Genomic DNA, 228,412 nt, shown 5'->3' on the forward strand with positions numbered 1-228,412 from the left:
GCCCGCCCCTAGACAGCAGCCAGAACTTCCCGTTTAGCCCGTGGTTACGTCCCGGTCATCATACCGGTAGCGGCGGCTGCTCGATGTTGTAGCCGGACACAGGAATAACCGCGCTCGGATCACCACGGCGTGAACTCTTCTCACCCCTGCAATGAAGACTTGGCTCCGTAGCAACGCACCCGGCCGCTACCCTTCAAGCTGTGGCAACCTACTTATAGGGAGAACTCGCTGTCTTGCCGATCTCCAGAGCATCCGACGACGTCCGCCCCGATCCTCGCCGCGGACCTCCACAGCTTACCAATGCTTGAACTGCCCGACCATGAAAGGCGAATGACCGTTGCCGGGACAGGCTATCTGAGGCCGAGCGCATGTCCGATGGCCAATTCTTCGTCGATGCCGGACTTGGCGCTACTTGGATAAGATCGGGTCATGGTCGACATCGTCGTCCCAGTAGTTGAAGCGGTCCCCCAACACTGCCAGCAAAGCCCGAGGCTCAAAGCGGACGCGCAGCTCCAGTCCCCACCCTCGTATGGTCGCGACCGCAGCGTTCGCGAGGTGCACCCACATTACGTCTTCGGTAAAGACATCCGCCGGCGGCATCGGATCGTCTGGGCGCTCCTCCGCCCGCAGGAGGCCCTGTACCCGTTCCATGTCGTCTTTGGTGAGTGCGTTCATATTCACACCCAAGCGGCGTGCCCGGCCATTGACCACGATGTTGACGACAGCGAGGAGAAGGTGCCAATCCTTCCATCCTTGGGCACGCAGTGATGCCATAACTTCCGTGAACTGCTGGTCTTTGGCGAGGCGCTGAAGCGTCAGCCGCACTGGAGGCCGCATCGTCTCGTAGCGGCCCGCGATGGCATCAAGAACCATGGCATGGTCATAGGCCGCAGCGTGTTGCGGCAGCTTTCCGCGCAGCCTGGCATCAGGCTGCGGCGAGCGGGGTTTATCGGCTCCGATGAGGCCGTCGGACAATCCGCAGATTTCGTCATAGAACGCATCTTTGTGAAGGTCGACGAGTTCGTCATACGGCCGTACGCAAGTCAGCATGTTCGGCAGGTTGTGTTCGTAGGTCCGGTTCATCACATCGACGAATGCCCGCTGTCCCAGCAGGGACTGGGTGACGATGACCTGGAGCGCCGCTGAGGCAACCTCCAGTTGAACCGCCTCGGCCGTTCCGGTTCCGGAGCGGGTAAGGGTTACCAGATGTCGCAGTGTGCCTTCACTGCGCCCAGACGCTGGCGTAAAGACCGATCCGGGTTCGACGGGCTGGTCGGCGACGTCGACCTCTACACGGATCTCACCTGGCGTGAGAAGGAGGTCTTCCCCGGCAAGGTCAGCAAGGGTGATCTGTGCGGCAGCAACAAACCGTTCAGCTGCCAGAACGTGCGCGCGGTCATTTGGGGACGTGACAATCCACACGTTGCCGAGTGCGCCCCAGGTGTACTCGCGAACCGGACCGGCATCGGAGAATGGGCGTCCAAGGCCGTCCCGGTCCGCCGTATCGGCGATCTCGTCTTCTCGTGGGTGGTCAAGGTGCGCCACCGAAGCCAGCATGGGAGTCACGAGCTGGTCAAGCTGCGTGGACTTTACAACCGACTCGATGGCGGGCACCAGTGCCGGGCGAAGGGCGGCTGTGGCCCGGAGGATGAGGCACTGGTTGATCAGCATGGCCTGGAAGTACGGATAGCGTTCGAAGCTCCAGGGGTCTCCTGCCAGCTGGGCCTGGGCCCAGATTCCGATTCTGAACGTTTGGGTTGCTGTCAGCCACTGGCCGGCCTGGTGTTCATAGGTGGCAGCCAGGATGATTCCCCGGGCCATGAGGACGGCAAGATCGGGGCCACCGCTCGATTTGGCGATCATTGCCGCACTCATCGCATACTGTTTCGCCGCCAGCGGGAGTCCGAGGTCGCTGTAGACCGCCGACGCGAGCAGCATCATGATGGCCGCTCCCTCCGCGGTGTCCCCACTGAGCCAGTTCAGTTTTGCGGAGTGAATCTCCCGGAGTGCCTCCACGGGACGGCCTCCCTCGAGCAATGCCATGGCACGGCTCTGTGCCCGGTCGCCGGCCGCCGCCTGGCCGGAGCGCTGAACGGTCACGTTGTCCAGTGCCTGCCGCACCTTGAAAAAGTCCGGATGATCGATCAGGACGGGCGCGGTGAGGTCGAAGATCGACATAAGGTCATCCAGCGGTACCATTGGTGCTTCCGGCAGAGTCTCCACGAGATCCACCAAATACCGCATGCCGGCTTCCAGATCGCGCAGCTCCGCGTCTGACGGCATGGCGGGGAGCGTGCGTCCTTCCCGTTTGGCGGCGCTCAGCTTTTCGTGGATATCTGACAGCCGGGGGCCGGGGCCGGCGGCTTCCTCGAGTTCCTCCAGTGTCACATCGGGGGTCCCAAGGGCGAGTATGGCCGCGGCTGCCAGCAGGCCTGCTTTTGCGTTTGATCCTGCGGCGGCAGCCAGTCCGGCTTCGAGCAGACGCTCCAACTCAGCACTCCAGGCTTCTGCCTCATCAGCCGTAACAGTGGTTCCGCCACCTGGCAACGTCGCCTGTAGGAGCCGGAGCAGGGTGATGGCGTCGGTCAGAACGCCGGGATCGGATGGTTGGGATGCGAGCCGGTCGAAGTAGCCACGGAGGATTGCGTCAACCGGCTTCAGCGTGTTGAGACCGAATCCGGTTGCGATGACGATCTCGTAGTCGACGCGGTTCAGGACGCTGGGGTGCCCATCCGCGGCGTTCCGCAGTGCATGCGCGGCAGCCAGCCAGTCCGGGAGGTCGGCACGCGCCGCAGGATTCAGGCTGGAGAACCGGAGGCCCTCTCTCAGGTCGACGATCTCCCCCATGGAGCCCGACAGGTCTGACGGTGACCTCCAGCGGTCGCGTTCCTCGCGGTACCACTCGGGAAGCTCATCATCGGACTCTTCGCGTTCGGGGGCGAGCGAGGACGGCACATGGAGGAAGTCGACGGCGAGGTGGAACAGGTCAGGGCTGGCAAGCTCGTTTGCGATCGCCTGCGCGTCCCAGATATCCAGTGCCATCGAATACTCGCTGCGTGCATGTTCCTGGAGCTCATGCCTTTTCGCGGTGTCGACAGGCCTGATGGTAAAATAGATGACACGGTCGACCGGTTCCCCCTTGCCGCCGATCTTCGCCAGATCAGACTTGATCTTGGTTGGGATGTTCTCGCGCTGCGCGGTCACTGCCAGGACAACAGCGTACTCAGTAGCCAGGGAAGTAAAGAGCGACGTGTTCGGCAATTCTCTGGCCACTATGCTCCAGAAGCTTTCGGCGTCTCGGCCTCCATCGCCGCCGGCGGACACCGGGCCAGTCGCCGGGATGACGTTGCTCACGATGCGGCGGCGGGTCAGTCCGAGACAGAGCAGCTCGAACGCATGATGCGCGTTATTCTCGCCGATGCTCTCAAGGTGGAACCGGATCTGAGTGGCCAGCTGGGTAGGAGAGTTCAACGTCTGGGGCTCCTGGATAGGTACGAATCTGTTCCTTTGATCTCCCGGCCTGTGACGACCTCCACGCCGGGGCACCTCATGTGGCTGATCTCTTACTTGGCCGGCCGATCCATACCAAGTGCCTCTCAGCGATAGGCTGCCCGCGCAACATACGGCCCCGCAGCACGCCAACCCTTGTTCGGCCCTCGACCAACTGAAGACCTTGATCACCCGGATTGATCAGATCCCGGTCGAGCACGATGGGCCACCGCTTCCAGGTCCCGTGGGTCTCCCAGCAGAGCTTCACGCCCATGTGCACGCCGTGCTTCCGCACAGCTATCGAGTGGTCAGGATCAGCTTCGTAACATTCGATGGCATCACCATCGGAGGGCCCTGTCGGCATCGCCACAAAGTCTTCGACAGGCAAGGTTTCTACCTGCCAATCGATCCCGCTGAGGTCGATCTCACCGTAGTCATTCAGGAAGGGGTCATACCCTGCGTGGTCGAACACCCATTGTTCGAGCACGTCATCGGGCCAGCGAAGTTGCCTGGCCTTCGGCAGCTGCCGGAATTCGGCGAACCCGTATCCCTTCTCGCGGCACTGGAGCGCGTCCAGGGAGAAATCAGCCAGGTGTAGTCCAGTGTTGTTGGTCGGTGTCATCTGGCACTTCTCCCGGAACTCGTGGGCATGCTTCCTGCGGCTTGTCCTGAAGCTATCGTCCGGCATCGGCTACCTCGTCGCGTAGAACGCCACAGCAGAGGACGCCGCGACATTGAGCGAATCGACTCCGTTCATCATCGGGATTGTTACGCGCGCGTCGAGCGCCTGATCTGTCTCAGGTCTCAACCCCTCACCCTCGGTGCCGAAGACCAGCGCCAGGTTCTGGTGGTCCTGGGCGACAAGCTCATCGAGTGTGATGGCACCTTCGCCCAGCGACATGCCGGCCACGAAGTAGCCTGCTTCCTTGAGGACCTCAAGGTCCCCCGGCCACGACTCGATCCGGGTCCACGGGACCTGGAACACGGTGCCCATCGAAACCCTGATGGAGCGTCGGTAGAAGGGGTCGGCGCACTGGGGTGAGACCAGGACGGCGTCGACGCCGATGGCGGCGGCGCTGCGAAAAATCGCACCTACGTTTGTATGGTCGGTAAGGTTCTCCAGGACCGCGATCCTTGATCGTCCCGGCAGATGAGCTCGATCAGACTCTTGTGTTTTGCGACCACTGACGTTGGTGTGGTCCACGATATCTTCCAGGACCGCGACCCGGCGGGCGGTTGCCAGCAGCGCGTCCAGCTTCAGCGGCGCCGGCCGTTCCATGGCCGCCAAGGCGCCGCGGTGCAGATGGAATCCGGTGATCTCCTCCAAAACGTCCGCCGTGCCCACAAAGGCGGGGACGTCGGGGAAACGGTCCAGGATGTCCTGCAGGTCCGGCAGCCATTTCTCGGCCAGGAAAAAGGAACGCGGGCGGTGGCCGGCGTCGACTGCGCGGCGCAGGACCTTGGAGGACTCGGCAATGTACATGCCCTCCTCCGGTTCGCGGCGCCGCCGAAGCGAGGTATCCGTGAGGGAGGTGTAGTCGCTGACCCGCGGATCAGCGGCGGACTGCAGGTACTGAAGGCTCACCTGTGCACTGGCCTTAGCTGCGGCGCGCGGTGGCCGAGTAACGGCCGCCGTCGCGCTTCAGGTCCAGCGGAAGACCGAAAGCGGTGCTCAGGTGTTCTTCGGTGAAGACCTCTTCAATGGGCCCGGACGCTACCACCCCGCCGTCGCGCAGGAGCAGGGCATGGGTGAACCCGGTGGGGACCTCTTCCAAGTGGTGGGTCACCAGCACCATGGCGGGCGCTTCCTCGTCCCGGGCAAGTTCGCCCAGCCGGAAGAGCAAGTCCTCGCGGCCGGCGAGGTCCAGCCCGGCAGCCGGCTCGTCCAGCAGCAGCAGCTCCGGGTCGGTCATGAGGGCACGGGCGATCTGCACGCGCTTGCGCTCACCTTCGCTCAGCGAGGAGAAGCGGCGGTTGAGGAACGTGGACATTCCCCAGTCATGCAGGAGACGGAAGGCACGGCGCTCGTCGAGCTTCTCGTACTTTTCGCGCCACCGCCCGGTTACACCGTAGGAGGCGGTCACCACTACGTTCAGGACAGTTTCGTCTTCTGGAATCTGGCCGGCCAGGGCTGCGGATGCGAGGCCGATCCGGGGGCGCAGTTCAAAAACGTCCACCGCGCCCAGGACTTCTTCGAGGATTCCCGCAACACCGCGGGTGGGGTGCATGCGTCCGCCGGCTATCTGCAGCAGCGTAGTCTTTCCGGCGCCGTTGGGCCCCATGATAACCCAGCGCTCCCCCTCCTTGACCTGCCAGTTAATGCCGTCCAACAGGGTCTTACCGCCGCGAACCACGCTCACGCCGGCAAATTCAAGAACATCACTCATAGCACTAGACACTAGGCTAAAGAAAGGGACATTGGCGAAACGATACGCCGCAGCGCCGGTGCAATGCGGCCCGCATGCCCCGGTACCGTACAGGTACCCGATGCCGGACCAAGCAGAACGGATGCCATGCCGAACACCCCCGAGTACAGTGTCGTCAGCTATGGGCGCGACTTGTCAGATGCCTACCTGGGCTCGGTGCAGGCCGCAGTGGCGGGGATCGGGGCGCGGATCCTTGAGCTGGAGAACGCTGCAGGGGACGGCTATACGGTGTCCAAGCTTTTTGTCGGGTACGACGGCGGGACAGCCAGGCTGCGGCGCACCGTTGCGGCCGCTGCGGCAGCGGTGCCGCAGAAAAACGGTGGGGAGCAGACCGCGGTGGTGCCGCCGTCGCTCCTTGAGGAGGCCCGCAAGCTGCTGGTGCTGGATGTTGACTCCACCTTGATCCGCCAGGAAGTCATTGAGTTGCTGGCCGCCCATGCAGGGCGGGAAGCAGAGGTTGCAGCCGTCACCGAAGCCGCCATGCGCGGCGAACTGGACTTCGCCGCCAGCCTGCACGCGCGGGTGAAGACACTGGCCGGGCTCCCCGCTTCCGTAATAGACGAGGTGGGTACCCGGATTGAGCTCTCCGCAGGCGCCGAGGTGCTGGTGAAGGAATTCCTGGCCGCAGGACACGGCGTGGCAGTGGTGTCCGGCGGGTTCAGCCAGGTGCTCGATCCGCTGGCTGCCCGCCTGCAACTGACCTTCGCCCGCGCCAACATGCTGGACATCAAGGACGGTGTGCTGACCGGAGCGGTGGCCGGCGAAGTGGTGGATGGTGCGGTCAAGGCCCGGTCACTGGCCGATTGGGCCGGTGAACTGGGTGTATCACCGGAACACACCATTGCCGTGGGCGACGGCGCCAATGACCTGGACATGCTGGCGGCGGCCGCGCTGGGCGTGGCGTTCAACGCCAAGCCGGCAGTGCAGGCCGCCGCAGATGCCGTGCTGAACCTGCCCAACCTGGACGTGGTGCAGCACTTCGTGAAGCTCTAGGCGTTCTCGCCGGCCGCGAGGTAGTCGGCGCCGCCCACGTACTCGGTGTGGCCGGAGGGAACATCGGCGGTGGCCATGCGTGCCACTTCGGCACCGAACTCAGCGACCGAGTACAGCCGGCCTGCTTCCTCCCGGCGGGCTTCGATTGCGCCGGGGTTGGCCCGGTCCAGCAGGGTTGCGGTGACGGTTCCCTCGATCATGTCACCGGAGACCACCACGAGGGAGATCCCCTTTTCCTCAAGCTGCGGGAGCATCGCGCGCAGCGCGTCTTCCCCGGCACGCTTGCTCAAGGCAACAGCTTCGTATTCCGGCATGGTGGGAACCGAGGCGATGAAATGCGCCTGGTGGCTGGTCACGAACACTACGCGGGAGCCGGCGGGCATGGCCTCGAGGGCCTGGGTGAGCATGTTGACCTGCGCGTCGCGGTTGAGCTTCAGCGCGTAGTCCTCCTCCATGCCGGTCTCCATGCCGCCGGAGGCGTTGAGCACCAGGACGTCCAGTCCGCCGAAGTTCTCCTGCGCAGCGACCACGAGTGCAGCCGGTCCTTCTGGAACGGTGAGGTCGGCGCCCACTGCCACAGCCCGGCCGCCGTCGGCCTCAATGCCGGCCACCACCTTGTTGGCCCGCGGTGCCTTCTGGCGGTAGTTGACCACCACGCCGGCACCCTCGGCTGCCAGGAAGCGGGCTACCTCGGCGCCGATTCCGCGCGATGATCCGGTAACAACCGCGGCTTTGCCCTCAAGCAGGCCCATACAAACTCCTTTTGTAGAAAGTGTCTAAGCATCTCGCTCCGACTCCCATCCTGCCAGCCGTCCGGCCCGCAGGCAGTTGAGGAAACCTCCAACGAATGCGGGCCGGAGACTTACGGTACTTAGTGCCCCATGCCCAGGCCGCCGTCCACCGGAATGACAGCGCCGGAGATGTAGCCTGCTTCCTCGCCTGCAATCCAGCGGACGACGGCGGCCACTTCCTCGGGCTCCGCGAACCGGCCGGCCGGGATGGAGGACAGGTAGTTCTTCTGGGTGTCCTCGGGCAGGGACCGGGTCATGTCCGTGTTGATGAAGCCGGGAGCCACCACGTTGGCCGTGATGTTCCGGGAGCCCAGTTCGCGGGTCAGGGACCGGGCGATGCCGATCAGGCCGGCCTTGGACGCGGCGTAGTTGATCTGGCCGGGCGAACCGTAGAGGCCTACCACCGAGGAGATCAGCACCACGCGGCCCTTCTTCATCCGGAGCATGCCCTTGGAAGCACGCTTGACCACGCGGAAAGCGCCGGTGAGGTTGGTGTCGATGACGTCGGCGAAGTCCTCTTCACTCATCCGCAGCAGCAGGGTGTCGCGGGTAATACCCGCGTTGGCCACCAGCACCTCTACCGGCCCGTGTGCGGCTTCGACCTCGGTGAAGGCCGCGTCCACGGATGCCATATCTGTCACATCGGCCTTGACGCCCAGCATCCCCTCGGGAACGTCGCCGCTGCGGTACGTGATGGCCACCCGGTCTCCCGCGGCCAGGAATGCCTGGGCTATCGCCAGCCCAATACCGCGGTTTCCGCCGGTCACCAGGACGCTGCGGCCGGACTCGTTTTCTGGGGTGCTTTGCACGGATCTTCCTTCTTTCAGCCTGTGATGGGGGTTGCCTCGATCCTACGTGCGGCGGATTCAACTTCTGCAACGCCCCCGCTAGTGAGAGAATGGACGAACCTGTTTGGAGAGTGATGGCTGCTATAGATGGCTAAGGACACAAATCGCGGGGACAGTGTTCCCCGGATCACCGCCGCGCCTAACCCGCACACCGATGAGATGCATGCCCGCATGATCAAGTACGGCGTGTCGATGGGCATCCGCGTGGTGTGCCTTTTCCTGCTGTTCTTCGTTCACGGCTGGTTGTTGTGGGTGGTTATTGCCGGTGCAGTGGTATTGCCCTATTTCGCTGTCATCATGGCCAACGGAGGCGCCGACACCCGCAACATGCAGGCCTCCGACGCCATGATCAACCAGCCTCCGGCTGCAGCTATTGACGCTCCTGCTCCGCCGCCGGACACCGCACACACAGAAGAATCCCCCGAGACCTCCGTGGTGCCGGGCGAGATAGTAGAGAACACTGATGACGACGACGACGACAAGGCCTAAGCCCAGCGCATGAACCTCTTGGACTCACTATCCGGCGGCCTCTCCGGCTCGCACTCCGGTACCCGCTCCGAATCCGGGGCGCCGTCCGGCCCCGAAGGCACCCCAATTTGCTCCCGCAAGGCCTGCCGGCAGGAAGCGGCGTGGCAGCTGTTGTGGAACAACCCCCGCATCCACACCCCCGAGCGCCGCAAGACCTGGCTTTCCTGCAGCGAGCACCGCGACTGGCTGGAGGACTACCTGCGCACCCGGGGCCTGTGGAAAGAAACCCTCCCGCTGGCGTCCGGCACCCAAAGCGGAGCCCTGTAGATGTACCGCTTCCTTTTATCCGCGCGCTGGCTCGGTTGGTTTGTGATGGTTTGCGTCCTGGCTGCCGCGTGCGTCGGACTGGGTCTGTGGCAAATGGACCGCCGTACGGAGTCCCTGGCCGACAGTGCGCGCATCGAATCCAACTACGACGCCGCCCCGGTTGCGTACGCGGAGGCCGGAAAGTATTTCGACCGGTTCGACGAATCGGCCGAGTGGCTGCCCGTGACCCTGGAGGGCACCTACGATTCCTCGGAGCAGCGTATTGTGCGGAACCGGCCCCTGAAGGGACGGCCCGGCTACGAGGTGCTGGTTCCGCTGAAGCTCGACGACGGCACGGCGGTGGCGGTCAACCGCGGCTGGCTGCCGATCGGCGACGATGAAGCGGGGCACCCGGACAGCATTCCGGCTGCGCCGGAAGGACGGGTCAGCGTTGTTGCCCGGGTCAAGGCCGCCGAGCCGGAGCTGACTCGCAGGGCTCCCGAAGGCCAGCTGGCGTCGATTGACCTTTCCGCGTTTGCGGACGAACTGGAGTACCCGCTGCACGAGGGCTCCTACGGGCTGATGGCCAGCGAAGATCCGCGCACGGCCGTTGTCCCCGAAGCTGCGCCGCGGCCGGAAGTGGATGAAGGCCTGCACCTGTCCTACGGACTGCAGTGGTACGGGTTCGCGTTGATGATGTTCCTGGGCCTGGGATACGCCGCCCGTCAGGAAGCCCTGAACCGCTATTACGACGGGATCGAGGATGACGAGGACGACGACGAAATCATCGCCGCCAATCCGACTCCGTCCCGCCGTCGTCCGCCGCGGAAAAAGCGCGGACCAACCGGCGAAGAAGAGGAAGACGCAATCCTGGACGCGCAGGGGTTCTAACAGGCAGCCGGGTTCCAGGCAGCTGGGGGCATGGAGTTTCCGGTACGATCCGGAGCCATGACCACGCTCCCCTCGACCCGCCGGGAACTGCGCCGCCTGCGGCTGGCCGCCTCCGGGCTGGCGGCAGCCAAGGCTGCCTCCCCCGCTGATGCCGTGGGACGGCTGCTGGCGGTGCAGGCCCAAAACGCCGCCGGAGCCGCGTGGAGCATAGGCCAGCGGACCGTCGGCGGCACCGAATCCGGTGTCCGCGCAGCCATTGCCGGGCGCGGCTTGGTTCTCACCTGGACCATGCGCGGGACCCAACACCTGGTGCGCGCCGTCGATGCTGCATGGCTGGTACCCTTGCTCGGACCCCGGGCCAACGCCCAGCAGGCGGGCCTTCGCCGGGCCGCCGGAGTGAGCGAAGAAATCCTGGACCGGTGCACGCGCGCCGTGGCCGAAGCCCTCAGCGGCGGTCCTGCGGCCCGGTCCGTACTCGTGAAAGTGCTGGCTACTGCGGGCGGACTGACCGACAGTGCTGCGGCGTCGCACGTCTTGCGGTTCCTGGCCCAGTCACAGGTCATCGTGTTCGCTCCGCCGGCAGGCAAGACAGCCACGTTTGAGCTCTATGCGCGGGTCATTTCCCCGGCCGCTCCCCTGCCCCGCGATGATGCCCTGGCGACGCTGGCGGTCCGCTACGTGCAGGGTCACGGCCCGGTGCGGGCGCAGGACCTGGCCTGGTGGAGCGGGCTCACACTGCGCGACGCCAGGCGTGCCTTCGAAGTGGCCGGAGACCGGATCACGCCGCTGACGGCCGCGGAGCCTGCCCGCGGGGAGGACCGGTGGTGGGTGGCGCCGGAACTCCTCGAGGAGCAGGAAACGGGCCGGTCAGGCGGCGTACGCCTGCTGCCGGGTTTTGACGAATACCACATCGGTTACGCAGACCGGGATCTGATCATGGCCGCGGAGCACCGCGCAGTGGTGGGCCCGGCGAAAAACGGATTGTTCCGGAACGTGCTGCTTGTGGACGGGCGGATTGCCGGGATATGGGAAAGGAACGGCTCCACGGTGGACGTGGAGCCGTTCCTGATGCCCGGACGCCGGGACGTTGATTCGGATCCTGTTGGGCTCGACCCTGCCGAACTGGAGCGGGCGGTCCAGGAGTACGGGAGTTTTCGGGAATCTCCCGGGAACGGCTCCTAGGCCAGGGTCACCAGTTCCAGGTAGTTCTCGTTCCAGTGGTCCTCGTCGCCGTCCGGCAGCAGCACCACGCGCTCGGGGTTCAGTGCTGCCACGGCGCCCTCATCGTGGCTGACCATCACCACTGCACCCGTGTAATTGCTCAGGGCGCCCAGGATCTCGGCACGCGAAGCCGGGTCGAGGTTGTTGGTGGGTTCGTCCAGGAGCAGCACGTTGGCGGAGGAGGCCACGATGGTGGCCAGCGCCAAACGGGTCTTTTCACCGCCGGAGAGGACACCAGCCTTCTTCTCCACGTCGTCGCCGCTGAACATAAAGGAACCGAGAACGCTGCGCACCTCGGCGTCGTCCATGTCCGGGGCGGAAGAACGCATGTTCTCCAGGACCGTCCGGTCCGTGTCCAGGGTCTCGTGCTCCTGGGCGTAGTACCCGACCTTCAGGCCGTGGCCGGGGATGATTTTTCCGGTGTCCGGCTTATCCACGCCGGCCAGCATCCGCAGGAGGGTGGTCTTTCCGGCACCGTTCAGGCCCAGGATGACCACCTTGGAGCCGCGGTCAATGGCCAGGTCAACGTCGGTGAAGATTTCCAGCGAACCGTAGCTCTTGCTCAGGCCCTCGGCCATCATCGGGGTCTTGCCGCAGGGTGCGGGATCCGGGAAGCGCAGTGCTGCCACACGGTCGCTGGCGCGGACGGCGTCGAGCCCGCCCAGCAGCCGGTCCACGCGCTTGAGCATGCTCTGGGCAGCAGAAGCACCGGAGGCACGTGCCTTCATCTTGTTGGCCTGGGCAAGCAGGACCCCGGCCTTCTTTTCGGTATTGGCACGCTCCCGCTTACGGGCCCGCTCGTCTGTCTCGCGCTGGACCTTGTACCGCTTCCAGTCCATGTTGTAGATGTCGATGGTGGCGCGGTTGGCATCCAGGCTGAAGACCTTGTTGACGGTGGCTTCGAGCAGCTCGGTATCGTGGCTGATCACGATCAGACCACCGGTGTGGTTCTTCAGGAACTCGCGCAGCCAGGCGATGGAATCGGCGTCGAGGTGGTTGGTGGGCTCATCGAGGAGCATGGTGTCGGCGTCGGAATACAGGATCCGGGCCAGTTCCACACGACGGCGCTGACCGCCGGAAAGGGTCTTCAGCGGCTGGTTCAGCAGCCGGTCCGGCAGGGCCAGGTTGGCGCAGATGGTGGCAGCTTCGGATTCGGCGGCGTATCCCCCGGCGGACAGGAATTCGGATTCGAGCCGGTCGTAGCGGTTCATGGCCTTCTGCGAGATCTTCGGATCATCACTGGCCATCTCGTCCTGGCACTTTTTCAGCTGCGCGGAAACGACATCGAGGCCGCGGGCGGAGAGGATCCGGTCCCGGCCCAGCTGGTCCATGTCCGGTGTGCGCGGATCCTGGGGCAGGTAGCCGATCTCGCCGACGCGCTTGACGCTGCCGGACGCCGGGAGGGTCTCACCGGCCAGCACCTTGGTGAGAGTGGTCTTGCCGGCACCGTTGCGGCCCACCAGCCCGATCTTGTCTCCCTTGTCCACACGGAACGAAACCGCTTCCATGAGAAGGCGTGCGCCTGCGCGCAGCTCGAGACCAGATACGGAAATCACTCAGTGGACCTTTCGAAGGGTTTATAGGTGTTGCAGATATAACGCTGCGCGGTGCGCGGGCCTCGTACCGGGTGGGAATCCACCGAGGCGGGAATGGTCACAGTGACCGGTGGCAAGGCCTTGTTGGCCGGATCAGCCTTCCCAGTGTAGCCGCCATGGCCGGTTTGTAGAAAACCTCCAATGGAATCCCGTCATCCCGCCACTAGTGTTCAAAACGCAGGACCATACCGATTTCTTCCCCAGACGAGAGAGCTGCGATGGACAACACACCGCTTGATGCACCGGGTTCCACCAGCGCTGCTGCCGAGGGTTCACCCCCGCCGGCAGTCCGCCGCAGGCAGCGGGGATGGAAGCCCGGCGACCTGTCCCTGATTGCTGTTTTCGCCGCACTTACGGCTGCCTTCTCGGTTCTGCCCGGCATTCCGCTGGGTTCAGGGGTGCCGATCACGCTGCAGACCCTGGCGGTGATACTGACGGGAATCCTCCTCGGCCCCGGCCGCGGTGCGGCAGCCGTAGGACTGTTCCTGCTCGCGGGTCTGGCCGGATTGCCCGTCTTCAGCGGCTTCCGCGGCGGCCTTGGCGTGCTGGCCGGCCCCACTGCGGGTTACCTGCTGTCCTTCCCGCTGGCTGCCGCCGTTGCGGGCGTCCTTGCCGGTATTGTGCTGCGGCGGGCGAACCGGGCGCGGTTCCCGTTGCTGTTCGCTGCCGGGCTGGCCACCAGTTTCCTCGTGGTCCACCCTGCCGGCATTGCCGGGCTCATGGTTAATGCCCACCTGCCCTTTTCCGGCGCCCTGGTTACGGATATAGCGTTCTGGCCCGGCGACGTCCTCAAGAACATGCTCGCCGCGGCGGTGGCGGTCAGTGTGTTCAGGGCGTTCCCCCGCATGGCACCGGCCACCCGGCGGCGCCCCTGATGCCACGCATTGCCCTGGACAATGTTTCGGTGCTGCCGTCCGCCGACGGGACTGGCGCTGGGACTGGCGGCGGGAGTGGCGCCGAGCCGATCCTGCGTCCCTTCTCGTTGCAGTTCACCAACCCCCGTACGGCGGTGATCGGTGCCAACGGCTCGGGGAAATCCACCCTCCTGAAGTTGATCAACGGTCTGGTGCTGCCCGATACCGGAACCGTCACCGTGGACGGCCTGGATACTGTGCGCCAGGGTGCTGCGGTGCGGCGGCGGGTGGGGTTTGTCTTCACGGATCCGCTGGCCCAGCTGGTGATGCCCACCGGCAGGGACGACGTCGAGCTTTCCCTGCGCGCGTCCGTACGCAATCGGTCCGAGCGCCGTGCGGCGGCCGAGGAACGGCTGGATTCATTCGGCCTTCTCCCCCTGGCGGACCGCAGCATCTACGACCTGTCCGGGGGTGAACGCCAGCTGATGGCACTTGCTTCGGTCCTGGCCGTTGAGCCGGCGGTCCTCGTGGCGGATGAACCGAGCACCCTCCTGGACCTGCGCAACACGGCCCGGTTGCGCAGGACGCTTGCCGGGCTGCCGCAGCAAGTCATCTACACCACCCATGACCTCGAGTTTGCTGCCGACGCAGATCGGGTGCTGGTGATGGACTGCGGACGGGTGGTGTTCGACGGCGACCCCGGGGAGGCTGTCACCAGATACCGTGCGATGGCGCTGGACCTGAGGTGAAGAGGCGTTCAGCCGGGCTGGCTTCAGCCGCGCTCCTGACGGGCGGATACCGGGCCGGAACCTCCCTGCTGCACAGGGCACCGCTAGCCCTGAAGGCTGTAGTCCTGGTGCTGCTCTCCGCGGTGGTGCTCGCCTCGTCATCCTTTGTGGTGCAGGCCTCCGCTGCGGTGCTGGTGGCCGGGCTTTATGTCCTGGCACGGATGGTGCGGGAGTTGTGGGTGCCCTTGCGGCTGATGTGGCCGCTGCTGGTCCTGCTGGCTGCGGTCCAGGTGTGGATGGAAGGACCGGCTGCGGCAGTGCTGGTCACCGGCCGGATAGTGCTGTGCGTAGTAGCCGCCCGGCTGTTGACGCTGACCACGGCGCCCCAGGAACTGATGGACGGGCTGGCAGCGCTGGCCCGGCCGCTGACGTGCCTGGGGGCGGACCCGGAGCGGTTCGCCCTGACGCTTGCCCTGATGATGCGCAGCCTTCCGTTCCTTCTCGGTTCGGCAGGCGAAGTCCGCCAATCAGCAATGGCCCGGGGACTGGAACGCAACCCGAGGGCATTGGCGGTGCCCGTGGTCATCCGGGCGGTGGCGTATGCCCACCAGACCGGTGAAGCCCTGGCCGCCCGTGGGTTGGGTGAACCAACGCCGCAGCAGCCCTCCAAACGGAAGCATGCTGGCCGTCAGGGATAATCGATGGCATGAGTTTCAACGAAAACGCGCGCCTTGATTCCTCGCGAGTGAGCGACCGGCGCGGCAAAGGCAAAGGCATCGCTGTTGGCGGAGGGCTGGGCGGCGGACTGCTGCTGATCCTCTCCCTGTTCTTCGGCTCCGACGTTATCGATGGGCTGGGATTAAGCGACGGCGGCGCCTCCTCCGCTGGGCAGGGCCAATCCGAAAGCATCAGCACGTGCCTGAACGGCGAGGATGCCAACGAACGCCTGGACTGCCGCATCCTCGGTACTGCGGAGAGTTTGGACAGCTTCTGGGAACCGCAGCTCGCTGAGCGCGGTGTCACCTACACCGAGCCCGGCGTGGTGCTGTTCTCAGACCAGACCACCACGGGCTGCGGAGCTGCAACCAGTGCTGTGGGGCCCTTCTACTGCCCCGCCGATGAACAGACCTACTATGACACGGCGTTCTTCTCCGACCTGGTGAACAGCTATGGTTCCTCCGGCGGACCGCTGGCCCAGGAGTACGTGGTGGCGCACGAATTCGGCCACCACATCCAGCAGCTCACGGGATCCAGTACAGGCCGCAATGCCGACCCGCAGGGACCCGAGTCCGCCTCGGTCCGGACCGAGCTCCAGGCCGACTGCTATGCGGGCCTCTGGGCACGCCATGCGGCGTCTACTCCCGCACCGGGCAGCGACGTTCCCTTCCTCGCACCGTTTACCGAAACGGACATCAACGACGCCCTCTCGGCTGCCTCTGCCGTAGGTGATGACCGGATCCAGGCTTCCGCCACGGGGCAGGTCAATCCGGAGAGCTGGACGCACGGCTCGAGCGAGCAGCGCCAGGCGTGGTTCCTGGCGGGCTACAACGACGGCGGCTCCTTGGAAACGTGCGACACCTTCAGCGCCGCTGACCTGTCACGCCCGTAAGGGTTTCCATCCGGCTCAGCACCCGTGCCCGCGGAGCCACCGCCCGCGGTGCCCCGAGCGAACCGCTCACATCCGGCCCAGCAACTCCCGCAAATCCGTAGGATCGGCATCCCCCGGAGGACGAAAGTGCACGGTGCGAATGCCGAGCGCCCGTGCAGCGGAGATATTTGCCTCGTTGTCGTCGATAAAAACCACGTCGCCGGGCTCTGCGTGCAGGTCCTTCAGGACGAGCTCGAAGATCCGGCGGTCAGGTTTGGTCATTCCCAGCGGGCCGCTGAAATAGGTCTTGGCAAAGTGCCGGGCCCATGCTGAATCGCGAAGGTAGCGCCGGGACATTTCCGTCGGCATGTTCGAAAGCACAGCCAGCTTCGCGCCTTCGCCTTCAAGGGCCCGCAAGATGCCGGCTGTGTCCGGGTTGAGGTGGGACCACTGTGCTGCGTCCAAGTCCTCCAGCACCCGCACCCGCTCCTCGTCCGCCTCGGGCAGGGCAAGCACGGCGGCCCAGTACGCAGCCGGACTGAGCAGGCCCGCGTCATAGCTTTCCCGGTGCGTCCAATAGGGGCTCGCGGGATCCTGCAGATGCTGGCCGGTCTCCAGCTTCAGTGCGGCCCAGTCTGCCGGCTCCGGCGCGGTGGAGATCACCATGCCGTAATCGAACAGGTACCAGGTGCCGGGCTTGGAAATGTCCTCGGTGTTCCCCATGCGGCGAACCCTAGCAGCGGATGTCAACGGCCATAACCGGTTCTCCTCCGCTTGACCGGGTCCCGGCAACTGACATAAGTGTCCGTGCCTTCCGGCCAGCACACGGAGGCGGCAGTGACTGGCGTGTCAAGAGTGACCAGCTGCCGCTTCAATGCATACTGAATTCCGATTCCGGAAGCCCTAGAGGTAAGGAACCTCAGTGAAGAAGAGTTATGGACTGCCCGCACTGCCCGTCTTGGCCTTGTCACTGGCTTTGTCTACCGCACTGTCAGGCTGCGGCCAGGACAGCAGGGATGACCCGGCCGAAGTCCGTTCGGACGTACGAGCGGCCTTTGCGGAGTACCAGTCCGCGGCAGCAAAGGCGGCCAAGACCATGAACGAAAACTTTGACGCCTATGAAGCCAAGTTTCAGGATGCTTTGAGCCCTGAAGAAATGACGAAGTTCAAAACCGGTGACTATGACACGGTTGAAGAAAATTACGACGCCCTGAAACCCGAGAGCCAAAAGGCGTTGGCGGACTTTCACGCGGAGTTCAACCCGATGTCCGGTTCCTACCACTGGGAGGGGATGAGCGATTCAGACCGCGCCATCATCGGGTACAACTCCATGCTGATCACTGCGTTTACGGACGAGAACGATGCGAAGGCGGCGGCGGACATCGCGGATGAGGACATCATGGTCATCGATGCACGGCACGCGGTAATCATGTACGAAGATCCGGACCACGACGCGTCGACAACCAGCAGGGACGTTTTCATGGTGAAAGTCGGAAAAGACTGGAAGATTGACGGAGCCAAAGAGTTCGAGGACTACGTCAAGCCGAAGGAGGGGTAGCCGGCGCGACGCTGCTAGGCCGCAGGTTGGCCCACATTGACTTCGGTAAGGTCCCGGCAGAGCAGCCACTGTCCCTCTGTTAGCCGCCAGGATTCCATCAGCAGCGCACGCGCCGTGTTATCCCCGCCCACCCGGTAGGTCATCTCGTAGAACACCACCGCTTCGTCGCGGCCGCGCGGGGCTACAGTACGGAAATCGGCATGGACCGTGCAGCCCTTCAATGCAGAGACGGTAGCGCGGAAACCCTTCCGAGCCGTCGCACCGTCGAACGGCTCGGCAGACGCAGCCGCGGAGCCCAGCCATCCGTGGTACTCCGGCGCCAGGAACGCCTCGATGGGTGCACTGTCTCCGGACGCCATGGCCGCGTTCCAGGCAGTGAGGTACCGGTCGTGAAAATGGTCTGTGCTTGCAGTATTGCCCATGGCGCGAACGCTAGCAGCGCCGGCTGGGATGCTGATACCGACACGCAAAGAGCCGCCCCCGGAAAATCCGGAAGCGGCTCTTTGCCGTATCCACAGCTGCTAGATGTTGAACCCGAGGGCGCGCATCTGGTCGCGGCCGTCGTCGGTGATCTTTTCAGGTCCCCACGGCGGCATCCACACCCAGTTCAGGCGCCACTCATCAACGACGCCGTCCAGCGCCTGCGCGGTCTGCTCTTCGATGACGTCGGTCAGCGGGCAGGCCGCAGTGGTCAGCGTCATGTCGATCAGCAGTGCGCCGTCCTCGGCGTACTTCAGGCCGTACAGCAGGCCAAGGTCAACGACATTCACCCCCAGCTCGGGGTCAATGACGTCCTTGAGGGCCTCTTCGACGTCCTCAAGGGACGTGGAGGCCAGATCGGAGTCGCTCATTATTGCTCCTTCAGCTGTTCCGAATTACGCGCCGGCCGCGGCGTTGGCGCCGGTGAAGCGGTCGTAACCCTCTTCTTCGAGCCGGTCGGCCAGCTCCGGGCCGCCCTGCTCGGCAATGTGTCCGTCAACGAAAACGTGGACGTAATCGGGCTTGATGTACCGAAGGATACGCGTGTAGTGCGTGATCAGCAGCGTACCCATGCCGCCCTTGGAGTGCTCACGGTTCACGCCTTCGGACACAATCTTCAGGGCGTCGACGTCGAGGCCGGAGTCGGTCTCGTCGAGGATGGCGAACTTCGGGTGGAAGAGCTCGAGCTGCAGGATCTCGACGCGCTTCTTCTCGCCGCCGGAGAAGCCTTCGTTGACGTTGCGCTGGGCGAAGTCGGCGTCGATGCGCAGGTCACCCATGGCAGCCTTGACGTCCTTGGTCCAGTGGCGCAGCGAGGGGGCTTCGCCGTCGAGGGCGGTCTTGGCGGTGCGCAGGAAGTTGGTCATGGTGACGCCGGGAACCTCGACCGGGTACTGCATGGCCAGGAAGAGGCCGGCGCGAGCACGCTCGTCCACGCTCATGGCCAGGACGTCTTCGCCGTCAAGGGTGATGGAACCGCTGTCCACGGTGTAGCGCGGGTGGCCGGCGATGGTGGAGGCCAGGGTGGACTTGCCGGAGCCGTTGGGGCCCATGATGGCGTGCGTCTCACCGGTGTTGATGGTCAGGCTGACACCCTTCAGGATCGGCTTGCGGCCCTGTTCGGTCTCAATGCTGACGTGAAGATCCTTGATCTCAAGAGTAGACATGCGAGTTGGCTTTCTCCTTTGCACCCAGAGGTGCGTAACTAAGCGTTGGGGATGGAAGGCGGCTCAGGTTCGGGTGCCGGATCGCTCCGGCACCCGAACCCGTGTCCTAGTAGGCTCCGGAGGCTTCGAGCTCGCGCTCGACGGCGTCGGTGAGACGCTCTTCCAGGGCGGGAACCTTGATCTGCTGGATGATCTCGGTGAGGAAGCCCCGGACCACCAGGCGGCGGGCGGTGTCCTCGGGGATGCCGCGTGCCATCAGGTAGAACAGGTGCTCGTCGTCGAACCGGCCGGTGGCGCTGGCGTGGCCGGCACCCTCAATGAGCCCGGTCTCGATTTCCAGGTTCGGCACGGAGTCGGCACGGCCGCCGTCGGTCAGCAGCAGGTTGCGGTTGACCTCGTACGTGTCGGTGCCTTCTGCTTCCTTGCGGATCAGGACGTCGCCAACCCACACGGTGTGCGCGTCGCGGCCCTGCAGGGCGCCCTTGTACATCACGCGGGACTTGCAGTTGGCCACTGCATGGTCCACGAAGAGGCGCTGCTCCAGGTGCTGGCCGGCGTCGGCGTAGTACAGGCCGAACATTTCCACGTCGCCGCCGGTGGCGGTGAACTTGGAGGACGGGGTGACACGCACCAGGTCGCCGCCGAGGCTGACGACGACGTGCTTGAACTTCGCGTCGCGGCCAATCTTCGCGTACTGCGCGGAGGCGTGCACGGCGTCGTCGTCCCAGTCCTGGACCGAAACAACGGTGAGTTCTGCGCCGTCTTCGACAACAATTTCGACGTTCTGCGACAGCACGGCCGAGCCCTTGTGGTCCAGGACCACAACACCCTTGGAGAACTTCTCCGCAGTGATGACGATGTGCTGGGCGGCCGGGTCCTTGCTGACGCCGTTGATGGTCAGCGTGACGCTGCCGTCAATAACAGTCTCGGCGGGGATGGTCACGGACGTGGCCTCGCGGAAGTCTTCCCATGCGGCAGCGGCAACCCGGTCTTCGGGGATGCCGGCCGAACCGACGCGGGCGTCGGTGCGGGCAATGCTCTCCACCCGCACGCCGTCCGGCGCGACGACGGCCAGCTCGGGAGCCGTACCGTCCAGGTCCGCGGTGTGCAGTCCGCGCAGGCGCTTGAGCGGGGTGAACCGCCAGTCTTCTTCACGGCCGGTCAGTTTGCCGAAGTCAGCCCGGTGGAAGGACGTGGTGCGTCCGGCGCGCGAGCTGTCCGGGATGCCCTCTCCGCCGCCGTGGCTGTGGGACTTGCTGCTGTCGCCGCCCAGCGGTGAGGAGTCATCGTTCAGCGGGGAAAGGTTTTCGCCTTCCTCGGTGAAGCCGTCAATGCGCATCCGGTTGGTTTCCTTCGGGGAAACAACCTTCGCCTTGACCTCCTCCACTACATTGCTGACCTTTTCGGTCACGGTTTCGACGACGTCGTTAAGCTTCGACATTAACCGACGGCTCCTTCCATCTGGAGTTCGATGAGGCGGTTGAGTTCAAGGGCGTATTCCATCGGCAGTTCGCGTGCAATCGGCTCGATGAAGCCGCGCACGATCATTGCCATTGCCTCGTCCTCGGGAAGGCCGCGGGACATGAGGTAGAACAGCTGCTCCTCGCTGACGCGGGAAACAGTGGCTTCGTGGCCCATGGTGACGTCATCTTCGCGGATGTCCACGTACGGGTACGTGTCCGAGCGGGAGATGGTGTCCACCAGCAGGGCGTCGCAGCGCACGGTGTTGGCCGAGTGCGTGGCGCCTTCGCGGACCTGGACCAGGCCGCGGTAGGCGGCGCGGCCGCCGCCGCGGGCCACGGACTTGGAGATGATGGAGCTCTTGGTGTTGGGGGCAATGTGGACCATCTTGGATCCGGTGTCCTGGTGCTGGCCCTCGCCGGCGAAGGCGATGGACAGGGTCTCACCCTTGGCGTGCTCGCCGACCAGGTATACAGCCGGGTACTTCATGGTGACCTTGGAACCGATGTTGCCGTCGATCCACTCCATGGTGGCGCCCTCGTGTGCAATGGCACGCTTGGTGACCAGGTTGTACACGTTGTTGGACCAGTTCTGGATGGTCGTGTAACGGACGCGGGCGCCCTTCTTCACGATGATTTCCACGACGGCGGAGTGCAGTGAGTCCGAGGTGTAGATCGGTGCGGTGCAGCCTTCGATGTAGTGGACGTAGGAATCCTCGTCCGCAATGATCAGCGTGCGCTCGAACTGACCCATGTTTTCCGTGTTGATGCGGAAGTAGGCCTGTAGCGGGATTTCCACGTGGACGCCCTTGGGGACGTAGACGAAGGATCCGCCGGACCACACGGCAGTGTTCAGCGAGCCGAACTTGTTGTCGCCAACCGGGATGACCGTGCCGAAGTACTCCTGGAACATTTCCGGGTGTTCCTTCAGCGCGGTGTCCGTATCCAGGAAGATGACACCCTGGCGCTCCAGGTCCTCGCGGAGCTGGTGGTAGACCACCTCGGACTCGTACTGGGCGGCGACGCCGGACACCAGGCGGCCGCGCTCGGCCTCGGGGATGCCAAGCTTTTCGTAGGTGTTACGGATATCCTCGGGGAGGTCTTCCCAGGTGTTGGCCTGCTTCTCCGTGGAACGCACGAAGTACTTGATGTTGTCGAAGTCGATGCCGGAGAGGTCTGCGCCCCAGGTCGGCATGGGCTTCCGGTCGAAGTACTTCAGGCCCTTGAGGCGAAGGTCCAGCATCCACTGCGGCTCATTCTTCTTAGCCGAGATGTCGCGGACAACTTCCTCGCTCAGGCCGCGCCGGGCGGTGGCGCCGGCGACGTCGGAGTCTGCCCATCCGTACTCGTATGTACCGATGCCCTCGAGTTCAGGGTTCTTTTCCAGGATGTCTGAAATAACAGACTCCGGCACCATGGAAGGTGCCGTCGGCTTCTGGGTTACTTGATCCGTCATCACGGCCTTTCTTGCTGATGAATGGATGTGGACTGGGGGGTCTCGGCGTGCAGTGGAACCTGCGGCGCGGATCTGTTCCGACCCACGGGAATGTGGGTCGTACAAACGTGTCCGCCCCGGGACAAAGTGGACAGTCTGCGGACGTCCACGTCCAGAAGGCGGGCAAAAACTTCGGTCTCCTTGTCACAGAAGACGGGATAGGCCGTGGCTAATCCCTGTATGGGGCAGTGCGCCTGGCACAGCTGGATGCTAAGCAGCGTACTCTTCTTCGCCCCGGCGCCGATCATGGTGGTTGATGCCACGAAGCCGTCCTTGCTCAGTTCCGCGGACAGCGCCTGGGCGCGGTCGGCGACCTCGGGGCCTGCGGCGTCGACAACGGGACGGTACCGTTCCTCCATCTGGCCGAAGCGTTCGGCCGCGAAGGCCTCGATGGCCTGCGGGCCCAGTGCTGCACCCAGCTGGCGCAGCGCTTCGGTGGCGATGTCCAGGTAGTCATTGCCCAGATATGCCTGGCCCTGCGGACTAAGCACGTAGCGGCGGGCCGGGCGGCCGGCTCCGGATGAGGAGTTCCGCACCAGCTTGACCTGGATCAGGCCCTTGGTGGACAGGGCGTCGAGGTGGCGGCGCACGGCTGCCGGCGTGAAGCCGAGCCGTTCGCCCAGCTCAGCCGCACTGACCGGGCCGTGTTCCAGAACCGCACCCAGCACCTTGTCCCGGGTGCGCTCCTCCGCTTCGCGGGCAGCGCTCGGCGGGGCCGCCGCCTTCGTATCAGAGTTGCTCACAGAATACACAACACAAGCATGACCTAATCTGTTCCCTGATTCCACTAAGGCAAGGCTTGCCATCGGCCGTGCCGGACCCGGCAGTGCCTCGTGCGGGAGCTTGTACTACCTAACGTAGAATATGCAGGTGCCTAACGATGAACCCTGCCTGACCATTAAAGGTCTGATCAAGGACTGTGGCCCGGTTGCTGGTTTGGACGGCAAGATGGTCCGCGTGCTGGCCGGCGTCGACTTTACTGCCCGCCGCGGCGCCGTCACCGCCCTCCTTGGCGCCAACGGCGCCGGCAAGACCACCACCCTGGAGTGCGCTCAGGGCCTGCAGCCCATAGACGGCGGGGAAATCCGGCTGCTCGGGCAGGACCCTTACCGCGCCGACGCCCACCTGCGCAGCCGCGTAGGCGTGATGCTGCAGGAAGGCGGCCTGCCGCCGTCGGCCCGTCCCGTGGCCCTGCTGGAACACGTTGCCCGCATGTACGAGTCGCCCCGTCCGGTGGCCGAACTCGTGGAGCGGCTGGGTATTGGAAGCTTCGCCAACACCGGCATCCGGAGGCTCTCCGGCGGCCAGAAGCAGCGGCTGGCCATGGCGGCGGCCCTCATCGGCCGGCCCGAGGTGCTGTTTTTGGACGAGCCCAGTGCCGGGCTGGACCCGCAGTCCCGGCAGATTGTCTTCGACCTGATTTCCGAACTGCGCTCCGAGGGCCTGGGTATCATCCTCACCACCCACTTGATGGACGATGCGCAGAAGCTTGCGGACTACGTCTACATCATCGACGCCGGCAAGACCGTTGCCTCCGGTACCGTGGCCGAGCTGACCTCGGCCACCGGACATCAGGCCGAGCAGCGCCTGCTGACGTTCGACGCCGACCCGGGCCTCGACGTCGCGGCCCTCGCGTCAGGTGCCCTGCAGCACCTGGACATTGCCGAGGCAGCCCCCGGCCACTACGCCCTGCGCGGTGCCCTTACTCCTTCGGACCTGGCCGCCGTCGCCGCGTGGTGGGCGGAGCGGCAGATCCTGCCGTCGTCGGTCCATATGGCCTCGCGCACCTTGGAAGACGTGTTCCTCGACCTTTCCGGAAGGACCATCCGTTGAGCGCTCCCGCTTCGCTTCCGGCACGCATCCTGAACCAGGGCCGCTATGAGGCCGTGATGATGCTGCGCAACGGGGAGCAGCTGATCCTCGCCGTGGTGCTGCCGCTGATGGCCATGGTGGCCCTGGTGGTCACTCCCCTGCTGGACGGCTACGGCACCAGCCGGATCAATATGGCCACGCCGGGCATCTTCGCGCTGTGCGCCATGTCGACTGCCTTTACCGGGCAGGGCATCGCCACGGGCTTTGACCGCCGGTACGGGGTGCTGCGGTACCTCTCCACCACCCCGCTGGGCCGGGCCGGACTGATTGCGGGCAAGGTCATTGCCGTTCTCGCCGTGCTGTGCATCCAGGTGGTCCTGGTGTCCGTGGTTGCGCTGCTGCTCGGCTGGCGGCCGGAGCTGGCAGGCCTGGTGCCCGCAGCCTTGCAGCTGGCCCTGGGCGCCGTTGCCTTCACGGCTCTTGGCCTGCTGGTGGCAGGAACCGTGCGACCCGAGGCCACACTGGCCATAACCAACCTGCTGTGGATACTGCTGGCAGCCGCCGGCGGTATCATCATCCCGGTAGGCAACCTGCCCGACCTCCTGCAGCCGTTCATCGAAGTCCTGCCCTCGGCCGCCCTTGGGGACGCCCTGCGGTCCGCGCTGATCGACTCGCAGTTCAATATTTCCGCCACGCTGATCCTTCTGGCGTGGACAATACTGGGCGGCCTGGGTGCTGTCCGCTGGTTCAAATGGAGTTAGCTACCGTGTCATCAACCTCGGCCGGAGTTCCGGCCCGGCAATCCACCGGTCCCCTGCCTGCGGCAGGACGGTTGATCCGCTCCCTCGCCGTGGCCTCGCTGGTGGCCAACATCGTTATTGTGGTGACCGGCGGTGCGGTCCGCCTGACCGCCTCCGGCCTTGGCTGCCCCGAGTGGCCGCTGTGCACCGCCGACTCGCTGGTGACGACGCCGCAAATGGGCGTGCACGGCATCATCGAGTTCGGCAACCGGATGCTGACCTTCGTGCTGACCGCTGTTGCCTTTGCCACCGTGTTCTCCGTCTGGCGGATCCGGGCCCAGCGCCGCGACCTCTGGTGGCTGTCCATCGGACTGCTCGCCGGCATCCCGGCGCAGGCCGTGGTTGGCGGCATCACCGTGCTCACCGGCCTGAACCCCTGGATTGTGGGCCTGCACTTCATCATTTCCATGGTGCTGATTGTCGCCGCCGTGGTGTTTGTGAACCGTGCCTGGCTGTCCTCCGGAGACCTGGCCGTCCGTCACGCCCCGCTTGCCGGCAAGACCCTTCGCCCGCTGCTGGGCGCCATGGGCGTCCTTTCCGGCATCACCGTGCTGCTCGGCGTCATGGTCACCGGTTCCGGTCCGCACGCGGGAGACCACGGTGCGGCCCGCAACGGGCTCAACCCGGACCTCATTACCCGCGTCCACGTGGTGCCCGTCTATCTGCTGGTCTTCGCGCTGGCGGTTGCCCTTTACCTGGTCTTCCGCCGCACGGCCGACGCCCGGGTGCGCAATGCGGTGGTGCTGCTGGCCGTCGTCGTCCTGGCCCAGGCCGTGATCGGCTACACACAGCATTTCCTGCACCTGCCGATCGCCCTGGTGGCACTGCACATGCTCGGTGCATGCCTGCTCACTGCTGCGGCTGCGCAGGCGGTCTTTACGGGATATGCCAAGCAGGTCCCCGGCAGCGCCGGTGATGCTGCCGCTCCGGTGTCCGGTGCCCCTGCCGGGCGCTAGGCCGCACTGACTTAACGCTAACGGCCGGGTCCCCTTCGGGGCCCGGCCTTTTTGCTGCCGGGTACCTGCAGTGGAAGGGTTCCGGGCACAGTCCCGCGGACAGTGCCGTTCCCGGACCTTCCGTACAGCTGATGCGGCCTGAGAGCCCGCCAGGCCGCGTTACCTGTACAGGAGACGGCGTGAGCAGGGGCTTTGGGCGCTCTTTCGGACAGCTGATGCGGCTAGGCTGCCCGCCGGGCCGCATTACCTGTACAGAAGGGGGCAAGGGTACCGGCCCCAAACACAGCAGTGGCCGGACCCCCGAAAGGACCCGGCCACGCAGGAACCGTAAAAGCTAGACCAGCGAGCTGCCCACAAACGGGTCCACGGCCAGGGCCAGGAACAGGATGGTGAGGTAGCTGATGGACAGGTGGAAGACCTTCATGGCCGACTTGTCGTCAAGCTCCTCGCGCTGTGCACGGGAATGCAGCTTGTGGGACTCCGCCACGAACCATGCACCGGCCAGCACTGCGGCCACCGTGTAGACCCAGCCGGCTCCACCGGCGGGAACCAGCAGCAGCGAGCAGGCCACCGTGGCGTAGGCGTACAGGACCACCTGGACCGAGACGAGCTTGGCTCCGGCAACGGCGCCGAGCATGGGCACGCTGGCGTTGCGGTAGTCCTCGCCGTACTTCATGGACAGCGGCCAGTAGTGCGGCGGCGTCCACAGGAAGATGATCATAAAGAGGATGACTGCGGGCCATTCCACCTTGTTGGTGACGGCAGCCCAGGCAATCAGCACCGGCATGCAGCCGGCCATTCCGCCCCACACGATGTTCTGGGTGGTGCGCCGCTTGAGGATCAGCGTGTAGAAGACCACGTAGAGCAGGATTGCGCCGACGCCGAGCAGGCCGGTCAGCGGATTGGCGCCGAACCAGAGCAGGGCGATGGCCACGATGCCCAGCACCCAGGCGAAGACCAGCGCTTCCCGCGGGGAAACCTCGCCGGTGACCAGCGGACGGTTCTTTGTCCGCTTCATCAGCTTGTCCATGTCGCGGTCGATGTAGCAGTTGAACGCACCGGCGCTGCCGGCCGCCAACGCCCCGCCAACCATGGTGGCCAGGATAAGGCCAAGCGAGGGAAGGCCCCGCTCCGCGAAGATCATGGTGGGCAGGGTGGTTACGAGCAGAAGCTCGATGACGCGTGGTTTGGTGAGCGCCACGTAAGCCCGGGCCTTGCGGCCCGCCGTCATCTTCCCCGTGTAGATAGGGGATTCGGCATGCTGGGTAGTCACGAAGCGATCACTTTATCCAATCTGGAACGAAAAAGTCCGTCCCCATCATAACCTCTATCGGCTGTAGAAATCGAAGCATCAAACGCGCCCGGGCGTATCCGCACACAGGTGGACGGCGCAGCCCCGGCCCGCGGATCCGTGGAGCCCCGGTCCGGACCCTGCCGGAGGCCCGCCGGAGCGGCACGGGGCAGGCAGGAAGCAGCCGTAGAGGATAAGGTTGGAGCGGACCTTTCCCCCGGCAACGCTGCGGCGTGGCGGGAGTGGGCCAATACAAAGAAGCACCCGGTATTTTCGAAGCACCCGCTTTTCGAAGCGCCCGGTATTTTCAGTCTCCGCAACGCAGGTTGCGAAAGGCGGAATCAATTGCTGCCGCAGATGCGGTATCGATTTCCGCCCGCAGTTGGTTGTAGTGGTAAAGGCACCGGAGGCACCCTGTGGGTTCACGGGGACTTCCGGGCATGTCCGGCGCTGTGCGGCGCCGGTTATCTGCACAGAGAGGGGCCCGGTAAACGTGCCACATATGGAAGAGCAAGAACTGACCTGGACCGAAACGGACCGCAAGGCAGTGGACACTGTCCGCGTCCTGGCGGCCGACGCCGTGGAAAAGGTCGGCAACGGCCATCCCGGCACGGCCATGAGCCTGGCCCCTGCCGCGTACCTTCTGTTCCAGAAGGTCATGCGCCACGATCCGTCGGATCCGCACTGGATCGGCCGCGACCGGTTCGTCCTCTCCCCCGGGCACACTTCCCTGACCCTGTACATTGAGCTCTTCCTCGCCGGCTACGGCCTGGAACTCGAAGACCTGAAGTCGCTGCGCACCTGGGGCTCCAAGACCCCCGGCCACCCCGAGTACCGCCACACCGACGGCGTCGAGATCACCACGGGTCCGCTGGGCCAGGGCCTGGCTTCCTCGGTTGGTTTCGCTTTCGCCCAGCGCCGCCTGCGCGGCCTGCTGGACGCCGACGCCGCAGAAGGCACCAGCCCGTTCGACCACACTGTCTGGGTTATCGCGTCCGACGGCGACCTGCAGGAAGGCGTCACCGCCGAAGCCTCCTCGCTGGCCGGGCACCAGGAACTGGGCAACCTGGTCGTGATCTACGACGAGAACCACATCTCCATCGAAGACGACACCGATATTGCCTTCACCGAAGACGTGCTCAAGCGTTACGAAGCGTACGGCTGGCACACCCAGCGCGTGGACTGGACCAAGACCGGCGAATACGTCGAAGACGTCAACGAGCTCTACAATGCCCTGATGGCGGCCAAGGCCGAAACCGGCCGGCCGTCCATCATTTCGCTGCGCACCATCATCGGCTGGCCTGCTCCGAACAAGCAGAACACCGGCAAGATCCACGGCTCCGCCCTGGGCACCGACGAGGTAGCCGCGCTGAAGGAAACACTGGGCTTCGACCCGGCTAAGAGCTTCGACGTCGACCCCGAGGTCCTCGAGCACGCCCGTCAGGCAGTAGCCCGCGGTGCCGAGGAACACACCAAGTGGAACGAAGGCTTCAAGGCCTGGCAGGAAGCCAACACCGAAGGTTCGGCCCTGCTGGCCCGCCTGGAGAAGGGCGAACTGCCCCAGGGCTGGGAAGCGTCCCTGCCCGTCTTCGAAGCAGGCAAGGACATGTCCACCCGCGCCGCGTCCGGCAAGGTCCTCTCCGCCATCGGCCCGGCCCTGCCCGAACTGTGGGGCGGTTCCGCTGACCTCGCGGAGTCCAACAACACCACCATCGAAGGCTCCCCGTCCTTCATTCCCGCCGGGAAGCAGACCAACGCCTGGGCCGGCAACCCCTACGGCCGGGTGCTGCACTTCGGCATCCGCGAGCATGCAGCCGCGGCGATCGTCAACGGCATCACGATGGACAGCAACACCCGCGCGTTCTCCGGTACGTTCCTGATCTTCAGCGACTACCAGCGCCCGGCCATCCGCCTTGGTGCCCTGATGGGCGTTCCGGCCATCTACGTCTGGACCCACGACTCCATCGGGCTCGGCGAAGACGGACCGACCCACCAGCCGGTGGAACAGCTCGCGTCCCTGCGCGCCATTCCCGGGCTCGACGTCGTGCGTCCGGGCGACGCCAACGAGGTGGCCGTGGCCTGGCGGACCATCCTGGAGAACACCGAGAACCCGGCCGGCATTGTGCTGACCCGGCAGAACATTCCCACCTACGCCCGGGGTGAAGGTGCGGCTACCGCCAACACGTTCGCCTCGGCAGAGGGCGCCGCCCGAGGCGGCTACGTGCTGGCCGAAGCTGTACGCGACGGCTTGGTTGTCACCCCGGACGTCATCCTGGTGGGCACCGGTTCCGAGGTCCAGCTGGCCGTCGAGGCCCGCGAAGCCCTCGCCGCCGAAGGCGTGGCGGCCCGCGTCGTCTCGATGCCCAGCATCGAATGGTTCAACAAGCAGGACCAGGACTACCGCGAGGCCGTGCTGCCCAAGGACATCCGGGCCCGCGTCTCCGTGGAAGCCGGCATCGCCCTGGGCTGGCGCGAGGTTGTCGGCGACGCCGGCCGCAGCGTTTCCCTGGAGCACTTCGGCGCTTCCGCCGACTACAAGACGCTGTACCGCGAATTCGGCATTACGGCCGACGCCGTGGCGCAGGCAGCCCGCGATTCCCTCGCAGCTGTTTCCGGCAGCGGATCCGCCCCGGCCGGCACCACCGGTGCCTCCTCCGGAGCCAAGTCCACCGAGACCGGCGACCAGCAGTAGACCCTTACTAAGGAGTAACACCATGACTTCAACTCCCACCGCCGCGCTCTCCGAAGCCGGCGTCTCCATCTGGCTGGACGACCTTTCCCGCGAACGGATTGTCTCCGGCTCCCTCAAGAAGCTCATCGATGAGAAGAACGTGGTTGGCGTAACCACCAACCCGAGCATCTTCGCGGCCGCCCTGGCCAACGGCGAGTCCTACGCCGCCCAGGTGCAGCAGCTGTCCCGTTCCGGCGCCGACGTCGACAAGTCCGTCTTCGAGATCACCACCGACGACGTCATCCAGGCCTGCGATGTCTTCGCCCCCGTAGCCGAGGCCACGCACGGCGTTGACGGCCGGGTGTCCATTGAGGTTGATCCGCGCCTGTCACGCGACACGCAGGGCACCATCAATGAGGCGAAGGAACTCTTCGACAAGGTTGGCCGCTACAACGTGCTGATCAAGATCCCCGCCACCAAAGAGGGACTGCCCGCGATCACGGCGACCCTGGCTGCCGGCATCAGCGTCAACGTGACGCTGATCTTCTCGCTGGAACGCTACCGCGAGGTCATTAACGCGTACATGCTGGGCATTGAGCAGGCCAAGGAAAACGGCCACGACCTCTCCACCATCCACTCCGTGGCCTCCTTCTTTGTTTCCCGCGTGGACGCCGAGATCGACAAGCGGCTGGACGGCATTGGCACCGACGAAGCCAAGGCACTGAAGGGCAAGGCCGGCCTGGCCAACGCCCGCCTGGCCTACCAGGTGTTCGAGGAGCAGTTCGCTTCCGAACGCTGGCAGGTCCTGTCCGCTGCCGGCGCCAACGCGCAGCGCCCGCTGTGGGCCTCCACCGGTGTCAAGGACCCGGCCCTGCCGGACACCCTGTACGTCACGGGGCTCGTGGCACCGCACACGGTGAACACCATGCCTGAGAAGACGCTGGAAGCCACTGCCGACCACGGCGAAGTCACCGGCAACACGGTATCCGGCACCTACGAAGAGTCCAACGCCGTGCTTGATTCCCTGGACGGCTTGGGCATCTCCTACAACGAGGTTGTGGAGCAGCTGGAAACCGAAGGCCTCGACAAGTTCGTGGCCAGCTGGGGAGAACTGCTGCAGACCGTTCAGACCGCACTGGATACCGCGAAAGAGGCATAGAAGAGATGACCACACTGTCCTTTGAAGCAGCCGGCGCCGCAAGCGAGGCCGTCGACGCCAAGGTTCCCGGACTCGTAGGCGACGAAGTCGCCTCCCGCCTGGTGGCGCAGGATCCCACCCTGTGGGGCCCCGACGCCGAAGCCGAGGCTTCCATCCGCCTCGGCTGGCTCAACCCCGGTGAGAGTTCCCGGCCGCTCCTGGGACAGATTGCGGCGCTGAGGGAAGAGCTTGCCGCAGAGTCGGTGACCCGCGTGGTCCTGGCCGGCATGGGCGGCTCTTCCCTGGCGCCCGAGGTCATCACCCGCACCGCGGGCGTGGACCTGACCGTCCTGGACTCCACCGACCCCGACGTGGTTGCGGCCGCGTTGGGTGAACGGCTGGCCGAAACCGTGATTGTGGTGTCCTCCAAGTCCGGTTCCACCGTGGAGACCGATTCCCAGCGCCGAGTCTTTGAACAGGCCTTCACCGACGCCGGGATCGATGCGAAGTCCCGGATCGTAGTGGTCACCGACCCCGGATCGCCGCTGGACGCCGCGGCCCGCGAAGCCGGCTACCGTGCCGTCTTCAACGCCGACCCCAACGTGGGCGGACGCTACTCCGCCCTCACCGCCTTCGGGCTGGTCCCGTCGGGCCTGGCCGGCGCGGACATTGAGACCCTCCTCGACGACGCCGAAATGACCGCCGAAATCCTGCGGGACGATGCTCCGGACAACATCGGCCTGGAACTCGGTGCCGCCCTTGGCGGAACCGAGCCGTTGCGCAACAAGATCGTCATAGTGGACGAGGGTTCCGGCCTGGCCGGTTTCCCGGACTGGGCCGAGCAGCTGATCGCCGAATCAACAGGCAAGCTCGGTACAGGTGTGCTGCCGGTCGTCGTCGAAGCCGGTGCTCCGGAGATCACCTCCGGTGCCGCCGACGTGCTGACCGTCCGGATTGTGCCGGTGGATTCCGAGGAACTGCCCGAAGGAGACCAGGTGGTGGTGTCGGGCAGCCTGGGGGCACAAATGATGCTGTGGGAGTTCGCCACCGCCGTGGCCGGACGGCTCCTGAACATCAACCCCTTTGACCAGCCGGACGTGGAGGCTGCCAAGAAGGCAGCCCGGGGCCTGCTTGATGCCACCCCCGAGCCCACCGAACCGGCGTTCATTGACGGTTCCGTCGAGGTCCGCGGCCCCGCCGACCTGCTAGGCACTGCCTCCACCCTGCGCGGCGCCCTCACGGCATTGCTGGGGCAGCTGGGCCCGGACGGCTACCTGAGCATCCAGGCCTACCTGGACCGCGCCAAGCAGTCCGGCCTCGCGGGCATCCGCGCGGACCTGGCGGCGGCTACCGGCCGTCCCGTTACCTTCGGCTGGGGCCCGCGCTTCCTGCACTCCACCGGCCAGTTCCACAAGGGCGGACCGGCACAGGGTGTGTACCTGCAGATCACCGGCCGTCCCGCCGGCGACGTGGCCATCCCCGAGCGGCCCTTCAGCTTCGCTGAACTGATCAGCGCGCAGGCGGCCGGCGACGCGTCTGTCCTGGCGGACCAGGGCCGGCCCGTGCTGCGGCTGCACCTGCTGAACCGCGATGAAGGCATCCGTGAAATCGAGAACGTCGTGCGGTCCCTGGCTGCAGAAAGTGGTAGCAACTAAATGTCCGCAGAGGAAAAGTCCGGGACGGGCAACCCCCTCCGGGATCCGCGCGACCGGCGGCTGAGCCGCATCGCGGGGCCGTCCTCCCTGGTGATCTTCGGAGTCACCGGCGATCTCGCCCGGAAAAAGCTCATCCCGGCCGTTTACGACCTGGCCAACCGGGGGCTCCTGCCGCCCAGCTTCTCGCTGGTCGGCTTCGGCCGCCGGCCCTGGAGCAACGAGGAATTCGCTGCGCAGGTGAAGGAATCCGTGCAGGCGCACTCGCGCACGGATTTCAACGAGAATGTATGGAAGCAGCTCGCCGAGGGCATCAGGTTCGTTGAAGGCGGCTTCGACAGCGACGAGGCCTTCGGGAAACTGAAGGAAACCCTGGAGGACCTCGACGCCGAACGCGGCACCCGCGGCAACCATGCTTTCTACCTCTCCGTGCCGCCGAAGTCCTTTGAACAGGTCTGCCAGCAGCTCTCCCGGCACGGGCTGGCCAAAACTTCCCAGGGCAAGTGGCGGCGGGTGGTGATCGAGAAGCCGTTTGGCCACGACTTGGCTTCCGCCCGCGAACTGAACAACGTGGTGGAATCGGTGTTCCCGGCAGACTCGGTGTTCCGGATCGACCACTACCTGGGCAAGGAAACCGTCCAGAACATCCTGGCCCTGCGCTTCGCGAATCAGCTCTTCGAGCCCATCTGGAACGCGAACCATGTGGACCACGTGCAGATCACCATGGCCGAGGACATCGGCATTGGCGGGCGTGCGGGGTATTACGACGGCGTGGGCGCAGCCCGAGACGTCATCCAGAACCACCTCCTGCAGCTGCTGGCCCTCACCGCCATGGAGGAGCCCATCTCCTTTGATGCTGACCACCTGCGCACCGAGAAGGAAAAGGTCCTGGCCGCCGTCCGGCTGCCGAAGGACCTCTCGCACAGCTCCGCCCGCGGCCAGTACACCGGCGGCTGGCAGGGCGGCGAGAAGGTGACGGGCTTCCTGGAGGAAGAGGGCTTCAACCCGGATTCCACCACGGAAACGTTCGCTGCCATCCGGCTGGACATCAACACCCGCCGCTGGGCCGGAGTGCCGTTCTACCTGCGGGCCGGCAAACGGCTGGGCCGGCGCGTCACGGAGATCGCCGTGGTCTTCAAGCGCTCCCCCAACCTGCTCTTCCGTGAACACAGTGAAGACGATTTCGGCCAGAACGCCGTCGTCATCCGTGTCCAGCCGGACGAAGGGGCGACCATCCGGTTCGGTTCGAAGGTGCCGGGCACCCAAATGGAGGTCCGGGATGTGTCCATGGACTTCGGATACGGGCATTCCTTTACGGAATCCAGCCCCGAGGCGTACGAACGCCTGATCCTGGACGTGCTGCTGGGCGAGCCTCCGCTCTTCCCCCGGCACCAGGAAGTGGAGCTGTCCTGGAAGATCGTGGACCCCTTCGAAGAATACTGGGCTACCCTGGACGGCCAGCCGGAGCCATACGCTCCGGGCAGCTGGGGCCCGGAATCCGCTAACGAACTGCTCGCCCGAGACGGAAGGACCTGGAGAAGGCCGTGATTGTAGACCTGCCCAACACCACCACCTCCAAGGTGTCCAAGGAAATTGTCGCCATGCGGGAGCGGGGCGGCGTGGTCACCCTCGGCCGTGTCCTGACCCTGGTGGTGGACACGCAGCCGGACTTCGTGGAAGAGGCCATCGCGGCGGCCAACGAAGCCAGCCGCGAACACCCCTGCCGCATCATTGTGCTGGCTGAGGGCAGCGCCGGCGACGAGACCCGGCTGGATGCTCAGATCCGGGTGGGCGGCGACGCCGGTGCCTCCGAAGTGATTGTCCTGTCCGGGCACGGCGAGCTGGCCGGGGAGAGCGAATCCCTGGTGTCCGCGCTGCTGCTGCCCGACGCCCCCATTGTTGCCTGGTGGCCGCACGGTGTGCCCGAGGATCCGGCGCAGACCCCGCTGGGCTGCATTGCGCACCGGCGCATCACTGACGCAGCCACGGAGGACAACCCCAAAAAGGCCCTGCTGCGCCTGGCCGAAACCTATGCGGCCGGCGATACGGACCTGAGCTGGACCCGCCTGACCAACTGGCGGGTGCAGCTTGCTGCGGTGCTGGACAACGCCGGATCATCGCCCGTGCAGGGGGTGGTCGTGGAGGGCGCCTCGGATTCGGCCAGCACCTTCCTGCTGGCCGCCTGGTTGAAGAAGGCACTGAAAGTTCCCGTGCAGATCATCGAAGGCGAAGCCGGGACCGGGATCCACCGTGTGGTGTTCGAGCGTCCCGAGGGAGACGTGGAACTGGCACGCCCGGACCAGGTCACCGCGCACCTGACCCAGCCGGGCCAGCCGGAACAGCAGATTTCCCTGCCGCGCCGGACCCTGCGGGACTGCCTGGCCGAGGAACTGCGCCGGCTGGACCCGGATGAGGTTTTCGGAGAAGTACTTACTGAGGGCCTGGCCGCGTGCCTGGTCCAGGAAGGGGCGACGGCGTGAAGCACTCCCCCAACGGCGTCAGCATCCACCCGGATCCGTCCGCCCTTGTATCGGCGACGGCCGCCCGCCTGCTTACCAAACTGGTGGATGTGCAGAGCCGGCGCGGGGAAGCCACAGTGGTCCTCACCGGAGGCACCGTGGGCATTGCGACGCTGGAAGCCGTAGCTGCCAACCCTGCGCGCACGGCCGTGGACTGGACCCGGGTGAACTTCTGGTGGGGAGACGAACGCTTCCTGCCCGCGGATGACCCGGAGCTGAATTCCTTCCAGGCGCGGCACGCGGTGCTGGAGCCGATGGGTGTCCCGGCGGAGCGCATCCACGCCGTCGCCACCGCCGGCGAGGTTGACACCGTGGAGGACGCCGCCGCGGATTATGCCCGGCGGCTGGCCCTGGCAGCGGAGGAAGAAGACCTGGCGCCCGGCTTTGAGTCCGTTGATCCGCGCCTGCCGCGCTTCGACGTGCTGCTGCTGGGGGTGGGCCCGGACGCCCACATCGCCTCGCTTTTCCCGGAGACGCCGGGAGTGCGGACCGTTGGGCAGACCACGGTGGCGGTACGGGACGCGCCCAAGCCGCCGCCGGAGCGGATCTCGCTGACGTTGGAGGCCATCAACACGGCCTCCGAAGTGTGGCTGGGGGTTGCCGGTGATGACAAGGCCGGCGCCGTGGGCCTTGCCCTGGCCGGCGCCGGGGAGATCCAGGTTCCGGCCGCCGGTGCCCGGGGACGGAACAAAACGCGGTGGCTGATCGACCAGGCCGCCGCTGCCCAGCTTTCGCGGCGCCTGCTGGACTCCGATCAGGAGCACGCCGGCGAGGATGACGACGAAGACTAGCGGCCGGTAACGGCATGCAGCAAAGAAGGCCCCCGGATAATCCGGGGGCCTTCTTTATGTCTTCCCGTGTCCGGGGTGCGTGCCTAGGCTTCGCCCGAGAAGCGCTGGAGCAGTCCCAGAGCCACGATAACCAGGCCCCAGGACAGGGCCAGGGCCACGGTGAAACGGTTGAGGTTCTTTTCGGCAACACCGGAGGAGCCGAGGCTGCTGGTCATGCCGCCGCCGAACATGTCCGACATACCGCCGCCGCGGCCTTTGTGCAGCAGGATAAGCAGCGTCAGCAGCAGGCTCGTGATGGCAAGAAGCACCAGCAGGATGATCTTCAGAATTTCCACTTACGGCCTTTCGGGTGACTCATGGATTGGGGACGCCGCTGCGGCGTCCTTCAGCTGCAGTTCAGTCAGTCACCAGATGTTGTTCGAACCTGACAATATTAGCAAATTCGCCTACATCCAAACTGGCACCGCCCACCAGCACGCCGTCCACGTCGCGTTCGCCCAGAATGCTTGCTGCGTTTGCGGCCTTGACCGAGCCGCCGTAAAGCAGGCGGGTCTTGGCGGCTGTCGCGTCGTCGTACAGATCGGCGATTTCGGCGCGGATGGCGGCGCACATTTCCTGTGCATCATCCGGTCCGGCTACTTCGCCGGTGCCGATGGCCCAGATGGGTTCGTACGCGATGACCAGGGTGGAGACCTGCTCGGCGTCCAGTCCGGCGAGGTCGGCGCGGACCTGCTCCAGGGTGTGCATCACGTGGTCTCCGGCCTGGCGGACCTCAAGGCCCTCCCCCACGCAGAGGACGGGTACAAGGTTGTTGCGGTAGGCAGCCTTCAGCTTTTCATTCAGCAGCTCGTCGGTTTCGCCGTGCACTGCACGGCGTTCGCTGTGGCCCACCAGGACGTAGCTGCAGCCGAGCTTGGAGAGGAACTGTCCGGAGATGTCGCCCGTGTAGGCGCCCGAATCCTTCGGGGAAAGATCCTGGGCTCCGTATTCCACCTTCAGCTTGTCGCCGGCCACCAGGGTCTGCGTGCTGCGCAGGTCGGTGAACGGAGGGAACACGACCACCTCCACGCGGCCGTAGTCGTGGCGGGCGTCGCTGAGGGTCCAGGCCAGCTTCTGCAGCAGGGTGATGCCCTGGACGTGGTCCATGTTCATCTTCCAGTTGCCGGCGATCAGGGGTGTGCGGTCGAACTTGCCGTTCGTGGAGGTTGTCATGGTTGCTCCGGTTTCTTGCTTAATGGTTCTTGGGACAGGACATGCAGATGCGGGTCCGCAGCTGTTGAGGGCCGCGGACCCGCACCGGGAAACTACTGGTCCAGGACGGTGAGGCCCGGCAGGGCCTTGCCTTCCAGATATTCGAGGCTGGCGCCGCCGCCGGTGGAGATGTGCCCGAAGTCGGCTTCCGAGAACCCGAGCTTGCGCACTGCCGCCGCCGAATCGCCGCCACCGACCACGCTGAAGCCCGAGGAGTCCTTCAGTGCCTGTGCTACGGCGCGGGTGCCATTGGCGAAGGCCTCGAACTCGAACACGCCCATGGGGCCGTTCCAGAAGATGGTCCGGCCCTTGCCGATATGTTCGGCAAACGCGTCCGCGGAATCCGGACCGATGTCCAGGCCGATGCCGGCGGCACCGAAGCGGCTGCTCTCCATCGCGTCCGCAGGAACGGTCTGGACGTCGGCATCGGCAGCGAACTTGTCCGCCACCACAATGTCGGTGGGCAGGACGAACTCGCAGCCCACTTCCTTTGCCCGGCTGAGGTAGCCCTTCACATTTTCGATCTGGTCTGCCTCAAGCAGGGAGGCGCCCACGTTGTATCCCTGTGCGGCCAGGAACGTGAACACCATTCCACCTCCCACCAGCAGGTAGTCGGCGCGGTCCATCAGGTTTTCGATCACTGCCAGCTTGTCCGAAACCTTCGAACCGCCCAGCACCACCACGTAGGGTTTTTCCGGGTTTTCGGTGAGGCGCTTGAGCACCTGGACCTCGGTATGGACCAGGTCGCCCTCGTAGGCCGGCAGGACTTCGGCGATGTCGTAGACGCTGGCGTGCTTGCGGTGCACTGCACCGAAGGCATCATCCACGTACGCTCCGTTGCCGCCGGTCAGCGCCGCCAGGTCACGGGCAAGTGCCTGCCGCTCGGCGTCGTCCTTGGAGGTCTCACGCGGGTCGAACCGGATGTTCTGCAGCACCAGCACGGAACCTGAAGCCAGCGAACCGGCCAGCCCGCTCGCGCTGCCGCCGACCACGTCCTCGGCGAACTCCACCGAAAACGGTGCGAGCTCGTCGAGGCGGTCGACGGCGGGACGCAGCGAGTACTTCTCGTCCGGCTGCCCCTTGGGACGGCCGAGGTGAGCCATCACAATGACCTTGGCACCGTGCTCCACCAGAACCTGGAGAGTGGGGATGGAGGCACGGATGCGGCCGTCGTCGGTGACCCGGCCGTCGTCCAACGGAACATTCAGATCCGATCGGACGAGCACGTACCTGTCCTCGACGCCGTCGCTGATCAGGTCGGAGAGAGTTTTGACAGTCATGTCTACCTTTGCGTACTCGGTTGGTTAAAGCTTGGAGGCAACGAGCGTGGTGAGGTCCACCAGTCGGTTGGAGTAGCCCCACTCGTTGTCGTACCAGCCAACAACCTTTACTTCGTTGCCCATTACGCGGGTCAGGCCCGAGTCGAAGATGCAGGAGGCCGGGTCGGTGACGATGTCGGAGGACACAATCGGCTCGTCGGTGTAGCGCAGGATCCCGGCCAGCGGACCGCTGGCGGCCGTCTTGTAGACATCGTTGATTTCATCCACGGAGGCTTCCCGGCCCACGGTGACCGTGAGGTCGGTGACCGAACCTGTGGGGACCGGAACACGCAGGGCGAAGCCGTCCAGCTTGCCGTCCAGTTCCGGCAGGACCAGGCCGATAGCCTTGGCTGCTCCGGTGGAGGTGGGAACAATGTTCAGGGCTGCGGCACGTGCCCGGCGCAGGTCCCGGTGCGGGCCGTCCTGCAGGTTCTGGTCTGCAGTGTAGGCGTGCACGGTGGTCATCAGGCCGCGCTCGATGCCGAAGGCTTCGTGCAGGACCTTGGCCAGCGGGCCGAGGCAGTTCGTGGTGCAGGAGGCATTGGAAATGATGTTGTGGCTGGCGGGGTTGTAGTCGCCGTCGTTGACGCCCATCACGACGGTGATGTCCGAGCCTTTGCCCGGAGCGGAGATCAGGACCTTTTTCGCACCCGCATCAAGGTGCTTCTTGGCGTCTTCGGCCTTGGTGAAGAACCCGGTGGACTCGATGACGATGTCTACGCCGAGGTCTTTCCAGGGAAGGTTGGAGGGATCGCGTTCGGCAAGGACCTTGATGGTCTTGCCTCCCACCACAATGTTGCCTTCACGCACTTCGAGGTCGGCGCCCAGCCGGCCGGTCACGGAGTCGTACTTCAGGAGGTGGGCGAGGGTTTCGGGGCTGGTCAGGTCGTTGACGGCGACAATGTCGAGGTCTGCGTTCTGCTCCAGGGCGGCTCGGAAGTAGTTGCGGCCGATACGTCCGAATCCGTTGATTCCAACACGAGTAGTCACTTTTCTGTCTCCTTGATAGGGGGTCAATTGAGAACTGTGTGACCTCGGGTATGAAGCCACCGGACTGACTGCGGCCTGACACGTTCCGCTGGGGAAAGCTTTCCGGCAGTGCCGGCGGAACGGGGCCGTGGCCCCGTCCTGCCGGCGCTGCCGGCTGGACGGGGACCTACGGATTTATCTTACGCGTCACAGTCCCCGTAGGGACCGGGGCACCCGCACAATTGTGCGGCACAGGCGGCGACTAGGCGGGAACGATCAGCGACTTCGCACCGGTGCGGGCGGCGTCGAAACGTGCGGCGACGTCGGCCCAGTTGACGATGTTCCACCATGCCTTGACGTAGTCGCCCTTCACGTTGGCGTAGTCGAGGTAGTAGGAGTGCTCCCACATATCCAGCATCAGCAGCGGGATGGTTCCGACGGGAACGTTGCCCTGCTGATCGTAGAGCTGCTCGATAACGAGGTTCTTGCCCAGCGGTTCGTAGGCCAGGATGGACCAGCCGGAGCCCTGGATGGAGTTGGCCACGGCAGTGAACTGGCCGCGGAAGCCGTCGAAGGAGCCGAAGAACTCGTCAATGGCTGCCGCCAGCTCGCCTTCGGGCTTGTCGCCGCCGTCCGGGGACATGTTGTTCCAGAAAATGCTGTGGTTGGTGTGGCCGCCCAGGTGGAAGGCCAGGTCCTTGGAGAGCTTGCCGATGGTACCGAACTCGCCCTTGTCGCGTGCTTCGGCCATCTGGGCCAGGGCAGTGTTCGCGCCGGCTACGTACGTGGCATGGTGCTTGTCGTGGTGCAGCTCCATGATGCGTGCGGAAATGTGCGGTTCCAGGGCTGCGTAGTCGTACGGCAGTTCCGGCAGTGTGTATTCGTTCACGAAAATCCTCCGTTGAAGTGTCGGATCAAAGATCCGGACGGAATTCCCATCCGGAAATTCTTCGTGCCGCCCCAAAAGGCAGCAGACTTAGTCCATCCTATGCAATTACGCCATCCAGCCAACATTGGGCTGCCGGGCCGGGACGGCGCTATTCGTCCAACATTTCCGGAGTGACACTGGATTCGGTACCCGGAATGCCCAATTCCGCCGCACGTTTGTCCGCCATGGCCAGCAAACGGCGGATTCTCCCCGCAATGGCGTCCTTGGTCATGGGCGGGTCGGCCAGGTGCCCGAGCTCGTCCAGGCTGGCCTGCTTATGCGCAACGCGCAATTCACCCGCGTAGCGCAGGTGCTCGGGCACGTCCTCGCCGAGGATCTCCAGGGCTCGTTCCACCCGTGCGCCGGCAGCAACGGCGGCCTGCGCGGAACGGCGGAGATTCGCGTCGTCGAAATTCGCCAGGCGGTTGGCGGTCGCCCGCACTTCCTTGCGCATGCGGCGCTCTTCCCAGACCATCAGCGCGTCGTGGGCGCCCATCCGGGTCAGCAGGGCGGCAATGGTGTCGCCGTCGCGGATCACTACCCGGTCAACGCCGCGCACCTCGCGCGCCTTGGCGGCGATGCCGATCCGGCGTGCGGAGCCCACCAGGGCCAGGGCCGCCTCGGGCCCGGGGCAGGTGACCTCCAGGGAGGACGAGCGTCCGGGCTCGGTGAGCGAACCGTGGGCGAGGAACGCTCCGCGCCAGACAGCCTCGGCGTCGGCGGCAGAACCGTTGACCACCACGGAGGGCAGGCCGCGGACGGGTCTTCCCCGGGCATCCAGCAGGCCGGTCTGCCGCGCCAGGGACTCCCCGTCGCGGACCACACGCACCACATAGCGGTTCCCGCGGCGCAGTCCCCCGCCGGACACCACAATGATGTCGCTGGCGTGCCCATAGACCTCGGCAATGGCCGAGCGGAGCCGGCGGGCCGTGGACGCGAGGTCCACCTCGGCCTCAATGACGATGCGCCCGGAAATAATGTGCAGCCCGCCGGCAAAACGCAGCATTGCCGACACTTCGGCCTTTCGGACCGAGGACTTCTTCACGTCCAGCCGTGACAGTTCCTCTTTTACAGCTGCGGTCAACGCCACAAATACACTCCTAGTTCTCCCCAAAAATATCGTGGAAGGCGGTTGCGAGGCGGAGCGGATCATGGATCGGACGCCCCGTCGCTGCCCCCACCTTACCGAAGACGGCTCGGCCGCCCATTTGGGCGACAGCGTCCTCGAAGGCCGCGCGGTCACCCACCACCGACGGATCCGCCAGCACCGCGTCCACTTTGAACTCCGGTGCGTAGCGCCGGATTACGGCGAGGTGGTCCACCGCGCTCATGCCTGCAGTTTCAGTGGTTTCGTTGCTGAGGTTCATGGTCAGGCACCGCTTGGCTGCCGTGGCGCACAGTGCGTCGCGCATCTGCGGCAGCATCAGGTGAGGCAGGACCGAGGTGTACCAGGACCCCGGCCCCAGAATCACCCAGTCGGCGCCCTCAATGGCGTCCAGGGCAGCCGGACAGGCCGGCGCGTCGGTGGGCAGCAGCCGTACGTCCGTCACATTGGTGCGGGCCCCTGCAGCTGCCAGCCGGGCCTGGCCGCTGACGGTTTCCACCCGGTCCCCGTCCGGCGTGCGGCGGATCACGTCGCCCTCAATGGTCAGCGGCATAGTGGACATCGGCAGGACCTGTCCGCGGGCACCGAGCAGCGCTCCGGCCCACTGCAGTCCGGCCACCGGATCCCCCAGCAGCTCCCAGAGCGTGACGATCAGCAGGTTGCCCAGCGCATGGTCGTCCAGGGAGCCGTCCACCCCGGGCTGGGAGCGGAAACGGTGCTGCATCACGTCGCGCCAGGTCCGGCCCCAGTCAGTGTCATCGCAGAGCGCAGCCAGCGCCATGCGCAGGTCGCCGGGCGGGAGGACGCCGAGCTCGCGGCGCAGCCGGCCGGAGGAACCGCCGTCGTCGGCCACCGTCACGACGGCGGTGAGGTCGGTGGTCAGCAGGCGCAGGGCGGAAAGCGAAGCGGAAAGGCCGTGGCCGCCTCCCAGCGCGACTACCGATCCGGGACCGCCACCGCTCCCCCGGCCGGCCTTGCCCTCCGGAATCAGGGGCAGCGGGCCGGTGAGGAAGGACATTATTCGCGCCCCAGATCCCGGTGGTGCGAGCTGACCGTGACCCGGGGCAGCTGGGCAAGGCGCTTGGCCAGTTCCTCGGTGACCGCCACGGAACGGTGCTTACCGCCCGTGCAGCCCACGGCGATGGTTGCGTAGTGCTTGTTCTCTCGGCGGTAGCCGTCAATCACGGGCTCCAGCGCCTCGACGTAGCGGTCCAGGAATTCAGCGGTGCCCTTGGCCTGCAGCACGTAGTCCCGGACGTCCTCATCCAGCCCGGTGTGCGGACGCAGCTGCGGGACCCAGTGCGGGTTGGGAATGAAGCGGACATCGGCCACGTAGTTGGCGTCAACGGGGAGCCCGTATTTGAAGCCGAAGCTCATGATGTTCAGGCGCAGCACAATGGGGCCGGACTCGGTGAAAAGCTCGGTCACCGTGGTGGCCAGGGCATGGACGTTCAGCTTGGAGGTGTCCACCACGACGTCGGAGGAATCGCGCAGTTCCTGCACTACCTCGCGTTCGGCGGCGATGCCGTCTAGGATACTGCCGTCCCCCTGCAGCGGGTGCGGACGGCGGCCCTGCTCAAACCGGCGGACCAGGGTGGCGTCGTCGGCGTCCAGGAACAGCAGGCGGTAGGTTACCCCGGCGGTGCGCAGGTTGCGCAGCGCTTCGCGGATGTCCTGGAACAGTTCCTTGCTCCGGACGTCGATGACGACGGCGAGCTTGGGAATGGACTGCGGCATCCGGGAAACGAGTTCGGTGAGGGTACCCAGCATGAGCGGCGGCAGGTTCTCCACCACGTACCAGCCGTGGTCTTCCAACGCATTGGCGGCCGTGCTCCGTCCGGCACCGGACATGCCCGTGACCACGAGCAGTTCCGATTCCTCAGGCTTGACTATGGTCAACCCGTCCTCTTGCGTCATTGCTGTGATCCCATCCTGTTTACCCTGTTGCCCGGTTGCGCCGGCGCTGGTGCAGCGGAAACCGTATGCGGCATCCTCCGACACGCCGTAGTGACGACACGCCGGTTTTCCAAGACTAACTAAGTTTCCAGGATTTCGCCGGTGGTCATATTGACCGCCGGAGCCCCCGCCATATCTTTATCGGCCAACCGGCTGCGCAGGTTAGCGGCCATGGCGGGACCGATGCCGGGAACCTGGCGCAGTTCCTCCTCCGTGGCCGCACGCAGTTTCTTCACGGAACCGAACTGCTTAAGCAGTGCCTGGCGTTTGGCCGGGCCGAGTCCGGGTACTTCGTCCAGCAGCGAAGCGGTCATGGATTTGCCGCGCTTCTGCCGGTGGAAGGTGATGGCAAAGCGGTGCGCCTCGTCGCGGATGCGCTGCAGCAGGAACAGGGCTTCGGAAGCACGCGGCAGGATCACCGGGAAGTCGCTGTTCGGCACCCATACTTCCTCCAGGCGCTTGGCGAGCCCCACCACCTGCACGTCCGTGATGCCCAGATCGTCCAGGGCCTTGGAGGCCGCGGCAACCTGGGGCTGCCCGCCGTCCACCACCACCAGGTTCGGCGGGTAGGCGAACTTGGCCTTTGGCGCCGGGGTCAGCGTGTCGGTCAGGGGCCGGACGTCGGCGTCGGGGCCGCCGGCGCGCTCGTCGGGCAGGTCCGTCGGGGCGTCGGGATCGGCGGCAGGGTCCGCATTCTCGGCCAGGTAGTTGCGGAAGCGGCGCGAAATAACGTCATACATGGACGCCGTGTCGTCCCGGGCTGCGTCGCCGGTGATGGAGAACTTGCGGTAGTCCGATTTCTTCGGCAGGCCGTCTTCAGCCACCACCATGGAGGCCACCACGTTGGTGCCGGAAACGTGGGAGATGTCGTAGCACTCGATGCGCAGCGGCGGGGAGGCCAGATCCAGGGCCTCCTGCAGTTCCTGCAGGGCAGCCGAACGGGTGGTAATGTCCCCGGCCCTGCGGCTTTTGTGCAGGCGCAGTGCATCCGATGCGTTCCGGGCCACGGTTTCCATCAGCGCTTTTTTGTCGCCACGCATGGGCACCCGGATGTCCACGCGGGCTCCGCGCAGTCCGTACAGCCATTCGGCAAGTTCTTCGGCGTTGGGCGGCAGCACGGGAACCAGCACCTGGCGCGGGATCCGGTCCGTGGAGTTTGCCGAGCCGTAGACCTGCTGGATCAGGTGTTCCACCAGGTCCGCGGTGTCGTTGTCCTCCACCTTTTCCACAACCCAGCCGCGCTGGCCGCGGATGCGCCCGCCGCGGACGTGGAAAACCTGGGCCGAGGCTTCCAGCTCGTCTTCTTCCAGGGCGAAGATGTCCGCGTCGGTGTCTTCGCTCAGGACTACGTTGTTGCGCTCGAAGACCTTCCGCAGGGCGGAGATGTCATCGCGGAGCCGGGCGGCGGATTCATAGTCCAGTTCGGCGACGGCTGCCTGCATCTCCTTTTCCAGGCCGGAGATGAAGCGTTTGCCCTCCCCCGCCATGAAGTCGCACAGTTCAGCGGCCAGCTGGCGGTGGTCCTCGGGGCTGATCCGTCCCACGCAGGGTGCGGAGCACTTGTCGATGTAGCCCAGCAGGCACGGCCGGCCGGTGCGCTCGGCCCGCTTGAACACTCCGCTGCTGCAGGTGCGGACCGGGAAGACGCGCAACAGCGTGTCGAGGGTTTCGCGGATGGCCTTGGCCGGATAGAACGGGCCGAAGTAGCGGGTGTCCTTGCGCCGGTCCCCCCGCATGACCTGCGCCCGCGGGTACTTCTCTCCCATGGTGACGGCCAGGTAGGGGTAGGACTTGTCGTCCCGGAACATGATGTTGAACCGGGGATTGAATTCCTTGATCCAGGTGTACTCGAGCTGCAGCGCTTCGAGCTCGGTGCCCACCACCGTCCATTCCACGCTGGCCGCGGTATGCACCATGGCACGCGTTTTGGGCATCAGCCCGCGCGGATTCGCGAAATAGGAGTTCAGGCGGGAGCGGAGGTTCTTGGCCTTGCCCACGTAAATGACCCGGCCGTGTTCATCCCGGAAACGGTAGACGCCCGGGGCGGTGGGGATCTCCCCTGTTTTCGGCCGGTAAGTTGCTGGATCTGCCACTTTTCCATCCTACGTTCGCCCGCGGGTGCGGCCGGACGACGCCGTGCGGTTTCGCCCGGCGCTGAACCCCGGGCGCCCTGGTGCGTGACCGCGCCTTACCCCTCGGGGCGGTTCCGGTTATAACTCTCGGAGCGTTCCTGGCCGCTCAGCTCGGCGATGGCGTCCATAACGCGGTCCGTGGCCTGGCGCCGGGCGGGCAGGGCGTGGTCCGGCCCGGTCTTTTGGAAGTACAGGGGCGGTCCCACCTTGAGGGTGAAGTGCCCGGGCTTGACGGTTTTCTTGCCCGCTGGCTGCAGGTTTTCCGTGCCGATCAGGCCCACGGGCACCACCGGGGCGCCGGAGGTCAGTGCCAGCCAGCCCACGCCGGTGCGGCCGCGGTACAGCAGTCCGTCGCGGGAACGGGTGCCCTCGGGATAGATCCCCACACCCCCGCCCTCCTCGAGGATGTCCAGCAGCGTCTTCAGCGCCGCGACGCTGGCGGCCTGCTGGTCCCGCTGCACCGGGATGGAACCGACACCCTCGAAGAAGCTCTTCATGGCGTAGCCCTTCAGCCCGGTGCCGGTGAAGTATTCGGCCTTGGCGAAGAATCCGACACGCCGCGGCAGCAGCGCCTGCACCAGCACGCTGTCCAGGAAGGACAAGTGATTGCAGGCGACGATAAAGGGCCCAGTGGCGGGAACATTCTCCAGGCCGGTGATGGTTGGCCGGCACAGCCCGCCCACGAATGCGCGGATACCTGTCCTGGTGAGGTTATACAGCGCCATGGAGTGCCGATCCGTTCCGTGCGTACCGCAGCACCGTATCCACCAGGTCATCAGCGGTGGCAACGACGGCGGCTGCACCTGCTTCTTCCAGCTCTCCTGCCGCTGCGAATCCCCAGGAGACGCCAATGCAGTCCAAGCCGTTGGCGGAGGCGCCCTCGACGTCGTGCCTTCGGTCGCCGATCATCACGGCGCGGTCATAGGAACCCTTGTGCCGGTCCAGGGCGGCGCGGATGATGCTGCGCTTGCCGTCCAGGGCGGCGGCGGCCTGCTCATCGGCAGGTGAGCCGTGCACGGACGCAAACAGGTCCGCAAGCTGCTGGACGCCGAGGAGTTCCGCGGCCAGCGGCTCGGGCTTCTGGGTGGCTACGGCAACCGTGTGGTTCTCCCGGAGGCGTTCGACAGCTGCTCGGATGCCGGGGTACGGACGGCTCTGTGCCATTCCGGACTCCCGGTAGCCGGCGCGGTAGCGTCCGATGACCTCGTCCAGCAGGTCGGCGGGAACCCCGGCAATGTCCCGCAGCGAGGTCACCAGAGCCGGACCGACCATTCGCTGCAGGTCCGCCCCTGAAGGCACCGGCAGGCCGCAGGCGGCAAGTGCGGCACTGATGCCGCCGGTGATGGCGTCCGCCGGGTCAACCAGCGTTCCATCCAAATCAAAAAGAACCAAGAGCCGGGGAGAAGTCACGGCCCAAGTTTGGCATACCAAAGCGGGCTAACGCGAAAAGGTATACCGGCGCAGGAATATGTCGGACCGCGACATATTCCTGCGCCGGCGTGCAGCCGGTGTGCCTTACGGGTTGAGGATCTCCGCCAGGAACGTGGCGGTGTGGCTGCCTTCGACCTTGGCCACCTTCTCCGGGGTGCCCGAGGCGACCACCTTGCCGCCGCCGGTGCCGCCGTCGGGACCCATATCGATGATCCAGTCGGCACTCTTGATCACGTCGAGGTTGTGCTCGATGGTCACCACCGTGTTGCCCTTGTCCACCAAGCCCTGCAGCACTTCCAGGAGCTTCCGGACGTCTTCGAAGTGCAGGCCCGTAGTGGGCTCGTCCAGCACGTAGATGCTGCGGCCGTTGGAACGCTTCTGCAGCTCGCTGGCCAGCTTCACACGCTGCGCCTCGCCCCCGGACAGCGTGGTGGCCGGCTGGCCCAGCCGGACATAGCCCAGGCCCACGTCCACCAGGGTGTTCAGGTGCCGGGAAATGGGCCCGAAGGCGGCGAAGAACTCCGCGGCTTCCTCGATAGGCATGTCCAGGACCTCGGCAATGTTCTTGCCCTTGTAGTGGACCTCCATGGTCTCCCGGTTGAACCGGGCGCCGTGGCATACCTCGCAGGGTACGTAAACGTCCGGCAGGAAGTTCATTTCGATCTTCAGGGTGCCGTCGCCGTGGCAGGCCTCGCAGCGCCCGCCCTTCACGTTGAAGGAGAACCGGCCCGGAAGGTAGCCGCGCACCTTCGCCTCGTTGGTCTCGGCGAAGAGCTTGCGGATGTGGTCCCAGACGCCGGTGTAGGTGGCCGGGTTGGAGCGCGGCGTGCGGCCGATGGGGCTCTGGTCCACATGGATAACCTTGTCCAGCTGCTCCAGGCCCTCCACCCGGGTGTGCCGGCCGGCCACATGCTTGGCGCCGTTGAGCTTGTTGGCCATGGTCTTGTACAGGATGTCGTTGATCAGGGTGGACTTGCCCGAACCGCTGACACCGGTCACTGCGGTGAACACGCCCAGGGGAATGTCCACGTTCAGGTTCTGCAGGTTGTTTTCCCGCGCCCCGACAATCTTCAGCTGGCGGGTCTTGTCCACCTTGCGCCGCTTGGCCGGGATCTCGATCTTCTTCCGGCCGGAGAGGTAGGCGCCGGTAATGGAACGCTCGTTCGTGAGCAGGTCCGCCAGCGAGCCGGAATGCACAATCTCGCCGCCGCGCTCCCCTGCCCCCGGGCCGACGTCGACAATCCAGTCCGCTTCCTGGATGGTGTCTTCGTCGTGTTCCACCACGATCAGGGTGTTGCCCAGGCTGCGCAGCCGGCTGAGGGTTTCGATCAGCCGCCGGTTGTCCTTCTGGTGCAGGCCGATGGACGGTTCATCCAGCACGTACAGCACGCCCACGAGGCCGGAGCCGATCTGCGTGGCCAGGCGGATGCGCTGGGCTTCGCCGCCGGACAGGGTTGCTGCCGGCCGGTTCAGGCTCAGGTATTCCAGCCCGACGTCGAGCAGGAAGGTCAGGCGGGCCTGGATTTCCTTCAGTACGTTGCTGGCAATCTGTGCTTCACGGCCGGTGAGCGTGAGTGTTCCGAGGAAGTCGGCGGCCTCGCGCAGCGGCAGGGCGCTGATCTCGGCAATGTTGCGGCCGTTGATCAGCACCGACAGGGACGCCGGGTTCAGGCGCGCGCCGCCGCACTCGGGGCAGGCGATTTCGCGCATGTACTCTTCGTACCGGTCGCGGGCATGGTCGGATTCGGTTTCCTGGTGCTTGCGGTGGATGTACTGGATGACGCCTTCGAAGCCGGTGCTGTACTTGCGTTCACGGCCGAAGCGGTTCCGGTACTGGACCACCACCTTGTGGTCCTTGCCGTTGAGCACGGCCTCGCGGACCTTGGCAGGCAACTTCTTCCACGGGGTGTCCATGGAGAAGCCCATGTCCTTGGCCAAGCCGTCGAGCAGCCGGTTCCAGTACTCGGTGGTGGCGGTGCCCAGGGACCAGGGCGCGATGGCGCCTTCGGCCAGGGACTTGGACGGGTCCGGGATGATCAGGTCCTCGTCCACCTCCAGCCGCGAGCCGATGCCGGTGCAGACCGGGCATGCACCGAAGGGGTTGTTGAAGGAGAAGGAGCGCGGCTCGATCTCGTCGATGGCCAGCGGGTGCTCGTTGGGGCAGGCCAGGTTTTCGGAGAAGGTGCGGGTGCGGTCCTCGCTGTCTTCGGGACGGTCCACGAAGTCCACCACCACGCGGCCGTCGGCCAGGCCGAGGGCGGTTTCCACGGAGTCGGTCAGCCGCTGCCGGATGCCTTCCTTGGCAACGAGGCGGTCCACCACCACTTCGATGTTGTGCTTGATCTGCTTGCCCAGCTTGGGCGGGTCGGAGAGCTGGATCTGCTTGCCGTCCACGCGGGCGCGGGAGTAGCCCTTGGCGGCGAGTTCCTTGAACAGGTCCACGAACTCGCCCTTGCGGCCGCGGACCACGGGGGCGAGGACCTGGTAGCGGGTGCCCTCTTCCAGTTCCAGGAGCTGGTCCACGATGGCCTGCGGGGTCTGGCGGCTGACGGGCTCGCCGCAGACGGGGCAGAACGGCCGGCCCACACGGGCCCAGAGCAGGCGCATGTAGTCGTGGATCTCGGTGATGGTGCCCACCGTGGAGCGCGGGTTCTTGCTGGTGGACTTCTGGTCGATGGAAACCGCGGGCGAGAGGCCCTCGATGAAGTCAACGTCAGGCTTGTCCACCTGGCCCAGGAACATGCGCGCGTAGGCGGAGAGTGACTCGACGTAGCGCCGCTGCCCCTCCGCGAAGATGGTGTCGAACGCCAGCGAGGACTTGCCCGAGCCGGAGAGGCCGGTGAAGACGATCATGGCGTCCCGCGGCAGGTCCAGGTCAACGTTTTGGAGGTTGTGCTCGCGCGCACCTTTCACTACCAGGCGGGAAAGGTCATTGGCAGTATGCGGCGCAAACGTGGTGTCCGCCGTCGTAAGAGTCGATTTAGGCACGTTTTCCACTCTAGTTCAAACGCTGATTCGAAAACGTATTCGAGGTGCGGTGTTTCGCCGCAGGCGAAGCGCTGGCCGCCCTATTGCAGGGCTGCACGCAGGAAGGAGACGGCTTCGTCAGGGGACACCCCGTTGGCGCGGACGGCATCAGCGTAGGTGCGCGCCGCCTCGGCCACCCTGGTCCGGCCGGTATCGCTGCCGGCGGCAATCACTGTGCCGGCGCGGGAACGGGTGGTGACCACCTGCGCCTGTTCCAGTTCCCGGTAGGCGCGGGCCACGGTGTTCACGGCCAGGCCAAGGTAGCCGGCCAGGGCACGGACCGGGGGCAGCCGGGTCCCGACGGCGAGCCGCCCCTCGTTTGCCGCGTCCAGGATCTGCAGGCGGAGCTGTTCATACGGCGGCACCGAACTGGCGGCATCAATGCGGATCCACTTGAGCACCCCGGCGTCGCTGCCGGCAGAGGTGCGCTGTGGGCTGGGATCAGAAGTCATGGTGCCATGCTAGTGCCCGGAAGGGTCGGCAGGTGCCGAAAGCCCCTGCTCCTGGGCGTCCGCCTGCCCGGCAAACTGGGAGCGGTACAGCTCGGAGTAGAACCCCTCCGCGGCCAGCAGTGCGTCATGGGTGCCCTGCTCCACGATCCGCCCGTCCCGCACCACCAGGATCACGTCCGCGTCGCGGATGGTGGACAGCCGGTGCGCAATGACGAAGCTGGTCCGGTCCTGCCGCAGGGCGTTCATGGCCAGGCGGATGGAAATCTCGGTGCGGGTGTCCACGGAGCTGGTGGCCTCGTCCAGGATCAGGATGGACGGGTCCGACAGCCAGGCCCGGGCGATGGTCAGCAGCTGCCGCTGGCCCTGGCTGAGCGTGCCGCCGTCGTAGCCGAGCACTGTGTCATACCCCTCCGGCAGGGACCGGACAAAGTGGTCCACGTGCGTAGCTGCCGCCGCGGCCCTGATGTCCTTCTCGGTAGCGTCCGGAGCGCCGTAGGCGAGGTTCTCCCGTACCGTGCCCTCGAAGAGCCACGCGTCCTGGAGCACCATGCCCATGGTGCTGCGCAGCTCCTCGCGGCGCAGCCGGGCAATGTCGGTTCCGTCGACGGTGATCCGCCCGGCGTCGACGTCGTAGAAACGCATCAGCAGGTTCACCAAGGTGGTTTTTCCCGCTCCCGTGGGACCGACAATGGCCACGGTCTGCCCCGGCTCCGCCGTGAACGACAGGTCCCGGATAAGCGGGGCCTCCGGGCTGTAGCTGAAGGAGACGTCCTCGAAGGCCACCCGGCCGCGCACGTTGTGCAGGTGTTCCGGCTGCACCGGATCCGGTTCCTGCTCCTTGGCGTCCAGCAGGGCGAACACCCGTTCAGCGGAGGCGACGCCGGACTGCAGCATGTTGATCAGCCCGCCCAGCTGCCCCAGCGGCTGGCTGAACTGCCGGCTGTACTGGACAAAGGCCTGCACTCCTCCGATGGACAGCTGGCCGTTGGCCACCTGCAGTCCGCCCACCACGGCAACGGCGACGTAGTTCAGGTTCGAAATGAACATCATGGCCGGCATGATGATCCCGGATACGAACTGGGCCCGGAACGCGGAGCGGAACAGCCGGTTGTTCGCCGGGGCAAAGCCCTCGATCACCCGCTGCTGCTGGCCGAAGGCCTTCACCACGTCCTGCCCGGTGAACATTTCCTCGATGTAGCCGTTGACCTCTCCGGTGGACTTCCACTGGGTCTTGAACTCCGCCTGCGAGCGCCGCGCGATAAGCACCGTCACCAGTGCGGAAACCGGCACCGTGATCACGGCGACCAGGGCCAGCAGCGGGGAGATGGAGATCATCATCGCCAGCACGCCGATGATGGTCAGCACCGAGGTGATGATCTGGGTCAGGCTCTGGGAGAGGGTCTGCGCCAGGTTGTCGATGTCATTGGTGACCCGGCTCAGTACGTCTCCGCGTGACTGCTGCTGGAAATGGGACATGGGCAGGCGGAACAGCTTCCCGTCCACGTCGCGGCGCAGCCGGTACATTGCGTTCTGCACAATCCGGGCCGTCACCCGGGCCTGGAACCAGCCGAACACGAAAGCGGCCAGGTAGATGGCCAGCACGCCCAGCAGGATCCCGCCCAGCCGGCCGAAGTCCAGCCCCTGCCCGGGCACCACATCCATGGCGGCGAGCATGTCGGCCAGTTTCCCCTCCCCCGTATCCCGGAGCGCCTGTACCTGTGCGTCCTTGCTCGTCCCCGCCGGAAGCCCCTGCCCGATGAACCCGTCGAAGATGACGTTGGTGGCCTCGCCCAGGATCCGGGGCGCGGAGACGGCGAGCGCCACGGAGACGACGGCAGAAAGCAGCACCGCAGCCACCCGCAGCCGGTCCGGGGCCATCAGTCCCATCAGCCGCCGGACACTGCCGGCGAAGTTCTCCGGCTTGGCGGCGGCTCCTGCGCCCGGGCGTCCCCGCATGGGCCCGCTCACGCTACTTCCTCCGCGGTGAGCTGCGAGGCAACGATCTCCCGGTACGTTGCCGTGGATTCCATCAGTTCGGCATGCGTTCCCTGTCCGACAATCCGGCCTTCGTCCAGGACCACGATCCGCGCTGCGTCGGTAATGGTGTTCACGCGCTGGGCCACCACAATCACGGTGGCATTGCGGGTCTGTGGTTTCAGCGCTGCCCGCAGCCGTGCGTCGGTGGCGAAGTCCAGCGCGGAGAAGCTGTCATCGAACAGGTAGATGGACGGGCGCACCACCAGCGCGCGGGCTATGGCCAGCCGCTGGCGCTGGCCTCCGGAGAAGTTCGCGCCGCCCTGCTCCACGGGATGCTCCAGCCCGCCCTCCCCGGCACGGACAAACGCGGCGGCCTGCGCCGTCTCCAGTGCAGCCCACAGCTCCTCGTCGGTAGCCTCGGGTTTGCCGAAGCGGAGGTTGGAGGCGATGGTGCCGCTGAAGAGGTAGGCGCGCTGCGGCACCAGGCCTATTCCGGCACGCAGCGATGACAGTGTCACTCCCGCTATGTCCTGCCCGTCCACCGCAATGCGCCCGGAGGTGGCGTCCAGCAGCCGGGGCACCAGGTTCAGCAGCGTGGTCTTCCCGGCACCCGTGGACCCGATGATCGCCGTGGTCTGTCCGGGCAGCGCCTCGAAGCTGATGTTGAACAGCACGGGATCCTCGGCACCCGGGTAGCTGTAGCCGACGTCGGTGAAGGTGAGCCGGCCGCCGTCGTACGCCAGCGTGCCAGCCCCCGGGGCGTCGCTGACGCTGGTGCGGGTATCCAGGACCTCATAGATCCGTTCCGCACAGACGGCAGCGCGGGGCAGCATCATGATCATGAACATGGACATCATGACCGCCATCAGGATCTGCATGATGTAGGCAATGAAGGCCGTCAGCGCACCGATCTGCATCTGCCCGTCGTCAATCCGGAACGCGCCGAACCAGATCACGGCAACAGTGGCCAGGTTCGCCACCAGCATGGCCGCGGGAAACAGCAGGGCCAGCAGCTGGCTGACGCGCAGCTGGGTGCCGGTGAGGTCGGCATTGGCGCCGGCGAACCGCTGTTCCTCGGAACGCTCGCGGATAAACGCCCGGATCACCGCAATGCCCATGATCTGCTCGCGCAGTACGGAGTTCACCCTGTCAATCTGCTTCTGCGCCCGCCGGAACAGCGGCACCAGGCGGCGCAGCACCAATCCGATCACCACAAACAGGGCCGGCAGGATCAGCAGCAGGATCCCCGAGAGCGGAATGTCCTGGTTCAGGGCCAGCAGCACGCCGCCCACCCCCATGATCGGGGCCGAGACCATCATGGTGAACGTCATCAGCAGGGTCATCTGCACCTGCTGCACGTCATTGGTGGTCCGGGTAATCAGCGACGGCGGACCGAACAGGCCCACCTCGCGGGAAGAGAACGTCTCCACGTTGGTGAAAAGCTGCGACCGGATGTTCCGCCCGGCGCTCATGGCCACCCGGGAGGCCAGATAGGTGGCGGCAACCGAACACACCACCTGGCCGGCCGTGACCGCGAGCATCCAGCCGCCGACGTCGAGGATCACCCCGGTATCTCCGGTGACGACGCCGCGGTCAATGATGTCTGCATTCAGTGTGGGAAGGTACAGCGTGGCCGCGGTCTGCAGCAGCTGCAGGAGAACGACGGCGGCGACCGCGCCTCTATAGGGGGCGAGGTTCTGCCGGACCAGCCTCAGGAGCATCCTTGCAACTTACGCCCGTCCGCGGGCGTAAGACAATAGCGCCACGGGCCGGGTTCGGAAGCCCCTGCCCGGCTAGACTTGCCGGATGGAAGATCTGCAGAACATCACCATCCGCAGCGTGTCCGTGGGCACCATGGACAACAACGTGTACCTGCTCACCGACAAGGAGTCCGGTGTCCAGGTGCTCATTGACGCGGCGGACGACTTCCCCGCGATCCGGCGCCTGCTGGGCGAGGGGGCTGCCGATGCCCAGGCCCCCGCGCGGCTTGGAACGGTCATCACCACACACAGCCACTGGGACCATGTGCGGGCCCTGGCAGAGACCGTAGCGGAGACGGGGTCACGTACCGCAGCCGGCACGGAAGACATTCCGGACATCGAGGTTCCCACGTTGCTGCCGCTGGAACACGGCGATACCGTGCCCTTCGGCGGAGCCGAACTCGAGGCGATCAAGCTGCGCGGACACACACCCGGCTCCGTGGCACTGCTCTACCGGGACCCGTCCGGCCCTGCGCACCTCTTCACCGGGGATTCGCTGTTTCCGGGCGGACTGGGCAATACCCAGAAGGATCCGGAGCGGTTTGCGTCCCTGTACCGCGACGTATTCGAACGTGTGTTCGAATACTTGCCGGATGACACCGTGGTGCACCCCGGGCACGGGGCGGCCACCACCCTGGGTGCGGAGCGCCCGCACCTGCAGGAATGGAAGGAACGCGGCTGGTAAAACCGGCTACCGGCCGCGCGGAAAGCTTCCGCCCGAGGCCTGGCCCTGCTTCCGCCCGACCATAAACAGCCGGCGGAACGGGAACACCGTTCCCCACCCTTCCGACGGATAGGCCTCTTCCAGCAATTCGGCGTACTCCGCCTCGAACTGGAAAAAGTCCGCTTCGGACAGGGCATTGATGACCGGCCGCAGCGCGGTCCCGCGCACCCAGTCCAATACCGGGTCCGTTCCGTACAGGACCTGCTGGTAGGTGGTTTCCCATACATCGGCCGCAAAGCCGGCCTCGGTCAGCAATGCCAGGTAATCCTCCGGTTCATCCACGGCATCGCTGTGGCGCAGCACCCCCTGCAGCTTGCCGGCCCACTCGGCGCTCGCCGCCAGTTCCCGCAGCAGCACGTGGGAGGGTGCATTAAAGTTGCCCGGTACCTGCACGGCCAGCCAGGCGCCGTCGTCGAGCGCCATTGCCCAGCGCTGCAGCAGGTCCTGATGTCCCGGCACCCACTGCAGGGCGGCGTTGGACACAACGACGCCGGTGCCGGGGGCCGGCTCCCAGTCCTCGATCCGGCCGTGCACGAAGTCCAGGTTCGGCGGCACGTCCTCCAGCCCCCGGGCGGCTTCGATCATGTCGCGGGAGGAATCCACCCCCGTGACCTGCGCCCCGGGCCAACGGGCAGCGAGCGCCGCGGTCAGGGCGCCGGTGCCGCAGCCCAAATCCACCACCCGCCGGGGTGAGGATGCCGCTATCCGGGCGGTGAGGTCGAAGAATGGCCGGTCCCGGTGCGAGGAGAACTGTGTGTACTTGTCCGGATCCCATTTCATGCCGCCGAGCCTAGCCGCTGCTGAGGCCGTAAAACGGGATCGGCGCGGCCCGATAGTCTGGTATGGACATGAAACTTCTTGAGCAGCTGCCCTCCCCGGATTCCGCCACCCGCACCGTTGACCCCGACGAGACCTACACGTCCTTCCTGGAGTGGGTCGAGAGCCGGGGAATGTCGCTGTACCCCGCCCAGGACGAAGCTGTCATGGAGCTGGTGACCGGCAACAACGTCATCCTGGCCACCCCCACCGGGTCCGGTAAGTCGATGGTGGCCATTGCCGCGCACTTCTATGCCATGGCCCAAGACGAGCGCAGCTACTACACCGCCCCCATCAAGGCCCTGGTATCGGAGAAGTTCTTCGCGCTGTGCGAGATCTTCGGGGCGGAGAACGTGGGCATGGTCACCGGCGATTCCTCGGTGAACAAGGACGCGCCCATCATCTGCTGCACTGCGGAGATCCTGGCCAACATTGCCCTGCGCGAAGGCCCGGACGCGGACCTGGGCACCGTCATCATGGACGAGTTCCACTTCTACTCGGATCCGCAGCGCGGCTGGGCCTGGCAGGTGCCGCTGCTGGAGCTGCCGCAGGCGCAGTTCCTGCTGATGTCCGCCACCCTGGGCGACATGACCCGCATCGCCAACGAACTGAGCGAGCTGACCAACCGCGACACGGTGACGGTCTCCTCCGTGCAGCGGCCCATCCCGCTGCACTACTACTACGTGGAAACGCCGGTCCAGGAATCACTGGAGGAACTGCTGGCCACCAAGCAGGTCCCGGTGTACGTGGTGCACTTCTCTCAGATCGAGGCCATTGACCGGGCGCAGGCGCTGATGAGCATCAACGTCTGCACCCGGGAGGAAAAGGACCGGATCGCGGAGCTGATTGCCGGGTTCCGGTTTGCCCCCGGATTCGGCAAGACGCTGAACCGGCTGGTGCGGCACGGGATCGGCGTGCACCACGCCGGCATGCTGCCCAAATACCGCCGCCTGGTTGAACAGCTGGCGCAGGCCGGATTGCTCAAGGTCATCTGCGGCACCGACACCCTGGGTGTGGGCATCAACGTGCCCATCCGCACGGTGCTGATCACGGCGCTGTCCAAGTACGACGGCACCCGCACCCGGCCGCTGAAGGTCCGCGAGTTCCACCAGATTGCCGGACGCGCCGGGCGGGCCGGCTATGACACGGCCGGCACCGTGGTGGTCCAGGCGCCGGACCACGTGATCGAAAACGCCAAGGCCATGGCCAAGGCGCACGCGAAGTTCGGCGACGACCAGAAGAAACTGCGCCAGGTGGTGAAGAAGAAACCGCAGGCCGGTTTTGTGTCCTGGGGCAAGCCGACCTTCGAGAAACTGGTGGACGGCACCCCGGAGCCGCTGACCTCCAGCTTCAACATCACCCACTCCATGCTGCTGAACCTGCTGGAGCGTCCGGGTGACCCGTTTGCCGCGGCGAAGAAGCTGCTCACGCACAACCACGAGACGCGTTCCTCGCAGCTGGCGCTGATGAAGAAGGCTTTGAGCATCTACCGCGAGCTGAAGACCGCCGGCATTGTCGAAGTGCTGCCCGAGCCCGACGCCGACGGGCGCACGGTTCGGCTGAAGGTCCACCTGCAGCCGAACTTTGCCCTGAACCAGCCGCTGTCCCCGTTCGCCATGGCCTCCCTGGAGATCCTGGACCCGGACAGCCCGTCCTACGCGCTGGACGTGGTGTCCGTGATCGAAGCCATCATGGAAAAGCCCCGCCAGGTGCTCTCCGCCCAGGAGAAGAAGGCCCGCGGCGAGGCAATCGCGGCCATGAAATCCCAGGGCATCGAGTACGACGAGCGGATGGCCCTGCTCGAAGAGGTCACCTACGCCCAGCCGCTGGCTGAGCTGCTGGAACAGTCCTTCGAGGTCTACCGGTCCGGCGCCCCCTGGCTGGGCGAGTTCGAGCTCAGCCCCAAGTCGATTGTCCGGGACATGTACGAACGCGCCATGAGTTTCGGCGAGTACGTGGCCTTCTACTCCCTGGCGCGCTCCGAGGGTGTGCTGCTGCGCTACCTCTCGGACACCTACAAGGCACTGCTGCACACCGTTCCCCCGGAGCGGCTGCGGGAGGATCTGGAGGACATCATCGAGTGGCTGGGCGAACTGGTCCGGCAGACCGATTCCTCGCTGCTGGACGAATGGGAGGAACTGACCTCCGGCGTCGATCCGGCCGCCACGGATGAACCCGTCCTGCCGCCTGCCCCGGACCGGCTCACCTCCAATGTGCGGGCCTTCCGGGTGATGGTGCGCAACGAAATGTTCTCCCGGGTGAAGCTGTTTGCCGACGAGGATGACCGCGCCCTGGGCGAGCTCGACGGCGACGCCGGCTGGGACGCCGACCGCTGGGCCCAGGTGCTGGACGCCTACTTCGAGGAACACGACGACATCGACGACGGCCCCGACGGCCGCGGCCCGGACCTGCTGATCATCACGGAAGTTCCCGGCAAGTGGAACGTGCGGCAGATCTTCAAGGATCCGGCGGGCCACCTTGACTGGGGCATCACCGCGGAGGTGGACCTGGCGGCGTCGGACGAAGCCGGCAGCCCGGTCATCAGGGTGATCTCCGCCGGACGGCTGGATTAGGCTGGACCCCATGCAGATCCGCCCCGCACGCAAAGAAGATGTCCCCGTCATCCTGGAACTGATCCATGACCTGGCGATCTATGAAAAAGAGCCGCACGCCGTGAAAAACACGGCCGAGGCGCTGGAAAAGAACCTTTTCGGGGACCATCCGGCAATTTTCGCCCACGTGGCGGTGTACCAGGGTGCAGTGCAGGGCTTCGCGCTGTGGTTCCTGAACTACTCCACCTGGGAAGGTGTGCACGGCATTTACCTTGAGGACCTGTATGTGCGTCCTGAGGCGCGGGCCAAGGGCATGGGCAAGGCACTGCTGCGCACCCTGGCGAACATCGCCGTGGAGCGCGGCTATGCGCGGGTGGAATGGTGCGTGCTGAACTGGAACGAACCCTCCATCCGGTTCTACAAGTCCCTGGGGGCCCTGCCGCAGGATGAGTGGACCACGTTCCGGCTCACCGGCGAGGCGCTGGCCTCCTTCGGCGGTGCCGAATGAACGCGCCCGTCCCCCACGCGGCGTCGCGCACCTACCGGGTCCGCGGCATGAACGTAACCGAGCACCGGTTCACCGTGCCGCTGGACCACTCGGTGCCCGACGGCGAAACGATCACCGTGTTCGCGCGCGAGTATTCCGACGCCGGGCAGCGCCCGGCCATGGTGCAGGAACTGCCCTGGCTGCTGTACCTGCAGGGCGGACCCGGCGGAAAGGGCAACCGGCTGCTGCAGTTCGGCGGCTGGACGAAGGCCGCTTCCAAGCACTTCCGCATCCTGATGCTGGACCAGCGGGGCACCGGTCTTTCCACCCCGGCGGACCGGCAGACCCTGGCCCTGCGCGGCGATGCCGCAGCACAGGCTGCGTACCTGACGCATTTCCGGGCCGATTCCATCGTGGCCGACGCCGAGCTGATCCGGCAGGCGCTGGGCTCGGGACCGTGGACCACCTACGGACAGAGTTACGGCGGCTTCTGCACGCTCACGTACCTGTCCTTTGCCCCCGAAGGGCTGCGTGAATCTCTGATCACCGGCGGACTGGCACCGCTGTCCGGTCCCGCTGACCGGGTCTACGACGCGACCTTCCGCCGGGTGGCTGCCCGCAACGCCGAATACTTTGCCCGCTATCCGGAAGACCGCGAGCTGACCACACGGATTGCCCGGCACCTGGAGGCCGTGCCCGAGTTCCTGCCTTGCGGGGAACGGCTCAGCGTACAGCGCTTCCAGATGGCCGGTTCCTATCTGGGCGGCAACACCCGGGTGGACGGGCTGCATCATCTGCTGGAGGAAGCCTTTGTGCCGGCACCCGGAGGCGAACGGCTCTCCGACACCTTCCTGGAGACTGTGCACGGGCTGGTCAGCCGCGCTTCCAACCCGCTCTACGCGCTGATGCATGAGTCGATCTACGGGCAGGGATCCGCCACGGACTGGGCGGCGTGGCGGGTGCTGAAGTCCTACCCGGAGTTTGAGCCCACCGCCGAAGCGCCGTTGTTCACCGGCGAAATGGTCTACCCCTGGTACTTCGACGAGGATCCGGCGCTGGTGCCCCTGAAACAGACCGCGGAACTGCTGGCCCGCAAAGCGGACTGGGTGCCGCTGTACGACGCCGGCCGGCTGGCCGGCAACACCGTGCCCGTGGCCGCTGCGGTATACACGGATGACATCTACGTGGACCGGGATATCTCGCTGGAGACGGCCGCCGCCGTCCAGGGACTAAAGGTCTGGGAGAGCGCCGACTACCACCACGACGGTATTGCCGACGACGGCGAGGCCATCTTCGACCGGCTGCTGGGCATGGTGCGCGGCGGGGAATAACCGGGGGGGGGGTAACCGGGGGGGGTAACCGGGTTAGAGCGGGCGGTCCGCCAGTTTCCGGACCCAGTCCGGGGTGGTCTTGCCGAGCTTGCGGTCCGTGGTCAGCCGCAGCCGGGCGGCCCTGATCTGCACGCGTTCCTGGTCCCGCCCCTGCTCCGTATTATGGCCGGCGGACTCGGAGCGGCCGGGAGTCTTATTTCCCTGTGACAGTGCTGCCGTAGTCATGGTCAGCCTCCTTCGTTCCGGGTGTGCTCGCTAGTTCATTCTCACTCATCCGGGCGTCCGCGTCCACGACTGCCGTCAGCGGGCGCGCCCACGCGATGCTGATGATGGCGGTTTCCTCCTCCCCGGCCAGGTCGCTCTGGGCCAGCAGGTCCAGCACTCCCAGCCCGGTCTCCTGCCGCCGGGGATCTTCGGACATGGACGCCTCGATGGCCCACTGGGCGCGGTTCCACCATTCTGAACGCTGGTCCGCCTTCCGGCGCTGCTCCAGTGTTTTCCAGCCGATGATGAAGGTCAGGATGGCCGCAGCCAGCACGGCCAGCGGTCCCAGGGCTCCGAGGATCTCCCACCACGGGGCGCCGACGACGGCGGCCGGCTCAGGCGCGGCAGGAGGCGTCGGCACGGTGAAAGGCGGGACCATGTCACAAGCCTAACCGCGGGGCCCCCGGCCACTGGCGCGGCACGCTACCCGGCCCCTGCCGTTTTCCCCGTTTCGACCTGCCGTTTCCCCTGCCGTTTCCCCCTGCCGGCTGCGCTAGGGTGAGGAGATGGATACTCGACCCTACTACTTGGTCGCCACGGCGGGGAACCCCAATTTCGGCGACGAATTCATCACTGCTTCATGGCTCAGGCACCTGGCTGCAACGTCCCCGGACACCGAAGTATGGCTGGACTGCCCCCAGCCGGGTATGGCGGATCTGTTGTTCGGCAATCTCCATCCTCGGCTCCGGACCACCAACACGCTGTGGCGCGCGGTCGGAGAAGCTGCGGCAGCGCTGTCCCCGGAAGAGGTCCCGCAGAGGGTTGCCGGCCTGGTTCGGAACCTCGGATCAGCGGCCTATGACCTCGGTCTGCTCAAGCTGCGCGAGGTCCAGTCGCTGCACCTCCTGGGCGGGGGCTATGTGAACGGAGTGTGGCCGCAGCACGCCGGACTCGTGGCTGGCATGCAGGCCGTCAAGGAGCTGACCGGCGCAAGGCTGTACGCCACCGGGCAGGGCCTGATGCCATTGGCGGTCGCCGAAGAGGACGCCGCCGGACTGTTCGGGGATTTTGACTATGTCAGTGTCCGCGACGATCAGAGCGCTGCGGCTTTCTCAGCCAAACGGGGACTGGATGATGCGTTCCTGGGAGTCGAAGCGGAGATCGCCAGGTCCGACGGCCCCGAAGGGATCTTCGTCTGCATCCAGGAAGACATGAACGATGAAGGCAGGTTCCACCAGGCGGTAGCCTCGGCGCGCACCCTGATTGAGCAGCTGACGCTCGACGGCACGCCTGTCTACTATGTGGAAGCCATCCCGGGGGTCGACCATACGGCGTACGCCCTCCTGGCGGATTTGATCCCTGCGGAGAACTTCTATCCCTTTGTCCGGGTATGGCAGGAAGGGCTTCCAATTGGTCCGCGCCAGCAATGGATCACCACGCGCTTCCACTTCCATTTCCTTGCTGCGGCAGCCGGGGCAAGGGGCGTCGCGCTTAGCGTGAAAGAAGGCTACTACGACGTCAAGCATGCGTCCCTGACCACGCTGGGCAGCGGATGGACCGTGGATACCGGAAACGGCGGTCCGCTGTCCATGCCGAAGGTCCCCGGCACGCTGAAGAATTCGCTGGGATTGCGAATCGAACAGAAGCGTGCGGAGGCCGCACGCCTGTACCCGGCCGAAAACCGTCCGGCAGGTATCCGCTCGCTGCGGAGCAAAGCCCTGACAGCCCTAAGCCGTTAGCGTCCTTACCGCCCGGCCAGCATTGCCCGCGCAATGCTGGCCGGGCGGTGAGCAGCCGCCTATGCGTGCCCGGCTGACTGCATCTGCCGCAGTTCCTTCTTCAGGTCCCCGACCTCGTCCCGCAGACGCGCGGCCAGCTCGAACTGAAGCTCCGCGGCTGCGGCATGCATCTGCTCGGTCATGGAGGCAATCAGCTCGGTCAGGTCTTCCGCCGGGGCCGCGGCCAGACCGTCCTTGCGCACGCCCTTGCCCTTGCCCTTGGTCTTCTTCTTCGCTGCCTCTTCCAGGAGAGCCTTGGTGTCGGCGTCCTCGCGGGCCAGCTGGTCCGTGATGTCCGCGATTTTCTTGCGCAGCGGCTGCGGGTCCACGCCGTGCTTCTTGTTGTAGGCAATCTGGATGTCGCGGCGCCTGTTGGTCTCATCAATGGCATGCGCCATGGAATCGGTGATCCGGTCCGCGTACATGTGCACTTCGCCCGAGACGTTACGGGCGGCACGCCCAATGGTCTGGATGAGCGACGTGGAGGAACGCAGGAAGCCTTCCTTGTCGGCATCCAGGATGCTCACAAGGGACACCTCGGGCAGGTCCAGGCCTTCGCGCAGCAGGTTGATGCCTACCAGCACGTCGAAGGTGCCCATCCGCAGTTCGCGCAGCAGCTCCACGCGGCGCAGCGTGTCGACGTCGGAGTGCAGGTATTCCACCTTGATCCCGTGCTCCAGCAGGTATCCGGTCAGGTCTTCGGCCATCCGCTTGGTCAGCGTGGTGACCAGGACGCGTTCGTTCCGTTCGGTGCGGGTGCGGATCTCCCCCAGCAGATCGTCGATCTGGCCCTTGCTGGGCTTGACCACCACCTGCGGGTCCACCAGGCCGGTGGGCCGGATAATCTGCTCCACGAAACCGTCGGCCTTGGACAGCTCGTACTTGCCGGGCGTGGCCGACATATACACGGTCTGGCCGATGCGCTCGAGGAACTCGTCCCACTTCAGCGGCCGGTTGTCCATGGCGGAGGGCAGCCGGAAGCCGTGGTCCACCAGGGTCCGCTTGCGGGACATGTCGCCTTCATACATGGCACCGATCTGCGGGATGGTGACGTGGGATTCATCCACCACCAGCAGGAAGTCGTCCGGGAAGTAGTCCAGCAGGCAGTGCGGGGCGGTGCCCGGGCCGCGGCCGTCGATGTGCCGGGAGTAGTTTTCGATGCCGTTGCAGAAACCCATCTGCTGCATCATTTCCAGGTCATAGGTGGTCCGCATGCGCAGCCGCTGGGCTTCGACCAGCTTGTTCTGGGACTCCAGTTCCTTCAGCCGCACCTGCAGTTCATCTTCGATGCGCCGGATGGCGCGGTGCATGCGGTCCTCGCCGGCCACGTAATGCGAGGCGGGGAAGACATACATCTCATCCTCTTCGCGGATGACGTTGCCGGTGAGCGGATGCAGGGTGTGGATGCTCTCCACCTCGTCGCCGAAGAACTCGATCCGCAGCGCGGTCTCCTCGTACATGGGAATGATCTCCACGGTGTCTCCGCGCACGCGGAAGGTCCCGCGGTGGAAATCCATGTCGTTGCGCACGTACTGCATGGACACGAATTTGCGCAGCAGGTCATCACGGTTCATCTGCTGGCCCCGGCGCAGCGTCACCATGCCCTCGATGTACTCTTCCGGGGTGCCCAGGCCGTAAATGCAGGACACCGTGGCCACCACAATCACGTCGCGGCGGGTCAGCAGCGCGTTGGTGGCCGAGTGCCGCAGCCGTTCCACTTCCTCGTTGATGGAGGAGTCCTTCTCGATGAAGGTATCCGTCTGCGGAACGTACGCTTCGGGCTGGTAATAGTCGTAGTAGGAGACGAAATACTCCACGGCGTTGTTGGGCAGCAGTTCCCGGAATTCGTTGGCCAGCTGCGCCGCCAGGGTCTTGTTCTGCACCATCACCAGCGTGGGCCGCTGGACCTGCTCCACGAGCCACGCCGCCGTGGCACTCTTACCGGTGCCGGTGGCACCCAGGAGGACTACGTCCTTCTCGCCGGCGTTGATCCGCTCGGCGAGTTCCTTAATGGCGGCGGGCTGGTCACCGGCGGGTTTATATTCACTGACGACCTCGAAAGGCGCCACAACTCTCTTGATGTCCTGCGCAAGACTCATGCCTACAAAAATACTCCGCTGCGCGGACAGCCACTGTCCGCTTTGCTACGGGCTGAACCTCAGGCGCCGGCAGCGCCGCGTTCTCCGGAAACGTTCCGGTTCAGCGGCACAAGGCGCGTATCCCACAGCGCACGCACCGCGGCCACCAGCTCGTCGGGGCCACCGGTATTGTGCAGGACGACGTCGGCAGCAGCGGCCCGCTCTTCGGCGGTGGCCTGGGCGGCGATCCTGGCCCGTGCAGCTTCGGGAGCCATTCCTCGGTCGCGCACCATCCGCTCCAGCCGGACGTCTTCGGGAGCCTCCACCACCAGCACGAAATCGAAGTTCCCGGCCTGCCCGGTTTCCACGAGCAGCGGTATGTCCTGCACCAGGATTCCGTCCTCCGGCGCCTGAGCCGCAAGCTCGGCGGCCCGGGCGCGCACCAGCGGATGGATGATCCCGTTCAGCACTGCCCGCCGCTTCTCGTCGCCGAACACAACGGCGGCCAGGGCGGGGCGGTCCAGGCTGCCGTCCGCGGCCAGGACCTGCGGACCGAACGCGTCCACCACCGCGGCCAGCCCTGCTGTGCCGGGTTCCACCACTTCGCGGGCCAACGCGTCCGCGTCGATCAGTACGGCACCGCATTCGGTGAGGGTGCGGGCCACCAGGGATTTTCCGGCGGCAATTCCGCCGGTGAGTCCAACCTTAAGCATGTCCACCAGCGTAGTCCTCCGGCGCTGGCCCTCCCGTCAGCGCCACCCGTCACGCCGTCGGCGCCAGCAGATGCGGCCACTAGAATGGAAGAGTGAGTGATATCGACGCGGCGGCGGGGCGCTACACCACCATCGCCGGGGAACACCGCTCCGAACTGGACGTCAAGCGCTCACGCTTCATCACCGTGCTGCAGCGCACCGAAACCGAGGAAGAGGCCCGCGCGCTGGTAGCCGGGCTCCGCCGGGAGTTCCATGACGCGCGGCACCACTGCAGTGCGTTCGTCCTTGGCCCCACCCGTTCAGTCCAGCGCTCCAACGACGACGGCGAGCCCTCCGGAACGGCCGGCATCCCGATGCTGGAGGCCCTGACCAAACGGGAAACCTTCGGCGGTGCCACCGATCTGAGCGACATCACCGCGGTGACCGTGCGGTACTTCGGCGGCATCCTGCTCGGTGCCGGCGGCTTGGTGCGCGCCTATTCCGAGTCCGTCTCCTCCGCACTGGCAGCCGCTCCCCTGCTCCGCCGCCGGCGCATGCAGCTTTACGCCGTCCCGGCGTCCCACGCCGATGCCGGCCGGCTGGAGAACGAACTGCGCAGCGCCGGTATCAGTGTCACCGGCACGGACTACGGCGCCTCCGGCGCCAGCATCACCGTGGCCCTGCCGGATGTACCCGGCACGGCTGAAGAATTCCGCGACCGCCTGGCAGCCCTTACCGCCGGCGGCAGCACCCCTGAACCGCTGAGAACAGAATGGATCGATCTGTGACGCACGCCCCCGCCGGCTTCGACTTTGAGGCGCTCCGGCGATACCCCGACGTCGAGGCCGGGAACCTGCAGGCGCATGACGCAGCTGACCGGCTGCTGCTGGACACCGCAGCTGACCGGCTGCTGGCGGGCGGCGTCGTCGTCATCGGCGACTCCTACGGTGCACTCACCCTGGGCGCGGCGGCCGGTTACGGTGTACGGGAAATCCGCGTGCACCAGGACCCGTACTCCGGCGAGCTGGCCCTGCAGCGCAATGCGGACGCAGCCGGGCTCGCGGGGACGTTCAGCTCCCTGCCCCTTGGACCCGAACTGCTGACCGGTGCCCGGACCGTCCTGCTGCGCCTGCCGCGGTCCCTGGATGCACTCGAGGAGATTGCCGCGCTGATTGCCCGGCATGCCGATCCGCGGGTGGTGGTGTACGCCGGCGGCCGGCTCAAGCACATGACCACGGCCATGAATACGGTGCTCAGCCGCTGGTTCGGCTCCGTCACCGCTTCACTGGCACGGCAGAAATCGCGCGTCCTCACGGTGTCGGCACCGCTGGATCCGCTCCCGGCCAACCGGTTCCCGCTGGCCGGGCAGCACGACGTCGGCCTCCCGGCACCGCTTGAACTGCGCGCCTACGGGGCGGCATTTGCCGGCGCGTCGCTGGACATCGGCACCCGTTTCCTCCTGCCGCACCTCAGCGGCGCCCGGGACGCCTCCGCAGCCATCGACCTGGGGTGCGGCACCGGCGCCATTGCGGCTTACCTGGCCCTGTCACGCCCGTCCCTGCAGGTCATCGCGACCGACCAATCCGCAGCCGCCGTGGCTTCTGCAGTGCAGACCATGGCCGCGAACGGGGTGGCAGACCGGGTGCAGGTATACCGGGACGATGCCCTCAGCACCCGGCCGGATGCGTCGGCGGAACTGGTGGTGCTCAACCCGCCGTTCCACATCGGCGCCAGCGTACACGCCGGCATCGCGCTCAAGCTTTTTGCCGACGCCGGCCGGGTCCTGGCTCCCGGCGGGGAACTGTGGACGGTGTGGAACAGCCACCTCACCTACAAGGCCGCGCTGAACCGCTTGGTGGGACCTACCCGCGAGGTGGCGCGCAACCCCAAGTTCACCGTCACTGTGAGCACCCGGCGCTAGCCGAGACAGGCATGGCGCTGCTGTTCGCTTAGCGCGGTGTCCCGCCGTTCGACAAAGAGCCGGTCATCGGGAAGGCCAGCTCCGGACCCAGCCACAAAAGGAAAATCAGCAGCCACGCCAGCAGGAACACGCTGAACCAAGACAGCGCCCCAACGGGACGCTTTAGGCGGCGGAGCACGCCGTAGCCGGCCCAGGCGAGCCCCAGGGCGACGAGGGGTCCGGGGCAAAGCAGGACGAGCATCAGTTCATATTTCTCCAGCTCCCCCGGGGCGTAGGAGCCTCCCTGGCTCAGTCCCAGGATGATGAAACCCAGGAACGCAATCCACGCGCTATAACACGCGAGCAGGAAGGTAAGCACGGAACCGCCGATAAGCACCGCCTTTTCCCCTCCTGACCGACGCGCCTTCTCCGGTTGCTGCCATTGCGGAGGGTAATAGCCCTGCGGCGGGTGCGGCGGGTGCGGCTGCTGCGGGAGGTTCCCCTGCACCGGCGGTGGCCAATAGCCCTGCGGCGGGTGCGGCTGCTGCGGCTGATAGCCCTGCGGCGGGTCTTGTTCCGGCATTGGTCCCCCTGATCGGCGTCGGCGGCACCAGCGTAACCCGGGCGCGCCGCGCTCACCGGCGCCGACACAGCGCAAACGGCCTCTCAGCGACGCGCGAGAGAGCGCTCTCTTGACAGTGCCCTGCGTCACACTTAGGCTCTGACGAAGATCAGAGAGCGCTCTCTCACAGGCACGTTCGCGCCGGGCAGCTCTCGAAATCCACAACCAGTCCCATCTCAGCGGATCAGCCCCGGCTCAGCTCACGGCACGGTCCACTTATTTACCGGCTAGACCCACACACAAAGGAGTGACCGTGAAGAAGAACTTTAAACACCGGGCAGGAGCAGTGGCAGGCGCCGCCGTTCTGGCCCTGCTTGCCGCAGGCTGCGGCGGCGGCGACAAGGACAGCCAGGCAGGGACCGCCGAGGACCCCATCGAACTGTCTGTCACCACTTTCGGCACCTTCGGCTACGACGACCTCTACGCGGAGTACGAAGAGGCCAACCCGGGCATCAAGATCACCCACAACAACATTGACCGCGGCGCCAACGCCCAGACCGACCTCTTCACGAAACTCGCTGCCGGTTCCGGTGTCAGCGATGTGGTGGCCATCGAGGAAGGCTGGCTCGGAGCCGTCATGGAGGTCTCGGACCAGTTCGTCGATTTGAACGATTACGGTGCCGCTGACATCAAGGACAACTGGGTCGACTGGAAGTTCGAGCAGGGCACCGATGCTGACGGCCGCGTTATCGGCTACGGCACGGATATCGGTCCGCAGGGCCTGTGCTACAACGGCAAGCTCTTCGAAGCCGCCGGCCTGCCCAGCGACCGGGAAGCTGTTGCCGAACTGTTCGGCGGCGACGACGCCACTTGGGACCGTTACTTCGAACTGGGCAACCAGTACCACGAGAAGACCGGCAAGGCCTGGTACGACCAGTCCGGCTTCGTCTGGAACTCGATGGTGAACCAGATGGAAGAGGGCTACTACACGGCTGACGGCGAGCTGAACATCGAGGACAACGCCGCCATGAAGGAACAGTTCATGCAGCTGGCAGCGGGAACCGAAGCCGGTCTCTCCGCCAACGAAAAGAAGTGGGACTGGGGCACGGGCCGGGCCTTCACCGACGGTTCCTTCGCCACGTTCGTCTGCCCGGGATGGATGCTCGGCACCATCCAGGAACAGTTGGAATCTGCCGGCGGCAGCGAGAACTCCGGCTGGGACTTTGCTGATGTCTTCCCCGGCGGCGCCTCGAACTGGGGCGGTGCATTCCTCTCCGTTCCCGAAACCTCCGAGCACAAGGAAGAAGCAGCAGCCCTGGCTGCCTGGCTCACCGCCCCGGAACAGCAGGTCAAGCAGTCCGCTGCGGCAAACAACTTCCCCAGCACCCTTGAAGCACAGAAGCAGCTTGCCGAGGAAGCCAAACCCAATACCGTCTTCAACAACGCGCCGACCGGAGCCATCCTGGCCTCGCGTGCAGAAGGCGTAAAGGCTCAGTTCAAGGGCCCGGATGACTCCGTCATCCAGGAGAAGGTGTTCGGTGCCGCACTGACCCAGCTCGATTCGGGCAGCCTGGACGGCGAGGGCTCCTGGAATGAAGCAGTCAAGCTACTGAACGAGCTGGTCGTCAAGGACTAGCACACCCGTCGGGGCCTCCGGGAAACCGGAGGCCCCCGCATGGACTGTGAGAATCAACATGACCGTAACCGTAAAGCCACCCGCGCCGGCAGCACCGGCCCCCAAGCCCGAACTGTCCTTCCGGCAGCGTCTCAATGTGTGGGACTTCAAAGTTTCCCCCTACCTGTACATTTCCCCCTTCTTCCTGCTCTTCGCACTGGTGGGCCTGTTCCCGCTCATCTACACGTTCTTTGTGTCCCTCTACGACTGGCACCTGCTGAAGGGCCAGGGCGACTTCGTCGGTCTGGGAAACTTTGCCGACGTCCTGGGTGACCGTTTCTTCTGGAACTCGCTCTTCAACACGCTGAGCATCTTCCTTCTGTCCGCCATCCCCCAGCTTGCCGGGGCACTGCTGATTGCAGCCGTACTGGATCAGAACATCCGCGCCAAGACCTTCTGGCGGATGAGTGTGCTGGTCCCTTACGTTGTGACCCCCGTGGCCGTTGCACTGATCTTCACGAACATGTTCGGTGAAGAACACGGACTGATCAACAGCATCCTGGGCAACTTCGGAATCGATCCGATCCAGTGGCGCACGGAAACCTTCCCCAGCCACGTCGCGGTGGCGAGCATGGTCAACTGGCGGTGGACCGGCTACAACGCGCTGATCCTGCTGGCCGCCATGCAGTCGGTACCGCGCGAAATCTACGAATCCGCAGCCTTGGACGGTGCGGGCGCCGTCCGCCGGTTCTTCAGCATTACGCTGCCCAGCATCCGGCCCACCATGATCTTCGTAGTGATCACCTCCACCATCGGCGGGCTGCAGATCTTCACGGAGCCGCGCCTGCTGGATCCGACGTACGCCGGCGGCGCCCAACGGCAGTTCCAGACAACTGTGCTGTACCTCTGGGAGATGGCTTTCCAGCGCCAGGACTTCGGAAGGGCCTCGGCCATTGCCTGGCTCCTGTTCCTCCTGATTGTCGTTTTCGGAGTCGTCAACCTGGCCCTGTCCAGGCGCATAGCCTCCTCGGACAGCCGGCGGTCCCGCCGTCGTGCGGCACTGAAAGGGAAGAACAAGTGAGTGTCATTGAACGCAAAGCCCCCGCCCCGGGGCGCGGAAGCGTCCCTCCCAGGAGGAAGCAGGCCCTGCGGAACAGGATCCTCGGGAATGGGCTCCGCCCCGGTTTCCTGACGTACGGCCTGCTGCTGGCCTTCTTCGTCGGCTCGGCCTATCCCCTGTGGTGGTCTGCAGTAGTAGGCAGCCGCTCCAACGAGGCGCTGGGCCTGACGTACCCGCCGCTGCTGCCGGGCGGTAACTTCTGGGCGAACGTGGGCGAGGTGCTGGACACCATCCCGTTTTGGACGGCATTGTGGAACAGCATCCTGATTTCCAGCATCATCACCGTTTCCGTGGTCATCTTCTCCACGCTGGCGGGCTACGCGTTTGCCAAGCTGCGCTTCCGCGGCAACGGTGTGCTGATGGTGGCGGTTGTGGCCACCATGGCCATTCCCACCCAGCTTGGCATCATCCCGTTGTTCATGGTGATGCGGGAGCTCGGCTGGACCGGTGAAATCGGCGCCGTAATCGTGCCGACGCTGGTAACGGCCTTCGGCGTATTCTTTATGCGCCAATATCTCGTGGACGTCATTCCCGACGAACTCATCGAATCCGCCCGTATGGACGGGGCCAACATGATCAGGACGTTCTGGCACGTCGCGCTGCCCGCGGCCCGTCCGGCCATGGCAATCCTCAGCCTTTTTACGTTTATGTCCGCGTGGACCGACTTCCTGTGGCCGCTGCTGGTCCTGGATGCAAGCAATCCCACGCTCCAAACCGCGCTCAGCCAGCTGCAGTCCTCACGGTACGTGGACTACTCGGTAGTCCTCAGCGGCGCTGTACTGTCCACCATCCCCCTGCTCATCCTCTTTGTGCTGGCAGGCAAACAACTTATATCCGGAATTATGCAGGGAGCAGTGAAGGGTTAATGACTAACAACACCCCGGAATGGAACAACTTCCCGGCCGGCTTCATCTGGGGATCCGCCACCGCGGCCGCACAGGTTGAAGGCGCAGCGCGGGAGGACGGCAAGGAAGACTCCATTTGGGACGCCTTTGCCGCAGTACCCGGCAACGTACGCAACGGAGACACCCCGGCAGTTGCCGTGGACCACTACCACCGGATGCCGCAGGACGTGGCCCTGATGAAGGACCTGGGACTGGACTCCTACCGGTTTTCCACCAGCTGGGCGAGGGTTCGGCCGGGCGGCGGGGACCTCAACCGCAAGGGGCTGGATTTCTACTCTCGTCTGGTGGACGAACTCTTGGAAGCCGGGATCCTTCCCTGGCTCACCCTCTACCACTGGGACCTCCCCCAGGCCCTGGAGGAGGCCGGCGGGTGGACCAACCGCGACACCGCATACCGGTTCGTGGAGTATGCACAGGATGTCTACTCCGCGCTGGGCGACCGGGTGGAGCACTGGACAACGTTTAATGAACCGTTCTGCTCGTCGCTGCTCGGTTACGGGTCCGGGGCGCACGCTCCCGGCCGGCAGGAGCCGCGTGCAGCGGTTGCCGCCGTCCACCACCAGCACTTGGCCCACGGCATGGCGGTGAACGAACTCCGCCGCCTGGGCGCGGAGCAGATCGGCATCACCCTGAACCTGAGCAACTCCATCCCCCGTGACCCGGCGGACCCCATAGACCTCGAGGCCGCGCGCCAGTTCGACTCCCTGCAGAACCGGATTTTCCTGGATCCCATCCTGCGCGGATCATATCCGGAGGATTCCCTCCGCGACCTGGCGCCTTATGGCCTCCAAGAGGTCATCCAGCCCGGCGACATGGAAACCATTGGCGCCCGCATCGACTTCCTGGGCGTGAACCACTACCACGATGACCAAATCAGCGGACACCCGGATACCAGCGGCTCCGACGGGCACGGCGGGGGTGCAGGACGGCCGACGGCGTCTCCGTGGGTTGGGGCCGAACACATCACCTTCCCCAGCCGCGGCCTGCCGCGCACGGGGATGGACTGGGAGGTGAACCCGGACGGGCTGCGCAAGCTGCTCCTGCGGCTGGGCGAGGAGTACCCGGACCTGCCTCCGCTTTACATCACCGAGAACGGTGCCGCGTACGAGGACGAGGTTGCCGAAGACGGCAGCGTCCCGGATGCTGAGCGCACGCGCTTCATCCTCGACCACATCCGCGCCGTGGGAGAGGCCATCTCCGCCGGTGCCGATGTGCGCGGCTACTTCGTGTGGTCCCTGCTGGATAATTTCGAGTGGTCCTGGGGCTACAGCAAACGCTTCGGCATTGTCCGGGTGGATTACGACACGCAGGAGCGGACGGTGAAGGACAGCGGACATGCCTACCGCGGCCTCATCGCCGGGACCCGGAGCGCCGCAGGGGCAGCGACAGCCGTGTGAGGTCCCGTAAGCTGGCATCAGCCGGGCACCCCGGCCCAAGGCGCAGGGAGATATAAGTGAAAGCTGAGTCCGGCCAGGTCCGTTCCGCCCCGACCCTCGAAATGGTCGCGGCCCTGGCCGGAGTCTCCCGTGCCACGGTGTCACGCGTGGTCAACGGTTCATCCTCCGTTGACCCGCACCTCGTCACGTCGGTGGAGCAGGCAGTGAAGGTGCTGAACTATGTGCCGAACCGTGCTGCCAGGACCCTCGCCAGCCGACGCACCTACACTGTGACCCTGCTGGTCCCGGAGTCCACCTCCAAGGTCTTCGCGGATCCCTTCTTCGCGGCCGTGGTGGAAGGCGTTGCACGTTACCTAAGCACCACCGAGTACATGCTCAACATGGTGACGTCCTCTGAGTCCAATCCGGAGAAAACCCGGCGGTACCTGCTGGGCGGAAACGTGGACGGGGTCCTGGTGGTGTCACACCACACCGGGGATCATTCATGGACGCATTTGAACGGCTCCCTGCCGCTGGTCTTCGCGGGCCGTCCCCTGCTGGACTCCGCTGAGGCCTACTTCGTCGAGGTGGACAACGAGGAAGGGGCGGCGACGGCCACCAAGCGGCTGATTAGTGCCGGCAGGCGCAGTATTGCAACCATTGCCGGCCCGCAGGACATGCATCCGGGCGTGGACCGGCTGGCGGGCTGGCGTACTGCAGTGCAGCGTGCCGGCCTCAGCGACCTCCTAGTGGAAGCCGGTGACTTTACCGTGGCCTCGGGGGCCGCCGCCATGCGCCGGCTGCTGGACCGCGGGCAGCCCCTGGACGGCGTTTTCGCCGCCAATGACCAGATGGCAGCCGGTGCTTACACGGTGCTCAAGGAACGCGGGCTGCGGATCCCCGACGACGTCGCCGTCGTCGGATTTGATGATGACTACTACGCCACCAGCGTGGCCCCGGCGCTGACCACCATCCACCACCCGATCTCGCTGCTGGGCGAGAAGATGGCCGAGATCCTGGTGGACCTGATCGAAGGGCGTCCGGCGGAACGCGTCACGCGGCTGCCCACGTCCCTTGTGGTCCGGGAATCTGCCTAGCGCCAACGGAACGGCATACATACAGAAGCGGCCTGGCCGGAATTAGTTGCCCGTGAGCTTCTCGCGCAGTGCAGCCAGGGCTTCGTCGGAAGCCAGCGTGCCGGCACCCGTCTCGGCAACGGCCGGCTCGGAGGAGTAGCTGGTGGTGCCGGAATCGTGGGATTCCGATGCAGCAGCGATGTCCTCGGAGTTGTGCTGGGCGACCTGCTTCTTGTGGGCTTCCCAACGGGCCTGGGCGTCAGCGTACTGCTGCTCCCAAGCGGCACGCTGGGTCTCGTAGCCTTCGAGCCATTCGTTGGACTCGGGGTCGAAGCCCTCCGGGTACTTGTAGTTGCCGGCTTCGTCGTACTCTGCAGCCATACCGTACAGAGCCGGATCGAACTCGGTGCCCTCGGGGTCGACGCCCTCGTTGGCCTGCTTGAGGGACAGCGAGATGCGGCGGCGCTCAAGGTCGATGTCGATGACCTTGACGAACAGTTCGTCACCAACGGAGACAACCTGCTCGGCGAGCTCCACGTGGCGCACTGCCAGCTCGGAGATGTGGACCAGGCCTTCGATGCCGTCTTCGACGCGGACGAACGCACCGAACGGAACCAGCTTGGTGACCTTACCCGGAACAACCTGGCCGAGGGCGTGGGTGCGGGCGAAGGTCTGCCACGGATCTTCCTGCGTAGCCTTCAGCGACAGGGAGACACGCTCGCGGTCGAGGTCAACTTCCAGAACCTCAACGGTGACTTCCTGGCCAACTTCGACAACCTCGGAGGGGTGGTCGATGTGCTTCCAGGACAGCTCGGAGACGTGAACCAGGCCGTCGACGCCGCCCAGGTCCACGAATGCACCGAAGTTGACGATGGAGGAAACAACGCCCGGACGAACCTGGCCCTTTTCCAGCTTGTTGAGGAACGTGGAGCGAACCTCGGACTGGGTCTGCTCGAGCCATGCGCGGCGGGACAGAACAACGTTGTTGCGGTTCTTGTCCAGCTCGATGATCTTGGCTTCGATCTGCTGGCCGATGTACGGAGCCAGGTCGCGGACACGACGCATCTCCACGAGGGATGCCGGCAGGAAGCCGCGCAGCCCGATGTCGAGGATAAGACCACCCTTGACAACCTCGATGACGGTACCGGTAACGACGCCGTCTTCTTCCTTGACCTTCTCGATGTCGCCCCAGGCGCGCTCGTACTGTGCGCGCTTCTTGGACAGGATCAGACGGCCTTCTTTGTCTTCCTTGGTGAGCACCAGGGCTTCGACCTGATCGCCAACGGAGACAACGTCTCCGGGATCAACGTCGTGCTTGATGGAAAGCTCGCGGGAAGGAATGACACCCTCGGTCTTGTAACCGATGTCGAGCAGGACCTCGTCGCGGTCAACCTTGACAACGGTACCTTCGACGAGATCGCCGTCGTTGAAGTACTTGATCGTTGCGTCAATCGCGGCGAGGAAGTCCTCGGCAGTACCGATGTCGTTGATGGCGACCTGCGGGGTACCGGACTTCTCGTTGGTGGTGATGGTCATGTAGTTGGGACTCCGATGTGGAAGTTGTTTTGTATTCCGGACTGGTTTCCACTAACCGGCGGGGTAACCCGCAGGCAGATACTGGCCCAAGTGAAAGACGAAGGCACGTAAATGCCTGCGACGAACAGCTTGTTTGCCCGGAGATGGACAGGATGGGTAATAACTCGCGCTATTACGCGCCCGATCAGTCTAGCCGGACCCGCCAACGCAGGTCAAAGGGGATTGCCCGGTGACCTGGAGAAAAACACCCGGATCCGGCGCGCGGGGACCCCGGGGGCCTAGAAATGCGTGCTGCAGTAGGGCGCCGGTCCTGCCGCGAACAGTGAGTCCAGAAGGGACAGCGCATCATCCTGAGCCCGCACTCCCCCGGCGGCTGCCAAGGTCCGGGCACTCACCGCCCCCAGGTAGAGCGAGCCCAGGGCCGCAACCGTCAGCTCCGCCCGGAGCGTGCCGGCGTCCTCTCCCGGTTCGGCCGGAGCGCATGTCCCGACGCCGTCACGCACCTTCAGCAGGAAGGTCCCGTCCGCCAGGCCCATCGGATCCGTGACGTGGAGCACCACCGCGCCGTCGCCGAAATAGCCGCGCGCGGCCAGGGCGGCCGGAGCGTCCAGGATCCGCAGCCACAGGACGTCCTCGATGTCCTTTACGGTGTAGCGGCGCCGATCCGCGAGCATCCATGGCAGCGGATCCTCCACCGGAGCTTCGGCATACGTCAACCGGTCCACCAGGTCGATGGACCCCAGGTAACGCCACAGTTCGCGGTACGCCTCGTCACTGGCCGCCACCAGGTCGATGACCTTCATGGTGTGCGGTTCGTTTCGCCAGCCCAGCGACTTGTAGGCCGCGTAGCCGTCCGGGAGCCCTTCTGCGTTGAAGCGCAGGACACTGCGCACCGCCCGGTCCGGTTCCGTGTTTTCCCCGTTCCATTTCCCGGCCGCACGCATGGCGTACGCATGCTGCCGGCCCAGGGCACCGAAGGTACGCTCCAGATGGGCCCGGAAAAGTTCCGGCGCCAACGCCAGGATCTTGTCAGGGTCGGCAACGGCAATGCTGCCCCTCGGCGGCGCACTGAACTCCAGGCCACCCCTGGTGTCCAGCTCTACTCGGGCGGTGGAAGTGGCGGCGCCGAACCCGAACCGTCCATAGATGGTTGCCTCCGACGCCGTGAGGGCCGCCAGCGCCAAGCCGGCCGCTTTGGCCCGCGCAAGGTCCGAGGTAATCATCTGCCGCAGGATCCCGCGGCGCCGGTGCGTGGGACGCACGGTGACCGCCGTAACCAAATGAGCGGGAAGCAGCTCCCGTCCGCCTACGTTCAAGTCGTTGACCATGGTGCCGTAGGTGGCCACTGGCACCGCCGGATCCCAGGCATACTCCGGCATATCGTCGTCGTATACCGCGGTCAGGATCCGCCCGTCCCGCAGGTAACCGTCCACCTGGGCCGGGAAGCGTTCCGGGATGCTGCGGTCCTCGTGGAAGCCAAGGTTAACGGCGTCGAACCACCGAACTGTCCGCTCATCGGCCTTGCTATGGTCCGCGGAGTCGTAACCGGCCGGGAACGAAGCGAACCGCAGCCCGACCGCGCCGTTGTTCGCGCCGTTGTTCGTGCCGTTGTCCGTTCCCATGCTTCCCCCTGTGTTGAAGCGGCGGCGCCGCGCACTTAGTGGCCGGCTTCGTGCCAGCTGACGCCCTGACCAACCGAGACATCCAGCGGCACAGACAGGTCCGCCGCCGCGCCCATCTGCGCGCGGACCAGCTTTTCCACCGTGTCCCGCTCGCCGGGAGCGACTTCGAGGACCAGTTCATCATGGACCTGCAGCAGCATCCGGGATTTGAGTCCCTGTGCCTTCAGCTCGGCATCCACGCCCAGCATGGCCTTCTTGATGATGTCCGCCGCGGACCCCTGGATGGGGGCGTTCAGCGCGGCACGCTCAGCCATTTCGCGCAGCTGCCGGTTGTCGCTGGAAAGGTCCGGCAGGTAGCGTCGGCGCCCCTCGATGGTGGAGGTGAAGCCGTCCTTGCGGGCCTGCTCGACGACGCCGCGCAGGTAGTCGCGCACGGCGCCGAAGCGTTCGAAGTAGTCCCGGATCAGGGTCCGGGCTTCATCGACGGGGATGGCCAGCTGCTTGGACAGGCCGAAGGAGCTCAGGCCGTAGACCAGGCCGTAAGACATGGCCTTGACCTTGGAACGCATGGCGCTGGTTACTTCTTCGGGCGCCACGTTGAACACATGCGAGCCTACAAAGCGGTGCAGGTCCTCGCCGGCACGGAAGGCGGAAATCAGCCCTTCGTCACCGGAAAGGTGGGCCATGATCCGCATTTCGATCTGCGAGTAGTCGGCGGTAAGCAGTTCGTCGTAGCCGTTGCCCACCACGAACACCTCGCGGATGCGGCGGCCCTCCTCCGAGCGGATCGGAATGTTCTGCAGGTTCGGGTTCACCGAGGACAGGCGTCCGGTGGCCGCCACCGTCTGGGCGTACGTGGTGTGGATGCGGCCGTCGTCGGCAACGGCTTTGCGCAGTCCCTCCACGGTGGAGCGCAGCTTGGACGCGTCCCGGAAGGCCAGCAGCTGTTCAAGGAACGGGTGCCCGGTCTTGACGATCAGGTCCGTCAGCGCGTCTGCGTCGGTGGAGTAGCCGGTCTTGATCTTCTTGGTCTTCGGCAGGCCGAGTTCATCAAAGAGGACCGCCTGCAGCTGCTTGGGCGAACCGAGGTTGATTTCCTTGCCGATGATCCGGAAGGCCTCGTCGCTGGCGTGCGTGATGGTGGCGCTGAAATCATCGAGCAGCCGGTCCAGCTTCTCGGAGGACACGGCAACACCGGCCAGTTCCATTTCCGCCAGCACCTCGGACAGCGGCAGCTCCAGTCCGCCCAGCAGCTGGTTGGCTCCGCGCTCCACGAGCTGGCCGGCGAAGTGCTCGCTCAGGCGCAGTGCCGCGAAGGCCTTGGATACGGCAGGGGTGGCTGCATCTTCATCGCCCAGGGACAGTTCCAACTGGTTGCTGGCTGCTGCCGCCGGAACAATATTCATTTTCAGGTGGTACTGGGCCAGGTCCGCCAGTTCGTAGCTGCGGCGGTCCGGCTGGATCAGGTAGCCGGAAATGGCGGTGTCATCCACTTCCCCGGCCAGGTGCAGCCCGCGGGCGGCCAGTGACTTGTAGGCCTCCTTGAAATCGTGCACCACCTTGGGAGCAGCCAGGTTCCCGAGCCATGCCGCGAGCACCTGCTCGGCCTCGGCGTCGAGCCCGGTCAGCGGCACATAGGCCGCGGAGGCGTCGGTCACCAGGGCGATGCCGACGACGTCGCGGGACGCGGCCGCTCCTTCGGTCACAAGCTGCACGGCGGTGCGGGCCTGGTTGGTGGCCCGCAGCCAGTCCTGCAGGGCACCGGCGTCCGTCAGGACACTGTGTTCGGGGGCAGCCACTTCGGCATGGGTGCTGGCCTCGCCCTCCTCTTCCCCGTAAACGTCGAAGAGCCGCTTGCGCAGCGCGTTGAACTGCAGGGCGTCGAAGAGTTCCTCGATGGCCTCCCGGTCCGGGCGCCGGGCCGCCATCGCGTCGAGCTCCACGGGCAGGTCCAGGTCCCGCAGCAGCCGGTTCAGGCGCCGGTTCCGCTTAACATCTTCGATGTTCTCGCGCAGGGAATCGCCAACCTTGCCCTTGATGGCGTCCAGATTCTCGAGGATCCCCTCGAGGCCGCCGTAGAGCTTAATCCACTTCGCCGCCGTCTTGGGTCCCACACCGGGAACGCCCGGCAGGTTGTCCGCGGTCTCGCCCACCAGCGCGGCAAGGTCGGAGTACTTGTCCGGCGGCACCAGGTACTTCGCTTCGACCGCCGCGGCATCCATCCGGGGCAGATCGGATACACCCTTCTTGGGGTAGAACACGGTGACATGGTCATCCACCAGCTGGAAGGCATCGCGGTCACCGGAGACCACCATCACGTCCCAGTCCTGCGCCGACGCCTTGGTGGCGAGGGTTGCCAGGACGTCGTCCGCTTCGTAGCCGTCCATGGAAAGGGTAGGAATGCGCATGGCCTCCATGACCTTGATAATCAGGTCAATCTGCCCGTGGAACTCCTCGGGCGTCTTGTTCCGGCCGCCCTTGTACTCGGTGTACTCCTCCGAGCGGAACGTCGGCGTGTCCAGGTCAAAGGCCACCGCTACGTGGGTGGGCTTCTCTTCCTTGATCAGGTTGATCAACATGGACGTGAATCCGTACACCGCGTTGGTGTGCTGGCCCGTGTCGGTGGAGAAGTTCTCGGCCGGGAGGGCGTAGAAGGCCCGGAAAGCCATGGAGTGACCGTCAATCACCAGCAACCGGTTGTGTCCCCCGGCATTCACGTTCCCGAGCTGAACCGCTGCAGTGCCGGCGTCCGTGCCGTTGCTTTTGGTGCTGCTATCCTCGGTGCCGCTGTTTTCGGTGTCGCTGTTGCTAAGGGGGGTGCCGGCCAGTTTGGTAGATTCACTCACAAATGCAAGCCTAGTTGCCATGAGCGAGATTTTCACGCCGGGCCCGGGGGGCCCCGCGGCACACACGAACCCGCACCGGCAGGAACTCCTGGACGCAGGTGTCCCGGAGGAGCTGCACGACTGGCTTGCCGCGCACGGTGTCGGACGGCTCGTGGTGAAGATGGGCATCCGGTTCCTGGAAATGGCGCCGGACCGCCTGGTCGCCACCATGCCGGTGGAAGGCAACGAACAGGTGGCCGGAATCCTGCACGGCGGAGCGCACCTGGTCCTCGCTGAGACCCTTGGTTCCTTTGGTGCCGGAATGCACGCAGGCCCGGGCCGGCACGCGGTGGGTATTGAAATAGGGGCCACGCATCACCGGTCCGTCTCCTCGGGGCTGGTCACCGGTACGGCCACCGCGCTGCACCTGGGCAATACCCTCACCACGCATGAAGTAGTGATGACGGATGAGCAGGGCCGGCGCCTGTCCACCGCCCGGATCACCAACATGATCCGCGAGACCCGCTAGGCACCCGGCAGGAACGAGTAGTGCAGGCGCATGCTGCCGTCCGCGGAAGGCTCTGACCGGAGCAGGCGGACCTGCTGATTCGCCGCGGCCGGCAGCAGCGCCTGCCCTGAGCCCAGCAGCAGCGGGTGCAGTGTCAGGTGCAGCTCGTCCAACAGGCCTTCCCGGAGGTACTGGGCGGCAAGGTTTGTTCCGCGCAGCCACACGTCGGCGTCGTTCGCGGAATCGGCAATGTCTGCGGCGAACTCACTGACGGGGCCGCGCACGAACATCACGTCAGCGCCGTTTATGCCGGGAAACTCATGGTGGGTATAGACCCACACCGGCGCCTGCGGGCAGTCCCATGCCGCAGGCCCGTGTTCCTGGACCTGGCGCAGCAGCCGCGCGTAGGTGCCTGCGCCCATCACCACGGCTCCCGCGGCGGATGGCACTTCGGTTCCGGCGGCTTCCGTCGGATGCGGGGAAAAGGGGTCGAAGCCTGCGGCCAGGTAATCGGCGGAGTTGAACCCCGCCGGGTTGTGTCCGGCGGCGTCAAAGCCGTCGAGTGAGGCCGAGGCGTAGTACACGGTCCGGACCATCTGGCAATGCTAACCAGGCCGGGATGCGCGGCGGAAGACAGCCCTGCGGAATACGGGCGCCCGCTTCGGGGTTGCCGCCTATGGATTGGAATTGCCGCTGCCACCCCAAGAGGCGTGCGCAGCGGCGCACTATAGGAAGAGTTGCGTTTTGAACCTGTTTTCCCCGATGACTGCCGGCAGCCTGGAGCTGTCCAACCGCCTGGTGATGGCACCGCTGACCCGCCAGCGCGCCGGCCGGGACGGTATCCCCGGACCCATGATGGTTGAGCATTACCGGCAGCGCGCCTCACTGGGCCTGATTGTCAGCGAAGGCACCTACCCCAGCCGTGAAGGCCAGGGTTTCCCGGGCCAGCCGGGGCTGGTGGACCCGGAGCAGTTGGACGGCTGGCGGAAGGTCACCGACGCGGTGCATGACGCCGGCGGGCGGATCGTTGCGCAGGTCATGCACGCCGGCCGCGTAAGCCACACCAACACCACCGGCGGGCTGGAACTGGTTGCCCCCAGCGCCATCGCGGTGGACGGGCTGTCCCACACTTATGACGGCAAGCAGCAGTACGAGGTGCCGCGGGCACTGGAAACCGAAGAGTTGGCGGAAGTGACCGCCGGCTTCGTACGCGCTTCGCGTGCGGCAGTTGACGCGGGCTTTGACGGAGTCGAACTGCACGGGGCCAACGGCTACCTGCTGCACGAGTTCCTCTCCCCCGCCTCCAACCAGCGCACCGACGGTTACGGCGGCAGCCCGGAGAACCGGGCACGGTTTGTCATCGAGACGGTTTTCGCCGTGGCCGCCGAAATCGGGGCGGACCGCGTGGGCCTGCGCCTGTCCCCCGAACACAATGTCCAGGGGGCGCTCGAGACAGATCCGGCGGACGTGCTGGCCACCCACGGCGCCCTGCTGGACGCCATTGCACCGCTGGGCCTTGCCTACCTCAGCATCCTGCACCGTGACCCTGCCGGAGAGCTGGTGCAGGCCCTGCGTTCACGCTTCGGCGGGCCGGTGTTCCTCAACTCCGGCTTCGGCGTCATCACCACCCGTGACGAAGCGATCGCCATGGTTGCCGACGGACTCGCAGACGCCGTCGTGGTCGGCCGCCCGGCCATCGCCAATCCCGACCTGGTGCGCCGCTGGCAGGAGGGGCTGCCCCTGAACACCCCTGACGCCACGACGTTCTACTCGTTCGGCCCGGAGGGCTACACCGACTACCCCTTCTACTCCGGGGGCGACGCCGCGTCGCAGAACTGACCTCGCAGAACTGACGTCGCAGAACTGACGTTTCGGGACCCGAACCGGGCCCGGCAACGCAGAAGGCCGGCAGGATCAACGATCCTGCCGGCCGGATGGGGTGTTTAGGGTTTGTTAGTTGGTAAACCTGCCGCGCCCGGACAATCAGGTAGATGCCGTACAGGACTGCAACGGCGCTCACGCCGAAGCACGCAAACGCGCCGGCCTTCGCCAAGGCAACACGGTTGCCCGGGGTGGAAGCAGTGGCTTCGTCCTGGGACACGGCGTACAGCCGCACTCCGAAGGAGTAGACGCCGACGACGATCAGTGCGGCTACCAGCGTGACGCCGAAGACCACGAGGTAGTCCAGCCAGTGGATGTTCATTTGGAACCTGCCTTGACCTTGCGGGTGTTTTTGCCGTTCTTGTTCTTGCGGCCCTTGGAGCTCTTTTTGGCCTTGCCGTGGTTCTTGCCCTGCTTGGCCTTCTTGCCGCCCTTGTTCTTGCCCTTGCCGCGGCGCTTCTTGATGCTCACGACTTCACCGGCGTTTTCAATACCGCTGTTGCTGACGGCATTGTCATGGCTCACCTTGTCCCGCCGGGACCACAGGAAGATGCCGAGGATAACCAGCGTCCCGACGACGGCGTCGATGACCACGCCCGCTGTTCCCATGGAGGCGACGGCGGCGGTGACGGCACCCATGACCGCTGCTGCAGGGAGGGTCAGCAGCCAGCCGCTGGCGACCCGGCCGGCAGTTCCCCAGCGGACCACCGCGCCCTTGCGGCCCAGGCCCGAACCAATGACGGAGCCGGAGGCAACCTGGGTCGTGGAGAGGGCAAAGCCAAGGTGGGAGGAGGCCAGGATGGCGGCTGCGGTGCTGGTTTCGGCAGCGAAGCCCTGGGCCGGCTTGACCTCGGTCAGGCCGGTTCCCATGGTCCGGATGATGCGCCAGCCGCCTGCGTAGGTACCGGCAGCAATGGCAACGGCACACGAGGCGACCACCCAGAAATGGGGGCCGGTTCCGGCGGTCTGCAGTCCGTCGGCCACCAGGACCAGGGTGATGACGCCCATGGTCTTCTGCGCATCGTTGGTGCCGTGCGCCAGGGCCACCAGCGAGGAGGAGAAAATCTGTGCGTAGCGGAAGCCGCCGCGCTTGCGGGGCAGCTTCTCCCCGGAGTCCGGGTCATGCCGGCGGGTGATCCGGTAGGCCAGCTTGGTGGCGAGGTACGCCACAAAGCCCGCGATGACCGGAGCGATCAGTGCCGGCAGGACCACCTTGGAGACCAGCACCGAGAAGTCCACCGAGCCGAACCCGGCACCCACTACCGCGGCACCGATCAGCCCGCCGAACAGGGCGTGGGAAGAACTGCTGGGCAGTCCCTTGAGCCAGGTGATCAGGTTCCAGATCACGGCACCCATGAGGCCCGCGAAGATCATTACCGGGGTGATCTGAATTCCGCCGTCGCCCTCGCGGATCAGGCCGTGCGAGATGGTTTTGGCTACCTCGGTGGAGAGGAAAGCGCCAACCAGGTTGAGCACGGCCGCCAGGGCCACTGCTGTTTTCGGTTTGATTGCGCCGGTGGCGATGGGAGTTGCCATCGCGTTGGCGGTGTCATGAAATCCGTTGGTGAAGTCGAAGAATAAAGCCAGCGCGATCACCAGCGCGACCATGAGGGTGAGATCCACCGCATACCCTAACTAAAGACGAGTGAAAAGAGTCCGCGTGGCGGGTTCAGCTTCGGCACGTGTTGCCGAAATCCCGCTTTACGCCAGATTGATCGTATGCGCTCGGGCAGGCGCGGACCAAAGCGGGGGTTGTGCGCTTGCTCTCGCCCGCTGGTTGCACCGAGCGGACCTACCCGCAGTCTTCGGTTCAGATCCGCAGGCTGGTCCGGGGCCCGCGGCCGCCAAGTTCGACGTCGATGTTTGTCTCCGGAGCGGGCAGGACGACACGCCGGGAATGCGTGTTCACACCGTCGGGCTCCACGATGCTGAGGATGTAGCTGCCGGCCCCGGGCAGCGGCAGCTCGTAGTTCCCGGCAGTGTCGGAACGCACGGCCACCGACGGCTGGCCTCCCGGCCGGACCAGGATGACCAGGGCACCGGCAAGCGGGCGGCCGGCATGCTCGATCCGCCCGGAGAGGGTCAGCCGCTGGCGGAAGTGGATGTCATGGTTCGCCGCCGAGCCGGGGAAGGCCAGCACCTCCGACACCGGCCGCCAGTGGGCATGGTTGGCGACGAGCACGTACTCCCCGTCCCCGGGCAGCACCACGTTGTAGGAGCCGGCGTCGTCGGCGCGGTCCCAGTCCACCGGTCGGCCCGTGCCATCCAGCGCGGTGACGGTGCCGCGCTGCACAGGCTTACCGTCCGCCGCCGAGAGCATGCGTCCGTGGACCATGATTTCCCGTTTCGCGTCTGCGCGCTGCGGCTGCACTTGCCCCGGTGCCGCGTGCAGATCCGGGTGGGTGGCCTCGCGCCGGCGGGAGCGCGGGATCAGGCAGGACACTCCGGTGGCCGCAAGTGCCGCGATTCCGGCGCAGACGAAAACGGTCCGGAAGGCGTCCAAGCTGGGGAAGGCGGCACCGCTGATGCTCACCGTCAGCGATGCCAGGACGGTGGCCACCACGGCGCTGCAGGTGGAGGTGCCCACCGAACGCAGCAGTGTGTTGACTCCGTTGGCCGCGGCAGTGTCCGTCAGCGGTACGTTGCTCATGATCAGGGTGGGCATAGCGGCCATGGCCATGGCTGTTCCCACCGATATGATCACTGCCCCGGTGATGATTTCGGTCACCGAACCCACAAACAGCACACGCCAGAGGTAGCCGGCCGCCATTACCGCGCAGCCGCTCACCATGGTGGTTTTGGCGCCGAAACCGTTGGTGATCCTTGCCGACACGGGTGCAGCCGCCACCATGGCCAGCCCGGACGGGATCATGGTCAAGCCCGCCACCACCACGCTCAGCCCGAATCCAAAGCCGGTTTCCCGGGGCAGCTGGAGCTGCTGCGTGGTGACCAGCATGTTGGCGTACATGGAGAAGCCGACCAGTACTGCCCCGATATTGGTGAGCAAGACGGGGCGGCGGGCAGAGGTCCGGAGGTCCACCAGCGGCTGGCCGTTGCGCAGCTCCGCCGGGAACCACAGGGCAAAGAACACGGCGGCACCGGCGAACAGGCCCACCACCGGATAACTGGTCCACCCCCAGACACCGCCCTTGGTAATGGCCAGCAACAGCGCGGTCATCCCCGCCGAGAGCAGCACTGCGCCGAGGTAATCGAAGCGGCCGGGTGTGCGCACGTGCGACTCCGGGACAAAAACGACAACGGCGACCATGAGCAGCGCGGCGATTATTCCCACCACCCAAAACGTTGCCTGCCATCCGAGCCGGTCGTAGATGTACCCGGACAACGGCAGCCCCAGGGCACTGCCAATTCCGAAGCTGGCGCTCATCAGGGACACGGCTCCCGCAATTTTCTTCTGCGGCAGGGCATCGCGCAGGATGCTGATTCCCACCGGGATCACCGCCCCCGAAAAGCCCTGCAGTCCCCGGCCCACCAGCGCCCAGGTGAAGGTTCCGCCAACCGAGGCAGTGAAGGCTCCGACCACCATCACGGCCATTGCCAGCAGCAGCATCCGGCGCTTGCCGTACATGTCCGCCAGCCGCGACACGATGGGTGTGGCCACGGCGGCGGCCAGCAGGGTTACGGTGACCATCCATGAGACGTCGTCGCTGCTGACCCCGAAGACCCGCGGGTATTCGGGCAGCAGCGGCACCACGGCGGTCTTTTCCAGTGAAACCACAATGCCGCCGCAGGCCAGGACGGCAATGACCAGCCAGTCCGGGTACGTTCGCTGCTTCCGTGCCGGCTGCGTGGTCATACCGGTCCTTCCGGTTGGGCTTCCGGCGGTGGAACTAACCGCGCGAGATAGGCACCTTCTTGGAGGAGGGACCAACCTCGGGAACGGGGACGCGGACTTCAAGGACGCCGTCGTTGTAGGAGGCGGTGACGTCGTCCTGGCTGGCGCCGCTGGGCAGGGCAACTTCCCGGGTGAACGAGCCGTACCGGAACTCCGAGCGGTAGCCGTTGCGGCCCTTGTGTTCGGTCTGTTCGCGCCGCTCACCCTTGATATGCAGCATCCCGTCGCTGACCGTAACGTCCAGGTCCTGCTCGGGGTTGATGTTGGGCAGTTCGGCACGGATCACCATGCTGTTACCGTCCTGGTACTCCTCGATGGGGAAGGCCGGGACCTCCCAGTCCCCCTCAAAGAATTTTCGGACCTGGTCGGGCAGTTCGAAGCGTTCGCGCCTTGCAAGTGAAGCCATGGATATCTCCTGTGTATGGCCCGGATTCGCCGCAGGTTGCGCCGGTTTTGCTCCGGCCCTGCCGCCGGGCGGGGAGGAATGCCGGTGCCGCTAGGTTACGTCCGGAAGGTTCCTGCCCTCAATGGATACCCCCGTGCAAACAGGGCCCAGCCGGCGTATTGGGTGGTGGCGGAAACGCCTTTGCCCCACGGTCCGGGCCGCTGGCCTTGAGCCTAGTAATGGATTTTCGCCCCGCGTATAGTTTTCAGGTGCGCACAGTCCTGTGAGGATCCGCCCGCCGTCCACTACGGCACGATACCGACCGGCATCACGTCGAGAGGCTTCCACAATGGCGCAGAACAACCAGGATTCCGTATCGGTTAATCCCCTTTTTTCCCGCCCGGGCGAAGAAACGTCCGCTCCGAAATTCCGGCTGGCCGAGGGGCAAATGCTGCCGGAAACCGCGTACCAGATTGTGCATGATCAAACCATGCTGGATGGGAATGCGCGCCTGAACCTTGCCACGTTTGTCAGCACCTGGATGGATGACCAGGCGAACCGGCTTTACAGCGAGACGTTCGACAAGAACATGATCGACAAGGATGAATACCCGCAGACCGCGCAGATTGAACAGAACTGCTGGCGGATCCTGGCGGACCTGTGGCACTCACCCGACCCGGAGGGGACCATCGGCACCTCGACGGTCGGCTCCTCGGAGGCCTGCATGCTCGGCGGCCTGGCCCTGAAGCGGCTGTGGCAGCACAAACGGCGCAGCGAGGGGAAACCCGCGGAAAGGCCGAACCTCGTGATGAGTTCCGCGGTGCAGGTGTGCTGGGAAAAGTTCTGCAACTACTTCGATATCGAGGCCCGGCTGGTGCCCATCAGCGAGGAGCACAAGTGCCTGGACGGCTTTGAACTGGAAAAGTACGTCGATGAGGGCACCATCGGCGTCGTCGCCATTATGGGCGTGACCTACACCGGCATGTACGAGCCGGTAAAGCAGATTGCCGCGAAGCTTGATGAGATCCAGTCCTCCACCGGCCTGGACATCGCCATCCACGTGGACGGTGCTTCAGGCGCCATGATCGCCCCGTTCCTCCAGCAGGATCTGGAATGGGATTTCCGGCTGGCGCGCGTGCATTCAATCAGTACGTCCGGACACAAGTACGGCCTGGTTTACCCTGGGCTGGGCTGGGTGGTGTGGCGGGAACGGCAGTGGCTCCCGGAGGACCTGATTTTCTATGTCAGCTACCTCGGCGGCGACATGCCTACGTTCGCCCTGAACTTTTCCCGTCCCGGCGCCCAGGTGGTCCTGCAGTACTACCTGTTCCTCCGCCTGGGCCGGGACGGTTACGCCAAGGTCCAGCAGGCGTCCCAGGATGTGGCCCTGCACCTGTCCAGCGGAATCGCCGGAATCGGGCCCTTCGAACTATGGAATGACGGCTCTGATATCCCCGTGTTCGCATGGCGGCTGAAGGACGGCCAGACGGACAAATGGAACCTCTACGACCTTGCCGAACGGCTCCGCACCAAGGGCTGGCTGGTACCGGCGTATCCCATGCCGGACAACCTGGCCAACCTCACGGTGGAGCGGGTTGTGGTCCGCAACGGACTGAGCATGGACCTGGCCGAGAACCTGCTGACCGATATCCGCCGCGAAACGGCCTATCTGGATCAACTGAACGCGCCCATGCCCCGCGAAGCAGAGCACCCCGGCTTCCACCATTAGTCCCTGAGGGGCCGGGTGCATGCACTAGGCGCGGCCGCCGAGGTCCCTGCTGATCCGGTCCGCGGCGGCCCGCAGGTGCGGCAGCACAGTTTCTTCGATGTGTTCCTCCGGGGAACTGTGCAGCTGCAGGGACACGTTCGCTGCGGCGACCACTGAACCGTCGGCTCCGCGGACCGGCACCGCCACGCCCCGCAGTCCGTTTTCCAGTTCGTCCGCGACGCGCGAGAACCCTTCGGTTCCCGCGCGCCGCACTGCGTGCTGCAGTTCCGCAATGCTGCCGACCGTGCCGGCCGTGTACTGCATCAGCTGGACCGCAGCGAAGTACTCCTCCTGCTCGGCTTCCGGCAGTGCAGCCAGCAGCACCCGTCCCATGGAGGTGGCCCAGGCCGGGAAACGGGTGCCCACGTTGACCGCCACCCGCACCAACCGCGGCGAAGTGATCCGCGAAACGTAGACCACGTCACTGCCGTCCAGGATGCACAGCGATGTCGTCTCCCCCAGATCTGCGGACAACTGCTTTAGGTGCGGTTCGGCGGCGTGCGGCAGCGAAAGATGGGACAGGAAGGAGGCGCCGATGTCCAGGGTCCGCGGAGCGAGCCGGAAAGCGGTGCCGTCGTAGCCCAGATACCCCAGGTCCCGCAGGGTCAGCAGGAACCGCCGGGCCGCTGCCCGGCTGGTGCCGGCCGCAGCCGCAGCCGAACTGACCGTGTGTTCCGGAACGTCCTTGCTGAAGGCGCCGAGTACGGCGAAGGCCTTCTCCACGGACTTGACGTAGTAGCTGTCCTCCATTCTCAGCCGTCCTTCCGTGCCAGCGTGCCTTCGGCCGCCAGATACTGCGACGCCAGCCGGACCGGGGCGTTGGGTGCGCCGTAGCCGTCATAGCGGCCCCGCCGCTCCACCACTTCGAAGAACACGTTCCCCACGGTGGCCGTGTAGAAGTGCAGGAACTCGCCGTCGCCGTCTCGGTCGTACAGCAGGTTCAATTCCTGCAGCGCAGCCAGGAAGTCCGGCTCCAGCCGGAACCGGGCAGCGAGGTCCTCATAGTAGTTCGCCGGTACGGGCAGGAACCGCAATCCCCGGCCGGCGGCCTGCCGCGCAGCAGCGACCAGGTCGGTGCAGGCGAATGCGATGTGCTGGGGATAGCCGCCCGGTTCGGACTCGACCGCGAGCGGGGCGATGTTCAGGGCCAGCCGCACCCCGCCGGCGGTGCTGCGCATCACCTGGCTCCGGACCAGGCCCATCGGGCTCGGAACCTCCTGCGCAGCGGCAGCCGAGAGGGAAAGGGTGGCTTCGTAGAAAAGTACGGCTTCGTCAAAATGCTGCCACGGCTGGGACAGGTTGACGTGGTCGATGCCGGTGACCAGCGGCTCCGCGTCCGTGCCGGAGCCCGGATCCGCGCTGAACTCCCCCGCCCAGGCGGCCGTACCGTCCGCGGTGGCCTCGCAGAGGAAGACTTCGGTGCCGTCGGGCGCGTACACGGCCTGCAGCACCTGCTCATCCGCCTGGGTTTCGCGCGGCACCCGGCGGGTGCGCAGCTGCACGGCACGCGAGGCGGCGGCCAGCGGATCCTGCACGTCCAGGCCGAGGGCGGAGATGCCCGGTTCCAGTGCGCCGGCACCGTTGATGATGACCCTCGCCTGGCCCTGGGTCCACAGCTGCGCGGCTTTGGTCCGGTGCCGGCCGCCGAATTCGAAGCCGAGCTGGCGGAGCAAGGTGGATACAGTCTCCGGGTGCTCCGCCTTGACCTCGGCGAAGCTGAAGCCGCTGGGTTCGGCCACCGGCGGCAGGGCAGCCAGGGACATCGGATAGCGTGCCGCGCCGTCGTCCGCCGCCAGACGGGCGGCGGTGCGTTCCTGAAGCAAGGTCAGCGAACGCATGGCGTCCACGGCGGTGCCTTCCTCGGCCGTCTGCCGGAACACGTCATTAAAGATCTCCAGCGAGACCGGTCCGTCGTAGCCGGTGCGGACCAGATGCGCCATAAAGCCCGCCAGGTCAAAAGCGCCCTGGCCGGGGAAGACCCGATAGTGCCGGCTCCAGGACAGCACGTCCAGGGACAGTTTCGGGGCGTCGGCCAGCTGGACGAAGAAGATCTTCTCCGCCGGGATTTTTTCGATGGCTCCCGGGTCCCAGCCGCGGGAGAGGATGTGGAAGCTGTCCAGGCAGGTGCCGATGTTCGGATGCCGGGCCAAATCCACTATGCGCTGGGCGTGCTCGAAATCGTTGACGTAGCGGCCCCAGGCCAGGGCCTCATAGGCCACCTTCACGCCGTACCCGGCAGCAAGGTCTCCGAGGCTGCTCAACTGGCCGGCAGCCACGGCGTCGTCGTTAACGGTTGCCGTGCCCGCGTTGCTGCACAGCAGCATGGTCTCAATACCCAACCGGTTCATCAGCTCGAACTTGGCCCGGGCCCGCACCATGTTCGCCGCCAGTTCCTCACCACCCACGCCTTCGAAATCGCGGAAGGGCTGGTAGAGGTCCAGGCTGAGGCCGAGGCTCCCGGCCAGCGCGCGGATCTGTTCCGGGGTGGAGGGAGAAACCACCAGGTCCGGTTCGAAGATTTCGACGCCGTCAAAGCCGGCCGCAGCGCAGGCCCGCATTTTCTCTTCGAGGCTGCCGCTCAGGCAGACGGTGGCGATAGAGGTGCGCATGGGTGCTCCGGTTCCCGGCCTCAGCGGCCCTGGCTGATGAGTTCCGTGAAGTGGGCGTGCATCCGGGCGGGGTCGGGCCGGATGCCGGTGATGAGTTCAAAAGCGTCCACGGCCTGTCCCACGGCCATCCGGCCGCCGTCCAGTACCCGGCAGCCCTTGGCCCTTGCGCCGCGGACGAGTTCCGTGTCCACCGGGCGGTAAACCACGTCCGCGACCCACTGGGAGGGGTCCAGCAGGTCCAGGTCGACGGCGAGGCCGGGATGGGAGTGCATTCCCAGCGGAGTGGCGTGCACCAGTCCGTCCGCCCCGGGGAGCGCTGCGGGCAGGTCCCCGGGCGTGCCGGCGGTGATCTGCCGGCCGGGAAACAGATGCGTGAGGGCCGCTGCCCGGTCCGCGGCCCGTGCCGGCTCGAGGTCCAGGATGGTGAGCCGGCGGGTTCCGGCGGTCAGGAGTGCGTAGGACACGGCGGCGCCGGCGCCGCCGGCGCCCAGCTGCACTGCCGAGTCCAGCTCGGCGTCCGGCAGGCCATCCGCCAGGGCACTGCCGAAACCGGAGAAATCGGTGTTGTGCCCGATGAACCGGCTGTTCCGGATCAGCACGGTATTGACGGCGCCCAGCCGGGCGGCGTCGTCGGAGACGTCATCCAGCTCGGCCAGGACCAGCTGCTTGCAGGGATGGGTGACATTGAAGGCGTTGAAGCCCAGGTCCCGGCCCCAACGCAGCACCTCGCCGACATCGGTGCCGGGCCGCCCCAGCGTCAGGAGGTCGATGGGGCGGTAGATATAGCGCAGTCCCTGGTGGGCGGCTTCGCGCTCATGCATGGGCGGCGTGAGCGAGGCGGTGATGCCTTCACCGATCAGTCCGACAATGAATGTTTCATTGGTGCCGCTCATGGACCAGCTCCTCCCGCTGCATGATTCACCCGTCTCCGTGCCGTGACGGAGCATTCCCTGTGTAAGGGATTGCGCCTTGCCGGAGACTTCGCTGTGAGCTACATTACTTCACGTGTACGGATAATGCACAGGCGTGCGCTATCCGCACATGTTCCGCACAATCTCCTCCAGCACAGCTTCCCCTACCGCTTCCGCCCATGTCAGGAGAGATGCAATGGACGCATCCGCCCCCGCCGGATCAGCACCGGGCAAGACCCCGCGCAAGGCCGCGACTGCCAGCTTTATGGGCAGCGCCGTCGAGTATTACGACTTCTTCATTTTCGGCTCAGCTGCCGCCTTGATTTTTCCCCGCGTGTTTTTCCCGGACGCTGACGCCCAGGCGAGCGTGATGTCGCTCGCCACCTTCGGCTTCGCCTACGTGGCGCGCCCGGTGGGCGCCGTCATCCTGGGCCACTTCGGTGACCGGGTGGGACGCCAGCGCGTGCTGATGTTCACGCTGCTGCTCATGGGCGGTTCGACGTTCCTGATCGGCTGCCTGCCGGACTTTGGCACCATCGGCTGGTGGGCGCCGATCCTGCTGGTTTTCTGCCGCCTGATGCAGGGGCTGTCGGCCGCCGGCGAGCAGGCCGGCGCCAGCTCCATGACCCTGGAACACGCACCGGACAACCGCCGCTCCTTCTTTACCTCCTGGACCCTCACCGGTACCCAGGGTGGTCAGATCCTTGCCGCCATGGTCTTTATCCCCGTTGTCTCGCTGCCCGATGACATCAAATACAGCATCGGCTGGCGCATTCCGTTCTGGCTCAGCGCCGTGGTGGTAATAGTTACGTACTTCATCCGCCGGTCGCTGCACGAAACCCCTACGTTTACCGAAGCCAAGGAACGCAACGAACTTGCCAAGCTGCCGGTGGGCGTACTGCTGCAGAACCACTGGCGCGATGTCCTTCGGGTCATCTGCTGCGCCTTCATTGCTGCGGTGTCCACGGTGTACGGCACCCTCGCCATCAAGTACGGCACGGAAGTGGGCGACGTCGACGAGAACATCACGCTGTGGCTGGTGGTGGCCGGCAACGCCGTCGCCCTGCTGACACAGCCGCTCTTCGGCCGGGTGGCCGACCGGATCGGCCGCCGGCCCGTCTTTATCTATGGCGCCGTGTCCAGTGCGGTGATTATGCCCTTCTACCTGCTGTCCATGGAGTCGGGGAACACGCTGCTGCAGTTTGCCCTGTCCATCGCGGTGTTCTCCTGCGGCTACGCCGCGGCCAATGCCGTGTGGCCTTCCTTCTACGGCGAAATGTTCAGCGCCAACGTGCGTTTCTCCGGGCTGGCCATCGGCACCCAGCTCGGCTTCCTGATGGCTGGCTTTGCGCCGTCCATCGTTGCGGCGCTCGGCGGCCTGGACCCGGGCGGTTGGCTGGTGACCAGCGGTTTCACTGCGGTGATCTGCCTCATCGCAGCCGTCTCGGCCTTCACTGCAAGGGAGACCGCACACGTTCCGACGGCGAAGCTTGGCGAGGTTCCTGCGGCAGATCCCGCCCGCCCCGCCAGGGTGAAGCCCGTGATTCCCTGACCGTCTTCGGCTACAGGCCGCGGAGCCGCGTCCGGCGGGAGGTCCAGGCAATGTACCCGCCGAGCGCACCCGTGGACGCCAGCCCTGCGCTCATCAGCGGTGCCTGCCAGGACTTCCAGCGGGAGGAATCCCCCAGGGCCAGCTCGCCCACGCCGCGGATAAAGGCGGAGGCGAAAATGGCTGCGACCATGCGGTTGCCCACGCGCTCCAGCCGGATCACCAGCGGCAGCAGCTCCTCCGCCCGGATGTGGACCTCCATCCCCTCGAAGTCCAGGGTGTTTAGCAGCCGGCGGACCTGGTCCGGCAGCTCTGCGCCCAGTTCCAGGACCTCTGTACCCGCCCGGCCCAGCCGCCGGGCGTAGTTCACCGGGTTCAGCTGCTGCCGGGCCATCCGCCGGGCATACGGCCCCAGGACCGGGCCCAGCCGGAAGTCCGGGTCCAGCACTTCGCCCATCCCCTCGGTCATGATCAGCATGCGCAGCAAGAGCGCCATTTCCCGGGGCAGCTGGATGTGGTGCGTGCGCAGGATGCCCAGCCCGGTGGTGATGATGTTGCCCACCGGTGCGGTGTGCAGGTCCTTTCCCGAATACATCCGGATCAGCGGACCCAGGTCCATCCGCAGCTTGACCCGGTCCACCCGGACCCCGGAGGCATTGATGCGCACCAGCGCGTTGGCCATTCGTTCCGGATCCTGGCGGACAATCCCCACGAACAGGCCGGACAACTGGTTCCTCAGCCGTTCATCCACCTCCCCCACCATGCCGAAGTCGATCAATCCAACACTGCCGCCGGGCTCCACGAACAGGTTCCCGGGATGCGGATCGGCATGGAAGAAACCGTCGTCGAAAACCATCTGCATCTCACATGCAGTAGCTGCGCGGGCGAGCGCCGGGCGGTCTATGCCAGCTGCGTCGAGTGCGGCCGTGTCGGTGACCTTTGTCCCGCTGATGCGCTCCATGGTCAGCACCCGTGAGGTGGTGTAGTCCCAGTAGATGACCGGGATGGTGATGGCCGCGTTGTTTTCGAAGTTCAGCTGGAACCGGTCCGCGTTGCGTCCTTCCTGCAGGTAGTCCAGTTCTCCGCGCAGGGTGGAGGCGAACTCCTCCATCAGCCCGGTGACGTCATAGTCGCGCGCGGCTTCCCAGTGCTTGCTCGCCGTATTCGCCAGGTTCTGCAGGATCTCAAGGTCCTGGGCCACCTCCTCGGCGATTCCCGGCCGGCGAACTTTGACCACTACCTGCGTGCCGTCCCGAAGGGAGGCGGCATACACCTGGCCAATGGAGGCACTGGCCATGACGCTGGTGTTAAAGGACGCGAAAACTTCCAGGGGGTCCGCGTCCAGCTCCTGCCGCAGTTCCTCGTGGATCCGCGGCCACGGCACCGGCACGGCGTCGTCCTGCAGTTTGGCGAGCTCCTCCTGGTACTCCGGCGGCAGCAGGTCCGGGCGGGTGGAGAGCAGCTGGCCTATCTTCACGTAGGTGGGCCCCAGTTCCTCCAAGGCGGTGCGCAGGTATTCCGGGCGGGTCCGGCGCTGCCTGCCCTCATTCGGAGGTTGCTGCCGGCGGAACGGGAGCCGGCCTTCCAATCCCATGGCGGACACCAGGAACCCCAAACCGTTCCGGGAGAGTATCTCGGCGATCTGCCGGTACCGGTCCAGATGGCTAATCATTGATCTGCTCCGATCCGCCGACACGGCTCTGCGGCCAGGTGCATACCGAAACACTAGCCGCCGTGCCCAACCTCCGCACAGGTCCCGTGTGTATGCCCGGGCCCGGGCCCCCCAACGCGTTCGTGCTCTTCCGGCGGACCGTACCGGAGTCCTAGACTCCGGCACATGCCAATCCCCGCAGCCGGACCGCTCGGCGACTATCCCCGCACATCCGTACCCGGGCCACTGCCCGGACCTGTGGCGTCCCTGCCCATCGAGGAGAAACTCCTGCTGCTCTCCGGGGAAACCTTTTGGACAACGGCAGCTGCCCCGGCTGCGGGCATCCGTTCCCTGGTGCTCTCCGACGGCCCGCACGGAATCCGCCGTGCCCGCAGCGAGACGGAAGCCGGGATTGGTGATTCCCTGCCCGCCACCTGTTTCCCTGCCGAGTGCCTCACGGCCTGTTCCTGGGATCCGGAGCTGCTGGCGCTGCTGGGCACGGCGACGGCGCGGGAGGCGGCAGCTGCCCGGGTGGACGTGGTCCTGGGTCCGGGGCTGAACATCAAACGCACGCCGCTGTGCGGACGCAACTTCGAGTACTTTTCCGAGGACCCCCTGCTGGCCGGGCTGCTCGGTGCGGCTTGGATCCGTGCGGTGCAGGCCGTGGGCGTGGGCGCCTGCCCCAAGCATTTCGCCGCCAACAACCAGGAAGCGGAGCGGATGCGGATCGACGCGGCAGTGGATGAGCGCACCCTGCGTGAGATCTACCTGCGCGCCTTCGAAACAGTAGTACGCAGTGCCCGACCGTGGACCCTGATGGCCGCGTACAACAAGGTCAACGGCATCCACGCCGCGGAGAACGCCTGGCTGCTGGACACGGTGCTGCGCGGCGAGTGGGGTTTTGACGGCCTGGTGATGTCGGACTGGGGCGCCGTCACCGACCGAGCTGCGGCGCTCGCTGCCGGCCTGGATCTGGAGATGCCGGCCAGCAACGGGTTGGGAACAGCCGAACTGCAGGCCGGCCTTGACGCCGGGACGATAAGCCGGGACATGGTGGACACCTCCGTGGCACGGCTGGTGCAGCTGGGCGCACACACCGCTGGACCAGTGCGTGAACCGGTCGATCCGGCAGCACACCACCAGCTCGCCCGCCGAGCCGCGGCGGAGTCCATGGTGTTGTTGAAGAACGACGGCGGCATCCTCCCCTTCTCCCCGGACCTCCGGCTGGCGGTGGTGGGCGAACTGGCCCGGACTCCGCGTTACCAGGGCGCAGGGTCCTCGCAGGTCACGCCCACGCAGGTCAGCATTCCCCTGGATGTCCTGGCCGAACGGACAGCGGCAGCGGTGTTCGCGCCCGGGTACCGGCTGGACGGGACACCAGACGAGGCGCTGGTGGCCGAAGCCGAAACGGCCGCGGCCGCGGCCGATGCGGTGGTGTTTTTCCTCGGCCTGCCCGAGGACCGGGAGTCGGAGGGCTTTGACCGTCCGGACCTCGGCCTGCCAGCCAGCCAACTGGACACCCTGCGGGCAGTTCAGGCGGCGAACCCCTGGACGGTGGTGGTGCTGTTCAACGGAGGCGCAGTCGAAACCGAATGGAGCGAGCGGGTACCAGCGGTGCTGGAGGCATGGCTTCCGGGCCAGGCCTGCGGTGAAGCAGTGGCGGATGTACTGCTGGGGGACGTGAACCCCTCCGGGAAACTGGCGGAAACCTTTCCGCACCGGATCGAGGACACTCCCGCCTTTGGCAATTACCCCGGCGAGGCCGGCACCGTGCGTTACGGCGAAGGCCTGCTCGTGGGTTACCGCTGGTACGACGCCCGCGCCGTGGCACCGGCATACTGCTTCGGCCACGGGCTGTCCTACACCAGCTTCGCCTACAGTTCCCTCACGGTGGGGACCACCGATTCGGAAGCCGGACCGCTGCTCACGGTGGAACTCACGGTTACCAACGCCGGGGCGCGGGCCGGGGCCGAGGTGGTGCAGGTGTACTCCGGCGCTCCGGCTCCTGCATCTGGAACCGCGCCGCGGCAGCTGCGGGCCTTCAGCAAGGTGTTCCTGGAAGCGGGGGCGTCCGATACGGTGCTTTTCACCTTGCCGCTGACTGCCCTGGCACGATATGACACTGCCGCTCACCACTGGGTCACCGACGCCGGAGAATGCCGGATCGACGTCGGCTCCTCCTCGCGGGATATCCGGCTGACCGGCACCGTGGAGCTGCCCGGTGCCGGCAGTACCGGGGAACGGCACCCGCTCACGCTGAACTCGACCGTGTCGGAGTGGTTGGCGGATCCGCAGGGCCGCCAGCTGCTGGGCGGAATGGGCGGGGCGGGCGCCGGGGACGCCGGTCCTTCCGGGCTCGCCGGTGCGCTGGCGATGATGGGTTCGCTCCCGCTGCGGCGGCTGGCCCGGTTTCCGGGCAGCCCGCTGACGCCGGAGGTGCTCGCCGGTTTGGAGCAGGCACTGGCGCCGGGCCGATAGCCCCGGGCGGACCAGCCGGTCCGGCCGGGGCTGCCGGGGCTACCTGTCCAGGAGCGAGCGGTAGATCGCTTCGTGCGCTGCGGCCACCCGGCGGCGTTCGGCTGTCCGCTCTTCCCGGGTCAGCCCGGGCCAGGGCCGGTTGCCGTGGAGCTGCTTGAGGGCGTTGGCCAGCGACTGCGCGTCCAGGCCTTCTTCGTTGTGCACGAACTCGGTAACCGATAGCCGTTGCTGTGCGTAGAAGCCGCAGGACGGGGCCAGCACGCTGGTGCCCAGGTCAGTGCATGCCTCCAGCCAGCCCGAATGGGTTCCGAAGCGGTACGGCAGCACGGATACGTCCAGGCCCGAGAGGTAGTCCCAGAGCTGCGGTTCGTCGAAATAATCCCGGACCTGCAGTTCCAGCCGGCCGGCGTCGGCCGCCTCGGTGAGCCAGCGGTACAGTTCGGGGCGGTACTTGTCCCCCTCCGGCGTCAGGATGTCCGGATGTCCGTTGACCTGCAGGACCGCCCCGGGCAGCGCCTCCACGGCGTCGAGCAGGGACGGCAGGACGGCGCCCTCCATCATATTCGGGCGCAGGCTCTTCAGGTGCACTCCCACCCGGAATTCATTCCGCGGCGTCTCGGCGAGACGGCGGGCCTGCCGGCGTTCCAGTTCGTCCAGGTCCACCACATGCGGGTGCGGCAGCACGTGCGGCGCGCGCCCCCACCGACGTTCAACTTCGGCGGCAGCGCCCGGGGTGAGGGTAATCAGTTCATCGGCCGCGCGGATGAGGACATCCAGCTGCGCGTTATGCGCATCCGGCGTGAGGTGGTGCGGGTTGCGGAGGTCGTGGACCGTGTAGACCAGCGGCTTGCCCTGGGCTTTCAGTTCTTCCGTGACGGCGCGCAGGTCCTCCGGCGTGATGGCATCGAAGCCGAAGTGGATGTGCATGAGGTCAAAGCTGCCGGCGTTCTCCCGGATCCAGCCAGCGTCGAGCATGACCGGCGGCCACCACTTGGCTTCAGTGGACTGGCCCGGGTTGCGGGGATCCGGGTCCGGCAGCCGAACCACGCTGCCCGGCTCGCCGGGGACGGCGTCTGTGTGCCGAATGTAGACCTGGCTGTGCGGCACCGAAGCCACCCTGATGATCGAATCCCCAGCTGCGCTCATATGTACTTACTCCCGAAATCCGTCCCTGTGAAATCTGTCTTCAGTATACTTACTAGTTCGGGGTGTCCGGCGGGCGGGTGCCCTTCGGCGGAAGGGAAGAATGCCTGAGCAGCCCACCGGGGCCTACCGGCAGTTTTCGGTACTCATCATCAGTTCCGGCCGCGACGCCCATCTGGCGAACACGGTTCTGGGAATCAACAGGTCCACCCTCCTCCCGGCCGAAATTGTCCTCTGCTACATGAACCAGCCCGGTGCGGTTCCTCCGGCCAGCAGTGTGCCCCTGCGGGTAGTCCACCTGGACACCGGACCTGGTGCGCCGCTGCCGCTGGGTGCGGGCCGCAATGCCGCCGCAGCTGCAGCCCGTTTCCCTGTCCTGGTGTTCCTGGACGTGGACTGCATACCGGCCCCCACCATGTTCGAGGTGCTGCTGGCCGATGCGGGCCGGACCGGCGGCCTGGTCATGGCCGCACCGCGTTATCTGGCCGCAGGCGCCGACGTGGCCGCCTGGGCCGGCAGCGGCGACGCCGAGGTGCTCTTCCGGGACTCCATCGCGCACCATGCGCGGTCCGCGCTCGCGCCCGAACCAGGCCGGCCGGCGCTGCCCTCTGCGGAGTACGCCTTGTTCTGGTCCCTGGGTTTCGCTGTGGCGCAGGATGACTTCCACCGTATCGGCGGTTTTGATGAATCGTTCGCCGGCTACGGCGGCGAAGACACCGATTTCGCCTTCACGGCACGGCGCGAAGGGGTTCCGCTGGCGTTCTCCGCGGCGGTCATGTTCCACCAGCACCACGGGGTGCACCGGCCCCCGCTGCAGCACCTGGACTCGATTGTGGTCAACGCCCGGGCGTTCCGCCGCAAATGGGGGAACTGGCCCATGACCGGCTGGCTGGATGCTTTTGCCGAAGCGGGCTATGTCGCTTGGGACCCCGCAGGCAGTGACCTGCGGCTGCTGCGCTCGCCGGGCCCCGCCGAGCTGGCGGCCGTTCGGGTGGACGCGCCGTACTGACCGCCCGACACTGCCTGCTCCACGGCGGCGAGGAACCGGGCGCGGAAGTCCTCCACCGGCACCAGCAATGTCTTGGCCAGCTGTTCGGGATCCCCGTTCCGCAGCTGCTCCAGTGTGTGCTGCCAGTCCGGCACATCGGCGAAGGTCAGGGCTGAGGCGGCCCCCGCCGGCGTAAGCGCCCGGGCGAAAAGTTCCTGTTCGCGGAACGGCCGGGGCTCGGGGATCACCAGTACCGGCCGCCGCGCTGCGGCTGCGGCGGCGACGGCGTTGTGCCCGCCGGAGGTCACAATGACGTCCGACGCGGCCAGCCGGGGTCCCGGATCGGACACGACGCCGAGCAGCTGCACGTTGTCGGGCAGGTCCGTCGGCGCTCCGGCGGTGCGGCCCATCACTTCCCACTGCCAGTCCGGTGTGCGACGGGCGGCGCGAAGCAGATCGGACAGCTGCACTCCGCTGCCGCCAAGCGAGGTTTGCACGCTGACCGTCCGCGGGCGGACCGGAATGGATCCAGGCGCCGGCGCGCTGGCCGGTGCGAGCATGCCGAGGTAGCTGCTCTTGCCGCCGTGCTCCGCCAGATGTGACGGTTCCTCGATGCTCTCGGGGAAGTAGGCAATAAGGCCGTTGACCGATTCATAGGCGAGCCTGTGCGGTGTGTCCGTGCGCTCGCCGTGCATCCGCCGGTGGATGACCGGGTATCCGCACAGGCGGGCGAAGAGAGCGGTCTCCACGGACACGTCCACCACCACTACGTCGGGGGTGAACTCTTGCCATAGTTGGTGCAGCCGGGCAAACCGTTCCCGGACCAGCGGGGCTGCCGGTGCGTAGTGCAGGAAGCTGCCGGGGCCGGGGCCGAAGGGACCGTCGGGCCCGACGTCGGGCGGAAGGGCGGCGAACTGTGCACTGCCCGGGAGGGACGGGATGCCGCCGGGCGGAGCCGTGCCGGTGACCAGCAGCTCCACCGCGTCCAGGCGGGCAATGTTGACCGCGTGGCGCAGGTGTCCGGTGCCGTGGTGGTGGGCGTAGTACGCCACCCGGGGAAGGCGTGCAGAAGGCAAGTCCGGGCTCCGGTCAGCGCACCAGCGCGGTTGAGGCATCGGATGACGATGGCAGCCCGTCCGGCTGCAGCACGGACCGGATTTGGTCCTCGTAGCAGTCCACCATGACGGCGGCGCTGAAGCGGGACGCGGATTTGCGTACGCCGCGGCGGTCCAGGGTGCGGGCTGCGGTGACGGCGTCGGCCAGTGCGTCCGCGCCCAGCCCTTCAGCCAACCGGCCGCCATCGGCGTCGATGATTTCCGGCATGGCGCCCAGCGGCAGGGCAGCTACGGGGGTGCCGCAGGCCATTGCCTCCAGGGCGGTGAGCCCGAAAGGTTCGGACCAGACCGGCGAGGCGATAAATACGTCGCCGGACCCGAGGAATGCCGCCAGCTGCCGGTGGTCCAGGTGGCCTGCGTGCCGCACACCCCTGCCGAGGTGCGGAGCCACAACACGCTCAAAGTATTTGCGGTCGCTGATCGGCCCGGCGAAGTGCAGTTCCATCCCGGCCGCCCGGGCGGCGTCGATGGCAATATGCAGGCCCTTCTCCGGCGTCACCCTGCCGGCCCAAACGGCGACGCCGGTACGCTGCGCCGGGCCGGCGGGCCAGTCCGCCAGGCGGATGCCGTTGTGGACCACGTGCAGGTCCGGCAGGTGCGGCTGCCATCCGGTGGCGTTGCGTGCCGAGACGCTGAGGAACCGGTGCAGGGGCGAAAGCGGCGCCCGGCCGTCAACCACCGCGTCAACGATCCATGGCAGGGGCGGGGTGTGGAGGATGGTCAGCATGGGCACATCCGCCAGCTCGATGTAGGGCAGCAGGCTCAACGAGTTGTTGACGACGACGTCGAATCCGCCGTTACGCACCTCCTCGATGGCCCGGTGCAGCGCGGCATCCAACCTCTGCTGCTGAACGGACATTTCCTCCGGGGCAAGCCCGCGGCGGAATTCGAAGGACGCCTCCAGCACGGGCACGACGCGGCCCAACGAGTCGGACCCTTCCTTCGCGAACAACGTGACGTCATGGCCGCGGGAGGCGAACTCATCGGCCATGAGGGACGTGTGCATCTCGAGTCCGCCGAGGTAGGGGCTGGCGATCGGATGGTGCAGGTGGGACAGGACAGCTATCCGCAGCGCATTCCCCTCGGCCGCATGCCCCTGCGGCAGGGGGAACTCGATACTCATATTAGTAAGTATGCCTTGTATCCCCGGCGCGGCCCGGCATTGCCTTCCTGCGGCTACCGAAACCACGGGGCCGGGGTGCCGGGAAGCGGCGGGGCCGTTGACCGGTACCGATGGCCGGTTGGTGTGGTGATCTCCACAGTGTGCCGGCGGACAGTTGCGGCATTCCGGGCAGCAGCAGCCTTCCGGGCTGTGGAGCTCTGACCGGGTCCCGGGGCCCTTGGCTTTCCGGGACCGGACGCCCCGATGACTGTTGCCCTCCACCCTGGCGCTTCCTTGGCCTGGTTGCATGCCTCGCACAGCCCTTGGATATTGGCTGCCTGCGTAGGACCGTCGTCACGGTGCGGCCGAATATGGTCCTGGTGCCGGATCGGCGCATCACACCACGGGGTCCGGCACATCTGGTCCCGTACCGTGACAAGACGTGCCAGGGACGCCGGCACGAAACGCGCCTTCGAGTCCATAGCCAGCAGCTCCCCGGAACTCGGGGCCGTGTAGAGGCGGCGCAGCCAGAATCCGGGACAGGACTCCCCCGGCTCCCCCGTTTCCCCCGACTCCCCCGGCTTCCCTGTCTTCTGAGCCCTTCGACGGGCGCCCTTACCTGCCAGATCCCGCGCCCACGGCGCCGGCACTATTCCGTAGCCGGTCAAGTGTGCCGGCTCTTTATCCCCGGCCAGCAGGGTTCGGTCCGTCATTACCAGCTGCACTTCCACCGGCACCTGCTCAGCCTTTGCCTGGCCGGTGATGCGTTCGACCATGGTGTCGGCCATGATCTGGCCCCGACCGCGGGCATCGCCCCGGGCCCGCAACGAATCCGCAGCACGGCTCAGTGCCGCATACACCGCAACCCCCTGGGCCACCGGCAGCAGACCCGTCAGGTAGGTCATGGTGTCCGGAGCCGGACGGCAGGACACAAACCGGTCCGCCTCCGCCTTCGCCGCCCGCCGCACCAGCGCGGCCTGGTCAATCCGGTACGTGATCTTCCGGATCCTCGCGATCAGGCGCTGATCCCCCAATCCGTCCAACCCGGCAGGATCCCCGGCGATTTCCTGATCTACCAGTTGCCGGTCCGCCACGGACAGGCACGCGGTCTCGCGAACCAGCAGGGTCGCCCGCCACTCACTAATGTGGCCCTCCGACAACGCTTTAAGCGTGCACGGCATCTCCCGGGTCAAGGCCTTCGCGAAGCCAAGGATCCGTCCGCCCCGGGCCGGAGACTCACGCCGAGCCAACGCCACCTGCGCTCCAACGCCCACACCATGCTTCTCCGCCGGCAGCCCGGCCCGGGCATGAGCCGCACGCACGGACACGTCCAACGCCGCCGCCACCCGGGCCTGCGCCGCACACGCAGCAGCCTTCAGCTCCTCCAAAGCACGGAGCCGGTCAACAAGCCCTGCATCCGAATCAGCAGCAATCGCGGCCAGGGATTCCTCGGAGGCGAGCGCCCGGGACCAAGAGGCCACCTCAACCGGGGACGCAGCCTCCGCAGCGGAGGGACTTTGCCCGGCGGCAGACCGGGAAACAAGCGGGGTATGGTGACCCGAGAGGTCGGACGGAAAGCACTCCGCCACTTCCAATGATTCGAACATGTGTTCGATGGTATCCACTCCGCAGAGGGCCGCAACAAGTACTTTCTATCCTTGTGGAAAAGAACCAGCTTGCGGGGATCTGGGCGTCAAAGGCCCTCTGCGGGAGGAATAGTCAAGACCAGCGTTCAGTCATGCATGCCAGCGGCGGCGTCGTGCAGGACGAAGGTTGCAAACCCCAGCTCGCGCCGTGCGCCGCTCAGCCAGGCGTCGCGGTTCTCGCGTGCGGCGGCCAATGCCTCGTCACGATCCTCGGCCGTCGAAGCCTCCCGCACGGCCCAGTCGACGAGCGACCCGGTCCAGCTGAACTGGTAGTCGTCCCACTCGGCCAACGTGCTGACGTGCCCGTACGACGGCTCGAACCCGTACTCATGGATGGCTCGCACGAGGCCGGCGAGGCCGGCGAGGTCGGGATAGGCGTCGGCAGAAACCCCAAGTGCTGCCAGCGCGGAAGCCGACGGGGTGCCCTCCCAGATGCTGTCGCCGATCAGCGCTTGCCCACCGGGGCGCAGGTGCCTCCGGACAGCACCCAGCATGTCCTCCAACCGGCCGAAGGCGTGGCTGGCACCGACGCACAGCACCACGTCGAAGACCCCGTCGTTCCAGGTGGTGGCATCCGTCTCGATCCAGCGCACGCGGTCGCTCAGTTTCCGCTCCTCGTCACGCCGGGCGGCAGAGGATGGGAGCGCTCCATCTCAGCGATGCTACAGGCGGATTCAGGCGACGCCGCGTTGCCGGTTGCAGGCGCAGCCGGACGGTGGCGACGCTCGCGGCCCTGTAGGACCCTATGCGGAGAAGGGCTCCGCGTCGAGGGGCAGCGGCGGGAAGTGGTGGTTCGGCAGACGGTCGCGGTCGTAGCTGATGCTGGTGTAACCGTGAGGCGCGGGCTTGCCGTGCTCGTCCAGGTTCACGAAGACAATCTTGTCGATGGTCAGGATGCTGTGCCGGGTGATCATGTTCCGCACCTCGGCCTGCATGGTGAGCGAGGTCCGGCCAAACTTGGTGGCGGTAAGGCCCATCTCGATCAGGTCTCCCTGCACCGCGGAGCTGACGAAGTTGATCTCGGACATGAACTTGGTAACGACCCGCCCGTTACCCATCTGCAGGATCGCGTAGACGGTTGCCTCTTCGTCGATCCAGCGCAGCAGGCTTCCGCCGAACAGCGTGCCGTTGGCATTCAGGTCTTCGGGCCGGACCCACTTACGGGTGTGGAAATTGATGTTTTCTAGAGGCATATATTCAGCTTATCCACAGCCCGGACGCGGACCCGACGGATCCGCCGATGCCTTGCTCACAGACCGGTGTTAGCTCCCTGACGGTGCTGTGGCGCCCGTCCTGCGCAGCCCCGTCCCCAGCCGCCCGTCCCGCGCCGCCCCCGGACGACGACGGCGCTCACGCGGCGCTCGTGCGGAACGGGCTAGTCGGGCCGTTCGTTGAGCAGGTCGCCGAGCTGCGTAAGGTCTCCGTCCGGCGGAACGGCCAGGCACTCCACGACGTCGGACTGCACGAGCGCGTCTATCAGCGCGGCCGAGCCGCCCACGAGCGTGGAATCGAAATCGATCTCAGTGGCCAGGAACCACTGCCTGTCCTTGGGCCACAGCAGGTTGGGACTTTGCAGACCGTCCCAGCCGCTGGCTTCCTGCCAGCGGGGATCCGCGAAAAGGGAAAGCCCGGCGTTAAAGAGCAGGTACTTCCGGCCCGGCAGTTCGAGCCGGGTCGCACCGAACACCCCTGCTTCGCCGAACGGCGGCGAGGCCGGTTCCGTGCGGCTCCGGCCGTCGGTGCCCACGGTGTGGCGCACCTCCGCACCGCTCACCCACCCCCAGCCCTCCCACAGGCCGGCAAGGCACTCTTCCGGCGTGCTTGTGTGGCCGGCGAGGATACGGGCCACTTCGGCCAGTGAGCCGGTGGCAAGGGAGCCGACCAACGGGTCTTCGTACTGCCAGCCGGGCTCGTTCCACACCGGGTTCCGGTAGCCGGCCAAGACGGAGTCCCACTGCATCAGCGGGTGGGCTACCGTACCGCGTTCCTGCGCCAGTTCGCTCCACAGCAGCCGTCGGGACTCCACTACCTCGGGATAGTCCTGGTCCCAGGACATCAGTTGGGCGTGGATCGGATGGAATATCCGCGCATAGGCTTCGAACCCGCCGGGCACTGTTCCGGTAACGGTGCCCGGCGGTGCCAGCAGCTCCGTAATCCAGAGACCGGCATCCGAATCGGCGAGTGGACCCTCCAGCGGCGTCGTCATGCGGCCAGTATGCCCTAACCGGCAGCAGGAATGGTGCCGCTCCCGCGGACCGCGCGCCCCGCCCGGCGGCCTGCGGGATCCTGCCGGCGGGATCCTGCCGGTGGCAGTGCTGTAAGTTGGCCTCACTTCCGGACGGCACTGAAATCGATGCGCCCGGGACACCTCGACCGCCGAAACGACAGGACTTTCCCATCATGACCAGCAGGATTTCCACAGTGCATCTGGACGCCGTCGACGCCGATGCCTCCGCATCCTTCTGGCAGCAGGCGCTGGACTGGGACCTCACCGTTGAGGACGGCTTGTACAGCCTCACGGCCAAGGACGGCACGGGACTGGACCTGGACATCATGGCGGTACCCGAGGGCAAAACCGTGAAGAACCGCCTGCACCTGGACCTGGTGGCGGACGGCTGCACCCAGGAGGAAGAAGTGGAGCGGCTGATCGCACTTGGCGCCCGGCGGGTGGATGTGGGCCAGGAGCCCGGGGTGACCTGGGTGGTGATGGCTGATCCCGAGGGCAACGAATTCTGCGTGCTCGGCTAATCGTTCCGGGTTGGGCGGCACGGCACCTGGGCTGCACGGTACCTACTGCTGGTTTGGTGGACGTTCGACGCCGGCCGGGGGCAGGTCGCGGGCGTCTGCCGGCCCCTGGTCCAGCCGGAACGGCGGATATTCGTCCCGCAGGAGTGCGGTGTAGGCCAGCACCCGGTAGGACCAGCGCTGCAGCCCCATGATGAAGTCGAACAGCTGGCGGGGGTAGCGGCTGGTGAAGAGCAACGCCAAGGCGGCAATGAACACCAGCAGGCCCAGCAGTGAGAAGCCTGCCGTCACCCACTCCGTGGCGCCGAACCCGCCGGGACCGTCGTTCCAGCGGACCCCGCCGGGACCGTACCCGTCCGGCCCGTACCCGTTTGGCCCGCCGAAATACCGCGGTGCGCGCACCAGCATCAACGATGTTCCGCTGAAGGCCCCGACAATCAGGGCTTGGGGAATAACGAGCAGCCACCACTTCACCAGGACCAGCCCGCGGGACATGCGCTCGGGGTAGTCGACGTCGAAATCCGCAGGGTAGTGCTCCCGTTCCAAACTGAACGGCGGATAGCGGTCGGTGCCGAGCACCCCCGTGGCATAGAACGCCACCCGCCAGCTCCACCGGATCACCCCCACATTGAAGTCAAAGAGCGGCCGCGGATACCGGGCAGTGAACAGGATCGCGAAGCCGGCCACTACGGTGGCAATCCAAAAGGCGATCCACAGGAAGGACAGCAGGAAGAAGTGAGGAATGGCCAGGAACCACTTCACCAGCCACAACCAGCGGGACAAACCCGGATCCAATTCGCCGTAGAGGCGCGCCGGATAGGGAGCTCCCCCGCCGGGTCCGCCACCATCGGGTCCGCCGGCATCGGGTCCGCCGGTGACGGCTGAATCCGGGCCGGGAGCACTTCCCGCCGCCCTGGCGCCGGACGGAGCGGGGAGGGGCGCGGTCGCCCCAACCGGCCGGTACCCGTAGGCACCGCCGGGGACCGGCCCCGGATACCCGCCGGCCGGCGGGTACGCCCCCCGTTTCCGTCCGGCGAGGATCGCTGCGAGGATCAGCGCCACTCCCAGAAGGAACAACACCACGGCACCGATCAGCAGCCACACGGCGGCCACACCAAACAGGTCCGACCGAAAGCCGGCCTGCAGTTCGGCGGTAACCTGCGGGGACGCGTCGGCGTTCATCACCACAACAATCCAGTCGCCCTCCGTCGGCGCCCAGTTAATCTCCTGGGGCCCGCTGCCCGCAGCGGAAGCCACCCAGAAGTCCTGCATCCCCGGCGGGGACGGTACCTCCGTGCCCGCCGTCCGCCGGTAATCGACCCGGAACGGGTTGAACCTCACCTCGTCAATTTCGGCGCTCGCCACCCCGTCGAGATACCGCCGTACCTCAGCTTCGGCGCCGATCCCAATGAACAGGTCGCCGTCTACCCCGGTGCCGCGCACCTGCAGGGATGCGATGTCCTCATTGCCGTCCGCGCCCGGGCCGATATCCGCGGAGCCGGTGGTGATGGCGTAGGAGTTGACGCTGTAGGTCTCCTCCGGCACCGACAGGTAGCCGTTGTCGCGCTGGGCTCCGGCGATCAGCCCCACCGCCGCAGCCGCCGCACCCAATCCAAGCCCAATGAGGACCAGCAGCGCCCCAATAACAATCATGACGATTCTGCCAGGGTTCATGGCCGTGCCCTTCTCGCATCCCAGCCGTGGCAGGCACGGTCCGGACGCCGTGGGTGCCTGATTCCAGCGTTCGCGCCGCCGCACACAGTGTCAAGGAATACCAAGACCAAGCCCCGGGCCAGTGCCGACCCGAACCCGAACCCGAACCCGCCTATTCAGCACAAGGCGGCAGCCGTCAGAAGTTGATCATGTGGCCGGTCAGCCCGTGGAAGGCTTCCTGCAGTGCCTCGCTCAGCGTCGGGTGGGTGTGCACGTTGCGGGCCAGTTCAGCTGCGGTGAGGTCCCACTTCTGCGCCAGCGTGAGCTCGGGGAGCAGCTCGGAAACATCGGGGCCGATCATGTGCCCGCCCAGCAGTTCGCCGTATTTGGCGTCGGCCACCAGTTTCACGAAGCCCACCGGCTCCCCCAGCCCGTGGGCCTTCCCGTTAGCGGTGAAGGGGAAGGTGCTGACCAGGACGTCGTGGCCCTCGTCGCGCGCCTGCTGCTCGGTGAGCCCGAAGCTGGCGACCTGCGGCTGGCAGAACGTGGCCCGCGGCATCATCCGGTAGTCCCCCAGCGGCAAGGTCTCCGCGGCACCGATGGTTTCAGCAGCCACCACACCCATGGCTTCCGCCACGTGCGCGAGCTGCAGCTTGCCGGTCACGTCGCCGATGGCGTAAATGTGCGGCACGTTGGTGCGCATGTACTCGTTAATGCCGATGGCACCGCGGTCGGTCAGCTGGACGCCGGTCTTATCGAGCCCGTAGCCCTCGGTCCGCGGCGCAAAGCCGATGGACAGCATGACCCGGTCCGCCTCGATGCTGCCCTGCTGGCCGTTCTTGTCCGTATAGGTGACAGCCACGGAGGACCCGTTGTCCTGGATTGTTTCCACCTTGGTGGAAGTGAGGATGGGAATGCCGAGCTTCTTGTACTGCTTGGTGATCTCCTTGGAAATGTCCACGTCCTCATTGGGCAGCGCGCGGTCCAGGAACTCGATGATGGTGACGTCCACTCCGTAGCTGCGCAGCACGTAGGCGAACTCCATGCCAATGGCACCGGCCCCGACAATCACCATCTTTTTCGGCAGGTCCCGGTCCATGATCTGGGCTTCATATGTGACGACGTTCTCGCTCAGCTCCACTCCGGGCAGCAGGCGGACGTAGGTGCCGGTGGCGAGGATGGCGTTGTCGAACGTGATGGTCTCGGTACCTCCCTTGGAGAGGCTGACCTCGATGGTGTGGTCATCGGAGAACACGCCGTGGCCGTCGTATTCGGTGATCTTGTTTTTCTTCATCAGAAAGTGGACGCCCTTGACGCGCCCGTCCGCCACCTGCCGGCTGCGGTCAAAGGCAGCGCCGAAGTCAAAGCTCACCTCACCGCTGATGCCGAACGTCTTGGCCTGGTTGGTGAAAATCTGTGCAAGTTCCGCGTTGCGCAGCAGCGCTTTGGAAGGAATGCAGCCGACGTTCAGGCATACGCCGCCCCAGTACTTCTCCTCCACAATCGCAGTCTTCAGGCCCAGCTGGGCCGCCCGGATCGCGGCCACATATCCGCCCGGTCCGGCTCCGAGAACAACGAGGTCGTAATGTTCACTCATGCTGACTAACTCTCCTTAGCTGCGGTGCGGGACAAGCTGCGGGGCGGGAAAATCATAAGCCGGCTTAAGACTCTCACGCATGGGCCGCGAGGGGCACCGGTTCGCGTGCCGGATCCGGCACGCTGCCCGATCAGATGCCGCCGGATCAGACGTAACCCCGATAGCCCGCCCAGGCCCGCCGCCGTTCGGGAAACGGGTCGGACTCGATCCGGTCGGACTTGTCGAAGACACGGGTATGCCGGTGGATCTCGTCGTAGCCGGGCCAGTCCACGCCCGGATGGGAGTGCCGGGCCAGGCTGAGCAGGGACCCCTGGAAGCGCTGCGACAGGGCCCTGAGTTCCTCGGCGCCGCCGAGCAGGGAGAGGGCCCTGGCCATCCCGGTCCGGGTGTCCCCGAACATCACCGGAACATCAAAGGAATGGGTGGCACCGAACCCGAGCAGGTTCATCATGGGCGTGGCGTAATCGTAGCGGTACGCCCATGTTGGTGCGGTTCTGGAATGGCCCTCGGCCACCATCTGGCTCGGATACCAGAAGACCAGGTCACCGCTGATGTCCACTGACCGCTGCCGTGAGGGATACCCGGGGTAGGCGGCCACTACCCGGTCCCGGGCCAGCGGATCCGTACCGGCGAACATCTTCTCGATCCGCTCCGGTGTGGACGGCAGGATATTCGAGACCTTCGCGAACAGTGCCCCCTCCCGTGCCATGGTGCCCAGGACCAGCGGAACAGGGTTGGAATCCCCGTCCAAAAAGGCGTCGATTGGGTGCTTCGGCAGGAAGTCCCCGTCAATGACAGGGGAAACGCTCAGCGTGCCGGGTTGCTTCACCGGCCCGATTTTCGTGGTCATCTTCCGCGTGGCGTCCACCAGTTTCGCGGCGCTGATCGAGGTCAGTGCCTCGGCCGCACGGGCGGGGCGGATGCCGAGAATCTCCAGCAGGTCCTCGGCCCACGCCGCGTGCATTTCCGGATAGTAGGCTCCCGACGGCGCGGGGCTCTGCGCGTAGGCCTGATGGAACAACGGTGCCGCTCTGGGGATGCACATCAGCGAGGTTACGGCGATGGCCCCGGCCGACTCTCCAAAGAGGGTGACGTTGTCCGGGTCTCCGCCGAACGCTTCAATGTTCTGCTGCACCCATTCGAGCGCGGCAACCTGGTCCCGCAGGCCCATATTGGCGTCAAAGGGCCGGTCAGGAGTGGAATAAGCGCGGAAATCCATGAACCCCAGGGCACCGATGCGGTAGTTCAGCGATACGTAGAGCACATCGCCGTCGCGCACCAGGTTGGTACCGCGGTAGGTGGGTTCCGCTGACGACCCGGAGCTGAACGCACCGCCGTACAGGTACACGAGGACCGGGCGCAGGGAGTCCGAGGGCTCCAAGGGCGCCGTGACGTTCAGGCTCAGGCAGTCCTCGTCCATCGGCACCCGCCGGTGGCTGCCGGTCAGGTTCGGCGCCTTGGACTGCGGCGGGACAGCACCGAAGGAGCGTGCATCCCGGATTCCGTTCCAGCTTTTCGCCGGTTGCGGAGCGCGCAGCCTCAGTTCCCCCACGGGCGGAGCAGCGTAGGGTATGCCCCGCCAGGTGCGCACACCATGCTCTGCGATTCCCTGCACCAGCCCATTGCTGGTCTCGACTACCAATGAGGCCACGTCTATAGCCACGATCGACTCTTTCCAGCCGGCGAAGACCTGCACGCTTGCGACTATCCACCATAGCCGCGGCATACCGGGGTCACCAGATGCGGGCTTCCGTGCGGGCTGCAGCTACACCATTTGGGTACTGCGGCCTTTAGTGGAGCTGGGTATCCGGCCGGGAACTACGCTGCAGCGGCAAGCCGGTGCGCGGGGCTTCGGCGGACGGCCGCACTGCTCCGCCGGGACTCCCGCCGGTGAACCGCCACTTCCTTGGCGCACAGCAGGGCAACGGCGATGACGTTGAGGGCAATCTTGGTGCCGGTGGACCAGTCGGTCCCTACGCACAGGAGCCAGACGGTGATCAGGACCGGCAGGTCCGCCGTCTTCAGCGCCTTCACTGCGCTGTTCCTGCGTGTGCTTTTCCTGCACTTACAGATAGGGCACAGCGGCTTTCCCTGCCACTGTGCACAAAGGCTGCTCCGCAGCCGGCATTTCCAATCCATGGAGCCATGAGGACACTTCTTCCGTGAAATCGCCCGAGACCTAAGTATCTGCGTCCCTGCAGGGACGCAACATAACATAATTTGTATCACATACCTACGTATTCCACGGCACAGACCGGGTAGGCGCGGAAGACTACCCGAGCGACACCGTTCCACCCTGAACATGCCACCGCGTGTCGAGGCGGACGTTTTCCAGCAGCCGCCGGTCATGGGAAACCAGCAGGAGAGCGCCCTCGTAGCTTTCCAAGGCCTCTTCCAGCTGCTCGATGGCGGGCAGGTCCAGGTGGTTGGTGGGCTCATCCAAAACCAGGAGGTTCACGCCGCGGGCCTGCAGCAGGGCCAGCGAAGCGCGGGTCCGCTCGCCCGGAGACAGCGCATCGACCCGGCTGGCAACCTGATCGGCCTTGAGCCCGAACTTGGCCAGCAGGGTCCGGGCCTCCGCAGAGGACAGCTCCGGAACGGCCGCTTCGAAGGCGGTGCCCAGCGCCTGCGCCGGGTCCAGCTGCCCGCGGCCCTGGTCGATTTCCCCCACGGCAACAGAGGTACCCAGGGAGGCAGTCCCGGCGTCGGGCACCTCCCGGCCCAGCAGCAGCCGCAGGAGCGTTGATTTGCCGGCGCCGTTGGGACCCGTGATGCCGATCCGCTCCCCGGCGTTGACCTGAACAGAAACCGGACCGAGGGTGAATCCGCCACGGGTCAATGTGGCCTCGTTCAGCGTGGAAACCACCGAACTGGAACGCGGGGCGGAACCGATACGCAGTTGGAGCTGCCATTCCTTGCGTGGCTCCTCGACCTCGTCCAGGCGTGCGATCCGCGATTCCATCTGCCGGACCTTGCGGGCCTGCTTTTCGGAGGACTCGGTGCTTGCCTTGCGGCGGATCTTGTCATTGTCCGGGTTCTTCTTCATGGCATTGCGCACACCCTGGGAACTCCATTCCCTGGTGGTGCGTGCCCGGGACACCAGATCGGCCTTCTTGTCGGCGAACTCGTCGTACGCTTCCCGCGCATGGCGGCGCGCAACGGCACGTTCTTCCAGGAACGCCTCATAACCGCCCTCGTAGACCGCCACGCTGTTCTGCGCCAGGTCCAGCTCCACCACCGTGGTCACACAGCGGGCCAGGAACTCCCGGTCATGGGAGACCAGGACAACGCCGCCGCGCAGCCCGCGGACAAACTGTTCCAGCCGCGCCAGTCCGTCAAGATCCAGGTCATTAGTCGGTTCATCCAGCAGCACCACATCGAAGCGGCTCAGCAGCAGGGCCGCCAGTGCCGCCCGGGCCGCCTGCCCGCCCGAAAGACCGGTCATCTCGGCGTCCAGCCCAACGTTCAGTCCCAGGTCCGCAAGGACAGCCGGGGCCCGGTCCTCCAAGTCCGCGGCACCGGAGGCCATCCAGCGGTCAAAGGCCGCGGCGTAGGCGTCGTCGGCACCCGGGATTTCCTCGCCCAGGGCGGCCGCCGCCGCTTCCATGGCTTCCGTTGCCGCTGCAGCGCCGGTCCGCCGGGCCAGATAGGCGCCCACGGTTTCCCCGGCCAGCCGCTCGTGTTCCTGCGGGAGCCACCCGACAAAGGCGTCCGACGGCGAGGTGCTCACCGTTCCCGCCTGGGGTACCGCCGCCCCGGCCAGGAGCCGCAGCAGGGTTGACTTGCCGGCACCGTTGGCCCCCACAACGCCCACCACGTCGCCCGGGGCGACCGTCAGTGAGAGGTGTTCAAAGAGGGTGCGGTGCGCATGGCCGCCGGAGAGGTCGCGGGCGACAAGGGTTGCAGTCATACCTCCATCCTATTTTGTGCCGGCACTGTTTCCGTCCGGGAGGGCAGCGGTATGGTGGCTGGATTGCCGCCGCACCAGCCGCCGCACCAAAGGACTGCCATGACTGCCATGCATCCCTCGGGCCCCGGGGCCCTCCGGCTCATATTCCCCCAGTGGCAAGGCGCTGCCGGCGCCGGTGCCGTCGGCTCGCTGCCGGCGGGCCAGCCGCACCAGACCCAGCTGTCCTACCATCTGGGCCCGTCGCTCCTTGAGCTGCTCTCCCCCGAGCATGACGGACCCACGGCTTTTGTACCCGTCAGCACCGACACCTCCGAAGCCGCCGTCGAAACGGTGGACGGCATCTACGCCCGGTCTGCTGTGCTCCTGCAACTCCAGGAAGCCGTGCGGGTGATGCAGGAAGCGGATCCGCAGTCCGTGGTGACCTTCGGCGGCGAGTGCTCGGTAAGCGTTGCGCCGTTCAGCCATCTGGCCGCCCTGTACGGGGATGACTTGGCAGTGCTGTGGGTGGATGCGCACCCGGATACCGGTATGCCGGGCGACGGCTACACCGGCTTCCGGTCCATGTCCCTGGCCACCCTTGCCGGGCTGGGCGACCCGGAGTTCCTCGCCGCGCTGCAGGCGGTGGTGCCTGCGGGCAATGTCCTGCAGATTGGGCTGCGGGACTGGCAGGACCCGGGGATCGAAACGAAGCAGCGGCTGGGTATACGCAGCGTGGGAATCACTGACACCCCCGAGGACACCCGGCGGATCCTGGAGTGGCTCGCGCTGACCGGGGCCACCAAGCTGGCCATCCACGTGGATCTGGACGTCCTTGACCGGCGGGACTTCGCGGACAGGACAGGCTCCGGAACCCGCGGGGTCCGCGTTCCGGACCTGCTGCGCATCATGGATGCCGTGGGCGAGGCAGGGGAAATTGTCGGTCTGTCCCTTGCCCAGCATGCACCCCTGGAACTGCTCCGGCTGGGTGGGCTGCTGCGGGATCTTCCCGTCTGACCTCCCCGGCTCAGCGGTAGCCGCAGTAGCCGTTCCAGGCAAGCCGGCGGGCGCGGTGCGGATCCGGAACGATCAGATCCGTGGCGTCGAATACCTTGGTGGTCCGGCTGCGGCTGTCGTAGCCCGGCCACAGCGGGCCCGGATGTCCGGTCCGGGCGAAACGCAGCAGCGCCCCGCGGAAACGGTCCCCCACCGCAACGGCTGTGGACTTGCCGCCGGCCAAGGTCAGGAACCGGCCCGGCCCGGAGTCGTAGTTGCCGAACACCGCTGGGATATCCAGTCCGTGCGTGGCGCCCACGCCCAGGATCCGGGCCATCGTCGGGGCGTAGTCGAACCGGTAGGACCATACGGGGGCATGGGCGCTGTGGGCCTCTGCGACTTGGACGCTGGGCAGCCAGAAAACAGCGTCCCCGCCGACGTCGACCGCCTGGTGTTTGCCCGGGTAGCCCGGGTAGGCCGCCAGCACCTGGTCCTGCAGCTCCGGCGCGGTCCGGGCGAACATCTTCTCGATCCGATCCGGCTTGGTGGGGAGGATGTCTTCGAACCGGTCGAAAAGGGCCCCTTCACGGGACATGTTGCCGATGACCAGCGGCACGGGATGCGCTTTGCCCGTGCGGAACGCGTCGAGAGGATGCAGGGGCAGGAAATGCCCGTCCACCACCGGCGCCACGGCCCGCGTTCCGGGATCCGTCTCCGGGGCTATCCCGCGTGTCAGCCGCTGGGTTGCTTCCACCAGGCGCTCGGCCGGTATCCGGGCCAGCGCATCCGCTGCCCCGGCCTCGTCCACCCCCAGCAGTTCCAGCAGCGAAGCCGCCCATTTTTCCGGCAGGCCCGGTCCGTAGGCAGTGGCGGGCGCTGAACTCTGGGCGAATGCCCGGTGGAAAAGCCCCCGTGCGGACGGTACGCACATCAGGGCGGTGATCGACATGGCGCCGGCGGATTCGCCGAACACCGTGACGTTGCCGGGGTCACCGCCGAAGCCCGCTATGTTCCGCTGCACCCAGCGCAGGGCCGCCACTTGGTCCGCCAAGCCGAGGTTCACGTCAAAGGCCCGCTGTGCTGTCGAATAACGGCGGAAGTCCATAAACCCCAGGGCACCCAGCCGGTAGTTCATGCCTACGTAGACCACGTCGCCGCGAAGGACCAGGTTGGTGCCGTCATAGGCGGGGGCCGAGGCGGCGCCGGAGGTGAACGCTCCCCCGTGGAAATAGACCAGCACCGGGCGAGGTGCTGCCGGTTCGGGGGGTGCCGTTACGTTGATGGTCAGGCAGTCTTCATCCATGCGCGTCTTCGGGCCGGCCCCAAGTCCGGTGCGGCTCCGCACCTGGGGCGCCGCAGGCCCGTACCGTGTTGCGTCCAGCACATCGTTCCACGCCGCCGCCGGCTGGGGCAGGCGCAGGCGGCGTTCCCCGGTGGGCGGTGCCGCGTACGGTATCCCCCGCCAGGAACGCACACCGCGAAGGACCGTGCCGCGCACCAGCCCTTCCGTGGTCGCAACGGTCAGGTTCGGTTGAGCCGTAGTTATTGACACAGCTTTCCTTCCGCGGGTGTTCAAGGCACCGCGATCCTATCCGCGCCGGCCAAGCGCGGGCTACGGCTGCACCCCCTTCCGCTGGCAAATGAGCTAACCGAGGGCGGACGCACCCGGCCCCACTCCGCAAAATATCGACAGCATGCTTATGGTGGAGGAACCGTAATCAACGAAAGGAATGTCGAATGTCACGCATCGCCATTATCGGAGGGCACGGAAAAGTCGCACTGCACCTCGCCCGCCGGCTTACCGCATCCGGACACCAGGTCAGCTCGCTCTTCCGCAATCCGGAGCACACCTCCGACGTGGAACAGACCGGGGCCGACGCGGTGGTCGCCGACGTCGAAAACCTCTCCACGGAACAGCTCACCGAGCTGCTGAACGGGGCGGACGCCGTCGTCTGGACTGCGGGTGCAGGCGGCGGCAGCGCTGAGCGCACCTACGCCGTCGACCGTGATGCCGCCATCCGCTCCATGGACGCGGCCGAGGCCGCAGGTGCCCGGCGCTATGTGATGGTTTCCTACTTCGGGGCCGGCAAAAACCACGGCGTTCCTGAAGACGACTCCTTCTACTCCTACGCCGAGGCCAAGGCGGACGCCGATGAACACCTCAAGGCCAGCAACCTGGAGTGGACAATCCTCGGGCCCAGCGCACTGACCATGGACCCCGGAACCGGCCGGATCGAAACCGGGCCGGGCATCACCGGCGGGCAGGTCTCCCGCGAAGATGTGGCCCAGGTGGCCGCCGAAGTCCTGGACCGTCCCGCAACCATCGGCCGGACGATCGAGTTCAACAACGGCCCGACGCCGGTGGCAGAGGCCCTGGACTCCCTCGCCTGAGCCGGGTCTCTCGCTGGCGTTGTGCCGGCGGAACCGTCTAAAGTCCCGAACACCCCCCATCCGAAAGGAACACCATGAACCAGCCGGAGCAGCAGCAGGAAGTGCCGGGAACCCAGAAGGAGATGACGCCTGTCCCCGACTGCGGTGAAGAAACCTACCGCGGAAGCGGCAAGCTCACCGGCAAGGCAGCGGTCATTACCGGCGGTGACAGCGGGATCGGGCGCGCCGTGGCCATTGCCTACGCGCGCGAGGGCGCCGACGTGCTGATCTCCTACCTCAGTGAGGACGAGGACGCCCGCGACACTGCGCGCCTCGTGGAAGAAGCAGGACGGAAGGCAGTCCTGGTCCGCGGGGACCTGGACACTGCTGAGCAGTGCCGGAAAGTCATCAGCACTGCCGTGGAAGAGTTCGGCAAGGTGGACATCCTGATACACAACGCCGCCTTCCAGATGGACCGGGAAAACATTGAGGACATCCCGGACGAGGAGTGGGAGTACACCTTCAAGGTCAACATCAACGCGATGTTCTATCTGGTGAAGGCCGCCCTGCCGCACATGGGTCCGGGGTCCTCCATCATCGGCACCTCGTCCGTCAATTCGGATATGCCGGTACCCACCCTGGCACCGTACTCAGCCACCAAGTCCGCCATTGCCAACTTCTCCGCGAGCATGTCGCAGCTGCTTGGCGACCGGGGAATCCGGGTGAACAGCGTGGCTCCGGGACCCATCTGGACCCCGCTGATCCCCGCCACCATGCCGGCGGACAAGGTGGGTTCCTTCGGTGCGGACACCCCGCTGGGGCGTCCCGGCCAGCCCGCTGAGCTGGCGCCGGCCTACGTGCTGCTCGCCTCCGATGACGGGAGCTACATTTCAGGTGCCCGAATTGCCGTTACCGGAGGAAATCCCATCCTCTAGTTCCGGCGGCCGCTGAAAGCCGTACGCAACCAAAAGGACCAGCCGTGCAAACCGCACGGCTGGTCCTTTTCTTGGCACGCCCGGAAAAGCTAGCCGGTGATCTTGTACTTCTCCCGGTCCGCGGCATCCAGGACCCGCTGCTCTTCCAAGGCCATGGCGCTGCCGCCGCGGCTGCGCGGCATCCACCATGCACCGGGTTCGGCAGCCACCGGGTAGGTGTCAATGCAATGGTCTATACCGGCCTGCAGTTCCTCCTGCAGCCGGAGGGTCTCCTGTGCCACGTCCACGTCGCCGTCGAGACGGATCATTTCGCCCACGTGCACGCGCACCGGGTTCTTCCAGACGGACTTGAAGCTCAGCCCGTGCCCGCGGGTCATCATGCGGTGACCGCCCCACACGGAGACGGGAATGATGGGCACGCCCGCTTCGGCGGCCATGCGCACCGCACCGGTCTTCAGCTCGCGGACGGTAAAGCTGCGGCTGACGCCTGCTTCGGGCAGCACCGCGAGATAATCGCCGCCGCGGAGCTTTTCAACCGACTCCGTATACGCCGCTGCGCCGTCGGCACGATCCACAATGACGTGCTCGCACCAGTCGCATACAGCCTTCACAAAGGACTTCCTGGCGGCCTTCTTAGTGACCAGGAAGCGCATGTGGACCTTGAGCTTGCGCCACACCAGCAGCTCTGCGAAGGCGAAGTCCAGATAACCGAAATGCGTGATGGCTACTACTGCGCCCTTGCCGGGGACCACTTTCCGGTCCAAGCCGCGGATTTCCTCGTCCATCGGAAGGTTCTCCAGCCCGGACGGGATCACCGGGACAGAGAAAATGGCGCGGGCTGCAAGCCCCGTAAACACGATGCTTCGGTACACATACTTGTTGGGGGAACGCTTGGCAGGCAACGTCGGCTCCTGAGTTTGGGGGGAAAATCGGGGCAGGCAATAAAATCCTACCGTGGACACGCCGTCCCCGTTGCCGATCCCGTTGCCGCCGGCCTCCTTTCGTTGCCCGCGGCTCCCCCGCGGCTCCGGGGAGCAGACGGGAGCCGTACGGAGGGCTATCTTTTGAGCCATGGCCATTCGCGGGAAAGCCACGCCTGCCTCGGATCCCGCCGCCCTGGATCCCGCCGCGCTGGAGGATGCACGCCTGGGCAACGTGGACTGGATGCTGCATCCCCGGGGGTCGGTCCGCTCCCGCTTCGACGCCCCCAGCGGCTCCCTGGCGGCACTGAGCATGGGCGATCCGGAGGATCCGGCAGTGGTCCTGGTGCCCGGGGCCATGGGCTCGAAAGAAGATTTCTCCCTGATGCTCCCCGGGCTGGCTGCTGCGGGGTACTTCGCCTTCAGTTTTGATCTGGCCGGCCAGTACGAGTCGGCCGCCGCCGGCCCCGAAAACCTGGACCCGCCGCGCAGCCGGTACGACTACGACCTGTTTATCGCGGACCTGCTTGCCGTCCTGGCCGTCCATGGACCGGCGCACGTAGTGGGGTACTCATTCGCCGGCGTCGTAGTCCAGCTTGCGGCGCTGCGGCGGCCGGACCTGTTCCGCAGCATCGCCCTGCTTGGCTGCCCGCCGCGCGGCGGGCAGAGTTTCCGGGGCGTCAGCCGGATCGGCTGGCTCGCACCGCTGGTCAGCGACCGCCTCAGCGCCGACTTGATTGTTTGGGGCGTGCGGCGCAACTTCATCCGGGCCGACGCCGGGCGGATGAAGCTGGTCAACCACCGGTTCACCGTCACCCGGCGGGACTCCGTCCGGGACATGGTGGGGCTGATGCGCCATGCCCCGGACCTGCGGGCCGCCCTGGGGGCGTCCACGCTGCCGAAGTTCGTCGCCGTCGGCGAACATGACGTGTGGCCGGTGCGGCTGCACCGCGAATTTGCCGCGAGCATCGGCGCCTCGTTCGCCGCCTACGGCAGCGGGCACAGCCCGTGCGAGGAATCTCCGCACCAGCTCACGCGCGACCTGCTGCGGATGTACCGGTCCGCGGCGCCGGGCACGCCGTGAACTCCGCAGCCGGCGCCGCACCGTCCGCCGGTACCGGCGGCGTTCGCGCAGGCGGCGCAGCGGCGGTTCGCCGCGGAAATCCACTTTGAAGGTCACGTACGCCATGGCCACCCGGCGGTACACGTCTGCCCAGGTGTACAGCGGCCGCGCGGATACGCCCACCCGCAGGTGCCGGTCCCAGCGGACATCCATCTCCGCCCGCACCTGGTACCCCAGATCCAGGTCGTCATGCACGGGAGGGGCGCCGCGGTGCACCCGTCCGCGGAGGCGGGACCACATGCTGCGGTGGAAGCCGAAGTTCGACCCGAACAGCGGCGGATGCCCCATGAGCAGGCGCATGGACCACCGGTAGCCGCCGATATACAGATTCTGCGCAACCCAGCGGATCAGTGAGCCGGAGCCGTAAAAATCGCCGGGCCCCGTGACCGCGGTGTTTTCACCGGCGTCGAGCATGGCCGCCTCCAGTTGCGCCAGCCATGACGGGGGCGGCACCGAATCGGCATCAAGCCGGGCCAGCCATTCCCCGTTTGCCTCATCGAATCCGCGGAAGGTTGCCGCAGCCACTCCGACGTTGGGCTCATAGACGCGCCGGACGCCTGCGGCACGGCAGACGGCCGCGGTGCCGTCGGTGCTGGCGTTGTCCACCACCACAATCTCATCCGGTACCCGCGTCTGCTGCGCCAGTGCCCGCAGGCAGACGGCGAGCATCGCCGCGTCATTGCGGGCGGGAATTACCACCGAGATAGTCGACATCTCATCCTGACGGCCCGGTCCGGGTGGGGCTTTGTCGATTCTGCCATGCGCAGTGTCCACCGGCACGTCACGGGGCTTAACCCGCGGTAATCCCGGGCCATATTCCTTGGCTGCGGGAAACCTGCACAACTAGCGTTGCTGAACTGCGGCGGACACCCGCCGCAAAAGGTTCTTCCCCTAGGAGCAGTTGCAATGCTTGTTTCAGGCCTGCTGGTTGGCGTTGCCCTCGGTTTCGTGATGCAACGGGGGCGTTTCTGCGTCACCGGAGCGTTCCGGGACGTGTGGGTCACCCGCAGCACCCGCTGGCTTACCGCCTTCCTGGTAGTGGTGGCCGTGCAGAGCGTCGGCGTCTTCGCGCTCGACGCCGCCGGGGTCATCAGCCTCTCCGCCAACGCATTCCCGTGGCTGGCCACGATTATTGGCGGGTTTATCTTCGGTTTCGCCATAGTGCTGGCCGGGGGCTGCGCAACCGGCACCTATTACCGTGCCGGTGAAGGGCTGGTGGGCAGTTGGTTCGCCCTGGCCGCCTATGCCCTGTTCGCGGCCGTCATGAAGACGGGCCCGCTGTCCGGCTTCAACACGGCCATGCGCTCGGTGACCGTGGAACAGAGCAACTTCTATTCGGTGCTGGGAGTATCACCCTGGCTGTTTGTGGCCCTGCTGGTCGCCGGCGTCGGCCTGGCGGTCCGCCACCACCTGCGCAAGCCGAAGATCCGCCTGGCATCGCTGCCTCCGGCGAAAACCGGACTGGCGCACCTGCTGTTCGAGAAGCCGTGGAACGCCTTCGCCACCGCTGTAGTGATTGGCCTGATCGCCATTGCCGCGTGGCCGCTGAGCTGGGCCACCGGCCGCCAGGACGGGCTGGGCATCACGACGCCGTCCTCCAAGCTGGTGGGCTACCTGGTCACCGGTGATCCGGAACTGGTGGACTGGGGTGTGTTCCTGGTGATCGGCATCCTGCTTGGCTCCTACATTGCGGCCAAGGGCAGCGGCGAGTTCCGGGTCCGCGTGCCCGACGCCGCCACCGTCCTCAAGAGCTTGGGCGGCGGTGCCCTGATGGGCATCGGTGCCGCGCTGGCCGGCGGGTGCACCATCGGAAACGCCATGGTGCAGACCGCGCAGTTCAGCTTCCAGGGCTGGACGGCCCTGGTCTTTATGATCCTCGGCACCGGCCTGGCCGCGAAGCTGACCATCCTCAACCGCCGCTCGGCGCCTGCTCCGGCCCGCGTGCCCGCCGGCGTCTAACCCCACCCCCGCAAGAAGAAAAGGAACACCACAATGGCTCAGGTCACCCTGGAAACCAACGGATCCGTCTGCCCCTTCCCGCTCGTGGAAGCAAAAGAGGCTATAAAGACGCTGAACACCGGAGACGAACTCGTGATCAACTTCGACTGCACGCAGGCTACGGATGCCATCCCCCGCTGGGCGGCGGAAAGCGGCTACCCGGTTACGGACTTCGCCAAGACCGGGCCGGCAGAATGGTCCATTACGGTGCAGAAGGCCTAGCGGTATCAGGACCTGATGATCCGCAGCCGCTGCGCTTCGGCAATCGCGGCCGTCCGGTTATCCACCCCGAGCTTCCCGTAAATATGCACGAGGTGCGTCTTTACCGTTGCCTCGGAGATGAACAGCTGCCGCGCAATGGCGCGGTTTCCCAGCCCCGTGGCCAGCAGCTCCAGCAATTCGAGCTCACGGCTGCTGAGCGCTGCAACCGGGCTGCGGAGCCGGCCCATCAGGCGGGCTGCAACCTGCGGCGACAAGGCAGTCCGGCCTTCCACCGCTGCCGTCACGGCGGCGCGAAGTTCGTCCGGGTGTGCGTCCTTGAGCATGTACCCGGCTGCGCCGGCCTCGACCGCCGCGAGAATATCTGCGTCCGTGTCATAGGTGGTGAGGATCAGCACCGGCGGGCCGCCCGCTGCCCTAATCGCACGTGTGGCGGTGACCCCGTCCATGCCGGGACTCATCTGCAGGTCCATGAGCACCAGGTCCAGGGGCGTTCCGAGAGCCTCCTGTTTCCGGACCTCCTCCACGGCCGCCGCGCCGTCGGCTGCCTCGGCTGCCACCGTCAGGGAATCGGAGTCTTCCAGCATGGCCCGCAGCCCGGCCCGTACCACGGGATGGTCATCGACCAGCAGCAGGCGCAGTTCCGCCGCCGTCATGTTCCGGACCTCCGGCGGAGCGGAAGGCTGATCGCCACCACGGTGCCCTCTCCGGGAGCAGACTCCACGCTCAGCGTTCCGCCGAGGTCATCAACCCGCTGCCGCAGTGAAAGCAACCCGAAACCGCTGCCGTCCGCGCGCGGCACCTCCGGAAGCAGGGCCGGATCGAAGCCGGCGCCGTCGTCGAACACGTCCAGTGTCACGGCGTCATCGCCAAAATTCAGGGTCACTACCGCGTGTGACGCGCGGGAGTGGGACAGGACGTTGGCCAGCGACGCCCGGGCGGCCCGCAGCAGCGTGGTTTCCTCTGCTTCGGTCATAGCCCTGGGTTCCCCGTCCACGCGCAGCGTGCACTCCAGGACGCGTCCGCCTGAGGCTGCCTGCCTGGATACCTGGGCGCACAGGCGTTCCAGTCCCGCGGTCAGCGAGCCACCGTCTCCGGTGGCGGCAAGGCCGCGCACAAACCTGCGGGCCTCCGCCAGGTTCTGCGCAGCCGTCTCCTGCACCGTGGCCAGGCGTTCCCGGGCAAGGCCGGTGTCTCCGTTGTCCATGGCGGTGCCGGCGGCACGGGACATCAGGACAATGCTGGAGAATCCCTGCGCCAGGGTGTCATGGATTTCGCGTGCCAGCCGGGTTCGTTCGGCAAGCACTCCCGCATCATGCTGGGACAGGGCTAGCTCGCTGCGGGTGCGTTCCAAGTCCTCCAGAGCGCGTTGCTGACGGACGCTTTCAGCGTGCAGCGTTGAGTAGGCGGATCCCATGACTACGGCAAAAAGGGCGCCGATCAGCGGGCCAAGGACGTCGGCGAATGTGAACATCCCCGTGTGTGCCCAGCGGGCCACCGTCACGGCCGCCGCCATGCACCCCACAGCGACCAGGGCCGGCCAGGTCCGCAACAGGTGCAATGCCAGGAAAAACAGCGGAAATGCCAGCCAGGCGAAATCCTCGCTGAGCACCAGCAGAACAAGCCACAGTCCCGTTACGAGCGCCAGCCAGCCTGTGCCGTAGCGTTCCGGGTCCGGGCCCAGGCCCTGTGCTGCGTACCTCTGCTCGGCCACCGTGCCCGCCAGGTAGACGACGGCGAGCAGCAGGCTGCCGGTGTAGGCCGCAGCAAGCAGCGCGGTACCCGGGCGATCCAAAGTCAGCTGGAACAGCGCCAGGGCCAGCAACCCCGCGAAAGCTACGTGCAGCGCCACCCGCAGGAACCGCAGCACGGTGCCGGACGGTACGGCCGGGGCCCCGCTGCCCCGGCTAACCGTGTTCGGCGTGCTCATGCACCCAGCCTAGGCGGGCCCGGAAGCACAGGCATCAACCAATCGGTTGAACGGGGGATCATCCGCCCGTCCGCCGCAGATCAACCACGCCCCTGATGGTTTCAGGTTCCCGCTGCCGGAGGGTTGAAGAGTAAGCATTCCCGGCCGTTTCGACGGCCATCTGACAGGAAGGAAATCACCCGTGTATCTGGCATTGAGGGACCTCCGGTTCGCCAAAGGGCGGTTCGCCCTCATGGGCAGCGTCGTCGCCCTGATTACCCTGCTTCTGGTGCTGCTCTCCGGCCTGACGGCCGGACTGGGCAACCAAAACACCGCCGCTATCAAGGGTCTGTCCTCCGCCGGGGCGGACACGGTGGCCTTCGGTGCACCGGCCGGCACCGACCCCAAGGTGTCCTACACCGAGTCTTCCGTCACGGCCGGACAACTCGCCAGCTGGCGGGCGACCCCCGGAATTGACCGGGCCGAGCCTCTGGGTATTGCCCAGACCCGGGTCCTCGGGGGATCCAGCGCCAACGTGGCACTCTTCGGGGTTGAGGAAGGCAGTGTCCTGCCGCCGGATCCGGTCCGGGACGGTGAGCTGCTCCTGGATTCCGAGACTGCGGGGTTGCTGTCGGTCGAACCCGGCGACGACGTCCGGGTGGGCGGGGAGGTGCTCCGGGTTGGGGCACCTGTTGAGCCCACGTATTACAGCCATACCCCGGTGGCGTGGACGTCCCTTGCCAGTTGGCAGGACGCGTCGCATGCGGGCAGCACCACAGATGCAGAAGACAGCCCTGCAGCCACCGTGATTGCGGCAGCGGGCACAGACGACGCGGCCGCAATCGCTGACCGCACTGCTGGAACGGTTTCCACGGACGTACGGGGCTCGTTCAGCGGGCTGGGTTCCTACAGCTCGGAGAACGGTTCGCTGGTGATGATGCAGGCCTTCCTCTATGGCATTTCTGCCTTGGTGGTAGTGGCTTTCCTTGCCGTCTGGACTATCCAACGGACCCGTGACATTGCGGTGCTGAAAGCCCTCGGCGGAAGTTCCGCCTACCTCATGCGCGACGCCCTTGCCCAGGCCGGAATCATCGTGGCCTCCGGAGCCGTCGTCGGGGGGCTGCTGGCTGTGCTTGCAGGCACCCTCGCGGGCAGCGCCGCCCCGTTCCACCTCACCCTTGCCACGGCTCTGCTGCCCGTGGCGGGCATTGTCCTGCTTGGACTGGCCGGGTCCGCGGCGGCCGTACGCAGCGTCACGAGGGTGGACCCGCTGACGGCACTCGGCGGCAACTAGGCCCGCCCGGCCGGACCAACGGCCGCTTCCCCTTCCCCACCTTCAATCAAAGGAGCACACAAGCCATGTCACACTCAGCCCCTGCAGGAGCACCGGCACCAGCGGCACCAGCCGCACCGGCAGCGCCGGCGGCCCTGGAGCTTCAGGCAGTCACGCTGGAGTACCCCGACGGCGGCGGTACGCTCAAGGCGCTGGACAACGTCGATCTCCGGGTACCCCGGGGGCAGATCCTTTCCCTCGTCGGACCCTCCGGCTCGGGAAAGTCCTCCCTGCTGGCCGTCGCCGCCACACTGATCGCCCCCACCAGCGGGACCGTCACGGTAGCGGGAACCGACGTCGGGGACCTCAACGACGCCGGCCGGACTGCCCTGCGGCGCAGCGGGGTGGGGATTGTTTTTCAACAACCCAACCTCCTGGCCTCACTGACCGCCGCGGAGCAGCTGGTCATCACTGACCGGCTGCGGGGCAAAGCCGGTCCGGCTTCGGAACGGCGCGCGTTGGAACTGCTCGAACTCGTGGGCCTGGCACACGAAGCCGGAAAGCGTCCCCACCAGCTTTCCGGAGGACAGCGCCAGCGGGTGAACATCGCCCGGGCGCTGATGGGCAGCCCGTCGCTGCTGCTCGTGGATGAACCAACCGCTGCCCTCGACACTCAACGGTCCGAATCGATCGTGCAGCTCCTGGTGAAAGTGACCCGGGAATTCGGGCTGGGCACCGTGATGGTCACCCACGACACAGGATTCGTCCCGTTGACGGACGCAGTGGCGGGCATGGTGGACGGGCGTCTCGGTGCTCCCGCCCACCCGGAGTCCCTCTAATCCTTCCGGCGTGCCCGGCTGGGCTGCACCCGGGGCGGCTCACCGGGCATTTTGGGATAGTCCGGCGGGAACGGCAGCTCGCCCAGCCCGTTGGACACATCCCGTTCCCACCATTGGAGCAGGACGTCGATGGATCCCGGGTTCCGGTACATGTCCGCCCACGGGTCCCCTACCGTGCGCAGCCGTTCCGGAATGGTGGCGATGGTGAAGTCCGCCGGATGCACGTGCTCCAGTTCGTCCCAGGTAATCGGGCAGGAAACCGGTGCATCCGGCAAGGCCCGCGGACTGTAGGCACCTGCCATGGTGCGGTCCCGGTTGGCCTGGTTGAAGTCCACGAAAACGCGCTCTCCGCGCTCCTCCTTCCACCACGCCGTCGTCACCTGCTCCGGCATCCGGCGCTCCACCTCCCGGGCCGCGGCGATCACCGCGTGCCGCACCTCCAGGAATTCATGCTCGGGCCGGATCGGGGCAAAGAGGTGGATGCCGCGGTTGCCCGAGGTCTTGATGAATGCCTCCAGGCCGGCCTCGGCCAGGATGGTGCGCAGCTCTTGGGCCGGGCGGACGGCGTCGTTGAAATCGGTTCCCGGCTGCGGGTCCAGGTCTATGCGCAGCTGGTCCGGGTTGTCCGTGTCTTCCGCCCGGGACGGCCACGGATGGAACACCACGGTGTTCATCTGCACGGCCCAGACGGCGGCGGCCGGCTCGTCCAGCACCACCTGCGGATGGGACCGGGCGCTGGGGTACTTCACGGTGACCCCTCGCATCCAGTCCGGCATGCCGCGCGGCGGGTTCTTGGAGAAGAAGACTTCGCCGCCGATGCCTTCCGGAAAGCGTTCCAGCGACACCGGCCGGTCGCCGTTGGCGCGGATGAAGGCCTCGCCCACCTCGGCCATGTAACGGGCCAGGTCGAGTTTGGTGATACCCGGCTTGGGCCAGAGCACCCGCCCCGGACTGGAGATGCGGACCTGCCGCTCCCCTTCCGGACCGGGAACGGTCAGGGTGGTTTCCTCACGTGCCATGGGCCTGCTTCCCCTCTAAGGACCTGTGATCCACGAGGTTACCGTGTCAGGCGGCAGGAACGCCCAGCTTGGGATCCACCGGTGTGCCGGGGCGGACATTCTTGCGGCCGTGCACAAAGTGGTACAGCACGGTGGATGCCAGCACGACGGCGGCCAGCACCCAGTACATTCCGTGGTACCCGGTAACCGGCAGGAGCATGCCCAGCAGCAGCGGCCCCACGCCAATGCCTGCGTCCATGAGGATGAAGAACGTGGAGGTGGCCAGCCCGATCCGGTGCGCCGGTGCCATGCTGACGGCGATCGCCTGGGCGCACGGCATCAGGGCGCCGAATCCGAAGCCCAGGAAGATCCCGGCCACGGCCAGAACGGCGTTGTTGGGTGCGTAGGCAAGCAGGGCCAGGCCGGCGGCGAAGGACACCAGAGTCGGGTAAATCACGGCATTGTCGCCGTGGCGGTCCTGGATGCGTCCCACAAAGAGCCGGGACACCAGCACCACCGCGGCATAGACCACAAAGAAGAGGCTGGCACCGAGGACCAGGCCCTCGGACTGGGCGTAGGAGTTCAGGAAGGACAGGACCCCCGCGTAGGCGGCGCCGGCTATGAACATTACGGAGGCAATGGACAAGGCTCCGGGATCAATGATGTCCGTCAGGTGCATCCGCCACTTGTTCTTCTGTTCCTCCGGCGTGGGCGTGCGCTCGGGCAGGCGCAGCACCAGGGACAGGACAAGTGCGACCGCGGCGCAGGCGGTGGTGACCAGGAAGAGGGCGCGGTAACTCACCGAATCCACCAGCATGACGGCGAGGAACGGCCCGACGGCGGTGGCCAGTGTGGTCGAAATGCCGAAGTAGCCGGTGCCTTCCCCGCGCCGGTTGATTGGGATTAGCCCCATCACGGACGCGGAAAGGCTCGTGCTGGCCGCGCCGAACGCTGCACCGTGGATGATCCGCACGGTAAGCAGCAGGGCCAGGCTGTCCGCCGGGATGTACAGGAGCGCGGCCACAACGAAGACGGCCAGGCTGACAATCAGCAGCCGGCGCCGTCCGACAAAGTCGAGGAACTTGCCCGCGAAAACCCGGGCCAGCAGGGCGCCGATAACAAAGGAGCCGGATGCGAAGCCGCCGGCGCTGTCCGAGGCCGCGAATTCCTCAACGGCATACAGGGCCATGCTGGTCATCAGCAGGTAGAACACCATTGAGAGGAACAGATTGGTGATGATCGCCAGCACAAATCCCTTGGTCCATAATTTCTGACCGCTGCCAGCCACTGCGTTCTCCTGTTTTCTCCGATACGCGCCGCCACCGATTGGAAGGCGACCTAACGATCTTACGCGCGGACACGGGCGCCCGGGCTGCTGCGGAAGGAAAAAGCGACGAAGGCCACAGGACTGCGGGGTAGCGGAAAAGCCATCAGGGGCATCAGGAACCACACACGTATCACTTCCCGGGCGCACCGCCACCCGGATGCGGCCCCGCAGCAGCCGGACCGAGACGGAACGGCCCGGAATTTCCGGTGCCAGAGTGACTAAACAGGAGCAAAGTAAATACCTGCGCCTAGCACACAGCGGCGCCACTCACACCCTCCAGAGAAGCTGCTCACTAAATGGTTATCCAACCGTAACCGTCTCGTATGGTTGAACGCATGCCGCTTTCTGATGCGGCTCCCCCGGGCTTGTTACCTAGCTCTGCCGCTGGTCCGGGGTCCACAGAACGCAACACCACGGCAGAGGCGGGGGAACCAATTATGGGTTCCTTGAATCCTTGGGGTTAAGCCAAACCGGATTCAATCCGGTCGGCCGGGTGACTCCCATCCGCATCCGACAGCTCACCTCGCAGGTATCGGGAGAGGTTATCTACATGTCTTTCAACAAGTCCCAGGGACGCCACCGCGCCGAGACCACCGGCGTTTGGTCCACCATCTCACTGGCCACCGCTACCCGCGGACGGACTATCGGCAGCACCGCAGCCGTTGTCGCCGCAGGTTCGGGCCTGATGCTCGGCATGGCAGCACCGGCCTCCGCCGGCGTTGTCTCCAACGACAACTACACACCCACCCAGACCACGGCACCCGCCGCACCGGTTGCTCCGGCTGCTCCGGCTGCCGCCCCCGTAGTTGAGGCTGCTCCCGTGGCCGCTCCGGCTGCCGCTTCCACCCACACCGTAGTTGCCGGTGACACCCTCGGTGCCATCGCCAGCACCTACGGTACGAGCCTGGAGAACATCCTCTCCCTCAACGGCCTGTCCATGGCCTCCGTCATCTACCCCGGTGACGTTGTGGCCTTGTCCGGTGACGGCGCTGCTGCTGCCCCCGAGCTCAGCTACGCTGCCGCGTCCTACTCCACCGAGGCGTACGCCGCTCCGGTCCAGGCCGCTGCCGCCAACACCGGCGTGATCAGCACGCAGGCCACCTCCGTGACTCCGGCTCCGGCCGCTGCACCGGTGGGCGGCACCAACGCCATCATGCTGGCCTCGGCCTACTCGCAGCTGGGCGCAGCCCAGGACTGCACCGTGCTGGTTGAGGTTGCGCTCCGCGCCGCCGGCCACTCCGTAGGCGACCTTGCTCCCGCCCAGCTGGCGGCATACGGCACCCAGGTCTCCACCCCGGAGCCCGGCGACATGGTCTACTACGCCGACGGCGGCATGGGCCTGGCCCACATTGCCATCTACGTAGGCAACGGCGAAGCCATCCACAGCGGCTGGAACGGCAACCAGACCGTAGTCCAGTCCGTCAACGTCGGCTCCGGCCCCGTGTTCTACCGCGCATAAGGCTTCACCGCCCTATCGCACGGCCGGCAGGCGTTAGTCCGCTGACCAAACAGAGCGTCCGTTCCCTTCCCGGGAACGGACGCTCTGTTGTTAAGTGTCCTTGACGTTATCTGCCCAGGCCCTTGTGGAATCCCGCGGACCGGAGCGGGCCGTCAGGGCACAAACCGGTATCCCATGCCGTGTTCGGTCAGCAGGTGGGCGGGACTGGCCGGATCGGCCTCCAGCTTCCGCCGCAGCTGGCCGATGTACAGGCGCAGGTAGCCGGAGTCCGTTGTTCCGGGACCCCACACGTTGTGCAGCAGGGTCTGCTGGGTCACCAGCATCCCGGGATGGGCCAGCAGTTCGGAGAGGAAGCGCCACTCGGTAGGCGTCAGCCGGACGTCGGCGCCGTCCTTGAGGCGGGCGATCCGCCGGGCGGCCAGGTCCACGCGGACCGCGCCGAACGTGATCTCGCTGGGCCCGGCGGCGGCCGGCACCCGGCGGGACAGGGCACGGATCCGGGCCAGCAGCTCCTCGGTGGAAAACGGCTTGGTCACATAGTCGTCAGCCCCCAGGTCCAGGGCGCGGACTTTGTCTGCCGGGTCCACCCGGCCTGACACCACCAGGATGGGCACCGCACTCCACCCGCGGACCGCTTCAATAACGTCCATCCCGCTGAGCCCGGGCATTCCCAGGTCCAGGACCAGCAGGTCCGGATGCGTGTCCACCGCCTTCCGGATGGCAGCGCTGCCGCTTTCAGCCGTCACTACCTCGTACCCGTACGCGCCCAGGGTGATGCGCAGGGCGCGCAGGATCTGGACGTCGTCGTCCGCTATCAGAATCTTCATCCCGCCACCGCCCGATTGGACCGTCCCGGGATGGAAACCCGTGCTGCAGCCGGCAGCGAGAGGACCATGGTCAGCCCGCCGCCGGGGGTGTCTTCGGTTTCCAGTGTTCCGCCCATTCCTTCCGTAAATCCTTTTGCCAGTGCCAGGCCAAGCCCCAGTCCGGTGGAGTTATCCGTGTCCCCCAGCCGCTGGAAGGGAACAAATATTTCCCCCTTCCGCTGTTCGGGAACACCGGGACCCGAGTCTATGACGCGGATTTCCACCCGGCCGGCAAACTCGCTGACGGACAGCACCGTCTTGCTGCCCTCCGGACTGAAACGCATTGCATTTGCCAGCAGGTTCACCAGCACCCGCTGCAGCAGCACCGGGTCAGCTGTGACGGTGCGCTGGACGGAGGGAATTTCCAGCTCGACTTCGGCGGGGCCCAGTTCCAGCTCCTCCAGTGCCGGCAGTACCGCGTCGGCCACGTCCACCGGTGCCAGGCTCACGCCCACCACCCCGGCCTGGAGCCGGCTGACGTCCAGCAGGCTCGTCACCAGGCCGGACAGCGAGGCAAGGGACTCTTCCGCCGTGGCCAGCAGCTCATTCCGGTCCTGTTCGGACCAGGTGACGTCGGTAGCGCGCAGGCCCGTGACGGCAGCAGTGGCGGCGGTCAGCGGCCGGCGCAGGTCATGCCCGACGGCGGCCAGCAGGGCCGTGCGGACCTTGTCGGCTTCGGCCAGCGAGCCGAGGCCGCGCGCGGTTTCGGTCAGTTCCCGGTGCTCCAGTGCTGCCTCCAGCTGCGCGGTGATGACCGCCAGCAGCCGGCGGTCCGAGGCAGCCAGTTCACGGCCCCAGAGGTCCAGGAAGCCGTTCTCCCCTACCGGCAGGCGGGTGAACGCAGGGTCTTCGGGTTCGGCCTTGTCCGGCCAGTCGCCGTCGGAGTACAGATCCGCTCCGTCCACCCGCAGCCGGGCCGCGCTGACATTGAACGCCTCCCGGGTGCGTCCCACCAATGCTGCCAGGGCGTCCTCGCCGCGCAGCACGCTGCCTGCCACGGATGCGAGCAGCTCTGATTCCGAGGCGGAGCGCCGGGCGGTGCGCGCGCGCCGCGCCGCAGCGTCCACCACGTAGCTGACCAGCATCGCATTGACCACATAGAGTCCCAGCGCCAGCATGTGCGACGGCGTGGCCACCGTCACGGTGTAGAGCGGTGAGATGAAGAAGAAGTCCAGGGTGAGGCCCGAGAGCAGCGCGGCGAACAATGCGGGCCAGATACCGCCGACCAGGGCCACAAGGATCACCAGCAGCTGGTAGCTCAGGACGTCGCCGGTAATGGTTTCCGCGCTTTGGGCGGCCACCAGGGCGGCGGTGAGCAGCGGACCGCCCACCAGCGCGAAGGCGAAGCCCAGCAGGCGCCGGCGCATCGAGAGGGCGCTGCCCAGGTGCGGCAGCACCAGGGTCCTGGCAGCGGCCGAATGGGAGACCATGTGCACATCAATGTCGCCCGACTCGCGGATGACCGTCGCCCCGATCCCCGGACCGGACAGCAGGGCGGCAATCCGGGGCCGGCGGCTGACGCCGATCACCAGCTGCGTGGCGTTGACCCCGCGGGCAAAGTCCACCAGGGCCTGCGGAATGTCATTGCCCACCACCTGGTGGAAACTGCCGCCCAGCTTTTCCACCAGCGCCCGCTGGGCCGCGAGCTCGCCGGGCTGCGGGCCGCTCAACCCGTCGTTCCCGGAAACGTGCACGGCAAGCAGCTTGCCGCCCGCGGAACGGGCGGCAATCCGTGCACCGCGACGCAGCAGGGTGTGCCCTTCGGGGCCGCCGGTCAGGGCCACCACCACCCGCTCCCGCGCCTCCCATTTACGGTTGATGCCGTGCTCGGCCCGGTACCGGTTCAACGCCGAATCCACTTCGTCCGCCAGCCACAGCAGGGCCAGCTCGCGCAGTGCCGTCAGGTTCCCCAGCCGGAAATAGTTGGACAGGGCAGCGTCCACCCGTTCAGCCGGATAAATGCACCCTTCGGAAAGCCGGCCCCGCAGGGACTGCGGGGCCAGGTCCACCAGCTCCACCTGGTCCGCCTCGCGCAGCACGGCATCAGGCACCGTTTCGGCCTGCAGGGTGCCGGTGATCTGCTCAATGACGTCGTTGAGTGAATCGATGTGCTGGATGTTCACCGTGGACAGGACGTTGATCCCTGCGTCCAACAGCGACTGAACGTCCTGCCAGCGCTTCTGGTGCCTCAGGCCGGGGGCATTCGTGTGCGCCAGTTCATCCACCAGCGCATAGTCGGGGCGCCTGGCCAGCAGGCCGTCCAGGTCCATTTCCGCCAGGTCCAGTCCGCGGTGCGGCACGTTGATCCGCGGCATGGTTTCCAGCCCCGCGGCCAGGGCGGCTGTGCCGGCCCGGCCGTGGGTTTCCACCAGTCCCACAACGACGTCGCGGCCCTCCCCGTGGAGGCGGTGCCCTTCCTCGAGCATGGCGTAGGTTTTCCCCACGCCGGGCGCCGCCCCCAGAAATACCCTTAGTTGTCCCCGCGTCATGGACTAAGTGTCCAGCTCCGCCAGTGAAATGTTCAAAAGCAACACGTTCACGCCCTCCCGTCCCAGGAGATCCGTCCCTTCGGTAGCCTCGGTTACCAGTTCCTGTACCTCCGTTTCGCTGAGCCCGCGTGCAGCGGCAACCCGCGGTACCTGCAGCTGAGCGTATTCAGGGCTGATGTGGGGATCCAGGCCGGAACCGGAGGCCGTAACGGCGTCCGCGGGCACCTCTTCCGGGGCAACCCCTTCGGTGTCCGCCACGGCCTGCCGGCGTTCGGCGACGGCCGCGGCAAGGTCCTCGTTGAGGGGGCCCAGGTTGGAGCCGCTGGAGGCTCCGCCGTCATACCCGTCGCCGGCGGCGGACGGACGGGACTGGAAGAACTCCGGCAGCGGCACGCCGTCGCCGTCCGTGAAGGACTGCCCGATCAGCGCTGAGCCGACGTCGGTTCCACCGGAACTGACCATGGAACCGTTGGCGCGGCCGGGCAGGGCGACCTGCCCCACGGCCGCCACCGCGAACGGATAGGCCAGGCCAAGCACCAGGGTCAGCACCGCCATGGCGCGTACGGCAACGCCGAGCTGGCGCATGCTGCTGCGGACGGGATTCATTTGTTGCTCCTAAAGCTGGGAATGGTCATGTCAGAAGCCCGGAAGCAGGCTGACAAGCAGGTCAATGAGCTTGATGCCGATGAACGGGGCAATGATGCCGCCTACCCCGTAGATCAGCAGGTTCCGGGTCAGGACGGACGAGGAACCGGCGGCACGGTATTTCACGCCGCGCAGGGCCAGTGGAATCAGCACCACAATCACGAGGGCGTTGAAGATCACCGCGGAGAGGATGGCCGACGCCGGCGAATGCAGCTGCATCAGGTTCAGCGCTGCCAGCCCCGGGAAAACCCCCACGAACATGGCGGGGATGATCGCGAAGTACTTCGCAATGTCATTGGCGATGGAGAACGTGGTCAGCGCCCCGCGGGTGATCAGCAGCTGCTTGCCGATTCCGACAATGTCGATCAGCTTGGTGGGATCCGAATCCAGGTCCACCATGTTGCCGGCTTCCTTGGCTGCGGATGTTCCGGTGTTCATGGCCACCCCGACGTCGGCCTGGGCCAGCGCCGGTGCGTCGTTGGTGCCGTCGCCGGTCATCGCCACCAGATGGCCGCCCGCCTGTTCCCGGCGGATCAGGGCCATCTTGTCCTCGGGCGTGGCTTCGGCCAGGAAGTCATCCACCCCGGCTTCGGCCGCAATGGCCTTGGCCGTGTGCGGGTTGTCGCCGGTAATCATCACGGTGCGGATGCCCATGGAGCGCAGTTCGGTAAAGCGTTCCTTCAGGCCCGCCTTGACCACGTCCTTCAGGTGGATGAGGCCAAGCACCTGCGTGTCGCCGTCGGCGTCCCGTACCGCCACGAGCAGTGGTGTTCCGCCGCCGGTGGAGATGCGCTGCACCTGGTCTTCGACAGCCATCAGGACATCGACCTCGATCCCGCCGGATTCGGCGGTCCAGTCCAGGACGGCCGAGGCAGCACCCTTGCGGATCTTGGCGCCGTCGGGGAAGTCCATTCCACTCATCCGGGTTTGGGCCGTGAAGGGAACGCTCACGGAACCTGCCGGCGGCTGTGGGCGGCAGCCCTGCTTCTCGGCCAGTTCAACAATGGACTTGCCCTCAGGCGTCGGGTCCCCGAAGGAGGACAGGACGGCGGCGTCGACAAGGTCCTGGTTTTCCGTGCCGTTGATGGGCACGAAGGCCGATGCCTGCCGGTTGCCGTAGGTGATGGTTCCGGTCTTGTCCAGGAGCAGCGTGGTGACGTCGCCGGCAGCCTCCACGGCGCGGCCGGACATGGCGAGCACGTTGCGCTGGACCAGCCGGTCCATGCCGGCAATGCCGATGGCGGAGAGCAGCGCCCCGATGGTGGTCGGGATCAGGCATACCAGCAGGGCCACCAGGACCGGGATGCTGACGGCGGCGGACGAGTAGCCGGCGAGCGGGTTCAGGGTCAGCACGACGACGACGAAGACCAGCGAGAGGGTTGCCAGCAGGATGTTCAGGGCAATCTCGTTGGGGGTTTTCTGCCGTGCGGCACCCTCCACCAACCGGATCATCCGGTCCACGAAGGTTTCACCGGGACGGCTGGTGATCCGGACGACTATCCGGTCCGACAGCACCCGGGTGCCGCCGGTGACGGCGGACCGGTCACCGCCGGACTCGCGGATTACCGGTGCGGATTCGCCGGTGATCGCCGATTCGTCCACGGAGGCAATGCCGTCAATGACGTCGCCGTCGCCGGGAATGACCTGGCCGGCGGATACCACCACCACGTCATCCAGGCCGAGGTCGGCGGAAGCCACTTCCTCCGGCGCTGCGCTCAGGGCTGCCGGATCCCGGCGGCCGTCATAGGCGGGAACGCGGAAGGCGGTGGTGGTGGCCCTGCTGGCACGCAGCGAGGCGGCCTGGGCCTTGCCCCGGCCCTCCGCAACGGACTCGGCGAGGTTGGCGAACAGCACGGTTGCCCACAGCCAGCCGGCGATCAGCCAGGCGAAGGATCCCGGTACTGCAGTGCCGCCGGAGTCCTGGGGGCCGCCCATAAACGGTTCGGCGACGGCGATGGCGGTAATCAGTGCCGCACCAACCTCGACAATGAACATCACCGGGGTGCGCACCATCAGCCGCGGATCCAGTTTGCGGAAGGCCCCGGGTAGTGCCGCGGCCAGCGATGCGGCCGTGATTCCCCGGCGAGCCGGTGCCGGTGAGGCGGATCCGTCTTCGGCCGACGGTGACGGTTTGGACGGTGAGGGTTGAGTGAGTGTGGACATGGTTATTGCAGTCCTTCCGCCAGGGGACCCAGCGCGAGTACGGGAAAGAAGGTGAGGGCTGTGACAATGACCGTGACGCCGCACAGCAGCGTGACGGACTGAAGCCGGTGGGTGGGCAGCGTCCCGGCCGAAACGGGAACCTTGCCCTGCTCGGCGAAGGACCCGGCCAGGGCGAGCACAAACACAATCGGCAGGAACCGTCCCACCAGCATGGCCACGCCCAGGGCCGTGTTCAGCCACGGAGTGTTGGCCGTGAGCCCGGCGAACGCCGAGCCGTTGTTGTTGGCCGCGGATGTGAAGGCGTACAGCACTTCACTGAAGCCGTGCAGTCCCGAGTTGAGGATGGACGTGCCCTCGATGTCGGCACGGATGCCGGGAATTGCGAAGCTCAGCGCTGTTCCGACCAGCACCAGGGTGGGCATGGTGAGGATGTACAGGCTGGCGAGCTTGATTTCCCGCGGGCCGATCTTTTTGCCCAGGTATTCCGGTGTGCGGCCCACGAGCAGGCCGGCAACGAAGCAGGTGATTACTGCCAGCACCAGCATGCCGTACAGGCCGGACCCTACGCCGCCGGGGGCGACTTCGCCGAGCATCATGTTCAGCATGGCCATCATGCCGCCGAACGGGCTGTAGCTGTCATGCATGGAGTTCACGGCACCGGTGGAGGTGAGGGTGCTGGTGGAACCGAAGAGCGTAGAAGCGGCGATGCCGAACCTCTGCTCCTTGCCTTCCATTGACCCGGCAGCGCCATCCGCTGCGGAGAACTCAAAGGCCGTCATCGCGATGAGGGAAACGGTGAAGATGGCGCCCATTGCGGCCAGGATCGCGTAACCCTGCCGCCGGTCCCCCACCATGGTGCCGAAGGTGCGCGGCAGGCTGAAGGGAATAACCAGCATCATGAAGACCTCAACGAGGTTGGTCCAGCCGGTGGGATTCTCGAACGGGTGGGCCGAGTTGGCGTTGAAGAACCCGCCGCCGTTGGTGCCCAGCAGCTTGATGGCTTCCTGTGAAGCCACCGGACCACCCGGGACCACCTGCGAACCGCCGGGGAGGGTGGTGATGGTGGAGAAGCCGTTGAAGTTCTGGATGATGCCGCCAATCATCAGGACAATGGCGCCGAGTGCGGCCATTGGCACCAGCAGGCGCACCAGCCCCCGGGCGAGGTCCACCCAGAAGTTGCCGATGGTGCCCTGTTTGCGGGCAGCGAGACCGCGCACCAGGGCAACCGCCACAGCCAGGCCGACGGCGGCCGAGAGGAAGTTCTGCACGGCCAGTCCCAGCATCTGCACCGCGTAACCCATGGTCACTTCCGGTGAGTAGGACTGCCAGTTGGTATTGGCGAGGAAGGACGCCGCCGTGTTGAAGGCCAGCGCCTCGGGAACCGCCGGAAGCCCGAGGGCTCCGGGCAGTACGGGCTGGATCCGCTGCAGGAGATACAGCAGGCCCATGCCGGCGGCGGAGAAAACCAGCACGCCGCGCAGGTAGTTCTGCCAGGACTGTCCGGCGCCGGCGTCAACCCCCACAAGGCGGTAGAAACCGCGTTCCACGCCCAGGTGCTTCTCGGAGGTGTAAAGCCGGGCCATGTAATCGCCCAGCGGGCGGTACACGAGCACCAGCAGGACCACCAGGGTAAGTACCTGTGTGGCCGTGGTCCAGCCGCCCATCAGAACTTCTCCGGCCGGACGAGGGCTGCCAGCAGGTAGACGGCGGAGGCCGCCCCAAGGCAGAGGGCCAGGATGTCGAAGAAAGTCACAGCTTCTCCACCGCCCCTGCCATCAGGACAAACGCGGCGAACAGCGCCACGAAGCCGGTAATAAATAGAACGTCGAGCACGGAAGTTGCCCCCAGGCTAGAAAAGTCGCGCCGCCGGTCGGCTGCGCGGGCACGCTGTGTGCCGCCTTCGATTAGATGCCCGCGCCGGAGGGCAAAATGCCATCCTCATGTTTTCCTCACGGACGCAGCGGAAACCCTTACGGAATGCCTATGCTCCGCCGCGTTTGTGACCCGGTCCCGGCCGCTGCACTGGCCTCCCAAGTTCGGGGTATACACTGTAAACTTCTCGTCCAGGAAAGGACCTCCAATGCCGCAGTCCCCGCTGACCCCTGCTGCTATTGCCGCCTCCGCGGTCCGCGTTGCCGACGCGGACGGATTGGACGCCGTGTCCATGCGCCGGGTGGCCCGTGAACTGGGCGTATCGGCCATGGCGCTGTACCGCTACGTGGCGGACCGGCAGGCCCTGTTGATCCTGATGGCGGAGGAAGTTGCCGGTGACTACGCCCTCCTGCCGCCGGGCAACCACACCTGGCAGCAGATGCTGGTGCACATGACCAACACGCAGTGGTCCGTTTTCACCGCGCATCCCTGGCTGCTGAGCGTTGTCCTCACTCCCCGCCGGCTGGTGAATACGGCACGTCCCTCAGAGGTCGAACTGCTGCTGTCAACACTGCACCGGGCCGGATTATCCGAAGAACAGGCCTATGACTGCCTCCTGGGTGTTTCCGCAGCCGTGATCGGCACCGCCACCATCACCATCACCGCCCACAGCGGCCCGGAGAGCGCGGAACCTGCAGGACCGGGCCGCTGGGACGAAGCCGCAGTGGCCCCCCATCCCTACGCAGCACGTTTCCAGGAGCAGGGCATCAGCTACACGGCCTCCCGCCGGTCACTGGATTTCCTGGTTGCCAACTTCATCAACGGCGTCGCACAAAGCCTCAAAAACTCCCCGGACACTCCGTAACGCCCGGGTTTATGGAAGGAAGAACATGCAGCTGAGCAACAAAACAGCAATCATTACCGGTGGTGCCGGCGGAATCGGGCAGGGCATTGTCCGCCGGTTCCTCTCCGAAGGCGCCAAGGTGGCCGTGGTCGACATTGACCAGGCCCAGGGCGACAAGCTGCTCGCCGACCTTGAGGGCAAGGGCGAGGTCATCTTCATCGCCAAGGACATCTCCAAGGCGGAGAACGCCGAGGCGATCGTGGCCGAAACCGTGGCGCACTTTGGCGCCCTGGACATCCTGGTCAACAACGCGCATGCCTCCAAGCAGGCGCCGATCATGGAGACCACTCCCGAAATCTGGGACCTGTCCTTCAACACCGGCACCATGGCAACCTTCCACCTGATGCGCGCTGCCTACCCGGAGCTGAAGAAGACCCGCGGCAGCATCGTGAACTTCGCTTCCGGCGCCGGTATAAAGGGACTGCCAAACCAGGTGGCCTACGCCGCGGCGAAGGAAGCCATCCGGGCCATCTCCCGCACGGCCGCGAACGAATGGGCAGCCGACGGCATCCGCGTAAACGTTGTGTCCCCGGTCGCCCTGACCCCGGGCATCGTCCAGTGGAGCCAGGCCTTCCCCGAGGCCTACCAGGAAGTAGTGGACGGCGTTCCCCTGGGCCGCCTGGGTGATCCCGAAACCGACATTGCACCGGTGGTTGTGTTCCTGGCCAGCGAGCAGTCGAAGTACATGACCGGCCAGACCCTCATGGCCGACGGCGGCAGCATCAAGCTGTACTAGTCGGTCCCCCAGCTAGTCGGTCCCCAGCTAGCTAGTCCGCAGCACCGCCCAGCCCAAGGCAGGCAGTGCAAGCCGCTGCCCCGGGACGTCCAGCCCGCCCTCGCCGGCAAGGACGTCCCGGGCCGCAGCGGGAACCTCAACGGTGGCGGCGGCCGCGGCAAGGTTCAGTGCCACAACCAGCGAGTTGCCGCCGTCGTGCACTTCATACACAAGCTGCTCGTTGCTCACCGAGTGCGTGCGCGTGCGGGCCCCGTGGAGCCAGGCATGCCGGCGGCGCAGGCCAATCAGCGTCTGGTGCAGCCGGTAGAGCGGCGCCCCCACGGCAGAGAGCTCATCCGGCGCGGCCGGGAAAAGCGGCCGGACGTCGTCGTCGCCCCCGGCACGGTCTTCCTTGATGCCGCGGTAGCCCTGCTCATCGCCGTAGTACACCACCGGGGTGCCCGGCAGCGTGAACAGCAGCACCAGCGCATGCGCCAGGCGGCCCGACGGCGCCAGCCGGCTCGCGATGCGGGTCACGTCATGGTTGCCGACAAACGTCAGCGGCACGAAGGTCTCCAGGAACATGTTGTGCCGCTGCAGGGCCCATTCCAGCTCAAAGAAGTTGCCGTCCGAGAGCGAACTCCATACCGCTTTCCACAGTTCGTACTGGGTCACCGAGTCCAGCTTCCCGTTCTCCACCTCAGCGGTGTAGTCGCCGTGGATGTACTCCCCCACAAACCAGGCGTCCGGGAACTCGGTCCGGACATCGTCGAGCACTGCGGCCCAGAACGACGACGGCACGGCGTAAGCCGCGTCCAGCCGCCACCCGTCGGCCCCGCGGCGCAGCCAGTGCTTCATCACGTCGGCAACAAAGAGGGCCACCTCCGGTTCCCCGTGGTTCAGCGCCACCAGCTGGTGGTGGCCCTCGAAGTCTCCGTATTCCGGTTCAACCCCGGGCTTCCAGCCGTCCGGCCAGCCGAGATGGAACCACCGGGCTTCGGCGGCATCCGGACCCTGCTCCAGGGCCTTGCGGAAGGGTGCAAAGGAGCGGCCGGTGTGGTTGAAGACCCCGTCCAGCAGCACCCTGAGCCCACGGGCACGGGCCTGGCTGATCAGTTCGTCGAAATCGGCGTCGTCGCCGAGCCGGGGGTCGATCCGGTAGTAGTCCGCGGTGTCGTAACCGTGGCTTTCGGACGCGAACACCGGCCCCAGGGCCAGCCCGGACGCACCCATTTCCAGGATGTAGTCCAGCCACGCGGTCAGCTGCGGCAGCCGGTGCTGCACCGGCGCATCCGCTGCCGGGCCGCTCTTCTCGGCTCCGGTAAAGCCCAGCGGATACACCTGCCACCAAATGGCGTGCTGTACCCAGTCCGGCGTCGTCATAGTGCCCTTCCCGTTGTCTTTCGGTCCGGGTACCAGTCTGCCACCATCAGTACCCTTACCGCTGCGCGGGCACTCCCGGACGCAGGGCAACCAGCACGCCGGCGGCGACCACCACATGCATCAGGGCCAGTCCGGTGAAGCCGAGGGTATCGAACCCGGCCGCAGCCGTCATGCCAATGGTCAGCAGCGCCAGGGCAGCACCGGCCCACCGGCCAATCCGCAGCAGGGAGGGCCAGCGCCGGGACAGGAGCACAACGGCAACCAGCCCGATCAGCAGGGGCACCACCGACATGATCAGCACATTTGCTGCACCCACCACCATCCCGGACGCGTTCGCATACTCCGCACCGGCGGCCCGGAAGACGAAAAAGAGCACGAGGTTCAGTGCCGCTGCGCCAACGATGACGAGGGTCAGCAGCAGCGGGCGGTTGGAACCGGAGGTTCGGGCGGCTGCGGTCCGGGAACTTGCAGAGCTCATGGTTGCTCCTTAGGTTGTGGTGAACTGGCGGTGCGGAAAGTGGCGCGGCTGTCAGGCCCAGGACTTGAGGGTGTCCCTGAGCGGCGTGGCGGGCCGGCCGAGGAGCCGGCTGAGGTCTCCGGTGGTGTGCTCAAGCAGGCCGTCACGCGCGTTGGCATCCATGGCCAGCACTGCTTCGGCCATTTGAGCGGGCACGCCCGCGTCCAGCAGCATCCTCCGCTGCTCATCAGGACTGACGGGGCGGTACGTCACGGGACTGCCGAGGACTTCTGCAGCGGCGGCGGCAAACCCGTCCCACGTCCAGGCGGTGTCTCCGGCGAGCTCATAGACCGCTCCCTCATGTCCTGCGGTGGTGAGAACTGCTGCGGCCGCCTCGGCATAGTCGGCACGGGTTGCACTGGGGATACCCCCTGAGCGGGCACTGTTGAGGATCACGCCGTCCGTTCTGGCCTGCTCAAAGTCGGCCCGGTAATTCTCGGTGTACCAGTTGTTGCGCAGCACGGTGGCCGGCAGCCCGACGTCGGCCAGGAAGGCTTCGGTTGCCCTGTGCTCGGTGGAAATGCCGGGTACGGTGCTGGCGCCGGGCGCCGAGGTGTACACCAGCCGGCGCACCCCGGCGTCGAGCGCTGCCTGGATGGCCGCACGGTGCTGGGGTACGCGGCGGCCGACGTCGCTGGCCGAAATCAGCAGGACGCTTTCCACCCCGGCCAAAGGGCGGCGCAGGGTGTCCGGTTCATCCAGTTCGACCCTGAAGGTCTCGAATCCTTCCTCCGAAAGTTGATCCAGCACTGCCTGGTTGCGTCCCAGCGCACGGATTCCGTCTGCGGGCACGCCGCGGTCCCGCAGGGCCGCCAGCGTGAGGCGGCCCAGCTGGCCGGTGGCACCGAATACTGCGATGGTCATGGTCTCTCCTGCCGGATTGGTTCAAGCGTGAACGAAACGGTACTGCGGTTTAGTTCAACCTACAAGTGATCGGCAGGAACTTTTTCTTCAGGGATTAACCACCCGGTGTTAGTCTGCCCGCATGGAATCCGCCGCCCGCAAAGACGCAGCAGCAACCGGAGCATCCCCCGCCGTATCCCCCGCAGGTACCGGACCTACGCGGTGGCTCAACGAGGAGGAACAGGCGGCCTGGCAGGCATTCGCGAGTGTCCTGCTGCGCCTTCCGGGTGCACTGGACAGGCAGCTGGAGCGCGACGCAGGCATCAGCCACTTCGAATACGTGGTGCTCTCTGCCCTTTCCGAGGCACCGGACCGCACCCTGCGCATGGGATCCCTGGCCGTCCTTGCCTCGTCCGGGCTGCCCCGGCTGTCCCAAGTTGTCAGCCGCCTGCAGAAGCGGGGCTGGATCACCCGCGCGCCCGACCCGCGGGACGGCCGCTCCACGCTGGCGACGCTCACGGATGAAGGCTGGGAAAAGGTAGTAGCCACGGCACCCGGGCACGTGGAGGAAGTGCGCTCACTGGCCTTTGATCCCCTGACCCGCGCGCAGCAGCGGCAGATGGGGGAAATCGGCCGCAGGATCATGGCGGCCGTGGATCCCGGCGACCGCAGCCTTCGCTGAGTTGGCGCCCGTGCGGGGAATTCCTGCCGCTCCGCCGGCGCTTAAGCAGATGGAACCAACCAGAAAGCGAAGGACCCCATGGCACTTGAACAGATCGGCAACCAGCGCACCGCCGCTGATCCCCTGCAGCAGAAAGTCATTGACTACGTACGGCGCTACGGCCGGGTGCAGCCGCAGGACGTCGCAGAGGAATTCGATCTTGGCGGCGTTGAAACACTGAACGTGCTCACGTCGCTGGAGGAGATGGGTGCACTTCGGCTGGTGTCCGGCGGAGACGGCGTTTTTGCCGTCCCCACCGGTCAGTCACTGTGTGATCCCTACACGGGTACCTGCAGCATCTAGCCGCGGCCGCCGTCGTTAGCACCGCCTAAAGCATGCTGTTCGGCACCGAGGGGAACGCCTCGGCGTCGTACAGCGCGGCGATCGAGCTCATGTAGCCGGTCCACTGCGCACCGGCCAGGGCGGAACCGTCAACGTAGGAGCGGGTCACACCGTTGATCTCCTGGTTGTTCAGCGACGAGTAGGAATTCCAGTTGCCCACCCAGGACGCGGTGGCGATCCCGGTGGTGTAGCCGACCGTCCACGTCTGTTCGGACAAGTCAGTGGTGCCGGTTTTCGCCGCCGCGGGAACTCCGATGGGGTGGATGCTTCCCGGTGAGCCCTTGACCAGGTTCTGCAGGGGCAGCGTGACCGCTGCGGCGACGTCGGCGGAGATGGCCTGCCTGCAGTCCTGTTGGGGAATGTCGTAGGCATTGCCCTGCCGGTCGGTAACCTCGGTGAGGGCAGTCGGCTCGCAGTACTGTCCCCCGGAAGCAAACGTGGCATAGGCCGAAGCCATGGTCAGCGGGGATACTTCCTGCCCGCCGAGCACGAAGGAGGGGCTGGTGACTTCCAGCGGCTCCCCGTCCACGGCGCGGTGGATGCCCATGCTGGTGGCAGTATCGCGGATGTCGCACAGGTCCAGCTGGGCGGCCTGCGCCACGGTGGCGGTGTTGACCGATGAGGTCAGCCCCTGGCTTACGGTCATGGACCGCTCATAGCCCTCGGAAGCGTTCTTGAACTTCCACTCGTCGAACTCGGCACTGCCGCCCAGGCAGCTGGCCTTCCACTTGAAGCCGGCCGGGTAGGACGTGCGGCTGGCATCGATGGTGTCATTGAGCCCGTGGCCGGACTGCAACCACTCTGCGGTGGTGAACGGCTTCATGGTGGATCCGGGCTGGAACCCGTACGGCGTGCCGCCCATGTCGGCATCCACGTTGAAGTTCAGCTGCGTCCGACCCGCGCCCGGCTCGGGGGTGTATTCGGTATTCTGCGCCATGGCCAGGATCTTTCCCGTGCCCGGTTCCACTGACACAAGTGAGGACCCGGCACCGGAAGGATCCCCCACGGGAACCTGGGCCTCAATCTGTTTCTGCGCCTCGGCCTGCAGGCGGGAATCAAGTGTGGTGCGGATGGTCAGCCCGCCGCGGGCCAGGAGCCTTGCCCGCTCCTTCACGCTGGAGCCGAAAGCGTCCGACTGCAGGACGGTCTGTTCCACATAGCTGCAGAAGTACTGGGCATTCTCCGCGCCGGTGCAGCCGGACGTGACGGTCTGCGGATTCAGGTTCAGCCCCGTCGCCACGGCTTCCTCGTATTCGGCCTGGCTGATCTTCCCGTTTTTCAGCATGGCGGCCAGCACGGTGTCGCGGCGCTCCTGGGTGCCTTCCGGGTTGGTGAAGGGGTTGTACACGCTGGGTGACTGCACCATGCCGGCCAGCATGGCCGACTGCGCCGGAGTCAGCTCCGCGGCCGATACACCGAAGAAGCTGCGCGCTGCGGCTTCCACGCCGTAGGTCTGGCCGCTGAAGAGCACAATGTTCAGATAGCCCTCAAGGATCTCTTCCTTCGAGTACTGGTTTTCGACGGCGACGGAGAGTTTTGCTTCGCGCAGCTTATCGCCCAGGTCCTTGGTGCCGCTCAGCGTCAGGTCGCTGCCGCCCTTGCCGGCTGCAATGTCCCGGCTGATGAGGACGTTGTTGACGTACTGCATGGTCAGGGTGGAAGCGCCCTGTGTATCGCTGCCGCTGGCATTGGAGGCAAAAGCCCGGGCCACGCCCTTAAAGTCGATGCCGTTGTGCTCGAAGAACCGCGCATCCTCGATGGAGACGATCGCGTCCTGCATGTTCTGCGAGATGGCATCGAGCTTCACCGGCACCCGGTTCTCGGCGTAAAACGTGGCCAGCAGCACGCCGTCGGCGCTGTAGATCTTCGATCCTTCGTCCAACGGCCCGGTTTCGAGCTCGTCCGGCAGCTGGTCCAGCACTTCAACGCCCATGTCGGTGCCGGTGGCAGCCACGGCGGCTACGGGAATCAGGGTGGCCGCGGCCAGCACGCCTGCAACCAGGCTTACGAGGAGAAACGCGACCAGCCGACCGGGCATGCTGAGTCGTTCCAGGAAGGAGGTTTTAGGGGCTTGCATCCGGCTAAGTTATCGGGTCATCCTGTGAACGCTTTTGACCCCGGTTGCAGCCGCAGGTATAACCCGCGATGTGTGCATCGGCGTCGGACCCCTGCCTATTCCGCGCCGGAACAGGGATCCGGTGAGGGCCGCGGTGCCTGCCGGATGGTTCGCAGCGGCACTGCCGCCTTTGAGGTGCGAGAACAAGATCACACCGAATCCGCCCTTAACGGGCTCCGGCCCGCCGCCGTTGGGCAGCGGGCCGGAGCAGCGGATCCGGAGCGGATCCTGCTACGCGTCGACGACGATCGCGGTGATCGCCGGGGTGCGGTTGTAGAAGCGGCGCATCCAGTTCGCGACGGCGCGCTCGATGACGTCTTCGAGGTCCTCGCCCTTGGGTCCGCGGCGGTTGCCGGACGCAGCGTTGGCCAGGGCCTTCTCCACGGCTTCCTCACCCTTGCTCAGGTCCTCGGACTTGATGGTGAAGCCCTTGGTGAAGAACTCGGCCGGCTCGGCGATGGTGCCGGTGTCGGCGTCGACCAGGGCCAGCACCGTCACGGCGCCTTCCTCGGCCAGCTGCATGCGTTCCTTCAGGGTCTCCTCGGTGGTGTGGCCGACGCTGTCGCCGTCCACGAAGACCAGGTCCACCTGGTGCTTGCCGGAGATCGTGGCACGGCCGCGGCGCAGGTCAACGGTCATGCCGTTTTCCGCGAGGACCACGTCGCGGGGATCCATTCCGGTCGCCTCTGCGATGGCTCCGTTGGCCTTGAGGTGGCGCCATTCGCCGTGCACCGGCATCACGTTGCGCGGCTTGACGATGTTGTAGCAGTAGGCGAGTTCGCCGGCGCTGGCGTGACCGGAGACGTGCACCTTGGCATTGCCCTTGTGCACTACGTTGGCGCCGATCTTTGTCAGGTTGTTGATGATGCCGTAGATGGCGTTCTCGTTACCCGGGATCAGCGAGCTGGCCATCAGCACGGTGTCGCCCTCGTGGATGCGGATCTGGTGGTCGTTGTTGGCCATGCGGGACAGCGCCGCCATGGGCTCGCCCTGGGAACCGGTGCAGATCAGGACGACCTTGTGGTCATCGGTGCGCTGCAGGGCCTTGAAGTCCACCAGGATCCCCTTGGGGATGTTCAGGTAGCCCAGTTCCTCGGCGATGGTCATGTTGCGGATCATCGAGCGGCCAACGAAGGCCACCTTGCGGTTGTAGCGCGACGCAGCGTCGATGACCTGCTGGATGCGGTGGATGTGGCTGGCGAAGCTGGAGACGATGATCCGGCGCGGAGCGGTGCGGAACACGGTGTCGATGGCCGGCGCCAGTTCCTTTTCCGAGGCCATGAAGCCGGGAACTTCGGCGTTGGTGGAGTCAGTGAGGAACAGGTCCACGCCTTCCACGCCCAACCGGGCGAAACCGGTCAGGTCGGTGATGCGGCGGTCCAGCGGGAACTGGTCCATCTTGAAGTCACCGGTGTGCAGGGCCAAGCCTGCGGCAGTGCGGATGGCGATGGCCAGGCCGTCGGGGATGGAGTGGTTCACGGCCAGGAATTCCAGGTCGAAGCCGCCGATGGTGCGCCGGTCGCCTTCCTTGACCTGGATCAGCTTGGGCTTGATCCGGTGTTCCTTCAGCTTGGCCTCGATGAAGGCCAGCGTCAGCTTGGAACCGACAATGGGGATGTCCGAACGTTCGCGCAGCAGGTACGGCACGCCGCCAATGTGGTCTTCGTGGCCGTGCGTCAGCACGACGGCGACGACGTCCTGCAGGCGGTCGCGGATGGCGGTGAAGTCGGGCAGGATCAGGTTGACGCCGGGGTGTTCTTCCTCAGGGAAGAGCACGCCGCAGTCAACAATCAGGAGCTTGCCGTCGAATTCGAAAACGGTCATGTTCCTGCCGATTTCGCCGAGGCCGCCCAGGTTCATCACTCGCATGGTTCCCTTGGCGAGTTCCCGGGGGGCTTTGAGGACGGCAGGTGTTCTATTCACGGATGTAGTTCTTTCGTCGGGGATCAAATTGCAGGGTGGAACGGCAGCCGTACGGCGGCATTCCGGAAGTCTGTGGTGCGGCCAGAACAGGGCCGGCAGCTGTTGTGCTTAATTCATTCTATTGATTTTTCCGGCGCGCCGGGGACACCGGGCACACACGGAGAGTCCCGGGACGGTTTCGGGGAGGTGGCGTTGCGGGTTCTAGCCGCGCTGCAGCGCGATTTTCTGCATGCGACTGATCCCGGTGCTCTGCCCGCAGTTGGAGCAGGTGAAGGCATAGCGGCGGCTGGTGGTGAGGACCGGGATGAAGAACAGCGTGAGCCGGTTGGCGCGCTCCTCCACCTGCTGCGGCGCATAGGCGCCGCAGTATTGGCAGGTGGCCGGCCGGGAGAACAGGGCGCGGGCAACGGTCTTGAATCCAAGGATAAAAAGCATGCGTTCCTAACAGGTCCCCCGCCGCAGCCGTTCACGCATGCTGCGGGAGTCTCCGGCGAAATAGTCGGGTTCCTCCATTTGCTTCCACTCTACGGACCGGGCCGGCCGGCCGCACGGGGACACGCGGTAATTACTAAGGTTGCTTACCAACCGCGGTGGGGTTATCTTCGCTGCCATGGAAGCCCGCCCCGTGCTGGACGCTGAGTACATCCTGCCGCTGAAATGGAGCACTGACGACGGACTGGACGAGCTGTGCGGGTATCTGGCAGTGCTGGCCGCGCAGCTGCCGGTCCTGGTGGTGGACGGCTCGGACGTGGAGCACTTTGCCTCGCACACCCGCGCCTTCCCGCCGACAGTGCGGCACTGCCGGCCCAAGCATCCGGAATGCCGCAACGGGAAGGTGGACGGGGTCCTGACAGGTTTGGACCTCACGCAGGCCGCCAACCTGGTCATTGCCGACGACGACGTCCGCTTTACTCCGGCAGGACTGTCCCGGATCCTCGAACTGCTGGAGGGGGCCGACGTCGTCCGCCCGCAGAACCACTTCCCTCTCCCGCTGCCGTGGCACGCGAAATGGGACACCGGCCGGACGCTGCTGAACCGGGCCTTCGGGTCGGACTATCCCGGGACCATGGCGGTGCGGGCCGGGACTCTCCGGCGGGCGGGCGGCTACAGCGGCGGTGTTTTGTTCGAGAACCTCGAGCTGCTGCGGACGGTGCGGGCCGCGGGCGGTGTGGAAGTACGGGCCGATGACCTCTTTGTGGCCCGGCTCCCCTGCTCCACCCGGCACTTCCTGCGGCAGCGCGTCCGGCAGGCCTACGACGGTTTGGCCCAGCCCGTGCGGTTCGCCGCAGAGCTGGCGCTCCTTCCGGTGCTGGCGTGGTGCCTGCGCCGGCCGGTACGGCTGCTGCCCTTTGGCGCAGCGGCCGTGGCGGCGGCGGAATACGGGCGGCGGCGCGACGGCGGCACGCAGGTGTTCGGGCCGACGGCGGCACTGTGGGCGCCCGCCTGGGTTGCTGAGCGGGCTGTATGCGTGTGGCTTGCGGCGGCCCGGCGGCTGTGCGGGGGAATCCCGTATTCCGGCACCCGGCTCAAGACCGCAGCCCACTCCGTCCGGCAGCTGCGGCGGGGCATGGCGAAATAAGTGCGTGCCGTACCTTAGTCGGATGGGGAATCAGCAGGGCCAGCACCGCAGCGGTTGGGTAGCCGTACCGCACGCCCGGATCTACTGGGAAGCGAGCGGCAATCCGGCCGGCATCCCGGTCCTGTACCTGCACGGCGGTCCCGGCAGTTCGCTTGGGTCCGGCGGTTACCGAAGGCGGCACGATCCGTCCCGTTTTTTCACCGTCGGCATAGACCAGCGCGGATGCGGCCGCAGCACCCCCGCCGTCCAAGACGACTTGGCGCACCTGCACCTGAACACCACCCAGCAGTTGATCGAGGACATCGAAGCCGTGCGGGCCGAGCTGGGGTTCCCTGCATGGATCGTGACCGGACTATCCTGGGGCAGCACCCTGGCCATGGCATATGCCCTCCGGCATCCGGACCGGGTGCTGGGCCTTGCCATGGCCGCGGTGACCACCACCAGCCGTGCCGAAATCGACTGGATCACCGGCGGCGTCGGACGTTTCTGCCCGAAGGCCCTGGAGGAGTTCATCAGGGATGCCCGCGCCCTGCCGCATGAGCGGACAGTGGAGGCCTATGCCCGCCGCCTGGCAGGTCCGGACCGTACGGACGCCCTCGCTGCGGCGCTAGCTTGGGACCGGTGGGAATCCGCCGTCGCAGCTCTGGAAACAGCGGGGCCGGCCGGTTCCAAAACATCCGCGTCCGCTGCTCCCCGGTTCGACGGCGAGCGCAGCTTGGTGAGTTTCGCCCTCCTGGTGACCCGGTACTGGGCGCAGGACGGGTTCCTCCCGGGCGCCGAGGCGATTCTGCGGCGGATCTATGAGCTCAACGGCATACCTGCTCGGCTGATCCATGGTCGGAAGGATGTCGGCAGCCCGGTGGACACCGCCTGCAAGCTGCACCGGCTTTGGCCCTCCAGCCGACTGACGGTGATAGACGGGGAAGGCCACGTTGGACCGAAGGGTTTGGCGGCGCTCGCAGGGGCTGTGGAGGAGATGTCCGCAGAGCTAGGCAGCCGCGGTCGTTCATGGCGAATCTAGGCCAGCAATTTCTATCCCGGAAACCGGGTAGCAGGTCAGGTATTTTTCCTCTCGCATTCGAATCCAGGGACAAATAGACTCGAACACATGTTCGAAGATTCTGCACCTCTTCCTCATCGCCGGGAGGCTTCCACCCCACCTTCCAAGACGCCTCCTGCGGTAGCCGTCGAGGTTACCGCCGAGCTGGTGGGCGGGTGGGTGGCTTCCCTCGGCGGGGGTACTGACCGCGCTGCCGGGGATACTGAACTCATCGACCGCATCCGTGCCCTCGAGGAACTAAAAGCTGCTGCAGCGGCGGCCCAGGCGCGTGCCGCCGCTGCGTTTGACGCGTTGCACCGGCAGAAGCAGGAGTTGTCCGGCCTGCCGCGGGAACAGTTGGGCAAGGGTATCGCCGGCCAAATAGCGCTGGCCCGCAGGGAATCTGCCAACCGGGGCGGCAGGCTCTTGGGTTTCGCGAAAGCGCTCACCGCCGAGATGCCCTGCACCTTGGACGCTTTGAGCCGCGGACTGATCAGTGAATGGCGCGCCACCTTGCTCGTACGTGAGACTGCGTGTCTCAGCGTTGCGGACCGCCGCACCGTGGACCGCGAGGTCGCCGGGGATCCAAAGGTACTGGAGACCCTCGGGGACCGGCAGATCATCGCCCGGGCAAAGGCTGCCGGCTACCGGCTGGATCCGCAGACTTCGGTAAACCGGGCCGCCAAGGCCGCTTCGGAACGCTTCGTCTCGTGCCGTCCTGCCCCGGACACCATGACTTACCTGACTGGACTGTTGCCGGTCAGCCAGGGCGTGGGCGTTTATGCCGCCCTGTCACGCGAGGCGGACCGGCTGCGGGCTTCCGGTGACAGCCGCGGACATGGCGGACACCTTGGTTGAACGCATTACGGGCCACGCCGATGCCGGCCGAATGGGGGTAGAGGTCCAGTTGGTCATGACGGACCGAACGCTGCTTGCCGGCGAGTCCGAACCGGCACTTGTGCCCGGGTACGGTCCGATTCCGGCCCAGTGGGCAAGGGACCTGGTCCGCCGGCAAGGCGGCGGACGTACCGGGGACAGGGGCAACCGCGCAGACGGGCGCGCAGACGCCCAGGCGGACAGCACCTCGGCCAGGCGGTCGGACAAGACCGCCCGGACGTGGATTCGCCGGTTGTACACAGCCCCGGAAACCGGCGAGCTGGTAGCAATGGATTCCCGCGCGGCTGTTTCCGGCTTCCCTGGCCCGCTTCATAGACGCACGGGACCAAACCTGCCGTATGCCTTGGTGCGGCGCACCCATTCGGCACATTGACCATGTGCGGCCGCACCGCCACGGCGGACCCACTACCGGGGACAACGGACAGGGCCTGTGCGAAGCATGCAACCATGCAAAGGAAGCACCGGGCTGGTCGGCACGGACGGTGCTGCTGCCGGACAAGCCCGGGCACACTCTGCACACCGTGGAAACGCACACCGTGGAAACCCGCACACCCACCGGCCACACCTACTGCTCTGCTGCTCCGCCCCTGCCCGGCGCCCCGCCAGGACCGGGAACGCGATTGCCGGCGCCGCTGCCCGATGTCGTCCAGACTGGTGATGAACTATCCGTGGCCGAGTCAGCGCTCGCCTATGCGCTCCGGGCTGCGTAGCCAAGCCGTCCCGGTAGGCTTTGAGCATGGCCAGATACTTTGACGTCCACCCCGAGAATCCGCAGCCGCGGTCCATCAACCAGATCGTGGAGATGCTCCGCTCCGGCGGACTCATCGCCTACCCCACCGACTCCTGCTACGCCCTGGGCGTCCAGCTGGGAAACAGGGAGGGCCTGGAACGTATCCGTCAGATCCGGCAGCTGGACGACAAACACCACTTCACCCTGGTGTGCCGGGACTTCGCCCAGCTGGGGCAGTTCGTCCAGCTGGACAACTCGGTGTTCCGCAGCGTCAAGGCCGCCACCCCCGGCAGCTATACGTTCATCCTTCCGGCAGTCAAGGAAGTTCCCCGGTGGCTGTCGCACCCCAAAAAGCGCACCGTAGGCGTGCGCATCCCGGACAACGCCGTGGTCCAGTCCCTGCTGGATGCCTTGGGCGAACCCCTGCTTTCCAGCACGCTGCTGCTGCCCGGTGACGAAGAACCGATGACTCAGGGCTGGGAGATCAAGGAACGGCTGGACCACCAGGTGGATGCCGTGATCGACTCCGGCTTCTGCGGCCCGGACCTGACCACGGTGGTGGACTTCTCCAGCGGCGCTCCCGAGGTGGTCCGCCGCGGCACCGGAGATCCTGCCCCCTTCGAGTAGGCTGCCCGCGAATACCCCTGCCTTCTGTTGACACCTTGTCTGCCGGTGCAGAGTGTGGCTCCCGTCAGGGGGACCAAGGCAAGTCACTCGCAGGGGAATCCACATGAATAAGACGGCTTCGGCATTATCCACCGCGGTACTAAGCGTCTGCGTCCTGGCAGGATGCGGCATGGGGGGCATACCGGCTACGGGCGGAACGGCAAATCCCACCGGCTCCCCCGGACCCAGCGGCACAGCCACCGGCTCGCCGACTCCAACATCCAGTCCAACCGCCAGCGAAACCTCCAGCCCGACGGCGAGCCCAACTCCCAGCCCTACCGGCGGCAACGGGGACAACGACGAATCGGTGAACGTCATCCTGATGGTCGGCGACGGCATGGGCGCCAGCCAGCGAGACGCTATCCGGCTGGCCTCCGTGGGGCTCACCGGCGAACTCACCATGGACACCCTCCCGGAGGTGGGACGTGTCCACACCAACTCCGCTGATGAAGAAACATTCGTCACCGATTCAGCTGCAGCAGCCACCTCCATGTCCACCGGCGTCAAGACGTACAACGGGGCCATCGGCACGGAAATTAACCGCCAGCCGGTAACCACTGCACTGGAGATCGCCGAAGGGTTGGGGAAGTCCACGGGCCTGGTCACCACAAGCCAGGTTACGGACGCCACCCCGGCGGCGTTTGGCTCTCATGTGCTGGACCGGGATGAGCAGAGCGCCATCGCCGCCCAGTTCCTTCGCAGCTCCCACCCCGAAGTCATCCTGGGCGGCGGAGAAGACCACTGGTACCCGGCAGGTGACCCGGGCCGGTTCCCCGACAACCCGCCGGAGGACGAGTCCGAGGAAAGCGCCGGAACCGAGGGCAACCTCGTCGAAGAGGCCCAGAACCAGGGCTACGAGTACGTCTCGGACCGGGCCGGACTGCAGGCCGCCGACGGCGGAAAGATCCTGGGGCTGTTCGCCAACGAGGAGATGTTCCAGTACGGCGACGACGTTGAGGCACAGTACGAACCCGTAGTACCGCTGACGGAAATGACGCAGAAAGCCCTGGACGTGCTGGACGGCACCGAAGGCGACAACGGATTCTTCCTGATGGTCGAGGAGGAGGGCATTGACGCCTTCAGCCATGTGAACAACGGAGCCCTCACCATCGAATCGGGCATCCAGTTCGACCGGTCCGTGGCGCTGGCCAAGGAGTTCGCCGAGCAGGACGGCAACACCCTGCTCATAACGGTTGGGGACCACGAGACCGGCGGCATGGCAATTGAGCCGCTCAATGACGAGACCAACCCGGACAGCCCGGTGCAGGAAGAACCCTTCAGCGTCGCAGGTTCGGACAAGCAGTACCGGATCGACTGGACCACCGGCGGCCACACCGGCGAGGACGTGCCGCTGACGGCCATGGGTCCGGGCGCGGAAATGCTGTCCGGCGTCTACGAGAACACCCGGATCTTCGACGTGATGACCGAGGTCATGCGTTCCGGCACGGAGCAGGACTTTGACCTGCAGTCGCACCGCGGCGGCCGAGGGGAAAAAACCGAGGAATCGCTGGCCGCCTTCGCCCATTCATTGAAACTCGGTGTGAGCACCCTGGAACTGGACACGCACCTGACCGAGGACGGCCGGATCATCGTCTGGCATGACGACCTGATCCAGCCCGAGAAATGCATCGACACCGGTGCCGCCAGTGCCGGGGACCCCGAGTTCCCTTACGTGGGTGACCGGGTGGCGGAACTGAGCTGGGCCCAGGTGCAGACCTTGGACTGCGGCTACCAGCAGCTGCCGGGGTTCCCCGAACAGGACGTGGTGGAGGGCAACCGCATCGCCGAACTCAGTGACGTCTACGATCTGGCCGACCAGTACCGTGCCGACACGGTCCGGTTCAATGTGGAAACCAAGGTCGAAGAGGGAATGGCGGGAGGACCGGCCAGCGTCGCGCTGACCGAGGCCGTCGTGGCCGAAGTCCGGGAGGCGGGCAAGTCCGCCCGGACCACCATCCAGTCCTTCGACTGGTCCACCCTGAATATCGTGGCCCAAACCGCCCCCGACCTGACGCTGGTGGCCCTGGCCGGTACGGCGGAGGAGCTGGGGGTCGGCCAGCCCGGTGCGGCACCCCAGCTGGGCGGGATCGACATTGACGACTTTGGCGGTTCAGTTCCGCGGGCCGCTGCGGCCCAGGGGTACGACGTCGTCTCCCCCATCGCCACTACCGTCACCCCCGAGATGATCGCCGACGCCCACGAACTGGGGCTGACCGTCATCCCGTGGACGGTCAACGAAACGGCTGACATGAATGCGCTGATGGATCTGGGCGTGGACGGCCTCATCACCGATTACCCCACCCGGTTGCGTGAGGTGATGGCTGAGCGGGGACTGGAGCTGCCCGTTCCCTACTACCTCAGCTGAGTAATCCCGCCGGCCATCCCGGTGCGGGTGCCTTTTCCGGGCACCTGCGCCGGGATGGCATGCTGGTGGGATGCCCGGTCTCTACAATCTGCCCTCCTGCTGGCTGCTCCCTGCCGGTCCGGAAGAGATTTGGGCGTTGGTCGCCGGGAGCGACATGAGCTGGCCGCGCTGGTGGCCGGGATGCACACTCGAGGAGCTGACAACCGCCCCGGAAGCCGCTACGGGCACCGACGACGCCCGCCTGCTGGCAACCACCGCGGCACTGCAGTTCAGGGCGGCCCTGGGCTACCGGCTGAGCATCTCGATCCGGCCCACGCGCGCGGACTTCCCCCGCCTCATAGAGTTCGACGCCGGCGGCGACCTGGTCGGCACCGGCCGGATCCGTCTCGCCCCCGACCCCCGGGTTCCGCAGCGGACCCGCATGCTGATCGACTGGCGGGTCACGCCCACGCGTCCTTGGATGCGGCTGCTCACCCCGGTGGCACGGCCGGTCTTCACCGCCGCCCACAGCATGCTGATGCGCCGCGGCGAACAGGGACTGCGCCGGGAACTGCGCCGGAATCAAGCCACCCGCCAGGGCCGCCCGAACAGTGTCCGCACCCCGGTGGAGAAATGCACGGTGTCCGGCGGTCCGGATACCGGCAGCCCGGCAGCAGGCACCAGCTCGTCGTAGAAATGGGTCAGCCGGGCCGGATGCAGCGGCCAGGGCCGGTGCGAAATGGGAATGAATACGGTTCGCCCGGCAAACGCGGAATGCAGCCCGAAGCGGGCGCTGAGCCACAGGGACAGCTCGTCATCAGCCTGGTTGGGATAGTCGGGTACCGCCGTGAAGGAGGACCGTGCCTGCCTGCGGAACCGCTCGACGTCGTACCCCCAGGACCAGCCCGAGCGTGTGGGCCGGCAGCGGGACCAGACATAGGGGATGCGCAGCGCGCGGGCCGCCAGCACCGGCGCCAGGCGTGAGGCGTCCAGGCTCAGGAACAGCACCCCGCGGCTGCCGTCCTGCCCGCGGGAATACAGGCGGACGTTGATTTCCGTGAATGAACCGAACCATGGCACCCGGACACCGCACAGCCGCGTCTCCGGAGCCCGGAAGCCGATGAGGCCCACGTAGCTGGACCCGCGGTATACATCGGGCTCCACACCCGGCGGCATATATGGGGCTGCCGCGGCCGGGTCGATCCGCCAGTGCAGGAACACCGTATTGGCCCAGCTCTGGGCCATCAGCACGGGCGGGGCCACCCTCGGTCCGGCGGGCCAGGGATCCTCCGTGCCGTGCACGCGCGCATCCATCCCGCCAAGGTAGCAACGGCGGCCTGCCGCTGCCAGAGCGGCTGGTGGAGACGGGCTTAGACCGGGGTGTCCGGCGCCTGCCGGCCGTCGCCGAAGCGCTCTTCCGCCACCCGCTCGCGCAGGCGGTCCAGCCGGTTCATGACCGGGGCGGCGGTCACGCCGTGCAGGACAATCGAGGAGGCTACCACCAGGCCGATCATCGCCCACAGCTGCTCGCCGCCGGGAAAGTTCCCCTTGCCCAGGGCATAGCCCAGGTAGTACAGCGAGCCGATGCCGCGGACGCCGAAGAAGGCAATGGCCAGCCGTTCACGGCGCCCGGGCCGGCCGCCAAGCAGGCTGATCCAGCCCGCCAGCGGCCGTACCAGCAGCAGGAAGGCCGCGGCCACGGCTATTTCGCGCCAGCCGATGCCGGCCAGCAGCCCCCGGGCAATGGCCCCTCCCAGCAGCACCAGGATCACTACTGTGAGCAGCCGCTCCAGCTGCTCGACGTAGCTGTGGAGCACCCGGTGGTAGCCGTGCGTGCGTTCGGCGGCACGGATGGTGACGGCGCATACAAACACGGCCACAAACCCGTAGCCGTCCAGCATCTCGGTGATGCCGTAGGCCAGGAAGGTGGAGGCCAGGGCGACGAAGCCTTCGGAGTGGTTGGACAGCCGGATGCTCTCAAGCCGGGCGGAGAAGAAAATCCGGCTGAGTCCCTTGCCGGTGGCGAAGCCCAGGAGCAGGCCCATCCCAATCCGCCAGAGGACATCAATGGCAAGCCAGTGCGGCAGCCATGCCGACGGCGCGGTGCCCACCACGCTCAGGGCAATCGCCAGGTACACAAAGGGGAACGCCAGTCCGTCATTCAGCCCGGCCTCTGACGTCAGCCCGAAGCGGACTTCGTCCTCTGCTTCCCCTTCGGCGTCTTCTTCCTCGTCATCGGCCGGCTCCCCCACCTGCACCTCGGAGGCGAGCACCGGGTCGGTGGGCGCCAGGGCGGCGGCCACCAGCACTGCGGCAGCCAGTCCGACGCCGAGCAGCCACAGGTTCAGCAGGGTCAGTCCCAGCAGGGTCAGCGGCATGGCAAGGCCAAGCATCCGCCAGGTGGTGGACCAGCGCCGCCACCCGACGGGCCGGTCCAGGGCGAGCCCGGCACCCATCAGCGAGATGATGACGCATACTTCGGTCAGGTGCGTGGTGACGTCGGCGTACCGGACCGGGTCCGGATCCGGCAGGTTCCGGAGCACGGTAAAGGCCAGGATGCCGGCGCCCAGGAACACCATGGGCATCGACACGGGTATGTCGCGCAGGATTTTGGGCAGCACGGCGGCCATGAACACCGCCAATCCGGCGGCGAAAAAGACGAGGCTGGGTCCGTCGAACACCGCCTGAACATTACCGCGGCTTTCGCCGCACAAACAGGTGCCCCGCGGAACCGGCGTGCCGGAGGGGTCAGCCTTCGCGGATCTCCACTTGCCCGGGAGCAGAACCTTCCGCACCGAAAATGAACCAGCGGGTGGCTATTTTTTCGGTGAAGAACCGGTCGTGGCTGACCACAATGACCGCTCCCGGGAAATGCAGCAGGGCCCGCTCCATGACCTGGGTGCTGGACATGTCAAGGTGGTTGGTGGGTTCATCCAGCAGCAGTACGGGGGCACCGGAAAGCAGGCACTGTGCCATGGCTACGCGGGCGCGCTGGCCGCCGGACAGGTTGCCGATTTTGGCGGTCAGGTCCGCTTCGGAGAACTGGAACATTGTCAGGAACCGGTTCACGGACTTTTTCGTCGCACTGAAAGCCAGGGATCCGGGAAGGGAGTTCACGGCGTGGGTGACGGTGTCGTCGTCGTCGAGTTCGGCGAGCATCTGGTTGTAGGAGACCATGGACGGTCCCTTGGGCCAGTTGACCTCGCCGGCGTCAGGAGCTTCCTCGCCGGTGAGCACGCGAAGCAGGGTGGTTTTGCCGCTGCCGTTGGTTCCAGTCACCGCAATGCGGTCTCCCCTGTTCACTTCGAAGCTCAGGTCGGAGAACAGCACCTTGTCGCCGTAAGACTTTGCCAGTCCGCGGAAACGGCCCAGGACGTCCTTGACGTGCAGCCCGTCGTAGATGGCCGTGATGATTTCATCCACCGGGCGCGGGGCGCGGGATTTCTTGATCCGGGCCAGCTGGGTGCCCAGCCGGCCGCCGGCCTTGGCCGCCTCGCGGCGGTCCGCTATGCCTTCTGCTTCAAAGGCCAGCAGTTCGGCCTCGTGGACAAACTGCGCCTGCAGCGTCTTGAGCCGGAACTGCTTCTGCACCACGTATTCGGCGAAGTTCCCCGGGTATTCGTGCAGGTGGAAGTTCTCCACCTCCACGATGCGGGTGACGACGGCATCGAGGAACTTCCGGTCATGCGAGACAATGACGGCGGCGCCGCGGAAATCACGGAACCAGGTTTCAAGCCATTCGACGCCGGCCACATCCAAGTAGTTGGTGGGCTCGTCAAGCAGCAGGACGTCGGGCTGCTCGAGCAGGATCTTCGCCAGCGCTGCCCGGTTCCGCCAGCCGCCGGACAGGGCGTCAATGGGGCAGGTCCGGTGCGCCTCGGTAAACCCCAGTGTGGTCAGGACCGTGTCAATCCGCCGGGGATAGTCCCAGCCGTCCAGCCGGTCCATGGTTTCAAACAGTTCGGACTGGCGCCGGATGAGGCGGTCCATCTCCTTATCGGAGGGATTTCCGGACAGCTCGCCGTCGATGCGGGCCAACTCGGCTTCCACATCCTTGACCGATCCGAAGACAGCGTCGAGGACCTCGGTGATGCTGGCAGCGCCGTCGAGCTCCGAGAACTGGGAGAAGTAGCCGATCTTCACCCCCGCTTCCACGGTTACCGTGCCCGAGTCCGGCTCCACCTGCCCCAGCACAAGCTTGAGGATGGTGGACTTGCCGGACCCGTTGCGGCCGATCAGGCCGATCCGGTCCTTGGGTTCGAGCCGAAGGAACGCTTCTCGCAGGACCTGCTTCTTCTCGAAGGAAGTGTTGACGTCCTGCAGCCGGATCAGGCTCATGGTGTCCTCTCAAGGGGTTGGTCTTCGCCCCGCGGGACAACGAGCACCCATCTTACCGTTGCACGGCCGGCGGTAATCGCCGGGGGCGCAGGCTGGCCTCGAAGCCTAGCCGCGGAGGGTGTAAGTGCCCACGGGACGGTTGCGCTGTGCGGCACCTTCCATGCGGGTGTAGCTGCCGCGGACACGCGTTGCCTGGCTGGCGGCCGAGACGTAGCTGCCCTCGGGGCGGGCTGCTGCCTGCGGGCGGTCGTAGCGGGTGGTGTAGCTGCCCAGGGGCCGGGATGAAGCGGCGGCCGGGGCGGCGCGGTAGCTCGTTTCCCGGGTGGTGGTTGCTGCTGCGGGTCGGTTGATCAAGATGGTCATAGTTCTCTCCTCGGATATTGCGTTCGGTGAGACTCGGGCCGGGGTTTTTGCCGCCGGCTTCGCGGGCCGGGACGAGGCGGATTCCGGGCATGGTGCAGCCCGGAAAGGGAAAATCGCCATTGAAAGGCCCGCCGGTGCTTCGGACGGGTGTGCTGCTTAGCGGGCGGAGGATTCCGCCTGTTGCCGGCAGCTGCTGCAGACACCGCTGAAGGTTACTTCGGCGGCAATTACGGTGAAGCCGGAGTCATCCGACGGGGCAAGGCAGGGCGCCTCGCCGATCACGCAATCCACGTCGCGGATTGTTCCGCAGCTGATGCAGACGAGGTGGTGGTGGTTATCCCCCACACGGGACTCGTACAGGGCGGGTGATCCGGCGGGTTCAATCCGCCGGGCTACCCCTGCGTCAGTGAAAGCCGACAGAATCCCGTAAACCGCCTGCGCCGAAATGGCCGGCAGTTCTTCCCGGACGACACCCAGAACACGGTCCGCACTGGAGTGCGGGGTGTTCTCCAGCGCCCGCAAAACCGCCAGGCGCTGTGCAGTGACTTTCAGTCCAGCTGTCCGGATTTTTCCGGCCAGCCGATCCGCTTCCAGGTCCGTCTGCATACCAAGAACGCTATCAGTTGTTTTGACTGGCTAAAGACAACTTGGGGGGTTTTGGGGTGTGATTCCGGACGCTGTGTCCCCCGCCACGCAGGCGGTCCGAGCAGCAGCGGGTCACCCGGTGGGACGATAGGAGGGACGCAACACACCAGTGGAAGAGGATCGGTTATGGCCACGCTCAAAGAGCAGCTGCAGGCAGACATGAAGACGCACATGAAGGCGGGCAACCGTACTGCCCTCACCACGGTGCGCAATGTGCTGGGCGAAATCACCACCCGCGAAAAGTCCGGGAAGACTCCCGTAGAGCTCGACGACGCGCAGACGGTTTCCCTGCTGCAGAAGGAAGCAGCTAAGCGCCGCGACACGGCCCGCATCTACACCGAGGCAGGCGAAACCGAACGCGCCGCCGCGGAGGAAGCCGAAGCGGAGGTCATCGAGGCCTACCTTCCCGCGCCACTGGGCCGGGAAGACGTTGAAGCGATTGTCGACGAAGCCATCGCCGGCCTGCGCGCCGCAGGCACTGAGCCGTCCATGCGCCAGATGGGCCAGGTGATGAAGCCGGTGACCGCCAAGGTGGCAGGGCGGTTCGATGGCAAGGCCGTGAGCGAGATCGTCCGCTCCCGCCTGGCTTAGCTGCCGGGGCTAATGACCACAAGGTCCGATCCGTCGGCCTTGTGGTCGGCCATCCGGACGCTCTGGATGGCCGGGTCGTCGTAGGTGTTCCAGTAGTAGCTCATGGTCCGGGACGAATACAGGCCGGTGTACGTGGTTATCTCAAACTCCCCCGACCCCATGGCAGCGCTGCCGGCGACCATGGCGGTCTGCTGCAAGGTGTGGAACGCGCGGCTGACGTTCTCTTCCTCAGTGCTTTGCTCCGGGTAGTTCGCATGCACGTACGCCGCGCGGACAAACCGCGACGGCGAGTAGTAGTCCCCGGGGATCCCGCGCATCAGTGACCCCGAGCCGAACGGGGTCAGATGCGCCCGGTTGAGCACAACTTCCTCGGGAAATGCGGACGAGGCGTTGAGGTAGTTGCGCAGGTTCTCGTGGTGCCAGTCGAAGCCGGGCTGGTTCGTCAGCACGTCTACGTCGTCGTGGAAGACGTGCATACCGTCCTTCGTATGTTCCACGACGATGGCCCGCGTTGAGTCGCCGATAAGCCAGTGCAGCAATGAACTCGGATACTTGTCGTTGATCGGCTTGTCGACAATCACCACCTTGTCCAGCGCGGCTTCGACCTCGTCAACGCTGGCAAACTGGGAGGCCACCCACAGCGGGAATTCGAACGCTGCGACGTTGGTGGCACCCTGCACCGGTTCCGGCGCGTACTGCGCGTACCCCGGGAAGTTCAGGCCGCCGACGGCAAGGCCGGCGTCGTTGCCGCAGTCGAAGTACAGCGGCGTGTCCTCCTGGACAATGCCCATGCCGATAACGGCGTGCTGGATCTTGGGCACCGCGCCGAACGGCGACTTGGTGGCGTAACCGGTGGGCGTCACCACCACCCGTTCCCCGAAGTCGGATGTCCAGTCGAGGTTGCGTGCGAAATAAAGGTTGCTGCCGTCCGAGAACCTGATGCCTGTGCACATATGGATGCTCCCTTGGTATGGCGTATACAGCCAAGCCCGCACGGGGCTTCGCCTCCCCCTGAGCTCTTCAGTCTAGGTCCGGAAGGCCGCCGCGGGCGCGGTGCGGACGAAGAAACAGCCACGCGCCAGCCGAATTGGGTTCCAGCGCTGCTGCCTCACGGGACCGGCGCAGCCACCCCGCCGCCGCTGTTACCCTGATTTCTGAACGCTCATTCACTGCCATCCCCGGAGGTCCAGGTGCCTGCAGTCCAGACCGGCCAGCGGCTGCTGGAATCCGCCACCGAGGCGTTTGCCGCCAAGGGCTTCCACGGCACGACGACGCGGGACATCGCCGCCGCCGCAGGCGTCACCCCCGGAGCCGTGTACGTGCACCACCGCTCCAAGGAAGAGCTGCTCTACAGCATCTCCAAGCTCGGGCACGAGCGCACCCTGGAACTGGTCCGCGCCTGCGCTTCCACCAGCAGCAATCCGGTGGAACAGATCCGCACCATGGTGCGGGACTTCGTGGAATGGCAGAGCAGCAACCGCACCAAGTCGGCCGTGGTCAACTTCGAACTGGCCGCGCTCAGCGACGAGCATCGTGCCGAGGTGCTGGACATCCGCAGGGCGGTGGACGCGGAGTTCCGCACCGTGGTGGACCGGGGCCGGGAGCAGGGTCTGTTCAACGTCCCGGACACATCGCTCGCCGTGTTCGCGCTGCTGTCGCTGTGCATTGACGTCGCGCGCTGGTACCGAAGCGACGGCCGGCTGAGTGCTGCAGCAATCGGTGAACACCACAGCTCCATGGCGCTGCGGATGCTGGGCGCCGCGGCCTGAGCGCCGCCGCACCCCGCATGCCTGTTACACCGCCCGTCCCACGGGCATACTGGAGGTCCCGCACCGGCGGCAGGCCCGGGACCCAAGGTAATCGAGGTGCAAGCATGGCGGAACTGACCACACTGGTGTCCGGTATCGGCATGGGGGAATCGGCCCGGTGGCACAACGGTGAATTATGGTTCGCGGACTGGACTGCAGGGACCATTTCCGCACTGGATGCGGACGGTAATGTCCGCCGGGTTACCGCGGTACCGTCCTTCCCCATCAGTTTTGACTGGCTGCCGGACGGCCGCATGGTGGTGGTTTCAGGGACCGATGGCCACGTCCTGGTGGAAGTGCCCCACGCCGGACTGGTCCCGTACGCAGACCTCAGCGGCCTCTCGGACTATCCGTGGAACGAAATTGCCGTTCACCCTTCCGGCAACATCTACGTCAACGGCATTGGCTACGACTACTCCGGCGCGGCGCGTGCGGACGGGGTCATTGCCCTGGTCCGGCCGGACGGATCCGCGGAGCAGGCCGCCCGCGGGCTGGCTTTCCCCAACGGCATGCTGGTCTCGGACGACGGCGGGACGCTGGTGGTTGCCGAGTCCAACGCCGGCCGGCTCACTTCCTTCAGCGTTACGCCCGGCGGGGGGCTGGCGCCGGCCGGGGAATGGGCAGCGGTCAACGGCAGTGCGCCGGACGGCATCTGCTGGGACGGCTCCGGGGGCATCTGGTTTGCCGAGGTGCCGGGGGAACGCTGCGTGCGGATCCAGGCGGGCGGGAACGTAGTGGAGACCGTGCAGCTGGAGCAGGGATGCTTCTCCTGCGCCACCGGCGGCCAGGACGGCGGCCTGCTGTTCATGATGACCGCCCAATGGCCCGAGGCAATGGACCCCGCCGCAGGCAAAACCGGGCAGGTGATGGGCCTGCGGGTCCGGTAATGCCGGCGGCGGGCTCCTGGGCTAGGCGAAGGCGGACAGTCCGGTGATGTGCCGGCCCAGGATCAGCGACTGCATGCTGTCCGTGCCCTCATAGGTGAAGACCACTTCCATGTCCGTCAGGTGCCGCGCCACATGGTTTTCCAGCAGCAGGCCATTGCCGCCCATGATGTCCCGTGCCTCCTGGCAAATCCAGCGGCCCTGCCGGGCGGCGAACATCTTGGCCATGGAGGCCATGGGCCCGGTCATCTGCCCGGCGTCACCCAATTCGTTGAGCCGGAAGCAGGTGAGCTTCACGGCGGTCAGCTGGGCGAGCATGTTGGCCAGCTTGTTCTGCACCAGCTGGAACCCGGCAATCGGCCGGCCGAACTGCACCCGCTGCTTGGCATAGGCCACCGCAATCTCGTATGCGGCCTCCGCATGCCCCAGCGCTTCCCAGGCCACTCCCCCTCGCGTGGCAGCCAGCACCTTGTTCACGTCCTTGAAGGAGTTGCAGTTCTCCAGCCGGTTTGCCGCCGGGATGCGCAGGTCCTCAATCACGATGTCCGGCTGCAGCACCGCCCGCTTGCCCATCTTGCCGGTGATGACTTCTGCCATGTACCCGGCCGGGTGCCGGCCGTCCGCGTCCTTTTCCATCACGAAGGCCTTGACCGCGCCGTCGGCCTCGTCCCGGGCATAGATGATCACGACGTCGGCGAAGCTCGCGTTGCCGATCCACCGTTTGCTGCCGTTCAGGACATACTCGTTCCCCTCCCGGCGGGCACTGGTTTCCAGTGAGACCGAATCCGAACCGTGGCCCGGCTCCGTCAGCGCAAAGGCGCCGATCTTTTCCATCGTGGCCATTGCCGGCAGCCAGCGCTGCTTCTGTTCCTCACTGCCGAGCATGTCGATGCTGCCCATGGCCAGGCCGGAGTGGACGCCGAAGAAGGTGTTGATGGACCCGTCGCCGCGGGCCAGTTCCGCTGCCGCCGTGGAGGAGGCAATCCGGCTCAGCCCCGGGCAGCCGTGGCCGGTGATGGTGCCTCCGGCTATGTTCAGCGCCGCTAGTTTGGGCACCAGCTCAAACGGGAACTCGGCCCGCTCCCAGTACCCGTTGATGACTGGAAGCAGATCCCTGTCCACAAAGGCACGCACCCGGTCCCGGACGTCGCGCGCCTGCTCGTCGAGCAGTTCGTCCAAGAGGTAGAGGTCTGAATCCACGTCCTGGCCGGCGGCGGGTTCGAAGGCGGGACGGTCGGTCCGGGTTACGGTCATGGGATGCTCCACTCAGCTAAATGATCGTTTAGTTAGTGGTGAGTATGGCCTGCATCACACCGCGGGTCAACCGTTTTAGTGCGGGAGCACGGTCTCCGGCAGCTCGTTGGTCGGCCGGCGGACGAAGAGCGATGCCGCAACGGCGACGAGGGAGACTACCGCACCCCAGAAGAACGCCGTGTGGACGCCGGAAGCCGCAGCCGAGACAGCTGACGCACCGTCGGCCAGCGCCGTCGTCGTGCCGGTGGTCATCAGTGTGATGAAGACGGCGGTGCCGGCGGCTCCGGCCAACTGCTGCAGCGTGTTGATGATGGCGCTGCCGTGGGAGTACAGGGACTTGTCCAGCGAGCCCAGTGCAGAGGTGAACAGCGGCGTGAAAATGAAGCCCAGGCCGGCATTGAGCAAGCAGTGCAGCAGGATGACGACGCCAACCGGGGTCTCATCTGTGAGCATGGTCATTCCCCACAGGGCGGCACTGAGCAGCACGGCGCCGGGAATCACCAGCGGGCGGGGACCGAACCGGTCAAACAGGTTACCGACAACCGGCGAGAGGATGGCCATGACCACGCCGCCGGGCAGCAGGAGCAGGCCGGTCTGCAGCGTGGTCAGCCCGAGAACATTCTGCAGGTACAGCGGGAGGACAATCAGGCAACCAAACAGGGCCATCATGGAAACCAGGACCATCAGGATCGCCACCACAAAGGGCTTACTGGTAAACGTGCGAAGGTCCATCAGGGCACTGTCAGTGCGCTGGAGCACCAGCTGGCGCAGCACGAAGCCGACCATGGCGAGGGCCCCGACGGTCAGCGGGATCCACAGCGGCATCAGTTCCTTGCCCTGCGCAGCTTCGCCGATGCTGCTGAGGCCGAAAATGAGCCCGCCGAAGGCAAAGGTGGACAGCACTATGGACAGGACGTCCAGCGGCACGCGCTTGGTCTCGGTAAGGTTCCGCACCTTCACCGCGCCCAGGCCGAGGGCCAGCAGGGCGATGGGCAGGACCAGCCAGAACATCCAGCGCCAGTCCAGCGCATTGAGGATGATTCCGGAGACGGTGGGCCCGATGGCCGGTGCCACCGCAATGACAATGGAAATGCTTCCCATCATCTGCCCGCGCTTATGCGCCGGAACGGCATTGAGGACCGTGGTCATCAGCAGCGGCAGCATAATAGCCGTGCCGCCGGCCTGGATGATCCGTCCGCCCAGCAGGGCGCCGAAGCCGGGTGCCGTGGCGGCCAGCAGCGTACCGGCGCTGAACAGGGACATGGCGGTGAGGAACAGCCCGCGCATGGAGAACCGCTGCAGCAGGAAACCGGTAGCCGGAATCACCACGGCCATGGTGAGCATAAAGCCGGTGGTAAGCCACTGGGCGGTGCCGGCAGTGATCTCAAGGTCCGACATCAGCCGCGGCAGGGCCACGCTCATGATGGTTTCGTTGAGGATCACCACGAAGGAGGAGACCAGCAGGAGCCCGATCACGGTTTTGGTCCGGGCGTCCAGGGCATCGGGGGCAGGGGTGCGTCCCGGCTTTCCCTGCGCAGGGGAAACGTCGGTTTGGGGGTCAAGACTCAAGAGGGAGGATTCCTAAACAACGGTTGGTATACGGGGCCGCTGGAGCGGACCCGGCCTGCCAGCTTACGCGTGCACCGCACCGGGTGCGGAATCGGTCAGCCGAATCCGATCACGAGCAGCCCGAACCCCAGCACAAAGGTAATCACCAGCAGCCAGCCGCATACAACAGCCACCACACCCATGAGCGATACCACTAGCCAGGTGCGCTCAAAGCGGCGGCGGATCCAGCCAAAGAGTTCCGGCACTGCGAGCAGCAGCATAACGAGCGCGCCCAGGATCACGGCCAGCAGTACGGTTACCAGCACCGGTTCGGGCAACACCCACAGCTGCAGGAGCACGACGGCGACCGCCAGCGCCAGTGCGGCAGCGGCCTGCACCAGCCAAGCCGCTCCCAGGTGCGGCCATGCTTCCTCTTTGGTACTCATGGTCCCGCAGTCTAACTGCCCTAGTGGTGTTCCCGGTGGTCCATGGTGACGGTGCGCAGGTCCAGCCGGCGCAGCACGCGGTCCACGGCCTCGGGATCCATGCCCGGCTCCCGGCGGGCCGCAAGCACCTCCCGGCGCGCGGCGTCCATCGCCTCGCGCTGCACCACGTCCATGACCTCCAGCGTGGCCTTACGGTCCAGCAGCTTCTGCGGATCGTGTTCCTCATCGCCCTGCAGCATCGAGTGCAGGGAGGACATCCGCTTGGCCAGGACGGCCCGGCGCTCGGGCGGAAGCTCCTGGATGGCCCCGCAGCGCTTCATGGTCTCAACGGCTGCCTTCTCGGCCCGCAGGGCCAGTTCGCGTTCCTTGCGGTTGGCGTCCTTGTGGTCATTGGGCAGCTTCAGGACCCGCATCAGCCACGGCAGGGTCAGCCCCGGGACCACCAGGGTGACTACCAGGACCGCGGCCGCACAGGCCACCACAAAGTTGCGTCCGGGCAGTGCTTCTCCGGCGAGCGTGGTGCCCGGCAGTGCCAGGGCCAGGGCCAGCGTTGCCAGTCCGCGCATACCGCACCAGGTCAGCACCAGGACTTCCTTAAGCGAGCCGGGAACGTGGTTCTTTTCGGCACCGCCGAGGCGGTAGATCGCCAGCATCCACAGGAACCGCACCAGAAGCACCGCGGCGCAGACCGCCACGATGCCGGGAATCATGCCCAGCAGGTCCGAACCCTCATCCTCGATGATGTAGCGCATTTCGATGCCCACCAGGCCGAAGGCGACGCCGGTGGTCAGCAGCTCCACGACGTCCCAGAACGCGGTGCGCGTCAGACGCTCCTCGGAGTCCTGCGGCCGGGCCCTGCGGCCCAGCTCCAGGGCGGTGACCACCACGGCCACCACACCGGAGAAGTGGGCTTCTTCAGCCAGCAGATAAACGGCAAAGGGGGCGACGAGGGTTGCGGCGGACCGGGCCACCATGTTGGGGACGAACCGGTTCAGGCTGCCCACTACCCATGCCATGGCGAGGCCCAGAACCACGGCTCCCGCGGCCCCGATGAGGAACCGGGGCACTATGTCCCACCCCACGACGCCGCCGCTTGTGCTGGCCGCAACGGCGGCCTGGAAGATCACGATGGCAATGGCGTCGTTAAAGAGGCCCTCGGTCTGCAGCACGGTGACCAGGCGCCGGGGCATCTTCACCTTGCCGGCCACAGCTTCCACCGCCACGGGATCCGGCGGAGCAACAATGGCGCCCAAGGCGATGGCGGCAGGGAGGCCAAGAGCCGGAATCATCACCCATGACACGCCGGCCACCACAGCCACGGTTACCGCCACAAGGGCTACGGCCAGCAGCACCAGGGAGCGCCAGCGAAGGCGGAACACCGACCAGGAACTGCGCTGGGCGGCTGCGTAAAGCAACGGAGGCAGGAAGAGCGGGAGGATCAACTCAGGGTTGATGTGGACCTCGGGGATGATCGGCAGGAAGGCAATCATTGCCGAGAAGATCAGCATCAACACCGGGTACGGGAGGCGGATCCGCTCGCCCACGCCTGCGGCCAGCACCGTGCCGAACAGGAGGCAGATCAGGAGCATCAGGAATTCCATTGCTTCAGCCCCTTCCGCAATACGGGTCGGAGACTGTCGTTCCTGTGCATGCCATATGTGCCTGTAACCTCTTTCGGGTTTGCGTCACTGCGTACCGGTCTGCGGATAATTATTGCACCCAAATCACAAGAGTGTAGGAATGCATCCAGTGCAAGCCCAGATTCGACGGTTCCCGGGTGCGGCTCGCATCACTCCGGCGGGTGGGCATCTTCACCGCAAGGGGGCTTACTTTCCGCTTCGCACGCTCCCGGCCCCTCGCTAAAATTAACGGGTAAGCATTTGAATCCACAATCAACGGTGATGTGAGTTCGGAAAGATGTTTCCGCCGCCTCAGAACTTTCATCGTCCAACACGGCTTTGGGAGGGAGGTTCCGCTGCCGTGACGCGCCTGTACGGCCTCATAGATGTTCCGCGGCCCAACATGGATCAGCCGATTCCCCCCGTTTCACTGCACGGCGGGGCTCGGCGAGCTGCCCCTGTCCCGTCCACTGGTCCGACCGCTGCGCCTGGGCAGGCACCGGGGATGCTCATCCGGTGGGATCCCGCCGATGTTCCCGCCGCCCTGGACCAGCTCATAGTCGAACATCCCGAGATATTCACCGGGCCGGATGCCCTGCCGGATCGCCCCGTCCCCTTCCGGATGCGCTTGGTGGACGCGGACGTTCCTCCGGAGATTCTCATCCATCCCTCCGTGGAGCAGGCACAGGCCGGCTTTATCCGCGAGCTGGCCCGGGGACTGCCGCTGAACGCCCGGACCCGGAACTATAAAGACTGCTCCGCAAGGCTGGAGGTGGCCGTCGCCATTACTCCCGTCCGCGTCCTCTCGGGCGAGCGCAGCCCGGCAGAATTGCGGGTTATCGCGGAGGAACTCGGCCTGCCCTGGCTGCGGTCCTTCACTGCCTTCCGCCACGAATCCCCCAGCCATGCCATCCTCCGGATGACGCCCGATGAGAAGGCACGGGCACTGGCGGAAACCTATGCTGCCGTGGACCGGGCCGCCTGCACCCCTCCGTCCCCGGGCCCGGTGGCGGACACGATCGCCGTCGTCCACCGCCTCCGCGAGCTGTTCCCCGGGGATCACGGGATCCTGCTGGCCATCTGCATGAACCTGTTCCACCTCGAACCGGGGCAGGCCATGGTCACTCCGGCCGGCTGCATGCACACCTACCTCTCCGGCCTGGCCATGGTGGTGATGAGCATTTCGGAGAACGCACTGAAGGTGGGCCTGACCAAGGACTATATAAACGTGGACGAGCTCCAGCAGATCCTGGCCACGGAACAGACGGGGCCGGCACCGCTCCCGGTCACCCAGGCAGACAGCTTCCGGGAACGGATTCCGCTCTGGAGCGATGAGCTCCTGCTGGAGCGTGCGGTCCTCGATGAGACGCCGCGGGACATTGAGCTGGGCCGTTTTACGGTAGTCCTGGCGGCGCTGGGGGATGCCGAAATCACGGTGGGTGATACCACCACTCCGATCGACCAGGGCTCCAAGGTCCTATACCTGGGCGATCCGGTGAAGGCGCAGGTCCGCGGCCCGGCGCAGCTGTTCGTTGCGTCCAGGAGCTAGGCTCCCGGGCGCAACGCCTGCGCCCTGCGCGTTGTTCCGGCGATAACGGCCACGGCCACCAGCGCACCGATGGTGGTCTCCAGCGCCCGGTCCACGGTCAGCGCCCACACGTCCGCGCTGTGCGTGAACCCTGTCATCAGCAGCGCCACCGGCGTCAGGAACACCATGGCCATCCCGTAATGCCGGATGACGTAGATTTCCCCGCAGAACTGCAGCACGGCCAGCAGCACCGCCAGCTCCACCGGCGACCAGTGCACCTGCAGCAGCAGGGCCGAGAGCAGCACCCCGGCGTAGGTGCCCAGAATGAAGTGGGCCGCCCGCTTCGGACCCGACGCGGCGTCGGCGGCTGCCAGCGGCGCGCAGGCGGCCAGCATGGCCCAGTATCCGTGGCCCAGTCCCAGTACCGCCGAAAGCGAGCCGGCCGCTGCCACCGCCGCCGTGTACCTGCCCGAGTGCAGCAGGATCCGTCCCCAGGCCGGCGGCACACGGCTAAGTCGCACCGCGGGGGCATGCCGGCGGGCATGCACCCGGCCGGCCACACCGAGCAGCACAGCCAGGAGCGCCCCGGCCGCGGCGGTCAGGAAGGCTTCAGCGAGTGATCCCGCGAAGGGCGCGGCGGAGGTGGCGGTGAAGGCGAAAATGTAGGTAAACGGACCGGCGGGCCTGACCCGGAGGTAGTCCGCGGCCACGGAAATGCAGCCGGCAATCACCGTGCCGATAGCCACCACGGCCCATGGCCCCGGGTCGGTTTGGGACAGCGCAACGCCGGCCAGCACGGTCAGGATCATCAGGGCACCGGAGGCGGACTGGTGCTTCAGCCGGCGCCAATGCGGCTCACTGCGGCCAAACACCCCGGTCAGCGAGCCGAAGATTGCGTACATGGTCAGGTCCGTGCGCCCCAGCAGGACCAGGACCAGCAGCGGCAAAAACAAGCCGAGACCAACGCGCACGGCGGGAAAACGGTGCCCGCGGCCGGAGGGAATGCTCAGGAATTCACGGACAAGGGACATCACTGGTGTCAGGCAGCCTTTCACTGCGGCCTAGGAATCGTTGCCGCACTTCCAGCCTAGGAGCCGTACCGCCGCCGATTGTGCAGCGGCCGGTGTGAGGATGGTCGCAAGTTGCCGTGCATCACATCCTGGCTTTGGTCCTCGCCGTCGCCCGGGCGCTCCACGGATCCTGGGGCCACGGATGCTTGGGATACCGGCCGCGCATCTCCGCCCGCACCTGCGCGTACGGGCCGGACCAGAAGGACGCCAGGTCATCGGTGACGGCCAACGGCCGGCCGGCCGGAGAGAGCAGGTGGAACAGTACCGGCACCCTCCCCTGCACCAGCCTTGGGGTTTCCGCCCAGCCGAAGCACTCCTGCAGCTTCACGGCGACCACGGGCCGCCCGTCGCCGTATTCGGGGTAGTCAATCCGCACCCGCGAACCGCTCGGGACCTCCAGCCGTTCCGGGACCAGCTCCGCGAGCCGGGAGGCTTCCGGCCAGGGCAGCAGCCGGCGCAGCGGGTCATTCAGGTCGATTCCGGAAACGGCGGCGCCACCGGCCAGTAGTTCAAGCTCCGGAGCCAGCCAGTCCTCCAGCCGGGCCAGCAAGGCCTGATCGGACACATCGGGCCACGGCTCCCCCAGTTCGCGGTGCAGCAGGGCCAGGCGGCGGCGCAGCGTGTCGGCGGCGGCAGAGAATCCCAGGATGCCCAGTCCCTGCCGGGCCAGCGCTGCGGCCACGGCGTGCCGGCCTTCCGCTGCGGCGGGGCGCACGGGTGTGGAGGAAAGCACAATGGCTCCAAGCCGGTACTCCCGCCGCGCCGCCACTTTGCCGCCGCGCAGTTCCGCGGTCAGTGTTTCTTCCAGCAGGGGCCCCGAGGCTGCCTCCGCCGACTCCCGGCTCAGCGGCGCTGCCGCGCGGATCACGGCGCCCGTGCCGGCGGCATCGCGGCCTTCCGCACGGGCCACATCGGCCACGGCAATCCACTCCTGGCCGGTCAGCGGACTGCCCGCAGGCAACCCGGCCCGGGTGCCCGAGGCCAGCAGGTACCGTTCGGGACCCGCACCCGGAACCCGGCGGGCGATCCGTTCCGGGAAGGCCAACGCGACGGTGAAGCCCACGGCATCGGCAGCGGGCACAGGCTCGTTCCCGCCGGCCGGCAGCCGGGCCCCTTCGCGGCGGACCAGCTGTTCCAGCCGACGGACATCCTCGGCCCAGCGCCGCTCCCCCGGAATTCCGCCCGTGCGCAGGGTGCCCAGCAGCCGGGTCAAATCAGCGCCCGGGGCACGCAAGTCACCGGAAACCGCCGCCACCGTTTCGGCAGCCGTCCGGGCACCCGCCCTCCCTGCGCCGTCGAGGAGGGCCCGGGCCAGCCGGGGATCTGCCGGAACCCGGGCCAGGACCTTACCCATGGATGTGGCGTGTCCCCCGCCATCCACCGCGCCCAGTGTCTTCAGCGTCGCCATGGCTTCCTGCATCGCAGCCTGCGGCGGCGCATCCGGCAGGGCCAGTCCGACGCCGCCCGGAGCGCCCCAGCAGGCCAGCAACAGGGCCGCAGCGGTCAGGTCGGCAACAGCTATCTCGGGCGTCTGGTGCGCCGGCGCCGCACCGTAGGCGCGGTCGTCGTAGCAGCGCACCACCCGGCCAGGCCCCTGCCGGGCCGCCCGGCCGGCCCGTTGTTCGGCGGAGGCACGGGAGCAGGAAACGGTGACCAGGCCGCTCATGCCGCGGGCCGCGTCCCGGCGTGGTTCACGTGCCAGGCCGGAGTCGACCACCAGCCGGACACCGGGCACCGTCAGCGAGGACTCCGCCAGCGACGTCGAGACGATAATCCTCGCCGGCTCCCCGGGTGCGCGGCCGGAGACCGCACGGTCCTGCTCCGCCGCGCCGATGGAGCCGTGCAGCTCCAGCACCTCGGTGCCGCGGCCGGCCCGGGAGCGCAGCCGGGACGCCACATGCGCCACCTCACGGGCCCCCGGTACGAAGACCAGGGCATCCACCTGGGGGTCCGCCGCCACGGCCTCGGCGTGGGCCCGGGCTGCGGTATCCGCTACGTGGTCCAGGAAGGAGCGCGTGATGCCGCGTTCGTCCAGCCTCGGCGCCGCCGCAGGCTGCCACGAGACCGCCAGCGGATACAGTGCCGACGGGCAGCCGATCACAGGAGCCGGATCGCCGCCGTCGCCGCCGATCAACGCGGCAAAGCGCTGCGCGTCGAGGGTGGCGGACATGGCGATGAGCGTCAGGTCGTCGCGGAGCTGGCGCACCTCGGTGAGCATGCCCATCAGCAGATCGGTTTCCAGCCCGCGTTCATGCACTTCGTCGAGGATCACCGCCGCTGCGCTTTCGAGTCCGGGATCGGCCAGGAGCCGGCGCAGCAGGATTCCCGGCGTCACGAATTCAACCATGGTGCCGGCGCCGGTACGGCTTTCCCCTCTAACGGTGTAGCCCACCCGCTCCCCCACAGCGGAGCCGTCCAGGGCGGCAAGCCGGCGGGCGGCGGACCGTGCGGCCACCCGCCGCGGCTGGGTGACGATGACCTTTCCCCGGCGGCCGGCGGCAGCCACGATGTTGGCCGCAAGGGGCGGAACCATAGTGGTCTTGCCGGTGCCCGGCGGCGCCTGGACGACGGCGGTTCCCGCCCCCTTCGCCAAAACCTCCGCGAGGGCAGGCAGGGACTGCATAAACACCAGGTTGGCCCCGACTGCGGGCAGGTCAAAGGGAGAACTCACCCTTCCATTCTGCCGCGCCAGCGGATCAGGTCCGTGCCGGGCGTTGCAGGAGCTCGCTTTTTCGCGCTCCGCTGACCCCCAACCGCGCTCATAGACCGGATTGGAGCGAAGCAGCGGAGTAAAATGGAAAGCAGTGGCCACGCTCGCAGGTGCGGCCCGTCCCATCCGGCTGGTTCCGGGTGGCCGGTTGCCGGCTAAGGACGCAGAGCATTGGTCCTCCATTTTCGTCAGGAGGCAGCAGATTGCCATTCTCCGAAGGCCAGGTCCTGGTCCATCCGCACCACGGCCCCGCCGTCGTAATGTCCTATCAGACCCATCCCCGCATGCAGAAGGACTGCATTGTCCTTCAGGTGCAGTCATCGCACCTTTTGGTCTGGGTACCCGTCGACCAGATGGCCCGTGTGGGCCTGCGGCCCGTCCTTGACCGCCCCGGCTTGGAGACTTTGTTTGCCGTGCTCCGCGCACCGGCGGACAACGAGGACCCGCAGTGGTCCCGGCGCTACAAGGAAAACAGCGAGAAACTCGCAACCGGTGATCCAATGGTGATTGCCGCCGTCGTCCGCAACCTGATGCTGCGCGACGCCGCGCGCGGACTGTCCCAGGCCGAACGCGAAATGCTGCGCCATGCGCGCCGGCCCCTGCTGACCGAGATCTCCCTGGCGCTGGGAATTTCCGAGGAAGACGCCGGCGTGCGGCTCGACGCCGTGTGGTCGCCGTCCGGCGCTGCGGCCTGAGCAGCGGGCCGCACCGGGCAATACAGGCAACACCGGGTAACAGTGGACGGAGTACCGTTGCGCTCCATGTATAGTCAAACCTTCAACCATTACCTATGACGGAGGTTTGCTGCGCATGAGCGACGGCACTATCCAATCCACCAGTGCGCTCGACGCTGCAGCACTGGACTCACTTTTCCGTGACGCCCGCACCGTGGCCGAATTCAGCGGCGAAGCGGTTACCGACGAGCAGCTCGCCGCCATCTACGAGCTGACGAAGATGGGCCCCACGGCCATGAACATCCAGCCCCTGCGCATCACCTGGGTCCGTACACCCGGGGCCCGGCAGCGGCTGGTGGAGCACATGGCGGACGGCAATAAGGCCAAGACCGCCGCAGCTCCGATGACTGCCGTGCTCAGCTTTGACCGTCAGTGGCACGAGCACTTTGCCGCCATTTTCCCTCCGGCCCCGGCCCAGGGCGCGGTCTTTGCCGCGAACCCCGACCTCAGCGCCGTAATGGGCAACAACAACGCCCACCTGCAGGCGGGCTACTTCCTGCTCGCAGTCCGTGCGCTCGGCCTGGCCGCCGGGCCGATGGGCGGTTTCGACGCCGCTGCCCTGGATGCTGACCTGCACGCCGGTATGGACCGCCAGTCCATCCTGGTAGTCAACATCGGTGTTCCGGCCGCAACTGAACCCCGGTACCCGCGCCTGCCGCGCCTGGACTACGCGACGGCTGTCACCGAGCTGTAGTTTCCGCGGACTCCCGGCAGCCGGGGCCGAGCAAAAAGGGCGGGCACCAAACGGTGCCCGCCCTTTTTGCTGCTAACTGCTAGGAAGCCAGCGCAGCGATCTTCATGCCGTGCATGTTGACCAGCAGGTCGCGTGCGGACTCGACCTGGCGGCGCGTTTCGGCGTCGTCCCAACCGAGCTGCGGTGCCAGCAGGCCGGCCATCTCGTTGAGCATTTCCTCGGACACCAGTCCGCGGAAGGCCAGCGAGGTGCGGCGGATCAGGACGTCGGCCAGACGGGTGATCTGCTCGTTCTGCACCATGTATTCGAGTTCGCGGGTGCTCAGCTCGTTGGTGGAGGCCAGCAGCTGGTCGGCGCCCTTGGCCAGGAAGGCCATCACGTCGGTGGCGCGGGTGCCGTAACGGGTCAGCAGGACGCGGACGCGGTTCCGGTCGGCAACCTCGTTGGCGGTGCGGTTGATCCACAGGCGCTCTTCAGCCTCGGTGCGCGGGAAGTCCTTGCCGCCGCCGATCTGAAGACCCGCCGTCGTCGTCTTCCGCGGCATGCCGAGGGCCGTCATGGCCTCGGTGGCGAGGTTCTCGGACAGTGCGCGGAAGGTGGTCCACTTGCCGCCAACCAGCGAAAGGCTGGTGACATTCTTGCCGGCACGCTTGTCCGTGCGCTTCTCGATCCGGTAGTCGCGGGACACGAAGCCGGGCTGCGTGTCGTCGTGCTTCGGGAGCGGGCGAACGCCGGAGAAGGTGTACACAATGTGGTCGCGGCGCACGTCAACGGTCGGGAACACGTGGGCGATGAGCTCGAAGAAGTACTCGATCTCCTCGTCGGTGCATACCGAGGCTTCGCGGATGTCGGCGTCGATGTCCGTGGTGCCCACCAGCACGCGGTCGCCCATCGGGTAGATGAGGACAATGCGGCCGTCAGTGTGCTCGAAGAACATTTCGCGGCCGTTGCATGCTGCGAGCAGCTCCGGGTGGTCCAGCACGATGTGCGAACCCTTGGTGCCGCCCATGAAGGAGGTGCGCTTGCCGAAGGAATCGTTGGTCTCGTCGACCCAGGCGCCGGTGGCGTTGATGACGACGTCGGCGTCGAACACGAATTCTTCACCGGTCAGCTCGTCGCGCAGCAGCGTGCCGGCGTCGGTGGTGCCCACGGCGCTGACGTAGTTGCTGGCGCGGGACTGCTTGTTGGCTTCCAGGCCGTCGCGCAGCACGTCCAGGGTCAGGCGCTCCGGGTTGTGCACGGAAGCGTCGAAGTAAGTGGCGGTGTACTTAACGTCCGGGCGCAGCAGGGGCAGTTCCTGCAGGGACTTCTTCTTGCCGACAAAGTTGTGCTTGGGGGCCACGCGGCCGCCGCGGGAGAAGAAGTCATACATCATCAGGCCGGCCTTGATCAGCAGCGCGCCGCGCTCGTTCGGCTTGCCCGGCTTGTGCGTCAGGAAGCGCATCGGTGCAGCAGTGATGCCCGAGAACGTGCTGGTGATCGGGATGGTGGTCTGCAGCGGCTTGACGTAGTGCGGGGCCAGGTTCAGCAGCGCATTGCGCTCCACGACCGACTCGTGCACTAGGCGGAACTCGCCGTTTTCCAGGTAGCGGATGCCGCCGTGGATCATGTGGGAGGACGCACCCGAGGCGCCCTGGCAGTAGTCGCCGCGCTCCACGAGGGCTACGTCCACGCCCTGCAGTGACAGGTCGCGAAATGTGCCGACGCCGTTGATGCCGCCGCCGATGATCAGTACCGAAGCCCGGGGCCGGTCCTTCAGCTGCTTCACCACCGGACGGGTGGCGGTCTTGTCCTTGCTGGGGTTCACGGAATTGTCCACGTATATCTCCAAACGCTTCTGTGGCTGCATTGCCATATCCCACAATGTTCGAAGCCGCCGGCACGCCCGATCGAGTCAATGAACAAACGTGCACCCTGCGATAATGGTTTTATGGTCAACAAAGCGGTGCGGACGGACAACTTGTGAACATTGGTCTCACTCCCGGGCTTCCGGAGCACATTGGACCCGGAGCGTCGGAGAAAGACGGGCGGGACAGGGACGCCCTCCGGGCGGCGCAGATGTACTACCTGCAGAACCTGACCATGGAGGCGATTGCACGCGAGCTGCGGATCTCCCGGTCCACGGTTTCCCGGCTGCTCTCCCATGCACGCAGCACCGGGCTGGTGCGGATAGAGATCCGCAGCCCCTCGGACCGGGCGCCGGCACTGGAACGGCAGATCAGTTCCCGGTTCGGGATCCAGGCCAACGTAGTACCGGTGACCGAAAGCGTCTCCCCCGCCCAGGTGCTGCAGCGGGTGGCCGTGCAGGCCGCGCATATGATCGGCCCGCTTATTGATTCGGACGCCATTGTGGGTGTGGCCTGGGGATCAACGCTGACGGCCGTCAGCCAGCACCTGCCGATGAAGAACACCCATGACAGCACTATTGTGCAGATGAACGGTGCCGGAAACTTCCGCACCTCGGGCATCACTTACGCCAGCGAAATCCTGCAGCGCTTCGGCCACGCCTACGGGGCCCGCGTGGTGCAGTTCCCGGTGCCGGCATTCTTTGACCACGCCGGGACGAAGGAAGCCATGTGGCGGGAGCGGCCCGTCAAGCGGGTCCTGGACCTGCAGGCACGGATGAACACGGCCATCTTCGGCGTCGGGTCGATGGAAGCCGGCGTGCCCAGCCACGTCTACAACGGCGCCTACCTGGACGAGGAAGACGTCAATGACCTGCTGGCCGAAGGCGTAGTGGGCGACGTCGCCACTATGTTCTACCGTGCCGACGGCACCTGGGACGGCATCCGGCTTAATGACCGCAGCACCGGCCCGGACCTGGCCACGCTCCGGCAGGTGCCCCGGCGGATCTGCGTAGTGGCAGGGGAAACCAAAACCACCAGCCTGCTGGGCGCGCTGCGGGCGGGACTGGTCACGGACCTGATCCTGGACGAGAACTCCGCCCGCCGGCTGGCCGCCACCGAATAGTCCGGGCGGGCGCTACCGGGCGCGCCCGGAATGCGGGACACTCCTGCCATGGGAAGAGCTCCTGCGCCGGCCGGTGGCGGCCGCGTTGCTGCGCTGCTCCGGGCTGCAGGCTGTGTATACGCCGAGGAAGAGGCCGCGCTGCTGCTGGCCGAGGCGGCGGACGACGCCGGACTGCAACGGATGGTCGCCGAGCGTGCCGCCGGGCGGCCGCTGGAGTATGTGCTGGGCTGGGCTCAGTTCTGCGGCCTGCGCCTGAACGTCGGCGATGGAGTGTTCGTTCCGCGCCGCCGCACCGAATTCCTGGCCCGGCTGGCGGTGACCGAACTGGTGGAGCGGCCGCGCGCCGTCGTCGTTGACCTGTGCTGCGGTGCCGGCCCGGTCAGTGCCGTGATTGCCCACCGGGCTGACCCAAACAAAATTTTCGCCGTGGACATCGATGCAGCCGCGGTGGCCTGCGCACAGCGCAACCTGGACGCGCGTGTCACAGTGCTGCAGGGGAACCTCTTCGACGCCCTGCCCGGCGGGCTGCGCGGGCGGGTGGACCTGGTGGTGGCCAACGCTCCCTATGTGCCAACGGGGCAGCTCGCGATGCTTCCGCCCGAAGCACGGCTCCACGAGCCGGAAGTGACGCACGACGGCGGCCCGGACGGGCTGGCGGTCCTGTCCCGGATCGCTGCGCAGGCACCGGCATGGCTGGCGCCGTCGGGCGTGCTGCTGGTGGAATGCGCCGCCGGCCAGGTCAAAGGCCTCGCGCACAGCTTTGCCGCGGCCGGATTGGTTCCCGCGGTGCGGCGGCGCCGGGCCATGGATGCCACGGTGCTGCGCGGTTCGGTACTGGGCGGTTCGGTGCTGCGCGGTTCGGTGCTGGGCGGTTCGGCGGAATTCCGGCCCTAGGGCTCCAGCATCGCCACGGAACGGTTCCACAAGCCCAGGGCCAGCGCGGCGTCGCCGGCCTGCTTGTTCGGGCGAGCCACCTTGCAGCGTTCAAAGTAACGGCCGGTGGGATAGTCCTCCCCCGGTGTGCCTTCGGCCAGGAAGAGCAAGGTGCGGGCTCCCTTTTCCGGGGTGGGCAACAGGCGGCGTACAAAGGGAGCCTGGTAGAGCGAACGCATGGCAGAGCCCTCGGAGCTGGAGAAGCTGGAGCCGATCACGCCGGGATGGAAGGCCGTGGAAGTGGCGCCGTGCGAGCGGTACCGGCGGTCGAATTCCTCCGTGAAGAGGATTTGCTCCAGCTTCGTGTCGCCGTAGGCCTTGCGCGGGTTGTAGTTCTTTTCCTCTTCCAGGTCCTCAAGGTCCACGTGCCCGAAGATCCGGTTGGCCACGCTGGAGGTGTTGATGACCGTGCCCTGGGAGGCAATGATCCGGTCGGTAAGTAACCGGGTGAGCAGGAACGGGGCCAGGTAGTTCACCTGGAACGTCATCTCATGCCCGTCGCCGGTGACCTGCCGTTCCTTGCCGAAAATGGCTCCGGCATTGTTAGCCAGCACGTCAATGCGGCTGTAACGCTGCAGGAGTTCCGAGGCGAGGTTCCGCACGCTGTCCAGCTCCGCGAAGTCGGCCAGGCAGTACTCGTGGCCGGTCTGCACGGCCACGGCAGCAGTCTTCTCCCGGGACCTCCCGACCACCACCACATGGTGGCCCTTCTTCGCCAGCTGCTTGGCCGCGGCGGCACCGATCCCGTCGCTGGCGCCGGTGATCACAATGGTCTTGGGAGCCACGGAAGCCTGCCTTCGTTATGGCCCCCGGATGCGGCAGCCGTCCGCATCACACACTAGTACCGAATCTGCCGGCCTCGACAGCGGTCGGCACTGGCGGCCCGGCGTCCCCACGCCCGTGCTGCCTTGACGTGAGCAGATTTTCCCACGCTCTGGGGCACCTGGGGCTGGTGTTTCCCCACAAGGCACACGAGTCACACTCCGTGGGATGTTCTGCAGGTCTAGCCGGTGATCCGGCCCGGAAAGCTTCCCGCTCAGGAAATCCCAGGGCAATTACCCCTGCAGGCGCAGCAGCTTGTCCGGGTTGCGGACGGCAAAGACCGCCTGCACCCGGCCGTCTCCGGACAGCCCCAGCTGGAAAACCGTGGTGACCGCGCCCGCCTCCCGGAAAGCGACGGCGGGCAGCCCGTTGAGTTCGACGAACTCCGGCACTGCTCCGGCCCCGTACTTGCCGGCCAGACCGAGCATAAGCCGCGCCACCTTCTCCGGGCCGTGGACCGGCCGCAGCGCCGCGCTGGCCTTGCCGCCGCCGTCGGACACCAACACCACCTCCGGAGCCAGCAGGTCCAGCAGGGAGTGGACCTTCCCGGTCATGGCGGCTGCGAGGAACCGCTGGACGGCGGCGCGGTGCTCGCCGGTATCCGGAGCCGTCCGGGGCGTGCCGGACCGGAGCCGGACACGTGCCCGGTGGACCATCTGCCGCGCCGCGGGTTCGCCGGCGTCCAGGGCTGCGGCAATTTCCGGATAACCGAAGTCAAAGACGTCGTGGAGGAGGAACGCAGCCCGCTCCGGGCCGGTCAGGGCCTGCAGCACCACCAGCATGGCAGTGGACACCTCGCCGGCGGTGAGCGCCGCGGCTTCCGGGTCCGACGCCAGCGCGTCCGGGCCGGTGCGCAAAGGTTCGGGCAGCCATTCGCCCGGATACTCCTCGCGCCGCCTGCTGGCTGCGCGGAGCGAATTCAGTGCCTGCCGGGTGGCTATCCGCGCCAGGTAGGCCCGCGGATTAGCCACTGGTTCAGGCACCGCCCGCCAGCGCAAATAGGATTCCTGCACCACGTCCTCGGCATCGGCCACGGTCCCCAGGATGTCGTAGGCAATCGTGAACACCAGCGCACGGTGGTTCAGGAACTGGGAGTTCCGCTCCGGGAGACCGCTGCTCAGCCCTGCGTCTGGGCCTGCACCGCCGGCGCCGAGGGCTGCATCTTCGGACCGGTTGGCCATGTGTATGCTCCGCTTCGTTTAGCTTCGCCGCGGATCCACCGAAGCGTCATGCGGCATATTATTTCCTTCTGGACCGCCGCCGTCCTGCCGGACAGGTGCAGGCGGGCCGGCGAATCGTCCGCAGCCACAAACTGGACCACTCCGTCGCTGCGGCCCAGACTAACGCAGACGCCGCGGAACCCGCTGTCGTGACGCGCACCCGCGGCGCCGTCCAGGGAACGCAGGATGTTGCCGGCGGCGCCGGCCCCCATGGGCATCGCCGCGGCACAGCACATCCGCAAATAGGCGTACTCCGGCCGGTCAATCACCGCAGCATCGCCGGCGCCGTAGATCCTCCCGTGCCCGGGCACCTGCAGGGTCGGATCCACGCGCAGCCTGCCCTCTCCGTTCACCGGCAACCCGCTCACCGCTGCCAGCGGCGGTGCGGCAAACCCGGCACACCACAGCACGACGCCGGCGCCCAGGTGACGGCGGACGTCGCCGTCGGGCGGAACGGGACTGCCGGTATGCAGCTGCACCCCGGCCCGGCGGAGCCGCTGTTCCAGCGCCCGGCGGCCCTGCTCCCCGAACCGTGGTGCTATCGGTCCCGCACTGTAGAGTGCCACACGCAGCTGCGGGAAGGCGCGGGCGGTTTCCGCGGCCGCCTCGACGGCGGTCAATCCGCCGCCCACCACGGCCACCCCCGCGCCCGGCGCCAGGGCTGCCAGTTCCCGGCGGGCCGCCGCCGCGTCGGATAGCCGGTCCACTGCCAATGCCCCGGCAGGTACCGTCGAGTGTCCGGATCCCACGGCGTACACCAAGTAGTCCCAGGGCATTGTCCGGCCGTCTGCCAGCAGCACGGTCCGGTCGCCGTCGTTGATGCGTTTTGCGCTGCCGTGCACCAGCCGGACCGCCGGGTGCAGCAGCGACTCGAAGGCCGCAGTGGGGTCCTCACGGCTTCCGGCCGCATATTCGTGCAGCCGGATCCGCTCCACGAACTGCCGCCGGGGATTGACCAGCTGGACCGCCAGGCCCGGACGCTGCGCGGCAGCGAGCCGGTTGGCGGCCATCACCCCCGCGTATCCTCCGCCCACAATCAGTACTGTGCTGCCCATGGCTTGCTCCTTACCGTGTCCGTCCGCACCGGCGGCTGCCGGCCCGAACATAGGACACCGGCCGGACCGGTTCTGTGACAGGCCGGCAGGAACGGATCTGCAGGAACGGCTGCGGCTCCCCCGCATTAAACGGCAGGGCCCGCCACCGTTGGTGGCGGGCCCTGCCTCAGCCGTTGCCGGCTGCGGAACTGCGGTCAATCAGGCGCGGACCGGCTCCGGGCGGTCTGCGGCGTTGTCTGCGGCATGCTCCACCGGTGCTTCGTCCGTGGGCCAGGCTTCGTCCCGCGGCGGTTTGATGCGGTCGATAATCATAACGACCACCAGGGAAACAGCGCCCCAAATACCCAGCGTCAGCAGGTGTGAACCCACCGTGTCGCCGCCGAAGTACAGGATGGATCGGATGGCTTCGACCGCTGCCGGCATCGGCAGGTAATCATGCAGGACGCGGAAGAACTCCGGCTCCATGTAAATGGACATTGCCGCGCCGGAGGCTGGAATGCCCAGGAACATCAGGATGCCGATGGCTGGAAGGATGGCCAGCATGCCGATCAGGCGTTCCAGGACCGCGGTGAACATCGCGACGCAGAAGATTGCCACGGCGCCGGTACCCCAAAGGGCGAGGAAGTGGCCGTCGATGGCGTTTACGAAGACGGAGACTATGACCCACAGCAGAGCCGAGTAGCCCACGGCCCAGCCGGCCGCAATCGGCACGAGCTTGCGCAGCGGACGGCTCGCGGGCTGTGCTGTGGAGCCAACAATGATGATCATGAAGCCTGCCATGATCCAACCCATGGCCATGTACATGGTGGACATGCCCATTGAGTCCTTGTTGGGCAGGGGTGCCACGTCCTCCGTGGTCAGCTGCATCTGCTGACCGGCGGCAACCTGCGTAAAGACACGGTTGACCACCTGCTGGGCACTCATGCCGGCAGCCTGGTTGGCAATGAGGGTGGACTTCGGATTCTCGGCCGAAGGCAGCACATAGGCGGCGGTGATGGTCCGGTCCCGGACCTGGTCCCGCGCTTCATCGGCGGAGTCCATGGCGCGCAGGTCAAAGAGCCCGGACATGTTCTCTTCAAGCCCGGCAACTGCCTGCTCGGCCTGTTCGGTGGTGGCGCCGACGACGGCGACGGGCATGTCCCGCGGCGTGGGCTGGTACATGGCGCCCAGCATCAGGGAGAGCATCATCGCTACCATCATCAACGGCAGGAAGCCGAGGGTGACGTAGCGCCAGGCGCGGTTCTTCGGGCGGGGCCCGCCGTGCAGGGATGCAACGTTGACGGCCAGGGGCTTGTCTTTGCCCTTGCGGCGGCGCATGGCATCAATGCCCAGGGTCAGCAGCAGGGCTGCCACGGCGCCGATGACCAGCACCATCAGGTGCCGGCCCGCGCCGTTTCCGTCGAAGTACAGGACGGACCGCAGGGATTCACCGGTGGCTGCAGCGGGCAGGAAGCTGTGCAGGAACGGGTAGAGACCGGGCATGGTGTGTACGGACATGCTCATGTTGGAGGAGGGAACGCCCAGCACCATCAGGAACAGCATGCCCACCAGGACGGCCATCGGACCCAGGATGCGGGTCAGGAACAGCTGCGCACTGCCCACCGAGAACACGGCGAGCCAGCTGATCCCCAGGACGGCGGCCGTGTGGCCCTCGACGATCCCCATGATCGGGCCGACGACGGTCCAGACCAGGGCGGCGATCAGTGCGGACCAGCCGGCCAGCAGCGGAACGAAGCGACGGAAGCGCATTAGTTCCGGAGAGTTGGACAGGGCCAGGCTCAACGGCATGTAGCCCGCCAGCATCAGGGCCGTGGTCATGAACATTGCGCCCAGGCCAGCCAAATCATTGGCTGGCAGCGGAGCAAGGTCCTCGGTCTGCAGGGTCAGGCCCGAGGCGAGCACCTGGGGTGCGAGCAGTGCGGTGACCGTGCTGGACTGGGAGGCGCCGGCGGCACCGGCAGTGTAGAGAGTGGCGGTTCCGTCACCCAGCACAACGGCACTGCTGACCTCGCGGTCGAGCACCAGCTGGCGGGCATCGTCGGCAGAGTCCACTGTCCGGACATCGACGGCGTCGGCGTTTGCGGATTCCAGTGCCTGCGCAAAGCGGTCCGCCTGCTGGGCGGAGCCGCTGACGGCGATCGGCACGTTGTGCGGGGTGGGTGAGTGCATGGCAGCCAGGTAGCCGCCCACCAGCATGGACACCATCAGCAGGGGCATCAGGAACATGGCGACGTAGCGCCCGATCTTCTCAGCCTTGGCCCGCTTTGCGGCGGCGGCTTCGAGGTCCTGGCTTTCCGTTTCCTGAGCTGGCTCCGCTCCCGGATCATTCTCCGGCGGGGAGTCGGTGGAGGTAGGGGAAGAATTGGTCAAGAACGTGCTCCTGTGCTGAATATACGAGGTGGTGCGAAGTGCGCCGGGGGCCGGATGCGGCCCGGGCGGGGTCAGTGGGACCAACTCGTCAAAATTACGCCATGTGGCGTAAAATCAATAATCGACGTGCGGAACAGCGTCTGGAAGAGGGAAGAGCGGCATGGGACAGCACGGCGACAAGGCACGCGCGGTACTGCTGGACGCGGCCGAGGAACTCTTTGCCCGCTACGGCATCGACGCGGTATCCAACCGGCGGATTGCCGAACACGCCGGCACCGCCAACCATTCCGCCGTCGCCTATCACTTCGGCAGCCGGGACGAGTTGCTGCGGACGCTCGCAACGCGGCACCTGGAGGACACCAACCGGCGTCGGACCGAGCTGTTTGAGACCCTGCCGCCCGATGCCGCCCTGCCGGACCTGCTCGCGGCCATGATCCTTCCGTGGGTTGAGCATCTGGCTTCGCTGCCCGTGCCCAGCTGGCGGGCGCGCTTCGTGTCACAGATCCGCAGTGCGCCGTCCGTGCACGAGGTAGTGGTGAGTGCGGCGGTGGCCAGTCCCGTGATGGAGGAACTGGTCCGCCGCACCCACGCCGCCGCGGGCGACGTCGCCCCTTCCGTCCTCTACGGCCGCTCCTCGATTCTCGGCGGTATGGTGCTGGGCGTTTGCGCCGAGTACGAGGCGCGCCTCCACGCCGGGGTGGAAGAGCCGAACTGGACCGGCGTCGGTTACTTCCTCATTGACTCCTGCGCCGGCATGCTCGCTGCACCCGTAACGCATCCGGGGGATTTCCTGGCGGCGCCGTCCTCGGTTTACCTTTTGTAGGCCGTCAGGAGGCCTGGGACACCCCGGGCATACCCGCGGCCGACGCCACGGCGAGCGCAGTGTCCTCAGCCACCAGGTCCGCATTGATCGCCGCCCCCGCCATCAGTCCTGCCGCCGCGGCGGCAATCACCTGCACGGAAGGGTTGGCCAGGTTGCCGGCAATATAGACGCCGGGCACCGATGTCGCTCCGGTGGGCCCGGCCGGGACGGCGGTCCCCAATGGAGCCTCCCCCGTGTACTGCTCGGCCGGGACGAGGCCCAGATCCGCCAGATACCCGGCCCGGGCCTCCAGCCGCGTAAACACCACCAGGGCATCCCGCTCCACCAGTTCGCCTCCGGCCAGCCGCACAGCGGCGCCGGTGCCTTCCACACCAACCACTTCCCCGGCCACCGTCCGGATCCCGCGCGCTGCCAGTTGCCGCGCCTGCCCGGCGTCCGGTTCCCCTGCCGTGTGCAGGAACACCACGACGTCGTCGCTCAGCTGCCGCCACAGCAGTGCCTGGTGCATGGCCACGTCCATATCCGTGCCCAGGATGCCGATGGCCTTGTCCCGCGCCTCCCATCCATGGCAGTACGGGCAGTGCAGCACCGTGCTTCCCCAGCGCCCGGCAATGCCGGGGATGTCCGGCAGGATGTCCCGGACCCCGGACGCAGCCAGGATCCGGCGCGCACCCAGCTCCCGCCCGTCGGCCAGCAGCACGGTGAATCCGCCGTCTGGATTCGGCCGAACGGTGGACGCCTGTCCTTCAAGGATTGTTCCGCCGTAGCTGCGCACCTCGTCCCGTCCGGTCCCGTACAGCTCGGACGGCGCGGCGCCCTCCCGGCCCAGGTAGTTGTGGATCTGCGCGGCCGGCGCGTTGCGGGGATCCCCCGCGTCCACCACCGCAACGGACCGCCGGGCGCGGGACAGCACGAGCGCGCCGTTCAACCCGGCGGCACCGCCGCCGATCACAACCGCGTCATAGGACGCCCCCTGCGGCGTACCGCTCTCTTCTGCTCGTTCCATGAGTTTGCCTTTCCTCCGCCGTCCGTTCCCGGACGTAGTTTTCGATGCCTTCAGTGTCCGGCCGAGCACTTCGCAGGAGCAATATTCTTTGCCGCTATGGCAAACTCTTCCTATGAACGACGCCGATACTTCACTTGACGCGGTCGGTGCCCGGCTGCGGTCCCTCCGACTGGAACGGCACACCACGCTGGCACGGGTGGCAGCGGGTACCGGCATATCCGTGAGCACCCTCTCCCGGCTGGAATCCGGCCAGCGCAAACCCACCCTGGAACTGCTGATGCCGCTGGCCCGAACCTACGGAGTCACCCTGGATGAACTGGTGGACGCCCCGGCCACCGGGGATCCCCGTGTACACATGCGGCCCCTGCGCCGGCACGGAGCCACCATCATCCCGCTGACCGAGCGGGCCGGCGGGGTCCGGGCGTACAAGTACATCCTCCCGGCCCGGCGCACGGCCGGGGAACCCTCCCTGCAGACGCACGAAGGCTATGAGTGGCTTTACGTGCTCAGCGGCAGGCTGCGGCTGCTGCTCGGATCGCAGGAGCTGATCCTGCTGCCCGGCGAAGCCGCGGAATTCGATACCCGCACTCCGCACTGGATGGACAACGCCGATCCCGGTGCCGTCGAGTTCCTGGCCCTGTTTGGACCGCAGGGCGAGCGGGCCCACCTGCGGGCGCGGCCGGCGTCGGGCACCCGCTCCGGATAAAGCCTGCTGCCTACGCCGCCGCCGGCAGTCCTGCACCCCGGCGGCCCAGCAGCCGGTCGTAAACCAGGGAAGCCAGCAGAGCCACCAGCACCGCAATCAGGAGGATGATCAGCATCCCGATGATCCCGCTTTGCAGCCCGGCGTCCGCCTCGGCGTCGAAGTACAGCACCGCCCGGTTGGCCGTGGTCATATGGTAGAGCGGCTCACCCGGGGCAATGAACCGGAAAAAGCCGGGCAGCGCTTCCAGGGGCACCACACCGCTGGCGGAAGGCAGGCCCATAAAGACCACATAGATCAGCGACAGAATCATGCCGGCGCTGCCCAGCAGGGCGATCAGGGCGAGGGTCACGGCGGACACCGTGACGATGGACAGCCATGTGGTGAAGAAGAACAACGCCCCGTGCGGGATCGGCATCCCGACGGCGGAGGCCACCCACATCATGAGTCCGGCCGTGGGGAGCGCACCGACCACCACAATCCCCCACATCAGCAGATAGGTGGCCCAGCGGCCTGGACGCAGCGGCGGGTCCAGGACAAAACGCGTTCCCAGCTCCACCGGCGCAACCCCCAGCCGCGCATCCACCAGGAAATGCAGCGACACTGACCCGCTGACACCCACCACCATCAGCAGCACCGAGTAGAAGAAGGCGCCCTCGCCCAGAGCTGCGCCCTCCGGTGGCTCCTCGAAGGCGGTGGTCGTCACGGCAATCGGATCCTCAAGCAGGTCTGCGGAGGTTCCGTCAACACGTGGGGCGAGCTGCTGTTCCAGCTGCGGCGGCAGGTCCGCGCCCAGCGCCTCCAACCGGCGTTGCAGGTCCGCCTGTGCCGTTGTCTGGGCGGTCTGGGCGGACGCGGTCAGCTGTTCACCCAGACTCTTGTTGGCCTGATCCAGGGCCGGGTTGATGGCGCCGGTGGCGAGGCTGCTGGCCAGCGGACCGGCCAGTGGATTGGTATAGACCGTCACGGCCGGGCGGGACACGCCAGCGTCGCTGAGGGCACCGCTGACCAGGGCCAGGGCATCGGCGGAAAACGTTTCCGGGATCACCATCATTCCGTGGATCTGACCGTCGCGCATCTGGTCCTGCGCCTCATCCCATGACAGCACCCGCAGATCGATCTCATCCGAGCCGTCGAACCCCTGCCGCATCTGGTCGGTGATGTTACCGCCCAGGTTTTCCCTGCTTCCGCCGGGTGTGTCCGCGCCCCGGTCCTGATTCACCACGGCGATCGGAAAGTGGTCCAGATTCTTCCCCGGGCTGCCCAGCCCGCCGATGTACAGCGCGGTGCCGGCGCCGCCCAGGAGCAGGAGCACCAGCACCGGCAGCAGCCACGTGCGCGGCGAGAGGTAGGCGCCTATCCGCGAGGGCGCGGCTTGCGGTTGTTGCCGCCCGGAAGCGGCGGACTGGGGTTCGGCCGGTTGCGCTGAATGTGCGGGCATGGGGATACCTCCCGGAGCAACTGCTGGGATGTTCTCAGTCCTACCGTTTGAGGGTAGCCGCCCGGCCCGTGCTCCGGATATGCCCGGCGGCCTGCAGGCCGTCCGACGGGCGGATTCGCCAGTCACTTGACCTTGACGCTGCGTCAACTTCTACGCTGGAGATACAGCGAAAGGGAGGGCACATGGATCTGTCCATCAAGGAAGTGGCGAAGCTTGCCGGGACCACGTCCCGTACGCTGCGCCATTACGACAGCATCGGCCTGCTGCCGCCCAGCCGGGTAGGCAGCAACGGGTACCGGCGATACGACCGGGACGCCTTGGTGCGGCTGCAGCGCATCCTGCTGCTGCGCGGCCTGGGCTTGGGGCTGCCGCAAATCCGGAAGGTCCTGCACGGTGAACAGGACGACGCCGCGGCCCTGGCCCGGCATCTGGTCCAGCTGCAGGCCGAACAGCACCGGCTGCAGGCGCAGGTTGTTGCCGTGCGCTCAACCCTGGCTGCCCTGGAAGGCGGAGAGGAAATCATGGCGGAAAAGATGTTTGAAGGATTCGATTCCACGCAGTACCGCGAGGAGGTGGAGGAACGCTGGGGCCGGGAGGCCTATGCGGAATCCGACCGGTGGTGGCGTTCCCTGGATGACGCAGGCAAGCGCGGCTTCACGGCCGAACACGCCTCCCTGCAGGATGCCTGGGACGACGTGCAGCGCCGCGGGCTGTCACCTGACAGTGCGCAGGTGCAGGAGCTTGCCCGGCGGCACGCGGAATGGATTGCCGCCGGCACCGGGAAGCGGCAACTCGATCCGCAGCTGCTGGCCGGCCTCGCGCAGATGTACGCCGCCGATGAACGGTTCGCGGCGCACTACACCCGCGAGTTCGCCTCCGGTGCCCGGTTTGTCCGGGACGCACTGGTTGCGTACGCGCAGACCCTCGCGGGTTAACCGCTGAGGGATCCCCCGACCGGGGATCCCTCAGCCTTTAGGCTTGCCCCGCCAGCCGGCGCAGCAGGGCGTCGAGCACCGGCGCCTGGCCCTTCACGAGCTTGGTCCGGGCTTCGGGCTCGGGGAACCAGCCGGCGTCGTCAATCTCCGGATACTCGCGGACCCGGCCCGAGCCCTTGGGCCACTCAAGGGCAAACGTGTTGCTGGCTATTCGCTCCGGCGCGAATTCCGCCTCGGCAGCGAACACGGTAATCGTCTTTTTCGAGGACTGGCGGAAACTGCCCAGCAGCTCATACTCAGCAGCCGGCGCCGGGCTCCCCATTTCCTCACCGAATTCGCGCAGCGCCGCGGCCAGGGGTTCCTCTTCCCCCGGCAGGTATTCACCCTTGGGCACGGACCAGGCGTGTTCGTCCTTCCGGGCCCAGAACGGCCCGCCCATGTGGCCGATCCAGACTTGGAGGCCGTCCGGCTGCAGCCGGTACAGCAGGAGGCCTGCGCTGTGGATCATGCGTACTCGAATCCGAACGCGACAATCGGCGGTACACCGCTGCGCAGGCGCTCCAGGACATAGCGTTCATGGGGTACGACGGCGCCGGGCAGCTCATCAAGGCCAAACCACTGCAGCTTCGCCGCCTTGCCGGGTTCCATGATGCGCGGCTCCCCGGTCCAACGGGTGCAGGTGAAGAAGAAGTCCACCCGCTCGCTGATCGCCTGGCCGTCCCCGTTGGTGCGGTGCATCGCGGTCAGGGGCACGACGTCGTCGGCCGCCACGAGAATGCCGAGCTCCTCCCGGGCCTCCCGGACAGCGGCCTGCACGGCGGACTCCCCCGCCTCCACATGCCCGGCGGCTGCGGTGGCCCAGTAGCCGTCCATGTAGCCGGTGCCCTGGCGGAGCTGAAGCAGCACTCGGTCTTCCTGCGGGAAGACCAGATAACTTGCGGGCACTACTTGGAACCGTTCGGACACGGCGAATCATTCTCCTCTGGCGGGTATGCGGGCAAGGCGCGCTCCAGCCTAGCCCAGCCAGCTGCTTGCGCGTCGGCTCGTGTCCCGTAGCTGCCCTACCCGGGATTACTGGCTAAGCTCGCGGCGTGCCGTGCGGCAGCAACCCGTCAGGAAGGCCTGCAAATGTTCAACAGCATGAAGTGGCTCAACGAACCGCCCAAGTGGCAGGACACCGGTGACTCACTAACCCTTCATACCGCCCTTGAGACCGACTTCTGGCGGGAAACCCACTATGGGTTTATCCGGGATAGCGGACACTTTTTCTACCGGGAGGTGACGGGCAACTTCACAGTGGCCGTGACGTTTAGCGGCGACTTCACCACGCTCTATGACCAGGCCGGCCTTATGGTCCGGGCGAATGAGCGGACCTGGGTCAAGGCGGGGGTGGAGTACAGCGACGGCGCACTGCAGCTGAGCACGGTGGTCACCAACGGCACGTCGGACTGGTCGCTCAGGCCGCTGGCACGCAGCAGCAACGAGGTGACCCTGCAACTGTCGCGGCAAGCCAATGCAATCCACGTGACGTATCTGGAGCCACAGGGGCCAGACGCCCGGTGGAGCAGCCTGCGGCTCGCGTATCTCCCGCTGGAGGACCGGCCCTGCCAGGCGGGAATCATGGCCTGCTCCCCCACCCGCGCTGACCTGCGCGTTGACTTTACGGAATTCCGGATCAGTCCCTCCCACGGGATCGACCTCCATCCCGACCACGGCGACGGACCCGGCACTTCGGACAACTAGCGCAGATGGATCATTCCGCGAGGAACAGGGCGTTAGCCGCAGCCAAAACAAAACACCCCGGTCCGAAGACCGGGGTGCCTCTTCAACAATTGGTGCCCGAAGTGGGACTCGAACCCACACACCTTTCGATACTGCATTTTGAGTGCAGCGCGTCTGCCAATTCCGCCATTCGGGCGTGCCCTGTGTCACGAACAACGGGTAGTTGCCGTGTTGGACGCAAAACAACTCTACATGCGGATAGGCTGATTACGTGAACTGCCGGTCCGCCGGCAGGCGAGACCGTACCTGAGGAGCCACCCGTGTCAGAGTCCACCGAGTCCGCGTCGTCGAACACCAACGCCCCGGCCCGCCGCGTTCTCGTCGCTGAAGACGAGACCCTTATCCGCCTCGACATTGTCGAGATCCTCACCGGTGAGGGGTACGACGTCGTCGGCGAAGCTGACAACGGAGAGAAGGCCGTTCAGCTGGCCAAGGAACTGAAACCGGACCTCGTGCTGATGGATGTGAAGATGCCGCTGATGGACGGCATCACCGCCGCCGAGCAGATCGTCAAGGCCCGCATCGCCCCCGTAGTGCTGCTGACCGCGTTCAGCCAGAAAGAACTCGTGGAGCGCGCCCGCGAGGCCGGCGCCATGGCCTATGTGGTCAAGCCCTTCACCCCGGCGGACCTGATTCCGGCCATCGAGATTGCCCTCTCCCGCCATGAGGAAATCAAGGCCCTGGAAGAAGAGGTCAGCGATCTGAAGGAACAGTTCGCCACGCGCAAGCTGGTGGAGCGTGCCAAGTCGCTGCTGACCACCAAAATGGGCCTGACCGAACCCGAAGCTTTCCGCTGGATCCAGAAGACTTCCATGGACCGCCGCCTGAGCATGCGTGAAGTGGCCGAAACCATCATCAACCAGGTCAACTGATCTTCTAGACACCGAAGCACCTACAGGAAAGGTCCCGTCCATCTGGACGGGACCTTTCCTGTAGGTGCAGTACGGGCGGCGGAGGCTAGATGGCCTTGGCCTTGCCCTTCTTGCTTTCCTTGACCGGCCACGGACCGACCTTTTCCTTGATGCGCTCCTGGCCTTCGTAGCGCTGGCCGGCGTCGGCAATGTCGCCCACGCGGTGCACCTTCAGGCTGTTGGTGGAGCCGGCCTGTCCGGGAGGCGAACCGGCAGCGATGACCACCAGGTCATTGTCTTCCACCAGTTCCTCTTCGAGCAGGGTGCGGTCCACCTGGGCGGTCATCTGGTCCGTGTGCTCGACGAAGTCCACCAGCTTGGGAGCCACGCCCCAGAACAGGGTCATGTACTGGTACGTCTGCTCCACGGGGGTGAAGGCGAACACCGGCTTGGACGGACGCAGGCGGGACAGGCGGCGTGCGGAATCACCGGACTGGGTGAAAGTACAGATGTATTTTGCATCCAGCTGGTCGGCGATTTCGACGGCGGCACGGGTGATGGCGCCGCCGCGGGTACGCGGCTTGGAGCCCAGCGGCGGAACGCGGTTCAGGCCGTGCTCCTCGGTGGATTCGATGATGCGGGCCATGGTCTCGACGGTTTCGATGGCGTACTTGCCCACCGAAGTTTCGCCGGAGAGCATGACGGCATCCGCGCCGTCGAGCACCGCGTTGGCGCAGTCTGAGGCCTCGGCGCGGGTCGGGCGGGGGTTGTCGATCATGGATTCGAGCACCTGGGTGGCCACGATGACGGGCTTGGCCCAGCGGCGGGCCAGCTCAATGGCGTTCTTCTGCACCAGCGGAACTTCTTCCAGCGGCAGTTCAACACCCAGGTCGCCGCGGGCAACCATGATGGAGTCGAACGCGTCGATGATTTCCTCGAGGTTGGCCACGGCCTGCGGCTTCTCGATCTTGGCAATCACCGGTACGCGGCGGCCTTCTTCGTCCATGATTTCGTGAACGCGGGAAATGTCACCGGCGTCACGTACGAAGGACAGGGCAACCATGTCGACGCCGCGGTTCAGGGCCCAGCGCAGGTCATCCTCATCCTTCTGGGACAGGGCGGGAACGTTCACGGCAACGCCGGGCAGGTTGATGCCCTTGTTGTTGGATACGTTGCCCGGCACTACCACCTGGGTGACCACGGTGGTGGAGGTGACGTCAACGGCGCGGAGTTTGACCTTGCCGTCATCAATCAGCAGGAAATCGCCCACCTTCACGTCGCCGGGCAGGCCCTTGTACGTGGTGGAGCAGATTTCCCGGGTGCCCGGGATGTCTTCGGTGGTGATGGTGAAGGTATCGCCCACATTCAGGAAGTGGGGTTCCTCCGTGAACCGGCCCAGCCGGATCTTGGGGCCCTGGAGGTCGGCGAAGATGCCTACGGGCATCCCGAGCTCGGCGGAGGCCTTGCGCACGTTTTCATACGTGGCGTTGTGTACGGAGTGGTCGCCGTGGCTCATGTTCATACGGGCGACATTCACGCCCGCGCGAAGAACCGCTACCGTATTCTCGTAGCTGGCGATCGCTGGTCCAAAAGTGGCAACAATCTTTGCGCGTCTCATATTCCTAGCCTAGTCCGCCTTGGCTGTTTGCGCATGGGACCGGGCCGCGGGTCTCACAGTGCGGGCACCTTGCGGGACCGCCATGCAGTCATTTCGGCCCGGCGGTAGATACCCGGGCTGCACAGATTCCCACAATCCGAAAAATATGGCGCCTCCTGCTGCTGCGGAAGGGCTAATTTCGCCAATGATGATGGGAATCTGTGCAGCCCGTGCGGGTCAGCTGGTTCGGGCAGGGCCGCCGTCGGCGTCACGGCCGGTGTCCGACGGCGTGGAGAAGCCCGGGTACTGCACCGGCGCAGTTGGGGCGGGCGGCGCCTGAAGCGGGTTCCCGAAGGCATCCGTGCCGGCAGGGGCGGCGTAGTAGCCGGGGTACTGCTGCTGGATAGGAGCACCGCCCGCCGGTGCCGGCAGCGGCAGCCCGTCCGGTGCCTCCCCAGTCGCCCCTGCCGGAGCGACCGTAAACGGCTGGCCGACCTTCGCGGCATAGATGGGACGGATGGCGCCGATCAGGACCACCAGGATCAGGCCCACGGCGTAGCTCGGCACGTTCCATACCGGATACATGGTCACAGCCAGGAACAGGTACAGCGCGCCGCCGGCAATGGTTGCAACCAGCCAGAAGAATGCCTTGGGCCGGAACCGGACCACCACCGGCGGGCGAAGCGGGTCCTTGTTCAGTTCCCTCGCCTCGGCCCGGTTCATCATGTAAAAGACCAGCGTCAAGAGTCCCAGCAACAGCGCTCCGGTGATGCCGGCGAAGGTGAGAAATTCGTCCATTTGATTCTGCCCCCATGTCAGTCAAATCGATGTGCTCGATTGCATGCCACACCATACCCGAATCCGGCGCCGCCGCCGGTACCGCGGTGCGGGCCGCAGTGCCGGAATGTCAGCCGGTCCGCCGCCGGTAGGCAACGGCCGCCGCTGTGTAGGCGGCGGCGAGGACGGCACCCAGCCAGAGCAGGGCGCTCCACAATTCGGCACCGGGTTGCTGCCCGGCCAGAAGTGCCCGCAGCGTTTCCACGATGGGAGTAACGGGCTGGTTCTCGGCGAACCAGGCAACCGGACCGGGCATCGAATCGGTGGGAACAAACGCAGAACTGATAAACGGCAGGAAAACCAACGGGTAACTGAACGCCCCCGCGCCGTCGGCCGTTTTGGCGGTAAGCCCGGCTACTACCGCAAGCCAGGTCAGCGTCAGCGTAAACACGGTGAGGATGCCGGCAACACCCAGCCATGCCCAGGCCGAGGCGCCGGTGCGGTATCCCATCAGCAGCGCCACACCGATCACCACCGCGACAGACGCCAGGTTGGCCGTCAGCGACGTCAACACGTGGGCCCACAGGACGCCGGATTTGGCCACGGGCATGGACCGTAACCGGTCAAAGATTCCGCCTTGGATATCCAGGAACAACCGGTAGGCGGTATAGGCCACACCGGATGCAACGGTGATCAGGAGAATGCCCGGGAGCATGTAGTTGATGTAGGGCTCCTCCGACCCTGTAGTGACCGCTCCCCCAAACACGTAGACGAAGAGCAGCAGCAGGGCTATCGGAGTGATCACCGTGGTGATGACGGTGTCCGGGCTGCGAAGGATGTGCCGCAGCGAACGGCCGGTAAGGGCCCGGGTGTCACGGAAGGCGGCGGCGGTGGTCATGGCAGTTCCTTTCCCTGCGCGGTGACTGACAGGAAGATCTCTTCCAGGGAGGGCTGACGCAGCACATATTCGGCCTTGGCCGGCGGAAGGAGCTGCCGGAGTTCGGCGAGCGTGCCGCTTCGGACAATGGTGCCGCGGTTCAGGATCGCAATCCGGTCCGCGAGCTGCTCGGCCTCGTCGAGGTACTGGGTGGTCAGGAGCACGGTGGTCCCGCCCCGCGCCAGGTACCGTATGGTCTCCCACACCGCGGCGCGGGCCTGCGGATCAAGCCCGCTGGTCGGCTCGTCGAGGAACAGCACCGGCGGCCTGCCGATCAGGCTCATGGCAATATCGAGCCGGCGGCGCATCCCGCCGGAATATGTGCCAACCCTTCGCCGGCCTGCTTCCATCAGGGAGAACCGGTGCAGCAGCCCGTCCGCCACCTCCCCTGGATCCGCCAGATGCCGCAGCTTGGCGATTAGCTCCAGGTTTTCCCGGCCGGTGAGCACTTCATCCACGGCCGCAAACTGTCCCGTCAGGCTGATCGAGCGGCGGACATCGTCGGGGCGTGCCGCGACGTCGAACCCGCAGACCGCGGCGCTGCCGCCGTCCGCCTTGGCCAAGGTGGAAAGGATCCGAACCAGCGTCGTTTTGCCGGCACCGTTGGAGCCGAGCAGGGCGAACACGCTGCCCGGGCTGACCTCGAAGGAGACGCCGCCAAGCACCTCCTGTTCCTTGAAGGACTTCTTCAGGCCCTGTACCCGAACAGCGGGTCCCGGGGCGTGCAGGGTATCCATGGCTTTCTCCCGTTCCCAGCGCCCGGTCCCCGGCAATCCGGAGGCCGGCCGCCGCTAGGCCTGGTCCTGGGCGGCCGATTCGTCAATGGCATCGATGAGCCGCCGGCGCTCCTTGCTGATCCATTGCCCGTCCGCATAGTTGGCAATAAACGTTTCGGCGAAGTCCACCGGATCTTCACCAACAATCCCGCGGACCGGAAGACCGTCGGCCGCGCCCTGCTCCATCAGGTCAGCGAGGTCTTCCAGCATTTGCGCCAGCACGTCCCCCTTGGAGATGGCGCCCGCGTACATGATGTAGCGTTCCAGCCCGTCCGTTGCCGTGCGGTAGGGGGCTGGAAGAAGTGCTTTCCGCTCCTTGTAGCGGTGCCAGCGTTTTTTGTCCTCAAAAGAGCCGGTCACCTGCTCAATCCATCGTGCGGCCATGGTTATGCTCCTTCTTGAGGCGGGTTTTCAACGAGCTGGCGGAGCCGGCCCAGGTGTTCCTCGAGGAAACTCCAGCTGCTCCAGAATTCTGCGAGGTACTCGGAGCCCCGCAGATTCAAGCTGTAGACCTTGCGCGGCGGCCCCTTCTCCGAGGAGATCTTCTCAACGTCGACCAGTCCGCGTTTTTCAATCCGGATCAGGAGCGCATAAACGGTGCCCTCTGCAATGTCGGAGAACCCCGCTTCGCGCAGCCGGGCCGTGATCTCGTATCCGTAGGCGGGTTTCAGCGCAAGGATCGCCAGGACAATGCCCTCGAGCGTGCCCTTGAGCATTTCGGTCATCTGCTTCGCCACCGGCTGCCCCCTCACTATCTAGTCTTACTGAGTACCACTAAATAGTAACACTGAGTAGCGAGGTGGCAAGGGGTTGTCCGGAGGTTTTTCGCCGGCTGTTCGGAGCGTGCACCGGATACGCAGCAGGCGCCGGACTGTGCCGGCGCCTGCTGCGTATCCAAGGAAGTCCTACAACACGGTGATCGCCCGGTCCGTGGGTGCCACGGGTGCCGGCAGCCGGGTGCTGCCCATCAGCCACTGGTCGACGGCGGCCGCTGCGGCACGCCCCTCGGCGATGGCCCATACAATCAGGGACTGCCCGCGTCCGGCGTCGCCGGCGGCAAATACTCCGGGGGTGCCGGTCATGTAGTAGCCGTCGCGGACCACGTTGCCTCGGTCATCAAACTCCGCGGATACCTGCTCGGCCAGTCCTGCCGGCTCCGGACCGGTGAAGCCCAGGGACAGGAACACCAGGTCCGCGGGAATGATCCGCTCGGTGCCCGCCTTGGGCACGCGCCGGCCGTCCACAAACTCGGTTTCAGCCACCTTCACCCCGGTCAGTTTCCCGCTCTCCCCCACAAACTCCACGGTGGACGCCAGGTACGTGCGTTCGCCGCCTTCTTCGTGGGCACTGGCCATCTCGAACAGCGTGGGGAACATCGGCCACGGCTGGTGCGCGGCCCGCTCCGCCGGCGGCTGCTGGCCGATCGCCAGGGTGGTTACCGAGGCGGCCTGCTGCCGGTGGGCAGTGCCGAGGCAGTCCGCACCGGTATCGCCGCCGCCCAGGATCACCACGTGCTTGCCGCGGGCATCAATCTGGTTCTTCACCTTGTCCCCGGCCACGGCCTTGTTGGACTGCACCAGGTAGTCCATGGCGAAATGTACGCCGGACAGTTCCCGCCCGGGGATGGGCAGGTCCCGCGGTACGGTGGCGCCGGTGGCAATAACCACGGCGTCGTAGCGGCGGCGCAGCTGCTCCCAGCTGATGTCCTTGCCTACTTCGACGCCGGTGCGGAACCGGGTGCCTTCGGCGCGCATCTGCTCCAGGCGGCGGTCCACCTGGATTTTCTCCATCTTGAAGTCCGGGATGCCGTAGCGCAGCAACCCGCCAATCCGGTCATCCCGTTCGTACACGGCCACGGTGTGCCCGGCGCGGGTCAGCTGCTGGGCGGCGGCCAGCCCGGCGGGACCGGAACCAACGACGGCGATGGTACGGTCCGTCAACCGCTCCGGCGGGTGCGGGGTCACCCACCCCTCGCCCCAGGCTTCGTCGATAATAGAGACTTCCACCTGCTTGATGGTGACCGCCGGCTGGTTGATGCCGAGCACGCAGGACGCCTCGCATGGTGCCGGGCACAACCGTCCGGTGAACTCCGGGAAGTTGTTGGTCGCGTGGAGCCGTTCAATGGCCTCGGCGCCCTTGCCCCGCCACATCAGGTCATTCCATTCCGGGATGAGGTTGCCCAGCGGGCAGCCCTGGTGGCAGAACGGAATGCCGCAGTCCATGCAGCGCCCGGCCTGGGCCCGCAGCACACCCTTTTCCTGCGCCTCATAGACTTCCTTGTAGTCCATGATCCGCACCGGCACGGGGCGCCGGGGCTGGGTAACGCGATCGCGTACCTTCAAGAATCCGCGTGGGTCAGCCACCGGTAACCTCCAAAATCTGAGTCCAGGCCTCGGCGCCGTCGGGATCGAGTCCCGCTTCGGCGGCGGAGGCGCGGGCGCCGAGCACTGCTGCGTAGTCACGCGGCAGCACCTTGGTTATGCGGGACACCGTGTCCTCGAAGTTTTCCAGCAGTTTCCGGGCCAGATCGGACCCGGTCTCCTCCAGGTGGCGGATCAGCAGTGCCCGGACAATGTCGATGTCTTCGGCGTCCGGAGCTTCGAGCCGCAGCTCGCCGCGTTCCAGCGACTCCTTGTTCACGCGCGCCGGGTCCAGGTCCACCACAAAGGCGGTGCCGCCGGACATGCCGGCACCGAAGTTCCGGCCGGTCGGGCCCAGGATGAGGGTCTGGCCGCCGGTCATGTATTCGCAGCCGTGGTCACCAATGCCTTCGACGACGGCGGTGGCCCCGGAGTTGCGGACCATAAAGCGTTCGCCCACCTGTCCGCTGAGGAACATTTCGCCGCTGGTGGCACCGTAGCCGATCACGTTGCCGGCAATCACGTTGCGCTCCGCGGCAAACACGTTGCCCCGCTCGGGGCGGACAATGATCCGCCCGCCGGAGAGGCCCTTGCCCACATAGTCATTGGAATCGCCCAGCAGGCGCAGGGTGATCCCGGCCGGCAGGAACGCGCCCAGGGACTGTCCGGCCTGCCCGGTCAGGGTTACGTCGATGGTGTCCCTCGCCAGGGTTTCCGTACCGAAGGTCTTGGTGACGGTGTGCCCGAGCATGGTGCCCACCGAACGGTCCGTGTTCACCACGTCCAGCGCAATCCGCACCGGCGCCCGGTTCTTCAGGGCGTCGGCGCTCATTTCGATCAGCTTGTTGTCGAAGTGCAGGTCCAGTTCGTGGTTCTGCGGGACCATGTTGCGCAGCGGCGCCCCCGGATCCACTTCCGGGCCGCGCAGGATCGGTTCCAGGTCCAGTCCGTCGGCCTTCCAGTGGTCGATGGCTGCCGCGGTGTCCAGCAGCTCGGTGCGGCCAATGGCCTCCTCCAGGCTGCGGAAGCCCAGTTCGGCGAGGATTTCGCGGATTTCCTCGGCAATGAACTCGAAGAAGTTCACCACAAACTCGGGCTTGCCGGTGAAGCGGCTGCGCAGTTCGGGGTTCTGCGTGGCTACGCCCACGGGGCAGGTGTCCAGGTGGCATACGCGCATCATGACGCAGCCGGAAACCACCAGCGGGGCGGTGGCGAAGCCGAATTCCTCGCCGCCCAGCAGTGCGGCAATAACGACGTCGCGTCCGGTCTTCAGCTGCCCGTCCACCTGCACCACCACGCGGTCCCGCAGCCCGTTGAGCATCAGGGTCTGCTGGGTTTCGGCCAGGCCGAGTTCCCAGGGGGCGCCGGCGTGCTTGAGGGAGTTCAGCGGCGAGGCGCCGGTGCCGCCGTCGTGCCCGGAAACCAGTACGACGTCGGCCTTGGCCTTGGTCACGCCGGCCGCCACGGTGCCGATGCCGGCTTCGGAAACCAGCTTTACGTGCACCCGGGCACTGGGGTTGGACCGCTTCAGGTCATAGATCAGCTGCGCGAGGTCCTCGATGGAGTAGATGTCGTGGTGCGGCGGCGGGGAGATCAGCCCGACGCCGGGTGTGGAGTGCCGGGTGCGGGCCACCCACGGGTAGACCTTCTGCGCCATCAGCTGGCCGCCCTCGCCGGGCTTGGCGCCCTGGGCCATCTTGATCTGGATGTCCTGGGCGTTGGTCAGGTACAGGCTGGTGACGCCGAACCGGCCGGAGGCAACCTGTTTGATGGCCGAGTTGCGCTCGGGATCCAGCAGGCGTTCCGGGTCTTCCCCGCCCTCGCCGGTGTTGGATTTGGCGCCCAGCCGGTTCATCGCAATGGCGAGGGTTTCATGGGCTTCCTGGGAAATGGACCCGTAGCTCATGGCGCCCGTGGAGAAACGCCGAACGATGCTGGAGACGGGCTCCACCTCGTCCAGCGGCACGGCCGGCCGGTCCCCAAGCCGGAAGTCCAGCAGCCCGCGCAGGGTCATCAGGTTCTTCGACTGGTCGTTGACGCCGCTGGTGTACGCCTTGAACACGTCGTAGCGGCGTTCCCGGGTGGCGTGCTGGAGGCGGAAGACGGTTTCGGGGTTGAACAGGTGCGGCGGGCCTTCCCGGCGCCACTGGTATTCCCCGCCGTTGTCCAGGGCGCGGTGCGGTTCCTCCACGCCGTCGCTGGGGTAGGCGTCGGCGTGCCGTGCGGCGGTTTCGGCGGCAATGACGTCCAGGCCGACGCCGCCTAGCTGGGTTTGGGTGCCGTGGAAGAACTCGTCCACGAGTTCCTGTCCCAGGCCCAGGGCTTCGAAGGTCTGGGCACCGCAGTAGGAAGCGACGGTGGAAATGCCCATTTTGGACATGATCTTCAGGACGCCCTTGCCCAGGCCCTTGATGAGGTTGGTGACCGCCTCGTCCGGGGTGACACCGGTGATGTCGCCGTTGCGGACCAGTTCCTCGCAGCTTTCCATGGCCAGGTACGGGTTCACCGCAGAGGCGCCGTAGCCGATGAGCGCGGCCACGTGGTGGACCTCGCGGACGTCGCCGGCTTCGACCAGCAGGGAAATCTTGGTGCGGTTGGCGCTCTTGAGCAGGTGGTGGTGCACGGCGGAGAGCAGCAGCAGGGACGGGATGGGCGCCCATTGGGCGTTGGAGTCGCGGTCGGACAGCACAATGTACTGCACCCCGCGGTTGATCGCCCCGGAGACCTTTTCGCTGATTTCGCGCAGCCGGGCCCGCAGTTCGGCTTCGCCGCCTTCGGGCCGGTAGAGCCCGCGGACCTTCAAGGCGATCCGGTCGCCGTCGTCATCGGTCTGGTTGGCGATCTTGGCGAGCTCGTCATTGTTGATGACCGGGAACTTCAGCGCGATCTGGCTGGTCTTCACCTGCTTCAGGGACAGCAGGTTGCCGTTGGGGCCGATGGAGGCCTGCATGGAGGTGACCAGTTCCTCGCGGATGGCGTCCAGCGGCGGGTTGGTCACCTGGGCAAAGGACTGCACAAAGTAGTCGAAGAGCAGCCGGGGCCGCTTGGAGAGCACCGCAATGGGGGTGTCGGAACCCATGGCACCCAGCGGTTCGGCGCCGGTGCGGGCCATCGGGCCCAGCAGGATCCGCAGTTCCTCCTGGGTGTAGCCGAAGGTCCGCTGACGGCGGTTGATCGAGGCCTTGGTGTGCAGCACGTGCTCACGTTCGGGCAGTTCCTCCAGCCGGACCTGGTTCTCGCGGACCCATTCCGCCCACGGGTTGGCGGCGGCGATTTCGGACTTGATTTCCTCGTCCTCGATCAGCCGGCCCTCGGCGGTGTCCACCAGGAACATTTTGCCCGGGGAGACGCGGCCCTTGCGGACCACCTTGGCCGGATCAATGTCCACCACGCCCACCTCGGAGGCCAGGACCACCAGGCCGTCATCAGTGACCCAGTAGCGGGCCGGACGCAGGCCGTTGCGGTCCAGTACCGCGCCCACCTGCGTGCCGTCGGTGAAGGACACTGCCGCGGGGCCGTCCCACGGTTCCATGAGCATGGAGTGGTACTGGTAGAAGGCGCGGCGGGCCGGATCCATGGTGGCGTGGTTTTCCCAGGCCTCGGGGATCATCATCATGATCGCGTGCGTGATGGGCCGGCCGGAGAGCATCAGCAGTTCGGCCACCTCGTCGAAGGACGCGGAGTCGGACGCGCCGGGGGTGCAGATGGGGAACAGCTCTTCGGGGGTCTCCCCCAACAGCGGGTTCTTCATCTGCGACTGCCGGGCCCGCATCCAGTTGCGGTTGCCCTTAACGGTGTTGATTTCCCCGTTGTGGGCAATGGTGCGGAACGGCTGGGCCAGCGGCCAGGACGGGAAGGTGTTGGTGGAGAAGCGGGAGTGGACAATGCCCAGCTTCGTCTTGAAGCGCGGGTCGGAGAGGTCCGGGAAGAAGGGTTCCAGCTGCGCGGTGGTGACCATGCCCTTGTAGACCATGGTCCGAGAGGACAGCGAAGGGAAGTACACGCCGAACTTGTTCTGCGCACGCTTGCGAACGCGGAAGGCGCGGGCATCCAGGTCCGAAGCCCCCGTCCCCTCGGCGGGTGCCAGGAAGACCTGGACAAAGTACGGCATGCAGGCCCGGGACATGGCGCCCACCAGGTCCGCGACAATGGGTACCTCGCGCCATCCCAGCACCTGCAGGCCCTCGGACTCGGCAATGGCTTCCACACCGGCGCGGGCAGTGTCCTGCTCGCGGTCTTCGGTGGGCAGGAAGGCGGTGCCGACGGCGTAGCCTCCCGCGGCGGGCAGCTCGAAGTCCACCACGGCACGGAAGAACTCGTCGGGAACCTGGGTCAGCAGTCCGGCGCCGTCGCCGGTGCCTTCATCGGCGCCCACGGCGCCGCGGTGTTCGAGGTTACGCAGGGCGGTGAGGGCGGCGTCGACAATCCCGTGCGTGGGCTCACCGCGCAGGGTGGCGATAACCGCCAGGCCGCAGGCGTCCTTTTCGTTGCCGGCGCGGTACAACCCGGCGTCTCCAGGGAGCGCGGCAAACCGGGTGAAGGGTGAGACAACGGATTCGGCAGAACCGGAGCCGGAAAAACCATACAGGGAATCAGTCATAAGAAGTGAGTCCTTCCCCCTTATTAGAGCGTCGGGAGGGGACAGCGCTGGCCCCACGGCGGAATCCACTGAGGGGACGCTCCGCGGCGTTTATAGAGTCTACGGCTCGCTACTGCCCCGCGAACCCGGAAATTGCTCCGGTTTCGCTGGGAGTCGGGGGTACCGCATGCCGGCGCTTTTCCGGATGGGTCTCCCGGTGCTGCAGCCGTGTGGCGCCACGTCCATGTGGCTTACCGCCTGCAGTACCGGGAGGGTAACCCGGGATTCTCAGGCGGAAGGTCCGTTGTCCTTGGACCGGTGAGGAAGGGGCTCCTCGGTTTTTGTCTCTGCGAGATTAGCACGCGCCCGGGCATCCGATGACGCCGAATCCGCATTGCGGCCTTCTGTTTCTTTCTTGTTATCCGCCGCGGCACTTTCGGTTTCCGGGGAAGGCTCGTGCCCGGGCAGGTAAAGCGAACCTTCCTTGCCCTTGCGGGCCTTGAAAGTCAGGTAAACGAACATTGCCAGTGCAGCAATCAGCAGCAGCAGGCTGGTCCAAACATTGAGCCGTTGTGTGACGCCGAGAATCGTGATCATTTCGGCGTCGTCAATGCGCAGCAGCTCAATCCACAGCCGGCCCACGGTGTAGAACGCAACGTAGAGCCAGAAGAGGCGGCCCCCGCGCAGCTTGAACCGGCGGTCCAAAACCAGCAGCAGGGCTACTCCGGCCAGGTTCCACAGCGACTCATAAAGGAAGGTCGGGTGGAACAGGGTTCCCGGTGCCGCGTCCGCAGGGAAGTTGGCGTTGTCCGGGTCGATTTCCAGGCCCCAGGGCAGGTCGGTTTCGGATCCGAAGAGTTCCTGGTTGAACCAGTTGCCCCAGCGGCCCACCGCCTGCGCCAGCAGCAGGCCCGGCGCGCCGACGTCGGCGAAGGTGGAGAGCTTGATCCCGGCCCGGCGGCAGCCGATCCAGGCGCCCACTGCGCCCAGCGCCACGGCGCCCCAGATGCCCAGCCCGCCCCGCCAGATCTGCGGGATCAGGGCCAGGTCGCCGTCAGCGCCGAAGTAGGCATCCGGGGATGAAATGACATGGTAGAGCCGGCCGCCGATGATGCCGAAGGGAATGGCCCAGATGGAAATGTCCCAGACGGCGTCCGCGGGCAGGCCGCGGTCCTTCCAGCGCCGGGAAGTAAGCCACAGCGCCAACACGATGCCGGCGAGGATGCACAGGGCGTACGCGTGGATGGTCAGCGGCCCCAGGGAGAAGCTGGCGAATTCGGCCGAAGGGCTGGGGATGCTCGCGGGCACCAGGATCAGGTTCATGCGTTGCCCTTCGGGGTACCGGTACTGAGCTCACGGGTCAGGTCTGCGACGGCGTCGGCGCCGCCGTCACGCAGGGCGGCCACCAGGGCCGTGCCCACAATAACGCCGTCGGCGTAGGCGCCGATCTCGCGGACATGTTCGGCGCGGGATACGCCCAGGCCCACGCACACCCGTTCGGCACCGGCGGCACGGGCCGCGCTGACCACGTCCTGCGCGGCGTCGCTGACGCTGTCCCGGGCGCCGGTGACGCCCATGATGGACACCGCGTAGACAAACCCGCGGCTGGCGGCAACGGTGCTCTTCATCCGGGCCGGCGTGGAGGACGGCGCCACGAGGAACACACGGTCCAGTCCGTACTTGTCCGAGGCTTCGAACCATTCAATGGCTTCATCCGGGACCAGGTCCGGTGTGATGAGCCCTGCTCCCCCGGCTTCGGCCAGGCGGCGGGAGAACTCGTCCACGCCCATCCGGACCACGGGGTTCCAGTAGGTCATCACCAGCACGGCGGCGTCGGTGGCCGCGGTGATGCCGGCGACGACGTCGAACACCTGCGCCACGCGGAATCCCTGGGCCAGGGCCTGGGTTGTCGCGGCCTGGATCACGTGCCCGTCCATGACCGGATCGGAGTACGGGATGCCGATTTCAATGAGGTCGGCACCGTTCTCGGCCAAGGCAATGCCCGCGTTGATGGTTTCCTGGACGCTGGGATAGCCGGCGGGCAGGTAACCGATCAGCGCTGCGCGGCCGTCAGCTGCCGCCCGGTCAATTGCGGCGGCGGCCTTGCTCTGCTGTACCTCGGTGCTCAAAGCTGTTCCCCTTCTTTGCCGATTTCGGCTTCGGCTGACTCGTTGTCCAGCAGGTTGAACCATTCGGCGGCGGTGGCCACGTCCTTGTCGCCGCGGCCGGAGAGGTTGACCAGCACAATCTTCTCGGAAACATTTCCGTCGGAGCCGGCCTCGGCGGCCAGGCGCTGGCCCACCTTGATGGCGCCGGCCAGGGCGTGCGCGGACTCGATGGCGGGGATGATGCCTTCGGTGCGGCAGAGCAGCTGGAAGGCCTCCATGGCCTCGGCATCGGTGATCGGTTCGTAGCTGACCCGGCCAATATCGTGCAGGTAGGCGTGCTCAGGTCCCACACCCGGGTAGTCCAGGCCGGCAGAGATCGAATGCGACTCAGTGGTCTGGCCGTCCTCATCCTGCATCAGGTAGGAGCGGGCGCCGTGCAGCACACCCGGGCGGCCCAGCGTGATGGTGGCTGCGTGCCGGCCGGTTTCGACGCCGTCGCCGCCTGCCTCGAAGCCGTAGATCTTCACTTCCGGGTCATCCAGGAAGCCGTGGAAGATGCCGATGGCGTTGGAGCCGCCGCCGATGCAGGCGCAGACGGCGTCCGGCAGGCGTCCTGCCTGCTCCAGCATCTGGGCGCGGGCTTCCTCGCCGATCACTTCGTGGAAGTACCGGACCATGGCCGGGAACGGGTGCGCGCCGGCAGCGGTGCCCAGCAGGTAGTGGGTGTTGTCCACGTTGGCCACCCAGTCCCGCAGGGCTTCGTTGATGGCGTCCTTCAACGTCTGGGAGCCGTTGGTTACGGGGATGACCTTGGCGCCGAGCAGTTCCATGCGGGCCACGTTAAGGGCCTGGCGGCGGGTGTCCTCCGCGCCCATGTAGACCACGCACTCCAGCCCGAGCAGGGCAGCCGCGGTGGCACTGGCCACGCCGTGCTGGCCGGCGCCGGTTTCGGCAATAACGCGGGTCTTGCCCATTCGCTTGGCGAGCAGGGCCTGGCCGAGCACGTTGTTGATCTTGTGCGAGCCGGTGTGGTTGAGGTCTTCGCGCTTGAGGAAGATCCGCACTCCCCCGGCGTGCTGGGAGAAGCGCTTGGCCTCGGTGAGCAGGGACGGGCGGCCGGAGTAGTTCTTGTTCAGGTCCGCGATCTGGGCGCGGAACTCCGGATCGGCCTTGGCCTTCTCGAAGGTGTCTTCCAGCTCGTCCAGGGCAGCAATCAGGGATTCGGGCATCCATCGGCCGCCGTATTCGCCGAAGTACGGACCGGAGGCGTGGCGCAGGGAGGAAACTCCCCCGTTGAGGAAGGCCTCAGTGACGCTTCCGGTTCCGGTTTCTGCGGCAGCACCGGCTGCCTGTGCCTGTTCCGACTTCCCGATCATTGGGTGGTGTCCTGTCCTGCTTGAGCCCGGACCGTGGCGGCCCGAGCAGAGGGGATGTGGTGCTATGGGTCAGCTTTCACCGGGGGTGCGCCAACTGCGGGCGGCAATGGCCTTGGCACCGGTCGCGGTGAATTCACCGATGGTTTCGGCCGGTGAGGCATGCTTCACCAGGGCCTCGCCCACCAACACGGCATTGGCTCCATTGGCGGCATAATGCTCGACGTCGGCGGCGTCGCGTACACCGGACTCGGCAATCACTACGGGTCCGGCCGGAATACCGGCGGCCAGCGGGGCGAAGACGGCACGGTCTACGTCCAGGGTCTTGAGGTTGCGGACGTTGATGCCGACGAGGCGGGCACCCAGTGCCACGGCCCGGTCGACTTCCTCCGGGGTGTGCGTTTCCACGAGGGCGTTCATGCCCAGTTCATGGGTGAGATCCAGGAAGGCGCGCAGCTGGGAATCGTCCAGCGCGGCGACAATCAGCAGGACCAGGTCCGCGCCGTGGGCGCGGGCTTCCCAGATCTGGTATTCGTCAACGGTGAAGTCCTTGCGCAGCACGGGAATGCCCACAGCTGCGCGGACGGCGTCCAGGTCTGCCAGCGATCCCCGGAACCGGCGCTGCTCGGTGAGCACGCTGATCACGGCCGCTCCGCCGCGCTCGTAGGCTGCGGCGAGGGCGGCGGGATCGGCGATGTCGGCCAGGGCGCCCTTGGAGGGGCTGCTGCGCTTAACCTCGGCAATCACGCGCAGCTCGCTGCGCGGGGAGGCGGTGCCGCCCAGGGCAGCGTACGCGTCCAGTGCTGCCGGGGCGCCCAGTGCCTGTTCGCGGAGCTCCTCGAACGGGACACTTTGCCGGCGTTCGGAGAGGTCCTCCCGAACGCCGGCAATGATGTCGTCGAGAACGCTCACTTAGTGGCTGCTGTTCTTCAGCTTCGAACCGTTGACGCCGTAGCCTGCCTTGCGCATGATGAAGCCCACGAGCAGGCCTACGAGCATAACTGCGATGCCGGCGAAGAAGCCGATGTAGCTGGCCATAACGTAGGCGACGGACGAAACCGCGGCGCCCACGATCATGATCAGGACGCAGGTCCAGGCAGCGGGGGTGTTGCCGTGGCCAATGGTCTCGTCATGGATGTTGGCGTGGGTTTCGCCTTCGTTTTCCTGGCCGGCGTCAAGGTGCTGGTCGGTGGCGTTTGTGCTCATGCTGAATCTCCTCTTAACGAATCTGGTTTCCATTCTGCCATTACTGGGCGGAAACCCTTTCACATATTGCGCCGGTGTCCGGCGTAACTTGTTTGGTCTGTCTGGCCGGTGAGGCCCGGGAAGCTGCTTAGCGGGCTACTTATCGGGCTACTTATCAGTGGGGTCTTCGCCCCGGGTGAGCCGGTCCCAACCGTCGATTTCATCCATCGGTTCGGCGCTGTTCTCCGCAGCTGCCTGCTTTTGGGCTGCCTTGCTGCCGATCTCCGGCGTACCTGATCCCGGGGTGCCTGGTTCCGCGATGCTGCCGGCGTCGTCCGTGCCTGCCGCCGCAGCCGGTGCCGCAGCGTAGCGGCGCGAGGTGGTCCAGTGCCGTCCGGCCAGGGCGAGCCAGATGCCGGAGAGGGCCATCAGGATGCCGATCACCAGGGCGGCGTACGGCATGGCGGTCAGTTCCACCTCGGTCCCTTGGGCGGAGGTGACGCCGATGGCCTTGCCGATGGCCCCGGCGGCTCCCTGCAGCGGATCGCTGATGATCCGGTAGCTGGCTGCTGCCACGCCTACCCCGGCAACCACCAGGATGACGGCGGTGATCCAGCGTCCTATCCGGCCCGCGATGGCGGCGGCCAGCGCTGCTGCCACACCCACCACGGCGAAGGCCGTGACGGCGGTCGCGGCGTCGGACCCGGAGACCGCGACGTCGGGGGTCGCCACGGTGGTGGCCGGCAGGGCCACGTTCAGCCAGGTGCGGGTGGTGGTCCCGAAAGCCAGGGCTGCCAGCAGGACGGCGCCCATGATGACGGTGCCCTTGCGCTGCCAGCGCGGTGCGGTGCGGGGTGCTGCGGGGTCGGTGGTGCTCACTTCTCTGCTTCCTGGAGGGGGGTTTCCGGGGCTGCTACGGTCTGCAGCGATGCGGCTATCAGGGCGGCGCGCAGGGGTGCGGCTGCCTTGTTGACGGTTTCCTGGGCTTCGGCCTCGAGGTCGGAGTCGGCCACGATTCCGCCGCCGGCCTGGACATACGCTTTGCCGTCGCGCAGCAGGGCGGAGCGGATGGCGATGGCCATGTCCATGTCCCCGGCGAAGTCGAGGTAGCCCACCACCCCGCCGTAAATGCCGCGGCGGTGCGGTTCCACCTCATCGAGCAGGCGCAGGGCGCGCGGTTTCGGGGCACCGGAAAGAGTCCCGGCGGGGAAGGTCGCGGCGAGTACGTCGTAGGCGGTGGAGGCATCCGCGAGCCGCCCGACGACGGTGGAGACCAGGTGCATGATGTGGCTGAACCGCTCCACCTCCATGAACTGGGTGACGTCGATGCTGCCGGGCCGGCAGACCTTGGACAGGTCGTTGCGGGCCAGGTCCACCAGCATCAGGTGTTCGGCGCGTTCCTTCTCGTCTTCGAGCAGTTCCGCAGCCAGTTCACGGTCCAGCTCCTGCGTTTTGCCGCGCGGGCGGGACCCGGCGATGGGGTGCGTAATGACGTCGCGGCCGGTGACGGTGACCAGTGCCTCCGGCGAGGAACCGACCACGTTGAACGGGCTGCCGTGGGCGTCCTCGAAGTTGAACAGGTACATGTACGGGCTGGGGTTGGTGGTGCGCAGCACCCGGTAGACGTCCAGCGCCTCGGCCCGGCATTCGGCTTCGAAACGGCGGGAGATGACCACCTGGAACACTTCGCCGTCCACAATGGCCTGTTTCCCGCGCTGTACGGCGCGGGTGTAGTCCGGCTTGGGCCAGCTTTCCTTGACGTCGGCGGTGAGGTTTTCGGAGTTGATGCCGGCCTCGGGCAGCACGGACACGGCCTGCGGCGTGGGCGCAGCCAGGCGCGTGAGCATGGAACGCAGGCGGGACACGGCGTCGTGCCAGGCCTCATCCACGCGGTCATCGGTTCCGTCGAAGTTGATGGCGTTGGCAACCAGCGTGACGGTGCCGTCGCTGTTGTCATGGATGGCCATGTCGGAAACCAGGTTCATGGCAATATCGGGCAGGCCCAGGTCATCGGCAGGCGGGTTGGGAAGCTTTTCCCAGTGCCGTACCGTTTCCCAGCCGACAAAACCCACCATCCCGGACGTGAACGGCGGCAGTTCCTCGAACCGTTCGGTGGCCAGCAGTTCCACGGTGCGGGCCAGCGCTTCCACCGGGCTCCCGTCCACCGGAACACCCGCCGGCGGCTCGCCGAGCCAGTGCGCCTGGCCGTCCAGCGTGGTGAGGGTAGCCCGGGACCGGGCGCCGATGAAGGAGTAGCGGGACCAGACGCCGCCGGAGGCAGCGGATTCCATCAGGAAGGTGCCGGGTTCACCGTTGGTGAGCTTGCGGTAGATGCCGATGGGGGTGTGCGCGTCCGCCAGCACTGTCAGGCGTACGGGAATGACCCGGCGGTCGGCCGCCAGGGCCCGGAATTCCTCCAGGCCGGGACGGATGGCTCCAAGATCCTGCATGTTCTTCTGCTTCTCCCCTGTCGGGTCGGGTGCGGCGGGTGTTTGCGGCCGCGTGTTTGCGGGCGGAATTCTCAGCGGGAGCCGACGACGGCGTCCAGCTCCCGGCCGTCAAAGCAGGTGCGGGTACCGGTGTGGCAGGCCGCTCCAACCTGGTCCACGCGGACCAGCAGCGCGTCGCCGTCGCAGTCCAGCGCCACGGACTTAACCCACTGGGCATGGCCGGAGGTGTCTCCCTTGCGCCAGTATTCCTGCCGGGAGCGGGACCAGAAGGTCACCCGGCCGGTGGTCAGCGTGCGGTGCAGGGCTTCCTCGTCCATCCAGCCCAGCATCAGGACCTCGTTCGTGTCGTACTGCTGGACGACGGCGGCAACCAGCCCGGCGGCGTCGCGCTTGAGGGCCGCACGCAGCTCCGGAGCGAGGTCCGAGGGCTGCTGGTTCTGGGGGAAAGGTGAGGATGGCATCGTCCCAATTCTAGTGCCACGCATTATCTTGCCGCCCAACCCGCGGCAACCCGCCGCTTCGCCGCCGGTTTCGGGCGTTCCATGCTAGTTTCAGCAGTGATGCATTACGTAGAACCGTCCCGTGAAGTCCTCGCCGAGACCTTGCTTGCGGCGGGTCCCCATGCGCCCACGCTCTGCAAGGGGTGGCAGACCAAGGAACTGGCCGCGCACCTGTACCTGCGCGAGCACAAACTCAGTTCGGCCGTGGGCCTCTTCGTCAAGCCCCTGGCCGGCCGTGCGGATAAAGCCCTGGCCGAAGTTGCCGAAAAGGCGTCCACCACGGAAAGCTACGCCAAGCTGGTCCGCCGGTTCCGTTCCGGCCCGCCCGCGTACTCCCCCATGCACCTGAAGGCGGTGGACAACAGCGCGAACCTCAGTGAGTACTTTGTGCACACCGAAGACGTCCGCCGCGCCTCGGACCGCTGGGCGCCGCGCGCCCTGGACAGCGAGTACTCGGACGCGCTCTGGGCCGAACTGATCAAGCGTGCCGCCATCCTGTACCGAGGTGTGGACCTGGGCATTGTGCTGGTCCGTCCGGACGGACCCCGGCATGTGGCCAAGCGCGCACCGGTCTCCGTGGCCATCGTGGGCGAACCGGGGGAACTGCTGATGCACGCCCACGGCCGTACCCGGCACGCGCTGGTCATGTACGAAGGCCAGCCCGACGCCGTCGCACTGCTGGAAAGTGCGGAGATCGGGATCTAGGTCCCAATCCCCGCACGTCCGCGGGTGGTTAGCTGGCGGAGTCGGCTTCGGGTTTCTCCGGGCTGTGCCCGGCTGCGGCGGCCCGGGCGTCACCGTCCTCATGTCCGTCCTTCTTGCCATCCTTCTTACCGAAGGGCAGGACCTTTTTCAGCGGGTGCGCCACGGCCATGACAACCAGGCCCCAAACCAGTCCGACGATGGCCGAGCACAGCGTGTTCACGAGCCACCCCAGGATGCCGCCCACCACCGCAAGGCCGGCGACGGGGTGCTCCAGCGTGTGGACCAAGTCATACGGCGCGTGCCAGCCGAGGTCGGCTGCCCCCACCAGCATGATGTGGCCACCCACCCAGAGCATGGCAATGGTTCCCACAAAAGTAATGACAGCCAGCACGTGGGGCATGCCGCGGACCAGCAGTCCGCCCAGGCGCTGTGAGCTTGCCGAGTCCTTTTGGGCCAGGTGCAGGCCGATGTCGTCCATCTTGACGATCAGCCCGACGGCTCCGTAGACGAGAATCGTGATGGCAATGGCCACAAACACAAGGATGACCGCGCGGATCCAAATGGACGCGTCGCCCACCTCGTTCATGGCGATGACCATGATTTCGCAGGACAGGATGAAGTCGGTGGTGATGGCGCCCTTGACTACCTTGGACTCGGCGTCGGGTCCGCGCTCCACCGCCGGTGCGTCTTTTTCTGCGGCGGCATGGGAGCCGAAGAACTTGTGCCATACCTTCTCCGCACCTTCGTAGCAGAGGTACGTGCCGCCGAGCATCAGGATGAACGGGATCACACCGGGGATGAAGGCGCTGATCAGCAGCAGGGCCGGGAGGATGAACAGGAGCTTGTTGCGAAGCGAGCCCCAGAAGATCTTTTTGATCATTGGCAGTTCGCGGGACGGGTCGGCGCCGGACACGTATTGCGGGGTCACGGCGGCGTCGTCAATCACGACGCCGGCGGCCTTGGCTCCCGCTTTCGCTGCTCCGGCGGCGATGTCATCCACCGAGGCGGCGGCTATGCGTGCCAGGGCAGCGACGTCATCCAGCAGGGCTACGAGTCCCCCGCTCACAGTGCGGGTCCAAGCTGATACGGGACGGGCAGTTGTTCGGAGGTGGCGCCCTCGAGGCGCAGAATTGCCATGGTGCCAATTATATGGGGGCCGGGACGGCGCTCATCTACGTCTTCGCTGCCGGAGCTTCGACCCCGTCCGTGGTGTCTGCAATGCCCCCGTCCCTCATGGGCGCCCCTCCTCCCCTGTTTGCGCATTGGCGAAATCGGTGAGGATTTGCAGGAGGGTTTCGTATTCGGCGTTCAGCTCCTCATCAAAGGCTCCGTCGCGGCAGACATAACGGTCGCTAAGACTGCCCACGCCTCGTCCAAAACTGCCGGAAACCCACTCCCTTGCCTCGGCTACCATGCCGGGGGACGTGTCGGTTCGAAGCTGCCAGGCAAGAGCTTCATACTTCTGCGCCAACGGGCCGAGGCCCATGACTCTCAGGATCGAGGCAAAACGGGACATGTCGTCCGGCAAGAAAAGAAGGCTGCCGGCCGGAAGCGGGCGCCCGTACGGGTAGTCCACCCATTGGCCCGGCATCCCTTTGCCTGCCACAGCCCTGGCTCCGTTTACCGTTGAATGGAAGTCAGCCGGATAGCGGGCGCCTTGCAGCACGTCATCAATATTGACGCCCGATTGCACTTCGCCGTTTGCATAGCGCACGTCGTAGGAAAGATATGCTGCGCCGAAAAACAGGGACCGGCGTTGGCGCGGCACCCAGGTTGCCCGCACATGGATCGGCACCGGGTTTTTCACGGGCTTTCCCGCACCGCCGGAGCGGGGATCTCGTCCGCGAGCCATACGCCCGAATCGGACCGGTAGAAGCTGATTCCCTGTGCCGCGGCGATGCCGGTATCGATGGCCAGGATCACCGGCTCCGCATCTTTGCGCCGCCCCACTTCCCGCGCCTGTTCCACGGTGTCTGCCAGGTGGACGTACTGCCGCCGCATGGGGAGGATTCCGGACTCCCGGATGGCGGCCGCAGCAGCGCGGGCCGTTCCATGGAAAAGCACGGCCGGGGGCTGGACCGGATCGGAAACCTGCTGCACGGGGACGGAATGTCCGTGCACCGCCCGTATCCTGCCCTCGCGTATCTGGTGCCGCTTCTTCACAGCCGCTTCCAGCACCTCATCCAGCATGGCCTCGTCGACGGACTCCCACTGCGGGCCCATCCGGTGCAGTGCAGCAAGCACCTCGGTGACCGGTGCCCATCCTTCCGCGTCCAGGCTCAGGCCGTACTCTGCCGGGGCATGGCGCAGCGCGTGGGACAGCACCTTGCTGATGTCCAACGCCGTCGGTGAGGCGGTCATGGCGAAAGTCCTTTCATCTGCATGCCGGACTCACCTTCACAGAATGCCGGCGGGGATTGAACCTGCATTATGCCCTAATTAGCGTTGGAGCCTCCGCCCACCCCACCGGGAGCCGATCATGACCCGTGTCCGAGTCGACCTCAACATCTCGCTGGACGGTTTCGCCACCACCACCGACCAGACTCCGGAGAACCCGTTCGGTGCGGACTGGGCGCGGCTCACCGCCGCCTATGTGGCCACAAGGACGTTCCGGGAGCGGGTGCAGGACCGAAGCGGCGAGGGAACCACCGGCGTCGACGACCGTTATGCCCAGCGCTACTTCGAAGACATCGGCGCGGAAATCATGGGCGCCGGGATGTTCGGCCTGCATGCGAACCCCGACGACGCCGACTGGCAAGGCTGGTGGGGCGAGGATCCGCCCTTCCATGTGCCTGTTTTCGTGCTGACGCACACCGCCCGCCCGCCGCTGGACATGGCCGGCGGCACCAGCTTCCACTTCCTCAGCGCGTCACCGCAGGAAGCCCTGGATACTGCAATCGAAGCTGCCGGCGGCGGCGACGTACGCATCGGGGGCGTGCGGAGACGGTGCGCGAATTCCTCCGGGCCGGTCTTGTTGATGACCTCCACGTTGGCATTGCCCCCATCATCCTTGGGCGCGGCACACGGCTCTGGGACGATCTGCGGGGCCTGGAGGCGGACTGCGAGGTCAGCTCGGAAGCGGCACCAAGCGGGACCACCCATGTCACATTCCGGCGGCGGGTCAGAGCATGAAGGGGAACGAAACTGCGCCCCGCTGCTGCAGCTCCGTATCCGCCGGAACTCAGGCAGTGAGCGCGATGTACTTTTCTTCCAGGAACTCGAGGATTCCCTCTGACCCTCCTTCCCGTCCGAGCCCACTCTGCTTCACTCCGCCAAACGGTGCCGCCGGGTCGCTCACCACTCCCCGGTTGACCGCAACCATCCCGGCTTCGAGCTGCCGTGCGACGGACAGGGCTTCCCGTTCCTCTCCGAAGACGTAGGCCATGAGACCGTACTCGGTGTCGTTCGCCATCCGGATCGCCTCATCTACGTCGTCGTACACCACAACAGCGGTTACCGGCCCGAAGATCTCGGTTGAGTTGATGCGCGCCCCATGCTTGACGCCGGTAAGAAGGGTCGCGTCATAGAACGCGCCACCCGTGTGGCTGTGCCCTCCCTGCACGATGGTTGCCCCCTCCGACACAGCCGAGGTGACCAGGGCCGCTACTTTGTCGCGTTCCGCAACGGATACAAGCGCCCCCAACCGGTTGGTCCGCTCCATTCCCGGACCGGCTGTGTACTCAGTCAAAGAGTCCGCGAACCTTGAGATAAATGCATCGTGGAGCGAGGAGTGGACGTAGAAACGGTTCGCAGCGGTGCACGCGGAGCCGCCGTTACGCATCTTGGCGAGAAGTGCGCCCTCAACAGCTGTGTCCAGATCCGCCCCCGGCAGCACGATGGCGGGAGCGTTTCCGCCCAGCTCCATGGACGCGCTTACGACGCTGCCGGCACATTCGCGCAGCAGGTCCCGGCCCACCTCAGTCGATCCTGTGAAGGAAAGCTTGCGCACTTCGGGGCGGGCAATCATTTTCGCGACGAGGGGACCTGTAGGAACCGGGGTGACGAGGTTGACGACTCCTTGCGGCACACCCACCCGGCGCAACACCTCGACGATGTAGGCGGCGGTCAGCGGAGTCTCCCGGGCGGGCTTGAGGATGGCGGTGCACCCTGCGGCAAGTGCCGGCGCGAGTTTCCGGGTCGCCATTGCGGCCGGAAAGTTCCAGGGGGTGATCAGCAGGGAGACTCCGACAGGTTGCCGCTCAACCAGGATGCGTTTATCCCCGGACGGGGACAGGCGGTCATCCCCCGGTATCCGGACAGCTTCTTCGGAAAACCAGCGGAAGAATTCCTTGGCGTAGTTTGCTTCCGCCACGGCATCTGCCCAGGACTTCCCATTTTCGCGCACCATGACCTCAGCGAAGATCTCCACTTCTTCTGTGAGGACCTCGTAGGCGCTGCGCAGCAGTTCACTGCGGGTCCGGGGAGCGGTCGCCGCCCACGGTTCCTGTGCCTTGGCGGCCGCGTCAACAGCGGCCATACAGTCTTCCTCGGTCGCGACGGCGAAACGCGCAATGGTGGAAAGGTTTGACGGGTCAATAACGTCGAAACGCTCCCCTGAGGAGCCAGGCCGCCAGTTGCCGTCAATGAACAGGTCGGACAGGTAGGTCACGCGGGACTCCCGTTGCTGAGGGTGCCGGCGAAGGCACGGGTGAGGATATCGACGAGAAGCTCCGGCGTCGCGGATGCGGGGGCGATGGCGACAAGGCGCTGGGATGCCATCCCCAACTGCGCGATGTGCGGCAGCTGTTCTTCGGTAATCCCGATCTCACGCAGTGAGCGGGGAACCCCGATGGCTTCATTGATGGCGACAATCGCCTTAACGGCGTCGGATGCGCGCTGGTCGGGCAAGCTCGCGTTGGACCCGAGCGCAGTACCGATGGCTGCTATCCGGTGCATCGTCTCCGGATCTGTCCGGCAGGCATCGAGCACATAGGGCAGGAGCAAACCCGTGCCCAGTCCGTGGGGGGTCTTGGATAAGGCACCTATGGGGTATTGGAGAGCATGCGAGAGATGCGTCCCGGTGGATCCGAACGATATTCCACCGAGGAGGGCCCCGAGGGAGACCTGTTCCCGCGCTTCCCTGTTCTCCGGATCGGCGACAGCGACGGGCAGCCAGGTACCGAGTGTCGCTATCCCCTGCATCGCAAGTGTCTCTGCAAAAATATTGCGGCCCGTAAATACCGGAAGGGCCGAAGACCAATCCAGCGGGAGGGTGGCTGCAGTGAAAGACTCGACCAGATGCACCAGCGCGTCGATTCCGGAGAAGGCTGTGACTGCGGCGGGTGCACCGAACGTAAATTCAGGGTCAACGACGGCAGCCACCGGGATGAGGAAAGGACTCGATATACCGACTTTCAGCGCCAGATCCGGGTCGGACACGACGGCGACGGGAGTGACCTCCGAGCCGGTCCCGGCGGTCGTTGGAACCGCAACTATGGGAACGATTGGTCCGGGGACAGCATTCTCGCCGTAGTAACCGCTGAGCGGTCCGCCGTGCGCGGCGAGCAGCCCAATGAGCTTCGCCGCATCCAGGGTGCTGCCCCCTCCGACAGCCAAGATGGCGTCCGGGGCCAGGGAACGCGCCATCGTTCCCGCGGCGTCCAGTGACGTGGCAGGCAGTTCAGCACTGATGTCGCTGTACACGGTGACATCGAAGCCGTTGCCGCGCAGTTCGGCCAGCAGAGTGCGGAACAGCTTCGTCGCCGGAAGAAACGGATCTACGACGGCGAGCACACGGGTGCCATGAAGCTTGAGTAGCTCGGGCAACTGGGCCCGCGTGCCATAACCGAAGTGGACGTGGGCTGGCAGCCGGAGCGTCCCGGTCAGAGAGGGATTCATAGTTCTCCTATTTGAAAGCCATGGCGTTGGGCGGCGACCCGACACCTCCGGGAATATTCAGTGGCTTGCAGGTGACGAAACATTCGTAGACCCCGTCCGCCGCGCAGTCCTCAGCAAGTTCGTCGAGTTTCCACAGCTCCCCCAATGCCATTCCAAGGAGGGCAATTAGCGGACGATGCAACATTCCGCTGTGGTCGACGCCGATAGCCGGCGGTGAGTCCCCGGGAGTCCGAAAGTCGGAGTCGATGACGGGATCGGCTTCCACGGCGAGGTTGTCCGCTGCGACAAGCGCGATTTCGTGGTCCCAGAGCCACCGGAGCGTGGATTCGCGTTGCGCGAGGCCGGGCGATTGCCGCCACGGGTCCGAGAGGCGGCGTTCGGGGGTCTTTGCGAGGTAGTCCTCGGCCCAAGCGGTGCGCAGGAGCAGTATGTCCCCTCCCTGCCAGGAAACGTTCTGGCTCTCCGCTATTTCGTCGAGAAGATCCGCGCCGATCGCGATCGTTGACGATGCATCGTAGGACAGGCTCCGTTTGGCGAAAAACCGTGGAACATCGAGCAGGACTCCCCGTCCGGCAATACCGGAAGCGGCCCAATTGTGGATGCCCAGCCGTACCGAATCGCCAGAATTCTCTTCCGCGGACAGGCCGTTGTAGAAACCGTATTCGGGATGGCCAATGTGGCGGAGCGCATCTATCTGGGAGGAGGACTGCAAATAGAACGAATCAACCCAGTCATCCCGATGCCATGTGTTGTTGGAGAACACCGAGTGCTGCAGCGGACGGCGGGTTCCGGTCGGATACGGCTCGAAGGCAGTGACGGGATGGTCAAGTCCGAAACGGCGGCCGGACCGGATCAGCCGGGCCGCTGATGCGATCCGTTCAGGAGTTAGAAAGTTGATGGTGCCGAGCTGATCGTCCCTTCCGAAGACGTTCCAGCTCGACTGCGGCGGCTCGGCGGAGGCGAGCTCATCGTAGGTCGGCAATCTGTTGTCCTTCTTGGCCGCCGCCCAGTTCGTCGCTGAGTGCGGCCGCGGTTCCCGTGAGCCGGGTGAGGATGGGTGAGCCGGGACTGAGGTCTGCAGTCCGGTCGGCGCCGAGAAGCGCGACCGTGGCGGCGATACCGTATTCGTCAAAGACTGGGACGGCGACGCCGAAGAGTCCCCCGGGATGGTGGGCAATGCTGTAGCCGTGTCGGCGGGCGTTGTAGATTGCCGCATCAAGTTCTGCCCGCTGGGCAGCGGACAGGCCCGCTGCGATCGAGGCGGCGGCATGCGGGTCCTTGAGGTAGGCAAGGAACACCTGGGTTTGCGCTGCGGTGGTCTCCAGGAGCGAACCGGGGCGGACAGTCACGATGATCGTTTGGTTCCGGTCTTCCTCCACGAGGGTGGCCACAGGCCCGCCCACCCCCCAGAGACTGAGGACGGCCGTCATCCGGACGGCGCCGCTCAGTTCCGCCAGGTAGGGCGGTGCAATTGAAACCACCCGTCGCCGGCTGAGCGCGTGGATGCCAAGTTGCAGCATCAGGCCGCCAAGGATGAAAGCTCCCCGCCGCGGGCTTCGTTCCAGGATTCCAGCCGCCACCAGCGCCATGCAGTACCGATAGGCGGTCGTTCTGTTCAATTCGAGCCGCGTTGCCACCTCTACGGCCGTAAGCTCGACCGTGTGGGGACCGAACAGAGCGCAGATCTGCGCTGCCCGGGAAACTGCCTGAATGTCGTAACCGGATGTCTCGGCACTGCCCTCCATGTTCACCATTCAAGAAGGATAGTTCAAATGGAGAACATGTCAGGGAACCCCGGCCGGAGCGAACCGGGGTCCGTCTCATCCCGCCAGCCACGTAGTGACCTTGGTGGATGCTTCGTTGAAATTCTTGGCGTACCAATCCACGTCCTGGAGGATCGTCTGTCCGGTGTTCACCTTTCCGCCTACTTCAACCTTGGACGTGTACTCATCAAGTTTGGGCTTCGCCTCGGTATTGACGGGTGCAACCCCGAGCAATTCCGCAATCTGCGCAGCCGGGCCCGGTTCCACGACGCTGGCCAGGAAGCCCTCCACATCAGCTTTTTTCTTGGAGCCCAACGGCACGGCAAATGCGTTCAGTGAGGTGACAGTGACGTCCCAGACGATGGTGATGTCGTCGTTTTCCTTAAGGAGGGGAACGAGTCGCGAGTCGGGAAGGAAGAACATATCGACCTGATCGGCGCTAACGGCCTGCTGCAGTGCGCCTACGTTGGGCGCGAAGGTGGTGACGTCCCGGATGGTGTCCAGCTTCTCCAATGCACGGTCCACATCGAGCGGGTACATTGCGTCGGGTTTCACCCCGTCAGCCGTAAGGGCGTACTCGAGGATACCGTTCTGCAGGTTCGTGACCATGCCGCGTTGTCCCGGAAAGGCCTTTGTGTCGAAGAAGTCGGCAATGCTTTCAGGCCCCTTGCCGGCCGGGAAAGCATCCGTTCGATAGGCCATGGGCGTGGCATTGATCCAGTTGCCGAGGTAACACTCCCCTACGGTTCCGGGGGCGAGGTTTGTCTGGTCAACGGAAGACAGGTCGAGTTTCTCGAACAGGGTGCCGCAATTCTGTTCCGCCGCGTACGGAGCCACCGCCATGACATCCCACTGCACGGCGCCGGCCTCCACCTGCGCCTTCACCTGCGCTACATCGGGCGGGGAAGTATTCACGAAGGTCACGTTGGAGTGGCTGGAGGTGTACGGCTTTTGCCACGCTTCAATCTGGGCTGCCTGGCCGTCGCCACCGTAACCCACGTAGGTGATCTGGACGGGTGCATCAGCTGCGTCTTCGCCGGCCGCTCCTGAGGAGCTTGCGCAGCCCGCAAGAAGTCCGGTGACGGCGATGACGCTGACGACGGGTGCGAAAACAAATCTGGATCTGGACATCATTGTCACTTTCCTTTGGTTTGTGGCCGAAAACCGCGACCGGTATTGTTCAGGATATGAATATTTGTTTCACCAGATGAAAGATAGTGAGACCGTAGCACCCGCAACTCCGGGAAACCAGTGCGGCACCGAAAACACTTATCCGAGAGGGGTGCAGGGGCGCCCATCATGCGGACAACTGATCGACGAACCGGTGCGGACAGGGGTCCGCTAGGCGGCAACGACACGCTGTCGCTCAGGGCGCCACCAGGCGGTGACCTGGTCGCCGACAGTCAACGTTGATTCGGATGCATCAATCCGCGCGCGGCCACGAAGGCCGTTTCCGCCGAGATGCAGCAGGGCGGCGCGATAGGACCCCATGTATTCGAGGTCTTGAATAGTGGCTGAGACAGCATTCGCGCCGGGCGGCACGGATACGGGATCGCGGGCGATAAAGAGGTCTTCAGGACGGACCACAATGGCAGCATGTGAAAGGACGCCCGGATGCCCCGCAACGGTGTAGGAGTCCACGGTCCACCGGCAGTCTTCCCAGCCCGCGTGCGTCCCGAATCCTTTGTCGCCCAGATCGAACACGTTCGAATCGCCCAGGAACGTTGCAGTGAAAAGTGTTTCAGGCTCACGGTATAGCTGTTCCGGAGTGCCTACCTGCTCAATGCGGCCGTTGTTGAACAGGGCAATCCGGTCGGAGAGGTTCATGGCCTCTTCCTGATCATGGGTCACGAATACGAAGGTGGAACCCACCTCTCGGTGGATTCGCCGGATCTCTTCCTGGAGGGTTCCCCGAAGATTCCGGTCGAGCGCTCCCAACGGTTCATCGAGAAGCAACGCCTCGGGCTGGAAGACAATCGCCCGGGCGAGGGCAACGCGCTGCTGCTGCCCTCCCGATAGCTGTGCCGGGTAATTTCCGTCGCGCCCGGGCAGCTGCACCAGGTTGAGCACTTCGGACACGCGCCGCGCAATATCGGTTTTCGCCATCTTCCGCTCACGGAGCGGGTAACCGACGTTCTGGGCAACCGTCATGTGGGGGAACAGTGCGTAGTTCTGGAACAGCATTCCCAGATTCCGCTTATGCGGTGGAAGTGAACCTACGTCCGTCCCGTTGAGGGCGATTGTCCCGCCGGACAAAGTATCGAATCCGGCAATGAGGTTCAGCGTTGTGGTCTTGCCGGATCCGCTTGGTCCGAGGAACGTCATGAACTCCCCCGGTTCAATCGTCAGGGAGATGTCATCAACGGCGGGGACGGCCAGTCCGTAGTCCTTTGTCACGCCGGTCAACCGGATTTGGGTGCCCCGGCGGGCCGTCCGCGGGGATGCCTTCCCGTGGAGAACTGATTTTTCATTTGAGAGGGTCACTGCGTACTCCTAATCGGTCTTCTTGCGGTTGCCCATGAGCTGCGGCACCAGGAAAAGGACGGTAACTGCGACGACGATGAGGCTCGATGCCGCGGAAATTGTGGGATCGAGCTCAAAGGTGACGCTGTTGTACATCTGCACTGGCAGGGTTTGGAACGTCGGCGACCGCAGGAACAATGCGATGACCACCTCGTCGAAGGACGTAGCGAAAGCGAAGACCGCACCGCTGAGGATGCCGCGGCTGATGAGCGGCATGGTGACGGTCAGGAAGGAACGTATCGGGGAGGCCCCCAGGGAGGCCGCGGCCCGCAGCAGCTGTGGGTCGAAACCGCCAAGTGCACTGGTGACGGCGACCAGCACGAAGGGGACACCGAGGGCGGCATGTGCCAGCACGTATCCGGGTAGCGAGCCGGTCAGATGCCATTTGAGGAACGAGATGTATACGGCCACCGCAATGACGATCGAGGGGGTCACCATGGACACCATAAGGAGGGTGCGAAGGAAGGATGCGGCCCTGCCGGTCATCCGGTTCAATCCCACCGCAGCCGCTGTGCCGACTATTGTGGCCAGGGCTGCCGCTGAAACGGCCACAAGAAAGGAATTGCCGAGCGATGTGAGCCAGATGGGGTTGGTAAAGAAGTTTGTGTACCACCGCAGCGTGAACCCCTCCGGGGGAAACTTGAAGGCAGAAGTCGTGGAGAAGCTGGAGGGGATCACCACGAGGGTGGGCAGGATGAGGAAGAGAGCCACGCCGGCACCGACTATCCATAGCCAGACGGGTATCGGATCCACCCCCCGGTTCCGGCGTCGGCTACTGCGTGGAACAGGGGACTTTTTGTAGCCGTTCTCCGTCTGCTGCCGGCTGGTCATGGTGTGTCCTTTGTCTTTGAGGTGGCCACGACGCCGATCGCGGAGATCGTGCCGCCGATCCGGTTTGCCCAGACGACCAGCACGAGCGTGACCACCAGGACGAGCAGCCCCAGGGCGCTGGCTCCGCCAAAGTCGAGGAGCTGAGTGGTGCGTTGAGCGAGGAGCTGTGCGATGAGGGACTGCTGCGGGGAGCCGAGGAGCGCCGGGGTCACATAGAAACCGAGGCTTAGCGTGAAGACCAGGATCAGTCCCGAAACAACCCCGCTGCGCGAGAGGGGCCAGTAGACCTTCCAGAACGCCGCCAGTGGAGACGAACCCAGGCCCTGCGCGGCCAGGAGCAACTTGCGGTCGATGGAACCGAGGGTGCTGTACAGCGGGAGCACCATGAACGGCAGCAGGACCTGGCTCATGGCTACCGTGACGCCCACCACGGTCCCATAGAACACGACGTCGTCGGCTCCCAGGGCGTCGAAGAGGTTCTGCACCGGCCCCCCGCGCTGAAGCAGGACAATCCACGAGAAATTACGGGCCATCACGGATGTCCAAAACGGGACAAGGACAATTACCAGCAGCACTCCCCGGAAACGCGGGCCGACCCTGGTCATGAGGTAGGCGTAGGGATATCCAAGGAGGAATGTCACAACGGTAACCATGGCTGCCGTCCCGGCTGTCCTGCCGAGCACGGTCATCGTAACGCCGTCCGTGAAGAGTGCTTCGTAGTTGGCAAGGGTGAAGTCGGGCGCGCCAAAGCTGCGGAAGAGGCTCTGGACCAGAGGTAGGAGGAGCACTCCGGCGACGAGCGCAAGAGCCGGGGCCAGAAGGACCCAATTCGAGCGCGGCATACGCGCTGTTCGTGATACTCGGGTCATTGTCTAGTCATCCGTTCGGGATAAGGAATCGTCGGGGCAGGCATCAGATAGTCACCATCGAACTGATTTGTTGGGCGGCCCCGCGAAGCAGGTCGACTCGGTGCGAGGAGGGGCCGGAGGAGGAGAGCATCGCCGTGGTACCGAGCACGGCTATCGCGGCCTGTATATCGCGGCTCCCGAAGACCGGTGCCGCAACCGAAGCCAGGCCCGCGCGGTCCAGGTCTGCCCAGGCCACACGGTTGCGCCGCGCCAGGGAGAGCTCGGCCTGCTCCTGGTGAGCTTCCACCCCGGAGAGGGCTGCGTGCATCCGGGTAATAACGCCCGGATCGGATTGGAAGGCGAGGAGGATCCGGGATTGTGCCGCTTTAAGCTCAAGCACGGTCCCCGCGCGCACGGTCAGGACGATGGTCCCCGCGTTTGCTTCCTCGACGTGGCTCACCACCGCGCCGGTCCGGCCCAGGAAACTGAGCACGGCCGTGAGGCCCGATTGATCGGAAAGCTTCCGGAGAATAGCCGGAGCGACGGCGAGTATCTGCTGACGGGCAGATACCAATGACGACAATTGGTCGATCAGCGGGCCCGGGCCATAGGCCTGACCCAGAAACCCCGAGGCCTGAAGGGAATGCAGATAGCGGTGCGCGGTCGTCCGGTTAAGTCCCAACCGCTCGGCCACCAGCGCGGGGCTGAGAGCACGGGTGTGCTGGTCGAACAGGGCAAGAATCATGGCTGCGCGTTCTATCGTCTGAATCGCGCCACGGTCACTGCCTGGCAGCCCAACGGCACGGCCGTCAGCGGGAAGAATGTCAAACGGGTCAGGCATAGTCACCTCCTCATCGAGGTTGTCCGGCGTCATGGATGCCAAGTAAAGCAACCGAATGTTCATCATGCAAGCATCAAATTCATTCTGCGAACCAGACGCCGCCGCACATGAGGAACGGATAGCAACGAACCCTAGACATCCGAGCCCTTACTTCGTATGGTGAACATCATTCGCACAATCCGAACAACAAGGAGGTTCTCGGATGTTGAACACCGCTGACCCGGCCGTTCCCTCCCCCGCTCTGCTGAAGGTCCTCGAGGGTGCTGTCGACCTTCACGTTCATTCCGGACCAAGCCCATTCCCCCGCCGGCTCAACCACGTGGAGGCCTCCTACGACGCGGCCCGCATCGGGATGAGGGCGTTGCTTATCAAGTCGCACCACCACAACACGGTGATGGACCTGCTTGCCATGGAGTCACAGCTGGCCAATGCTCCAACCCCTGTCTACGGCGGCGTTGCGCTGAACTCCGAGGTCGGGGGCATCAATCCTTCGGCTGTCGCGGTCGCAATCCAAATGGGTGGGCGTGCCGTGTGGGGTCCAACCGTCTCGGCCGCCCAGCACATCGCGGCCCATAACCACGACGACGGGTTCCCCACCCTCGGTTCCAATCTCGAAGAGCAGGAAGTGTCGATCTGGGATACGGACGGAAACGTTTCAGCGGAAACGGTTCGCGTCACCCAGCTGGTCGCCGAAGCGGACATTATGCTCACCGGAGGTCACCTGGATGCGGCGTCCATGAAAGCCCTTTTCGAAACGGCAAAGGAGAACGGGGTCCGCCGGCTCCTGCTTCACCACCCCGACTTCATCGTCAACGCTTCCGATGATGATGTGGAAGAGATGCTGAAGTACGGTGCCTTCGTAGAGCACGAACTGTCGATGTACCATCCGGATGTTCCTGCTCCCGGGTTTCCCATTTCAAGGCTGGTGGACTGGATCGAGAAGATCGGGCCCGAGCGCACCGTCATTGATTCGGACCTGGGCCAGAAGACGAATCCCCTGCCCGTTGACGGCTATATCCATGTCATTGGGCAGCTGCTGGACCACGGGGTGGCGGAAAAGGACATTCGCCAGATGATCTGCAGGAACACGGCATTCCTGCTCGGCTTGGAAGAATCCATCTGATGCGCCAGGCCGAGAAAGTCATCATCACCACGGCAGTGACAGGGTCCGTCAACATTCCCTCACAGAGCCCCCACCTTCCCCTGTCCGCGGAAGAGGTGGTGGCCTCGGCTCTCGGGGCTGCCGCCGCAGGCTCCGCGGTCATCCATCTCCATGCACGGCACCCGGACGGGCGTCCTGCGTGGGAGGCCGAAATCTACGAGGAGATAGTCCCGGCCATACTCGACAGGGCCGACGTCGTCATCAACATCACCACCGGCGGATCGTCCGCCATGACGATGGAGCAGCGGCTGGCGGGTGCCCTCCGGTTCGCACCCGAGCTGGCCTCCCTGAATATGGGTTCGATGAATTTTGTCTACGCAGGCATTGCGGACAAGGTCACGGATTGGAAGCACGACTGGGAAAAGGAATACGTGCTCAACACGTATTCACATCCCTTTATCAACTCGTTCGACCGTATTGAGCACACCCTCCGGACACTCGGTGACGGCCTCGGCACACGCTTCGAATTCGAGTGCTACGACATCGGCCACCTGTACTCGCTCGCATACTTCGCCGATATGGGCCTTGTGAAGCCGCCATTCCTTATCCAAGGGGTATTCGGCATCCTGGGCGGGATTGGCGCGGATCACGAAAACCTCACCCATATGGTCACCATCGCGGACAAGCTCTTCGGCGACGACTACTACTTCTCAGCCTTCGCGGCCGGACGAAACCAGATGCAGTTCGGCACCCACAGTGCCTGGCTTGGCGGGAACGTTCGGGTCGGCCTCGAAGACAGCCTTTGGATCAACAAAGGCGAACTGGCCATCAGCAACGCACAACAGGTCACGAAGATCCGCACTGTAGTGGAGGATCTCGGCAAAGACATCGCGACCCCCGATGACGTTCGCCGGATGCTGAACCTCAAAGGTATTGGAAAAGAACGTCACCGACGGAATGAGAAGGTAATTGCCCCATGAGCATGTATGCCAAAGACGACATCCGGTCCGCCTTAGCAACAGCCGCACCGGAGAAAGCCATCGACCCCTCAACCCCTGTCAAGCCGGCCCAGTGGATCGAGTTCCTCTCCCATGAACCAACCGAGATAGGCGAACACGGCAGCCGTACCTGGACAGCACGCGCCGCTAATCTCGTCCTGAGCTACACGGAGGCGAAATCCGGTGAGGTATTCTCCCGCTCCGCCCAACCCGACGAATATGCCATCCTTCTGTACTCGGAGAGTTCTCCCCTGCACATAGTTGCCGGCAGTGAGTCGGTGAGCATAGGTGAAGAAGCGTTCGTCGTCGTTCCGCCCGGAGACAGTGCCATCACCGTTATGGCCGACGGGATCCTCATCCGTTTGTTCTCCGCAATGGCCGACGACTTGAGAGAAGGAGCGCTCAACGCTGCTGCGTACGCCGAACCGGATCTTCGGGCCGCCCCACTCGAGCCGTGGCCGGATCCGGTGGGCGGGTTCCGTCTCCGTACATACCCACTGGCCGATACCCCAGTCATTCCCGGTCGGTTCGGGCGGATCTTCCGAACGACGAACCTGATGGTGAACTTCCTCGCAGAGGAACCGGCCCCGCGCGAGCGGACCAAACTCTCGCCGCACTTCCATGAGGACTTCGAACAGATTTCCCTGGCCGTCAAGGGCAGCTTCGTCCACCATATCCGCTATCCCTGGGGCCCGGACTCGACGCAATGGCGCCCTGACGAGCACCGTCAGATCGAGACCCCGTCCATCTGCATCATTCCTCCGCCCACAGTCCACACCACACAGGGCGTTGGCCGGCATCAACAGCTCATAGATATCTTTTCCGCGCCCCGGGAGGACTTCTCCGCATCCGGATGGGTTCTCAACGCCGACGATTACCCGTCGAAATGATGTCCCCGAACCGGCGGAGCCTGTTTCGGCAGGCACTGCAGAATCCGGATGCACCCGCACTGGGGACCTGGGTGAAAATCCCCGCAATGGAAAGCATCGAACTCATTGCCCTGGCAGGCTTCGATTTCGTGGTCATCGACCTTGAACATTCCGCTATGAGCCTGGAGACGGCATATCGTCACATCGGGACCGCCCTGTTCGCCGGTGTGGCCCCCCTGGTCCGGATTCCCTCCCTGGATGCCGGCATAGTCCAGCGTTTGCTCGACGCAGGCGCTGAAGGCATCATGGTGCCTCACATCGATACCGTTGAGCAGGCGCGGGCAGCCGCGGCGGCTGTCCGGTTTCCCCCGCTCGGAACCAGGGGCGTCGGTTCGACGAGCCGCGCCGGAGCCTGGGGGGCCATGTCCCGTGCGGACTACGTTCGCTACGGCCAGGAAGAGGTAGTGCTTATCGCCCAGATCGAGAGTGGGAATGCGGCCCGTGCCGGCGGGGCCATCGCAGCAGTGGACGGTATTGATTGCCTGCTCATTGGCGCTGCAGATTTATCGACGGTTGAGGGCGGGACAGAGTCCTCCCCGCACGTGCTGGAGCTCATTGCAGGCGCCGTCCGCGATGCCAGGGCGGCTGGGGTGCCCATCGGCAATGCCGGCGGCTCGACGGCGGCAGCAGTCCAGGCCGCCGTCGACGCCGGTTACTCCTTCACGCTCATGGGCAACGACGCCAGTATGCTCGGTGCCGCAGCGGCCGCTGCAGCTGCCGCCGGGCGCACTGTCCGGTATGCAGCGTCAACGACGGCGCAGCATTCCTCAGCCGGCACGAAAGGAACTTGATGACTGCACGTCTTCTCGAAGGAAAAGTAATCCTCGTAGTTGGCGCCAGCACGGGCATCGGAGCCGATGCAGCGCGGGTTTTCGCCCGGGACGGGGCATCCGTCGTGCTTGCCGCACGGACAGAACCCGGCCTCCGTGCAGTCGCCGACGAGCTAACCGTTGAAGGTACGCCGGTGGCGTGGGTGACGGGCGACGCAAGTGTCGCTGCCGATGCCGCACACTTCGTGGATACGGCGCTGGAGCGGTTTGGACGGCTCGATGGCGCCTTCAACAACGCAGGCGTGACAGGATCCGGGAAGCTGCATGAGGTCAGCGAAGAGGACTTCGACCGGATCATGGCGGTCAACGTCAAGGGAGTGTGGCTCTGTATGCGCGAGGAGGTGCGTGCAATGCGCGCTGCGGGCGGCGGCTCCATCGTCAATGTCAGCAGTGTCGGCGGGATCCGCGGAAGCACCGGAATGGGTGCTTATCAGGCGACCAAGCACGCCGTCATCGGCCTCACCCGCACAGCAGCCCACGACAACGGTCCGGAAGGCATCCGCGTGAACTCCATCGCGCCCGGCCCGATTGAAACACCTATGCTGCAGAAGACCCGCGAGGCCATCCCAGGCGGGGTTGAGGCGCGGATCTCGGCTACCCCCCTCCGTAAGGCCGGCTCCACCACCGAGGTGGCCGATGCCGCTGCCTGGCTCCTAAGCAACCGGGCCAGCCACATCAGCGGCATCGTCCTTCCCGTGGACGGAGGCTTCAGCTCCTGATGTCGGCACATGTCGCCCGGGTCAGCGTCCCGGCGATGCGGAACCGGGCCCCGGTCTTGGCCCGCACCTCATCGAGGGTCACGCCGGGTGCAACGGCCTGGAGCTCGAGGCCGCCGTCGGCCACGGAGAACACCGCAAGGTCGGTGATGATTTCATCAACGCATCTGCGGCCCGTGAGGGGTAACGTGCACTCCCTGACAATTTTGGGGCTGCCGTCCTTCGCCACATGGTCGGTAATCACGACGACCCGAGGGGTGCCGGCGACAAGATCCATCGCACCGCCCATGCCCTTCACCATCGCCCCGGGGACCATCCAATTGGCAAGGTCCCCCTGTTCCGACACCTGGAGGGCGCCGAGGACGGCCGTATCTATATGCCCGCCGCGGATCATCCCGAAGGACATAGCCGAGTCGAAGAAGCTTGCCCCCGGGGTGGCCGTGACCGTCTGCTTACCGGCATTGATGAGGTCGGCGTCTTCCTCTCCTTCGAACGGGAACGGGCCGATACCGAGCAGGCCGTTCTCGCTGTGCAGGACCACCTTCAACCCCGGCGGGAGGTGATTCGCCACGAGCGTGGGCATACCGATGCCCAGATTGACGTAGTCTCCGTCTTGGAGTCC

The 228,412-nt window shown here is 66.0% G+C and carries 203 protein-coding genes, 1 tRNA gene, 3 pseudogenes and 1 riboswitch (1 of these 208 running past the window's edge); of the genes and pseudogenes, 78 read left to right on the forward strand and 129 right to left on the reverse strand.

Annotation, left to right across the window (positions count from 1 at the left end; all coding sequences use genetic code 11):
* Nucleotides 1-408: 408 nt before the first annotated feature.
* The 4 genes from LOC57_RS08385 to LOC57_RS08400 form a co-directional block, all read right to left on the reverse strand.
* Nucleotides 409-3,471, reverse strand: coding sequence for a hypothetical protein (locus tag LOC57_RS08385; protein ID WP_229959111.1), 3,063 nt, complete (start codon nt 3,469-3,471; stop codon nt 409-411).
* 76 nt (nt 3,472-3,547) lie between these two features.
* A complete protein-coding gene (locus tag LOC57_RS08390) occupies nt 3,548-4,111 on the reverse strand; it encodes a hypothetical protein (protein ID WP_229959113.1) in 564 nt (187 codons plus the stop codon).
* Between the two features lie 69 nt (nt 4,112-4,180).
* Entirely contained in the window at nt 4,181-5,074 is an 894-nt protein-coding gene (locus tag LOC57_RS08395; RefSeq protein ID WP_229959115.1) for a TrmH family RNA methyltransferase, read from the reverse strand.
* Between the two features lie 13 nt (nt 5,075-5,087).
* Nucleotides 5,088-5,876, reverse strand: a complete 789-nt coding sequence (locus LOC57_RS08400; protein ID WP_227911356.1) for an ABC transporter ATP-binding protein — start codon at nt 5,874-5,876, stop codon at nt 5,088-5,090.
* A 126-nt stretch (nt 5,877-6,002) separates the two neighbouring features.
* Between LOC57_RS08400 and serB the strand changes: the two genes are divergently transcribed.
* Nucleotides 6,003-6,908 (forward strand): phosphoserine phosphatase SerB, encoded by a 906-nt coding sequence (gene serB / locus LOC57_RS08405; RefSeq protein WP_229959117.1) that lies wholly within the window; start codon nt 6,003-6,005, stop codon nt 6,906-6,908.
* Here serB and LOC57_RS08410 read toward each other — a convergent pair.
* Together LOC57_RS08410 and LOC57_RS08415 are read right to left on the reverse strand one after the other, a co-directional pair.
* Nucleotides 6,905-7,660, reverse strand: a complete 756-nt coding sequence (locus tag LOC57_RS08410) for an SDR family oxidoreductase (RefSeq protein ID WP_229959119.1) — start codon at nt 7,658-7,660, stop codon at nt 6,905-6,907. The two genes, serB and LOC57_RS08410, sit on opposite strands and share 4 nt — an antisense overlap.
* A 119-nt stretch (nt 7,661-7,779) precedes the next feature.
* Nucleotides 7,780-8,508 carry a beta-ketoacyl-ACP reductase gene (locus tag LOC57_RS08415; protein ID WP_227911353.1) on the reverse strand — a complete coding sequence of 243 codons (729 nt, stop codon included), beginning with the start codon at nt 8,506-8,508 and terminating at the stop codon, nt 7,780-7,782.
* A 126-nt stretch (nt 8,509-8,634) separates the two neighbouring features.
* Here LOC57_RS08415 and LOC57_RS08420 point away from each other — a divergent pair, with 126 nt between their 5' ends.
* Genes LOC57_RS08420 through LOC57_RS08435 form a run of 4 tightly spaced genes read left to right on the forward strand, consistent with a single transcriptional unit; the run spans nt 8,635 to nt 11,394 of the window.
* Nucleotides 8,635-9,036 carry a DUF3099 domain-containing protein gene (locus LOC57_RS08420; RefSeq protein ID WP_229959121.1) on the forward strand — a complete coding sequence of 134 codons (402 nt, stop codon included), beginning with the start codon at nt 8,635-8,637 and terminating at the stop codon, nt 9,034-9,036.
* A 9-nt stretch (nt 9,037-9,045) separates the two neighbouring features.
* Nucleotides 9,046-9,342: a hypothetical protein gene (locus LOC57_RS08425; protein ID WP_229959123.1), complete on the forward strand. Its 297-nt coding sequence runs from the start codon at nt 9,046-9,048 to the stop codon at nt 9,340-9,342.
* On the forward strand, nt 9,343-10,212 hold the full coding sequence (locus LOC57_RS08430) for an SURF1 family cytochrome oxidase biogenesis protein (RefSeq protein WP_229959125.1): 870 nt from the start codon (nt 9,343-9,345) through the stop codon (nt 10,210-10,212).
* A 57-nt stretch (nt 10,213-10,269) separates the two neighbouring features.
* On the forward strand, nt 10,270-11,394 hold the full coding sequence (locus LOC57_RS08435) for a winged helix DNA-binding domain-containing protein (protein ID WP_229959127.1): 1,125 nt from the start codon (nt 10,270-10,272) through the stop codon (nt 11,392-11,394).
* Here the strand turns inward: LOC57_RS08435 and LOC57_RS08440 are convergent.
* Nucleotides 11,391-12,989, reverse strand: a complete 1,599-nt coding sequence (locus LOC57_RS08440; protein ID WP_227911348.1) for an ABC-F family ATP-binding cassette domain-containing protein — start codon at nt 12,987-12,989, stop codon at nt 11,391-11,393. The two genes, LOC57_RS08435 and LOC57_RS08440, sit on opposite strands and share 4 nt — an antisense overlap.
* Before the next feature lie 257 nt (nt 12,990-13,246).
* On the opposite strand from LOC57_RS08440, the gene LOC57_RS08445 reads away from it, so the two are divergent.
* Genes LOC57_RS08445 through ypfJ form a run of 4 tightly spaced genes read left to right on the forward strand, consistent with a single transcriptional unit; the run spans nt 13,247 to nt 16,219 of the window.
* Nucleotides 13,247-13,903 (forward strand): biotin transporter BioY, encoded by a 657-nt coding sequence (locus tag LOC57_RS08445; protein ID WP_229959129.1) that lies wholly within the window; start codon nt 13,247-13,249, stop codon nt 13,901-13,903.
* Nucleotides 13,903-14,631, forward strand: coding sequence for an energy-coupling factor ABC transporter ATP-binding protein (locus LOC57_RS08450; RefSeq protein WP_229959131.1), 729 nt, complete (start codon nt 13,903-13,905; stop codon nt 14,629-14,631). The genes LOC57_RS08445 and LOC57_RS08450 overlap by 1 nt, the downstream gene beginning before the upstream one ends.
* A complete protein-coding gene (locus LOC57_RS08455; protein WP_229959133.1) occupies nt 14,628-15,308 on the forward strand; it encodes an energy-coupling factor transporter transmembrane component T family protein in 681 nt (226 codons plus the stop codon). Before LOC57_RS08450 ends, LOC57_RS08455 begins: the two co-directional genes overlap by 4 nt.
* 8 nt (nt 15,309-15,316) lie before the next feature.
* Nucleotides 15,317-16,219: a KPN_02809 family neutral zinc metallopeptidase gene (gene ypfJ / locus LOC57_RS08460; RefSeq protein WP_227911344.1), complete on the forward strand. Its 903-nt coding sequence runs from the start codon at nt 15,317-15,319 to the stop codon at nt 16,217-16,219.
* Nucleotides 16,220-16,285: 66 nt separating this feature from the next.
* On the opposite strand, the gene LOC57_RS08465 is transcribed toward ypfJ, so the two are convergent.
* Nucleotides 16,286-16,921: an HAD family hydrolase gene (locus tag LOC57_RS08465; RefSeq protein WP_229959135.1), complete on the reverse strand. Its 636-nt coding sequence runs from the start codon at nt 16,919-16,921 to the stop codon at nt 16,286-16,288.
* Between the two features lie 199 nt (nt 16,922-17,120).
* Between LOC57_RS08465 and LOC57_RS08470 the strand changes: the two genes are divergently transcribed.
* Entirely contained in the window at nt 17,121-17,756 is a 636-nt protein-coding gene (locus LOC57_RS08470; RefSeq protein WP_229959137.1) for a hypothetical protein, read from the forward strand.
* A gap of 14 nt (nt 17,757-17,770) precedes the next feature.
* Here LOC57_RS08470 and LOC57_RS08475 read toward each other — a convergent pair whose 3' ends face one another.
* From LOC57_RS08475 to LOC57_RS08500, 6 genes are all read right to left on the reverse strand, one after another.
* Entirely contained in the window at nt 17,771-18,178 is a 408-nt protein-coding gene (locus LOC57_RS08475) for a DUF4440 domain-containing protein (RefSeq protein WP_227926312.1), read from the reverse strand.
* 99 nt (nt 18,179-18,277) lie between these two features.
* Nucleotides 18,278-18,607: a metal-sulfur cluster assembly factor gene (locus LOC57_RS08480; protein WP_227911340.1), complete on the reverse strand. Its 330-nt coding sequence runs from the start codon at nt 18,605-18,607 to the stop codon at nt 18,278-18,280.
* Between the two features lie 24 nt (nt 18,608-18,631).
* Entirely contained in the window at nt 18,632-19,402 is a 771-nt protein-coding gene (gene sufC / locus LOC57_RS08485) for a Fe-S cluster assembly ATPase SufC (RefSeq protein WP_227911339.1), read from the reverse strand.
* Nucleotides 19,403-19,508: 106 nt separating this feature from the next.
* Complete coding sequence (gene sufD / locus LOC57_RS08490) at nt 19,509-20,741, reverse strand: Fe-S cluster assembly protein SufD (protein WP_227911584.1); 1,233 nt, start codon at nt 20,739-20,741, stop codon at nt 19,509-19,511.
* A 101-nt stretch (nt 20,742-20,842) separates the two neighbouring features.
* Nucleotides 20,843-22,318, reverse strand: coding sequence for a Fe-S cluster assembly protein SufB (gene sufB, locus LOC57_RS08495; RefSeq protein WP_269437332.1), 1,476 nt, complete (start codon nt 22,316-22,318; stop codon nt 20,843-20,845).
* Nucleotides 22,318-23,109 carry a helix-turn-helix transcriptional regulator gene (locus tag LOC57_RS08500; protein WP_229959139.1) on the reverse strand — a complete coding sequence of 264 codons (792 nt, stop codon included), beginning with the start codon at nt 23,107-23,109 and terminating at the stop codon, nt 22,318-22,320. Before LOC57_RS08500 ends, sufB begins: the two co-directional genes overlap by 1 nt.
* 112 nt (nt 23,110-23,221) lie before the next feature.
* Between LOC57_RS08500 and LOC57_RS08505 the strand changes: the two genes are divergently transcribed.
* Genes LOC57_RS08505 through LOC57_RS08515 form a run of 3 tightly spaced genes read left to right on the forward strand, consistent with a single transcriptional unit; the run spans nt 23,222 to nt 25,925 of the window.
* A complete protein-coding gene (locus LOC57_RS08505; protein ID WP_229959141.1) occupies nt 23,222-24,190 on the forward strand; it encodes an ABC transporter ATP-binding protein in 969 nt (322 codons plus the stop codon).
* The gene (locus tag LOC57_RS08510; protein ID WP_227911336.1) at nt 24,187-24,930 is read left to right on the forward strand and encodes an ABC transporter permease; all 744 of its coding nucleotides are present in this window, start codon (nt 24,187-24,189) and stop codon (nt 24,928-24,930) included. The genes LOC57_RS08505 and LOC57_RS08510 overlap by 4 nt, the downstream gene beginning before the upstream one ends.
* A gap of 5 nt (nt 24,931-24,935) precedes the next feature.
* The gene (locus tag LOC57_RS08515) at nt 24,936-25,925 is read left to right on the forward strand and encodes a COX15/CtaA family protein (protein ID WP_229959143.1); all 990 of its coding nucleotides are present in this window, start codon (nt 24,936-24,938) and stop codon (nt 25,923-25,925) included.
* A 334-nt stretch (nt 25,926-26,259) separates the two neighbouring features.
* On the opposite strand, the gene LOC57_RS08520 is transcribed toward LOC57_RS08515, so the two are convergent.
* Nucleotides 26,260-27,156 carry a heme o synthase gene (locus LOC57_RS08520; RefSeq protein WP_227911582.1) on the reverse strand — a complete coding sequence of 299 codons (897 nt, stop codon included), beginning with the start codon at nt 27,154-27,156 and terminating at the stop codon, nt 26,260-26,262.
* Between the two features lie 562 nt (nt 27,157-27,718).
* On the opposite strand from LOC57_RS08520, the gene tkt reads away from it, so the two are divergent.
* Genes tkt through pgl form a run of 6 tightly spaced genes read left to right on the forward strand, consistent with a single transcriptional unit; the run spans nt 27,719 to nt 35,987 of the window.
* Complete coding sequence (gene tkt, locus LOC57_RS08525) at nt 27,719-29,908, forward strand: transketolase (RefSeq protein ID WP_229959145.1); 2,190 nt, start codon at nt 27,719-27,721, stop codon at nt 29,906-29,908.
* A gap of 22 nt (nt 29,909-29,930) precedes the next feature.
* On the forward strand, nt 29,931-31,046 hold the full coding sequence (tal, locus tag LOC57_RS08530; RefSeq protein ID WP_229959147.1) for a transaldolase: 1,116 nt from the start codon (nt 29,931-29,933) through the stop codon (nt 31,044-31,046).
* Nucleotides 31,047-31,051: 5 nt separating this feature from the next.
* A complete protein-coding gene (locus tag LOC57_RS08535) occupies nt 31,052-32,680 on the forward strand; it encodes a glucose-6-phosphate isomerase (RefSeq protein ID WP_229959149.1) in 1,629 nt (542 codons plus the stop codon).
* Entirely contained in the window at nt 32,681-34,225 is a 1,545-nt protein-coding gene (gene zwf / locus LOC57_RS08540) for a glucose-6-phosphate dehydrogenase (RefSeq protein WP_227911331.1), read from the forward strand.
* On the forward strand, nt 34,222-35,157 hold the full coding sequence (locus tag LOC57_RS08545; protein ID WP_227911330.1) for a glucose-6-phosphate dehydrogenase assembly protein OpcA: 936 nt from the start codon (nt 34,222-34,224) through the stop codon (nt 35,155-35,157). Before zwf ends, LOC57_RS08545 begins: the two co-directional genes overlap by 4 nt.
* Complete coding sequence (pgl, locus tag LOC57_RS08550; protein WP_227926319.1) at nt 35,154-35,987, forward strand: 6-phosphogluconolactonase; 834 nt, start codon at nt 35,154-35,156, stop codon at nt 35,985-35,987. The genes LOC57_RS08545 and pgl overlap by 4 nt, the downstream gene beginning before the upstream one ends.
* Before the next feature lie 83 nt (nt 35,988-36,070).
* On the opposite strand, the gene secG is transcribed toward pgl, so the two are convergent.
* The 15 genes from secG to LOC57_RS08625 all read right to left on the reverse strand — a co-directional run bounded on the left by secG (nt 36,071) and on the right by LOC57_RS08625 (nt 54,255).
* Nucleotides 36,071-36,322, reverse strand: coding sequence for a preprotein translocase subunit SecG (gene secG / locus LOC57_RS08555; protein ID WP_227911328.1), 252 nt, complete (start codon nt 36,320-36,322; stop codon nt 36,071-36,073).
* Between the two features lie 61 nt (nt 36,323-36,383).
* A complete protein-coding gene (tpiA, locus tag LOC57_RS08560; RefSeq protein ID WP_227911327.1) occupies nt 36,384-37,199 on the reverse strand; it encodes a triose-phosphate isomerase in 816 nt (271 codons plus the stop codon).
* Nucleotides 37,200-37,291: 92 nt separating this feature from the next.
* The gene (locus LOC57_RS08565; RefSeq protein ID WP_227911326.1) at nt 37,292-38,518 is read right to left on the reverse strand and encodes a phosphoglycerate kinase; all 1,227 of its coding nucleotides are present in this window, start codon (nt 38,516-38,518) and stop codon (nt 37,292-37,294) included.
* Nucleotides 38,519-38,542: 24 nt separating this feature from the next.
* Nucleotides 38,543-39,547, reverse strand: coding sequence for a type I glyceraldehyde-3-phosphate dehydrogenase (gene gap, locus LOC57_RS08570; protein WP_227911325.1), 1,005 nt, complete (start codon nt 39,545-39,547; stop codon nt 38,543-38,545).
* 241 nt (nt 39,548-39,788) lie between these two features.
* Nucleotides 39,789-40,415 (reverse strand): superoxide dismutase, encoded by a 627-nt coding sequence (locus tag LOC57_RS08575; protein WP_227911324.1) that lies wholly within the window; start codon nt 40,413-40,415, stop codon nt 39,789-39,791.
* A 148-nt stretch (nt 40,416-40,563) separates the two neighbouring features.
* On the reverse strand, nt 40,564-41,544 hold the full coding sequence (gene whiA / locus LOC57_RS08580) for a DNA-binding protein WhiA (protein WP_227911323.1): 981 nt from the start codon (nt 41,542-41,544) through the stop codon (nt 40,564-40,566).
* Nucleotides 41,545-41,554: 10 nt separating this feature from the next.
* The gene (locus LOC57_RS08585) at nt 41,555-42,577 is read right to left on the reverse strand and encodes a gluconeogenesis factor YvcK family protein (protein WP_227911322.1); all 1,023 of its coding nucleotides are present in this window, start codon (nt 42,575-42,577) and stop codon (nt 41,555-41,557) included.
* Nucleotides 42,577-43,476 (reverse strand): RNase adapter RapZ, encoded by a 900-nt coding sequence (gene rapZ / locus LOC57_RS08590; RefSeq protein ID WP_227911321.1) that lies wholly within the window; start codon nt 43,474-43,476, stop codon nt 42,577-42,579. Before rapZ ends, LOC57_RS08585 begins: the two co-directional genes overlap by 1 nt.
* A gap of 119 nt (nt 43,477-43,595) precedes the next feature.
* A complete protein-coding gene (uvrC, locus tag LOC57_RS08595; RefSeq protein WP_229959152.1) occupies nt 43,596-45,608 on the reverse strand; it encodes an excinuclease ABC subunit UvrC in 2,013 nt (670 codons plus the stop codon).
* 95 nt (nt 45,609-45,703) lie between these two features.
* Nucleotides 45,704-46,372 carry a lysophospholipid acyltransferase family protein gene (locus LOC57_RS08600; RefSeq protein ID WP_227911319.1) on the reverse strand — a complete coding sequence of 223 codons (669 nt, stop codon included), beginning with the start codon at nt 46,370-46,372 and terminating at the stop codon, nt 45,704-45,706.
* Nucleotides 46,359-47,057, reverse strand: coding sequence for an HAD hydrolase-like protein (locus LOC57_RS08605; protein WP_229959154.1), 699 nt, complete (start codon nt 47,055-47,057; stop codon nt 46,359-46,361). Before LOC57_RS08605 ends, LOC57_RS08600 begins: the two co-directional genes overlap by 14 nt.
* 105 nt (nt 47,058-47,162) lie before the next feature.
* A complete protein-coding gene (uvrA, locus tag LOC57_RS08610) occupies nt 47,163-50,066 on the reverse strand; it encodes an excinuclease ABC subunit UvrA (protein WP_229959156.1) in 2,904 nt (967 codons plus the stop codon).
* Nucleotides 50,067-50,146: 80 nt separating this feature from the next.
* A complete protein-coding gene (locus tag LOC57_RS08615; protein ID WP_227911316.1) occupies nt 50,147-50,557 on the reverse strand; it encodes a GntR family transcriptional regulator in 411 nt (136 codons plus the stop codon).
* Between the two features lie 9 nt (nt 50,558-50,566).
* Nucleotides 50,567-52,513, reverse strand: coding sequence for an ABC transporter ATP-binding protein (locus LOC57_RS08620; protein ID WP_229959561.1), 1,947 nt, complete (start codon nt 52,511-52,513; stop codon nt 50,567-50,569).
* 8 nt (nt 52,514-52,521) lie between these two features.
* Nucleotides 52,522-54,255: an ABC transporter ATP-binding protein gene (locus LOC57_RS08625; protein WP_229959158.1), complete on the reverse strand. Its 1,734-nt coding sequence runs from the start codon at nt 54,253-54,255 to the stop codon at nt 52,522-52,524.
* 85 nt (nt 54,256-54,340) lie between these two features.
* Between LOC57_RS08625 and LOC57_RS08630 the strand changes: the two genes are divergently transcribed.
* Nucleotides 54,341-54,979: an MBL fold metallo-hydrolase gene (locus tag LOC57_RS08630; protein ID WP_229959160.1), complete on the forward strand. Its 639-nt coding sequence runs from the start codon at nt 54,341-54,343 to the stop codon at nt 54,977-54,979.
* A 6-nt stretch (nt 54,980-54,985) separates the two neighbouring features.
* On the opposite strand, the gene LOC57_RS08635 is transcribed toward LOC57_RS08630, so the two are convergent.
* On the reverse strand, nt 54,986-55,798 hold the full coding sequence (locus LOC57_RS08635; protein WP_229959162.1) for a trans-aconitate 2-methyltransferase: 813 nt from the start codon (nt 55,796-55,798) through the stop codon (nt 54,986-54,988).
* A gap of 68 nt (nt 55,799-55,866) precedes the next feature.
* Here LOC57_RS08635 and LOC57_RS08640 point away from each other — a divergent pair, with 68 nt between their 5' ends.
* From LOC57_RS08640 to LOC57_RS08650, 3 genes are read left to right on the forward strand one after another with little or no spacing between them, the layout of a single operon-like run.
* Nucleotides 55,867-58,407, forward strand: coding sequence for a DEAD/DEAH box helicase (locus tag LOC57_RS08640; protein WP_227926594.1), 2,541 nt, complete (start codon nt 55,867-55,869; stop codon nt 58,405-58,407).
* A gap of 10 nt (nt 58,408-58,417) precedes the next feature.
* Complete coding sequence (locus tag LOC57_RS08645) at nt 58,418-58,894, forward strand: GNAT family N-acetyltransferase (protein WP_227911312.1); 477 nt, start codon at nt 58,418-58,420, stop codon at nt 58,892-58,894.
* The gene (locus tag LOC57_RS08650) at nt 58,891-60,204 is read left to right on the forward strand and encodes an alpha/beta fold hydrolase (protein ID WP_227911311.1); all 1,314 of its coding nucleotides are present in this window, start codon (nt 58,891-58,893) and stop codon (nt 60,202-60,204) included. The genes LOC57_RS08645 and LOC57_RS08650 overlap by 4 nt, the downstream gene beginning before the upstream one ends.
* Nucleotides 60,205-60,237: 33 nt before the next feature.
* Here the strand turns inward: LOC57_RS08650 and LOC57_RS08655 are convergent, their stop codons facing one another.
* Both LOC57_RS08655 and LOC57_RS08660 read right to left on the reverse strand, forming a co-directional pair.
* Nucleotides 60,238-60,429 (reverse strand): hypothetical protein, encoded by a 192-nt coding sequence (locus LOC57_RS08655; protein ID WP_227911310.1) that lies wholly within the window; start codon nt 60,427-60,429, stop codon nt 60,238-60,240.
* A complete protein-coding gene (locus tag LOC57_RS08660; RefSeq protein WP_227911309.1) occupies nt 60,398-60,847 on the reverse strand; it encodes a hypothetical protein in 450 nt (149 codons plus the stop codon). Before LOC57_RS08660 ends, LOC57_RS08655 begins: the two co-directional genes overlap by 32 nt.
* A 127-nt stretch (nt 60,848-60,974) precedes the next feature.
* On the opposite strand from LOC57_RS08660, the gene LOC57_RS08665 reads away from it, so the two are divergent.
* A complete protein-coding gene (locus tag LOC57_RS08665) occupies nt 60,975-62,147 on the forward strand; it encodes a polysaccharide pyruvyl transferase family protein (protein ID WP_229959164.1) in 1,173 nt (390 codons plus the stop codon).
* A 59-nt stretch (nt 62,148-62,206) separates the two neighbouring features.
* On the opposite strand, the gene uvrB is transcribed toward LOC57_RS08665, so the two are convergent.
* Both uvrB and coaE read right to left on the reverse strand, forming a co-directional pair.
* Nucleotides 62,207-64,285, reverse strand: coding sequence for an excinuclease ABC subunit UvrB (gene uvrB, locus LOC57_RS08670; RefSeq protein ID WP_229959166.1), 2,079 nt, complete (start codon nt 64,283-64,285; stop codon nt 62,207-62,209).
* Between the two features lie 59 nt (nt 64,286-64,344).
* Nucleotides 64,345-64,977: a dephospho-CoA kinase gene (coaE, locus tag LOC57_RS08675; RefSeq protein ID WP_331460648.1), complete on the reverse strand. Its 633-nt coding sequence runs from the start codon at nt 64,975-64,977 to the stop codon at nt 64,345-64,347.
* A gap of 92 nt (nt 64,978-65,069) precedes the next feature.
* Between coaE and LOC57_RS08680 the strand changes: the two genes are divergently transcribed.
* Together LOC57_RS08680 and LOC57_RS08685 are read left to right on the forward strand one after the other, a co-directional pair.
* Complete coding sequence (locus tag LOC57_RS08680) at nt 65,070-65,744, forward strand: IMPACT family protein (RefSeq protein WP_229959168.1); 675 nt, start codon at nt 65,070-65,072, stop codon at nt 65,742-65,744.
* Complete coding sequence (locus LOC57_RS08685; RefSeq protein WP_229959170.1) at nt 65,741-66,877, forward strand: class I SAM-dependent methyltransferase; 1,137 nt, start codon at nt 65,741-65,743, stop codon at nt 66,875-66,877. The genes LOC57_RS08680 and LOC57_RS08685 overlap by 4 nt, the downstream gene beginning before the upstream one ends.
* Nucleotides 66,878-66,905: 28 nt before the next feature.
* On the opposite strand, the gene LOC57_RS08690 is transcribed toward LOC57_RS08685, so the two are convergent.
* Nucleotides 66,906-67,253 (reverse strand): hypothetical protein, encoded by a 348-nt coding sequence (locus LOC57_RS08690; protein WP_229959172.1) that lies wholly within the window; start codon nt 67,251-67,253, stop codon nt 66,906-66,908.
* Nucleotides 67,254-67,731: 478 nt separating this feature from the next.
* Here LOC57_RS08690 and LOC57_RS08695 point away from each other — a divergent pair, with 478 nt between their 5' ends.
* From LOC57_RS08695 to LOC57_RS08715, 5 genes are read left to right on the forward strand one after another with little or no spacing between them, the layout of a single operon-like run.
* Nucleotides 67,732-69,054 carry an ABC transporter substrate-binding protein gene (locus LOC57_RS08695; protein WP_227911303.1) on the forward strand — a complete coding sequence of 441 codons (1,323 nt, stop codon included), beginning with the start codon at nt 67,732-67,734 and terminating at the stop codon, nt 69,052-69,054.
* Between the two features lie 58 nt (nt 69,055-69,112).
* Nucleotides 69,113-70,114 carry a carbohydrate ABC transporter permease gene (locus LOC57_RS08700; protein ID WP_227911302.1) on the forward strand — a complete coding sequence of 334 codons (1,002 nt, stop codon included), beginning with the start codon at nt 69,113-69,115 and terminating at the stop codon, nt 70,112-70,114.
* Nucleotides 70,111-71,019: a carbohydrate ABC transporter permease gene (locus tag LOC57_RS08705; protein WP_227911301.1), complete on the forward strand. Its 909-nt coding sequence runs from the start codon at nt 70,111-70,113 to the stop codon at nt 71,017-71,019. The genes LOC57_RS08700 and LOC57_RS08705 overlap by 4 nt, the downstream gene beginning before the upstream one ends.
* Nucleotides 71,019-72,455, forward strand: a complete 1,437-nt coding sequence (locus LOC57_RS08710) for a GH1 family beta-glucosidase (RefSeq protein WP_227911300.1) — start codon at nt 71,019-71,021, stop codon at nt 72,453-72,455. Before LOC57_RS08705 ends, LOC57_RS08710 begins: the two co-directional genes overlap by 1 nt.
* Nucleotides 72,456-72,511: 56 nt before the next feature.
* On the forward strand, nt 72,512-73,531 hold the full coding sequence (locus LOC57_RS08715; RefSeq protein ID WP_442860714.1) for a LacI family DNA-binding transcriptional regulator: 1,020 nt from the start codon (nt 72,512-72,514) through the stop codon (nt 73,529-73,531).
* 42 nt (nt 73,532-73,573) lie between these two features.
* On the opposite strand, the gene rpsA is transcribed toward LOC57_RS08715, so the two are convergent.
* The 3 genes from rpsA to polA all read right to left on the reverse strand — a co-directional run bounded on the left by rpsA (nt 73,574) and on the right by polA (nt 79,514).
* The gene (gene rpsA, locus LOC57_RS08720) at nt 73,574-75,046 is read right to left on the reverse strand and encodes a 30S ribosomal protein S1 (protein WP_227911299.1); all 1,473 of its coding nucleotides are present in this window, start codon (nt 75,044-75,046) and stop codon (nt 73,574-73,576) included.
* A gap of 278 nt (nt 75,047-75,324) precedes the next feature.
* On the reverse strand, nt 75,325-76,668 hold the full coding sequence (locus tag LOC57_RS08725; protein ID WP_229959173.1) for a GNAT family N-acetyltransferase: 1,344 nt from the start codon (nt 76,666-76,668) through the stop codon (nt 75,325-75,327).
* A 35-nt stretch (nt 76,669-76,703) separates the two neighbouring features.
* The gene (polA, locus tag LOC57_RS08730) at nt 76,704-79,514 is read right to left on the reverse strand and encodes a DNA polymerase I (RefSeq protein WP_442860715.1); all 2,811 of its coding nucleotides are present in this window, start codon (nt 79,512-79,514) and stop codon (nt 76,704-76,706) included.
* 19 nt (nt 79,515-79,533) lie between these two features.
* Here polA and LOC57_RS08735 point away from each other — a divergent pair, with 19 nt between their 5' ends.
* On the forward strand, nt 79,534-80,022 hold the full coding sequence (locus LOC57_RS08735) for a hotdog fold thioesterase (protein WP_227926341.1): 489 nt from the start codon (nt 79,534-79,536) through the stop codon (nt 80,020-80,022).
* Here the strand turns inward: LOC57_RS08735 and LOC57_RS08740 are convergent.
* Complete coding sequence (locus LOC57_RS08740; RefSeq protein WP_227926342.1) at nt 80,019-80,597, reverse strand: dihydrofolate reductase family protein; 579 nt, start codon at nt 80,595-80,597, stop codon at nt 80,019-80,021. The genes LOC57_RS08735 and LOC57_RS08740 overlap by 4 nt on opposite strands.
* A gap of 166 nt (nt 80,598-80,763) precedes the next feature.
* Between LOC57_RS08740 and LOC57_RS08745 the strand changes: the two genes are divergently transcribed.
* On the forward strand, nt 80,764-81,840 hold the full coding sequence (locus LOC57_RS08745; protein WP_229959567.1) for an alkene reductase: 1,077 nt from the start codon (nt 80,764-80,766) through the stop codon (nt 81,838-81,840).
* Nucleotides 81,841-82,200: 360 nt separating this feature from the next.
* On the opposite strand, the gene LOC57_RS08750 is transcribed toward LOC57_RS08745, so the two are convergent.
* The 3 genes from LOC57_RS08750 to LOC57_RS08760 form a co-directional block, all read right to left on the reverse strand.
* A complete protein-coding gene (locus tag LOC57_RS08750) occupies nt 82,201-83,505 on the reverse strand; it encodes an inorganic phosphate transporter (RefSeq protein ID WP_283996814.1) in 1,305 nt (434 codons plus the stop codon).
* A 187-nt stretch (nt 83,506-83,692) separates the two neighbouring features.
* Nucleotides 83,693-85,696: an MFS transporter gene (locus tag LOC57_RS08755; protein ID WP_229959175.1), complete on the reverse strand. Its 2,004-nt coding sequence runs from the start codon at nt 85,694-85,696 to the stop codon at nt 83,693-83,695.
* A 34-nt stretch (nt 85,697-85,730) separates the two neighbouring features.
* On the reverse strand, nt 85,731-86,141 hold the full coding sequence (locus LOC57_RS08760; RefSeq protein WP_227926345.1) for an Hsp20/alpha crystallin family protein: 411 nt from the start codon (nt 86,139-86,141) through the stop codon (nt 85,731-85,733).
* Nucleotides 86,142-86,469: 328 nt separating this feature from the next.
* Between LOC57_RS08760 and LOC57_RS08765 the strand changes: the two genes are divergently transcribed.
* On the forward strand, nt 86,470-87,849 hold the full coding sequence (locus LOC57_RS08765; RefSeq protein ID WP_229959177.1) for a glutamate decarboxylase: 1,380 nt from the start codon (nt 86,470-86,472) through the stop codon (nt 87,847-87,849).
* Between the two features lie 24 nt (nt 87,850-87,873).
* Here the strand turns inward: LOC57_RS08765 and LOC57_RS08770 are convergent, their stop codons facing one another.
* The 3 genes from LOC57_RS08770 to LOC57_RS08780 are packed head-to-tail and all read right to left on the reverse strand — an operon-like array spanning nt 87,874 to nt 91,390.
* Nucleotides 87,874-88,638, reverse strand: a complete 765-nt coding sequence (locus tag LOC57_RS08770) for an IclR family transcriptional regulator domain-containing protein (protein WP_229959179.1) — start codon at nt 88,636-88,638, stop codon at nt 87,874-87,876.
* Between the two features lie 2 nt (nt 88,639-88,640).
* Nucleotides 88,641-90,497, reverse strand: a complete 1,857-nt coding sequence (locus LOC57_RS08775) for a bifunctional sugar phosphate isomerase/epimerase/4-hydroxyphenylpyruvate dioxygenase family protein (protein WP_229959181.1) — start codon at nt 90,495-90,497, stop codon at nt 88,641-88,643.
* 20 nt (nt 90,498-90,517) lie between these two features.
* Nucleotides 90,518-91,390, reverse strand: coding sequence for a shikimate dehydrogenase (locus LOC57_RS08780; protein WP_229959183.1), 873 nt, complete (start codon nt 91,388-91,390; stop codon nt 90,518-90,520).
* 214 nt (nt 91,391-91,604) lie between these two features.
* Here LOC57_RS08780 and LOC57_RS08785 point away from each other — a divergent pair, with 214 nt between their 5' ends.
* Entirely contained in the window at nt 91,605-92,960 is a 1,356-nt protein-coding gene (locus tag LOC57_RS08785; protein WP_227911268.1) for an MFS transporter, read from the forward strand.
* A gap of 10 nt (nt 92,961-92,970) precedes the next feature.
* Here LOC57_RS08785 and LOC57_RS08790 read toward each other — a convergent pair whose 3' ends face one another.
* Complete coding sequence (locus LOC57_RS08790; RefSeq protein WP_227911267.1) at nt 92,971-94,629, reverse strand: ABC1 kinase family protein; 1,659 nt, start codon at nt 94,627-94,629, stop codon at nt 92,971-92,973.
* A gap of 165 nt (nt 94,630-94,794) precedes the next feature.
* On the opposite strand from LOC57_RS08790, the gene LOC57_RS08795 reads away from it, so the two are divergent.
* Entirely contained in the window at nt 94,795-97,086 is a 2,292-nt protein-coding gene (locus LOC57_RS08795; protein WP_229959185.1) for a glycoside hydrolase family 3 C-terminal domain-containing protein, read from the forward strand.
* Nucleotides 97,087-97,125: 39 nt separating this feature from the next.
* Here the strand turns inward: LOC57_RS08795 and LOC57_RS08800 are convergent, their stop codons facing one another.
* Nucleotides 97,126-98,232: a glycosyltransferase gene (locus LOC57_RS08800; protein ID WP_229959187.1), complete on the reverse strand. Its 1,107-nt coding sequence runs from the start codon at nt 98,230-98,232 to the stop codon at nt 97,126-97,128.
* 100 nt (nt 98,233-98,332) lie between these two features.
* Between LOC57_RS08800 and LOC57_RS08805 the strand changes: the two genes are divergently transcribed.
* Nucleotides 98,333-99,238, forward strand: a complete 906-nt coding sequence (locus tag LOC57_RS08805; RefSeq protein WP_229959190.1) for a glycosyltransferase family 2 protein — start codon at nt 98,333-98,335, stop codon at nt 99,236-99,238.
* On the opposite strand, the gene LOC57_RS08810 is transcribed toward LOC57_RS08805, so the two are convergent.
* From LOC57_RS08810 to LOC57_RS08835, 6 genes and pseudogenes are all read right to left on the reverse strand, one after another.
* Nucleotides 99,142-100,293, reverse strand: a complete 1,152-nt coding sequence (locus LOC57_RS08810; RefSeq protein WP_229959192.1) for a glycosyltransferase — start codon at nt 100,291-100,293, stop codon at nt 99,142-99,144. The two genes, LOC57_RS08805 and LOC57_RS08810, sit on opposite strands and share 97 nt — an antisense overlap.
* A 13-nt stretch (nt 100,294-100,306) precedes the next feature.
* Nucleotides 100,307-101,455 (reverse strand): glycosyltransferase, encoded by a 1,149-nt coding sequence (locus LOC57_RS08815; RefSeq protein ID WP_229959194.1) that lies wholly within the window; start codon nt 101,453-101,455, stop codon nt 100,307-100,309.
* Nucleotides 101,456-101,508: 53 nt separating this feature from the next.
* Entirely contained in the window at nt 101,509-103,041 is a 1,533-nt protein-coding gene (locus LOC57_RS08820) for an HNH endonuclease (RefSeq protein WP_227911260.1), read from the reverse strand.
* Between the two features lie 125 nt (nt 103,042-103,166).
* A pseudogene (locus LOC57_RS08825) lies at nt 103,167-103,700 on the reverse strand (SAM-dependent methyltransferase); the annotation flags it as partial.
* 123 nt (nt 103,701-103,823) lie between these two features.
* Nucleotides 103,824-104,273, reverse strand: a complete 450-nt coding sequence (locus LOC57_RS08830; RefSeq protein WP_227911259.1) for an acyl-CoA thioesterase — start codon at nt 104,271-104,273, stop codon at nt 103,824-103,826.
* Nucleotides 104,274-104,455: 182 nt separating this feature from the next.
* Nucleotides 104,456-105,286: a hypothetical protein gene (locus tag LOC57_RS08835; protein WP_227911258.1), complete on the reverse strand. Its 831-nt coding sequence runs from the start codon at nt 105,284-105,286 to the stop codon at nt 104,456-104,458.
* A gap of 194 nt (nt 105,287-105,480) precedes the next feature.
* On the opposite strand from LOC57_RS08835, the gene LOC57_RS08840 reads away from it, so the two are divergent.
* Nucleotides 105,481-105,828 carry a VOC family protein gene (locus LOC57_RS08840; RefSeq protein ID WP_227911257.1) on the forward strand — a complete coding sequence of 116 codons (348 nt, stop codon included), beginning with the start codon at nt 105,481-105,483 and terminating at the stop codon, nt 105,826-105,828.
* Nucleotides 105,829-105,870: 42 nt separating this feature from the next.
* Here the strand turns inward: LOC57_RS08840 and LOC57_RS08845 are convergent, their stop codons facing one another.
* The 5 genes from LOC57_RS08845 to abc-f form a co-directional block, all read right to left on the reverse strand.
* On the reverse strand, nt 105,871-107,499 hold the full coding sequence (locus tag LOC57_RS08845; RefSeq protein ID WP_229959198.1) for a DUF4389 domain-containing protein: 1,629 nt from the start codon (nt 107,497-107,499) through the stop codon (nt 105,871-105,873).
* A gap of 175 nt (nt 107,500-107,674) precedes the next feature.
* Nucleotides 107,675-109,075 (reverse strand): dihydrolipoyl dehydrogenase, encoded by a 1,401-nt coding sequence (gene lpdA, locus LOC57_RS08850; RefSeq protein WP_229959200.1) that lies wholly within the window; start codon nt 109,073-109,075, stop codon nt 107,675-107,677.
* A 145-nt stretch (nt 109,076-109,220) separates the two neighbouring features.
* Nucleotides 109,221-110,771, reverse strand: coding sequence for a carboxylesterase/lipase family protein (locus LOC57_RS08855; protein WP_229959202.1), 1,551 nt, complete (start codon nt 110,769-110,771; stop codon nt 109,221-109,223).
* A 122-nt stretch (nt 110,772-110,893) separates the two neighbouring features.
* Nucleotides 110,894-111,109: a hypothetical protein gene (locus tag LOC57_RS08860; protein ID WP_227926363.1), complete on the reverse strand. Its 216-nt coding sequence runs from the start codon at nt 111,107-111,109 to the stop codon at nt 110,894-110,896.
* A gap of 238 nt (nt 111,110-111,347) precedes the next feature.
* Nucleotides 111,348-112,985 carry a ribosomal protection-like ABC-F family protein gene (gene abc-f / locus LOC57_RS08865; protein WP_229959204.1) on the reverse strand — a complete coding sequence of 546 codons (1,638 nt, stop codon included), beginning with the start codon at nt 112,983-112,985 and terminating at the stop codon, nt 111,348-111,350.
* 99 nt (nt 112,986-113,084) lie between these two features.
* On the opposite strand from abc-f, the gene LOC57_RS08870 reads away from it, so the two are divergent.
* Nucleotides 113,085-113,978, forward strand: a complete 894-nt coding sequence (locus LOC57_RS08870) for an arginase family protein (protein ID WP_229959205.1) — start codon at nt 113,085-113,087, stop codon at nt 113,976-113,978.
* Nucleotides 113,979-113,988: 10 nt separating this feature from the next.
* Here the strand turns inward: LOC57_RS08870 and LOC57_RS08875 are convergent, their stop codons facing one another.
* Entirely contained in the window at nt 113,989-115,509 is a 1,521-nt protein-coding gene (locus LOC57_RS08875) for a carboxylesterase/lipase family protein (protein ID WP_229959207.1), read from the reverse strand.
* A 185-nt stretch (nt 115,510-115,694) separates the two neighbouring features.
* Between LOC57_RS08875 and LOC57_RS08880 the strand changes: the two genes are divergently transcribed.
* Nucleotides 115,695-116,348, forward strand: coding sequence for an SDR family oxidoreductase (locus LOC57_RS08880; RefSeq protein ID WP_229959209.1), 654 nt, complete (start codon nt 115,695-115,697; stop codon nt 116,346-116,348).
* A 74-nt stretch (nt 116,349-116,422) separates the two neighbouring features.
* The gene (locus LOC57_RS08885) at nt 116,423-117,262 is read left to right on the forward strand and encodes an SDR family oxidoreductase (protein WP_227911246.1); all 840 of its coding nucleotides are present in this window, start codon (nt 116,423-116,425) and stop codon (nt 117,260-117,262) included.
* Nucleotides 117,263-117,351: 89 nt separating this feature from the next.
* Here LOC57_RS08885 and LOC57_RS08890 read toward each other — a convergent pair whose 3' ends face one another.
* Nucleotides 117,352-118,164 (reverse strand): lysophospholipid acyltransferase family protein, encoded by an 813-nt coding sequence (locus tag LOC57_RS08890; RefSeq protein ID WP_229959211.1) that lies wholly within the window; start codon nt 118,162-118,164, stop codon nt 117,352-117,354.
* A 169-nt stretch (nt 118,165-118,333) separates the two neighbouring features.
* Here LOC57_RS08890 and LOC57_RS08895 point away from each other — a divergent pair, with 169 nt between their 5' ends.
* A complete protein-coding gene (locus LOC57_RS08895; RefSeq protein ID WP_229959213.1) occupies nt 118,334-119,266 on the forward strand; it encodes an alpha/beta fold hydrolase in 933 nt (310 codons plus the stop codon).
* A gap of 207 nt (nt 119,267-119,473) precedes the next feature.
* Here the strand turns inward: LOC57_RS08895 and LOC57_RS08900 are convergent.
* A pseudogene (locus tag LOC57_RS08900) lies at nt 119,474-120,019 on the reverse strand (glycosyltransferase family 2 protein); the annotation flags it as partial.
* Between the two features lie 192 nt (nt 120,020-120,211).
* Between LOC57_RS08900 and LOC57_RS08905 the strand changes: the two are divergent.
* Both LOC57_RS08905 and LOC57_RS08910 read left to right on the forward strand, forming a co-directional pair.
* Nucleotides 120,212-121,264 carry a YeeE/YedE family protein gene (locus tag LOC57_RS08905; RefSeq protein WP_229959215.1) on the forward strand — a complete coding sequence of 351 codons (1,053 nt, stop codon included), beginning with the start codon at nt 120,212-120,214 and terminating at the stop codon, nt 121,262-121,264.
* Nucleotides 121,265-121,297: 33 nt separating this feature from the next.
* A complete protein-coding gene (locus LOC57_RS08910) occupies nt 121,298-121,525 on the forward strand; it encodes a sulfurtransferase TusA family protein (RefSeq protein ID WP_229959217.1) in 228 nt (75 codons plus the stop codon).
* A gap of 5 nt (nt 121,526-121,530) precedes the next feature.
* On the opposite strand, the gene LOC57_RS08915 is transcribed toward LOC57_RS08910, so the two are convergent.
* Together LOC57_RS08915 and LOC57_RS08920 are read right to left on the reverse strand one after the other, a co-directional pair.
* The gene (locus LOC57_RS08915; protein WP_227911236.1) at nt 121,531-122,178 is read right to left on the reverse strand and encodes a response regulator; all 648 of its coding nucleotides are present in this window, start codon (nt 122,176-122,178) and stop codon (nt 121,531-121,533) included.
* Complete coding sequence (locus LOC57_RS08920; protein ID WP_229959219.1) at nt 122,175-123,452, reverse strand: sensor histidine kinase; 1,278 nt, start codon at nt 123,450-123,452, stop codon at nt 122,175-122,177. The genes LOC57_RS08915 and LOC57_RS08920 overlap by 4 nt, the downstream gene beginning before the upstream one ends.
* Nucleotides 123,453-123,633: 181 nt before the next feature.
* On the opposite strand from LOC57_RS08920, the gene LOC57_RS08925 reads away from it, so the two are divergent.
* Both LOC57_RS08925 and LOC57_RS08930 read left to right on the forward strand, forming a co-directional pair.
* Nucleotides 123,634-124,725, forward strand: coding sequence for an ABC transporter permease (locus LOC57_RS08925; RefSeq protein ID WP_227911232.1), 1,092 nt, complete (start codon nt 123,634-123,636; stop codon nt 124,723-124,725).
* Between the two features lie 65 nt (nt 124,726-124,790).
* The gene (locus LOC57_RS08930) at nt 124,791-125,543 is read left to right on the forward strand and encodes an ABC transporter ATP-binding protein (RefSeq protein WP_229959221.1); all 753 of its coding nucleotides are present in this window, start codon (nt 124,791-124,793) and stop codon (nt 125,541-125,543) included.
* Here the strand turns inward: LOC57_RS08930 and ligD are convergent.
* Together ligD and LOC57_RS08940 are read right to left on the reverse strand one after the other, a co-directional pair.
* A complete protein-coding gene (gene ligD, locus LOC57_RS08935) occupies nt 125,540-126,562 on the reverse strand; it encodes a non-homologous end-joining DNA ligase (RefSeq protein WP_227911227.1) in 1,023 nt (340 codons plus the stop codon). The two genes, LOC57_RS08930 and ligD, sit on opposite strands and share 4 nt — an antisense overlap.
* 46 nt (nt 126,563-126,608) lie before the next feature.
* Nucleotides 126,609-127,829: an MFS transporter gene (locus LOC57_RS08940; RefSeq protein ID WP_229959223.1), complete on the reverse strand. Its 1,221-nt coding sequence runs from the start codon at nt 127,827-127,829 to the stop codon at nt 126,609-126,611.
* A gap of 431 nt (nt 127,830-128,260) precedes the next feature.
* A riboswitch (cyclic di-AMP (ydaO/yuaA leader) is annotated at nt 128,261-128,414 on the forward strand.
* 4 nt (nt 128,415-128,418) lie between these two features.
* Between LOC57_RS08940 and LOC57_RS08945 the strand changes: the two genes are divergently transcribed.
* Complete coding sequence (locus tag LOC57_RS08945; RefSeq protein ID WP_229959225.1) at nt 128,419-129,327, forward strand: C40 family peptidase; 909 nt, start codon at nt 128,419-128,421, stop codon at nt 129,325-129,327.
* Between the two features lie 152 nt (nt 129,328-129,479).
* Here the strand turns inward: LOC57_RS08945 and LOC57_RS08950 are convergent, their stop codons facing one another.
* From LOC57_RS08950 to LOC57_RS08975, 6 genes are read right to left on the reverse strand one after another with little or no spacing between them, the layout of a single operon-like run.
* A complete protein-coding gene (locus LOC57_RS08950) occupies nt 129,480-130,154 on the reverse strand; it encodes a response regulator (RefSeq protein ID WP_227911223.1) in 675 nt (224 codons plus the stop codon).
* Nucleotides 130,151-132,682 (reverse strand): ATP-binding protein, encoded by a 2,532-nt coding sequence (locus LOC57_RS08955; RefSeq protein ID WP_227911222.1) that lies wholly within the window; start codon nt 132,680-132,682, stop codon nt 130,151-130,153. Before LOC57_RS08955 ends, LOC57_RS08950 begins: the two co-directional genes overlap by 4 nt.
* A 3-nt stretch (nt 132,683-132,685) precedes the next feature.
* Complete coding sequence (kdpC, locus tag LOC57_RS08960) at nt 132,686-133,288, reverse strand: potassium-transporting ATPase subunit KdpC (protein WP_227911221.1); 603 nt, start codon at nt 133,286-133,288, stop codon at nt 132,686-132,688.
* A 30-nt stretch (nt 133,289-133,318) separates the two neighbouring features.
* Complete coding sequence (gene kdpB / locus LOC57_RS08965; protein ID WP_227926377.1) at nt 133,319-135,490, reverse strand: potassium-transporting ATPase subunit KdpB; 2,172 nt, start codon at nt 135,488-135,490, stop codon at nt 133,319-133,321.
* A 2-nt stretch (nt 135,491-135,492) separates the two neighbouring features.
* Nucleotides 135,493-137,154 carry a potassium-transporting ATPase subunit KdpA gene (kdpA, locus tag LOC57_RS08970; protein WP_229959227.1) on the reverse strand — a complete coding sequence of 554 codons (1,662 nt, stop codon included), beginning with the start codon at nt 137,152-137,154 and terminating at the stop codon, nt 135,493-135,495.
* Nucleotides 137,154-137,243, reverse strand: a complete 90-nt coding sequence (locus tag LOC57_RS08975) for a potassium-transporting ATPase subunit F (RefSeq protein ID WP_227911218.1) — start codon at nt 137,241-137,243, stop codon at nt 137,154-137,156. The genes kdpA and LOC57_RS08975 overlap by 1 nt, the downstream gene beginning before the upstream one ends.
* Before the next feature lie 327 nt (nt 137,244-137,570).
* Between LOC57_RS08975 and LOC57_RS08980 the strand changes: the two genes are divergently transcribed.
* Both LOC57_RS08980 and LOC57_RS08985 read left to right on the forward strand, forming a co-directional pair.
* On the forward strand, nt 137,571-138,227 hold the full coding sequence (locus LOC57_RS08980; protein ID WP_227911217.1) for a TetR/AcrR family transcriptional regulator: 657 nt from the start codon (nt 137,571-137,573) through the stop codon (nt 138,225-138,227).
* A 25-nt stretch (nt 138,228-138,252) separates the two neighbouring features.
* On the forward strand, nt 138,253-139,002 hold the full coding sequence (locus LOC57_RS08985) for an SDR family NAD(P)-dependent oxidoreductase (RefSeq protein WP_227911216.1): 750 nt from the start codon (nt 138,253-138,255) through the stop codon (nt 139,000-139,002).
* Between the two features lie 27 nt (nt 139,003-139,029).
* Here LOC57_RS08985 and LOC57_RS08990 read toward each other — a convergent pair whose 3' ends face one another.
* The 3 genes from LOC57_RS08990 to LOC57_RS09000 are packed head-to-tail and all read right to left on the reverse strand — an operon-like array spanning nt 139,030 to nt 141,745.
* Nucleotides 139,030-140,364 carry an alpha-amylase family protein gene (locus tag LOC57_RS08990; RefSeq protein WP_229959229.1) on the reverse strand — a complete coding sequence of 445 codons (1,335 nt, stop codon included), beginning with the start codon at nt 140,362-140,364 and terminating at the stop codon, nt 139,030-139,032.
* Between the two features lie 55 nt (nt 140,365-140,419).
* Nucleotides 140,420-140,842, reverse strand: a complete 423-nt coding sequence (locus LOC57_RS08995) for a DUF6069 family protein (RefSeq protein ID WP_229959231.1) — start codon at nt 140,840-140,842, stop codon at nt 140,420-140,422.
* Between the two features lie 51 nt (nt 140,843-140,893).
* On the reverse strand, nt 140,894-141,745 hold the full coding sequence (locus tag LOC57_RS09000; protein WP_229959233.1) for an SDR family oxidoreductase: 852 nt from the start codon (nt 141,743-141,745) through the stop codon (nt 140,894-140,896).
* A 121-nt stretch (nt 141,746-141,866) separates the two neighbouring features.
* On the opposite strand from LOC57_RS09000, the gene LOC57_RS09005 reads away from it, so the two are divergent.
* A complete protein-coding gene (locus LOC57_RS09005) occupies nt 141,867-142,406 on the forward strand; it encodes a MarR family winged helix-turn-helix transcriptional regulator (RefSeq protein WP_227911212.1) in 540 nt (179 codons plus the stop codon).
* Between the two features lie 78 nt (nt 142,407-142,484).
* Nucleotides 142,485-142,748 (forward strand): hypothetical protein, encoded by a 264-nt coding sequence (locus LOC57_RS09010; protein ID WP_227911211.1) that lies wholly within the window; start codon nt 142,485-142,487, stop codon nt 142,746-142,748.
* A gap of 25 nt (nt 142,749-142,773) precedes the next feature.
* Here the strand turns inward: LOC57_RS09010 and LOC57_RS09015 are convergent, their stop codons facing one another.
* The 3 genes from LOC57_RS09015 to LOC57_RS09025 form a co-directional block, all read right to left on the reverse strand.
* The gene (locus LOC57_RS09015; RefSeq protein ID WP_229959235.1) at nt 142,774-144,864 is read right to left on the reverse strand and encodes a transglycosylase domain-containing protein; all 2,091 of its coding nucleotides are present in this window, start codon (nt 144,862-144,864) and stop codon (nt 142,774-142,776) included.
* Nucleotides 144,865-145,134: 270 nt separating this feature from the next.
* Nucleotides 145,135-146,772 carry a ribonuclease J gene (locus LOC57_RS09020; RefSeq protein WP_229959569.1) on the reverse strand — a complete coding sequence of 546 codons (1,638 nt, stop codon included), beginning with the start codon at nt 146,770-146,772 and terminating at the stop codon, nt 145,135-145,137.
* A gap of 255 nt (nt 146,773-147,027) precedes the next feature.
* Nucleotides 147,028-147,261, reverse strand: a complete 234-nt coding sequence (locus LOC57_RS09025) for a zinc-ribbon domain-containing protein (RefSeq protein WP_227911209.1) — start codon at nt 147,259-147,261, stop codon at nt 147,028-147,030.
* Between the two features lie 175 nt (nt 147,262-147,436).
* Between LOC57_RS09025 and LOC57_RS09030 the strand changes: the two genes are divergently transcribed.
* From LOC57_RS09030 to LOC57_RS09060, 7 genes are all read left to right on the forward strand, one after another.
* Complete coding sequence (locus LOC57_RS09030) at nt 147,437-148,405, forward strand: glycosyltransferase (RefSeq protein ID WP_229959237.1); 969 nt, start codon at nt 147,437-147,439, stop codon at nt 148,403-148,405.
* A 22-nt stretch (nt 148,406-148,427) separates the two neighbouring features.
* A complete protein-coding gene (locus LOC57_RS09035) occupies nt 148,428-149,426 on the forward strand; it encodes an alpha/beta fold hydrolase (protein ID WP_229959239.1) in 999 nt (332 codons plus the stop codon).
* 87 nt (nt 149,427-149,513) lie between these two features.
* Nucleotides 149,514-150,302 carry a DUF222 domain-containing protein gene (locus tag LOC57_RS09040; RefSeq protein WP_229959241.1) on the forward strand — a complete coding sequence of 263 codons (789 nt, stop codon included), beginning with the start codon at nt 149,514-149,516 and terminating at the stop codon, nt 150,300-150,302.
* Nucleotides 150,303-150,679: 377 nt separating this feature from the next.
* Entirely contained in the window at nt 150,680-151,051 is a 372-nt protein-coding gene (locus LOC57_RS09045) for an HNH endonuclease (RefSeq protein ID WP_229959243.1), read from the forward strand.
* Between the two features lie 26 nt (nt 151,052-151,077).
* Nucleotides 151,078-151,698, forward strand: a complete 621-nt coding sequence (locus LOC57_RS09050; RefSeq protein WP_227926387.1) for an L-threonylcarbamoyladenylate synthase — start codon at nt 151,078-151,080, stop codon at nt 151,696-151,698.
* Between the two features lie 169 nt (nt 151,699-151,867).
* The gene (locus LOC57_RS09055; protein WP_229959246.1) at nt 151,868-154,102 is read left to right on the forward strand and encodes an alkaline phosphatase; all 2,235 of its coding nucleotides are present in this window, start codon (nt 151,868-151,870) and stop codon (nt 154,100-154,102) included.
* Nucleotides 154,103-154,172: 70 nt separating this feature from the next.
* Complete coding sequence (locus LOC57_RS09060) at nt 154,173-154,775, forward strand: hypothetical protein (RefSeq protein ID WP_229959248.1); 603 nt, start codon at nt 154,173-154,175, stop codon at nt 154,773-154,775.
* Here the strand turns inward: LOC57_RS09060 and LOC57_RS09065 are convergent.
* From LOC57_RS09065 to LOC57_RS09085, 5 genes are all read right to left on the reverse strand, one after another.
* The gene (locus LOC57_RS09065; protein WP_229959250.1) at nt 154,664-155,395 is read right to left on the reverse strand and encodes a YqjF family protein; all 732 of its coding nucleotides are present in this window, start codon (nt 155,393-155,395) and stop codon (nt 154,664-154,666) included. The two genes, LOC57_RS09060 and LOC57_RS09065, sit on opposite strands and share 112 nt — an antisense overlap.
* 56 nt (nt 155,396-155,451) lie before the next feature.
* The gene (locus LOC57_RS09070; protein WP_229959252.1) at nt 155,452-156,762 is read right to left on the reverse strand and encodes a cation:proton antiporter; all 1,311 of its coding nucleotides are present in this window, start codon (nt 156,760-156,762) and stop codon (nt 155,452-155,454) included.
* Between the two features lie 67 nt (nt 156,763-156,829).
* On the reverse strand, nt 156,830-158,419 hold the full coding sequence (locus LOC57_RS09075; protein ID WP_227911200.1) for an ABC-F family ATP-binding cassette domain-containing protein: 1,590 nt from the start codon (nt 158,417-158,419) through the stop codon (nt 156,830-156,832).
* Between the two features lie 105 nt (nt 158,420-158,524).
* Nucleotides 158,525-158,782 carry a hypothetical protein gene (locus tag LOC57_RS09080; RefSeq protein WP_229959254.1) on the reverse strand — a complete coding sequence of 86 codons (258 nt, stop codon included), beginning with the start codon at nt 158,780-158,782 and terminating at the stop codon, nt 158,525-158,527.
* Between the two features lie 156 nt (nt 158,783-158,938).
* A complete protein-coding gene (locus tag LOC57_RS09085) occupies nt 158,939-159,388 on the reverse strand; it encodes a Fur family transcriptional regulator (RefSeq protein ID WP_227911198.1) in 450 nt (149 codons plus the stop codon).
* A gap of 165 nt (nt 159,389-159,553) precedes the next feature.
* On the opposite strand from LOC57_RS09085, the gene LOC57_RS09090 reads away from it, so the two are divergent.
* The gene (locus tag LOC57_RS09090; protein ID WP_227911197.1) at nt 159,554-160,018 is read left to right on the forward strand and encodes a GatB/YqeY domain-containing protein; all 465 of its coding nucleotides are present in this window, start codon (nt 159,554-159,556) and stop codon (nt 160,016-160,018) included.
* Here the strand turns inward: LOC57_RS09090 and bsh are convergent.
* Nucleotides 160,015-160,971, reverse strand: a complete 957-nt coding sequence (gene bsh, locus LOC57_RS09095; RefSeq protein WP_227911196.1) for a choloylglycine hydrolase — start codon at nt 160,969-160,971, stop codon at nt 160,015-160,017. The two genes, LOC57_RS09090 and bsh, sit on opposite strands and share 4 nt — an antisense overlap.
* A 237-nt stretch (nt 160,972-161,208) precedes the next feature.
* On the opposite strand from bsh, the gene LOC57_RS09100 reads away from it, so the two are divergent.
* Both LOC57_RS09100 and LOC57_RS09105 read left to right on the forward strand, forming a co-directional pair.
* Nucleotides 161,209-161,787 carry a TetR/AcrR family transcriptional regulator gene (locus tag LOC57_RS09100; RefSeq protein WP_227911195.1) on the forward strand — a complete coding sequence of 193 codons (579 nt, stop codon included), beginning with the start codon at nt 161,209-161,211 and terminating at the stop codon, nt 161,785-161,787.
* Nucleotides 161,788-161,891: 104 nt separating this feature from the next.
* Nucleotides 161,892-162,713: an SMP-30/gluconolactonase/LRE family protein gene (locus LOC57_RS09105; protein WP_229959256.1), complete on the forward strand. Its 822-nt coding sequence runs from the start codon at nt 161,892-161,894 to the stop codon at nt 162,711-162,713.
* A gap of 21 nt (nt 162,714-162,734) precedes the next feature.
* On the opposite strand, the gene LOC57_RS09110 is transcribed toward LOC57_RS09105, so the two are convergent.
* From LOC57_RS09110 to LOC57_RS09125, 4 genes are all read right to left on the reverse strand, one after another.
* Nucleotides 162,735-163,964: an acyl-CoA dehydrogenase family protein gene (locus LOC57_RS09110; RefSeq protein WP_229959258.1), complete on the reverse strand. Its 1,230-nt coding sequence runs from the start codon at nt 163,962-163,964 to the stop codon at nt 162,735-162,737.
* 75 nt (nt 163,965-164,039) lie between these two features.
* Nucleotides 164,040-165,533, reverse strand: coding sequence for an MDR family MFS transporter (locus LOC57_RS09115; protein ID WP_229959261.1), 1,494 nt, complete (start codon nt 165,531-165,533; stop codon nt 164,040-164,042).
* A gap of 95 nt (nt 165,534-165,628) precedes the next feature.
* Nucleotides 165,629-165,958 (reverse strand): hypothetical protein, encoded by a 330-nt coding sequence (locus LOC57_RS09120; protein ID WP_227911191.1) that lies wholly within the window; start codon nt 165,956-165,958, stop codon nt 165,629-165,631.
* 20 nt (nt 165,959-165,978) lie between these two features.
* Nucleotides 165,979-167,559: a Na+/H+ antiporter gene (locus tag LOC57_RS09125; protein WP_227911190.1), complete on the reverse strand. Its 1,581-nt coding sequence runs from the start codon at nt 167,557-167,559 to the stop codon at nt 165,979-165,981.
* Between the two features lie 523 nt (nt 167,560-168,082).
* Between LOC57_RS09125 and LOC57_RS09130 the strand changes: the two genes are divergently transcribed.
* Nucleotides 168,083-169,126: a hypothetical protein gene (locus LOC57_RS09130; protein ID WP_229959263.1), complete on the forward strand. Its 1,044-nt coding sequence runs from the start codon at nt 168,083-168,085 to the stop codon at nt 169,124-169,126.
* On the opposite strand, the gene LOC57_RS09135 is transcribed toward LOC57_RS09130, so the two are convergent.
* On the reverse strand, nt 169,123-170,136 hold the full coding sequence (locus tag LOC57_RS09135) for an FUSC family protein (RefSeq protein WP_229959571.1): 1,014 nt from the start codon (nt 170,134-170,136) through the stop codon (nt 169,123-169,125). The two genes, LOC57_RS09130 and LOC57_RS09135, sit on opposite strands and share 4 nt — an antisense overlap.
* A gap of 121 nt (nt 170,137-170,257) precedes the next feature.
* Nucleotides 170,258-172,798, reverse strand: a complete 2,541-nt coding sequence (hrpB, locus tag LOC57_RS09140; protein WP_229959573.1) for an ATP-dependent helicase HrpB — start codon at nt 172,796-172,798, stop codon at nt 170,258-170,260.
* A 290-nt stretch (nt 172,799-173,088) separates the two neighbouring features.
* Here hrpB and LOC57_RS09145 point away from each other — a divergent pair, with 290 nt between their 5' ends.
* Nucleotides 173,089-173,580 (forward strand): CarD family transcriptional regulator, encoded by a 492-nt coding sequence (locus LOC57_RS09145; RefSeq protein WP_227911188.1) that lies wholly within the window; start codon nt 173,089-173,091, stop codon nt 173,578-173,580.
* Nucleotides 173,581-173,695: 115 nt separating this feature from the next.
* Nucleotides 173,696-174,313, forward strand: coding sequence for a malonic semialdehyde reductase (locus tag LOC57_RS09150; protein ID WP_229959265.1), 618 nt, complete (start codon nt 173,696-173,698; stop codon nt 174,311-174,313).
* 79 nt (nt 174,314-174,392) lie between these two features.
* On the opposite strand, the gene LOC57_RS09155 is transcribed toward LOC57_RS09150, so the two are convergent.
* The gene (locus LOC57_RS09155; RefSeq protein WP_229959267.1) at nt 174,393-176,168 is read right to left on the reverse strand and encodes a glycerol-3-phosphate dehydrogenase/oxidase; all 1,776 of its coding nucleotides are present in this window, start codon (nt 176,166-176,168) and stop codon (nt 174,393-174,395) included.
* A gap of 113 nt (nt 176,169-176,281) precedes the next feature.
* Between LOC57_RS09155 and LOC57_RS09160 the strand changes: the two genes are divergently transcribed.
* Nucleotides 176,282-177,283: a sugar-binding transcriptional regulator gene (locus tag LOC57_RS09160; protein ID WP_442860126.1), complete on the forward strand. Its 1,002-nt coding sequence runs from the start codon at nt 176,282-176,284 to the stop codon at nt 177,281-177,283.
* Nucleotides 177,284-177,331: 48 nt separating this feature from the next.
* Nucleotides 177,332-178,177: a putative protein N(5)-glutamine methyltransferase gene (locus LOC57_RS09165; protein WP_229959269.1), complete on the forward strand. Its 846-nt coding sequence runs from the start codon at nt 177,332-177,334 to the stop codon at nt 178,175-178,177.
* Here the strand turns inward: LOC57_RS09165 and LOC57_RS09170 are convergent.
* The 4 genes from LOC57_RS09170 to LOC57_RS09185 form a co-directional block, all read right to left on the reverse strand.
* Complete coding sequence (locus LOC57_RS09170) at nt 178,174-179,001, reverse strand: SDR family NAD(P)-dependent oxidoreductase (RefSeq protein WP_229959271.1); 828 nt, start codon at nt 178,999-179,001, stop codon at nt 178,174-178,176. The two genes, LOC57_RS09165 and LOC57_RS09170, sit on opposite strands and share 4 nt — an antisense overlap.
* A gap of 270 nt (nt 179,002-179,271) precedes the next feature.
* Nucleotides 179,272-180,219, reverse strand: coding sequence for an RNA polymerase sigma factor SigJ (gene sigJ / locus LOC57_RS09175; protein ID WP_229959273.1), 948 nt, complete (start codon nt 180,217-180,219; stop codon nt 179,272-179,274).
* Complete coding sequence (locus LOC57_RS09180; RefSeq protein ID WP_229959275.1) at nt 180,156-181,313, reverse strand: NAD(P)/FAD-dependent oxidoreductase; 1,158 nt, start codon at nt 181,311-181,313, stop codon at nt 180,156-180,158. The genes sigJ and LOC57_RS09180 overlap by 64 nt, the downstream gene beginning before the upstream one ends.
* A gap of 198 nt (nt 181,314-181,511) precedes the next feature.
* Entirely contained in the window at nt 181,512-183,683 is a 2,172-nt protein-coding gene (locus LOC57_RS09185) for an ABC transporter permease (protein ID WP_229959277.1), read from the reverse strand.
* A 160-nt stretch (nt 183,684-183,843) separates the two neighbouring features.
* Here LOC57_RS09185 and LOC57_RS09190 point away from each other — a divergent pair, with 160 nt between their 5' ends.
* Complete coding sequence (locus tag LOC57_RS09190) at nt 183,844-184,506, forward strand: TetR/AcrR family transcriptional regulator (protein WP_229959279.1); 663 nt, start codon at nt 183,844-183,846, stop codon at nt 184,504-184,506.
* Between the two features lie 4 nt (nt 184,507-184,510).
* On the opposite strand, the gene LOC57_RS09195 is transcribed toward LOC57_RS09190, so the two are convergent.
* Nucleotides 184,511-185,512, reverse strand: a complete 1,002-nt coding sequence (locus LOC57_RS09195; protein WP_229959281.1) for an NAD(P)/FAD-dependent oxidoreductase — start codon at nt 185,510-185,512, stop codon at nt 184,511-184,513.
* Nucleotides 185,513-185,624: 112 nt separating this feature from the next.
* Here LOC57_RS09195 and LOC57_RS09200 point away from each other — a divergent pair, with 112 nt between their 5' ends.
* Nucleotides 185,625-186,218, forward strand: a complete 594-nt coding sequence (locus LOC57_RS09200; protein WP_227911177.1) for a helix-turn-helix domain-containing protein — start codon at nt 185,625-185,627, stop codon at nt 186,216-186,218.
* A 10-nt stretch (nt 186,219-186,228) separates the two neighbouring features.
* Here the strand turns inward: LOC57_RS09200 and LOC57_RS09205 are convergent, their stop codons facing one another.
* Nucleotides 186,229-187,656 carry an ABC transporter permease gene (locus LOC57_RS09205; protein ID WP_229959282.1) on the reverse strand — a complete coding sequence of 476 codons (1,428 nt, stop codon included), beginning with the start codon at nt 187,654-187,656 and terminating at the stop codon, nt 186,229-186,231.
* Between the two features lie 182 nt (nt 187,657-187,838).
* Between LOC57_RS09205 and LOC57_RS09210 the strand changes: the two genes are divergently transcribed.
* Nucleotides 187,839-188,591, forward strand: a complete 753-nt coding sequence (locus LOC57_RS09210; protein WP_229959283.1) for a MerR family transcriptional regulator — start codon at nt 187,839-187,841, stop codon at nt 188,589-188,591.
* Between the two features lie 37 nt (nt 188,592-188,628).
* On the opposite strand, the gene LOC57_RS09215 is transcribed toward LOC57_RS09210, so the two are convergent.
* Both LOC57_RS09215 and LOC57_RS09220 read right to left on the reverse strand, forming a co-directional pair.
* The gene (locus tag LOC57_RS09215; protein WP_229959284.1) at nt 188,629-189,099 is read right to left on the reverse strand and encodes an NUDIX domain-containing protein; all 471 of its coding nucleotides are present in this window, start codon (nt 189,097-189,099) and stop codon (nt 188,629-188,631) included.
* Complete coding sequence (locus LOC57_RS09220; protein WP_229959285.1) at nt 189,096-189,557, reverse strand: NUDIX hydrolase; 462 nt, start codon at nt 189,555-189,557, stop codon at nt 189,096-189,098. The genes LOC57_RS09215 and LOC57_RS09220 overlap by 4 nt, the downstream gene beginning before the upstream one ends.
* Before the next feature lie 162 nt (nt 189,558-189,719).
* Between LOC57_RS09220 and LOC57_RS09225 the strand changes: the two genes are divergently transcribed.
* Nucleotides 189,720-190,334: a DUF1349 domain-containing protein gene (locus LOC57_RS09225; RefSeq protein ID WP_229959286.1), complete on the forward strand. Its 615-nt coding sequence runs from the start codon at nt 189,720-189,722 to the stop codon at nt 190,332-190,334.
* 90 nt (nt 190,335-190,424) lie between these two features.
* Here LOC57_RS09225 and LOC57_RS09230 read toward each other — a convergent pair.
* Nucleotides 190,425-190,509: transfer RNA gene (locus tag LOC57_RS09230), tRNA-Leu, on the reverse strand.
* 124 nt (nt 190,510-190,633) lie between these two features.
* Between LOC57_RS09230 and LOC57_RS09235 the strand changes: the two genes are divergently transcribed.
* Nucleotides 190,634-191,245, forward strand: coding sequence for an ANTAR domain-containing response regulator (locus LOC57_RS09235; RefSeq protein ID WP_227911171.1), 612 nt, complete (start codon nt 190,634-190,636; stop codon nt 191,243-191,245).
* 85 nt (nt 191,246-191,330) lie between these two features.
* Here LOC57_RS09235 and pyk read toward each other — a convergent pair whose 3' ends face one another.
* From pyk to hisI, 16 genes are all read right to left on the reverse strand, one after another.
* The gene (pyk, locus tag LOC57_RS09240) at nt 191,331-192,842 is read right to left on the reverse strand and encodes a pyruvate kinase (RefSeq protein ID WP_227911170.1); all 1,512 of its coding nucleotides are present in this window, start codon (nt 192,840-192,842) and stop codon (nt 191,331-191,333) included.
* A gap of 216 nt (nt 192,843-193,058) precedes the next feature.
* Nucleotides 193,059-193,619, reverse strand: a complete 561-nt coding sequence (locus tag LOC57_RS09245) for a hypothetical protein (protein ID WP_229959287.1) — start codon at nt 193,617-193,619, stop codon at nt 193,059-193,061.
* A 109-nt stretch (nt 193,620-193,728) separates the two neighbouring features.
* Entirely contained in the window at nt 193,729-194,496 is a 768-nt protein-coding gene (locus LOC57_RS09250; RefSeq protein WP_229959288.1) for an ABC transporter permease, read from the reverse strand.
* Nucleotides 194,493-195,272 carry an ABC transporter ATP-binding protein gene (locus LOC57_RS09255; protein WP_229959289.1) on the reverse strand — a complete coding sequence of 260 codons (780 nt, stop codon included), beginning with the start codon at nt 195,270-195,272 and terminating at the stop codon, nt 194,493-194,495. The genes LOC57_RS09250 and LOC57_RS09255 overlap by 4 nt, the downstream gene beginning before the upstream one ends.
* Before the next feature lie 54 nt (nt 195,273-195,326).
* Nucleotides 195,327-195,695 carry a DUF1048 domain-containing protein gene (locus LOC57_RS09260; protein WP_229959290.1) on the reverse strand — a complete coding sequence of 123 codons (369 nt, stop codon included), beginning with the start codon at nt 195,693-195,695 and terminating at the stop codon, nt 195,327-195,329.
* Nucleotides 195,696-195,697: 2 nt separating this feature from the next.
* Nucleotides 195,698-196,048 (reverse strand): PadR family transcriptional regulator, encoded by a 351-nt coding sequence (locus LOC57_RS09265; protein WP_331460650.1) that lies wholly within the window; start codon nt 196,046-196,048, stop codon nt 195,698-195,700.
* 168 nt (nt 196,049-196,216) lie between these two features.
* Nucleotides 196,217-197,674: a glutamate synthase subunit beta gene (locus LOC57_RS09270; protein ID WP_229959291.1), complete on the reverse strand. Its 1,458-nt coding sequence runs from the start codon at nt 197,672-197,674 to the stop codon at nt 196,217-196,219.
* Nucleotides 197,667-202,271 carry a glutamate synthase large subunit gene (gltB, locus tag LOC57_RS09275; protein WP_229959292.1) on the reverse strand — a complete coding sequence of 1,535 codons (4,605 nt, stop codon included), beginning with the start codon at nt 202,269-202,271 and terminating at the stop codon, nt 197,667-197,669. The genes LOC57_RS09270 and gltB overlap by 8 nt, the downstream gene beginning before the upstream one ends.
* Nucleotides 202,272-202,538: 267 nt before the next feature.
* On the reverse strand, nt 202,539-203,573 hold the full coding sequence (gene lgt, locus LOC57_RS09280; protein ID WP_229959293.1) for a prolipoprotein diacylglyceryl transferase: 1,035 nt from the start codon (nt 203,571-203,573) through the stop codon (nt 202,539-202,541).
* Nucleotides 203,570-204,379, reverse strand: coding sequence for a tryptophan synthase subunit alpha (gene trpA / locus LOC57_RS09285; RefSeq protein ID WP_229959294.1), 810 nt, complete (start codon nt 204,377-204,379; stop codon nt 203,570-203,572). The genes lgt and trpA overlap by 4 nt, the downstream gene beginning before the upstream one ends.
* Nucleotides 204,376-205,734 carry a tryptophan synthase subunit beta gene (gene trpB / locus LOC57_RS09290; RefSeq protein WP_227911161.1) on the reverse strand — a complete coding sequence of 453 codons (1,359 nt, stop codon included), beginning with the start codon at nt 205,732-205,734 and terminating at the stop codon, nt 204,376-204,378. The genes trpA and trpB overlap by 4 nt, the downstream gene beginning before the upstream one ends.
* A 69-nt stretch (nt 205,735-205,803) precedes the next feature.
* Nucleotides 205,804-206,643: an indole-3-glycerol phosphate synthase TrpC gene (gene trpC / locus LOC57_RS09295; RefSeq protein ID WP_229959295.1), complete on the reverse strand. Its 840-nt coding sequence runs from the start codon at nt 206,641-206,643 to the stop codon at nt 205,804-205,806.
* Entirely contained in the window at nt 206,644-206,937 is a 294-nt protein-coding gene (locus tag LOC57_RS09300) for an HGxxPAAW family protein (protein WP_227911159.1), read from the reverse strand. It abuts the gene before it with no gap.
* Nucleotides 206,938-207,084: 147 nt separating this feature from the next.
* On the reverse strand, nt 207,085-207,795 hold the full coding sequence (locus LOC57_RS09305) for a Trp biosynthesis-associated membrane protein (protein ID WP_229959297.1): 711 nt from the start codon (nt 207,793-207,795) through the stop codon (nt 207,085-207,087).
* Nucleotides 207,792-209,366: an anthranilate synthase component I gene (locus LOC57_RS09310; RefSeq protein ID WP_229959299.1), complete on the reverse strand. Its 1,575-nt coding sequence runs from the start codon at nt 209,364-209,366 to the stop codon at nt 207,792-207,794. The genes LOC57_RS09305 and LOC57_RS09310 overlap by 4 nt, the downstream gene beginning before the upstream one ends.
* 71 nt (nt 209,367-209,437) lie before the next feature.
* A complete protein-coding gene (hisI, locus tag LOC57_RS09315) occupies nt 209,438-209,827 on the reverse strand; it encodes a phosphoribosyl-AMP cyclohydrolase (protein WP_227911156.1) in 390 nt (129 codons plus the stop codon).
* 99 nt (nt 209,828-209,926) lie between these two features.
* Here hisI and LOC57_RS09320 point away from each other — a divergent pair, with 99 nt between their 5' ends.
* A complete protein-coding gene (locus LOC57_RS09320) occupies nt 209,927-210,571 on the forward strand; it encodes a TIGR03085 family metal-binding protein (protein ID WP_227911155.1) in 645 nt (214 codons plus the stop codon).
* A 28-nt stretch (nt 210,572-210,599) separates the two neighbouring features.
* Here the strand turns inward: LOC57_RS09320 and LOC57_RS09325 are convergent, their stop codons facing one another.
* The 3 genes from LOC57_RS09325 to LOC57_RS09335 all read right to left on the reverse strand — a co-directional run bounded on the left by LOC57_RS09325 (nt 210,600) and on the right by LOC57_RS09335 (nt 212,932).
* A complete protein-coding gene (locus LOC57_RS09325; RefSeq protein ID WP_229959300.1) occupies nt 210,600-211,637 on the reverse strand; it encodes a DUF808 domain-containing protein in 1,038 nt (345 codons plus the stop codon).
* 165 nt (nt 211,638-211,802) lie between these two features.
* The gene (locus tag LOC57_RS09330; RefSeq protein ID WP_229959302.1) at nt 211,803-212,378 is read right to left on the reverse strand and encodes a hypothetical protein; all 576 of its coding nucleotides are present in this window, start codon (nt 212,376-212,378) and stop codon (nt 211,803-211,805) included.
* Entirely contained in the window at nt 212,375-212,932 is a 558-nt protein-coding gene (locus LOC57_RS09335) for an RNA 2'-phosphotransferase (RefSeq protein WP_229959304.1), read from the reverse strand. The genes LOC57_RS09330 and LOC57_RS09335 overlap by 4 nt, the downstream gene beginning before the upstream one ends.
* Before the next feature lie 118 nt (nt 212,933-213,050).
* Between LOC57_RS09335 and LOC57_RS09340 the strand changes: the two are divergent.
* Nucleotides 213,051-213,703, forward strand: a pseudogene (locus LOC57_RS09340) (dihydrofolate reductase family protein).
* Nucleotides 213,704-213,752: 49 nt separating this feature from the next.
* Here LOC57_RS09340 and LOC57_RS09345 read toward each other — a convergent pair.
* The 9 genes from LOC57_RS09345 to LOC57_RS09385 all read right to left on the reverse strand — a co-directional run bounded on the left by LOC57_RS09345 (nt 213,753) and on the right by LOC57_RS09385 (nt 223,281).
* Nucleotides 213,753-215,180: an NAD-dependent succinate-semialdehyde dehydrogenase gene (locus LOC57_RS09345; protein WP_229959306.1), complete on the reverse strand. Its 1,428-nt coding sequence runs from the start codon at nt 215,178-215,180 to the stop codon at nt 213,753-213,755.
* On the reverse strand, nt 215,177-216,409 hold the full coding sequence (locus tag LOC57_RS09350; RefSeq protein ID WP_229959307.1) for an iron-containing alcohol dehydrogenase: 1,233 nt from the start codon (nt 216,407-216,409) through the stop codon (nt 215,177-215,179). The genes LOC57_RS09345 and LOC57_RS09350 overlap by 4 nt, the downstream gene beginning before the upstream one ends.
* A gap of 7 nt (nt 216,410-216,416) precedes the next feature.
* On the reverse strand, nt 216,417-217,391 hold the full coding sequence (locus LOC57_RS09355; protein ID WP_229959309.1) for a cyclase family protein: 975 nt from the start codon (nt 217,389-217,391) through the stop codon (nt 216,417-216,419).
* Nucleotides 217,375-218,163: an IclR family transcriptional regulator gene (locus LOC57_RS09360; protein ID WP_229959311.1), complete on the reverse strand. Its 789-nt coding sequence runs from the start codon at nt 218,161-218,163 to the stop codon at nt 217,375-217,377. Before LOC57_RS09360 ends, LOC57_RS09355 begins: the two co-directional genes overlap by 17 nt.
* Before the next feature lie 66 nt (nt 218,164-218,229).
* Nucleotides 218,230-219,303: an extracellular solute-binding protein gene (locus LOC57_RS09365; protein ID WP_229959313.1), complete on the reverse strand. Its 1,074-nt coding sequence runs from the start codon at nt 219,301-219,303 to the stop codon at nt 218,230-218,232.
* A gap of 210 nt (nt 219,304-219,513) precedes the next feature.
* Nucleotides 219,514-220,569, reverse strand: coding sequence for an ABC transporter ATP-binding protein (locus LOC57_RS09370; protein WP_229959315.1), 1,056 nt, complete (start codon nt 220,567-220,569; stop codon nt 219,514-219,516).
* A gap of 96 nt (nt 220,570-220,665) precedes the next feature.
* Nucleotides 220,666-221,526, reverse strand: a complete 861-nt coding sequence (locus tag LOC57_RS09375) for an ABC transporter permease (protein WP_229959317.1) — start codon at nt 221,524-221,526, stop codon at nt 220,666-220,668.
* A complete protein-coding gene (locus LOC57_RS09380; protein ID WP_227911143.1) occupies nt 221,523-222,368 on the reverse strand; it encodes an ABC transporter permease in 846 nt (281 codons plus the stop codon). Before LOC57_RS09380 ends, LOC57_RS09375 begins: the two co-directional genes overlap by 4 nt.
* 70 nt (nt 222,369-222,438) lie before the next feature.
* Nucleotides 222,439-223,281: an IclR family transcriptional regulator gene (locus LOC57_RS09385; RefSeq protein ID WP_229959319.1), complete on the reverse strand. Its 843-nt coding sequence runs from the start codon at nt 223,279-223,281 to the stop codon at nt 222,439-222,441.
* A gap of 136 nt (nt 223,282-223,417) precedes the next feature.
* Between LOC57_RS09385 and LOC57_RS09390 the strand changes: the two genes are divergently transcribed.
* Genes LOC57_RS09390 through LOC57_RS09410 form a run of 5 tightly spaced genes read left to right on the forward strand, consistent with a single transcriptional unit; the run spans nt 223,418 to nt 227,793 of the window.
* Nucleotides 223,418-224,338, forward strand: a complete 921-nt coding sequence (locus LOC57_RS09390) for a DUF6282 family protein (protein WP_227911141.1) — start codon at nt 223,418-223,420, stop codon at nt 224,336-224,338.
* Entirely contained in the window at nt 224,338-225,297 is a 960-nt protein-coding gene (locus LOC57_RS09395) for a 3-keto-5-aminohexanoate cleavage protein (RefSeq protein ID WP_227911140.1), read from the forward strand. The genes LOC57_RS09390 and LOC57_RS09395 overlap by 1 nt, the downstream gene beginning before the upstream one ends.
* Nucleotides 225,294-226,205, forward strand: coding sequence for a hypothetical protein (locus tag LOC57_RS09400; RefSeq protein ID WP_229959321.1), 912 nt, complete (start codon nt 225,294-225,296; stop codon nt 226,203-226,205). Before LOC57_RS09395 ends, LOC57_RS09400 begins: the two co-directional genes overlap by 4 nt.
* Nucleotides 226,205-227,035, forward strand: coding sequence for an HpcH/HpaI aldolase family protein (locus LOC57_RS09405; protein ID WP_269440274.1), 831 nt, complete (start codon nt 226,205-226,207; stop codon nt 227,033-227,035). The genes LOC57_RS09400 and LOC57_RS09405 overlap by 1 nt, the downstream gene beginning before the upstream one ends.
* Nucleotides 227,035-227,793: an SDR family NAD(P)-dependent oxidoreductase gene (locus LOC57_RS09410; RefSeq protein ID WP_227911138.1), complete on the forward strand. Its 759-nt coding sequence runs from the start codon at nt 227,035-227,037 to the stop codon at nt 227,791-227,793. The genes LOC57_RS09405 and LOC57_RS09410 overlap by 1 nt, the downstream gene beginning before the upstream one ends.
* On the opposite strand, the gene LOC57_RS09415 is transcribed toward LOC57_RS09410, so the two are convergent.
* On the reverse strand, nt 227,783-228,412 hold the 3' portion of the coding sequence (locus LOC57_RS09415) for a CoA transferase subunit B (RefSeq protein ID WP_227911137.1). The gene runs 42 nt beyond the window's last position; 630 of the gene's 672 nt are visible here — the last part of the coding sequence; its start codon lies off the right edge, out of view; the stop codon is at nt 227,783-227,785. The two genes, LOC57_RS09410 and LOC57_RS09415, sit on opposite strands and share 11 nt — an antisense overlap.

Origin of the sequence: Arthrobacter sp. zg-Y750 (assembly GCF_020907365.1) — a bacterium.
Lineage (GTDB): Bacteria > Actinomycetota > Actinomycetes > Actinomycetales > Micrococcaceae > Arthrobacter_B.

Bases quoted from the DNA above. Each gene is read 5' to 3' on its own strand.
- LOC57_RS08390 (WP_229959113.1), bottom strand. From the start codon at position 4,111: ATGACACCGACCAACAACACTGGACTACACCTGGCTGATTTCTCCCTG.
- LOC57_RS08400 (WP_227911356.1), bottom strand. From the start codon at position 5,876: ATGAGTGATGTTCTTGAATTTGCCGGCGTGAGCGTGGTTCGCGGCGGT.
- serB (WP_229959117.1), top strand. From the start codon at position 6,003: ATGCCGAACACCCCCGAGTACAGTGTCGTCAGCTATGGGCGCGACTTG.
- LOC57_RS08410 (WP_229959119.1), bottom strand. From the start codon at position 7,660: ATGGGCCTGCTTGAGGGCAAAGCCGCGGTTGTTACCGGATCATCGCGC.
- LOC57_RS08420 (WP_229959121.1), top strand. From the start codon at position 8,635: ATGGCTAAGGACACAAATCGCGGGGACAGTGTTCCCCGGATCACCGCC.
- LOC57_RS08425 (WP_229959123.1), top strand. From the start codon at position 9,046: ATGAACCTCTTGGACTCACTATCCGGCGGCCTCTCCGGCTCGCACTCC.
- LOC57_RS08430 (WP_229959125.1), top strand. From the start codon at position 9,343: ATGTACCGCTTCCTTTTATCCGCGCGCTGGCTCGGTTGGTTTGTGATG.
- LOC57_RS08435 (WP_229959127.1), top strand. From the start codon at position 10,270: ATGACCACGCTCCCCTCGACCCGCCGGGAACTGCGCCGCCTGCGGCTG.
- LOC57_RS08445 (WP_229959129.1), top strand. From the start codon at position 13,247: ATGGACAACACACCGCTTGATGCACCGGGTTCCACCAGCGCTGCTGCC.
- LOC57_RS08450 (WP_229959131.1), top strand. From the start codon at position 13,903: ATGCCACGCATTGCCCTGGACAATGTTTCGGTGCTGCCGTCCGCCGAC.
- ypfJ (WP_227911344.1), top strand. From the start codon at position 15,317: ATGAGTTTCAACGAAAACGCGCGCCTTGATTCCTCGCGAGTGAGCGAC.
- LOC57_RS08465 (WP_229959135.1), bottom strand. From the start codon at position 16,921: ATGGGGAACACCGAGGACATTTCCAAGCCCGGCACCTGGTACCTGTTC.
- LOC57_RS08475 (WP_227926312.1), bottom strand. From the start codon at position 18,178: ATGGGCAATACTGCAAGCACAGACCATTTTCACGACCGGTACCTCACT.
- LOC57_RS08480 (WP_227911340.1), bottom strand. From the start codon at position 18,607: ATGAGCGACTCCGATCTGGCCTCCACGTCCCTTGAGGACGTCGAAGAG.
- sufC (WP_227911339.1), bottom strand. From the start codon at position 19,402: ATGTCTACTCTTGAGATCAAGGATCTTCACGTCAGCATTGAGACCGAA.
- sufD (WP_227911584.1), bottom strand. From the start codon at position 20,741: ATGCGCATTGACGGCTTCACCGAGGAAGGCGAAAACCTTTCCCCGCTG.
- sufB (WP_269437332.1), bottom strand. From the start codon at position 22,318: ATGACGGATCAAGTAACCCAGAAGCCGACGGCACCTTCCATGGTGCCG.
- LOC57_RS08505 (WP_229959141.1), top strand. From the start codon at position 23,222: ATGCAGGTGCCTAACGATGAACCCTGCCTGACCATTAAAGGTCTGATC.
- LOC57_RS08520 (WP_227911582.1), bottom strand. From the start codon at position 27,156: ATGACGGCGGGCCGCAAGGCCCGGGCTTACGTGGCGCTCACCAAACCA.
- tkt (WP_229959145.1), top strand. From the start codon at position 27,719: ATGGAAGAGCAAGAACTGACCTGGACCGAAACGGACCGCAAGGCAGTG.
- tal (WP_229959147.1), top strand. From the start codon at position 29,931: ATGACTTCAACTCCCACCGCCGCGCTCTCCGAAGCCGGCGTCTCCATC.
- LOC57_RS08535 (WP_229959149.1), top strand. From the start codon at position 31,052: ATGACCACACTGTCCTTTGAAGCAGCCGGCGCCGCAAGCGAGGCCGTC.
- zwf (WP_227911331.1), top strand. From the start codon at position 32,681: ATGTCCGCAGAGGAAAAGTCCGGGACGGGCAACCCCCTCCGGGATCCG.
- tpiA (WP_227911327.1), bottom strand. From the start codon at position 37,199: ATGACAACCTCCACGAACGGCAAGTTCGACCGCACACCCCTGATCGCC.
- LOC57_RS08565 (WP_227911326.1), bottom strand. From the start codon at position 38,518: ATGACTGTCAAAACTCTCTCCGACCTGATCAGCGACGGCGTCGAGGAC.
- LOC57_RS08585 (WP_227911322.1), bottom strand. From the start codon at position 42,577: ATGTCCTTCCTCACCGGCCCGCTGCCCCTGATTCCGGAGGGCAAGGCC.
- rapZ (WP_227911321.1), bottom strand. From the start codon at position 43,476: ATGACGCAAGAGGACGGGTTGACCATAGTCAAGCCTGAGGAATCGGAA.
- LOC57_RS08600 (WP_227911319.1), bottom strand. From the start codon at position 46,372: ATGGCGCTGTATAACCTCACCAGGACAGGTATCCGCGCATTCGTGGGC.
- LOC57_RS08615 (WP_227911316.1), bottom strand. From the start codon at position 50,557: ATGACTTCTGATCCCAGCCCACAGCGCACCTCTGCCGGCAGCGACGCC.
- LOC57_RS08620 (WP_229959561.1), bottom strand. From the start codon at position 52,513: ATGCGGGGACGCCCGGGCGCAGGAGCCGCCGCCAAGCCGGAGAACTTC.
- LOC57_RS08625 (WP_229959158.1), bottom strand. From the start codon at position 54,255: ATGCTCCTGAGGCTGGTCCGGCAGAACCTCGCCCCCTATAGAGGCGCG.
- LOC57_RS08630 (WP_229959160.1), top strand. From the start codon at position 54,341: ATGGAAGATCTGCAGAACATCACCATCCGCAGCGTGTCCGTGGGCACC.
- LOC57_RS08635 (WP_229959162.1), bottom strand. From the start codon at position 55,798: ATGAAATGGGATCCGGACAAGTACACACAGTTCTCCTCGCACCGGGAC.
- LOC57_RS08640 (WP_227926594.1), top strand. From the start codon at position 55,867: ATGAAACTTCTTGAGCAGCTGCCCTCCCCGGATTCCGCCACCCGCACC.
- LOC57_RS08645 (WP_227911312.1), top strand. From the start codon at position 58,418: ATGCAGATCCGCCCCGCACGCAAAGAAGATGTCCCCGTCATCCTGGAA.
- LOC57_RS08650 (WP_227911311.1), top strand. From the start codon at position 58,891: ATGAACGCGCCCGTCCCCCACGCGGCGTCGCGCACCTACCGGGTCCGC.
- LOC57_RS08655 (WP_227911310.1), bottom strand. From the start codon at position 60,429: ATGACTACGGCAGCACTGTCACAGGGAAATAAGACTCCCGGCCGCTCC.
- LOC57_RS08660 (WP_227911309.1), bottom strand. From the start codon at position 60,847: ATGGTCCCGCCTTTCACCGTGCCGACGCCTCCTGCCGCGCCTGAGCCG.
- LOC57_RS08665 (WP_229959164.1), top strand. From the start codon at position 60,975: ATGGATACTCGACCCTACTACTTGGTCGCCACGGCGGGGAACCCCAAT.
- uvrB (WP_229959166.1), bottom strand. From the start codon at position 64,285: ATGAGTCTTGCGCAGGACATCAAGAGAGTTGTGGCGCCTTTCGAGGTC.
- coaE (WP_331460648.1), bottom strand. From the start codon at position 64,977: ATGCTTAAGGTTGGACTCACCGGCGGAATTGCCGCCGGAAAATCCCTG.
- LOC57_RS08700 (WP_227911302.1), top strand. From the start codon at position 69,113: ATGACCGTAACCGTAAAGCCACCCGCGCCGGCAGCACCGGCCCCCAAG.
- LOC57_RS08710 (WP_227911300.1), top strand. From the start codon at position 71,019: ATGACTAACAACACCCCGGAATGGAACAACTTCCCGGCCGGCTTCATC.
- rpsA (WP_227911299.1), bottom strand. From the start codon at position 75,046: ATGACCATCACCACCAACGAGAAGTCCGGTACCCCGCAGGTCGCCATC.
- LOC57_RS08725 (WP_229959173.1), bottom strand. From the start codon at position 76,668: ATGGGAACGGACAACGGCACGAACAACGGCGCGAACAACGGCGCGGTC.
- LOC57_RS08735 (WP_227926341.1), top strand. From the start codon at position 79,534: ATGAGCGAGATTTTCACGCCGGGCCCGGGGGGCCCCGCGGCACACACG.
- LOC57_RS08740 (WP_227926342.1), bottom strand. From the start codon at position 80,597: ATGGTCCGGACCGTGTACTACGCCTCGGCCTCACTCGACGGCTTTGAC.
- LOC57_RS08745 (WP_229959567.1), top strand. From the start codon at position 80,764: ATGACTGCCGGCAGCCTGGAGCTGTCCAACCGCCTGGTGATGGCACCG.
- LOC57_RS08755 (WP_229959175.1), bottom strand. From the start codon at position 85,696: ATGACCACGCAGCCGGCACGGAAGCAGCGAACGTACCCGGACTGGCTG.
- LOC57_RS08760 (WP_227926345.1), bottom strand. From the start codon at position 86,141: ATGGCTTCACTTGCAAGGCGCGAACGCTTCGAACTGCCCGACCAGGTC.
- LOC57_RS08765 (WP_229959177.1), top strand. From the start codon at position 86,470: ATGGCGCAGAACAACCAGGATTCCGTATCGGTTAATCCCCTTTTTTCC.
- LOC57_RS08770 (WP_229959179.1), bottom strand. From the start codon at position 88,638: ATGGAGGACAGCTACTACGTCAAGTCCGTGGAGAAGGCCTTCGCCGTA.
- LOC57_RS08775 (WP_229959181.1), bottom strand. From the start codon at position 90,497: ATGCGCACCTCTATCGCCACCGTCTGCCTGAGCGGCAGCCTCGAAGAG.
- LOC57_RS08780 (WP_229959183.1), bottom strand. From the start codon at position 91,390: ATGAGCGGCACCAATGAAACATTCATTGTCGGACTGATCGGTGAAGGC.
- LOC57_RS08785 (WP_227911268.1), top strand. From the start codon at position 91,605: ATGGACGCATCCGCCCCCGCCGGATCAGCACCGGGCAAGACCCCGCGC.
- LOC57_RS08790 (WP_227911267.1), bottom strand. From the start codon at position 94,629: ATGATTAGCCATCTGGACCGGTACCGGCAGATCGCCGAGATACTCTCC.
- LOC57_RS08795 (WP_229959185.1), top strand. From the start codon at position 94,795: ATGCCAATCCCCGCAGCCGGACCGCTCGGCGACTATCCCCGCACATCC.
- LOC57_RS08800 (WP_229959187.1), bottom strand. From the start codon at position 98,232: ATGAGCGCAGCTGGGGATTCGATCATCAGGGTGGCTTCGGTGCCGCAC.
- LOC57_RS08805 (WP_229959190.1), top strand. From the start codon at position 98,333: ATGCCTGAGCAGCCCACCGGGGCCTACCGGCAGTTTTCGGTACTCATC.
- LOC57_RS08815 (WP_229959194.1), bottom strand. From the start codon at position 101,455: ATGAGTATCGAGTTCCCCCTGCCGCAGGGGCATGCGGCCGAGGGGAAT.
- LOC57_RS08820 (WP_227911260.1), bottom strand. From the start codon at position 103,041: ATGTTCGAATCATTGGAAGTGGCGGAGTGCTTTCCGTCCGACCTCTCG.
- LOC57_RS08830 (WP_227911259.1), bottom strand. From the start codon at position 104,273: ATGCCTCTAGAAAACATCAATTTCCACACCCGTAAGTGGGTCCGGCCC.
- LOC57_RS08835 (WP_227911258.1), bottom strand. From the start codon at position 105,286: ATGACGACGCCGCTGGAGGGTCCACTCGCCGATTCGGATGCCGGTCTC.
- LOC57_RS08840 (WP_227911257.1), top strand. From the start codon at position 105,481: ATGACCAGCAGGATTTCCACAGTGCATCTGGACGCCGTCGACGCCGAT.
- LOC57_RS08845 (WP_229959198.1), bottom strand. From the start codon at position 107,499: ATGAACCCTGGCAGAATCGTCATGATTGTTATTGGGGCGCTGCTGGTC.
- lpdA (WP_229959200.1), bottom strand. From the start codon at position 109,075: ATGAGTGAACATTACGACCTCGTTGTTCTCGGAGCCGGACCGGGCGGA.
- abc-f (WP_229959204.1), bottom strand. From the start codon at position 112,985: ATGACTGCAACCCTTGTCGCCCGCGACCTCTCCGGCGGCCATGCGCAC.
- LOC57_RS08870 (WP_229959205.1), top strand. From the start codon at position 113,085: ATGACTGCCATGCATCCCTCGGGCCCCGGGGCCCTCCGGCTCATATTC.
- LOC57_RS08880 (WP_229959209.1), top strand. From the start codon at position 115,695: ATGTCACGCATCGCCATTATCGGAGGGCACGGAAAAGTCGCACTGCAC.
- LOC57_RS08885 (WP_227911246.1), top strand. From the start codon at position 116,423: ATGAACCAGCCGGAGCAGCAGCAGGAAGTGCCGGGAACCCAGAAGGAG.
- LOC57_RS08895 (WP_229959213.1), top strand. From the start codon at position 118,334: ATGGCCATTCGCGGGAAAGCCACGCCTGCCTCGGATCCCGCCGCCCTG.
- LOC57_RS08905 (WP_229959215.1), top strand. From the start codon at position 120,212: ATGCTTGTTTCAGGCCTGCTGGTTGGCGTTGCCCTCGGTTTCGTGATG.
- LOC57_RS08910 (WP_229959217.1), top strand. From the start codon at position 121,298: ATGGCTCAGGTCACCCTGGAAACCAACGGATCCGTCTGCCCCTTCCCG.
- LOC57_RS08915 (WP_227911236.1), bottom strand. From the start codon at position 122,178: ATGACGGCGGCGGAACTGCGCCTGCTGCTGGTCGATGACCATCCCGTG.
- LOC57_RS08920 (WP_229959219.1), bottom strand. From the start codon at position 123,452: ATGAGCACGCCGAACACGGTTAGCCGGGGCAGCGGGGCCCCGGCCGTA.
- LOC57_RS08930 (WP_229959221.1), top strand. From the start codon at position 124,791: ATGTCACACTCAGCCCCTGCAGGAGCACCGGCACCAGCGGCACCAGCC.
- ligD (WP_227911227.1), bottom strand. From the start codon at position 126,562: ATGGCACGTGAGGAAACCACCCTGACCGTTCCCGGTCCGGAAGGGGAG.
- LOC57_RS08945 (WP_229959225.1), top strand. From the start codon at position 128,419: ATGTCTTTCAACAAGTCCCAGGGACGCCACCGCGCCGAGACCACCGGC.
- LOC57_RS08950 (WP_227911223.1), bottom strand. From the start codon at position 130,154: ATGAAGATTCTGATAGCGGACGACGACGTCCAGATCCTGCGCGCCCTG.
- LOC57_RS08955 (WP_227911222.1), bottom strand. From the start codon at position 132,682: ATGACGCGGGGACAACTAAGGGTATTTCTGGGGGCGGCGCCCGGCGTG.
- kdpC (WP_227911221.1), bottom strand. From the start codon at position 133,288: ATGAATCCCGTCCGCAGCAGCATGCGCCAGCTCGGCGTTGCCGTACGC.
- kdpB (WP_227926377.1), bottom strand. From the start codon at position 135,490: ATGTCCACACTCACTCAACCCTCACCGTCCAAACCGTCACCGTCGGCC.
- kdpA (WP_229959227.1), bottom strand. From the start codon at position 137,154: ATGGGCGGCTGGACCACGGCCACACAGGTACTTACCCTGGTGGTCCTG.
- LOC57_RS08980 (WP_227911217.1), top strand. From the start codon at position 137,571: ATGCCGCAGTCCCCGCTGACCCCTGCTGCTATTGCCGCCTCCGCGGTC.
- LOC57_RS08985 (WP_227911216.1), top strand. From the start codon at position 138,253: ATGCAGCTGAGCAACAAAACAGCAATCATTACCGGTGGTGCCGGCGGA.
- LOC57_RS08990 (WP_229959229.1), bottom strand. From the start codon at position 140,364: ATGACGACGCCGGACTGGGTACAGCACGCCATTTGGTGGCAGGTGTAT.
- LOC57_RS08995 (WP_229959231.1), bottom strand. From the start codon at position 140,842: ATGAGCTCTGCAAGTTCCCGGACCGCAGCCGCCCGAACCTCCGGTTCC.
- LOC57_RS09000 (WP_229959233.1), bottom strand. From the start codon at position 141,745: ATGACCATCGCAGTATTCGGTGCCACCGGCCAGCTGGGCCGCCTCACG.
- LOC57_RS09005 (WP_227911212.1), top strand. From the start codon at position 141,867: ATGGAATCCGCCGCCCGCAAAGACGCAGCAGCAACCGGAGCATCCCCC.
- LOC57_RS09010 (WP_227911211.1), top strand. From the start codon at position 142,485: ATGGCACTTGAACAGATCGGCAACCAGCGCACCGCCGCTGATCCCCTG.
- LOC57_RS09015 (WP_229959235.1), bottom strand. From the start codon at position 144,864: ATGCAAGCCCCTAAAACCTCCTTCCTGGAACGACTCAGCATGCCCGGT.
- LOC57_RS09020 (WP_229959569.1), bottom strand. From the start codon at position 146,772: ATGCGAGTGATGAACCTGGGCGGCCTCGGCGAAATCGGCAGGAACATG.
- LOC57_RS09025 (WP_227911209.1), bottom strand. From the start codon at position 147,261: ATGCTTTTTATCCTTGGATTCAAGACCGTTGCCCGCGCCCTGTTCTCC.
- LOC57_RS09030 (WP_229959237.1), top strand. From the start codon at position 147,437: ATGGAAGCCCGCCCCGTGCTGGACGCTGAGTACATCCTGCCGCTGAAA.
- LOC57_RS09035 (WP_229959239.1), top strand. From the start codon at position 148,428: ATGGGGAATCAGCAGGGCCAGCACCGCAGCGGTTGGGTAGCCGTACCG.
- LOC57_RS09040 (WP_229959241.1), top strand. From the start codon at position 149,514: ATGTTCGAAGATTCTGCACCTCTTCCTCATCGCCGGGAGGCTTCCACC.
- LOC57_RS09045 (WP_229959243.1), top strand. From the start codon at position 150,680: ATGCCTTGGTGCGGCGCACCCATTCGGCACATTGACCATGTGCGGCCG.
- LOC57_RS09050 (WP_227926387.1), top strand. From the start codon at position 151,078: ATGGCCAGATACTTTGACGTCCACCCCGAGAATCCGCAGCCGCGGTCC.
- LOC57_RS09055 (WP_229959246.1), top strand. From the start codon at position 151,868: ATGGGGGGCATACCGGCTACGGGCGGAACGGCAAATCCCACCGGCTCC.
- LOC57_RS09060 (WP_229959248.1), top strand. From the start codon at position 154,173: ATGCCCGGTCTCTACAATCTGCCCTCCTGCTGGCTGCTCCCTGCCGGT.
- LOC57_RS09065 (WP_229959250.1), bottom strand. From the start codon at position 155,395: ATGGATGCGCGCGTGCACGGCACGGAGGATCCCTGGCCCGCCGGACCG.
- LOC57_RS09075 (WP_227911200.1), bottom strand. From the start codon at position 158,419: ATGAGCCTGATCCGGCTGCAGGACGTCAACACTTCCTTCGAGAAGAAG.
- LOC57_RS09080 (WP_229959254.1), bottom strand. From the start codon at position 158,782: ATGACCATCTTGATCAACCGACCCGCAGCAGCAACCACCACCCGGGAA.
- LOC57_RS09085 (WP_227911198.1), bottom strand. From the start codon at position 159,388: ATGCAGACGGACCTGGAAGCGGATCGGCTGGCCGGAAAAATCCGGACA.
- LOC57_RS09090 (WP_227911197.1), top strand. From the start codon at position 159,554: ATGGCCACGCTCAAAGAGCAGCTGCAGGCAGACATGAAGACGCACATG.
- bsh (WP_227911196.1), bottom strand. From the start codon at position 160,971: ATGTGCACAGGCATCAGGTTCTCGGACGGCAGCAACCTTTATTTCGCA.
- LOC57_RS09105 (WP_229959256.1), top strand. From the start codon at position 161,892: ATGGCGGAACTGACCACACTGGTGTCCGGTATCGGCATGGGGGAATCG.
- LOC57_RS09110 (WP_229959258.1), bottom strand. From the start codon at position 163,964: ATGACCGTAACCCGGACCGACCGTCCCGCCTTCGAACCCGCCGCCGGC.
- LOC57_RS09120 (WP_227911191.1), bottom strand. From the start codon at position 165,958: ATGAGTACCAAAGAGGAAGCATGGCCGCACCTGGGAGCGGCTTGGCTG.
- LOC57_RS09125 (WP_227911190.1), bottom strand. From the start codon at position 167,559: ATGGAATTCCTGATGCTCCTGATCTGCCTCCTGTTCGGCACGGTGCTG.
- LOC57_RS09130 (WP_229959263.1), top strand. From the start codon at position 168,083: ATGCTCATCCGGTGGGATCCCGCCGATGTTCCCGCCGCCCTGGACCAG.
- LOC57_RS09135 (WP_229959571.1), bottom strand. From the start codon at position 170,136: ATGTCCCTTGTCCGTGAATTCCTGAGCATTCCCTCCGGCCGCGGGCAC.
- hrpB (WP_229959573.1), bottom strand. From the start codon at position 172,798: ATGCAGTCCCTGCCTGCCCTCGCGGAGGTTTTGGCGAAGGGGGCGGGA.
- LOC57_RS09150 (WP_229959265.1), top strand. From the start codon at position 173,696: ATGAGCGACGGCACTATCCAATCCACCAGTGCGCTCGACGCTGCAGCA.
- LOC57_RS09155 (WP_229959267.1), bottom strand. From the start codon at position 176,168: ATGGCAATGCAGCCACAGAAGCGTTTGGAGATATACGTGGACAATTCC.
- LOC57_RS09165 (WP_229959269.1), top strand. From the start codon at position 177,332: ATGGGAAGAGCTCCTGCGCCGGCCGGTGGCGGCCGCGTTGCTGCGCTG.
- sigJ (WP_229959273.1), bottom strand. From the start codon at position 180,219: ATGGCCAACCGGTCCGAAGATGCAGCCCTCGGCGCCGGCGGTGCAGGC.
- LOC57_RS09180 (WP_229959275.1), bottom strand. From the start codon at position 181,313: ATGGGCAGCACAGTACTGATTGTGGGCGGAGGATACGCGGGGGTGATG.
- LOC57_RS09190 (WP_229959279.1), top strand. From the start codon at position 183,844: ATGGGACAGCACGGCGACAAGGCACGCGCGGTACTGCTGGACGCGGCC.
- LOC57_RS09195 (WP_229959281.1), bottom strand. From the start codon at position 185,512: ATGGAACGAGCAGAAGAGAGCGGTACGCCGCAGGGGGCGTCCTATGAC.
- LOC57_RS09200 (WP_227911177.1), top strand. From the start codon at position 185,625: ATGAACGACGCCGATACTTCACTTGACGCGGTCGGTGCCCGGCTGCGG.
- LOC57_RS09205 (WP_229959282.1), bottom strand. From the start codon at position 187,656: ATGCCCGCACATTCAGCGCAACCGGCCGAACCCCAGTCCGCCGCTTCC.
- LOC57_RS09210 (WP_229959283.1), top strand. From the start codon at position 187,839: ATGGATCTGTCCATCAAGGAAGTGGCGAAGCTTGCCGGGACCACGTCC.
- LOC57_RS09215 (WP_229959284.1), bottom strand. From the start codon at position 189,099: ATGATCCACAGCGCAGGCCTCCTGCTGTACCGGCTGCAGCCGGACGGC.
- LOC57_RS09225 (WP_229959286.1), top strand. From the start codon at position 189,720: ATGTTCAACAGCATGAAGTGGCTCAACGAACCGCCCAAGTGGCAGGAC.
- pyk (WP_227911170.1), bottom strand. From the start codon at position 192,842: ATGAGACGCGCAAAGATTGTTGCCACTTTTGGACCAGCGATCGCCAGC.
- LOC57_RS09245 (WP_229959287.1), bottom strand. From the start codon at position 193,619: ATGGACGAATTTCTCACCTTCGCCGGCATCACCGGAGCGCTGTTGCTG.
- LOC57_RS09250 (WP_229959288.1), bottom strand. From the start codon at position 194,496: ATGACCACCGCCGCCGCCTTCCGTGACACCCGGGCCCTTACCGGCCGT.
- LOC57_RS09255 (WP_229959289.1), bottom strand. From the start codon at position 195,272: ATGGATACCCTGCACGCCCCGGGACCCGCTGTTCGGGTACAGGGCCTG.
- LOC57_RS09260 (WP_229959290.1), bottom strand. From the start codon at position 195,695: ATGGCCGCACGATGGATTGAGCAGGTGACCGGCTCTTTTGAGGACAAA.
- gltB (WP_229959292.1), bottom strand. From the start codon at position 202,271: ATGACTGATTCCCTGTATGGTTTTTCCGGCTCCGGTTCTGCCGAATCC.
- lgt (WP_229959293.1), bottom strand. From the start codon at position 203,573: ATGAACCTGATCCTGGTGCCCGCGAGCATCCCCAGCCCTTCGGCCGAA.
- trpB (WP_227911161.1), bottom strand. From the start codon at position 205,734: ATGATCGGGAAGTCGGAACAGGCACAGGCAGCCGGTGCTGCCGCAGAA.
- LOC57_RS09300 (WP_227911159.1), bottom strand. From the start codon at position 206,937: ATGAGCACAAACGCCACCGACCAGCACCTTGACGCCGGCCAGGAAAAC.
- LOC57_RS09310 (WP_229959299.1), bottom strand. From the start codon at position 209,366: ATGCAGGATCTTGGAGCCATCCGTCCCGGCCTGGAGGAATTCCGGGCC.
- hisI (WP_227911156.1), bottom strand. From the start codon at position 209,827: ATGCCATCCTCACCTTTCCCCCAGAACCAGCAGCCCTCGGACCTCGCT.
- LOC57_RS09320 (WP_227911155.1), top strand. From the start codon at position 209,927: ATGCATTACGTAGAACCGTCCCGTGAAGTCCTCGCCGAGACCTTGCTT.
- LOC57_RS09335 (WP_229959304.1), bottom strand. From the start codon at position 212,932: ATGACCGCCTCACCGACGGCGTTGGACATCAGCAAGGTGCTGTCCCAC.
- LOC57_RS09350 (WP_229959307.1), bottom strand. From the start codon at position 216,409: ATGAATCCCTCTCTGACCGGGACGCTCCGGCTGCCAGCCCACGTCCAC.
- LOC57_RS09360 (WP_229959311.1), bottom strand. From the start codon at position 218,163: ATGGTGAACATGGAGGGCAGTGCCGAGACATCCGGTTACGACATTCAG.
- LOC57_RS09365 (WP_229959313.1), bottom strand. From the start codon at position 219,303: ATGTCCAGATCCAGATTTGTTTTCGCACCCGTCGTCAGCGTCATCGCC.
- LOC57_RS09375 (WP_229959317.1), bottom strand. From the start codon at position 221,526: ATGACCAGCCGGCAGCAGACGGAGAACGGCTACAAAAAGTCCCCTGTT.
- LOC57_RS09380 (WP_227911143.1), bottom strand. From the start codon at position 222,368: ATGCCGCGCTCGAATTGGGTCCTTCTGGCCCCGGCTCTTGCGCTCGTC.
- LOC57_RS09385 (WP_229959319.1), bottom strand. From the start codon at position 223,281: ATGATGAACATTCGGTTGCTTTACTTGGCATCCATGACGCCGGACAAC.
- LOC57_RS09390 (WP_227911141.1), top strand. From the start codon at position 223,418: ATGTTGAACACCGCTGACCCGGCCGTTCCCTCCCCCGCTCTGCTGAAG.
- LOC57_RS09395 (WP_227911140.1), top strand. From the start codon at position 224,338: ATGCGCCAGGCCGAGAAAGTCATCATCACCACGGCAGTGACAGGGTCC.
- LOC57_RS09400 (WP_229959321.1), top strand. From the start codon at position 225,294: ATGAGCATGTATGCCAAAGACGACATCCGGTCCGCCTTAGCAACAGCC.
- LOC57_RS09405 (WP_269440274.1), top strand. From the start codon at position 226,205: ATGTCCCCGAACCGGCGGAGCCTGTTTCGGCAGGCACTGCAGAATCCG.
- LOC57_RS09410 (WP_227911138.1), top strand. From the start codon at position 227,035: ATGACTGCACGTCTTCTCGAAGGAAAAGTAATCCTCGTAGTTGGCGCC.